This is a genomic window from Streptomyces longisporus (assembly GCF_039532765.1).
GTDB classification, from domain to species: domain Bacteria; phylum Actinomycetota; class Actinomycetes; order Streptomycetales; family Streptomycetaceae; genus Streptomyces; species Streptomyces longisporus.
In genome coordinates, this window is record NZ_BAAASG010000011.1 from 55,747 (window position 1) to 286,432 (window position 230,686).

Here is a 230,686-nt window from a genome sequence, read left to right on the forward strand (position 1 = left end):
GCGGGGTTGCCCCGGGTGTCCCCCTTCCCGGCGGCCACCACCTGCAGCGGGCCCCAGGTGCAGCCCCCGTCGCCGGAGCGTCTGAGGACGACGTCGATGTTCCCGGTGTCCCCGGCACCGCCCAGGCGGCCCTCGGCGAAGGCCAGCACCGTGCCGCGGCCGGTCGTGACCGTCGCCGGGATGCGGTAGGTGTCGTAGCCGCCCTCGCCCGAGACGTACGGGACGGACAACGTGCAGCCGGTGGCCGCGTGGGCCGGTGCGAGGGCCGTGAGCGGGGTGAGGAGCACGGTGGCTGCGAGGAGGGTGCGGCTCAGGAACGTCACCGTCAGATCGTGCCCGGGGTGACCAGTCCCGACTCGTAGGCCACGATGACCAGCTGCGCCCGGTCCCGCGCCCCCAGCTTCCCCATGATCCGGCTGACATGGGTCTTCGCCGTCAGCGGGCTCAGCCCCAACGCCTCACCGATCTCGGTGTTGTTGAGCCCGCGCGCCAGCAGGGTCAGCACCTCCCGCTCCCGGTCGGAGAGGCATTCCGGCCCGCCGGTCGCGGGCGCCGACGGGCTGCGCAGGAACCGCTCGATCAGCCGTGCCGTCGGCCCCGGTGACAGCAGCGCCTCGCCCGCGGCGACCGTACGGATGGCATCCAGGAGCTCGGCCGGGCGGGTGTCCTTCACCAGGAAGCCGGAGGCCCCCGCGCGCAGCGCCTCCACGATGTTCTCGTCGGTGTCGTAGGTGGTGAGGACCAGTACCCGTACGCCCGCCAGGTCCTCGTCGGCGGCGATCAGCCGGGTCGCCTCGATGCCGTCCAGGTCCGGCATCCGGATGTCCATCACCACCAGGTCGGCGCGCTCGCTGCGGGCCAGCGCCACGGCCTCCCGGCCGGTGGCCGCCTGTCCGACGACCTCCATGTCCCGTGCCGACTCGACGAGCATGGCGAACGCGGCCCGTACGAGCGTCTGGTCGTCGGCGAGCAGTACGCGGATGGTCATGCGTTCTCTTCCCCCGTGGTCGTCAGCGGCAGTACGGCCGTCACCTCGAAACCGCCCTCCGCCCGCGGCCCGGCGTCGAGTGTGCCACCCACGCTGCGGGCCCGCTCCCGCATGCCGACGAGCCCGAAGCCGGGTGTGCCGCCGGGCGTGGGTCCGGTGCCGTCATCGGTGACGGACAGGTGCAGGGCACCCTCGTCTTCGTACAGGTCGACACGTACGGCCGGTTCGGGGCCCGCATGCCGTACCGCGTTGGTCAGCGCCTCCTGCACGATGCGGTACGCGGCGGCGCCGACGGCGGGCGGGGCCCGCCGTACCCGTACCGTCTGCTCGACGCGCGCGCCCGCGAGCCGTGCCGTCTCCACCAGGTCGGGCAGGCCGTCGAGCCCGGGGAGGGGGCCGCGGCCGTCCGGCAGGTCGTTCTCCCGGAGCACCTCCAGCGTCGTCCGCACCTCTCCCCGCGCCGTCCGGCAGGTCTCGGCGATGTCGTCGAGAGCCTTCGCCACCGTCTCCCGGTCCAGGCGTTCGGGGTCGGCGGCCAGGACGTGCGCGGCCACCGAGGTCTGCACGCCGATGAGGGTGATGGTGTGGGCGAGCAGGTCGTGCAGGTCACGGGCGATGCGCAGCCGTTCCTCGGCGACCCGGCGCCGGGCCTCCTCCTCCCGGGTGCGTTCGGCGCGCTCGGCGCGCTCGACGATCGCGGCGACGTACTGACGGTAGTAGCGGACGTCGACGCCGCAGAAGAGCGTGGCGATCACCCAGCCGGAGATGCGCAGCATCTCGACGGCCTGGTGGGTGCTGACCGTGAGCATCGCGGCCGTGGAGACGCCGAGGACGACGACGCCCGCGAGGATGGTGCGCAGGGGGCGGCCGGTGACGGCGACCGTGTAGAGCGCGACGATCGTGGCCGGGGTGGCCGCGAAGTGGTTGTTCTGCAGGGCGTGGTACGGCACGAGCAGCGCCAGCCCCGCGGTCAGCACCAGCAGCGGACGGCGCCGCCGCCACACCAGCGGCACATGGGCGGCCAGCAGCAGCGTCCAGCCGAGCGCGTCCGGGCGGCGGCTCTGGTCGGTGGACAGCGCCAGTCCCACGGCCACGACGGTGAGCACGGCGGCGAGGATCGCGTCGTTGCGGGTGCCGTGCGGGGCGGTGCGGGGGTCGCGGTTGACCACCGCCATGATCCGCTCGATCCGTTCGCCCCCGCGCGGCCGCGGCACTGTCGTCGTCTGTGTCACGTGTTCATCTTCCGCGCTGCACCAGAGGTCCTCCTCGCGATGTCCGCACCGGTCACACTGGCCGGCCTGCTTTTCTGCCGGGGGTCCGGGGGGTTGTCCCCCGGGAAAGTGCAGCACACCGGCTCCGGCTGCCGCTCGGTCCGCACCGGCTCCGGCGCCCGCGACAGCCGCCCCGGCCACCACACCCGGCGCCCCAGCAGCACGCTGGCCGTGGTCACCAGGTAGGTCCGGACGAGGAAGGTGTCCAGCAGCACACCCACCGCGATCACGAACCCCAGCTCGACCAGCGGTACCAGCGGCAGCGTGCCGAGCACCGCGAAGGTCGCGGCGAGTACGACACCCGCGGAGGCGATGACCCCGCCCGTGGTGCGCAGGGCGGTGAGGGCCGCCGCCTCGGGCCCGGCACCCGCGAGGGACTCCTCGCGCATGCGGTGCATGAGGAAGATGCCGTAGTCGACGCCGAGCGCCACCAGGAAGACGAAGGACAACAGCCCAAGGCCCGAGTCGGTGCCGGCGAAGCCCAGCACCGGCCCGAACACCAGCCCGCCGATCCCGAGCGCCGCACCCCACACCGCGACCACCGCGACGAGCAGCATCAGCGGCGCGAGCAGGCTCCGCAGCAGGCCTACGAGGATCACGAAGACGGCGGCGAGAACCAGCGGCACGACGACATCCCGGTCCCGGGCCTGGCTGTCGGCCAGGTCGAGCTGCTGGGCGCTGGGACCGCCGACATAGGTGCCGTAGGTGTCGTCGAGCCCGGCGCGCAGGGCCTCGATGGTGCGGGTCTCCCCCTTCGACTCGGGGGCCGCGGTGGCGAAGACGGAGATCTCCGTCCAGCCGGAGCCGGTGCGGCCGGTCGTCGCCTGGGCGACCCCGTCGGTGGTGCGGGCCTTGGCCAGGACGGCATCCGCCTCGGCGGTGGGGGCGATGACGGTGATGGGCCGGCTGCTGTGCCCGGGGTACGCGCGGGCCAGGGTCCGGGCTGCGGAGATCGACTCGGGCCGCCGGGTGAAGGAGTCCTCCTGCTTGAGGGCGCCGGGGAGGTTGAGGGCGCCCAGCGCGAGCGCGCCGAGGAGCACGGCACCGGTGGCGAGCACGACGACCGGGCGGCGCGTGGCCGAGCTGCCCATCGCCGCGAACAGCGACCGTCGCGCCTTGGGCTCACTGCCGAAGGCCGGGATGAGCGGCCAGAAGACGCGGCGGCCGAGGAGGACCAGCAGGGCGGGCAGCAGGCTGATCATCGCGACGAGCGCGGCGAGCACGCCCACCATGCCGACCGGGCCCATGCCACGGCTGCTGTTGAGGTCGGCGGCGAGCAGGCACAGCAGTCCGGCCGCGACGGTGCCGGACGAGGCGAGGACCGCCGGGCCGCAGCCGCGCAGGGCGGCGCGCATGGCGTCGTACGGGCGCTCGTGGCGTCGTAGCTCCTCGCGGTACCGGGAGATGAGCAGCAGGGCGTAGTCGGTGCCCGCACCGAGCACCAGGACCGTCATCACGCCGCCGCTCTGGCCGGTGACGGTGACGCCGAACGCCTCGTGCAGGCCGTACGCGGCGGCCATCGCCATGCCGGCGGCGACCCCGGCGACGGCGAGCGGCACCAGCCACAGGAACGGGCTGCGGTAGATCAGGACGAGCAGGGCCGTGACGACGCCGAGGGTGGCGTAGAGCAGGGTGCCGTCGATGGAGCCGAACACCTTGCCCATGTCGGTCTGCAGGCCGCCCGGTCCGCCGACCTCCACGCTGAGCCCGGCGCCGCCGTTCGCGAGCGCGCGCACGCCGTCGACGAAGGCGTCCCGCGCCTTGTCGTCCTGACCCGGCCGGGTGCTGGAGACCGGGTACATGAGGGTGGTGCCGTCGCGGGACGGGACCGCCCTCGGGGTGCCGGTGAGCTCGTACTTGCTCCCGATCTCCGCGACCTGCGCGCCCGCCTTCGCCCGGTCGGCCGCGGTGAGGCCGCCGTCGCGGTGGTAGACGAGCACCAGGTCGGTGGCCTGCCCGCCCGGCAACCGGTCCTGGATCCGGGCCACTTGGGTGGAGTCGGCGCTGTCGGGCAGGTAGTCCACGGACCGGTTCTGCTGGATGCCGGAGAACTTCCCGGCGAACGGCCCGGCGAGCACGAGCGCCGCCAGCCACAGCCCGAGCACCACCCAGGGCACGGCACGCCGTCCCCGCGTTCCTGTCCTTGCGGCCCCCATGAACGGGCCTCCCTCCGCTCGGGATGTCCGGGTCGGTTCCAGACTCCCGGCGCGCGAGGGACGGTTCGTCGGGCGTGAGGGCGAGTTGGGGGGTACTGCAGGGGGTGGTCCGCGGATGGCATTACTCCCGCGGGAGTAACGAGGTCGGGCCTCCCGCCGATTTCCGGTGCGGTCTTGCCCTTCCGGGTACGGACAAGTAGCAATGCAAGTCGTCCCATTCGCATCCGACGGGGGAGCGCGTTCATGGTGACCCTTCTCTTCGTGCACGGAACCGGCGTGCGCGAGCCCGACTACAGCAATGCCCTCAGGACCATCCGTACCGAGGTCAGGGCCCGGCGCCCGGGCGTCCGGGTGGAGCCGTGCGACTGGGGCTCGGCCCTCGGGTCGCATCTCCGGGCCGGCGGCGCCTCCATCCCGGGCTTCGTCGACCAGGACGGCAAGGGCCCAGCCGCGCCCGCGCCGGAGGACGAGGAGGTGGCACGCTGGGCGCTGCTGTACGCCGACCCGCTGGCGGAGCTGGAGCTCCTCGTGCTCACGTCGGCCGCCGCCACGACGGCGCCGTTCGTGCCGGGCGCGGTCGCGCGCGGGGACACGCTGCTGGCCGACCTGACGCGCCTCACCGACCACGACTCGCTGCGCGCGGCCTGGACGGACGCGGGTCTGGACGTACCCCTGCAGCAGGCCGCCGACGCACTGCACGGCGCGCCGGAGCTGCGCCGGGCCGCCGCGGCCGGCGCAACCGCGGTCGTACTGCCCCGGCTGACCGCGCGTGCGCTGGTGGCCTACGCCCTCAACCGGAGCGACGACGGTGATGCCGGACGCCTGCCGGCCGGGCGGCGCGATGAGTTGGTGGACCGTCTCACCGAGGCGCTCGGCGGTGACGTACGCGGCGTCCCGGAGGCGGTGTCGGCGGCGGTCCGCTTCTCGGCCCGACTGTTCGAGAGCGCGCTCGGCAACCGGCTGGCCGTGGCCCGCCGTACGGCCTGGAGCGGCAAGTCGGTGGGCTTCTTCGGTGACATCGTGCGCTATCTGGTGCGCGGTGAGGCGGTGCGTGCGGTCGTCGCCGAGGCGGTACGGGCCCAGTCCGGCCCCGTGGTGCTGCTCGGCCACAGCCTGGGCGGCATCGTCTCCTTCGACCTGCTGGCCTCCGGAACCCTGCTGGACGGTGCCGCGACGGGCCCCGGTGCCCGCCCCCGCAAGGTCGCGGCCCTGGTCACGGTGGGTTCGCAGGCGCCGCTGCTGTACGAACTGGACGCCCTGCCGTCCCGCCCGTTCGGCAGCGGCCTGCCCCCCGGCTTCCCGCCCTGGACCAACGTCTACGACCGCCGGGACCTGCTGTCCTACCAGGCGGCGCCGGTGTTCGACACCGAGGCGACGGACGTGCGGGACGTGGAGGTCGACAACCGGCAGCCGGTGTCGGCGGCGCACAGTTCGTACTGGGGCAACGAGCGCTTCTACTCGGTGCTGTGCGGTGTGCTGGACGGGGCCGCGGGTCAATGAGCCTCGTGGGCAGGGCAGTTCGCAGTACGCAGGGTGCGGCCCGTATCCTGACGTGTTCCAGCCGGTGTGCCGACAGGTGTACCGTCCGGCTTGCCCACCACGGTGCGAGGGGGAACGCGCGTGGCGAGACGCGGACTAGACGACGTCCAGCTCGAGCTCGTAGAGGCCGTCGTGACGGTGCTCAAGGATCCCGGCGGCGGTCTGGGATCCGAGGGTGCCCGCAGGTTCTGGCGGCAGATGCTGGACGAGACGCTGGAGGGGCTGCCGCAGGACAGCTACCCCACCCCGCACCTGGAGTTCCTGACCCTGGTGCACGCCTGCGCCGGGCGGCCGCGCGGCCTGGCGTCGCTGGCCCGGGTGACCGCCCTGGTGGCTCCCGCACTCGCGGACCCGCTGCAGCCGTTGCTGGAGGAGTGGCGGGCCCATGAGGTCTTCGAGGGCAGGGACTGGCGGCCCCTGCGCCAGGTGCTCCAGCTGCAACTGCCCGAACTGGCCGCGATCGTCGCCGAGTCGACCAGCGGCCGGCACGTCCTTCCCCCGCATTGCGCGACGCCCTGGCAGACCTTCGTGTACCTGGCCGACCTCAACTCCCCGGCGAGCGGCCTGCCGCCTGCCATGGTGCTGCTCGAGTGGCTGGCGCACTGTCCCGAACTGGCCTCGGCGGTAGGGGAGATAAGGGCCTGGAACGACCACTTCGCCGAGAAGTGGGAGCTGGCCGAGGGCCCTGACGGGCTCCACAACCTGCGCCGGAACCTGGAGTCGGCGCACCGCGCCGGACGCGCCCCCCTGGCAGTCGCCGTCGGCGGCTCCGGCGGCACCTCGGAGGGGCCCCCGGCCGACGGAGGGCAGCATTCGGAGGGCCCCGAGGAGGAGGGGCCGCCGGTCATCCGCCTGTACATCAGGGTGGCCCGCGACCGCACGCCCCAGCCGAGCAACCGCCGGCGCACCCCTCGGCCACCGCGCTACCACCTGTCGGCCTGTGTGAAGTACGCCGACTCCGCCGCCCTGCAGCGGCAGCCGGAGGCGGAACCGCAGGACCTGGTGACCCGCGATCGACTCCCGGCGGCCGTCGCGGAGTTGCTGACGAAGATGGCCGTGATGTGGCACAACCGGTCGGAGAGCGTGGCCCTGGAGTTCTTCCTGCCCCTGGAACTCCTCACGGAGGCTGTCGAGTTCTGGAACCGCGATCCCGCCCGTGGTTTCGAGAATCCGCTGCTCAGCACCTACCGGGTGTCCGTTCACAGCCTCGATCGCATACAGCGGCGCGAATTCCACCGCGCATGGCGGGCGCGCTGGTCACAGTGGCGGAAGAACGAGACACATTGGAGGGAGTTCGGGGGCAACCCGGAGCACACACGGCGCGTTGTGCATGAGTGTGCCCCGGAGCCGACGCTCACTGTCGACAAGCATCTGTCACGACTGGACGCCGCTGTGGGAAGCGACGATGATGTGGTCGGCATGCTGTTGTGCGAACCGCCGTGGGAGCAGGGCGAGTTGGGCATGCAGGAGGTGAGGCTGGCCCTAGAACTGGGAGTGCCCGTACTGATGTACCACCGTGACAGCGCCGCCACGCCAGCCTGGCGTGCGGCGATGTGGGAAGCGTTGGCCGAAGATGGGCTGGCCGCTCTTCCCCGGCGCACGCAACAGTGGAAGACCGACGCCGCCGCCGGCAGGGACTCTGCGTACGACCCCGCGACGATTCGCGCGATGGGCATGATCTGGGACGACCCTGAGCATCTTCTTGACGGGGGACCAAGCGCTCCCGCCACCTTTGTAGGGGGGACCGATTGAACGCGCCGCTGGAGAACGGAGGACCTCTCTACAAGGGTACGGGTGACCCGGTCCCCGATGTCCCGTACGACGAGCGTACCTGGCCCCCCGGACCACCGTGGCGCAGCTTCGCCACGCCGCCCGCGATGCCGCAGCCGCCCGACGACGAGGAGGCCGACCGCCGGCTGGGCCGGCCGGGCGTGGCCCGCCATGCGCGGCGCGAGGAGGTCCGCCTGGTCAACGCCGCGCTGCTGCTGCGCAGGCCGCTCCTGGTCACCGGCCGCCCCGGGGTGGGCAAGTCGGCGCTGGCCTACCGCATCGCACGGGAATTACGCCTCGGCCGTGTCCTGCACTGGGCGGTCACCAGCAGGACCACCCTCGCCTCGGGACTCTTCGAGTACGACGCCATAGGGCGCGCCCAGGCCTTACAGGCCCCGGCCCCCTTACCTGCCGGCACCGGCGACTTCGTACAACTCGGCCCGCTGGGAACGGCGTTGCTGCCGTACCGGCTGCCGAGGGTCCTGCTCATCGACGAGATCGACAAGTGCGATATCGATCTTCCCAACGACCTTCTCACGCTGTTCGAGGACGGGTACTACGAGGTTCCCCCGCTGGTCAGGGTAAAGCCGCAGGAGCCCATCGCGACCGTGCACACGGCCGACCCGGGCGGGAGCGCGGAGATCAGCGAAGGCGTGGTGCGCTGTCACACGTTTCCGGTGATCGTCCTGACGTCCAACGGTGAACGGGAGTTCCCGGAGGCGTTCATGCGCCGCTGTCTGCGGCTGGACATTCCCGACCCCGACGAGGCGGCCCTCGGCGAGCTGGTCGCCGCGCACTTCGGCAGCAGTCTCGGCCCCCGCCAGGAGGAGCTGATCCGTGACTTCCTCCATCGCAGCAACCGGGTCGGCGGCCTCGCCGCCGACCAACTCCTGAACGCCGCGCATCTGGTGACGTCGGGTCAGTACCTGCCCGCGAGCGGCGACGGGGACGGGTGGGCCGAGCTGCTGGAGGCCATCTGGCACCCGCTGGGCGGTGAAGGGGCGGGACCGGCGTGACTCACGAACCCTCGCCGGCGCGGGACGGGCAGACCGTGCACGGCCGGGACGGGCCGCGTCCGCCGTCCGGCGAAGAACCCAGGCCGCTCACCCGTCTGCATCCCAGCGAGGTCGCCGACGCGGTGTGGGTGGCCAGCGAACACGCGTGGCTGACCGGCGTGCCGGTGCCGTCCGCGCACGACCGGCTCCCCGAGGGGGCCGAGGACACCGGCCGGGACCTCAGCCCTCTCCACCCGGACGACGCGCTCGACCCTGCGCTGCCCACGCCCGACCTCCATGGGGCCCAAACCGTCCCAGAGCCCGCCATCGACGCGACCGCGTGGTCCGCCGGATCCGAACCCGTGCCGTCGGCCCTGCCGGACCACGCGACGTCCGTGGATACGGAAGAAACCGCCGGGCGTCCCAGCCATCGCCTGCCCCGCGTCCCGGGATCCATGCCCGCGGACGGACCGGCCGCCCGGCGCTCGACCGGCGCCCGGGCGCTGGGGCGTGCCCTGCGGGCCTTCCGTACCGCCGTGGCCTCCGCGCACGGACGGGAACTGGACGAGGAGGCCACCGCCGAACGCATCGCGCTGGCCCCGTCGTTGCCCCCGGTGCTGCGGCCCACGCCCGAGCGCCGCTGGCGTGCCGTGTTGCTCGTGGACACCGCGCCGCACATGGCGGTGTGGCGCGAGCACATCGCTCGGTTCGCCAAGGTCGCCCACCGCTTCGGGGGCTTTCGCGACATCACGGAGCTGTCGCTGAACGCCTTGTCCGCCGATCGCGCCGCCATCTCCCTGCCCGGGCCGATCCGCGAGACGCGCCCCGTGTCGGCGCGCGGCCTGGTGGATCCGACCGGGCGCTCCGTCATCTTCGTGCTGACCGACGGCTCCGCGCCCGCCTGGCGCTCCGGCGCGGCCCAACGGCTGCTCGCTCTGTGGGGCAGACGGCAGCCGGTGGCCGTCCTGCATGTACTGCCGCAGCGGCTGTGGCACCGCACGGGCCTGCACCCGTCCGGCGTCAGACTGCGGGCCTCGGGCCCCTGGGCCGCCGACCGCACCCCCCAATGGGAGCCGGCCGAGGCGCTCTCCGACGTCCTGCGCCCCCGCGCCCTCCCACAGGCGACGGTGCCTGTGCCCGTGCTCGAAATGGACGCGGGCTGGCTGGAGCCGTGGGCCCGGTTCGTGGGCGGCGCCGAACCCCGCGAGATCGAACTCGCGGCCGTCCTCACCACCGTCCTGGAGCGCCCCCGCTCCCCGCTCCCGGGCCCTTCCGCCGACCCCGCCCAGCGGGTCGCCGCCTTCCACGGCTGGGCCTCGCCCGAGGCGTTCCAGCTGGCCACGCACATGGCGGCGGTCCAGCTCGACCTGCCCACGATGACCGAGGTCCAGCGGCGCACCATGCCGAGGACCGGCCCCGAGCACATGGCCGAGTTCCTGCTCAGCGGCCTGGTCTCCCCCCTGCTCTGGTATGCCCACGACCAGTTGTCCTTCGTCTTCGAGCCGGGCGTACGCGAGGAACTGCTGGCCTACGGCTCCCGAGACGCCACCGCGACGGCGATCGAGCAGGCCGCGGAGCTGCTGGCCCCGCGCAGCGCCGCCGCCCGGGACCTGCTGTCGTATCTGCGCGGCGACGGCGGGAAGGCCGCCCGCGCGCACGGCACGGACCGCGAGTTCAGGGAGGTCGAGCGCGCCGTCCTGCATGCACTGAGCGGGCCGCACGCCCGCCGCGCCCGGGCCCTGGACTCGCTGGAGCCGGAGCCGGGCCTGGCCATCGGGTCCCCTGAACGCACAGGTTTCGCACCTTCATCAGCGGCGCCCTCGTTGACGGAGAGCCCGCAGTCGGTGCACGACGACAGCTCCCCCAGCGCCACACCGGCATCGGGAGGTCTGGCAGATCCAGGAGAAGGAGATACACCTGTGAGCACGGTTCCCGCCGCGTCCGAACGAGGACAAGAACCAAGTCTGACCGCAGGCGGTTCCCGCGCGTCCGAGCTGAAGGTGGCAGGAAACATCCCGCCGCGGAACCTCATGTTCACGGGCCGCGAAGAACTCCTGGTCGCTCTGGAGAGGGGCCTGCGCTCGGGGCCGACCGCCGTCCTTCCGCATGCCCTGCACGGTATGGGCGGTGTCGGAAAGTCGCAGCTGGCCCTTGAGTACGTGTACCGGCACGCGACCGAGTACGACCTGGTGTGGTGGATTCCGGCGGAGCTGACGACGGAGATCCAGCGGTCGCTGGTGGAACTCGCCCGCAAGATGAACCTGCGGGTGACCCCGGAGGCCAACACCGCCGTACCGGCCGTGCTGGAGGCCCTGCGCACCGGGAACCCCTACCGGAAGTGGCTGCTGGTGTTCGACAACGCCGAAAGCCCGGGCGCGGTCCAGGGATACTTCCCCAGCGCGCCGGAGGGCGGTCCCGCCGGTTCGGTCATCGTCACCTCGCGCAACCCGCAGTGGAACACGCTGGCGCACCCCCTGGAGGTGGACGTGTTCACACGGCCGGAGAGCGTCCAGCTCCTGCACAGGCGCAATTCCGAGCTCACGGACGAAGAGGCCGGCATGCTGGCCGAGGTCCTCGGCGACCTTCCGCTCGCCGTGGAACAGGCATCGGCGTGGCTCGCGGAGACCGGCATGCCGGCCGCCGAATATCTGAGGGTGTTTGAGGAAAAACGAGCCGAGCTGATGGCGGTCTCCGCCCCGCCCCAGTACGAGGAGACGGTCGCCACCGCGTGGAACGTGTCCCTGGACCACGTGGAGAAGAAGTACGCCGGTGCACTCCAGTTGCTCCAGCTGTGCTCCTATTTCGCTCCCGAACCGATCTCCCGACAGTTCTTCTCCATCGCGGTGGCAGAATCCATCGCCCCGGAACTGGATCTCATCTTCACCGACCCCATGCGGCTGAGCCGGGCCATCCGGGAGATCAGCCGTTACTCCCTCGCCAAGATCAACTACCGTACGAACGCCATCCAGATGCACCGTTTGGTCCAGGCGGTGCTGGTGGCGCGGATGTCGGTGGAACAACGCGAGCGTTTCCAGCACGGCGCGCATCTGCTGCTCGCGGCCAACACGCCGAGCAATCCCCGCGATCCGCAGAACTGGCCCCGCTTCGGGCAGCTGTACCCGCACGTCATCAGCTCCCAGGCCTCGAAGTCCTCGAACCGCAACGTGCGGCAGATGGTGCACAACGTGGCCGAGTACCTCTACCACTGGGGTGACCACGCGGCGGCCCTGGAATTCACCAGCCAGGTCTACAAGGAGTGGTGCGAGAAGTTCGGCGAGGACGATCCGGCGACCCTGGCCCTCGGCCAGCGCCTGCGCTGGGTGCTGTGGCGGGTGGGCCGCTACCCCGAGGCCGCCGACCTCGACGAGCGTATGCTCGCCACGCTGGACCCGGCCGGGCCGGGGACCGAGGAGCCCTACCTCGTGGTCAAGGGTCTTGTCGCCAGCGACCGCAGGGTCAGCGGCGATTTCCGGGGCGCGCTGGAATACGACGAGGACGTGTACCAGCACGCCGTGCGTGCCTTCGGGGACGACGACCCCACCACGATCACGCACGCCTTCAACCTGGCCGTGTGCCTGCGGGTGCACGGGGAATACCGGCGAGCTCTGGAGCTGGACGACAACGTCTGGCGCCTCAGGACGGAGATGTTCGGGGCCGACAGCACCCAGGCGCTGATCTCGCAGGCTTCCGTGGCGCTGGACCAGCAGGAGCTCGGCGAGTACACGCTGGCCCTGCGCATGTGCACGGAGAACGCCGAGCAGACGGAGGCCCTCCTGGGCGAGCCGCATCTGGAGACCTACCGTTCCAAGGCCCGGCTGGGAGTCGCCCAGCGCAAGGCCGGGCTGCATGCCGAGGCCGCCAAGAACACGAGCATCGCACTGGCGGCGCTGACCGAACGGTACGGCGAGCGGGCGCCCGACGTGTTGCAGATCTCGCTGAACTACTCCATCGACCTGCGGCAGACCGGCAGACTCCAGGAGGCGCGGGACCGCTGCCGGCGCACCCGTGACCTGTACAAGGAGACCCTGGGCGAGGACCACCCGCAGACCATCTCCGCGGAGGCCGACCTCGCTGTGACCCTGCGTCAGATGGACCAGGTGGACGCCGCCCGCAAGCTGAACGAGTCGGTGCTCACCCGGTTCCGTCAGGCTCTGGGCGAGAAGCACCCGAACACCCTGGCCACTGCCGTCAACCTGGCCAACGACCTCTTCGCGCAGGGCGACTCAACCGCCGCTCACGCACTGGACGAGCAGACCCTGGAGCAGGTGCGGGAGAAGTTGGGCGAGACACACCCCACCACGCTCGTCCTGCGGGTGAACCTGGCGATCGATCTGCGTGCCCTGGGCCGCCGCGAGGAGGCCGAGCTGCTGCACGCGGAAGCCGTGGAGGGGATCAAGGAGAAGCTGGGCGAGGCACACCCGGCGTACCACGACGCGCTGAAGTGGCGCCGGGCCAACTGCGACATCGACCCGATGTACCTGTAGCCGCGTCCGCAGATGCCGAGGCGGGCTCCCGCGGATCTCCCTCCACGGAAGCCCGCCGTCATGTCCCGGCATCCACCGCACGGCCCACCCACGCCGCGAGTTCAACGGGGTCCACCTGCCTCCCGACCCGCCCGTGCAGGTGCCGGGCGAGTGCGCGGACCAGTTCCGGTGCGGCGGTCAGCGCGCGTAGCGCCGACGGGGCGCGGCCGGTCTCCTCCAGTGTCAGCCTCAGGCCGGCCCAGGCTGCCGGTGTGGCGGGGGCCTCGGTGAGGGAGAGGCGGTAGTGGTGCTCGGCGGTGGCCGGGTCGCCCGTTGCCCAGACGAGGTCGGCCAGGACCGCGCCGGTGACGCCGGGCACGCCGTCCTCGTCCGCGGTGTCGCGGAGCTTGTCCAGCGCCACGGGGTCCGCCAGTGCCATACGGGCGAGCACGGCCCGCGTGTCGAGGTGCCACTGGCGGCGCTCGGCGCGCACCCCCTGGCGCCGGGCGGGCAGCGTGGGCCCGTCGTCCGTCGGCCAGGCCGCGGCGAGCGCCTCGACGTCCTCGGGAAAGGGCCGTACGTGATGCAGCCGCCACAGCACACGGTGGTCGGCGGCGAGCCGCCCCGCCAGCTGTACGGCCTCCCGGGCCGCGGTCTCGCCGGGGGCCTCGGCCGACCAGCCCGAGACGATGGCCTGCACCCCGTCCAGCAGACTGCGGCCCGCCTCGGTGAGTTCGGGGTCGGTCGCGATCCGGGGCACGACCTGCGCCAACTGGCCGTGCCACAGGGAGAATTCGAGCCAGGCGAGCTGGTCGTGCGCCCCGCCCGGCAGCCGGGTCCGGCCACGCCAGAAGCGGGCAACGCCGGTGAACGCGTAGATGCCCTGGAGCATGCCCGCCAGGGGCCGCGGGTCGTCGCGCCAAGGCGCGTAGTACAGCCGGCCCGGCCCGGGCTCCTCCTCGATCAGCGGGAAGAGATGGGCGAACGCATCGAGTTTGCTGTGCTGGAGTTCATGGACGAGGGCCGCCGCGCAGGCCAGTTCGGACTCGGGCAACGACAGCGCCAGGCCGCCCACGCCGTGGCCGCTGGTCGCACTGCGGACCCGGAACAGCTCGTACGCCTGCATGGGCTGGATGGTGCGCAGCAGTGCGGTGAGGGTCGCGGCGGAGGCCGGATCCGCCTCCGCCACCAGCCTGGCGGCGCCCTGCACCAGCCGGGTCAGCCGGGTGACCGTCCGTCGGCCCAGCCGCCGGGCCGCTCCGGTCGGCCGCGGTGCGATGCGGTGCGGCCCCAGGTCGTCGAAGGCAAGGCGGACCGGGGCGGTGCCCGGCAGCCGTAACTCCGTGTGGTGCAGCGGCAGCCAGCCCGGCGCGGGGCGTGACGGGTCGTCCGGCAGCCGTACGATGCCGTGCGGGGCGGTCACCGTGACGGTGCCGGCGCGGGCCGCGAGCACGGCGACTTCCTGAGCCGCGCGGGTGGGCAGCCGGACCTGGCCGAGGGCGGGCAGCTCGACGCGGCCCGCGACGCAGGGCAGCGGGAAGGAGAAGTCGAGGCCGGCGCGCAGGGCCGCCGCCGCCGCGAGGCAGTGCAGATGTCCGACGTCGGCCCACAGGGGCAGCTCGTGCGGGCGCGGGCGGCACAGCCGGTTGAGCAGCTGGGCGGCCCACAGGCCCGTCTCGGGCAGGTCCAGCAGCTCCCGTACTGCCGTGGGCGCCCGGCGTTGCGCGGCGGCCAGGAGGTCCCAGGCGCGGCGCGGCGCGGGCAGCGGGCCGGCCGCCGCACCGGCCAGCGGCGTGAGGGCGTCCATCAGCACGTCCAGGAGCAGCAGCCGGTGGCTGTGCTCGGCCCGGACGAGTTCGGCGAGTGCGTCCGCGTCTCCCTCGCCTTGGGTCAGACTCTCGAACTGCCGTGGAGTGAGCCTGTGCAACGGCTCTGCCTCTCCGGCCGCCGGAGTCCGTCCCATCAGCCACCGCCACTTCCTGGAGACGCACTCCTGGCGGGTCTGCCGATGGTTTTCAACAAACGTTCCTTGGCACGCTCCCGGTCGAGGTCGCCGTGTGTGCGCAGCTCCTCCAGGGAGGTGCCGTTCAAGTCGGGCAGGTCCGACCTGATGGCAGGTTCCGGATTCTGCATCCTGCGGTAGACCTCCCCCTGAACAGTCAGAGCCTGAACGATCCGCCTTTACATCATGACCCAAGCCCCGGTCGGCGGAAACATCGTCAACCAGCCAGGATCGTAAGGCTGTTGGCCGGTCACTCTGCTGTGAACCACTCCGGATAGTCCTGCAGCACCGCTTCGAGGTCATCGAGCGCCACCGTCCCGGCGTCCACCAGGGACACCGCCTTCCACAGGTGCCACAGTCCGTTTCGGAAGGCCACACATGTGCTGATCAGCCTCAGGATCTCGATTCGCGGCACCGCGTTGCGCGGCACGGAACTGCAGATGTCGAGGGGCAGATGGCTGATGACCACGGCGCGCAGACCGGGGTCCAGCATGGCCGGGACGGCTTGTAACGCTCCCAGTAGGCGCTCGTAATCCGCCACTTCCAGTCGTCGGCGGGGCGCCGCCCGGCCCGCATGCGTGCGGATCTCCGCGCCGCCCCCCTCCGACCACAGCGTGGTCGGTACGGCGGCTGCCAGGCCCTGCCTGCGGAACCGTTCCCGGAGGGCGGCGGCGAGCGGGGCGCTGTCGTAGCGCCATTCCGGGTGGGCGCGCAGCAGTTCCAGGGCCGCCGCGCTGAAGACGCCGGTGGTGACCTGGCCGGGCCCGGAGGCGAACAGCACGTGCTGGCCGAGGACCTGACGCAGGCGCCCGCGGGGTACCGGGTCGGGGCGCAGGGCGTGGCCCACGGTGGTCACGTCCGTGAAGGTCTGGCAGGCGTCGATCAGCCAGAGCTGGCGCGTGTGCTGCGGGGCGAGGTCGGAGCGGAAGGCGGCAAGGGCGCCGTCCAGGTCCAGGCAGCGCAGATCGGGGATGGCCGCGTCGGCGTACACCAGGCGCCGCTTTCCGTCCAGGTCGACCAGGCCATGCCCCGCCCAGGCGACAAACAACCAGTCGTCGGCCGCCGGGGCCACTTCCCGGAAGAGCACCTCGTGCACCCGCTCGCGGTCGGCGGGCCGCCAGTGCACGCCCGTCGCCTCCAGCAGGGTCCGGTTCGCGGGCAGCGGGGACGCAAGCACCTTGATCGAGTCCGCCGCCGCGCCCTGTTCGAGCAGCCACGCACGATAGGCCAACACGTCCCGCACCGGCCCGTCCAGATTCCAGGAACTCCCCGTCCCGTACTCCTCGACCGCCACCAGCACCGCCCGGCTGCCGCCGCCCACAGACTCCCCCGTCGCCGTGTTCATGACCCGAGTGTCCCGGACGCGGACGGCACCGGGCCAGATCCGTGCGAGGCCGCCCGTCTGTGCCCCCGCGTCGTCGTGCGCCCTCGATGCCGGCGCACCCGCCCCGGCTGTCCGCGCCGGTGGCTAGGACGGCGTACGCGCCGCCGCCAGCAGCCTCGTCACATCGTCCGAGCAGATGGTCAGGGCCGCGCCCACCGTGGCCAGGACGTCGCGTTCGGCGGGGGTGTACGGGCCGTCGGCGAGGGCGATGCGGGCGCCCTGCAGCAGGATCGATTCGCGGCCGACCGGGGCGAGGTGCGGGGCCAGCGGGTCCAGGGCCTCGTGCAGCTCTATGGCGAGTCCGGCGCCGCAGGACTGGCCGTAGGCCCGGCCGGTGTCCGCGGCCAGCGCCTCGACGAGCGCGTTCAGCTGGTCCTCGGTGCAGTCGTCGAAACCGGCCGCGCGGACCGTGCTCGCGGCGGCCTCCAGGGCCGTACGGGAACAGGTGCCGCCCGCGGCCAGCACCGCGAGCGCGACGGTGTGGACGGCGTCGCGGAGCATCGCCGAGAAGCGGGTGGTGGTGGGGTGGTCGAGGACGTCCGTGCCGAAGTGACGGCGGCAGGCGGCGCATTCGACGACCGGCGCGGTCTCGCCGCGCGGCAGCACGGGCACCCCGAGCAGCATGAAACGGCGGTGGCCGGTCAGCCGCTGGTAGTTGCGGTCGCCCCCGCAGCCCGGGCAGAAGAACTCGCCGTCTGAGACGGGTGTCCACGCGGTGCGGGTACCCAGGAGGCGCGCAGGCCTGGCGGCTCGGCCGTTTCGTCCCCGTACTGGCAGCACGTCGCACCTCCTTAACACCGCGGCAACATCGTCGCGGTGCCCGTGATGTTAGCCACATCGGAGAGGCGTAGTCAGCACCCTGGAAGAGACCTTTCCGTGACCTCCACGAACAGATGGCCGATAAGTGACGGGGCCCTGATCGCCGTATACGACGATCAGGGCCCCGAAACGCCCGGTCAGAAGCCTCAGCGGGTCGCGCGGTTCACCGCTGAGACAACCGCCTTCAGCGACGCACGAGTCGTGTTCGCGTCGATGCCGATTCCCCACAGGACCTTGTCGTCGATCGCGCATTCGATGTAGGAGGCGGCCTGTGCGGAGGCGCCCTCGCTCATCGTGTGCTCCTGGTAGTCCAGCAGCCGGGCGTCCACGCCCACCTTCTGCAGCGCGTCGAAGAAGGCGGAGATCGGGCCGTTGCCGGTTCCGGTCAGGACGGTGTCCTGGCCGTCGACCGTCGCCTCGACCCGCAGCGTGTCCACGCCGTCGGTGTCGGTCGTCGACTGGCCGTTCTTGACCTGAATACGGCCCCACGGGTTCTCGGGGTTCGGCAGGTACTCGTCCTGGAAGACCGCCCAGATGTCGCCGCCGGTGACCTCGCCGCCCTCGGCGTCCGTCTTCGCCTGGATGATCTTCGAGAACTCGATCTGCATCCGGCGGGGCAGGTCCAGCTTGTGGTCGTTCTTCAGGACGTAGGCGATACCGCCCTTGCCGGACTGCGAGTTGACGCGGATGACGGCCTCGTAGGAGCGGCCGACGTCCTTCGGGTCGATCGGCAGGTACGGGACCGCCCACTCGATGTCGTCGACGGTGACGCCCTTGGCGGCCGCGTCGGCCTCCATCGCGTCGAAGCCCTTCTTGATGGCGTCCTGGTGGGAGCCGGAGAAGGACGTGTAGACCAGGTCGCCCACGTACGGGTGGCGCGGGTGGACCTCCATCTGGTTGCAGTACTCCCACACCCGGCGGATCTCGTCGATGTCGGAGAAGTCGATCTGCGGGTCGACGCCCTGCGAGAACAGGTTCATGCCCAGGGTGACCAGGTCGACGTTGCCGGTGCGCTCGCCCTGTCCGAACAGACAGCCCTCGACGCGGTCGGCGCCGGCCATCAGCGCCAGCTCGGCGGCGGCGACGGCGGTGCCGCGGTCGTTGTGCGGGTGGATCGACAGGCAGACGTGCTCGCGGCGGGACAGGTTGCGGCCCATCCACTCGAAGCGGTCGGCGTGCGTGGAGGGGGTCGAACGCTCCACGGTGGCGGGCAGGTTGAGGATGATCTCGCGGCCCGGGCCGGGCTGCCAGACGTCCATGACCGCCTCGCAGACCTCCAGCGCGAAGTCCAGCTCGGTGTCGGTGAAGATCTCGGGGCTGTACTGGTAGCCGAACTCCGTCTCGGGGCCCAGCAGCTTCTCGGCGTACTCCATCACCAGGCGCGTGCCGTCGACGGCGATCTGCTTGATCTGGTCCTTGGAGCCGCGGAAGACCACCCGGCGGAAGACGGGGGCGGTGGCGTTGTACAGGTGGACGGTCGCGCGCTTGGCGCCCTTCAGCGACTCCACCGTCCGCTCGATCAGGTCCTCGCGGGCCTGGGTCAGTACGGAGATTGTGACGTCGTCCGGGATGGCGCCGGGCTCTTCGATGATCGACCGTACGAAATCGAAGTCCGTCTGGCCGGAGGCGGGGAAGCCGACCTCGATCTCCTTGTAGCCCATCTTGACCAGCTGGTCGAACATCCGGCGCTTGCGCTCGGGCGACATCGGGTCGATCAGGGCCTGGTTGCCGTCACGCAGGTCGGTCGACAGCCAACGGGGGGCCTGGGTGATCCGCTTCTCGGGCCAGGTGCGGTCGGGGATGTCGACCTGCTCGTACCGGCCGTACTTGTGGATCGGCATGGTGCTGGGCTGCTGGCGGTTCGCCATGATGACTCGGGCTCCTCAGGGTGTCCGGAAGGACGGCCGACGACGCAACGCCAAGCTCCGCGGGGAGGGAGTCGACCTGGATTACAGGCCCTCGCCGCGGCAGCTAAGGAGGAGCAGCCCGAAACGCATGATGCGAAGCATGCTAGCCGAGCCGCTCCCCGTGCGGGGCGTCGTATCAGTATGCGGGACCCGGGGGACGAATAGGACAAAAAGTGCGCCATACCACTTCGTCACGGAGCGTGCGCTTCCCTGTCCGCATATTTCACCAATCATGGTTGCGGGTAGTGACACCGGAATGACTCAGTGCAAGGGTGCCGGGCATGACGACCAACGGGGGCTTCGAGCCCGTCTTCTGCACCGTCGTACCGCCACACGTCCTGGACAAGCTGGCCCGGCACGACGACCCCGCACTCTCCGGTCCCGCCCGCCGCACCCTGATGCGCGACGCGGAGCTGCGCGCCCGCCGCCGCGTGACCACCGAGTTCGGCCTCGCGGCCGCACCGGCGACGAAGGCACCGGCGGACCAGCCGCTGCGCACCATCTACGACGCCGGGCACCAGACCGACCTGCCCGGCAGGAAGGTGCGCGCCGAGGGCGCCGCCCCGGTCAAGGACGCCACGGTCAACCGCGCCTACGCGGGCCTCGGCGCCACCTTCGACCTCTACCTCAAGGCCTACCAGCGCCACTCGATCGACGGTGACGGCCTGCCGCTGGACGCCAGCGTCCACTACGACGTGAAGTACAACAACGCCTTCTGGAACGGCGAGCAGATGGTGTTCGGCGACGGCGACGGCGAGATCTTCCTCGACTTCACCATCCCGATCGACGTCATCGGCCACGAGCTGACCCACGGCGTCACCCAGCACACCGCGAACCTCACCTACTACGGCCAGCCGGGCGCCCTGAACGAGTCGATGTCCGACGTCTTCGGCTCGCTCATCAAGCAGTACACGCTCGGCCAGACCGCCGCCGAGGCCGACTGGCTGATCGGGGCGGGCCTGCTAGCCCCGAGCGTCACCGGCAAGGCGCTGCGCTCCATGAAGGAACCGGGTACGGCGTACGACGACGACGACGTCCTCGGCAAGGACCCGCAGCCCGCGACCATGGACGACTACGTCCGCACCGGCCGCGACAACGGCGGCGTCCACATCAACTCCGGCATCCCCAACCACGCGTTCTACCTGGTGGCCTCCGCGCTCGGCGGCCATGCCTGGGAGAAGGCGGGACAGATCTGGTACGACGTCCTGACCGGCGGGGAGCTGTCCTCGCAGGCGCTGTTCAACGACTTCGCGAAGCTCACGGTCGCGGCGGCGAAGGCCCGCTTCAACGAGGGCGAGGAGCTGCAGGCCGTACAGAAGGCGTGGGAACAGGTCGGGGTGCGGATCCTGTGAGTCCGTACTAGACAGGGCCCATGCGTATTCAGGTGAGGCGCACGGGTGGGTTCGCGGGCATCGAGCGCCATGCCGAGGTGGACACCTCGGGCCGGCCCGACGCCCAGGAGTGGCAGGCCCTGGCCGGACGCGCGCTCGCGTCCGGCCGGGGCACGCCTCCCGTCGGGGTGCCGGACGGCTTCAACTACGAGATCACGGTGGACGGGAAGACGGTGTACGCGGCCGATCCCCGGCTCACGGACGAGCAGCGCGAACTGATCAGCCGGGTACTCAAGGAAGGGGCGTAACCGGCAGTTCATGCCTGGGCGTTGACTTCCGTTACCGCCGGTAAGGATGATCCCGCCCATGGCTTCTGATGCAGGCAATCCGATACCCCGCTTCCCGGCCGGCTTCGTGTGGGGCGTGTCGACCTCGGCCCACCAGATCGAGGGCGCCGTCGACGAGCGCGAGCCGTCCGTGTGGGACGCCTTCACGGCCGAGCCGGGACGGGTGAAGGACGGCTCGACCGCGGCGGTGGCCTGCGACCACTACCACCGCTACCGCGAGGACGTGGCGCTCCTGGCCGACCTCGGGGTGGACGCGTACCGCTTCTCCATCTCCTGGCCGCGGGTGCGCTCCACGGGCGGCCTCGACTTCTACGACCGTCTCGTCGACGAGCTGCTGGCCGCCGGCGTACGGCCGGTCCCCACCCTCTTCCACTGGGACCTGCCGGTCGCGCTGGACTGGCTCGAACGGGACACGGCCTCCCGTTTCGCGGAGTACGTGTCCGTCGTCGCAGAGCGGCTGGGCGACCGGGTGAAGAAGTGGATCACCCTCAACGAGCCCGCGGAACACACGCTGTTGGGCCACGCGCTGGGCGCGCACGCACCCGGCAGACAGCTGCTCTTCGACGCCCTGCCGGTGGCCCACCACCAGCTGCTGGCCCACGGTCTGGCCGTACGGGCCCTGCGCGCGTCCGGCGCCACCGACATCGGCATCGCCAACTCGCACGGACCGACCTGGCCGGCCTCCGAGGAGAGCGCGGACCTGGAGGCGGCGGGCTTCTACGACCTGCTGCTGAACCGCCTGTTCGCCGACCCGCTGCTGCTCGGCCAGTACCCGGAGGGCCTCGGCGAGTTGATGCCGGGCGATGTCGAGTCCGACCTGAAGGTCATCGCGGAACCCCTCGACTGGTACGGCGTCAACTACTACGCGCCGACCCGGGTGGGCGCCCCGCAGGGCGAGGACATCGAGTTCGGCGGGCTGACCATTCCGGCCGAACTCCCCTTCTCGGTACGGCAGATCGAGGGCGTGCCGGTCACGGACTTCGGCTGGCCCGTGGTCCCCGAGGGTCTGACCGAGCTGCTCACCGGCTTCCACGAGCGCTACGGCGACCGCCTCCCGCCCGTCGTCATCACCGAGAACGGCTGCTCCTACCCGGGCCTCGACGACCAGGACCGGATCGCCTACCTCGACGGCCACCTCCGGGCCCTGCACAAGGCCGTCAAGGCGGGCGTGGACGTGCGCGGGTACTTCGTGTGGTCGCTGCTGGACAACTTCGAGTGGGCGGAGGGGTACGAGCGCCGCTTCGGTCTGGTGCACGTCGACTTCGACACGCAGCAGCGGACACCGAAGTCGTCGTACGGCTGGTTCCGGGGTGTGCTGCGGGCGCAGAGATGACCGCCACCCGGCCCGCGGAGGCACTCGCCGAGCCCGTCGAACGGGTCGGCCACGGCTGGACGTCCGCCCTCTCGCTCGCCAACGGGGCGATCTGGGTGGGCTGGTACGGACCCCTGCAGATCCTGCTGGCCTCCCAGGCGAAGGACTTCGCGCCGGGCTCCGGCATGTCCAAGGAGACGATGCTGGCGTGGGTGACGGGGGCGGGGGCGTTGGTGTCCCTGGTCGCCAACCCGCTCTTCGGCGCCCTCTCGGACCGGACGACGTCCCGCCGGGGCCGCCGTACGCCGTGGATCGTGGCCGGGACGGCGGGCGGCGCCCTGTCGTTGCTGCTGCTCGCGGGCGCGGGCGGGGTGTGGACCATGGCGGCCGGCTGGTGTCTGGTCCAGCTGACGCTGAACGCGGCGTTCGCGGCGGTGACGGCCGCGGTGCCGGACCGGGTGCCGCGGCTTCAGCGGGGCTCGGTGGGCGGCTGGCTGGGGGCCGCGCAGATCCTGGGTGTGGTCGGCGGGACGGGGCTCGCGACGGTGGCCGGGGGCGTCGAGGCCGGGTATGCGGCGTGCGCGGTGTTCACGGTGGTGGGGGTGCTGCCGTACGTCCTGCGCTACGAGGATCTGCGACTGGCGGCGGCGGACCGGCCGGAGTGGTCGTGGCGGTCCTTCGCCGCCGGGTTCTGGCTGAGCCCGCGCCGGTATCCGGACCTGGGCTGGGCCTGGCTGACCCGCTTCCTGATCAACCTCAGCAACGCACTCGTCCTGCTGTACCTGCTCTATTACCTGCGGGACCGCCTGCACTACGGCAACCCCGACCAGGGCGTGCTGATCCTGACGGCCGTGAACGGGGTGACGCTGCTCGCCACGGTCGTCGTGGGCGGGGTCTGGTCGGACCGGGTGGGGCGGCGCAAGCCGTTCGTGATCTGGTCGGGTGTGCTGATGGCGGTGGCGACGGCGGCGCTGGCGGGCTGGCAGACCTGGCCGGGCGCGATCGTCGCGGCGGCGGTGCTCGGGGTCGGCTTCGGCGTCTTCACCTCGGTCGACTTCGCGCTGATGACGGACGTACTGCCGAAGGCCCTGGACCGCGGCAAGGACCTCGGCGTGATCAACGTGGCCAATGCCCTGCCGCAGGTAGCGGCGCCCGCCCTCGCCGCACCGATCGTGACGTATCTCGGCGGCTACCGGGTGCTGTACCTGGTGTCGGCGGTGATCGGGCTGGCGGGGGCGGTGCTGGTGGGCCGGATCAGAGGGGTGGACTGAAGCGTCGACGACGATCCGGGGCGCTTCACAGGGCTCCCGCGTCCCTGGCCGCGTAGACGCTGGGATACAGCGGCCGGTAACCGAGTTCCCGGCGGATCCGCTCGGTCGAGGTGATCACCAGCCAGGGGTCGGGGTCGGTACGGCGATGATCGGTTGACCAGGGCGGCCCTGACGGGACGGGCCAGAGGCGTCGACGCGACTCGCGCCGCTTCACAAGGCCCCCGCGTCCCTGGCCGCGTAGACGCTGGGATACAGCGGGCGGTAACCGAGTTCCCGGCGGATCCGCTCGGTCGACGTGATCACCAGCCACGGGTCGGGGTCGGTACGGCGATGATCGGTTGACCGGGGCGGCCTTGACGGGACGGACCAGAGGCGTCGACTGACGCGTCTACGACGATCCGGGGCGCTTCACAGGGCTCCCGCGTCCCTGGCCGCGTAGACGCTGGGATACAGCGGGCGGTAACCGAGTTCCCGGCGGATCCGCTCGGTCGACGTGATCACCAGCCAGGGGTCGGGGTCGGTGCGGGTGTAGAGCTCGGCGGGGATCTCGGCGCCGTTGAGCTGGTGCAGTTCGACCGCCGTGACGGGGGTGTCGTCGGCGATGTTGTAGATCCGGCCGGCGATGCCCGGAGCGTGCAGGATGCGCAGCAGCCCCTGGGCGACGTCCGCGTGGTGGCCCATCTGCAGCCGCTGGGTCGCCGCCCAGTTCCGGGCCCACATCAGGGACTGGGCGAGATGCGGATCGCCCTCGCCGTAGACGAAGGGAAGCCGCCCGACGCGTACGTCCATGCCGTCCAGCGCGAGCAGTGCCCGCTCTGCCTCGGCCTTGGACTCCGGGTAGGCGCCCCACATCGCCCCGCCGGGCCGGCTCTCGTCCTCCTCGGTCAGCGGGCGGCCCCGCCCGGTGCCGTACACCAGTCCCGTGCTGACCTGCACGAACCGCTGCACCCCTGCGGCCAGCGCGGCGCGGCCCAGCTCCACCGCCGCGTCCCGGTTGACCGCCCACGCCTCCTCGTCCGGCACCCCGCGGAAGGCCGCCGCGACGTTCACGACCGCGTCGACCCCGGCCACGGCCTTGGCCAGCACCTCGGTGTCCCGCAGATCCCCGACGACGACCTCGGCGCCCAGCTCGGCGAACCGCTCACCGCGCGCCGCGTCCCGCACGAGGACCCGCACCCGCTCGTCGCCCCGCCTCTGCCCCAGCAGCCTCGGCACGAAGCGCCGTCCGACCTGCCCTGTCGTACCGGTCACCAATGTCAGCATGTTCTGCTCCTCTCGTCGACGACCAGCTTTGGACGAGGAGGCGGGCCGCGGGAGAGACCTCTTGATCGGGGGATCGGCAGTCCCTGGATAAGCCGGGCGGACTCCCGCACGCTGGAGGGGTGAACCGAGCCGAACTCGCCGACTTCCTGCGCCGCGGCCGCGCCCGCCTCGACCCGTCCGACGTGGGGCTCACGCCCGGCGCCCGCCGCCGCACACCGGGCCTGCGCCGTGAGGAGGTGGCACAGCTGGCCGGCATGTCCGTGGACTACTACACGCGGCTGGAGCAGTCCCGCGGACCGCGCCCCTCCCGCCAGATGCTGACGGCGCTGGCGCGTGCCCTGCGCCTGACGGACGACGAACGGGACCATCTGTTCCATCTGACGGGCGAGGAGCCGCCGCGACGCGGGGGCGCGTCCGCGCATGTACGGCCCGGGCTGCTGCTGGTGCTGGACCGGCTGCACGACACCCCGGCGATGGTGGGGACCGACTGCGGTGAGGTTCTCGCGCAGAACGCGATGTCGAAGGCGTTGAGCGGGGACGCGTCCGCCCGTCCGCTTCGGGACCGCAACATGCTGCGGCGCTTCTTCCTGGACCCGGCGGCCCGGGAGTTGTTCCCTCCCGAGGACGTGGCGGAGCACGCGCGCGCCCATGTGGCGAACCTGCGGGCGGTGGCGGCGTCCCGGCCCGACGATCCGGAGCCGGCTGCACTGGTGGCCGAACTGCGGTCGTCGAGTGAGGAGTTCGGGCGGCTGTGGGATGCCCACGAGGTGGCGGTGCGGCGGCAGTCGACGAAGCGGTTCCGGCATCCCGTGGTGGGGCTGCTGGAACTGGACTGCGAGGTGCTGCTCAACGAGGACGAGCACCACATGCTCGTCCTCCACACCGCCCGCCCGGGCACGGAGTCGTACGAACGCCTGCAGCTGCTGCGGGTGGTGGGCCTGCAGTCCCTGGAATCGCCCCCGCCGCCCCTTCCCGTCCCGACCCTGGGGGCTCCGCCCCCAGACCCCCGTTCGGCCTGAACGGCCTCGTCCTCAAACGCCGGACGGGCTGAAAAGATCAAACCCCGGCCGGCGAAAACTCAGCCCCTCCGGCGTTTGAGGAGCGGGGGTCCGGGGGCTGGCCCCCGGGTCGGGACGGGAAGGGGCGGCGGGGGCGGGGAAAAGCTCAGAAGCCCAGGCGTCGCAGCTGCTTCGGGTCGCGCTGCCAATCCTTGGCGACCTTGACGTGGAGGTCCAGGAAGACCGGTGTACCGAGCAGCGCCTCGATCTGCTTGCGGGACTTGATGCCGACCTCCTTCAGGCGCTTGCCCTTGGGGCCGATGACGATCCCCTTCTGGCTGGGCCGCTCGATGAAAAGGTTGGCGTGGATGTCCAGGAGGGGCTTGTCAGCCGGCCGGTCCTGCCGAGGCAGCATCTCCTCGACCACCACCGCGATGGAGTGCGGAAGCTCGTCCCGGACGCCTTCCAGGGCCGCCTCGCGGATCAGCTCGGCGACCATCACCTGCTCCGGCTCATCCGTGAGATCACCCTCGGGATACAGCGGCGGCCCCTCCGGAAGGAGCGGAATCAGCAGGTCCGCCAGCAGCTTCACCTGCTTGTCCCCGACGGCCGACACCGGGACGATCTCCGCCCACTCGATACCGAGCTCCTTGCCCAGCTGGTCGATCGCGATCAGCTGCTCGGCCAGGGTCTTGGAGTCGACGAGGTCCGTCTTGGTGACGATCGCGACCTTCGGGGACTTCTTGATCCCCGCCAGCTCCTTCGCGATGAAACGGTCACCGGGGCCGATCTTCTCGTTCGCCGGCAGACAGAAGCCGATCACGTCGACCTCGGCCCACGTCGTCCGCACGACGTCGTTCAGCCGCTCCCCCAGCAGCGTGCGCGGCTTGTGCAGGCCAGGGGTGTCGACCAGGATCAGCTGGGCGTCCTCGCGGTGCACGATTCCCCGCACGGTGTGCCGCGTGGTCTGCGGCTGGTCCGCGGTGATCGCCACCTTCTGCCCGACCAGAGCGTTCGTGAGGGTGGACTTGCCCGCGTTGGGGCGCCCGACGAAACAGGCGAAGCCCGACCTGTGGACGGCCTCCGACGTTTCCGACGGCTCGGATGACTGGCTGCGAACGCTCATGGCGCCCATTCTCCCTGATCCACAGAGCCCCGCCGTACAACCGAGCGACCACCGCCCACGGTGTGAGATTCAGGAAACCTCCACGCAACGAAACATCACGGAAACACGCCCGTGCAGAACCGGAAACGCACGCCGGTGACCCTCTGACGAGCCCCCACCTCGATGGAGACGACGTGACGACCCTCGCCGCAGCGCACGCGGACACCGGCGACACCGCCTGGCTGCTCGCCGCCACCGCCCTCGTCCTGCTGATGACCCCGGGCCTCGCCCTCTTCTACGGCGGCATGGTCCGCACGAAGAGCGTCCTCAACATGCTGATGATGAGCTTCGTGTCGATCGCCCTGGTCACGGTGGTGTGGCTGGCCGCCGGCTACTCGCTGGCCTTCGGCGACGACATCGGCGGCGGGCTCATCGGCGGACTGAAGCACGTCGGCATGGCGGGCCTCGGCCCGGACAGCGTGCAGGGCACGGTTCCCACCCTGCTCTTCGCCACCTTCCAGCTCACCTTCGCGATCATCACCGCCGCACTCATCAGCGGCGCCGTCGCGGACCGTGTGAAATTCGCGGCCTGGCTGGTCTTCGTCCCGGTCTGGGCGCTGCTCGTATACGTTCCCGTCACCCACTGGGTGTGGGGCCCCGGCGGCTGGATCGCGCACCGCCTCGGCGCCCTCGACTTCGCGGGCGGACTCCCGGTGGAAATCACCTCCGGCGCCTCCGGTCTGGCGCTGTGCCTGGTCCTCGGCCCGCGGCTCGGCTTCAAGAAGGACGCGATGCGTCCGCACAACCTGCCCATGGTGATGCTGGGCGCGGGCCTGCTGTGGTTCGGCTGGTTCGGCTTCAACGCGGGTTCGGCACTCGGCGCAGGCGGTCTCGCGGCGGCCGCCTTCCTCAACACCCTCGCCGCCGGCTGCACCGGCCTGCTCGGCTGGCTCTTCGTCGAGCAGAAGCGCGACGGCCATCCGACGACGCTGGGCGCCGCCTCCGGCGCCGTCGCCGGTCTGGTCGCCATCACCCCGTCCTGCGGCTCGGTCTCCCTGCTCGGCGCCCTGGTCGTCGGCCTCGCCGCCGGTGTCGTCTGCTCGTACGCCGTGAGCTGGAAGTTCAAGCTCAACTACGACGACTCGCTCGACGTCGTCGGCGTCCACCTGGTCGGCGGCATCATCGGCACCCTCCTCATCGGCGTCTTCGCCGAGAAGGCGATGACGGGCTCCACCGAGGGTCTCCTCTACGGCGGCGGGCTCGGCCAGCTCGGCAAGCAGCTGGTGGCCGTGGTCGTCGTGGCCGCGTACGCCTTCCTCGTGACGTACGGCATCGGCAAGCTGATCGACAAGGCGATGGGCTTCCGGGCGAGCGAGGACCAGGAGCACCGGGGCCTGGACCTTACGGTGCACGCCGAGACCGCATACGATCACGGCGTCCTGGGCCACGGCGCCCCGGTCTCGTCCTCCGTCCTCTCCCCCGCGCAGAAGGTCAAGAGCCAGGCATGAAGCTCATCACCGCGATCGTCAAGCCCTACCGCCTCGACGAGGTGAAGACCGCCCTCCAGGAGCTCGGCGTGCACGGTCTGACCGTGACCGAGGCCAGCGGGTACGGCCGGCAGCGCGGCCACACCGAGGTGTACCGCGGCGCCGAGTACCAGGTCGACCTCGTTCCCAAGGTCCGTATCGAGGTCGTCGTCGAGGACGCCGAGTCGGACGCCGTGATCGACGCGATCGTCAAGGCCGCGCAGACGGGGAAGATCGGCGACGGGAAGGTGTGGTCGCTGCCGGTCGAGACGGTCGTACGGGTACGGACGGGAGAGCGCGGACCCGACGCGCTCTGATCAGGAGTACGGCTCCCACGGCCGCCACCGCGAGCAGGATTACCGCCACCAGCCACGGCAGCGCGAAGAACGACGCGCTCGCCGACTCCCGGGTGTCCTGGGCGCTCGCCGTCAACGTGACGTCCCCCCAGTCGAGTTGGGGCGCACCGCGCCATGGTTCGGTGAGGTGGACGCGCTGTCCGGGCAGCAGCTCGGAGGGGATGCGGGACAGGTTGCGGGCCAGCAGCGTCCGGCCGAACAGGCCCTCCGCGCGCAGTTCCACCTTCGGGTCGAGGGTGACGTTTCCGGTGTTGTGCAGGGTGTACGAGATGGTCGCCGTGCTGTCGCCGAGGCCGGGGACGAGCGGCTGGTGGTGGACGATGTGGACGTTCTCCACGGCGATCGCGGGGAGCGTCGGGCCGCCGACGCGCAGGTAGACGCGGGCGGCGACCGCCCGCTGCACACCGAGCGCGAGGGAGCCCCCGCCCTTGTCGATCTGTTCGTCGAGGGCCACGAGCGCGCCCGGGTGGTCGCCCGGTTCGGCGCCCTCGGGCACGTGCAACGCGAAGGGGACGGTGACCTGGCCGTGCGCCGGGACGGTCACGCGTGACTTCGCGGGCTTCGCCCAGGCGCCGACGCCCCGCTGCTTCTCCTGCACCGTCCTGACGGCGAAACCGCCGTCGCGTGGGGTGTTGTAGGCGTCGGCGGCATACAGCCGGAAGCTCAGCGGCTGCCCGGTCCTGTTCGCCACGACCACCTTGTCCTCGATGGTCGTCCCGGGGTCGGCGGAGAGGTAGAAGTACGGGCGGGCGGCCACCTTGGAGGCGGCCGGGTAGACGGACCAGCTGCCGTTGTCGGCGGCGTGCGCGGGTGCGGGCGCGACGAGGAGGGCCAGGAAGAGGCCCAGGAGGAGGACGTACGGCTTGCGCATGGGTGCGGACCCCCCACTTGTACGAGAAGGACGGGCGGGTGCGGACGCCCGTACGGTCAGCTGAGCGTCAGGGTGAGCACGCCCGAGTACGACCCGGGGGGCGTGAACGCCGGTACGTCCAGGGAGAGCCCCGCGTTCGCCGTGAACTCGCCGCCGGTCAGCGTGCCGTTGGGGGTGGACGCGAGGGTCGCTCCCGAACTGCCCACCGTGCCCGCCGAACCGGCCTGGCAGGTGCTCGGGCTGCCCGCCTTGGTGGCGCAGGCAGGGGTCCAGCTCAGCTTCCCGGCATCGATCTTGGCGCCGGGACCGGTGAAGTCGGTGACCTTGCCGGTGAGGGACCAGCCCGCGGGTCCGCCGCGGAAGTCCTTCACGGTGACGGCGTTCAGGGCGCCGGTGGAGGCCCCGCCCTTGCCGAAGTCGACCGCCGACAGGGCGACGGAGTCCCCGGCCTGGGACATGGACAGCGTGCCCGCCTTCACCGTGGTGGTGACCTTCTGGCTGCCGGCGGGAACAGGGGTGGTGTCGTTGATGACGTAGGCCGCGGGCCCCGCCCCTTTGCCGGCGCTCCACGCGCTTCCCTCGTACGCCACGATCCCCGTCGTCGTCTTGTCGTTGACGACGAGGGAGCCGCTGAAGGAGCCGTCGGCACCGGCGGTGACCGTCGCCTTGTCCGCGGTCTGGGTGTCCCCGGAGCGCCCGGCGAGGGTGACGGTCGCACCCGGCGTGAAGTTGCTGCCGTTGACGGTCACACCGGCACCGGCGTTCCCGGAGGCCGAACCGAGTGTGATCGCACGGTTGTTGACCGGGGTGGCGTCCGTCGCCGTGACGGTCTGGGAGACCGGGGCGGGCGGGTTGGTCACCGTGCACGGGGTGTCCAGCTCGAGGATGTAGCTGGTGTGGATGTTGTAGTCGCCGGGCGAGAGCGTGATCGCACCGGCCGCGGTGACCTTGAAGGTGCCGGTCATGGAGAACGACGGGAAGGCGCCGTTGCCCGGCACCGGGTCGTTCTTCTTGGGCCCGGCGACCGTCACGTCCCCCGTCTGCGCACCGCCGAGCGTGACCTTGCCCGTGGGCGTCATGATGTCGGCCGGCAGGGCGATGGCGGTGGGATTGCTGGCGGCGGGCTTGACGACGGTGTAGGTGACGGTGACGGTGTCGCCGACCTTCGGACTGGCGTTGTCCACCGCGATACTCGCGGTCGTCGTACCGTCGATCGGCGGGATGCCCGCGACCGCGGGCGGGATGCAGTGCGTGGCGAAGTCCACGTTGGTGGCGGCACCGGCCGGACAGGCCAGCGCGCCACCCGCGGTGACCGCGAGCACGGTCCCGCCGAGCAGCGACGCCCAACGGCGTCTTCGGGATGTCGAACCCATGGGTGTGCCCCCTTCTCTGCTGCGCTCACTGGGGGCATTGATGTGGGGATTGCGTGAGAAGTCAATGGAGAAGCCGAAATGAACTGATGGGCCGTCAGCTCTCGTGTGCCTCACAGGAACTGACGGCCCGTCGACAGCGAAACTCAGTCGAACACGAACGGTCCCGGGGACTGCGGGCCGGTCGCGGTGCAGGTGATGGTGATGCCGAAGACGGTCATCTGCAGCGAGCCGCCGTAGGCCTCCAGGCTGTCGCCGGAAGCGACGGTGCCGGAGAGCGGGCCGACGGTGACGGGATCGCCTGCGGCCATCGCCGGGTTCTTGGTGCCGGTGAAGGCGGTGGTGCCACCGCTCGCGTTGACCAGGGTGAGCGTGGAGGAGATGGAGTCCTGGGACAGGGCGATCGGGGCGGTGATGGCGGACGTGACGGTGATGGTGGCCGCCGTGCCGTCCTGGGTGGCCGTGAGTGTGGCCTGTCCGCCGCCGAAGCTTCCGCAGTCGGCGGTGATCGTCGCCGACTGCGGGGTGACGGCGAGGGCGCTGGGCGCGAACGCGAGCGAGGCGGCCGCGAGGGCCCCTACCGCCATGGCCGCACCTGTACTGATTCGTTTGGCTCTCATGGGGATCCGGCTCCCTTCCCGAAGCTGGGAACTGCCATGTGGGGATGGATGGGAGAGGTCCGGACGGACAGCCGACAGGCGCGGTGCGGGGCGCCGGGTGGGGGGTGCGGTGAATCTGACGGTCCGTCGGAACTACCGGTTCCATTGATGCCCGTGAGGTGAAGAAACGGCAAGGGTGAATTCCGGACGGCTCTGAAGCGGCCGGTTTTCAGCCTGCGGTGACGGTGGTCCGTACCGTTCCGTCGGGCCCGGCGACGAGCACCGGTGTCCCGGCCCCACCCAGATCCCGTACGGCAGCCAGGTCCTCAGCCGGGGCCGATTCGGCTTCCGTCACCACGGCCGCCGCCTCCAGGGACTTCGCCCCGGACGCCACCGCCATGGCCACCGCCGTCTGCAGCGCACTCAGCTTCAACGAGTCCAGGTCGACGGTCCCGGCGACATACGTACGGCCCGTCTCGTCCCGTACGGCAGCCCCCTCGGGCACGCCGTTGCGGGCCCGTGCGGAACGGGCCAGGGTGACGATCTTGCGGTCCTCGGGGTCAAGCGCGTTGCTGTCGGTCATGAGCCGAGCATACGTACCGGCATCGGCCCGATCCGGCCACGGGGTGCCCGGATCCCGGCCGGATCCGGTACCGCGCGACGGCCGTGCCCGGACGTACTCAGGAGCGGTCGAGGCGGAGCCGCTCGGCGCGCGGCAGTCCGGCCACCACCAGGTCGTAGGAGTCCTCGATGAGCTCCCGGACCAGCCGGTCCGGGAGGTCGCCGTCGACCGTGACGGTGTTCCAGTGGCGCTTGTTCATGTGGTAGCCGGGGATGATCAGGCCCTCGTACTCGCTGCGGAGCCGGATCGCGTCCTCCGGGTCGCACTTGAGGTTGACCGTGAGGGGGCGGGCATCCAGCCAGCTCAGGGCGAACATCTTGCCCAGCACCTTGAAGACCGAGATGTCCGGGGCGAAGGGGAAGTCCTCCACCGCCGCGTTGAAGGACAGGCAGAAGCCGCGCAGTTCCTCGGCCTTCACTCCTCTTTCGCCTCCTCCTTGGGCAGGTCCGCCGGATCCACCGGCTCCACGAGCACGGTCACGATCTTGTTCCGGCGGCCGGCGGCGGCCTCCGCGGTCAGCCGCAGTTCCCGCCCGTCGGGCACCTCCACGACCGCCGACGCCCCGGCGATGGGCACCCGGCCGAGCGCCTTCGCGAGCAGTCCGCCGACGGTCTCCACGTCCTCGTCGTCGTACTCGCCGAGCCCGTACAGCTCGCCGAGGTCGGTGATGTCGAGGCGGGCGGTGACCCGGTAACGGTCCTCGCCGAGGTCCTCCACCGGCGGCAGCTCACGGTCGTACTCGTCGGTGATCTCGCCGACGATCTCCTCGAGGATGTCCTCGATGGTGACGATGCCGGCCGTGCCGCCGTACTCGTCGATCACGACGGCGACGTGGTTGCGGTCCTGCTGCATCTCGCGCAGCAGGTCGCCGGCGTTCTTGGTGTCGGGCACGAAGGCGGCGGGCCGCATGGCCGTCGACACCAGCTCGCTCTCGGCGTCCCGGCTGATGTGCGTCTTGCGGGCCAGGTCCTTCAGATACACGATGCCGACGATGTCGTCCTCGCTCTCCCCGGTGACCGGGATGCGCGAGAAACCCGAGCGCAGCGCGAGGGTCAGGGCCTGGCGGATCGTCTTGTAGCGCTCGATGACGACCAGGTCGGTGCGCGGGACCATGACCTCCCGCACGAGGGTGTCGCCGAGCTCGAAGACCGAGTGCACCATGCGGCGCTCGTCGTCCTCGATCAGCGACTCCGCCTCGGCGAGGTCGACCAGCGCCCGCAGCTCGGCCTCGGAGGCGAACGGGCCGCGGCGGAAGCCCTTGCCTGGGGTCAGCGCATTGCCGATGAGGATGAGCAGGGACGGGATCGGCCCCATGATCCTGGCCAGCGGCAGCAGCACGTACGCCGCGGCCGTCGCCGTGTTCAGCGGATGCTGGCGGCCGATGGTGCGCGGGGAGACACCGACGGCGACGTACGACACCAGGACCATCACGCCGATCGCGGCCAGCAGGGCGCGGGTGGTGCCGGCGAACTCCTGCAGACAGGCGTACGTCACCAGGGCCGCGGCCGCCATCTCGCAGGCGACGCGGACCAGCAGCGCCACATTGAGATAGCGGGTCGGGTCGGCGGCGACCTGGGCGAGCTTCGCGCTGCCGCGCCGGCCGGAGCGTACGGCCTCCTCGGCGCGGAAGCTGGAGACGCGCGCGAGGCCCGCCTCCGCGCAGGCGGCGAGCCAGGCGACGACGACCAGGGCGATCGCGCCCGCGACGATCTGGGGACTCATGAGACGGTCGGGGCCGGGGACGGACCGGTCAGGCCCTTCTCCGCGCGCCAGCCGTCCACGATGGCCGCCTGCAGACCGAACATCTCGGCCTTCTCGTCGGGCTCCTCGTGGTCGTACCCGAGGAGGTGCAGCACCCCGTGGACGGTGAGCAGCTGGAGCTCCTCGTCCATGGAGTGCTGGGTGGGCGCTTCCTCGCCCTGCTTCTTGGCGACCTCCGGGCACAGCACGATGTCGCCGAGGAGGCCCTGCGGGGGCTCGTCGTCGTCCTTCGACGGCGGACGCAGCTCGTCCATCGGGAAGGACATGACGTCCGTCGGCCCCGGCAGGTCCATCCACTGGATGTGCAGCTGCTCCATGGCGTCGGCGTCCACGACGATCACCGAGAGCTCGGAGAGCGGGTGGATGCGCATCCGCGCGAGTGCGTAGCGGGCGATGTCGAGGATCGCCTGCTCGTCGACCTCGGTTCCGGACTCGTTGTTGACGTCGATCGACATGGTGCTGCTCGGTCTACTTCCCCTTGTGCCCGGACTGCCTGCCCCGGCCGCCCTTGTGGGTGCCGTTCTCGGTGCCGTGCTTGCTGTCGTACTTCTCGTACGCGTCGACGATACGGCCGACGAGCTTGTGCCGTACGACATCGTGGGACGTGAGGCGCGAGAAGTGGACGTCGTCGAGGCCCTCGAGGATCTCCTGCACCTGGCGCAGGCCCGACTTGGTGCCGGTCGGCAGGTCGACCTGCGTCACGTCACCGGTGATCACGATCTTCGAGTCGAAGCCGAGGCGGGTGAGGAACATCTTCATCTGCTCGGGCGAGGTGTTCTGGGCCTCGTCCAGGATGATGAAGGCGTCGTTGAGCGTGCGGCCTCGCATGTAGGCGAGCGGCGCGACCTCGATCGTGCCCGCGGCCATCAGCCGGGGGATCGAGTCCGGGTCGAGCATGTCGTGCAGCGCGTCGTACAGCGGGCGCAGATACGGGTCGATCTTCTCGTAGAGCGTGCCGGGCAGGAAGCCGAGACGCTCGCCCGCCTCGACCGCGGGCCGGGTCAGGATGATGCGGTTGACCTGCTTGGACTGCAGGGCCTGCACCGCCTTGGCCATGGCCAGGTACGTCTTGCCGGTGCCGGCGGGGCCGATGCCGAAGACGATCGTGTGCTTGTCGATCGCGTCGACGTACCGCTTCTGGTTGAGGGTCTTGGGGCGGATGGTGCGGCCGCGCGAGGAGAGGATGTTCTGGGTGAGGACCTCGGCCGGGGTCTCCTGGCCTTCGCCCTCGCCGTTCTCACTCGCTCTGAGCATGGCAATCGAGCGTTCCACTGCGTCCTCCGTCATCGGTTGCCCGGTGCGGAGCACCAGCATCATCTCGTCGAACAGGCGCTGGATGAGGGCGACTTCCGCGGGGTCGCCGACCGCGCTGATCTCATTGCCCCGGACATGTATGTCGGCCGCCGGGAAGGCCTTCTCGATCACGCGCAGAAGGGAGTCGCCGGACCCCAGAACGGTCACCATGGGGTGTTGGGCGGGGACGGTGAACTCTGCTCTCGCCTGCCCCTGCGCGGGGGTGTGAGCTGTGGGTGTCTGAGTCATGGGCCGGCTCTGTAGGCCTTGCTCGTCCTCCTCGAAACGGCACGCCAGCCACAAGGGCTGCCTGGGCGGTTTCAAGGGTACGCCGGGGGACTGACAACGCCGTAGGCCTTTTCGGCAGACGCTGGTCCCCACCGGTGGCGGTGGTCAGGCCGACCGGAACCCGATCGTCGGTACGGCCCTGCGGCGCGGCCACGGTCGCTCGGCCTCCCCCTGAGGGATCAGGCGCTCCAGGAACGCATATCGCCGCAGCGCCGCCGGGTCCTGTCCCTCCACCGACTGCACCCTCCGCCACCAGGCCGCGATCTCCGCCCATCCCGGCGCCGACAGCGAACCGCCGAACTCCTGGACGGACAGCGCGGCCGTCAGCCCCGCGAAGGCCAGCCGGTCCGCCAGCGGCCAGTTGGCGAGGGTGCCGGTGACGAAGCCCGCGACGAACACGTCGCCCGCGCCGGTCGGGTCCAGCGCCTCCACGGCGATCGCGGGCACCTCGGCCGTCTCCCCGGTGCGCCGGTCGACGGCGTACGCGCCCTCCGCACCGAGGGTGACCACCGCGAGCGGAACGTGCTCGGTGAGGGCGTGGGCGGCGGCCCGCGGGGAGGCGGCGCCGGTGTACCGCATGGCCTCCTCCGCGTTCGGCAGGAAGGCCTCGCAATGTTCGAGGTCGGTCAGGCCCGCCAGGTCCCAGGCGCCGGTCTCGTCCCAGCCGACGTCCGCGAAGATACGGGTGCCGTGGTGCGCGGCCTGGGCGATCCAGGGGGCGCGCCCGCCCGGGGTGAGGGAGGCGACGGCGGCACGCGCGCGGGGCGCGCAGTCGGGGGCGCCCCCCAGGGTGAACACGGTCTCGGGCGGCGGCTCGTGGCCGTGGGAGACCATCGTGCGCTCGCCCTCGTAGGCCATCGAGACGGTGACCGAGGAGTGCCAGCCGGGGACCCTGCGCGAGGTGGACAGGTCGATGCCCTCGCCCTGCTCCAGGGCGTCCCAGCAGTACTCCCCGTAGTGGTCGTCGCCGAAGGCCGCCGCCAGGGAGGTCCTCAGCCCCAGCCGGGCCAGTGCCGTGGCCATGTTGGCGACGCCGCCGGGGCTCGACCCCATCCCGCGTGCCCAGGACTCGGTGCCGCGCACCGGGGCGGAGTCGAGCCCGGTGAAGATGATGTCGAGGAAGACGGGACCGGTGAGATAGACGTCCCAGGGGGGATCGTCCGGGGTGCGCAGTACGGCCAGCGGGTCGACCTGTGCCTGGCACTCCGGTCCCGCTGTGATGGGTGCTGGTCCCTTCCCGTTGGACGCGCTCACGGTGCACTCCCTGACATGGTGCGGATCAGGCCAGTGTGCACCATCTTTCAGCCCGTCCGGCGTCTGATCTTTCAGCCCGTCCGGCGTTTGAGGACGAGGCCGTCAGGCCGAAAGGGGGGTCTGGGGGCGCAGCCCCCAGGGGACGGTGGGGGTCCCCCCTCTGGGGGAGGGTAGGGGCGCTACCAGCGGGGCACGGCGGGCGTCACCCACCCGGGCTCGGCGACCCGCATCGCGGCCGCGTCGTCCCGCTCGCGCAGCGCCCCGTCGTCGTCCAGCCACCGCTGATGCAGAAAGCGCAGCTTGTCACGGTCGAGCTCGACACCGAGCCCGGGAGCGTCGGAGACGGCGACCTTCCCACCCTCGAACGTCAGCCGCGCGCCGAGCACGTCCTCCGACTGCCACGGATAGTGCGAGTCGCAGGCATGGTGCAGGTTCGGCACGGTGGCCGCGACATGCGTCATCGCGGCCAGACTGATCCCCAGATGGGTGTTGGAGTGCATGGACACCCCGACCCCGAACGTGCGGCAGACGGCGGCCAGTTGCTGCGTGTTGCGCAGCCCGCCCCAGTAGTGGTGGTCCGACAGCACCACCTGGACGGCGTCCCGCGTGAACGCCTCCTTGATCTCGGCGAAGGTCGTCACGCACATGTTGGTGGCGAGCGGCACTCCGGTGGCGGCGGAGACCTCGGCCATGGCGGGGGTGCCGAGCGCCGGGTCCTCCAGGTATTCGAGGACGTCCCCCAGCTCCTCGGCCACCTTCAGCGAAGTCTCCACGGACCAGGCGCCGTTGGGGTCGAGCCGCAGCGGATGGCCGGGAAACGCCTCCGCGAGGGCCCGTACGGCGGCGATCTCCTCGTCCGGCGGGAAGACACCGCCCTTGAGCTTGAACGAGGTGAACCCGTACCGCTCCTTGAACAGCCGGGCCTGCTCCACCACCCCGGCCGGGTCGAGGGCGGCACCCCAGTCGTCCTTCTCGCAGGCCACGCCCTCGGGGTGGTCGGCCCACTTGTAGAACAGATAGGCGCTGTACTCGACCGCGTCGCGCACCTTGCCGCCGAGCAGCGTGTGCACGGGCAGTCCAAGCGCTTTGCCGAGGGCGTCGAGACAGGCGACCTCGAACCCGGAGACCACGGACAGCCGCAGCTTGTCGGCGGTCTGGACACCGCGCAGCCCGCCGACGTCGACCTGGTTCCGAACCCGCGAGGAGTCCACGGAGACCTCGTCGGCGATCGCGAACAGGCCGTTCAGGTCAGCGACTTGACGGCCCTTCAGCTTCTCGGCGAAGGGCCGGGCGAGCTCCAGGTACTTGGTGTCGCCGTAGGTCTCGCCGACACCGGTGATCCCGTCGGCCGTCACCACCTCCACGATCAGCCGGGGGGTGTACGGCTGGTGGACGCCCTGCGTGTTGAGGAGGGGAGGGTCGGCGACCAGGATCGGCGTCAGCCGTACGTCGGTGATGGTGAGGTCCACAGCGCGGCTCCTACAAGTCGAGTCCGGTGGTGAGCAGGGCTTCGAGGCGCACCCGGTGCACGGTCGCGGAGCTCGACGAGCGGGACGTGGAAGTCGCGCAGCAACCGCCCTGTCACGACGTCTCCCCATATAGATGTCGTCCACGTATGGAGACAGAGCCTAGATATGCGAACAGCAGCAGTCAACGGTCCGGTCCGCACGGGGCGCCCCTCACCGCCCGCGGCGACCGTCCGGCACGGCTGCAGGAACTGACGGACGAGCTGGGCGTGCCGCGCAGCTCGATGTACGCGCTGCTGCAGACCCTTATCGGCCGGGGCTGGGTGCGTACGGACGTCACCGGTTCGCTGTACGGCATCGGCATCCACGCCCTGCTCACCAGCACCGGCTACCTCGACTCCGACCCGCGGGTGCGCGTCGTACGGCCGTATCCGGACGAGGCGTCCGAGGCGCTCGGTGAGACCATCCACATGGGGCGGCTCGACGGGCGGGACGTGGCGTGTCTGGCGACGCGGGCGCGCTCGGCAAGGCACTGTTCGCCGAGCGGGACGACGAGGAACTGCCCGGGGGGCCGTACCAGCACTCACCCCGAACACGCACACCGGCCGGGAGTCACTGTCGGCGGATCTCGCGCGCGTCCGCACCCGCGGTTGCTCGGTCGACCGCGAGGAGGCCGTGAGCCCGTCCGGCGTTTGAGAACGAGGCCGCTCAGGTCGACAGGGCCCACGCCAGTGAACGGTCCCGCCGACGGTCGTGGCCTCCACCTTCGCCCTGATCTCCCGCATCGCCGCCACGATCCGCTCCTCATGTTCCGGCGTCAGCCGGGCCACCGGCACCGAAGAAATTGCCCTCTGCTACCCGACCCCTCCCGCCCCAAACGCAACGTGCGCCACATCACACCCCCCGCGCTTCTTTCCCGAACCGCGTGCTTGATACAAATTCTTCGCGCGTTCCTGTCCGTCGACGGTCGTCGCCCACCCCTTCTTGAGCCGCTTCTTTCGCATGCCCTGGGAACGCCCGTGTTCGCGCCTCGCACCACCCCCTGGCCCCTCGTCGCCCTTTTCACGGCCGGGTACCTCGCTCCGTATCTGCTGCCGACGACCGTCGGACGGCTCGACTCGGGGCTTCCGCTCTCCGCGACCGAGGCGGGTGCCATCGGCAGTGCGCTGCTGCTGAGTTCGGCCGCGGCGGGCTTCCTGCTCGCCTCCCGCGTCGACCGCATCGGCCCGCGCACCCTGGCCCGCATCGGTCTCGTGCTCGCGATCGTCGGCTACGGCGGCGCCGCGCTGACCCACTCGATCCCCGCGGTCGTCGCGGGCGCGCTCGTCGGCGGCTTCGGCTCCGGCACGGCGACGACGGTCGCCGCCACCGGGATCGCCGCGCAGCCGGACCCGCACCGGACGACCACACTGGGCCTGCTCGGTGTCTCCGCGCTCGCGGGCGCCCTGTATCTGGCCATCCCCCACCTGGGCGCGGGCCACGGGCAGCCGCTCGCCGCGATCGCGCTCACCGCGCTCGCCGTCTGGCCGCTCACCGGCCGGCTCCCGGTCCGTACGGCGGTCGCGCACAGCCCCCTTAGCGGCACCCGTCTGCCCCGGCCGCGTTCCGGTCTGGTCCTCGCTCTCGTCATGTTCTGCTGGTCGCTCGCGCAGAACGCGCTGTGGGGGGTCAGCGGCCGTATCGGCCTGGCCCAGGCCCACCTCGCGGAGGCCACCGTCGGCGCCGTCTTCGCGGTGGCGCTCGGCGCGGGACTCCTCGGGGTCGTCGGCGCGGGAGCGGTCGGGCCGCGCTTCGGCCGGGCGCTGCCCATCGGAGCGGGAACGGCGCTGATCTCCGGCTGCATCGTGCTCAGCGCGTCCGCGACCGACCTGACCACGTTCGCAAGCGGTGAGATCGCCTGGAACGTGCTCTACCCGGTGGTCCTGTCGTACGTGATCGGCCTGGCGGCCTCACTGGACCCACGCGGACGCTGGGCGGTCCTCGTCGGCTCGGCGTCCTCACTCGGGACGGCGGCGGGCCCGCTGACCGGCAGCGTGCTGGCGGCACAGGCCGGGTTCCCGGTGATGGGCCTGGTCCTGGCCGTGGGGCTGCTGGTCATTGCCGTACCGATGACCGCGGTTGCTGTTTCAGCCCGTCCGGCGTTTGAGGACGAGGCCGTTCAGGCCGAAAGCGGGGGTCTGGGGGCTCAGCCCCCGGCAGCGTCCACGACAACCCCCGCACCGGACTTCACCACCGCCGCCTAGAACTCGTACGCCTCCACCTCGGAGAGATACCGCGCACGCCGCTCCTCGTCGTCCTCCAGGAAGGACGCGAGGAACGAGTTGCGGGCCAGTTCACGCAACCGTTCCTCGGTCAGGCCGAGGGACGAACGCACCGCGTCGAAGTTGTCGCCGACGTACCCGCCGAAGTAGGCGGGGTCGTCGGAATTGACCGTGCACATCAGGCCGGCGTCGAGCATCGCGGGCAGCGGGTGCTCGGCGAGGGTGTCGACCGTGCGCAGGCGGACGTTGGAGAGGGGGCACAGCGTCAGCGGAATGCGGTCGCGGACCAGCCGGGCCACCAACTGCTCGTCCTCCATGCAGCGCAGCCCGTGGTCCACGCGCTCCACGCCGAGCACATCCAGCGCCTCGGTGATGTACTCCGGCGGGCCCTCCTCCCCCGCGTGCGCCACCCGGCGCAGACCGAGCGCGGCGGCGGCCTCGTACACCTCGCGGAACTTCACCGGCGGGTGCCCGACCTCGGCGGAGTCGAGACCGACACCGGTGATCCGGTCCAGATACGGCTTCGCGGCCTCCAGGGTCTCGAGCGCCGACTCGGCGGACTCGTCCCGCAGGAAGCACAGGATCAGCCGGGTGGAGATGCCGTGCACCGGCTCGCTGTGCTGCAACGCCCGCCACAGCCCCTCCACGACCGTTCCCATGCCCACACCCCGCGCGAGGTGCGCCTGCGGGTCGAAGAAGATCTCCGCGTGCCGCACGCCCTGCGCGGCGGCGCGGGCGAGGTAGGCGTTGGCGAGGTCCTCGAAGTCCCGCTCGGTGCGCAGGACGGTCATGAGCTCGTAGTACAGGTTCAGGAAGGTCTGGAGGTCCTCGAACTCGTACGCCTTGCGGAGCTCGCCCGTGTCGGCGTACGGCAGCTCGACGCCGTTGCGGGCGGCCAGCTCGAACGCGAGCTCCGGCTCCAGGGTGCCTTCGATGTGCAGGTGCAGTTCAGCTTTGGGGAGGGGCATCAAAGCATCGTACGGGCGGCTTACCGGCGTTTCGGAACCGGCACCCGGAGAAGATCGTGAGCGACCGTCAGCTCACCCTCGAAGCCCGCCGCCCGTGCCTGCCGCTCGAACTCGTCCGGCTCGCTGTACCGCTGGCTGAAGTGCGTGAGCACGAGGTGCCGTACGCCCGCCTCGCGCGCGACCGCCGCCGCCTGCCCCGCGGTGAGGTGCCCGTGCTCGACGGCGAGGTCGGTGTCCTCGTCGAGGAACGTCGACTCGATGACGAGCATGTCGCAGCCCTCGGCGAGCGCATGCACCCCGTCGCACAGCCGGGTGTCCATGACGAACGCGAACCGCTGACCGCGGCGCACCTCGCTGACGTCCTCCAGGGACACCCCGCCGAGCGCGCCCTCGCGCTGGATACGGCCGATATCCGGGCCCTTGATGCCCTGCGCGGCGAGCCGGTCGGGGAGCATCCGGCGGCCGTCGGGCTCGGTCAGCCGGTAGCCGTAGGACTCGACCGGGTGGGAGAGCTTGCGGGCTTCCAGGGTGTACGTGGGCGTGACGGCAAGGGGGCCGTCCGTGTCGACCGGGGCCTCGGTGAGGTCGACCGTCTCGCGGTAGGCGGTGGCGTAGCGCAGACGGTTGAAGAAGCGCTGACCGGAGCGCGGGTAGTGCGCGGTGATCTCGTGCGGGACCTTGTCGAGGTTGATGCGCTGGATGACGCCCGCGAGGCCCAGCGAGTGGTCGCCGTGGAAGTGGGTGACACAGATCCGGTTGAGGTCGTGCGCGGCGGCCCCGGCACGCAGCATCTGGCGCTGCGTGCCCTCACCGGGGTCGAAGAGGATGCCCTCGCCGTCCCAGCGCAGCAGGTAGCCGTTGTGGTTGCGGTGCCGGGTGGGGACCTGGCTGGCGGTGCCGAGGACCACCAATTCACGTACGGACACGGTCGGTCAGCCGGGAGGCCACTGCAGGCCGCGGCCGCCGAGGACGTGCGCATGGGCGTGCCAGACGGTCTGGCCGGCGCCGGCGCCGGTGTTGAAGACGATGCGGTAGCTCTCCAGCTTGTCCTCGTCGGCGACCGACTGCGCCTCGCGGAGCACGTCGGCGGCGAGTTCCGGCGCGCCGGCGGCGAGCGCTGCGGCGTTCTCGTAGTGCGCCTTGGGAATCACCAGGACATGGGTGGGCGCCTGGGGGTTGATGTCCCGGAAGGCGACGGTGGTCTCCGTCTCGCGGACGATCGTCGCCGGCACATGCCCCGCGACGATCTTGCAGAACAGGCAGTCGTCCTGCGGCTCCCCTGCCATGTGGTCTCCTCAAGCCGGTTGATCGATCAGGCTGATCGAGTACGGGGGCATCGTATCCAGGGATGTCAGTCCAGGCTCGGGGGTGTCTTGGCGGGGGTCTCCTCCAGGGCGGCCAGCGCGAGGCGGACCGCCTCGTCCAGTTGGACGTCCCGTCCCGCCGCGTAGTCCTGCGGCCGCTGGACCACCTCCACGTCCGGATCCACCCCGCGGTTCTCGACGTCCCAGCCGTAACCCTCCAGCCAGAAGGCGTACTTGGGCTGGGTGACGAGCGTGCCGTCGACCAGGCGGTAGCGGCTGTCGATGCCGATGACACCGCCCCAGGTCCTGGTGCCGACGACCGGACCGATGCCGAGTGCCTTGATGGCCGCGTTGACGATGTCGCCGTCGGAGCCGGAGAACTCGTTGGCCACCGCGACCACGGGCCCGCGGGGTGCGTCAGCCGGATAGCTGTACGGCCGCAGTCCGCGCGGCACGGCCCAGCCGACGATCCGCCGTGCCAGCTTCTCCACGACGAGTTGGGAGGTGTGGCCGCCCCGGTTCTCCCGGACGTCCACGACGAGCCCCTCCCGGGCCACCTCGACCCGCAGGTCCCGGTGGATCTGGGCCCAGCCCGGCGCCTGCATGTCGGGGACGTGCAGATAGCCGATCCGCCCACCGGACCTCTCATGGACGTAGGCCCGCCGGTCCGCTACCCAGGCGTGGTAGCGCAGCGGCTCCTCGTCCGCGACCGGCACGACCACCGCATGCCGCACCTCGCCCCCGCCGGCCGGCGAGATCGTCAGCTCGACCGGCTTGCCCGCCGTGCCGACGAGCAGCGGTCCGGGACCGGTCACCGGGTCCACGGGCTGCCCGCCCACCGCGGCGATCGCGTCCCCGGCCCGCACCGCGACGCCCGGCGCGGCCAGCGGGGAGCGGGCGTCGGGGTCGGAGGTCTCGGTCGGCAGGATGCGGTCGATGCGCCAGCTGCCGTCCTCGTGGCGGGAGATGTCGGCTCCGAGGAGCCCCTGCCGGGGCCCGTTGCCGTATCCGCGGTACGGCATCACATAGGCGTGCGAGGTGCCGAGTTCGCCGTGCACCTCCCACAGGAGATCGACCAGGTCGTCATGGGTGGCCACCCGGTCCAGGACCGGCCGGTAGCGGTCGAGTACACCGGTCCAGTCGACGCCGCTCATGTCCGGCCGCCAGAAGTGGTCCCGCATGATGCGGCCGGTCTCCTCGTACATCTGCCGCCACTCGGCCGAGGGATCGACGGTCTGCCGTACCCGGGTCAGGTCGACGGTGATGTTGGTGTCGCCGGCGTCGTCGTTGGACGCGCGCCGGTCGCTGGGTACGACCTTCAGCCGTCCGTCGGTCCACAACAGGACCCGCTTGCCGTCGCCGCTGACCCGGAAGTGGTCGGCATCGGCGGCGAGGTGCTCCAGGCGATGCTGGACGAGGTCGTAGCGCTCCAGCTCGGTCTTGGGATCGGGATCGTCGGGGGTGGCCCTGGACACCCCGAGGACGCCCTGCACGGGGTGGCGCAGCCACAGCACGCCGTCCTTCGCGGCACACAGGCCGGAGTAGCGGCCGGCCTCGACCGGGAAGGGCACGATCCGGTCGGCGAGGCCTTCGAGGTCGATACGGGTGGCCGGGGTGCCCTCGCTGTCGGGGGTCTCGTCCTTGTCCGGGGTGTCGAAGGGGCGTCCGTGCCGCTGCGGACCGAAGGGGGAGGGGGTGGTCGCCGCGAGGGTGATCAGGTGCGGGCGGTCGCCGACCACGAAGGCGAGGTCGAAGACGTGCTCGTCGTAGACCGGGTCGAAGGAGCGGTTGGAGAGGAAGGCGAGGTGTCTGCCGTCGAGGGTGAAGGCGGGCGCGTAGTCCCGGAAGCGCAGCGGGGTCGCCTCGGTGACCGTCAGGTCGGTGGTGTGGGCGATGCGGAGCTGGCGCAGCGGGCGCGGGCCGGGGTGGGACCAGGCGAGCCAGGCGGAGTCGGGCGAGAAGACGAGGCCGGTGACGTCCCCGTCCTCGCTGCGGTCGATCTCACGGACCTCGCCGGTCTCCCGCTCGACGAGCAGGACGCGTCCGTCGTGCGCGGCGACCGCGGCCCGGCTGCCGTCGGGTGCCATGGCGAGCCCGAGGACGCGGCCGAGTCGTCCGGCGGCGAGGCGGCGCGGGGTGGCGCCGGGTGCCAGACCGGTGGCGGGCGCGAACTCCAGGGCGTCCTCGCCCTCCGCGTCCGTCACCCACACCACCCATTCCTCGCCCTCGGCGCGGAAGGTACGCGGCAGCCGGGCCCGCACGCCGGGTTCGGCGGCGAGCGCGCGGGTGGGACCGGAGCGGTGGGTGACCCAGTGGACGGCTCCGCGCACGGCGACCGCGCTGCCGCGTGCGGTGTGGTCGGGGGCGGCCGAGCCGAACCAGTGGGAGGCGTTCACGGCGAACGGCCGGCGTTCGGCGCGCTGGCCGCCGAGCCGGATGTCGAGGCGGCGGGGCTCGGCGCCGTCGAGGTCGTCGAGGATCCACAGCTCACCGGCCGAGGAGTAGACGACGCGGGTGCCGTCGCCGGCGGCGTGCCGGGCGTAGAAGCCGTCGAGAGGTGTGTGCCGGCGCAGGTCGGAGCCGTCGGCGAGGGAGGAGTAGAGCGCCCCGACACCCTCGTGGTCGGAGAGGAAGGCGATGCGCTCCCCCGCCCACACCGGGAACTCCAGGTTCCCGTGGAGCTCCTCATGCAGCCGTACGAACTCGCCCTGGCCCTCCCGGTCGATCCACAGCTTGCCGGCCGTGCCCCCGCGATACCGCTTCCACCAGGCGGCCTCGCGCCCCATGGGTGCGGACAGCAGGACGGTGCTCGGGCCGTGCGCGACATGCCCGACGAAGCCGTACGGCAGGACGGTGGAGGGCCCGCCGTCGAGCGGGACGGCGTGCGCCCAACTGCGGCGCAGGTTCGCCTGGCCGTGGGTGGTGATCGCGAGGACCTGTCCCTCCGGGGTCCAGCCGCGCACCTGGGTGCGCCAACTGCCCCAGTGGGTCAGCCGCTCGGCGGGTCCACCGGCGACCGGGGCGATGTGCACCTCGGGGGCGCCGTCGCGGGTGGAGGTCCAGGCGACGGTCGTGCCGTCGGGCGAGATGCGGGGCAGGGTGACCGGTGTGTTGTCCGCGCTGACCCGCCAGGCGCGTCCGCCGTCGACGGGGGCGAGCCACACGTCGTCCTCTGCCGTGAAGGCGACCAACTCGCCCCGCAGGTGCGGAAACCGGAGATAGGCAGGCGTCGCAGGCTGTGTCACCCGATCACCCTACGCAGCGGCACCACCCGGGGTCAGCGGTTTGGATCACTTGCCCTCGACGGGCCAGCACTTCGGATCGCCCTTGCACCAGATGGTCCGGGTGACCGTCACGGTGACGGTGGCGCCGGGCTGACCGCCGTTCCCGTTGGAGGGGTTGTTGACGATGGGCGACGGTGTCGCGTTGCAGTTGCCGAGCCCCGTCACATGGAACCACTGTTTGCCGCCCACCTTGGCGGTGAGGTCGCCGCGCACACAGGCGCCGTCGACGGCGCGGGTGACCTTGCCGCTGACGGTGATCTCGCGCCGGTCCTTGGTCTGGCCCTGGCAGTCGACGTTGGCGACGGTGGTCTCGCTCGCCGAGGGCGCCGTCCGCGTGGAGACCTTGTTGTTGCCGTAGTTGGCGGTGCAGCTGAGCCACTGCACGTCGACGTGCTGCCGCTTCAGTTCCCTGGTCGCGGTCTGGTCGGTCGTGTACGCCACGGACGCCGAGTTCAGCCCGCCCGGATCGCAGGCCACGGCGCCACCGACGCCCAGGACGGCGAGTCCCACCGCGGCCGCCGCCCGCCGTCCCCGCGGCCGCCGCCAAATTGGCCTCAATGCCCCCATGGAGGGCAGCCTGCCACCGAGCGCCGTCCGGCGGTAGAGCGCATACGGTCACGAAAGCGCCCGGGCGCCCTGCCGGTTCAGCCGCGCAGCAGCAGCCACTCCTGCAACTCCACCAGGTTCCCCTCGGGATCCTTGAGATGGGCGACCCGCATACGGTCCGTCATGGGGGCCGGGCCGTGCAGGAGGACGGCGCCCCTCGTGGCGATCTCCTCGCAGTAGGAGTCGAGGTCGTCGACGCGTAGCACCACCAGGGAGCGGTGGCCCGTTGCCGTGTCGCCCAGTTCGTCCAGCACCTCGGCCATCATCGAACGGTCCTGGAGGGCGATGCCCGCCGAGCCGGTGGCCGGGCTGAACTTCTCGTACGGGCCCGCGGTCGCGCCCGACTGCGGCTTGAGGCCGAGGACCTCGGCATAGAAGCGGTAGCAGGCGGTGAAGTCGCTGACGAGGAGCCGGACTTGGGCGAGTTCCATGGGGTTCCCCCGTGATCGTTCAGGACCAGCGGCCGGTGCGGCCCAGGAGCAGGGCGGTCGCCGCGGTGCCCGCGGTCGATGTACGCAGCACGCTACGCCCGAGCCGGTACGCCTTCGCACCCGCCTCGGCGAAGAGCGCCAACTCCTGTTCGGACACGCCCCCTTCGGGGCCCACGACCAGCACGATCTCGCCGGAGGCGGGCAGCTCGGCGGTCGCCAGCGGCTCACTGGCGTAGTCGCGGTCCTCGTGCAGTACGGCGGCGAAGTCGGCTTTGGCGAGAAGTGCGGCAACCTGCTTGGTCGTCGCCGCGTCCGCGACCTCGGGGAAGCGCAGCCGGCGGGACTGCTTGCCGGCCTCCCGGGCGGTGGCCCGCCACTTGGCGAGGGCCTTCAGCCCCCGCTCGCCCTTCCACTGGGTGATGCAGCGGGCCGCCGACCAGGGCACGATCGCGTCGACGCCGGTCTCAGTCATCGTCTCGACGGCCAGTTCGCCGCGGTCCCCCTTGGGCAGGGCCTGGACGACGGTGATACGGGGGCTGGGCTCGGGCTCGACGGGGAACTCGACGGGCTCGACGAACAGCCGGTCCTTGCCCTCCGTCCGCACGACCGCACCGGCGGCACCGCGGCCCAGACCGTCCGTCAGCACCACGTCCTCGCCGGGCTGCAGCCGCCGTACGGACACCGCGTGCCGCCCCTCGGGGCCGTCCAGTTCGACGACCGAGCCGGGCCCCACGCCCGCCAGCGACTCGACGACGAACACCGGCGCGGTCATCGCAGGTCCCCCTTGCCCGACAACGCTGTCCTGGCCACGTCGATCTCCGCGGCGAGGACCTCCACCAGCTGCCCGGCCGGGAGCTCGCGCGCCATACGGTGCCCCTGCCCCGCCCACAGCGCCATGCCCTGTGCGTCGCCGGAGGCGGCGGCCTTCTTGCGCAGGGGCGCGGTGAGGTGGTGGACCTCCGGGTAGGCGGCGGGGGCGTACGGGCCGTGCTCGCGCAGGAACCGGTTGACCAGGCCGCGGGCCGGGCGGCCGGAGAACGCCCGGGTCAGCTCGGTGCGCACGAACAGCGGGTTGGTGAGGGCCTGCTTGTGGACGGCGTTCGCACCGGACTCCGGGGTGGCGAGGAACGCCGTGCCGAGCTGGGCGGCGCTCGCGCCCGCCGCCAGCACCGCGGCGATCTGCCCGCCGCGCATGATGCCGCCGGCGGCGACGATCGGGATGCTCACGGTCTCGCGGACCTGGGCGACGAGCGACAGCAGCCCGATGCCGGTGCCGTCCGCCTCCGGGTTGTCCCGGTGCGTGCCCTGGTGGCCGCCGGCCTCCACGCCCTGCACGATCACCGCGTCGGCGCCGGCCAGCTGCACGGCGAGGGCCTCCTCGGGGGTGGTCGCGGTGACCAGCGTGAAGGTGCCGGCCCGGCGGAGGGAGTCGAGGACCTCGCGGCTCGGCACCCCGAAGTGGAAGGAGACCACCGGCACGGGGTTGTCGAGCAGGACGGCGACCTTGGAGTCGTAGGCGTCGTCGCGGCCGCTGTCCGGATCGCCGAGCTCGGTCTCGTACCAGCCGGCCTCCCCGGCCAGCTGGTGGGCGTAGATCTCCACGGCGCCGGGGTCGGCGTACTCGGGCTGCGGCATGAAGAGGTTCACGCCGAAGGGGCGGTTCGTGATCCCCCGGAGCTGCTTGATCTCCTGGTACATGCCGTCGGCCGTCTTGTACCCGGCGGCAAGGAACCCGAGCCCGCCGGCCTCGCACACGGCGGCGGCCAGATGCGGCACGGAGACACCGCCCGCCATGGGGGCCTGCACGATCGGATGAGGGAAGAGATCGGTCAGCGCGGAGGACATGACGGCATGTTGTCACGTCCTCCGAACAAGTCCGAATCGGGCCCATTCCAGCCTGTCCGGCACTTGAGGCCGAGGCCGTTCGGGCCGAAAGCAGGGTCTGGGGGCGGAGCCCCCAGCGCCTCGGTCAACGCCCGTTGAACGCGTCCTTCAGGCGGGAGAACAGGCCCTGTTGCCCCGGCTGGAACTGCCCCTGGGGCCGCTCCTCACCCCGCAGCTTGGCCAGCTCCCGCAGCAGCCGCTCCTGCTCGGGATCCAGCTTCGTCGGAGTCTGGACCTCGACGTGCACGATGAGGTCCCCGCGCCCGCCGCCCCGCAGATGCGTGACGCCCCGTCCGTGCAGCGGGATCGACTGGCCGGACTGGGTGCCGGGCCGGATGTCGACCTCCTCCATGCCGTCCAGCGTCTCCAGCGGCACCTTGGTGCCCAGGGACGCGGCCGTCATCGGGATGGTGACCGTGCAGTGCAGGTCGTCGCCGCGCCGCTGGAAGGTCGGGTGCGGCAGCTCGTGGATCTCGACGTACAGGTCACCGGCGGGACCGCCGCCGGGGCCGACCTCGCCCTCACCCGCGAGCTGGATGCGGGTGCCGTTGTCGACACCGGCCGGGATCTTGACCGTGAGGGTACGGCGGGAGCGGACCCGGCCGTCGCCCGCGCACTCCGGGCACGGCGTCGGGACCACGGTGCCGAAGCCCTGGCACTGGGGACACGGCCGCGAGGTCATGACCTGGCCCAGGAAGGACCGCGTCACCTGCGACACCTCACCGCGACCGCGGCACATGTCACACGTCTGGGCGGAGGTGCCCGGCGCCGCGCCCTCACCGTTGCAGGTGGAGCAGACGATCGCCGTGTCGACCTGGATGTCCTTCGTGGTGCCGAAGGCCGCCTCGTCGAGCTCGATCTCCAGCCGGATCATCGCGTCCTGGCCGCGGCGGGTGCGCGAGCGCGGGCCGCGCTGCGACGCCGTACCGAAGAACGCGTCCATGATGTCCGAGAAGTTCCCGAAGCCACCCGCGCCGAAGCCGCCCGCGCCACCGCCGCCCGCCTGGGACAGGGGGTCGCCACCGAGGTCGTAGACCTGCTTCTTCTGCGGGTCGGAGAGCACCTCGTAAGCGGCGTTGATCTCCTTGAACCGCTCCTGGGTCTTCGGGTCCGGGTTGACGTCCGGGTGCAGCTCGCGCGCGAGCCGCCGGAAGGCCTTCTTGATCTCTTCCTGCGACGCGTCGCGACGCACGCCGAGAACGGCGTAGTAGTCCGTGGCCACTTACGACTCCGCCAGGATCTGTCCGACGTACCGTGCCACTGCGCGTACCGCTCCCATCGTTCCCGGGTAATCCATGCGGGTCGGTCCGACCACGCCGAGCTTGGCGACTGCCTCGCCGCCCGAACCGTAACCGACCGACACCACGGAAGTGGAGTTGAGTCCCTCATAGGCGTTCTCGTGCCCGATGCGCACCGTCATGCCCGAATCCCCCGCCTCGCCAAGCAACTTGAGGAGCACGACCTGCTCCTCCAGCGCCTCCAGGACGGGGCGGATGGTGAGGGGGAAGTCATGCCCGAAACGGGTCAGATTGGCGGTACCGCCGATCATCAGCCGTTCCTCGTTCTCCTCGACCAGTGTCTCCAGAAGTGTGGAGAGCACTGTCGAGACCGTACCCCGGTCCTCGACGTCGAAGCCTTCGGGCAGGTCTTCCACGAGCCGAGGGACGTCGGCGAAGCGACGGCCCGCGACCTTGCTGTTGAGCCGCGCCCGCAGATCCGCGAGCGAGGCCTCCCCGAACGGCGCCGGGCAGTCGACCATGCGCTGCTCGACCCGGCCGGTGTCGGTGATCAGCACGAGCATCACGCGCGCGGGGGCGAGCGAGAGCAGCTCCACGTGCCGCACGGTCGAGCGGGTCAGGGACGGGTACTGCACGACGGCGACCTGCCGGGTGAGCTGCGCGAGCAGCCGGACCGTCCGGGCCACCACGTCGTCGAGGTCCACGGCGCCGTCGAGGAAGTTCTGGATCGCCCGCTTCTCGGGCGCGGACATCGGCTTGACGCCCGCGAGCTTGTCGACGAACAGCCGGTAGCCCTTGTCGGTGGGGATGCGCCCGGCACTGGTGTGCGGCTGGGCGATGAACCCCTCGTCCTCCAGGGCCGCCATGTCGTTGCGCACCGTCGCCGGGGACACGCCGAGGTTGTGCCGCTCGGTCAGGGCCTTCGACCCGACCGGCTCCTCGGTGCCGACGTAGTCCTGGACGATGGCGCGCAATACCTGAAGCCGTCGTTCACTCAGCATCCAGCGCACACCTCCAGCAGTCGTCCCCTAGGCGCTTCGCCTGGCACTCTGTCCGTCCGAGTGCCAGCCGTTACCGGCCAGTGTACGGCGGTGGGGTACACCCGGGGCAAGGTCGGCCCCTGTTGAACGGGGCGTACCGCTAGCGTCGCCGTATGACGATGACTTGGGAAGAGCTGGGGTGGGAGCGGCTCGCGGCGGGAGTGGGGCGGTGCCGTCTTCCCGGCTGGGACTGCACGACGGGGCTGGTCGTCGGGGAGGGCACGGCGCTCTTGATCGACGCCGGGTCGAGCCTCGCCGAGGGCGCACGGTTGCGTGCCGAGGCGCAGGAGCTCGCCGGTCACCGTGTGACTCATCTCGCGCTCACCCATCCCCATTTCGACCATGTCCTCGGGGTGGCGGCGTTCGCGGGCACGGAGGTGTACGGCGCGGTGGGCATCGACACGGTGCTGGGGGGCCGGCACGCGCGCGAGGAGCTGCGGGCGGACGCGGTGGGCAACGGGCTGGACGCACACCTGGCCGAGGAGGCGGTCGACGCCCTGGTCGCGCCCCGGCATCACGTCTCCGGCGAGTGGACCCTCGACCTGGGCGGCCGGCAGGTGCTGCTGGCGAACGTGGGGCCGGGCCACTCGGCCCACGATCTGGCGGTGCTGGTGCCGGGCTCCCCGGAGGTCGTCTTCTGCGGCGACCTGGTGGAGGAGTCCGGAGAGCCGCAGGCCGGCTCCGACGCCGTACCGTCGCAGTGGCCGGCCGCCCTCGACCGGCTCCTCGACCTGGGCGGGGAGGACGCGCTGTATGTGCCCGGTCACGGAGCGGTGGTGGACGCGGCGTTCGTGCGGAGACAGCGGGACGAGCTGGCGGCGCGTTTCGGCGTGTCGTAGCCGCTGACCGGCTGCTTCTCCTATCGTCACTCGAATGCGCCAGTACTCCGCCGATCTGACCCCGCCGTGGAAGAAGCCCAAGCCCGTTCCGGAGGTACCGGCGGAACCGGGTCTGGTGGTCGAGGAGCCCGGCACCGGTTTCTGCGGCGCGGTGATCCGCTGCGAGGCGGGCACGGTGACCCTGGAGGACCGCTTCGGCAAGCACCGGGTGTTTCCGCTGGAGCCGCGGGGGTTTCTGCTGGAGGGGCGGGTGGTGACGCTCGTACGGCCTTCCGGAGCCGCTCCTGTACGCCCCACCCGTACGGCATCCGGTTCGGTCGCCGTCCCCGGCGCACGCGCGCGCGTGGCTCGCGCCGGGCGGATCTACGTGGAGGGCCGGCACGACGCCGAGCTGGTGGAGAAGGTCTGGGGCGACGACCTGCGGATCGAGGGCGTGGTCGTGGAGTACCTGGAGGGCGTGGACGACCTGCCGTCGATCGTCGAGGAGTTCGCACCGGGTCCGGACGCGCGGCTGGGGGTGCTGGTCGACCACCTGGTGCCGGGCACCAAGGAGTGGCGGATCGCGGAGGCGGTGACGAGCGAGCACGCGCTGGTGGTGGGCCACCCGTACATCGACATCTGGGAGGCGGTGAAGCCGTCGTCGCTGGGGATCGCCGGGTGGCCGCGGGTGCCGCACGGGCAGGACTGGAAGACGGGCGTGTGCCATGCGCTGGGGTGGCCGTCGGAGAACACCGGGGCGGTGTGGCAGGCGATCCTGAAGCGGGTGGGCTCCTACAAGGACCTGGAGCCGGAGCTGCTGGGGCGGGTGGAGGAGCTGATCGACTTCGTCACGGTCGGTGGTGGGGCTTGACGCCCTTATAGGTGCCGAACTCGGTGGTATCCAGTTGGATCTCCAGCATCCGCAGCGGCACCGGGTCGCCGAACTTTGTCACCCGCTGCACCTGGTAGTCGGCTTCCTCGCCCGCGCCGGTCGGCTCGGTGAGCAGTACACAGTGCCCCATGATCGGATCGATGATCAGATAGACGGGCACGCCGCCCGCGGCATAGATCGAACGCTTGACGACGTAATCACGCTCGATGCTCGTCTTGGACACGACCTCGACGACCATGCTGATGACCTTGGACGGCATCAGCTGCCCCTCACGCGGTCCGACGCCTCGCTCCACCAGTACGAGGTCCGGCAGGGGCTCGCTGGTCTCTTGCAGAATGGCGACGGCCACCGTCTGGAGCCTCCGCCAGTCCCGGCGCGGAAACTGATCGAGAACCGCTTCGACGATGTCGATATGCACCAGGTCTGGCGCCGCCATCATCACGATTTCCCCCCGGAGGAGCTCGGCCTTGTATCCCTCGGGAACCTCCAGGTTCTCGAAGAACTCCACGACATCGGTGGTCATCGGTCGGTCGTCCACAGCGGTCACTCCGCAGCCCTCCGGTTTCTGCCACCGTGCAACTACGGCGACAGCGTACGAACCAGGTTAGGGACCGAACCGACGTTCCGCACCGATTCACCCGCCAGGGTGATCAGTCCACCAGATCCCTGACCACCGCATCCGCCAACAACCGCCCCCGCAACGTCAGCACCGCCCGCCCCTCCTCATACGGCCCGCCTTCCAGCAACCCCTCCCCCAACGCCCGCCGAGAAGCCGCCAGCCCCTCCTCCCGCAGCAGATCCAGCGGCGCGCCCTCCCGAAGGCGCAGCTCCAGCAGGATCCGCTCCACCCTGCGGTCCTCCTCCGACAGGAGCTCCCGCCCGGCGCCCGGCGACTTCCCCTCCGCCAGGGCCGCCGCGTACGCCCCCGGGTGCTTGACGTTCCACCACCGCACGCCGCCCACATGCGAGTGGGCCCCGGGGCCCGCGCCCCACCAGTCGGCGCCCCGCCAGTACAGCTCGTTGTGCAGGCAGCGGGCCGCCTCGGAGGTGGCCCAGTTGGAGACCTCGTACCAGTCGAAGCCCGCCGCCGACATCACCTCGTCCGCGATCAGATAGCGGTCCGCGTGGACGTCGTCGTCCGTCATCGGGACCTCGCCCCGGCGGATGCGACGCGCCAGCTGTGTGCCTTCCTCGACGATCAACGCATAGGCGCTGATGTGGTCCGGTCCCGCTCCGAGCGCCGCCTCCAGGGACGCCCGCCAGTCGTCGTCCGACTCCCCCGGGGTGCCGTAGATCAGGTCCAGGTTGACGTGCTCGAACCCGGCCGCGCGGGCCTCCGCGACGCACGCTTCGGGGCGGCCCGGCGTGTGCGTACGGTCCAGGACCTTCAGCACATGCTGCTTCGCGCTCTGCATGCCGAAGGAGACGCGGTTGAAGCCGCCCTGTCGCAGCACGGACAGGTACGCCGGGTCCACCGACTCCGGGTTCGCCTCCGTCGTGACCTCCGCGTCCGCCGCCAGACCGAACTCGTCACGGATCGCGGACAGCATCCGTACGAGATCCTCCGCGGCCAGCAGGGTCGGCGTACCGCCGCCCACGAAGACCGTGCGGACCTCGCGCGGGTCGTCGCCCAGGACCTTCCGCGCCAGGCGGATCTCGTCGATCAGGGTGTCCGCGTAGTTGTCGCGGGAGGCGAGGACGCCGCCCGTGCCGCGCAGCTCGGTGGCGGTGTAGGTGTTGAAGTCGCAGTAGCCGCAGCGGGTCGCGCAGTACGGGACGTGCAGATAGAAGCCGAGGGGGCGGTCGGGGGCCCCGGCGAGCGCGGATGCGGGGAGTGCGCCGTCGGCGGGGACCGGCTCGCCGTCGGGGAGTGCGGAAGGCATGCCTTCCATTGTCCAGCACCCGTACGACTCCTCACTCCGCTTGCAACACCAGCAGCGCGAGGTCGTCCTCGGGCGGGCGCCCGCCGAACTCGTGGACCAGCCTGCGGATGCGTTCCGCGATCAGCTCGGCGCTCAGCCCGGCGCAGCCCGAGAGGGCGGTCGCGAGGCCGTCGGCGTCGTCGAACATGTCGGAGCCGGAGCGGCGCTCGGTCACGCCGTCCGTGACGCACAGGAGGCTGTCGCCGGTGCGGAGCTCGAAGGTCTCGCTGGTGTACGTCTCGTCCTCGACGACGCCGAGCAGGGTCTGCGGGCGGGCGACCGTACGGACGCCGCCGTCGGGGCCGAGGAGCAGCGGGAGCGGGTGGCCCGCGGAGGCGAGCGTGCAGCGGATGCCGCCCTCGAAGGGGGTCAGCTCGCCGTAGAGGAGGGAGAGGAAGCGGGTCTGCGGGCCGTCGCCGGGGGCGGGCGGCCGTACCAGGGCCCGGGCGGCGGCGTCCGCGGCCTCCGTGGCGTCGTCCAGGAGGAGGCGGTTGAGGCGGTCCAGGACGTCGGTGACGCGGTAGCCCTCGCGCGCGAGCAGGCGCAGCCAGGGGCGGGCCAGACCGATGACGACGGCGGCCTCGGGGCCCTTGCCCTGGACGTCGCCGACGGCGAAGCACCAGCGGCCGTCGCCGGCCGGGAAGAGGTCGTAGAAGTCGCCGCTGGGGCCGCCCTTGTCGCATGGTTCGTAGACGAGGGCGCTGCGTACTCCGGGGATCTCGGCGACGGCTGCGGGCAGCAGGCCGCGCTGCAGGACCTGGCTGATGGTGGCCTGGCGGGCGTACTGGCGGGCCGCGCCGATGGCGAGCGCCACCCTGCGGCTGAGGTCCTCGACGAGCCCGGTGACCTCGTCGGGGAAGCGCAGCAGCCCGGAGCGGCCGATGACGAGCGTGCCGAGCGGCCGGCCGCCCGCCATGAGGCGGTAGGCGAGCGCCGCGCCGTGCTCGTCACGCACGTCGAGCGCCTCGCCGGGCCAGGGGTACACCACCGGCCCGGACCTGCCCCACTCGCGGTTCCTCCCCCACTCCCGGCTTCCGTCGAGTGGGACCCCCATGGCCGGGGCGGCGCCCATGGCCTCCGGCGGATGCGGCGGGTCCTTCTCCAGGGCGCGGCGCAGTTCCTCGATGCGGTTCTCGCTGCAGTGCCAGACGCGGGCCAGGCGGGGCCCGGCGCCCCCGGTGCCGTCGGCCCAGCCCCCGCGGCCCATGGCCTCGTCCTCCAGCCACACCGCGCACCAGTCGGCGAGCCGCGGCACGATGAGCTGTCCGGCGAGTGCGGCGACCAGGTTCTCGTCGAGCTGCCCGGCCAGCAGATCGGACGCCTCGGCGAGGAAGGACAGGGCACCGCGGTGCAGCCAGTCCCGGTCCCGCTCGGCGCGCTGCGGGTCGGGCGCCAGTATCTCGGCGGCGCGCAGCCCGCGTTCCAGCGCCTGCCGGCCGGCGTGCGCCTCCGGCTCTTCCGGGGTCGGGCCGCGCTCGGCGGGCAGTCGCGCCCACACCGTCTTGGTGCCCCGGCGGAAGGTGACGCCCCAGGACTCGGCGAGCGTGGCGACCAGGCGCAGCCCGCGGCCGTACTCCGGTGTCCCGTACGGCACTTCGGCCGTCTCGTAGGGCCCTTCGGCGTCGGAGTCGCGGGGCGCCCGGGAGGGGTGGTGGTCGGAGACCTCCACGACGAGCGCGCCGGGCGCCTGCTCCATGCGGCACTCCACCTCGACCTCGGTGCCCGCGTGCACGACGGCGTTGGTGACGAGTTCGCTGACGACGAGCACGGCGTCGTCGGCGAGCCGGTCGGTGAGGTGTTCGGCGCCGGGGAGGCCGGCCTCCGCCCAGTCGGCGAGCGCGGCGCGTACGAGGGCGCGGGCGGAACCCGGCGCGAGGGGGCTGCCGGGCAGGGTCGTGTACGCCTGCGCACGCGGGTCCACCCTCCCGTGCCCGGTCGCGTGCAGGTGTGCAGGCGCATCGCAAGCGCAGGAAGCGGTCTCCCGTTGCGTCGGAATGGCCCCCATGGACAGCTCCCCGAGCGGTTCGGACGAATACGCCTCAGTCGATGCCGACAGAGTGACAGACTGGCCTCGCCCATAAGCGCCGAGTTACCGAAGTGGGCCGCCATGAGTGAGAACAGTGCTACGCGTGTGCTCGAAGACGGTCAAAAACCGGAACAACTCCGAGCATCGGAGCTGCGCCCGCTGCTCGCCGCGATGACCGCCGCCCGGGACGGCGACTTCACGAAGATTCCGGAGACGGGCCACGGGATGGTGGCCGAGCTGACGGCCGTCTTCAACCAGATCATGGACCGCAGCATGCACTTCAACGGGGAAGTGCAGCGCGTGAAGCGGGAGTTGGTACGGCACGGGCGGCTCGACGAACGGGTCACGGCGAGCCCCGGGCAGGGCGCCTGGACCTCCCGGGTCAACGATGTGAACCAGCTGCTCGACGCCCTGGTGGCCCCGGCGGCGAACGCGACGCGGGTGCTCGACGCGGTGGCCGGCGGCGATCTGACCCAGCGGGTCGACCTGCACGACGGCAATCGGCAGCTCCGCGGTGATCTGCGGCGGCTCGGCCGGGCCGTGAACAAGATGGTCGACCAGCTCTCCCTGTTCACCGGCGAGGTGACGCGGGTCGCGCGCGAGGTGGGCACCGAGGGGCGGCTCGGCGGGCGGGCCAAGGTGACGGGCCTGTCGGGCAGTTGGCGGGATGTGACCGAGGCCGTCAACACGATGGCGTCCCGGCTGACCGCGCAGGTGCGTGACATCGCCCTGGTGACGACGGCGGTGGCCCGCGGCGACCTGACCCGTACGGTCACCGTCGAGGCGACCGGTGAGCTGCTGGAACTGAAGCTGACCGTGAACACGATGGTCGACCAGCTGTCCGCCTTCGCCGACGAGGTGACCCGTGTGGCCCGCGAGGTCGGCACCGAGGGCCAGCTGGGCGGGCGGGCCCAGGTGCGGGGCGTCAGCGGGGTCTGGAAGGACCTCACCGACAACGTCAACTTCATGGCTTCGAACCTGACCTCGCAGGTCCGCAACATCGCCCAGGTGACGACCGCCGTCGCCAACGGCGACCTGAGCCAGAAGATCACGGTCGACGCGCAGGGCGAGATCCTGGAACTGAAGTCGACCATCAACACCATGGTGGACCAGCTCTCCGCCTTCGCGGACGAGGTGACGAGGGTCGCCCGCGAGGTCGGCACCGAGGGAAACCTCGGCGGCCGTGCCCAGGTGCGGGGCGTCTCCGGCGTCTGGAAGGACCTCACCGACAACGTCAACTTCATGGCGGACAACCTCACTTCGCAGGTCCGCAACATCGCCCTCGTCTCGACCGCGGTGGCCCAGGGCGACCTCGGCAAGAAGATCACCGTCGAGGCGAAGGGCGAGATCCTGGAGCTGAAGTCCACGATCAACACGATGGTGGACCAGCTCTCCGCCTTCGCCGACGAGGTCACCCGTGTGGCCCGCGAGGTCGGCACCGAGGGGAACCTCGGCGGCCAGGCGCAGGTGCGGGGCGTCTCCGGCGTCTGGAAGGATCTGACCGACAACGTCAACTTCATGGCGCTGAACCTCACTTCGCAGGTCCGCAACATCGCCCAGGTGACGACCGCCGTCGCCAACGGCGACCTCTCCAAGAAGATCACCGTCGACGCCCGCGGCGAGATCCTGGAGCTGAAGGACACCGTCAACACGATGGTGGAGCAGCTGCGCGCCTTCGCCGACGAGGTGACGAGGGTGGCCCGCGAGGTCGGCACCGACGGCCGGCTCGGCGGCCGCGCCCAGGTGCTCGGGGTGTCCGGTGTGTGGCGGGATCTGACCGACAACGTCAACTACATGGCGGACAACCTGACTTCGCAGGTGCGGAACATCGCCCAGGTGACGACCGCCGTCGCCAACGGCGACCTCTCCAAGAAGATCGACGTGGACGCCCGCGGCGAGATCCTGGAGCTGAAGACCGCCATCAACACGATGGTCGACACCCTCTCCTCCTTCTCCTCCGAGGTCACCCGCGTGGCCCGCGAGGTCGGCTCCGAGGGCCAACTCGGCGGCCAGGCACGGGTCGAGGGCGTCTACGGCACCTGGAAGCGCCTGACGACGAACGTGAACGAGCTGGCGTCGAACCTCACCACCCAGGTCCGCGCGATCGCCGAGGTCGCCTCCGCCGTGGCCCAGGGCGACATGTCCCGCTCCATCACGGTGGAGACCCAGGGCGAGGTCGCCGAGCTGAAGGACAACATCAACCTGATGGTGGCCAACCTCCGCGAGACCACCCGCGCGAAGGACTGGCTGGAGTCCAACCTGGCCCGCCTGGCCGCGCTGATGCAGGGCCACCGCGATCTGATGGAGGTCGCCGACCTGCTGCTGCGCGAGCTGACCCCGCTGGTGAACGCCCAGTACGGCGCGTTCTTCCTCGCCGACCCGGACGAGGAGAGCGCCGGGCTGCGCACCGCCGTTCCCACGAAGGGACTCGCCTTCATCGCCGGGTACGGCTCGGCCCAGGGCACGACCATCGAGACCGGCGGCCTCCCGGTGCACGGACTGGTCCGGCAGGCGGCCCGGGAGAAGAAGCGGATCCTCGTCGAGGAGGCCCCGCCGGACTACATCAAGATCAACAGCGGGCTGGGCGAGGCGGCCCCCACCAGCGTCGTCATCATCCCGATCCTCTTCGAGGACAAGCTCCTCGGCGTGATCGAGCTGGCCTCCTTCTCCCGCTTCTCCGACGTGCACCTCGCGTTCTTCGACCAGTTCGTGAACACCATCGCCGTCGCGATCAACACGATCATCGCCAACTCCCGTACGGAGTCCCTGCTCGGCGAGTCCCAGCGCCTGGCCATGCAGCTCCAGGAACGCTCGGACGAACTCCAGAAGCAGCAGGCCGAGCTGCAGCGCTCGAACGCCGAACTGGAGGAGAAAGCGGCCCTGTTGGCCACCAGCTCCCAGTACAAGTCGGAGTTCCTGGCGAACATGTCCCACGAGCTGCGCACCCCGTTGAACTCCCTGCTGATCCTGGCGAGGCTGCTCTCCGACAACCCGGACGGCCATCTCTCCGACCAGGAGGTGCAGTTCGCGACGACGATCCACCGCTCCGGCTCGGACCTCCTCCAGCTGATCAACGACATCCTGGACCTGTCGAAGATCGAGGCCGGCCGCATGGACGTACGCCCGAAGAAGCTCCCGCTCATCAAGCTCCTCGACTACGTCCACGCCACCTTCCGCCCGCTCACCCTCGACCGCGGCCTCGCCTTCGAGGTGGCGGTCGGCGAGGACGTGCCGCGCGAGATGTACTCGGACGAGCAGCGCCTCCAGCAGATCCTGCGCAACCTGCTCTCCAACGCGATCAAGTTCACCGCGTCGGGCCGGGTCGAGCTGCGCGTGACCCGGATCAAGGACCCCGAACGCCTCCATGTCCGCGACAGCGACGACGTGATCGCCTTCGCGGTCACGGACACCGGCATCGGCATCGCCGCCGAGAAACTCCCGGTGATCTTCGAGGCGTTCCAGCAGGCCGACGGCACCACCAACCGCAAGTACGGCGGCACCGGCCTCGGCCTGTCCATCAGCCGGGAGATCGCGGGCCTGCTCGGCGGCCGTATCGTCGCCACCAGCGAGCCCGGCAAGGGGTCCACCTTCACGCTGTACGTCCCCGTCGTCAGCCCCGGCCACCCGGCGACCGGACCGGTCCCCGAGGAGCATGCGCTGCCGATGCCGGAACAGCTGTCCGCCGAACCGTTCACCGCCACGCACGACGTGGACGACTCCTGGCCGGCCCCCACCAAACTGGAGGCCTGGAAGACGGGCCGGGCGGGTCAGGTCCTGCCCGGGCGGCGGGTGTTGATCGTCGACGACGACATCCGCAACGTCTTCGCCCTCACCCATGTCCTCGGCCGCGTCGGCATGCCGGTCCTGTACGCGGAGAACGGCCGCGAGGGCATCGAGACGCTTGAGCGCAACCCGGACGTCGAACTGGTCCTGATGGACATCATGATGCCGGAGATGGACGGCTACGAGACCATCTCCGCCATCCGCCGCACCCCCCGCTGGTCCGGTCTGCCGATCGTCGCCCTGACCGCCAAGGCGATGCCCGGAGACCGCGAGAAGTCCATCGGCCGGGGTGCGAACGACTACGTACCGAAGCCGGTGGACGTCGATCAGCTGCTGACGGTCGTCTGCGCACTGCTGGATCCGGAGGGCCCGGACGAGACCACCGACACCACTGCCCCGCAGCCGGGCACGACCGAGGAAGCGGCGGCAGGGCCGAACACCGAATGAGGCACACTCATCATGAGCGCTGAGGCAACGACCAACGAGCGCGCCAGCATCCTCCTCGTGGACGACATGGAGGACAACCTGATCGCGCTGGAGGCCGTCCTGGGGTCCCTCAACGAGCCGCTGGTACGCGCACGTTCGGGCGAGGAGGCGATGAAGGCACTGCTGCGCCAGCACTTCGCCCTCGTCCTGCTCGACGTCCGCATGCCCGGCATGGACGGATTCGAGACGGCCGCCAACATCAAGCGGCTCGACCAGACCAAGGACGTCCCGATCATCTTCCTGACCGGCGCGGAGGACGACTCCGGCTACGCCTTCCGCGGCTACGCCACAGGAGCCGCGGACTACCTCACCAAGCCCTTCGACCCCTGGGTCCTCCGTGCCAAGGTCACCGTCTTCCTCGACCTCCACCGCAAGAACCAACAACTGGAACGCTTACTGGCACAGGAGCAGTCGGACTACGGCGAGGTGGGCACCAGACTGGCCGAACTGGAAAGGCAACTGGACGCGGAGGAACCCCCGGACCTGGCCACCTTGCGCATCCAGGTACGGGAGCTCCGGGAACTAGTAGCCAGGGGCCGCGGGCTCTAGCTTTTAGGGGCGCGGGGAACTGCGCGACCAGCCACGACGGCGGGTCAGTCGCCAACGATCCCCGTTCACCCCCCTACGCCTCGCGCGTACCGGCGTACATCTCATCGATGAGGTGCTTGTACTCCCGCTCGACAACGGGCCGCTTCAGCTTCAGGCTGGGCGTGATCTCACCGTGCTCCACATCGAGATCCCGCGGCAGCAGCCGGAACTTCTTGACGGTCTGCCACCGCTGCAACCCCTGGTTCAGCTCCTTGACGTACCCCTCGATGAGCGCAACCGTCGCCGGCGCGGCCACCACCTCGGCGTACGACTTGCCCTCCAGCCCGTTCTCCGAAGCCCACTGCAAGATGGACGGCTCGTCCAAGGCGATCAGCGCCGTGCAGAAGTTCCGGTCGGCCCCATGCACCAGGATGTTGGACACGTACGGGCACACCGCCTTGAACTGCCCCTCGACCTCCGCGGGCGCGATGTACTTGCCGCCGGACGTCTTGATGAGGTCCTTCTTGCGGTCGGTGATGCGCAGATACCCGTCGGGCGACAGCTCGCCGATGTCACCGGTGTGGAACCAGCCGTCCGACTCCAGCACCTCGGCGGTCTTCTCGGGCAGCCCGTGGTAGCCCTCCATGATGCCCGGGCTGCGCAGCAGGATCTCGCCGTCGTCCGCGATCCGCACCTCCGTGCCGGGCAGCGGCTTGCCGACCGTGCCGGTGCGGTAGGCCTCGCCGGGGTTCACGAAGGAGGCCGCCGAGGACTCCGTGAGGCCGTAGCCCTCGAGGATGTGGATGCCGGCGCCGGCGAAGAAGTAGCCGATCTCGGGCGCGAGCGCGGCCGACCCGGAGACGCACGCCCGCAGGTTCCCGCCGAACGCCTCGCGGATCTTGGCGAAGACCAGCGCGTCGGCGACCTTGTGCTTGGCGCCGAGCGAGAACGGGACGGAGGCCGTGCCGGTGCGCCGGAAGTTGTCCTGTGCGACCTTGGCGTACTCGCGGGCGACCCCGGCGGCCCACTGGAAGATCTTGTACTTGGCGCCGCCGCCGGCCTTCGCCTTGGCCGCGACCCCGTTGTAGACCTTCTCGAAGATGCGCGGGACGGCCGCCATGTACGTCGGCTGCACGACCGGCAGATTCTCGATGATCTTGTCGACGCGGCCGTCGACGGCGGTGACGTGCCCCACCTCGATCTGCCCCGAGGTGAGGACCTTGCCGAAGACGTGCGCGAGCGGCAGCCACAGGTACTGCACGTCCTCGCCGCTGATCAGCCCGGTCGCGGCGATCGCCTTCGCCATGTACGACCAGTTGTCGTGCGGCAGACGCACACCCTTGGGGCGGCCGGTCGTGCCCGAGGTGTAGATCAGGGTCGCGAGCTGATCGGACGTGATCGCACCGACCCGCTCCTTGATCAGATCGGGGTCCTTCTCCAGACGGGCGGCGCCACGGGCCTCCAGCTCGGACAGCGTGAGGACCCAGTCACTGGTCTCGACACCGGCCGGGTCGATCACGACGACATGCGTGAGGTCGGGCAGCTCGGCGCGCTTCTCGACCGCCTTGGCGAGCTGGGCGGCATCCTCCGCGATCAGCACCCGGCTGTCGGAGTCGGAGAGGATGAACGCCGACTCGTCCGCGTTGGTCTGCGGGTAGACCGTGGTGGTGGCCGCACCGGCGCACAGGATGCCGAGGTCGGCGAGGATCCACTCGACCCGGGTCGAGGCGGCGAGCGCCACGCGCTGCTCGGGCAGCACGCCCAGTTCGATCAGACCGGCCGCGATCGCGTAGACCCGCTCCGCGGCCTGCGCCCAGCTGAGCGACTTCCAGTCGTCGGGGCCCTCACCGGAGGCGGGCGCCACCGGGTAGCGGTAGGCCTCCGCGTCCGGTGTGGCTGCAACGCGTTCCAGGAAGAGGGTCGCCACGCTCGGCGGACGGTTCTCGATCAGTGTCTGTGTGTCGCTCACGACATCCTCCGGGGCCCGCGGCAGCGCGGCTGGCTCAAGTGCGGCGGTATTGACTGCGGCTGTAATCCACTCGCAAGCCGTTGTTTAACTCGCGAGTAACTATCGAGCAGAGATCAGGGTAGAGCCCGACCGGCCGGTTCGTAAGGGGCGGCGGCCTGTCACTTCCTACAGAGAGCGACCCTACGCATGCGTAGGGGCTCGCCGCACTTTCGTACGCCGAGCCCCTGTTGTGTCCGGATTGATGCCGCAACCCGTTGTTACTCGCGGTTACTTCTTGCCCTTGCCCGACCCCGCGCTGTCATCGCTGGAGAGCACGGCGATGAACGCCTCCTGCGGAACCTCCACGGAACCCACCATCTTCATCCGCTTCTTGCCCTCCTTCTGCTTCTCCAGCAGCTTGCGCTTACGGGAGATGTCGCCGCCGTAGCACTTGGCGAGGACGTCCTTGCGGATGGCGCGGATGGTCTCGCGGGCGATCACCCGGGAGCCGATGGCGGCCTGGATGGGCACCTCGAAGGCCTGCCGCGGGATGAGCTCGCGCAGCTTGGCGACGAGCCGCACACCGTAGGCGTAGGCCGCATCCTTGTGGGTGATGGCGGAGAAGGCGTCGACCTTGTCACCGTGCAGCAGGATGTCGACCTTGACCAGGCTGGAGGTCTGCTCGCCGGTGGGCTCGTAGTCCAGCGAGGCGTAGCCACGGGTCTTCGACTTCAGCTGGTCGAAGAAGTCGAAGACGATCTCGGCGAGGGGCAGCGTGTAGCGGATCTCGACGCGGTCCTCGGACAGGTAGTCCATGCCGAGGAGGGTGCCGCGCCTGGTCTGGCACAGCTCCATGATCGAGCCGATGAACTCGCTGGGGGCGAGGATCGTGGCGCGTACGACGGGCTCGTACACCTCGTTGATCTTGCCCTCGGGGAACTCGCTGGGGTTGGTGACCGTGTGCTCGGTCCCGTCCTCCATGAGCACGCGGTAGACCACGTTCGGCGCGGTCGCGATGAGATCGAGCCCGAACTCGCGCTCCAGCCGCTCACGGATGACGTCGAGGTGCAGCAGCCCGAGGAACCCGACGCGGAAGCCGAAGCCGAGCGCGGCGGAGGTCTCCGGCTCGTAGACGAGCGCTGCGTCGTTGAGCTGGAGCTTGTCGAGGGCGTCACGGAGCTCGGGGTAGTCGGAGCCGTCCAGCGGATACAGGCCGGAGAAGACCATCGGCTTCGGGTCCTTGTATCCCCCGAGGGCCTCGGTCGCGCCCTTGGCCAGGCTGGTGATGGTGTCACCGACCTTGGACTGCCGGACGTCCTTCACGCCGGTGATGAGGTAACCGACCTCACCGACGCCCAGGCCGTCCGCGCCGAGCATCTCGGGCGAGTTCGTGCCGATCTCCAGCAGCTCGTGCGTGGCACCGGTGGACATCATCCGGATCCGCTCACGCTTGTTGAGCTGGCCGTCGACGACTCGTACATACGTCACGACGCCCCGGTAGGAGTCGTAGACGGAGTCGAAGATCATCGCGCGGGCGGGGGCGTCCGCGACGCCGACCGGGGCCGGGATCTCCTTGACCACCTTGTCGAGCAGCGCGTCGACGCCGAGACCGGTCTTGGCGGAGACCCGCAGCACGTCGTCCGGGTCGCAGCCGACGAGGTTCGCGAGCTCCTCGGCGAACTTCTCGGGCTGCGCGGCCGGCAGGTCGATCTTGTTCAGTACGGGGATGATCGTGAGGTCGTTCTCCATCGCCAGGTACAGGTTGGCGAGGGTCTGGGCCTCGATGCCCTGGGCGGCGTCGACCAGGAGGACGGTCCCCTCGCAGGCGGCGAGCGACCGCGAGACCTCGTAGGTGAAGTCGACGTGCCCCGGGGTGTCGATCATGTTGAGGATGTGCGTGTTGCCGGGCTCGTGGGTCGGAGCCCAGGGCAGCCGCACCGCCTGGGACTTGATCGTGATGCCACGCTCGCGCTCGATGTCCATCCGGTCGAGGTACTGAGCACGCATCTGCCGCTGCTCGACCACACCGGTCAGCTGGAGCATCCGGTCGGCGAGCGTGGACTTGCCGTGGTCGATGTGCGCGATGATGCAGAAATTGCGGATCAGAGCCGGGTCGGTACGGCTCGGCTCGGGCACATTGTTAGGGGTCGCGGGCACGCAGGGTCCTGTCTCTTGAGGCGCCTTATGCCTCGGGTCGGATCGATACGTAGGCTCCATGGTCCCACGGGTGGCGACCGGGGACCGTTTTGGGCCGTCGGGACGGCCACTGGTACTCTGGGTGGCTGTGTCTCATGCCCTCTCAGCGCGAGGCACAACTTCCAAGAAATCACCTGGTACGGGACCCGGTATCTCCTGCGCGGAGTGCTCCTGGCCCTGTGCCTGAACCTGAAAAGGCTCAATCAGTGGCGAACATCAAGTCCCAGATCAAGCGGATCAAGACCAACGAGAAGGCCCGGCTGCGCAACAAGGCCGTCAAGTCCTCCCTGAAGACCGCGATCCGCAAGGCCCGTGAGGCCGTTGCCGCGGGTGACGTCGAGAAGGCCACCGAGTACCAGCGCGCTGCCGCGCGTCAGCTCGACAAGGCCGTCTCGAAGGGCGTCATCCACAAGAACCAGGCCGCCAACAAGAAGTCGGCGCTTGCTTCCAAGGTCGCCTCCATCAAGGGCTGAACCTCTTACTGATCTGACCGGTCCCACGGGACCGAACCGCCGGAAGGACCCAGAGCGGGCCCTCTCTCATCCGCTCCCGACCGGCACCGAGGATCCGCGCGCGGCCTGCGTTCGCCACGCGGGCGCGGATCCGACAGCTTGAGCCGAAGGCCCCGGCACCCAGCCCTTCCCCAGGGCGGGACGCCGGGGCCTTGGGCTGTCCGGGGCTGTGCTTCGTGGCGGTGGCCGGACCTCTTCCGGTGGCCGGGTGCTTCTTGTGGCGGGTGCTACGCCCGCCCCCGGGACCGGGCGGCGCGGGCGATCACCACGACCGCCTTCTCCAGCGCGTACTCGGGATCGTCACCGCCCCCCTTCACTCCCGCGTCCGCCTCGGCGACCGCCCGCAGGGCGACCGCCACCCCGTCCGGTGTCCACCCCCGCATCTGCTGTCGCACCCGGTCGATCTTCCACGGCGGCATCCCCAGCTCACGCGCCAGATCGGCCGGCCGTCCCCCACGCGCGGACGAGAGCTTCCCGATCGCCCGCACGCCCTGTGCCAGCGCACTGGTGATCATCACGGGCGCCACCCCGGTGGCCAGGGACCACCTGAGCGCCTCCAGCGCCTCGGCCGCCCTGCCCTCCACGGCCCGGTCGGCCACCGTGAAGCTCGACGCCTCGGCCCGCCCCGTGTAGTACCGCCCGACGACGGCCTCGTCGATGGTCCCCTCGACGTCGGCGACCAGCTGGGAGACGGCGGACGCCAGCTCCCGCAGATCGCTCCCGATGGCGTCGACGAGCGCCTGGCAGGCCTCGGGCGTGGCAGACCTCCCGGCCGCCCTGAACTCTCCGCGCACGAAGGCCAGCCGATCCGCCGGCTTGGTCATCTTCGGACAGGCCACCTCCCGCGCCCCGACCTTGCGCGCGGCGTCGAGAAGGGCCTTGCCCTTGGCCCCGCCGGCATGCACCAGCACGAGGGTGATCTCCTCGGCGGGCGCCCCGAGATAGGCCTTCACGTCCTTGACCGTGTCGGCGGAAAGGTCCTGGGCATTGCGTACGACCACGACCTTGCGCTCGGCGAAGAGCGAGGGGCTGGTCAGCTCGGCGAGCGTGCCGGGCTGCAGCTGCTCCGGTGTCAGGTCGCGTACGTCCGTGTCGGCGTCGGCGGCCCTGGCGGCGGCCACCACCTCCTGCACGGCACGGTCGAGCAGGAGGTCCTCCTGGCCCACGGCAAGCGTCACCGGGGCGAGAGGGTCGTCTTCAGCAGTCTTCCTGGCCATCGCGACAAGCATGGCATGCGGCACTGACAACGCGGTCGGTACGGCCGCGCCCCAAAGGGGCGCAGGGGCTGTATGGAGATGCGGCTCCGCCGCGATGGGGGTCCCCCGCTCGAGGGAAGTCGAGAGTGGGGGGAGCGACCAGCCACGTCGGGCCGCCCCCGACACTCGACCTTCCCCGGCGCCCCCAGCGGAGCGCTACGGTTCCTCCCGCCACCCGTCCCACTCCCCCGCGAAGGCATCCAGCTCCCCGGGGTCCAGCCGCCCGTCCTCGTCGCGCAGGACGACCAGCCACTGGGCGTCCTCCGCGTCATCCTCACCGGCGAGGGCGTCCCGTACGAGCTGCGGCTCCTCGGCCACCCCGAACCGCTCCCCGAGCGCCTCGGCCACCGCCTCCGCGGCATCGCGGTCGGGCAGCACCAGCACATGTCTCACATCGCTCACGGCAGCCATTGTCCGGCACCGGCCGAAGGCGCTCGCAGGTCACCCTTTGCGGACGATCTGCACGTCGAGGTCGACCCGGATGCTCGGCCCCACCACCGCGATCCCGCGCGCCAGCATGGTCTGCCAGCTCACCGTGAAGTCGTCCCGGTGCAGTTCCGTGGTGGCCCGGCAGGCCGCCCGCACCTCGCCCTCCATGCCGTTGCCGAGCCCGAGGTACTCGGTGTCGAGCGTGACCGTACGCGTCACACCGTGCAGCGACAGCGCACCCGTGACCGCCCACCGGTTCCCGCCCTTGTGCACGAACCGCTCGCTGTAGAACTCCAGCGTCGGAAAGCGCGCCACGTCCAGGAAGTCACCGGAGCGCAGATGGTCGTCCCGCATCCGGACGTTCGTGTCGATGGACGCCGCGTCGATCACCACATGCATCGCGGACTGCTCCACCGGCTCGGTGATCCGGACGGCCCCGGCGAAGGAGTTGAACCGGCCGTGGATCCGGGCCAGCCCGATGTGCCGCGCGGTGAACCCGATCGAGGAATGCGTGGGCTCGATCTCCCAGTCGCCCGCCGGCGGCAGCTCCGGCGGCCTCGCGACCTGAAGCGTCACATCCCCCAGCGAAGCCAACGCGTTCTCCCCGACGGTCGCGGTGGCCCGGTAGGGCGTGTATCCCTCGGCGGACACCGCGAGCCGGTACTCCCCGGCGGGCACCGTGGTCATGAACGAACCGTAGGGGTCCGTCTCTCCGCCGACCACTTTGCGTCCCATGGCGTCGCTGACCGCGAACTCCGCGTGCTTCACGGGCTCGTGGACCGGATCCAGCACCCTGCAGCTCAGCACCCCGGCACTCGGCGGGGTCTGCACCGCCGCCAGGGGACTCGTCCGTTGCACCCTGTTCGTTCGGTTTCCCAGCCAGCGGCCGAACATCCACGCCACCCCTGTGCGCCTCGACATCTTCTGTTGCCGAAGAGACATTCGATCACCGATGAGGCTTTCGAGGCAACACGGAGTGTCTACGCACGAGTAGCAACGACTGGTCCGCTCTGGTCCCATGTGACGCCATGTGACCTCAATCGGTCGCCGCGAGGGGGTTTCGCACAGTCGGCACACAGTCGAGTTCGATACCGAACCGCTCCCGGTACGCCCCGAGCACCTCCTCGTCCGTGCCCAACTCCCGCTCCTGACGTGCCCCGTCGGCGCCCGTGACCTTGAACGTGCGCCCGCTGAGCGTGATCCTCCCTCCGTCCTCCGTCACCCTTGAACACACCAGCGACTGCACGAAGTGCGAGGCCGGCGAGGTGCTGTGCCACCACGCGCCGGCCACGAAGTCGCCGAGCTCACGGGGCCGCACCTCCAGCCGGTACTGCGGCCTGCCGTTCACGACGACGTCCAGGTCCGGCCCCGCCTCGACGATCCGGAAGCTGCCGCCGGGATCCTTCTGCTCGCCCCTGTCCCCGAACGCCAGCGGGTAGTGGCTGTGCGCCCCGAAGCCCACGTCCGCCAGCCACTCGCTCCCGTCCGACGCCCGCACCCGCAGCGCGAGATGGTCGTACGGGATCCCGAGCCGCCCCTCGTCCCCGTGCACCCGAGCCGCGAGCAGCGTGACCTCGAACCCCAGCGTGCCGAGCAAGGCCCCGAACGCCCCGTTGAGTTCGTAGCAGAACCCGCCCCGCCGCGCCCCGACCACCTTGTCCAGCAGCCGCTCCTCCTCCAGCACGATCTCCTCGCCGAGGTGGATCGACAGGTTCTCGAAGGGCACTGTCCGCAGGTGGCGCAGGTGCAGCTCGCGCAGCACCTCGGCGGTGGCGCCGGCGGCCGACTTCGGGCGCTCGGCTCCCAGGCGGCGGAGGTAGGCATCGACCTGTGCTGAATCCATGTCCTCAGTCTCGCGCCACCCCCAGCTCCCTGCCGTCCCCCGCGACCGCGAGGGCCCCGTCCCGGTCCGTACGCAGCACCACCGCGCCCTCGGCCTGCAGCGCCGCGACCGTGCTGGGGGCCGGATGGCCGTACATGTTGTGCTCTCCGCAGCTGATCAACGCGATCCGCGGCGCCACCCTGCGCATCAGCTCCGGGTCCTGGTACGCCGAACCGTGATGGGCCACCTTGAGGACGTCCACACCGCCGAGCAGCGCGCCCTCCGGCGATCTCAACAGCGCCTGCTGGGACGGGGGTTCGAGATCCCCGAGCAGCAGCAGCCGCAGTCCGCCCGACCTGGCGAGCAGGGCGACGCTGGCGTCGTTCGGGCCGTCCGGATCCGGTGCCGGGCGGGGCGGGGGCCACAGCACCTGCCAGGAGAGCGAGCCGGTCCGGCGCTGCTCCCCGGCCACGGCGTGGGTGAGCGGAATGTGCCGTGCCGCCGCCTCCTTCCGTACGAACCGTGCCTGGTCCGCGGGTTCTTCGAAGCCCGTCGTCTCGATCGCGCCCACCGAACGTCCGCGCAGCACACCGGGCAGCCCGGCCACATGGTCGGCGTGGAAGTGGGTGAGGACGATCAGGGGGATCCTGGTGATGCCGAGGGTGCGCAGACAGTGGTCGACGAGCGTGGGATCGGGCCCTGCGTCCACCACCACACCGCTGCCGTCCCCCGCCGCGAGGACCGTCGCGTCGCCCTGCCCCACGTCGCACATGGCGAACCGCCACCCCGGCGGCGGCCATCCCGTGATCACTCTGGTCAGCGGTGGCGGCTGTACTACGACGAGCACCAGCAGCACCCCGCAGGCAGCGCACCACCACGGATGTCTCAGCAGCCTTCGGCCGATCAGCAGCACGGTCACCGTGACCAGGGCGAGCAGCCCCGCCCCGCTCCAAGTGCCCGGCCAGTCCACTCCCCCGCCGGGCAGGGCGGCTCCCGTGCGGGCGATGCCCGCGATCCAGCCCGTCGGCCAGCTCGCGCACCAGGCAAGCACCTTGGCCACCGGCATCAGCACCGGCGCCGTCGCCAGAGCCGCGAAGCCCAGCACGGTGGCGGGCGCCACCGCGATCTCGGCGAGCAGATTGCACGGCACCGCCACCAGACTCACCCGCGCCGACAGCACGGCGACGACGGGCGCGCACAACGCCTGTGCCGCGGCCGCCGCGGCCAGTCCCTCGGCGAGCCTCGGGGGGACCCCGCGCCGGCGCAGTGCCTCGCTCCAGCGGGGCGCGAGCGTGAGCAGGGCGCCGGTGGCCAGTACCGAGAGCAGGAAACCGTAACTACGGGCCAGCCAGGGGTCGTACAGCACGAGGAGCAGGACCGCCGTCGCCAGCGCCGGGATGAGCGATCTGCGGCGTCCGGTGGCCAGGGCCAGCAGGACGACGGCCCCGCAGGCCGCGGCCCGCAGCACGCTCGGATCGGGTCTGCACACGATCACGAAGGCGAGCGTGAGGGCGCCTCCGAGCAGCGCGGTCGTCCTGAGCGGGATGCCGAGCCGGGGTGCGAGTCCGCGGCGCTCCACCAGTTGAGCCGTGCCGGGTGCCCCGATGAGCAGGGCGAGGATGATCGTGAGGTTGCTCCCGGACACGGCGAGCGTATGGGCGAGGTCGGTCTCCTTGAAGGCCTCGTCCAGCTCCGGGGTGATTCGCGAGGTGTCCCCCACGACCAGGCCGGGCAACAACGCCTTGGCGTCCGCCGACAGCCCGTCGGTCGCCTCCCGCAGCCCGGCCCGCAACCGCCCCGCGAACCGCTGCACCCCCGACGGTCCGCCCACCACCTCCGGCGCGGTCTTCCCCCGCACCCGCAGCACGGCCGCGACGCGGTCGCCCTCGACCGCCGCGGGCGCCAACCGCGCGACGACCCGCACCCGCGTGGAGGGCAACAGCTCGAGCCACGGCGACCGTGGTGGCCCCGTCCCTCCGGCACCATGTGGCCCCGCGTCGACGATGACCAGCACGGGCGCCCGCGTCACCACCGCCGTCCCGCCCGCCTCTTCCACCCGCCGCACCTCCCCCTGGATCAGCACGGAGGCCGGGGCGACATGGTCCCCGCTGATCCGGGGCCGGCTGAGCCGTGGGTCGGAGCCGACCTCGACCTCGGCGGTCACGGTGGCGTACTGCCGCGCCAGCTCCGGCACGGGGCCACTGCGGACGTCGGCACCGTGCAGCCCCGCAGAGACGGCGGCCGCGGCGACGCAGAGCAGGACAGCGGCCACGGAGACCCGCGGCCACGCTGCACGCACCGGTCCACCACCCGTACGCGAAGCCCGGCCCACAGGCACAGGCACCGGCGCGGACTGCTCGGGCAAGGGACCCCGGTCCTGGTTTCCACCGGTGGGAGCGCCGGTCGTCCCTGGGTCGCCGGCGGGAGTACCGCCCTGGTTGCCGCCGCCGGAGTTTCGACCCCAGCCGCCACCACCGCCGTAATCGCGCTTGCCCTGCCCAGCGCAGCTTCCTCCGCCGTCCGCTGCCCGTCTCCGCACGAGCAGCAGCGCACCGGCCGCGAGGAGGCACACCACCACCGTGCCCGTGACCCACGCCGCCGTCGCGTCCAGCATCACCGCAGCCGTGGCCCAGACCGCGAGTGCAGGCGGTACGAGGCGCAGGTCCGTCGGCCCTTCCTGTCGGGGGTGAGCGGCTCCGAGCCGTCCTGAGGAGGCGGCGTGGACGGCCGCGCGCCCGGCGTGGGGATCGGGAGCGCCCCTCATGGCCGTACGAGTTTCCGGAGATCGGCGAAGCGGCGGTCGCCGATGCCATTGACCTCGCGCAGCTGGTCCACCGAGCGGAAACCGCCGTGCTGCGTGCGGTAGTCGACGATGTGCTGGGCCAGTACGGGCCCGACGCCCGGCAGAGACTCGAGCTGGTCCAGGGTGGCGGTGTTGAGCGGGACCGGAGCGGCGGGTGCGGCGCCCGCCGCCGAGCCGGCCGGGACACCAGGAGCCGCAGCGGGCGCCGGGGCGGCGGGGCCGCCGACCATCACCTGCTCCCCGTCCACGAGGAAACGCGCCCGGTTCAGCCCGTCGGTGTTCGTGCCGGCACGCACCCCACCGGCCGCGCGCAACGCGTCGGCTACGCGTGAACCGGCGGGCAGACGATGGATCCCGGGCTCGCGGACCTTGCCGCTGACGTCCACGACGATCTCGGCCCCGGTCGTGCCTGCGGCACTCGGCGCCCCGCGTAAAGCGTCCGGCCCCGGCCGCCCGCTCCCCTTCCGTTCGCCGAAGGGAGCCGCCGCCCGCACCACCTCGGGCGCCCGCACGGACTGTGTCCGCCCGGCCCAGAAGTGCTGAACGGCGAACACCGCGGCAACGACGAGCAGCACCGAGAGCGCGACCACGCTCCGCCGCTCCAGGCCGCACCTGGCCTGCAGCCACAGCGGCATCCGCTCCCGCAGCGCAAGCCCCGCCCGCATGCGCCAGGCCTCTGCGGACCGGCGGTCGTCCGGGCTCCCAGCGGCCACCCCGCCCAGGGGATCGTCGCTCTCCTCGACGGTCGCGGCCGGCGGTCCTGTCCCCGACTCCCGCCATTCCCCCGCCCGTTCGGGGAAGAGCACCTCCGCACGCCGTCGGAGGTCCTCCGCCGGCGCATGCGAGTGCCGATGCCGGACCCGGCTGTGGGCCAGGGGGCGACGATGACGAAGCCGGCCGTCGGATGCGGGGCTGCGCCCCGGGCCACTGGTCGCGGTCGCTGTGCGTGAACGTGATCGAAGTGCCATGCCACGACGATGGGGCACTCCGCCGCTCTCGCGATGATCTTGCTCAATTCCGGGGGATTACCCACCAGTTGTGGATAACTTCACCCCTCACACGGGTGAGGGCGCAGGGGCGCGGAGCCGTCACCGCGGCGAGACCACGACCCCCAGCAGCCCGGGCCCGGTGTGCGCCCCGATCACCGCCCCCACCTCACTCACATGCAGGTCGGCCAGCCCGGACACCCGCGCCCTGAGCCGGTCCGCGAGGGCCGACGCCCGCTCGGGGGCGGCGAGATGGTGGACGGCGATGTCGACCTGGGAGCTGCCGGCGCGGTCCGCCGCGATCTCCTCCAGGCGCGCGATCGCCCTCGACGCCGTACGGACCTTCTCCAGGAGTTCGATACGGCCGCCGTCCAGCTGCAGCAGCGGCTTCACGGCGAGCGCCGAGCCCAGCAGCGCCTGCGCGGCGCCGATCCGGCCACCGCGGCGCAGATAGTCGAGGGTGTCGACGTAGAAGTAGGCGGATGTGCCCGAGGCCCGCTTCTCCGCGGCCGTGACGGCCTCGTCCACCGTGCCGCCCGCCTCCGCAGCCTCGGCTGCGGCGAGCGTGCAGAACCCGAGCGCCATCGCGACCGCCCCGGTGTCCACCACCCGCACCGGCACCGGCGCCTCACGCGCCGCGAGGACCGCCGCGTCGTACGTGCCGGACAGTTCGGCGGAGAGGTGGAGGGAGACGATGCCGGTGGCGCCGGACTCGGCGACCTTGCGGTAGGTCTCGGCGAAGAGCTCGGGGCTGGGCCGCGAGGTGGTGACGGGGCGCCGCTTCTGCAGCGCCTGGGCCAGGGAACGCGTCGAGATCTCGGTGCCCTCGTCCAGTGCCTGGTCGCCGAGGACCACGGTCAGGGGCACCGCTGTGATGCCGTGGCGCTCCATCGTCCGGGGCGGCAGGTAGGCCGTTGAATCGGTGACGATCGCGACATGGCGGGACATGAGCTGGAGGTTACCTGCCGTAGCGCCCGGACGGCAGCCCGGCCCCTCTCACCTGGTCTGCCCTTGACCGGATCAAGTAGTGCTCTCGGGGCGGGGTTTCTTCTGCCAGGGGTAGGCGGGGCGCTGTGCCGGCGGGGTGATGGCGGGCCGCGCCGGCTCCTCGGCGGTGCGGGACCGGGATCCGTCGGGCCAGTTCTGCCGGGATGCCTCGGCATCGGCGGCGGGGGCCTCGGGCCACGGTGGCGGGGGCGACGCCGGCTCCGCCTTCGTCCAGTGCCGCAGGGCTCCCGCCTCGACGTCTATCTGCGCGCTCAGCGAGTCCAGGTCGTCGTCGGCGAAGCGGCGGGCGCGGTCGCGGGCCGCCCAGCGCAGTGCGTCCGCCGACTGCACGATGCGCTCGGTGCGCTCCCGCAGGGCGGGCAGCCGCTCGGCGAGCGTCGCGCGGTCCGGCTCGGCCTCCAGGCGCTTGAGATCGCCGTCCAGTTCGTGCGCATGCACGCTGAGGCGTTCGAAAAGGCCCAGGGACTCCTTGAGGGACTCGTCCTCGGCCGCGCGCGCGTGCAGCGCGTCCTGCGTGGCGCGCATGGATGTGCGCAGCTTCAGCCGCAGTTGGGCAAGCTCACCCGCCGCTCCGGGCTGGGCGAAGGACTTGGCTCGCAGGGTGTGGTCCTCGACGGTGCGGCGGGCCTGGCTGATCGTGCGGTCCACGCTGCGCTTGGCGGCGCCGACGGCCTTCACCGTGGCGTAGGCGCCGAGTCCCAGGAAGAGCACGAAGAGCAGGGCGAACACTGCGATCACTGCTTCCACCGCTCCTCCTCCGACCGGTCGCGACACACCCCGCGTCGCTCTTCCACGGTAAACGAGGCGGGCAGGCCCGGAGTTCCAGAAGAACCCCGAACCTGCCCGTAGGGGACTACCCCGAGGCGCTCACGCCCCTGCCGTCCGCGGCGCCTACGCCGGAACGATGTTGACCAGCTTCGGCGCCCGCACGATCACCTTGCGGATCCCGGCGCCGTCCAGCGCGGCGACGACCTTCTCGTCGGCCAGCGCGACTTTCTCCAGCTCCTCCTCGGAGATGGCAGGCGAGACCTCCAGCCGCGCCTTGACCTTGCCCTTGATCTGCACCACGCAGGTCACGGACTCGTCGACCACGTACGCGGGGTCGGCGACCGGCAGGTCCTGGTGGACCACCGAGTCGGTGTGGCCCAGCTTGCGCCACAGCTCCTCGGCGATGTGCGGGGCCAGCGGGGCCACCAGCAGCACCAGGGCCTCGGCGACGGAGCGCGGCACCGGGCCGCCCGCCTTGGTCAGGTGGTTGTTGAGCTCGGTGATCTTGGCGATGGCGGTGTTGAAGCGCAGGCCCTCCAGGTCCTGGCGCACGCCGTCGATCGCCTTGTGCAGGGCGCGCAGCGTCTCCACGTCGATGTCGGCGTCCTCGACGTCGACGACGGTGACCTCGCCGGTCGTCTCGTCGACGACGTTGCGCCACAGCCGCTGCAGCAACCGGAACTGGCCCACCACCGCGCGCGTGTCCCACGGCCGCGACACGTCCAGCGGGCCCATCGCCATCTCGTACAGGCGCAGTGTGTCGGCGCCGTACTCGGCGGCGATCTCGTCCGGAGTGACCGCGTTCTTCAGGGACTTGCCCATCTTGCCCAGCAGCCGGGAGACCTTCTCGCCCTGGTAGTAGTAGGCGCCGTCGCGCTCCTCCACCTCGGCGGCCGGCACCGCGATGCCACGGCTGTCGCGGTAGACGTAGGCCTGGATCATGCCCTGGTTGAACAGCTTGTGGAACGGCTCCGCGGAGGAGACGTGCCCCAGGTCGTACAGCACCTTGGACCAGAAGCGGGCGTACAGCAGGTGCAGCACGGCATGCTCGGCGCCGCCCACGTACAGGTCGACGCCGCCGTGCGGCTGGCCCTCGCGCGGGCCCATCCAGTACTGCTCGATCTCCGGGTCGACCAGCTGCTCGCTGTTGTGCGGGTCCAGGTAGCGCAGCTCGTACCAGCAGGAACCGGCCCAGTTGGGCATGGTGTTGGTCTCGCGGCGGTACCGCTTCGGGCCGTCGCCCAGGTCCAGCGTGACGTTGACCCAGTCCTCGTTGCGGGACAGCGGGGTCTCCGGGGACGTGTTCGCGTCGTCCGGGTCGAAGGTGCGCGGCGAGTAGTCCTCGACCTCCGGCAGCTCCAGCGGCAGCATCGACTCGGGCAGCGCGTGGGCGATGCCGTCCTCGTCGTAGACGATCGGGAAGGGCTCGCCCCAGTAGCGCTGGCGGCTGAACAGCCAGTCCCGCAGCCGGAAGTTGACGGTGCCCTCGCCGATCCCCTCGCGCGCCAGCCACTCGGTGATGCGCGCCTTGGCCTCCACGACGCCCAGGCCGTCCAGACAGACGCCCTCGCCGGCGGAGTTGACGATCTTCGCGTCGTAGGAGTCGAAGGCCTCGTCCCAGGTGGACGTGTCCGTGCCGCGGCCGTCGGTCGGCTCGACGACGCAGTTGATCGGCAGCTCGAAGGCGCGCGCGAACTCGAAGTCACGGCTGTCGTGCGCCGGTACGGCCATGATCGCGCCGGTGCCGTAGCCCATCAGGACGTAGTCGGCGATGAAGACCGGGACCTGCTCGCCGTTGACCGGGTTGGTCGCGTACGCGCCGATGAAGACGCCGGTCTTGTCCTTGGCCTCGGCCTGCCGCTCCACGTCGGACTTGGAGGCGGCCTGGGCGCGGTAGTCGGCGACGGCCTCGGCGGGGGTGGCGTGACCGCCGGTCCACACCTCGTGGGTGCCCTCGGGCCAGGCGGCCGGGGTGAACTTCTCGACCAGCGGGTGCTCGGGGGCCAGCACCATGTAGGTGGCGCCGAACAGGGTGTCCGGGCGCGTGGTGAAGACCGTGATGCGCTCGCCGTCGATCGGGAAGTCGACGCGGGCGCCCTCGGAGCGGCCGATCCAGTTGCGCTGCTGCAGCTTGATGGCCTCGGGCCAGTCCAGCGCCTCCAGGTCGTCCAGCAGCCGGTCGGCGTAGGCGGTGATGCGCATGTTCCACTGGCGCAGCTTGGCCTTGAAGACGGGGAAGTTTCCGCGCTCGGAGCGGCCGTCGGCGGTGACCTCCTCGTTGGCCAGCACGGTACCCAGGCCGGGGCACCAGTTGACCGGTGCGTCGGAGGCGTACGCCAGGCGGAACTCGCTCAGGACGTCGGCACGCTCCGTGGCGCTCAGTTCGTGCCACGCGCGCGTGTGTCCCGGTACGGCGCGCTCACCGGTCTCGAACTGGGCGATCAGCTCGGAGATCGGGCGGGCCTTGTTCGCCTCGCCGTCGTACCAGGAGTTGAAGATCTGCAGGAAGATCCACTGGGTCCACTTGTAGTAGTCCGGGTCGATCGTGGCGAACGACCGGCGCTTGTCGTGGCCCAGACCCAGCCGGCGCAGCTGGGCCTTCATGTTCTCGATGTTGGCCTCGGTGGACACCCGCGGGTGCGTGCCGGTCTGCACGGCGTACTGCTCCGCGGGCAGGCCGAAGGCGTCGAAGCCCAGGGTGTGCAGGACGTTGTGGCCGGTCATGCGCTGGAAGCGCGCGAAGACGTCGGTGGCGATGTACCCCAGGGGGTGGCCGACGTGCAGGCCCGCACCCGAGGGGTACGGGAACATGTCCATGATGAACTTCTTGGGCCGGGCGACGACCGCGGGGTCACCGGCCAGGTCGCCCTTGGGGTTCGGCGCCGCGTACGTGCCCTCGGCGTCCCAGAAGTCCTGCCAGCGTGCCTCGATCTCGGCCGCGACGGCGGCCGTGTAGCGGTGCGGCGCTGCCGCCTCGGCGGCGGCAGCGGGGTTCGTCTCGCTCATGATCCTTAAGCTCCATCGATCGTCTCTGCCAGCAGCGGTGTCGTTCGAGAAACGAAAAATCCCCTCGCACAGGAGGGGACGCCGCGCCGATTCCGACCATCCGATTCGCCCGGAGGTCGGGACTGATCAGCGCGGCCCGCTAAGCAGAAGGCGTACGGCACGCATGCGGTTAGGGTACCGCAGCGCTTGAGCACGATGCGACGCGCTTCCGTATGGCTCCTTGGCACCACTGTCATCACCCGACAAAAGCTGAACCAAGGTCAAAAGTTACTTCGCGTAACGCCCACTACCGGGACATCGCAACGAGCGCCTTGTCCTTAGATAACAACGCAATAACTCAAACCTCGTACCGATCGGTATGGAGCCACTTAGAGTTCGGCAGCGGGACCGCCTTCCCGAACTGCTTCGGAGTTGCCCCCATGAACCCTCGTCGTAGTAACACCTCGCTCCCCAAACCGGGCCGGTCGGCCTATGGGGTGGCGTCGGCTGTCGTACTGCTGCTCATACCCGTCGTCGTGCTGCTCGGAGGCGGGTGGCTGCAACAGTTCCTGAACTTCGGTGCGGGCGTCCTCTCGCTCGTCTGCCTCACCTGCTCGGTGATCTGGGGGCTGGTGGCCCAGGACCGGCTCATCCTGAACACGCGCCAGCGGATCATCGCCCAGGGCATCCACCGGGTGACGGCCGTCGGCTCGATCGCGTTCCTGCTGGTGCACATCACCGTCAAGCTGGCGCTGGACCACACGGTGCTGATCGCCGCACTGATCCCCTTCAGCCTCGGCGTCAAGGGCAGCGCGGGTCTCATCGGCCTCGGCTCGCTGGCCGGACTGCTCATGATCTTCGTGGGCATCACCGGTGCCCTGCGCAACCAGTTCGCCTCCCCGGCGCCGGTCGCGGCGCGCTGGCGCGCCATGCACGCCCTGGCCTACCCGGCCTGGTGCTCGGCGCTGGTCCACGGCCTGTTCGCGGGCCGCGCGGCAAAGCCGTTCTTCATGATCTCCTACGAGCTGTGCCTGGTCGCGGTGGCCGCCGCGCTCGCCCTGCGGGCGGCTCCCCGGCCGTTCAAGCGCCGGGTCGCCGACCGGCTGGCCGCCCTCCTGGGCAACGAGCCGGGCCAGTCCCGCGCCGAGGAGCTCGAAGCGAGCCGCGCACGGGTCGGCGAGACCTCCTCCGCACTGCCGGGCTACGAGAACGCGCGGGCGCCGAAGCCGTCCCCCGCCGACACGATGACCACGCCCGCGGCGCCCTACTACGACGCCCCCGCCGCCCGCACCATGACCCCGGAGCCCGCCAACGGCTTCGCGGCCGCCTACCGCGCGGTCACGCCCCAGCGCGGCCAGCAGCCCTACGCCGACCAGACCGCCCGCATGGACCTGCCCATGGACATGCAGCCCACGGAGTCGATCCCGCGCATGGACGGCAGCACCTCGGGCAGCTGGCCGGTCCCCTCGCCGCCGCCGGTCGGCGAGGCGCCCCCGTCGGCGTACGACCCGCTGCAGGACACCGGATACACCATCCCGGCCTATGGCAATCCGGGCACCGCCGGGTACGGCGGAAGTGACATGTACGACACCGGTGAGACGAACACCCTCTACGGCGCGTACAACCCGAACGACACGTACAACAGCGGTCCCGCCAATGAACCATCGCCCGGTGCCTCGTTCGACGCACCGGGTTCGGGCGAACCTTGGAACACGCCTTCCGGAGGCTATAGGTGAACGAGGCCCTGCCCGACGTCCCAGAAGTCCGCGTGGTCGGACTTCCGCAGCTCACGTCTGGCTTCGACCTTGTCGAAAGACTCGATCTGCCCATGCACCTCAAGGTGCACGGGCCGCTCGAACCGCTCGGCGGCGAGCAGCTCGCGAAGCTCGCCGAGAACATCAACCTGAAGGGCCGCGGCGGCGCGGGCTTCCCCTTCCACAAGAAGCTGCGCTCGGTCGCCGAAGCGGCGATCAAGCGCGGTGTACGGCCGGTCGTCGTCGTCAACGGAAGCGAGGACGAGCCGGCCTGCCGCAAGGACACGGTGCTGATCAACCGTGCCCCGCACCTCATCCTGGACGGCGCTCTGCTGGTCGCTGAGGCGCTGGGTGCCCGCACGCTCGTGGTGGGGGTCACCCGTGAGTCGACACAGCGCTCGATGGAGGCCGCGCTCGCCGAACGCGGCCTGAACAACGGCCGCCGATCGGTTCTACGCGCGCGCGTGCAGCGCAATCCCATCCGGATGGTGACCGGAGCGGCGGCCTCGCTGATCCGGTCCATCGACGGCGGCCCGGCGATCCCGCCCGGCCGCAAGGTCAGCGCCTCCCAGAACGGCGTCGGCGGCGCACCGACCCTGCTGTCGAACGCGGAGACCTTCGCCCAGCTGGCGATCGCGGCCCGCATCGGTCCGGAGCGCTACGGCAACACCGGTCTGTACGACGAGCCGGGCACCGTCATGCTGACGGTCTCCGGCGCGGTCGCCCGCCCCATGGTGATCGAGGTCCCCACGGGCGTCCCGCTGCGCTACGTCCTCCAGCTCGCCGGCGCCCCGCCGGTGCCCCAGGGCGTGCTGACCGGGGGCTACCACGGCAAGTGGATCGACGCGGCGACGGTCAACGAGGCGATCGTCTCCCGCAACTCCCTGGACGCGGTGGGCGGTGCGCTGGGTGCCGGCGCGATCCTGCCGATCAGTCAGGAGACCTGCCCGCTGGGCGAGTCGCTGCGCGTGGCGCAGTGGCTGGCCGAGGAGAGCGCGGGCCAGTGCGGTCCCTGCTACCTCGGTCTGCCGGCCGCCGCGCGCGGTATGGCCGACATCCTCAACGGCGGCGGCCCGGCCGCTCTGGAGGCGCTCAAGCAGGTCGCCAAGAACGTGAAGCGGCGCGGCGCGTGCTCGCACCCGGACGGCTCCGCGATGTTCCTGGAGTCGACCATCAAGGCGTTCACCGACGACCTGGCGGCGCATGTCCTCGGAAACGGCTGCGGACGGCCCGTGGAGGGCGTTCTGCCGCTCTTTGAGGGCGGCCAGATGCCTACGGGCATCCCGGGCGGCGGCGAGCCCGTGGAGAACGGCCCCAGCCGTCAGAAGATCTACGTCGACTGGACCCTGTGCCGGGGCCACGGTCTGTGCGCGGACATCCTCCCGGAGGTGTTCGAGCTCGGCGCCGACGGCTTCCCGACCGTCGCCCAGGCACAGGTGCCGCGCTACGCCGAGGCCAAGGCCCTGCGCGCAGTGCGCCGTTGCCCCGCGCTGGCCCTGCGCATCGAGGAGGAGACGCCGAGGGACCGGGCGCCCTCCCGCAACCTGCCGGTCCTCTCGCAGGGCCGCGGGCGGCGCGCACTGGGCCGCTGAGCCGACGTCAGGAGGGGGGCCGCCCACTGGGCGGCCCCCCTCTCGCACAACTGCCCCCGAAAACACGAAGATCCCGCCGGATCGAAACGATCCGGCGGGATCTTGGTTGTGGAGCTAAGGAGAATTGAACTCCTGACCTCCTGCATGCCATGCAGGCGCTCTACCAACTGAGCTATAGCCCCTTGCTTGGTCCTCCGGGCTTTCCCCCGGCGGCGACGCCAACATTACACGGTCCACCGGGTGGAACACCAAATCGTTTCCGTCGGCCCCGGGCAGGGCCGACGGCGTCAAGCGGTGACGAAGGAGTAGAACCGCTTGAGCGTGCAGTGTTCCTCGAGCAGGCGGCCGTAGATCGGCTCGCCCTCCAGCTCGCGGTACGTCTCGATCGGGTCGCCCTTTATGATCAGCGCCCGCGCGCACTCCTCGCACCAGTACTGGTAGTCCGGGTTGACCGGCTCCATGTCGCGGACGATCGGCGTACCGCTGCCGCACCAGTCGCACTTTCGCCTGTGTGCACCCATCGATCAGCTCCAGCTGTGGCCGCAGGCCGTGCACACGTAGGAGATTCCGCCGTTGTCGCCGAGAACCTGGGCGACGTGGAGGGAACCGCAGGAAGGGCAGCTCAGACGGGTGACCGTGTCCCGTGTCGACGCCGCTTCGAGGAGGTGGCCGACCTCCTCGAGGATGCTCGCAGGCATCACTGCTCCCTCCCGTCGGGCCGCGCCCCCTTCCGGCCGTTTGATTCTGCCACGGCCGGACCAATACGGTCAGCGACGCCTCAGTACCAGTCCGGACACGGCGCCTTCGCAGAGGTATACGCCTGCGGGGCCGAAGTGACTCAAGCCGTTGCCGGAACACGAAAAAACCCGCCCCCTGCGGGGACGGGATCTTCGTCAAGCGATCTGTGGAGCTAAGGAGAATTGAACTCCTGACCTCCTGCATGCCATGCAGGCGCTCTACCAACTGAGCTATAGCCCCTCATCCCCCCGCTTGGCGGGGCGAACGAGTAGAACTCTAGCCTGCGACCTGCCGGAAAGTGAAATCCGGGTGGGCGGACCGCCGGGCGTCAGTCGTCGTCGCCGAGCACCGGCTCCGGGAGCGTGCCGGCGTTGTGCTCCAGCAGGCGCCAGCCACGGGCGCCCTCGCCGAGGACGGACCAGCAGCAGTTGGACAGACCGCCCAGGCTCTCCCAGTGGCGGGCCTCCAGACCCAGGAGGCGTCCGATGGTGGTGCGGATCGTCCCTCCGTGGCTGACCACGACGAGGGTGCCCTCGTCGGGCAGCTTCTCGGCGTGCCGCAGCACCACGGGGGCGGCGCGCTCGGCCACCTCGGTCTCCAGTTCGCCACCACCGCGACGGACCGGCTCACCGCGCTTCCACGCGGCGTACTCCTCGCCGTACCGCTCGATGATCTCCTCGTGCGTCAGCCCCTGCCAGACGCCCGCGTAGGTCTCGCGCAGGCCCTCCTCGTGGGTGACGTCCAGGCCGGTGAGCGCGGCGAGCTCGGCCGCGGTGTGCGCGGCGCGCTGCAGGTCGGAGGCGACGATCGCGTCCGGCTTGAGGGAGACGAGCAGCCGGGCGGCGCGGCGGGCCTGGGCGAGGCCCGCTTCGGTGAGCGCGACGTCCGTGCTGCCCTGGAAGCGGCGCTCCACGTTCCAGGAGGTCTGGCCGTGGCGCCACAGGATGACGCGGCGGCCGCGGCCCGCCCGGCCCGCGGACACCTCACCGGTGGCGCTCATCACCACTCACCGCCCAGGTCGGCCGCCTCCTCGGCAGCCTGCAGCTTGGCGTGCTCCTCGGCCTTGCCGCGGGTGGCCTTGGCGTCGGCGGGCAGCTCCAGCTCGGGGCAGTCCTTCCACAGCCGCTCCAGGGCGTAGAAGACGCGCTCCTCGCTGTGCTGGACGTGAACGACGATGTCGACGTAGTCGAGCAGGACCCAGCGGGCCTCGCGGTCGCCCTCGCGGCGCACCGGCTTGGCGCCGAGCTCCTTGTTGAGCCGCTCCTCGATCTCGTCGACGATCGACTTGACCTGGCGGTCGTTGGGTGCGGAGGCCAGCAGGAAGGCGTCCGTGATCGACAGGACGTCGCTGACGTCGTAGGCGATGATGTCGTGCGCGAGCTTGTCGGCGGCCGCCTGGGCGGCGGTGGTGATGAGCTCGAGAGAGCGGTCAGTGGCGGTCACTACGTGGCTTTCCGGTCGGCGGTCACTTGACACCAAGGGTCTCACGGACCGCCGACAGCACCCCACGTGATTAAGGGATCACGTGGGGCGGCTCGGGCCGGCTAGGACGAGGACGGCTTGTAGTCCCGGCCGAGGATCACCGAGACGTTCGCGTTGCCGGTGGCCTGGCCCTTGGTGACCGAGGCGGCGGGCAGGCCCAGGGTCTTGGCGACCTCGGCGGCGTTCTCCTTGTCGGCGGCGTCGGTGTAGACGACCTTGGACGTGGCCGAGGCCGGGGCGGTGCCGCCCTCCAGGAAGGTGAAGCCGCCGTTGAGGAGGACCACGCGGGCCTTTTCTGTGTTGTCCTTCACACCGCTGGCGTTCTGCACGGAGACCCGGACCCCGGAGCCCTGGTCGGGGCTCTTCGCGCTGCCGCCGAGGACGTCCTTGACCACACTGGCGCTCGCCTGCTCGCTCAGCGTGCCGTCGTTCTGGACGGGCAGCAGGGCGGTCTTGTAGTCGCCGCCCTTGGCGAGGTCGGCGAGCTTGGCGAGGAAGGTGCCGAGGTCCTTGTCGGTCAGGGAGGGGTCCAGGATCTGCGCCAGAGTCTGCACGGTGGTGGTCGCCTCCGTGGGGTCGGAGGACAGCTTGCGCAGCGTGGCCTGCATGACCTGGCCGAACCGCTCCAGCTGGGCGTTCTGGGCCTCGCCGGAGCCGCGGTAGGTGGCGTAGGCGACGGCCATCTTGCCGCTGAGGGTCTGGTCCTTGCCCTGGTGGACGAGGGGCGCGCTGCCCTTCTTCGTGGCGTCCGGGTCGGGTACGTCGGCGTTGGTGTCGAGGTCGATGTTGCCGACGAGGTCGACGAGGTTCTGCAGGTAGGGGGTGTCCAGCCGCCAGGTGCCCTCGATGTTGGTGCCGAGGACCGTGTTGAGGGCGTCGCGGGTGCCGGAGGAGCCGTCGTCCTCGACCGACTTGGCGAGCGTGGAGGTGTTGCCGTTGTCGTCGGTCAGGGCGAGGGAGTTGGGCAGCAGGACGGTGGTGCCCTGCTTGGTGGTGGTGTTGTCGACGAGCAGCGCCGTGGAGGTGCCGCCCTTCTTGGTGTTGTGCAGGTGGACGACGATCACGTCGCGGTTCTGGGCGCCCGCGGCCGTCGTGGTGCCGCCCTTCTTGGAGCCGGGCGACGACAGGCCCGGCAGCTTCCCGGCGTACCAGAGGTAGCCGACACCGCCGACCGCGACCAGCGCCAGGACGACGACGAGGGCGATCATGCGGCTGCGGGCGCGGCGCTTGGCCTCCTCGCGGCGCTCGGTGCGGTTCTCGGTGAAGTTCAGCCAGTCGATGACGTCCTCGGACTCGGCGTCCGGGTCTTCGACGAAGGCGAACTGCTCGGTGTGGTAGTCCCGTTCGGGCCGGGGCGGAGCCTTCTCGCCCGGGGCGGGCTCCGCCGGGCCGGCCTGCTGCGGGATGTAGGCGGTCTGCTCGGCGACGACACGGGGCTGCTGACCGCTCGCCGCGGCCTGCCCGTAGGGGTCGTACGGCGCCCCGGGCGCGCCGCTCGGGTGCGAACCGGTGCCGTAGGGGTCGTAGGAGGGCACGGGCGGCTGCTGGCCGGTGCCGTAGGGGTCGTACTGCTGCGGGACCGGCTGCTGACGGCCGGTGGCGTACGGGTCGTACCCGTAACCCTGCTGCTGCCCGTAGGGGTCGTACGGCTGCTGGGGAGCCGTCTGCCCCGGCGCGGTCTGCCGGTAGACGGGCCGGCCGTACTCGTCGTAGCCGACGAGTTCGTACGGGTCCTCGTGGTCGCCGCCGTAGCCCGCGTCGTATCGGTCGTTCACCGGTGCCCCTCTCGGCTCACTCGCCGCGGTACAGCTCGCGCTTGTCGATGTAGCGCACGACTCCGTCCGGCACCATGTACCAGATGGGGTCTCCCTTGGCGACTCTCGCGCGGCACTCGGTGGACGAGATGGCCAGCGCGGGAACCTCCACGAGGGAGACACCGCCCTCCGGGAGACCGTGGTCGGTCAGGTGGTGGCCGGGGCGGGTGCACCCGATGAAGTGCGCGAGGGAGAACAGCTCCGCGGTGTCCCGCCAGGTCAGCAGCTGGGCGAGGGCGTCGGCGCCGGTGATGAAGAACAGGTCCGTGTCGGGGTTGAGCGCGCGCAGGTCGCGCAGGGTGTCGACGGTGTAGGTGGGGCCGCCGCGGTCGATGTCGATACGGCTCACCGAGAACTGCGGGTTCTCGGCGGTCGCGATGACCGTCATCAGATAGCGGTCCTCGGCCGGGGAGACATGGCGGTGGGTCTTCTGCCACGGCTGTCCGGTCGGGACGAACACCACCTCGTCCAGATGGAACTGCGCGGCGACCTCACTGGCCGCCACGAGGTGCCCGTGGTGGATCGGGTCGAACGTACCGCCCATGACGCCCAGGCGGCGCTTGCCCGGGTTCGACGGCCCGTTGCCGGGGCCGCTCACCGGGCGGGGTTCCGTGCCGTTCGTCGCGTCCTTCGCCGGACCGGTAGGCATGTCCTGCTCTCCCATGCGTGCAGACCCTACCGGCCCGGCCTGAGGGCACCGGCCCGAGGATGCCCGAGGTGCCCCGCTATGGGCACCGGGCGCCTCAGCGGTCGCGGTTGAAACGGGTGGTGATCCACAGCAGGAGCAGCAGGATGAACAGCGCGCTGCCACCGGTGACGTAGGGGCTGAGGCTCTCGTGGTTGCCGCCGTGCTCCTCGCCCTCGGCGGCAAGGGTGACCAACTGGGCTGCGGCGCTGTGGAAGCTCATCTCGGCAGGACCTATCCGGTGGGCGGGATAAAGACGTCGGCCCATGGTAAGCGGGGGCCTGCGCGGCGATCACCCCGACTCCGCTGTCGGGGAACCCGGTGCCGTCGTCAGTCGTCCTTCTGCTTGTAGCCCCGCAACAGGAACCACCCGGTCAGCGCACAACCCACCATCATCACGATCAGTACGACCCGGAGCAGATTCCCCGGCCCTTGGTGGGGGGCGGCGCTCGCGGCCTCGGCGAGCCAGGCGGCCGCAGGGGTGTGCTCCATGGTTTTGGACTCCTTCGGTGTAGTGCCCGTCCACGGTAACTCCGCCTAGGCTGGGGCTCGCTTCGGGGGCGCAAAGGGCCGCACAAGGGTCCGCAAAGGGCCACTACACGCACATGGGGGAGAACATGTCCGACGACGGCCACCACGAGCACAACGGACACGAGAACGTACCGAGCAGGCAGCGCAGGCGTTTCCCCGGGATCTCCTCGCGTGCGTACGAGCACCCGGCCGACCGCAGCGCGCTGGTGGCGCTGCGCAAGCTGAGCGGCTTCGACACGGTCTTCAAGGCGCTCAGCGGGCTGCTGCCCGAGCGCAGTCTCAGGCTGCTGTTCCTGTCCGACTCGGTGCGCGTCTCGGACCAGCAGTTCGCGCACCTCAACGACATGCTGCGGGACGCCTGTTACATCCTGGACCTGGAGAAGGTCCCGCCGATGTACGTCAACCAGGACCCGCAGCCGAACGCGATGTGCATCGGCCTGGATCAGCCGATCATCGTCGTCACCACCGGGCTCGTCGAGCTGCTCGACGAGGAGGAGATGCGGGCGGTCATCGGCCACGAGGTGGGCCACGCCCTGTCCGGGCACGCGGTGTACCGCACGATCCTGCTGTTCCTGACCCAGCTGGCGGTCCGGGTCGCCTGGATCCCGCTGGGCACCATCGCGATCATGGCGATCGTGACGGCACTGCGCGAGTGGTTCCGCAAGTCGGAGCTGTCCGCGGACCGGGCGGGACTGCTCGCCGGGCAGGACCTGGAGGCCTCGATGCGTGGCCTGATGAAGATCGCGGGCGGCAACCATCTGCACGAGATGAACGTGGACGCCTTCCTCGAGCAGGCCGAGGAGTACGAGGCGGGCGGCGATCTGCGCGACTCCGTGCTGAAGATCCTGAACCTGCTGCCGCGCTCGCACCCGTTCACCACCATCCGGGCGGCCGAGCTGAAGAAGTGGTCCGAGTCCCGGGACTACCAGCGGATCATGGACGGCCACTACCCGCGGCGCACCGAGGACAAGGACACCTCGGTCTCGGACTCGTTCCGGGAGTCCGCGGCGAGCTACGCGAGCAATGTGAAGAGCTCCAAGGACCCGCTGATGAAGCTGGTCAGCGACATCGCCGGCGGGGCCGGGGGCATCGGCGGGCGGATGCGGCGCGGCTTCGACGGCTTCACCGGCTCGGCTCCCTCGCAGGAGCGGCCGCCGCAGGACGAGCCGCCCACGGACGCCCCGCGGCGGGACGAGGACTGATCCGACGGTTCCAGGTCGGCGGGGACGGCGGCGCCCCGCCGGTCGCTCATACGCTGGGCTGCGCGCCGGGGGCCAGGGAGCCGCACAGAGCGGTGGCGCCGCCCGTGGCGTAGGGGTCGGTGCCCGCGGGGCCGCCCGCCTTGGCGGTCTGTCCGGCCAGCAGCGGGTGGAAGTGGTTCGTCGAGTCCTCGGCGCAGGACAGCGGGCCGGCCTGGACGTAGGAGACGACCAGCTGGGCCTGGTGCAGGCGCAGGTCGTCGCGGTCGAAGCGGAAGTGCAGCTCGCGCCGGACGGTGAAGAGGGAGGCCGGGGCCTTGGCGTCGGCGCCGGTCGGCTTCAGCGCGTAGACGAAGGTGTGGTCCGCGGTGACCTCGAGAGTGGCCGAGTCGGTCTCGGTGGCCTGCAGTGTGCCCTGGACCCGGATCCTGCCGTCGGCGAGCTGGGCGCGGGTCTGGTCGAAGCGAACCAGCCATCCGGTGGGCTGGTGACGGCCGTCGGCCGTCGGGTGCTCGAAACTCTGGTCGAACTGGTCGAGTTGGCTGCCGTCGAGCAGGACGCGCGCGGCGCGGACGTCCTGGCTGCTGAGCACATCGGGGTCGAGCGAGGAACGGACTATGTAGTCCTTGGCGGTGGTCAGGGCGGCCACCACCTGGCTGTCCGAGAAGTGCGCGGTGCGCCGCACGGCGGGCAGCGGTATGCCCTCGGCGCCGACGCGGAACTGCGCGGCCGGGCTGTGCGCGTACAGGAACTCGGGATCGGTCGCGCCCGGCACCTTGCCCTGTGGGGAGAGGGGTATGACGGTCATCCGCAGGGGCTCGACGGGCTGCCGGGCGGTGGCGCTCTGGTAGGGGTGCCGTACCCCCATGTAGATGGCGGTGCCGAAGGCGACCGCTATCAGCAGGACCAGGATCAGCGCCTGCCGGGACAGGCCTCTGCGCAGCGGCGGGCGGCGGCGTACGGCGGGCGCGTGGTCGGCCATGCGCTCCTGCGCGGAGAACTCCTGGAGGCGGGCAGCGCGGACGAACGACTCGTCGAAGACGACGGATCGGTATTCGTCCTCTCCTCCACCGCCGGGGGCGCCCTCGGGTGTCCCCTCAGGTGGGTCTCCAGGCCCTCCCATATATTCAGGGTAGGTCTCCGGAAGCCCCGGTAAACGCCCTGGTACACGACAACTTCTGACAGGTTCTCACCAGGTTCGAAAGTGAGCGCGAAGGGGGCGCTCGGGCCGCCGTTCAGGGGGTCGGCGGGATGACCGAGAGGGCTGGCTGAGAGTTGTCGGCGGAGGCGGAGGGCGGTGCCGCGCTGCCCTGTTCCAGGCCGGTCGAGGCGGGCGGCGGCGGTCCCTGGTCCCGGCTGCCCGAGGAGGCACCACGGTAGACCGCGGTGAAGGCCAGCGCGACCATGCCTATGCCCATCACGAGGGCGAGCATCCAGGCGACCGGGCGGTGCCAGCGGACCTGTTTTCCGTACGACCCCGGGGCGCCGTAGCGGCCTTCCAGGATGTCCGTGTCGTCCAGGTCGTCCAGGTCGGGATCATGGCCGAAACCGGAGGGTTCGTATCCCTCCTCGTACCGCTCGCCCCTGGCGTGGGCCCGGCGCGCTTCCGCCTCGGAGGCCTCCGCTCTCGCCTGGGCGGCGGCAAGGAGGCGTTCGACGGCGGTCGGCTCGTGCACCACGGCCGCCCGTACGAAGGCCTCGTCGAAGACCACGGAGGCGAACTCTTCGTCCGACACCCCGCGGTCGTGGTCGTCGTCGGGCTCCCAGCCGTCAGGGAACGGCGTGCCCCCCACGTCCTCCGGCACGGGATCCAGAGTAGACCTGGGGGGTCAATTTGGGCAGACGGTATGGAAATTCATCCGCCTTGTGAGACACCTCTCGTGCGGCACAGCCGCCCGGGAGGGCGCGGTCTCAGCGCCGGATGTGCCCGTCGCCGGTGACGATGTACTTCGTGCTCGTCAGCTCCGGCAGCCCCATCGGGCCGCGCGCGTGCAGCTTCTGTGTGGAGATGCCGATCTCCGCGCCGAAGCCGAACTGACCGCCGTCGGTGAAGCGGGTGGAGGCGTTCACGGCGACGGTGGTGGAGTCGACGAGCTGGGTGAAGCGGCGGGCGGCCTGCTGCGAGGTCGTCACGATCGCCTCGGTGTGACCGGAGGTCCACAGCCGGATGTGCTCGACGGCCTTGTCCAGGGAGTCGACGACGGCGGCGGCGATGTCGTAGGAGAGGTACTCGGTGTCCCAGTCCTCCGGCGTGGCCTCGACGACGGTCGCCTTGGAGTCCTTCGCGTACGCCAGCACCCGCGGGTCGGCGTGCACGGTCACGCCGGCCTCGGCGAGGGCGTCCAGGGCGCGCGGCAGGAACTCCGGGGCGATGTCCTGGTGGACCAGGAGGGTCTCGGCGGCGTTGCACACGCTGACCCGCTGGGCCTTGGAGTTGATCAGGATGTCGATCGCCATGTCGAGGTCGGCGTCCGCGTCGACGTAGACGTGGCAGTTGCCGGTGCCGGTCTCGATGACGGGGACGATCGACTCCGTCACGACGGTCTGGATGAGGGAGGCGCCGCCGCGCGGGATCAGGACGTCGACCAGGCCCCGGGCCCGCATCAGCTCGCGCACGCTCTCGCGGGACTCCCCGGGCACGAGCTGGACGGCGTCGGCGGGCAGTCCGGCGCCGCCGACGGCGTCCCGGATGACCCGGACGAGGGCGGTGTTGGACTCGTAGGCGGAGGCCGAGCCGCGCAGCAGGACCGCGTTTCCGGACTTCAGGCAGAGGGCGGCGGCGTCGACGGTGACGTTCGGGCGGGCCTCGTAGATGATGCCGACCACGCCGAGCGGGACGCGGACCTGGCGCAGGTCGATGCCGTTCGGGAGGGTCGAGCCGCGGACCACCTCGCCGACCGGGTCGGGCAGGGCGACGACGTCACGCACGTCGGAGGCGATGGCGCGCACCCGCTCCGGGGTGAGCGTCAGCCGGTCGATGATGGCCTCGCTGGTGCCGGCCTCGCGGGCCTTGGCGATGTCCTTGGCGTTGGCCTCGACGATCTCGCTCGTACGGACCTCCAGGGCGTCCGCGATGGCGGCCAGCGCGTCGTCCTTGACCGCGCGCGGCAGCGGGGCGAGGTCGGCGGCGGCGGCCTTGGCGCGGTAGGCGGCCCGGTTGACCGGGGACATGGAGTCGTACGGCGAAAGCGTGGTCATGAGGGAAGGGTAGTGCGCCGGGCGGGCCCGTTCAGCAAGCATTCCAAACCCCGAGACACACGCCCTTTTGCACCTAAACCGGCGCCGCTCTCGCAGTCCCCCATCAATGGTTACGGTCCGTGGTCGGATCAAAAGGGGTGTACGCCGACAGGGGTTGCGGGCGCCGGGCCGTAGCCCTCCGCTATCCGCTGGTGGTAGGTCTCGCGGTCGATGACCTCCAGACCGACGATCTCCCAGGGCGGCAGCTTGGCGGTCTGGCGGTGCTCGCCCCACAGGCGCAGGGCGACGGCGGCCGCGTCGTGCAGGTCGCGGGCCTCCTCCCAGTAGCGGATCTCCGCGTGGTCGCCCGCGTACCGGCTGGTCAGCAGAAAGGGGTGGTCGTGGGCGAGCTGCTCGAGGCCGCGCCGCACCTCCTTCAGGGGGGCCTCCTCGCCGGAGACACTGAGGGTGACGTGCCACAGGCGCGGCAGGTCGGCGGGCTCCTCGTACCGGTCGCCGGCCGCGACGCTGGTCAGGGCGCGCTCCTCGCCGGCCGCGCGGGAGGGGGCGCCGTCACGGGACGCCGCCGCCCCAGGGCGCACTCGTCTCACGACGGCCTCCTTCACGCAGTGATCGACTGGCGGACGTGCGGAATGTATCCCTGAGACAAAGTTGAGCAGGCCGCAAGGGCTCATGGGGCGGTTTTGCGGAACGTCCACCTCAGGACGCGCCGATTTGCGGGGCGTTCCCCCCGTTTTCGGCTGGAGCCGGGGGCGCCCGCGAGAGACATACCGCCGCACCGGAACTAGCTGCCTGCCGGGGACGCGGTGAAACGCCCGGAGGGCGGGGCCATCCGCAGGAGACACACCAGCCGGGCGGCCCGGATGCCTCCCAAAGACACAGCCAGCCTCAGGGACCACGCGCCCCGGAGACGCGGCAGCCGGGCCCCGGCGAGGCGCAGTCAGCCCCACCCCGCGTACCACGCCACAGAGACCGGGCAACCAGGCCCAGGGCCTGCGCCCCACAGACACGGCACCCGACCGTAGAAGCAGGCCCCAGAGACGCCGGAGCCCGGCCCTAGGACAGGCCCCCGCCGACCCATGGACCACGGCCCCACAAACCCAACAACCCACCCCGCCCACCACACCACGAAGACCAGGCAACCAGACCCAGAGCCCGCGCCCCACAGACACAGCGCCCGACCCTAGGACCAGGCCCCACAGACACGGGAGCCCGGCCCCAGGACAGGCCTCCGCCGACCCACGGGCTACGGCCTCACAGACACGGGAGCCCAGCCCCAGGACAGGCCCCCGCCGACCCATGGACCACGGCCCCACAGACCCAGCAACCCACCCCGCCCACCACACCACGAAGACCAGGCAACCAGACCCAGAGCCCGCGCCCCACAGACACGGCGCCCGACCCTGGGACCAGGCCCCACAGACCCAGCAGCCCGCCCGAGAACCGCGCCACGAAGACCCGGCAACCAGGCCCGGGGCCCCGCAGGACGTGGCAGCCCGGCCTCAGCCCCAACGCCCGAGCCCCAGGGGCTGCCCCCGAGACGCGGCAGCCTGGGACAGGTAAGGCAGGTCCCGCGGTGATGAGCGATGCCTGGCAGGTGTCAGGGGTGCAGGAGTACCAAGTCGTCCCGGTGGATGACCTCGCGTTCGTAGGCCGGGCCCAGTTCGCGGGCCAGTTCACGGGTGGAGCGGCCGAGGAGTTGGGGGAGTTCCTTGGCGTCGAAGTTCACGAGGCCGCGGGCCACCGCGCGGCCTTCGGCATCCCGCAGTTCCACCGGGTCCCCGGCGACGAACTCGCCCTCCACCGCGGCGATCCCGGCCGGCAGCAGGGACTTGCGCCGCTCGACGACCGCCCGTACCGCCCCGTCGTCCAGCGTGAGGGAGCCCTGCGGGGTGGAGGCGTGCTGCAGCCACAGCAGCCGGTCGGCGGAGCGCTTGCCGGCGGGGTGGAAGTAGGTGCCCGTGTCACCACCGTGCAGGGCCTCGGCCGCGTGGATCGCGCTGGTCAGGACGACGGGGATACCGGCGGCCGCCGCGATCCGGGCCGCCTCGACCTTGGTGACCATGCCGCCGGTGCCGACGCCGGCCTTGCCCGCACTGCCGATCTCGACGTGTGCGAGATCCTCGGGCCCGCGCACCTCGGCTATCCGCGAGGTGCCCGGCTTGCTCGGATCGCCGTCGTACACGCCGTCGACATCGGACAACAGCACCAGCAGGTCGGCATGGACGAGGTGGGCGACGAGGGCGGCGAGCCGGTCGTTGTCACCGAAGCGGATCTCGTCGGTGGCGACAGTGTCGTTCTCGTTGACGATCGGGAACGCGCCCATCGCGAGCAGCTTGTCGAGGGTGCGGGAGGCGTTGCGGTGGTGGGCCCGCCGGCTCATGTCGTCGGAGGTGAGCAGTACCTGGCCGACCCGGACGCCGTAGCGGGCGAAGGAGGCGGTGTAGCGGGCGACCAGCAGGCCCTGGCCGACGCTGGCAGCGGCCTGCTGACGCGCGAGGTCCTTGGGGCGGCGGCGCAGCCCCAGCGGCGCGAGCCCCGCGGCGATGGCGCCTGAGGAGACCAGGACGATCTCCTTCTCCCCGCCGCTGCGGCTCTTGGCCAGGACGTCGACGAGTGCGTCGACCCGGTCGGCGTCCAGGCCGCCCGACGCGGTGGTCAGCGACGAGGAACCCACCTTGACGACGATCCTGCGGGCCTCGCTCACGGCCTGCCTTGCCCCTGCCACCTTGTTCTTCCGTCCCCTCGCACGCTCAGGCTCCCCCGCCCGGCAATCTACGCGAAGGGGACCGCATCCCGCGCGCCGGTCCGGTCCCCGGACAGAAGGTCGCCCCGAAGGGGCTTCGGGGCGCGGCCCGGCCGTCAGGCCGCCGCCGCAGTTCCGCCCGCGCCCGCCCGCGCCTTGATCACCCGGCCTGCCTTGCGCACCGCCCGCTTCAGGACGGAGGCGGCGGAGTGTTCGCGGTAGCCCTCGACGGCCCGGGCCTCGCGGGGTGCGGCGAGGTAGACGGAGTCGGGTATCGCGGCCGTCGCGTCACGGAAGTACGGGTAGGCGAGGTAGACCTCCCGGCCCTTCTTCTCCAGTACGGGCGCCGCCTGCTTCTTCGCCTTCACGAACTGCACGACGGGCACGAGGAGTTCGGGCCGCTGCTCGGCGACCAGGTGCAGTCGCAGCCGCTCCTCGACCTTGAGGCGGCGTGCGACGCCCTCGCTCCAGAACTCCTCCATCAGCGGCTTCGCCAGCTCGAACTTGTGCCGCCGTACCTTCTCGCTGTCCGTGAGGTACTTCGGGCCGAACTGCGGCAGCAGCGTGATCAGGAAGGGGCGGACCAGGAGCATGTCGCGCCTGTCCCCGGCGGGGACGAGTTCGGCGATCAGGTTCATGAGGGCACGCGCGGAGTCGAAGCGCAGGGTGTAGCCCCCGCTCTTGGTGACGTGCTTGCCGTCCTCGCGGCCCACCAGGTAGTAGCAGGTGTAGTCGGCGAGCACGGAGACTCCGTTCGCCCGCAGATACGCCTCCATCGTGAACAGGGCGTCCTCGCCGGTCCACAGGGACTCGTCGAAGCGCATGCCGTGCCGCTCCAGGAGCTCACGGCGGAACAGCTTCTGCGCGCTCAGCGTGAACTTGATGTTGGACGAGTAGACGTCGGTGCGGCCGAGGGTCTTGCCCCACATCGACCCCGGCGGCTTGCGGTTGATGCCCTCGACGCGGCCGAGCACCACGTCCGTCCCGTTGCGGTCGGCCATGGCAACCATGCGCTCCAGGGCCTCGGGACCGAGCCGGTCGTCGGCGTCGAGAAAGAAGACATAGCGACCGGCGGCCTTGCCCAGGCCGACGTTGCGCGGGCCGCTGGGGCCGCCGGAGTTGTCCTGCCGGATCACCGTGACCGACATCGCCGCGCGGGCGGCGAACTCCTCCAGACACTCCCCCGACCCGTCGGTGGAGCCGTCGTCGACCGCGATGACCTCGATGCGCTCCGGGTCGATGGTCTGCGCCTCGACGGACGCCAGGCACTCGACCAGGTACGGCATCGCTTCGTACGCACCGATGACGACGCTCACATCAGGCTGCGTCACGGTCACTGTTTCTCCCTCGCCAACGGGACATTTACCCCGTATCGCCTCATTCGCTACCTGGAAAGACGGCCGGTCCGAGCAGGCGGTTGCCCTATGGTCGGCTTTTAGTGACCCGGTTCACATGGCGAACTGACAGATACGGACACATGAACATACGAAGAAGGGCCCGGTTTTCGAGGATCACTCCTCGAAAACCGGGCCCTTCTCACTGGTTTCACACCGTGAGCGGCGGCCCTTTCACGCGGTGGGCGGCTGCGCCGACAGTGCGTCCGACAGCTCGTCCGCGCCGGGGGTACCGGCCGCCGCGGCCCGGGACTCCTGGCCGCGGTTGCGGCTGTCGGCCTTGAGCGCCAGGTTCGCCACCGCGGTGTTGAACTGCTGGATGGACGTCGGGTCGTCCGGGCCGAGCAGGTACTTCTTCAGCTCCTTGCGGTCCTTGGCCAGTGCGTCGGCGGCCGGGTCGCGGACCGCGTCCAGCAGTGTGCCCAGTTCCTTGGCGCTGGTGGAGAGGATCACCGCGGCGCGCACGGCGGTGTTCTGCCGCTTGAACTCCTCGACGCCCAGCCCGGCGGAGTCCGTGACCGCGTACGGCTTGCCGCTCGCGATGAAGTCGGAGACCACGCTGGAGATGTCGGAGACCATCGCGTCGGAGACGTTGAAGCAGTCGTACAGGCGCGGCTCGGCGCCCTCGATGACGCGGTGCTCCCACGCCGGGAAGGAGCGCCAGTAGGCCTCGTTCCACTCGCCGCGCAGCCGGGCGACCTCCTCGTACCTGGCGACGTCGACCACACCGTCACGGGTGGCCTCGGCCTCGTCGGCCCTCTCGCCTCCGGTGCCGACCAGTTCGGCGATCCGGGCCTCGATGCGGACGAGGTCCGCCTTCGCCTTCTCCTGCTCGGCCGGGTCGGAGGTGAAGCGGGAGTCGGCGGCGCGCTCGGCGGCGGCCGCCTCGACCAGGGCGACGATGCGCCGGTGGGCGGCGGCGGCCTTGGGCAGGACCGTGCCCGTGAAGGGGTGCGGCTTGTACAGGACACGCACCGGCGGGTCGGCCTTGACCAGCTTCTTCACGATGTTCTCGCCGGCGAGCATGATCGAGGTGTTGCCCGGGTCGCCGTCCCAGCCCTCCCAGGTGGGGGCGTAGAGCACGGTCGGACAGCGCCCGTCAGCGGCTCCGCCGCGGGGCCCCTCCGGCGCACCCTCCCAGGCCTGGATGGGCGCCAGCTGCGGGCGGCCGACCTCCACGATGTCCTCGTCGCGGACGCCGACGTCGGCGATGGCGTAGCGGTCGCGGCCCGCGCGGCCCGCGGTCCACACCTCGTCGTACGCCTTGCTGAACGGGTTGACGCTGGCCAGCTTGTCGCTGTCGCCGTGGCCGATGAAGACGTGCTTCATGGTGGGCACGCGCAGCAGGTGGATGTTCTTGCCCACGTTCGCGGCGTACAGCGCGACCCGCACCGTGGACAGGTCCATGTTCATCAGGTGCACCCCTCCGGGCACGCAGATGACGGGGACCGTGGTGGGCGCCAGGTTCTGCAGGATGATCCGCTCGCGCAGGATGATCAGCGGCCGGGAGTCCAGCTGCTCCATGGTCTCCAGCCACATGTTGACCTGGTAGGCGGAGTCCTTGGAGCCGGAGAAGTACAGCACCGTCTGCGGCTTGTACTCGTGCAGCCAGTCGTCGACGGCCTCGAGGACCTTGTCGGCGTTGGGCGGGATCTTGCGGCCACGGACGTACGGCACCAGCGCGAGGACGTACAGGCTGCCCAGGCCGAGGGTGATGCCGATGCCGACGAAGCCGGCCACGGACGAACCCGCCACGGCGGAGATCAGGATGCCGACGACGGCCGCGAGGTCGAGGTGGAGCATCTTCTCGGCCGACCGGTCGAGCAGCCCCAGCCGCGGCGCGTCCGGGATGTTGATCCGCGACTTCAGGTCGACGTTGCGGGTGGCGACCGGCAACCGGCGCCGGTTGCGGATCAGCGTGACCACGGCGCCGTGCGGGGCCTGGAGGCCGTAGAACGCGATGAAACAGCCGATCGCGCCGTAGTAGATCAGGTTGTTCGCGAGGTCCAGCCGGGCCAGCAGCAGGATCAGCAAAAGCTCTCGGATCAGGAAGCGGATCGAGAGACCGGCTCTGACCTTGCTCAGCCGGTTGACCAGATAACTGCCCTTCCGGTGCAGGTAGTGGTCGGCCAGGTACGTCACGGCGGCCGCTGCGGCGAAGGCGTAGACGCTCGGGACGAGCGCGGCCACCATGATCGCCGGGAAGCCCAGCATCATGAGGATCGCCGCGGCCAGTTCGGCCGCGCTGCCCACCCGGGCGACGCGAATAGCGGTGGATATCACGGAGAACCTGCTCTGGGAGGGGGAGTGCCGGTTTTGTTCTGAAGTGCGCAGGATTTGTGGCAATTCTATGGGAATTCGTCGGGTGTACGGATTCAGGCCCCTGCGAACACCCGGTCAATACACTGCATTGACACCGGAAAGCAGAGGCCTGAATAACGGAAGACTAATTCCCGTCGATTATTACATGCCGTCCTGTCGGTCCAGGACCGAGGCCAGCGCCTGCTCGAAGCCGGAGGCCTTCGCCGCGCCCGCCGTCGGGTCCTGCTGGCGGACGTCGATGACATGGCCGGTCAGCTCGGACAGCAGCACGTCCAGCGAGGTGCGGGCCACGGCCTCGGAGGAGAGCAGGGAACCCGCGGGCTCCTGGCCGAAGGCCTTGGTACGCATGGGCGTAGCGGTGCGCTCCGGGTTGATGCAGTTGACACGGATACCGTCGCCGGCCCACTCGTCGGACAGGGCCTGGGTGAGGTTCACCATGGCGGCCTTGGTCGAGGAGTAGAGGCTGTACTCCGCGCGGCCGCGGGTGTAGCTGCTGGAGGTGTACAGCAGCAGCTGGCCCTTGGTCTCCGCCAGGTACTTGTACGCGGAACGAGCGATCTGCACCGGGGCCAGGTAGTTGACCTTCAGCGCTTCCTCGATGGTCGCGTTGTCGGTCTCGGCCAGCTTGCCGATGCGCAGCACGCCCGCGGTGTTGACGACGTAGTCGATGCGGCCGGTCTCCGCGTACGCCTTGGACAGCGCGTCGTCGACCTCCTCGGGGTTCTCCACGTGCGTACCGGTGGTGGAGCGGCCGAGCGCGTACACCTTGGAGCCGTAGGACTCGGCGAGTTCGGCGATGTCCTTGCCGATGCCGTACGAGCCGCCGAAGATCACGACGGTCTTGCCGGTGAGCAGCTCGCGGTAGGCCTGCTCGCTCACCTGCTCGGGCGCGGCCGTGGAGGCGAGCTGGAACAGCTTGTCGGCGATGAAGACGTCGACCGGCTGGGTGACCTTCATGTTGTACTCGTCGCCCGCGACGACGTGGATCGGCACGTCCGGCAGGTACTTCAGTACGACGGAGCAGTCGTCCGTGGCCTGGAAGTTGGGGTCGCCCGCCGCGACCTCGTACGCCCTGCGGATGGTGGACAGCTTGAAGGCCTGCGGGGTCTGGCCGCGGCGCAGCCGGGAGCGGTCCGGGATCTCGGTGATGAACTCGCCGTCCTCGCCGTGCGTGCGCGTGACGATGATGGTGTCCGCGGACGGGATGGCGACGTCGACGGCCTGGTAGCGCTCGAGGGCGGCCACGCAGTCGTCGATCACGCGCTGCGCGAGCAGCGGGCGTACGGCATCGTGGAACAGGACGTTGAGGTCCTCGCCCTCGGCCAGGCCCTCGCCGAGGGCCTCGATGGCGCGCTCGGTGGTCTCGTTCCGGGTCGAGCCGCCCTCGATGATCTTCTTGACCTTCTTGAACCCGGCCTTGGCGACGATCTTCTCGATGTCGGGCACGTATCCCGGCGCCATCAGCACGATGACGTCGTCGATCGAGTCGGCCTTCTCGAAGGTGGTCAGGGTGTGCTCGATGACTGCCTTGCCGGCGATCTTCAGCAGCTGCTTGGGGATCGAAAGACCCACACGCTGGCCGGTACCACCGGCCAGGATCACTGCGGTGGTACGGGGCTTGGCTATGTGCTGGGACACAGAGGACCTACCTTGGGGCGACAGGGAACGCGGAAATGGTCCCACTTGCGGTTACCGCTGTGCAAGGTGAGCGCTGTTCGCTGCATATGTGCGCGCCATCTGTCATTCACCTGGCACTGCTGGTGACCGTGGGACCACCTCCGTCGGCTGCGCCGGAATTGCTGTGAGTAACTGCACAGGGACGGCGCACGGCAGCGCCGGATCGCCGAGGGGCCATACGCCCGTATGGGCGATGCGGTCAATCATCTCGGCGGCGGTCCAGGGGGCGGCCTCGGCGGCCCACTGCGGTGGCCGCGCCGTTATGAACGAGCCTGGAATACAGCTGGACAAGCAGTCCATTGCCCCGGAATTCCCTATGGGGATCCCGCAGCGACAGTTTGCGCGGACGGTCAGACCAGCCGCACGCCGGGTTCGCCCGATTCCACCCGCAGCCGCGCCAGCGTGCTCGGCGCGGCGGTCGGCCGACGGACCGTGTCCACCACCCTCACCTGCGCGTCGATGCCGTCGCGGTCGATGTCGAAGAGGTGGTAGCCGCGGTGGGCGTCGATCAGCTTCCAGTGCGGGTTGTCCGGCATCCGCCGGTCCCACTCGGCATGGAAGGCGGCCTGGTCCTGGTCGCCGTTGCTGGAGATGGACGTCCCGACGAACTCGGCGCCGACGACCTCGGAGTCCGGGTCGTCGTAGTCGGTCTTGAGGTCGCTGATCATCGTGAAGTGGCGGTCGCCGCTGAGCACCACCGGGTTGCGGATGTCGGCGAGGTCCTCCAGCAGGGCGTTGCGTTCCACCTGGTAGCCGTCCCAGGCGTCGTAGTACCAGAGCTTGCCCTCGCCGATCTGCAGATCGGTCTCGGCCATCATGATCTGCGAGGCGATCAGGTTCCAGCGCGCCGGGGAGTCCTGCAGCCCGTCCAGGAGCCACTTCTTCTGCTCGGCGCCGAGCATGGTGAGCGAGGGGTTCTCGGCGGCCGCCTGGCTGGTCACCTGGTCGCTGCGGAACTGCCGGGTGTCCAGGACGTTCAGGCGGACGAGGCGGCCGAACTCCAGCCGCCGGTACATCTGGATGTGCGGGCCGTTCGGGATCGCCGAGGCGCGGACCGGCATGTGCTCGTAGTACGCCTGGAAGGCCGCCGTCAGCCGGGCCACGAACGCGTCGTGCGGCTGCTTGTCGGGGTCCTGCGGGATCTCGCCGGCCCAGTCGTTGTCGACCTCGTGGTCGTCGAAGGTGACCACCCAGGGCGTGCTCGCGTGCACCGCCGCGAGATCGGGGTCGGTCTTGTACTGCGCGTACCGGTTGCGGTACTGCTCCAGGGTGTACGGCTCCCCCGTGCCCTCGTGCCTGCGCACGGCCGTGGCCGACGGCGTGGACTCGTAGATGTAGTCGCCGACGAAGAGGACGAAGTCGGGGTCCTGGTCGAGCATGTCGGCGTACGGCGTGAAGTAGCCGTGCTGCCAGTTCTGGCAGGAGGCGAGCGCGACGCGCAGCGAGCCGCCCCTGCTGTGCGGGTGCGGGGCGGTGCGGGTGCGGCCGGTGGGCGAGATCTGGCCGCTGGCGCGGAAGCGGTACCAGTACGAGCGGTCCGGGCGCAGGCCCCGTACGTCCACGTGAACGCTGTGCCCGTACTCGGGCCGGGCCTGGGCGACACCCCGGCGCACGGGCTTTCTGAACCGGTCGTCCTCCGCGAGCTCCCACTCCACCGGGACCACGGTGTCGGGCATGCCTCCGCCGTTCAGGGGGTCGGGGGCGAGCCGGGTCCACAGCACGATCCCGTCGTGCAGCGGGTCGCCGGAGGCGATGCCGAGGCTGAACGCGCCGTCGGGCAGGGTGGCTTCGGCCGCGCGGGCCGTGCCCGGCAGCCAGAGCTGGGCGGACGCGGCGGCGCCGAGGACGGCGGCACCGGCGGTCAGAAAGCGGCGTCGGTCGGGCGAGATTGCTCCGGTCATCGCGAACTCCCCTGTCTCGCAAGCCTGGACACGTGAAAGCTCACGCAGCCGGGCGGTCCACCCGCTGAACGGAGGCCTTCGCGTGCATGACAAATGGGCAGACAACAGAAGGCCCGTTGCGACACGGGAACAACACGACAACGTGATTTTGCCGCAACGGGCCCTACATGCCGTCAATTGACACCGGGCAGGGGGTTGTTCAGTGAGCGAAGTTCAAGCCGAGTTCAGCGTCGGCCGCGACCGGGACGGCGCCGTCGAAGACGTTTTCGCCCGGTGAACCCGCGTAAGGCTCGGCGCGTGAACTCAGCTCGTGAACTCAGCTCGTGAACTCAGCGGGTGAACTCACTCCCGAGCCGGGCGAGTTCGGGGTCCGTACCGAGAGCCTTGGCGCCGAAGGAGATGGAGCCGGTAGTGGTGACCCCGGAGGCAGTGGAACGGAATCCCCATACCGAACCGGCATTCGAGTTCTCACCGGGCGCGCCGACGACAAGATCCGCACGGCCGTCCTTGTCTCCGTCGAGGAGGGTGACCGCCCCGCCGAAGTGGTCGGCGCGCTCGGCGGTGCCCGGGACGCCCGCCGTGTTCTGGCTGAACACCTTCGTACCGGCGCCGGTGGGCCCGGACGCGCTGCCGGGAACGACGGCGACCGTCCCCGCATCGGTCACACCGGAGAAGTCCTCACCGGGAATGCCGACCGCGATGTCGGCGTAACCGTCACCGTTCACGTCACCGACGGCGACGTCCGTGCCGAAGAGATCGCCGGACTCCGTGGCCCCCGGCACGCCGGGCGTGTCCTGGTCGATCGTGCGCGGGTCGGCGGTCTGCGGCCCCTGCGCCGTACCGAGCACGATGCCGATCCGCTCGCCGTACTCGCTCGGGTCGGGCGTGCCCTCGCCGGAGTACGCGACCCGGGGCCGGCCGAAGACGAGATCGTCCCGCCCGTCGCCGTTGACGTCACCGAGCGCGATGCTCTCGCCGCCCTCGATCTCCCGCCCCTCGCCGTCCTTCAGATGCACCGGCGAGGCCAGACCGTTCCGGGTGCCGTGCAGGTAGAGGAGGGTGTGCCCGACGTTCTGGTCGCCCGGGTCGTCGAAGTCGTACGGTCCGGTCAGCACGACCACGTCGCCGATGCCGTCCCCGTCGACGTCCCCGCTCGCCACGTCCAGCACCTGCACATCGGCGTCGGTGAACGAGATGTCCTGACTGCGGGCGGGCACTCCGGTACGGCTGAACGGGCCCGACTCCAGCGACGAGGGCCCCGCCAGGTCGGCGTGCCCGTCCCCGTCGAAGTCACCGGCGACGACCCGCGCGGAACCGTCGGTGAGCGCGCCCGGCAGAATCGTCCCGCCGGAAAGCCCGCTCTTCCCGCCCCACAGCACGGTCACACTGCCGTGCCGGGCCACCCCGCCCTGCGTCCACCGCTCCCCCGCCGCCGGGACCACGAGATCGGTGTAGCCGTCGCCGTCCAGGTCACCGGCGGCGAGATGCGCACCGAAGTCGTCACCTGCCTCGGGGGTACCGGGGACACCCGGCGTCGCCTGGGTGAAGACCTGCTTGCTCGCGAGGTTCAGCCCATGAGCCGACCCGTACACGACGGCGACATAACCGGCGGCCTGCTTACCGCCGACCGTGGCGCCCGGCGCCCCGGTGGCGAGGTCCTCGTACCCGTCACCGTTGAAGTCCTGCCGGACACTCTTCACCGCGGCGGGCTGTGCATGGGCGAGCGGTGAGACCACACCGGTCGCGGCAAGCAGAGCGATCGCGACCGCGACGGCACGCCGCGTTCTGGGCACAACAACGGACTCGGACACGTCGACTCCGGGAATCTGAAGGACAGTTGACCACGGAGAGGCTCAAGATCCTCATCCGCGCTGCCCAGTACGACTCCCGGTGAGCCGAGGGGGTTGCCCTGGGATACCCAGCAATTTCTCCCGCCGTTAACCATCTCAGCCCGTCCGGCTCGTCTCAGCGCCGGTCCGGCCATCTCAGCCCGTCCGGCGTTTGAGGACGAGGCCGTTCAGGCCGAAAGCGGGGGTCTGGGGGGCGGCAACCCCCCAGCGACCCGAACTGACCCGCCGCGCGCCTACTCACCGAACGGTTCGAACCCGCCGAACTCCCGCAGGGCCTCGTCCCGCTCGGCCTCCCGGTCCCGGCGCCGCTGTGCCGCAGGCCTGGGCGCCTCGAACCGGTGGTCCTCACCGCGACGGCCCAGCATCTCCGCCCCGGCCATCACCGACGGCTCCCAGTCGAAGACGACGGCGTTCTCCTCGGGTCCGATGGCGACACCGTCGCCCGACCGGGCGCCCGCCTTCATCAACTCCTCTTCCACACCGAGGCGGTTGAGGCGGTCCGCGAGATACCCGACGGCCTCGTCGTTGTTGAAGTCGGTCTGCCGCACCCAGCGCTCGGGCTTCTCGCCCCGCACCCGGAACAGCCCGTCGTCCTCGCGCGTCACCGTGAAGCCCGCGTCGTCGACGGCCTTGGGCCGGATGACGATCCGCGTCGCCTCCTCCTTCGGCTTCGCGGCGCGCGCCTTCGCCACCAGGTCGGCGAGCGCGAACGACAGTTCCTTCAGGCCGAGATGGGCCACGGCCGACACCTCGAAGACCCGGTATCCGCGCGCCTCCAGATCCGGCCGCACCATCTCGGCGAGGTCCTTGCCGTCCGGTACGTCGATCTTGTTCAGTACGACGATCCGCGGCCGCCGGTCGAGCCCGCCGTACTGCTTCAGCTCCTCCTCGATGACATCGAGGTCGGAGACGGGGTCACGCTCCGACTCCAGCGTCGCCGTGTCCAGCACATGCACCAGCACACTGCACCGCTCGACGTGCCGCAGGAACTCCAGCCCCAGCCCCTTGCCCTGGCTGGCACCGGGGATCAGCCCCGGCACGTCCGCGATGGTGTACACGGTGGAACCGGCCGTCACGACACCCAGGTTGGGGACGAGGGTGGTGAAGGGGTAGTCGGCGATCTTCGGCTTGGCGGCCGACAGCACCGAGATGAGCGAGGACTTGCCGGCGCTCGGGTAGCCCACCAGCGCCACGTCCGCGACCGTCTTCAGCTCCAGGACGATGTCCTGCAGATCGCCGGGCACACCGAGCAGCGCGAATCCGGGCGCCTTGCGGCGCGCCGAGGCGAGCGCCGCGTTGCCGAGCCCGCCGCGGCCGCCCTGCGCGGCGACGTACGAGGTGCCGTGTCCGACCAGGTCGGCGAGCACATTGCCGGCCTTGTCGAGGACGACGGTGCCGTCCGGCACGGGCAGCACGAGGTCCTGGCCGTCCTTGCCCGAGCGGTTGCCGCCCTCGCCGGGCTTGCCGTTGGTGGCCTTGCGGTGCGGGGAGTGGTGATAGTCGAGAAGCGTGGTCACCGACTGGTCGACGGTGAGGATGACATCTCCACCGCGCCCGCCGTTGCCGCCGTCGGGTCCGCCGAGCGGCTTGAACTTCTCACGGTGGACGGAGGCACAGCCGTGACCTCCGTTACCCGCGGCGACATGCAGTTCGACGCGGTCCACGAAGGTGGTCATGGTGGGTGCCTCCAGTTACGTACGGGTGTTACTCATGTCAACACGCGAAAGGCGGACCCGCCTTCCCACAGGGGAAGTGAGGTCCGCCTCGCGAAGCGTTCGGGCTTCAGCCCCGAGTCAGGAAACCGACTCAGGCGACCGGAACGATGTTCACGACCTTGCGGCCACGGTGGGTACCGAACTCCACCGCACCGGGCTGCAGCGCGAACAGCGTGTCGTCGCCGCCACGGCCGACGCCCGCGCCGGGGTGGAAGTGCGTGCCGCGCTGGCGGACCAGGATCTCACCCGCGTTGACGACCTGACCGCCGAAGCGCTTCACGCCGAGCCGCTGGGCGTTCGAGTCGCGACCGTTCCGGGTGGACGATGCGCCCTTCTTGTGTGCCATCTCTCCTCAGTCCCTTACTTCGCAGCCGTGGGGATCTCAGTGACCTTGATCGCCGTGTACTGCTGGCGGTGGCCCTGACGACGGCGGTAGCCGGTCTTGTTCTTGTAGCGCAGAATGTCGATCTTCTGGCCCTTGTGGTGGTCCACGACCTCGGCCTGGACCTTGATGCCGGCCAGCACCCACGGGTCGCTGGTCACAGCGTCGCCGTCGACAACGAGCAGGGTCGAGAGCTCGACCGTGTCGCCAACCTTGGCGGTGGAAATCTTGTCAACCTCAACGATGTCGCCGACAGCAACCTTGTGCTGGCGACCACCGCTGCGCACGATGGCGTACACGCGGATCTCACTCTCTCGCTCGGGAACGGCACCCCCGCAGTCCAGCCACCCGGCACGGGCAGCCTCTCCGGAGCACCCAGTGCCCTGGAGGAATGAGGTTTACGGGGATGTGGCGCGCCCATATCCAAGGACACGCCGACGGTCAAGGTTACGGGGCCGTGGCCGGAGGGGTCAAACCGGGCCGGGCCTCGCACGCGTGCGGCCGGTCACAGGGACCGGCCGCACAGCGCGCTGCTCAGCTCTCGTCGGCGGCGGCCGAGACCGAGGTCTTCTTCGCCGCCGTCTTGGCCGCGGCCGTCTTGGCGGTCTTCGCCGCCTTCTTGGCCGTGACCTTCTTCGCCGCCGTCTTCTTGGCGGCCGCGGTCTTCTTGGTGGCGGCCTTCTTCGCGGTGGCCTTCTTGGCCGTCTTGCGAGCGGCCGTCTTCTTGGCCGGAGCCGCCTCCTCGACGCTCTCCTCCGCGGCAGCCGGCTCCTCCGCACCCGACGGGACGACCACGACGGCCGTCTCCTCGGACGCGGTCGGCGCGGCCTCCTTGCGCACCGCACGGCGCCGCGGGCGGGCCGGAGCGGCGCTCTCGGCAGGTGCCTCGGGCTCCGCGACGGCCTCCGCCGCCACCGCCGGTGCAGCCTCGGCGACCGGCGCGGTCTCGGCGACCGTCACCACGGCGGCCTCGGCCCCCGCGGGCGACCCGGCCGGCGCGGACACCTTGCGGGTCGCACGACGGCGCGTACGCCCCTTGGGCGCCGCCTCGTCCGCGGCCGGAACCACGGCGTCCTCCACGGCGGCGGGCTCGGCCAGCGCCTCGGCGGCGGGCTCCGGCTGCACCGGACGCTCCACCTCCGCCTCGACCGTCACGTCCTGAGCGGTCGGCGCCTCGGCCTCCTCGTACCGCGGTGCCTCACGCCGGGGCGCACCCGCCGGAGCGGACGCCCGACGGCTCGCCCGGCGCCGCGTACGGCCACGGCCGACCGCGGCCTCCGCCTCGGCGACGCTGCTGTACAGCTCCTCGTCCGGCGCGAAGGCGGGCTCGGACAGCGCGAGGGGTGCCGCTACCTCGGCAGCGACCTCGTCCTCGGTCTCCTCGACGGCCTCCGGGGCCTCGACGGCCGCCACGGCCTCGTGCTCGTGCACCTGTCCGTCGCCGCCGCGCCCGCGCTTCTTGCGCTTGCCGCCGCCACCGGGGGAGGTCGGCTGCTCCATGTGCACGATGACACCGCGGCCGTTGCAGTGGACGCAGGTCTCCGAGAAGGACTCGAGCAGGCCCTGACCGACGCGCTTGCGGGTCATCTGGACCAGGCCCAGCGAGGTGACCTCGGCGACCTGGTGCTTCGTACGGTCCCGGCCCAGGCACTCCAGCAGGCGCCGCAGCACCAGGTCCCGGTTGGACTCCAGCACCATGTCGATGAAGTCGATGACGATGATGCCGCCGAGGTCGCGCAGCCGCAGCTGGCGCACGATCTCCTCGGCCGCCTCCAGGTTGTTCCTGGTGACCGTCTCCTCCAGGTTGCCGCCCTGGCCTGTGAACTTGCCGGTGTTGACGTCGACGACGACCATCGCCTCGGTCCGGTCGATCACCAGCGAACCACCGCTGGGCAGCCAGACCTTGCGGTCCAGGGCCTTGGCGAGCTGCTCGTCGATCCGGTAGGTGGCGAAGACGTCGACCTCACTGGTCCACTTCGACAGCCGGTCGGCGAGGTCGGGGGCGACGTGCGAGACGTAGCCGTGGACGGTCTCCCATGCGTCGTCGCCGCTGACGACGACCTTGGTGAAGTCCTCGTTGAAGATGTCGCGGACCACGCGGACGGTCATGTCCGGCTCGCCGTACAGCAGCGTCGGGGCGTTGCCGTTCTTCGACTTCTTCTGGATGTCCTCCCACTGCGCCTGGAGCCGCTCGACGTCCCTGCGCAGCTCGTCCTCCGAAGCGCCCTCCGCGGCCGTGCGGACGATGACGCCCGCGTCCTCGGGGACGATCTTCTTGAGGATGGTCTTCAGCCGGGCCCGCTCGGTGTCGGGCAGCTTGCGGCTGATGCCGGTCATCGAGCCCTCGGGGACGTACACGAGGTAGCGGCCCGGGAGGGAGACCTGGCTGGTCAGACGGGCACCCTTGTGCCCGATCGGGTCCTTGGTGACCTGCACGAGCACGGACTGGCCGGACTTCAGGGCGGACTCGATGCGGCGCGGCCCGTTGGCCATGCCGAGCGCCTCGAAGTTGACCTCGCCGGCGTACAGGACGGCGTTGCGGCCCTTGCCGATGTCGATGAAGGCGGCCTCCATCGAGGGCAGCACGTTCTGGACCTTGCCCAGGTAGACGTTGCCGACGTACGAGGTGGCCTGCTCCTTGTTGACGTAGTGCTCGACGAGCACGCCGTCCTCGAGCACGCCGATCTGCGTGCGCTCGCCGTGCTGGCGCACGACCATCACGCGCTCGACCGCCTCGCGCCGGGCCAGGAACTCGGCCTCGGTGATGATCGGGACGCGACGGCGGCCCTGCTCACGGCCTTCGCGGCGGCGCTGCTTCTTGGCCTCCAGACGCGTGGAGCCCTTGATGGACTGCACCTCGTCGGACGGCTCGGCCTTCGGGCGGGGCTCACGGACCTTGACGACGGTGCGCTCGGGGTCGCCCTCACCGGGCTCGGTGTCCACGGAGGTGTCACCGGCACGACGACGACGGCGACGGCGACGGCGGCTGCTGGAACTGGAGCCGCCGCTCTCGCCGGCCTCGTCCTCCTCGTCGTCCTCGACCTGCTCGGCGGTGTCCGCAGCGTCCTCATCGGCCCGCGCGGCCTGTACGGCGGCAAGCTCGTCGGCATCCTCCGACTCGTCGTCACCCGCGGACTCGGCGGACTCGCCACGACGGCGGCGACGGCCGCCACGGCGACGGCGACGGCGCGAACCGGTGTCCTCCGACTCGTCGCCCTCGGCGCCGTCCTCAGCGGAGTCCTCGGCCTCCTCCGCCTCGTCCTCCACGGCGGTCTCGACGGCCTGCGGCTCGGCCTCCTCACCGAACGCGGCACCGCGGCGACGGCGGCGGCGCCGCGCCCCGGCCTGCTCCTCGGGGAGCTCCTCCGGCTCGGCGGTCTCGGACCCGGCGGCCGCTTCGGCGGCGGCCCGCTGCGGCGTCTGGAACTGCGGCTCGGTGAACACGGGCGCCTGGAACACGGCGACGGCGGGCCGGGCCGGACGACGCGGACCCTCGTCCTCGACGCTCTCGGCGGCCTCGACGGCACTCTGCGCGGGCTCGGCGAAACCGGTGGCGGCCTTGCGGGCGGTGCGGCGACGGGTACGCCGCGGCGCGCCGTCCTCCTCGGCCGGCTCGGCGGCGGCCGGAGCGGCGACGGGCTCTTCGGCAGCGGGCGCTTCTTCGACGCCGGCGGTCTCCTCGACCGGCGTGGACACGCGGCGCGTGGCACGACGACGCGTACGGCGCGGGGCGGCGTCCTCGGCCGGCTCGACGGCCTCGGCGGCGGGCGCCTCGGCCACGGCGGGCGCCTCGGCGTCCTCGGCAGTGGTCGCCTCGACGCTCACGGGTGCCTCGCCGGGCGCCGACACACGGCGCGTGGCACGGCGGCGGGTCCGGCGCGGAGCGGCGTCCTCGTCGGACTCGGCGGCCGCTTCGGCAGCGGCCGGCTCCTCGACCGGAGCGGCGGCGGGCACCACGGTCTCGGCGGCCTCGGCGGCAGCGGGCGCCCCGGCAGGAGCGGACACCCGGCGGGTCGCACGACGACGCGTACGCGCGGCGGGCGCAGGCTCCTCGACGACCGAAGGCGCCTCGGCGACCTCTTCGGTCTCCTCGACCTCGGCGGCTTCTTCGGCCTCGTCGGGCTTCTTCTCGCTGTCGCCGTCGGCCGGTATGGCCGGCGCGACGATCTCCTCCGGGGTTTCGGAGGCGGCCCCGGCGGGGGGACCCGCCGGGCGCGAGGCGGCACGGCGCCGACGACGCGGCGGCAAGGTGTCGCTGGGGGTGTTCAGTTCGGAACCCTCGGTGGGTTCGGTCGGTTCGAGCATGCGGGCTTTTCTCCCGTCAGGCTCCCGGGCGCCGCGCCTGGTCCGGCGTTGATCGCCGGTGACGTCCGCGGCTCGCGCGATGCGCGGTGCCGCCGTCCGGGGCGCGGGCGCCGCACGGGAGCTCTCTGTGTCCTGTCTCGCCGGTTCCGTACACCTATTGCATACGGCCTGGCGAAAGTCTTCTGTGTCGGTGCGCTGCCCGACCCAGGTGGCTCCCGAGTACGAGGGCGGCGCTTCGACGTCCGTCCTTCGCGGGACCTTCCTTACGCCGACGCCTTCGCGGCGGCAGCGGAATCGGCCGTGGGTAGGGCCGTCGCTGCCTCGCGGTCGGGCGCGAGCGGGTCGGTCACCGTGCCGGTCTCTTCATCGAACAGCCCCTGCGCCAGCCTGGTCACCGCTGCGGGGACCGGCGGCGCCAGGTCGGCCACGGCGCGGAGACCGGACAGGACGTCGTCGGGTCGTACGGCAGGCGTCACGTGCCGAACAACCAGCCGCAGTATCGCACAGGGCTGGTCGGTCGGCCTATCAGCCGGATCACTATGCGTTTCAAGTTGTACGACCGCGGGGCGTGCGTCGAAAGTCCGGACGCCGTTCTTGGTCATGCGCTGGACCTCTACGGCCTCGGCGGTGTTGAAGGCCGAAACGGCCCGCTCCGCCTCGGCCGGGTCGACGCCGTCCAGCCGCAGCTCCCACACGGAAGCCGTGAGCCGGTCGGCGAGTCCGGAGGTCCGGGCCTCGACCGCGTCGACGACGTCGAGCCCGGCGGGCAGCGACTCGTCGAGCAGCAGCCTCAGCTTCTGAGGGTCCCGCGCCTCGGTGAGGGCGATCTCCAGATACTCGGCCTCACTGCCCGTGCCGGTGGGTGCGGCATTGGCGTACGACACCTTCGGATGCGGCGTGAACCCCGCCGAGTACGCCATGGGCACCTCGGCGCGGCGCAGCGCACGCTCGAAGGCGCGCTGGAAGTCACGGTGGCTGGTGAACCGGAGGCGGCCGCGCTTGGTGTAGCGCAGTCGGATGCGCTGCACCGCGGGTGCGGGCGGCGGGCCTTCGGGCTGTCGCTTGCCCAGTGTCGTTCAGTCCTTCGTGAGAGCGGTCGTACTGCTACCAAGAGTACGTGTCTCGCGGGCCGTAGGTTCCCGCCGGGCCACGGCCTCCTTCCGCTCGGGCTCCCCGAAGAGCATCCGCCGGAAGTCGGCGCGCGCCTGCCGTGCGGACTCCCGGGCGGAGGCGAGCGCCAGCCGGGTGGCCCGCCCCACACTGCGCGCCGCCTCGGCGACGGGCCGCAGCACGGCATCCCGTACGACATGTCCGACAGGGGTGAGCACGGTCCGGTAGACCCAGCGCACGGGCTCCACGAAGATCCACCGGAAGAGGGTTGCCAGAGCCCGCCCCACGGCGAGCGAGATCCGCCCGGCCACCCGCCAGGCATGCCCGATCGCCTGCCCCACCTCGCGCCCGACGACGGCCAGGAACCGCCCGACGGGCACCAGCACCCATCGCCACAGAGCGAGCGCGGGCAGCACGAACAGCACCCGACCCACCCAGTACAGCCCGATCCCGACCCCGGTGGCGACCATGCCCGCGAGCCATGCCACCGCCCGGCCGACCGGCGCGAGCACGCGCGCGTACACCCATACCGCGGGGACGACGACGAGACACCGCACCAGCCACGCGACACCGGCGAACACACCGGTCCCGAGCAGGGCGAGCACCGCCCCGATCCCCCTGAGCACCCACATCACGCCCTGCCCGACAGGCGTGAGCACGCGCGTGTACACCCACACCAGGGCCTGTCCGAGCGGGGTCAGCACAGAGCGGTGGAACCACTTCAGCGACACCACGAGGAACACGTTCCCGAGCCACCCGAGGGCCCTGCCCAGCGGCACGAGGACATACCGCCACAGCCCCACGAAGGGCCACACGAACACCGCCCGCGCCATCCACAGCAGCGCACGGCCCACCGGCCGGAACACGGTGTCGTTCAGAAACCGTCCGGTGACGACGAGCGCATCCCACACCATCCGCACCGGCAACACCAGCACGAGCACGACGATCCGCACGGGAAGCCGGATCGCCACGACGAGGCACCCTTCGGGCGACTGCCGCGCGGGCTGCTGTGCGGGGTGTGCGGCGGGCGGCTTCTGCAGATCCATACCCACACAGACGCCGGGGCCGCCCGTCCGGATCCCTCGTCAGAACACCGATGAGTTCCGGAGCCCCGCGCGGTCCACCCCTGCACCAGCGAAAGTCACGCGCGAGCTCTGTGAGGGGACCATGACCAACCAAGCCCTGCCACCCGTCGTCGACGCCGCAACATGGGAGCAAAGGCTCGCAACACTGCGGGCCCGGGAGAAGGCCGCGACGCGGGAACTCGACGCCATCGCCGCCGAGCGCCGCCGGCTGCCGATGGTCGAGCTGCCCGACTACACCCTCGACGGCGAGGACGGCCCCGTCCGGCTGGCGGACGTCTTCGACGGCAGGAGGCAACTGATCGTCTACAACCACATGTGGTCCGCGGGCCAGGAATGGCAGTGCCCGGGCTGCACGGGATTCACCTCGCAGTACACCCGCCTTGAGTTCCTGGACAACTACGACGCGCGATTCGTCGTCGTCACCCAGGGGCCGATCGAGGAGGCACTCGCCTACAAGCGGCGCGTCGGCAACCGTATGACCTGGTACTCGACCGCCAACAGCCCCTTCGGGTCCGACGTCGGTGCACCGCCCGGCGGCGGGTTCGCGGTCAACGTCTTCCTGCGCGACGGCGACACCGTCTACCGCACCTGGCACACCGACGGCCGCGGCACCGAGCAGATCAGTCACAGCTTCGCGCTGATCGATCTCCTCCCGTACGGCCGCCAGGAGGAATGGCAGGACTCACCCGAGGGCTGGCCCCAGTCCCCCACCTACAGCCGGTGGGCGACGTCCAAGGACATCGCCGCGCTCTACGGCCCGGGCTCCGGCGACAGCTGATCCCCGGTGCCGGCCCACGCCCGGATCGCCTCCGCATGCTCACGGATCAGGGACATACGGGCCTGCCATTCCGCTCCGCTGCGATGGTCGGGGTGGGCGGTGATCTGGCCGCCGTGCTTGCGGTAGGCGAGTCCGGTCTCGCCGATGAACCATCCGTCCGCCAGGGCGTCCAGACCGAGCAGCAGCCCGGTGTCGCCCGAGGCCGGCAGGGCCATCCAGCCGCCCAGCAGCGCCAGCAGGGAGCGCCTGACGCACAGGGTGGCGGGGTGGACCTGCGGCCGATGGTGCTCGGCCCAGAAACCGAACGCGCTTCCCCGGGGGAGCCGGCCCGGTCGCGGGTCACTCGATTCGAACGAGACGGTGCTGCCGTCCTCGAGGAGATCGACGACCCGCGACGTGGTCCAACCGACCGAGGCGTCCTCCTCCAGCACGGCGAGGTCCCGGGCGAGAGTGCCGGCGGTGAGCTGGTCGTCGGCGTCCAGCGTCTTCACATAGGCACCGGTCGAGCGCGCGAAAGCCATGGTCCGAGCCACATGAGGCCCGCCGGCGCGAGAGGCCGAGATCCGGATCCGCGGATCGTCGGCCGGCAGACACGCCTGTGCGCCCACGTCGCTGCCGTCCTCCTGCACGCACCACTCCCAGGACCATCCGCCGGGAAGATCCTGGCGGAGCAGGGAGGCGTAGGCCTCGGGAAGGAAACGGACAGCGCCGCCGTGCACCGGCGTGACGACGGAGACGACCCTGTTCACGTCAGTGCGTGTGACCACTCGAAGCGGGCGCGGGACCTGCGTTCTTGACCGTCAGCGGCAGCAGCTTCTTGCCCGTCGGGCCGATCTGGATGTGCGTGTCCATCTGCGGGCACACCCCGCAGTCGAAGCACGGCGTCCACCGGCAGTCCTCGACCTCCGTCTCGTCGAGGGCGTCCTGCCAGTCCTCCCAGAGCCAGTCCTTGTCGAGACCCGAGTCCAGGTGGTCCCAGGGCAGGACCTCCTCGTACGTCTTCTCGCGTGTCGTGTACCAGTCGACGTCCACGCCGAAAGCGGGCAGCACCTTGTCGGCGCAGCTCATCCAGCGGTCGTAGGAAAAGTGCTCGCGCCAGCCGTCGAAGCGGCCGCCGTCCTCGTAGACGGCGCGGATGACGGCGCCGATGCGGCGGTCGCCGCGGGAGAGGAGGCCTTCCACGATGCCGGGCTTGCCGTCGTGGTAGCGGAAGCCGATCGAGCGGCCGTACTTCTTGTCGCCGCGGATCTTGTCCCGGAGCTTTTCGAGGCGGGCGTCCGTCTCCTCCGCCGAGAGCTGCGGGGCCCACTGGAAGGGGGTGTGGGGCTTGGGGACGAAGCCGCCGATCGAGACCGTGCAGCGGATGTCGTTGGAGCCGGAGACCTCCCGGCCCTTCGCGATCACCTTGGTCGCCATGTCGGCGATCTGCAGGACGTCCTCGTCCGTCTCCGTCGGCAGACCGCACATGAAGTACAGCTTCACCTGGCGCCAGCCGTTGCCGTAGGCGGTGGCGACCGTCCTGATCAGGTCCTCTTCCGAGACCATCTTGTTGATGACCTTGCGCATGCGCTCCGAGCCGCCCTCGGGGGCGAAGGTGAGGCCGGAGCGGCGGCCGTTGCGCGTCAGCTCGTTCGCCAGGTCGACGTTGAAGGCGTCCACCCGGGTCGACGGGAGCGACAGGCCGATCTTGTCCTCCTCGTACCGGTCCGCGAGGCCCTTGGCGATGTCGCCGATCTCGCTGTGGTCCGCGGAGGACAGGGAGAGCAGGCCGACCTCCTCGAAGCCGGTCGCCTTCAGGCCCTTCTCCACCATGTCGCCGATGCCCGTGATGGAGCGCTCGCGGACCGGGCGCGTGATCATGCCGGCCTGGCAGAAGCGGCAGCCGCGCGTGCAGCCTCGGAAGATCTCCACCGACATCCGCTCGTGGACCGTCTCGGCGAGCGGGACCAGGGGCTGCTTGGGGTAGGGCCACTCGTCGAGGTCCATGACCGTGTGCTTGGAGACGCGCCACGGGACGCCCGACTTGTTCGGTACGACACGGGCGATACGGCCGTCGGGGAGGTACTCCACGTCGTAGAACGCGGGGATGTAGACCGAGCCCGTCTTCGCGAGACGGAACAGGACCTCCTCGCGGCCGCCGGGGCGGCCCTCCGCCTTCCAGTCGCGGATGATCTTCGTCATGTCCAGTACGGCCTGCTCGCCGTCGCCGATGATCGCCGCGTCGATGAAGTCCGCGATCGGCTCGGGGTTGAAGGCGGCGTGGCCGCCGGCCAGGACGATCGGGTCGTCGAGCGTGCGGTCCTTGGACTCCAGGGGGATCCCGGCGAGGTCCAGTGCCGTCAGCATGTTGGTGTAGCCCAGCTCCGTGGAGAAGCTCAGCCCGAACACGTCGAAGGCCTTCACCGGGCGGTGGCTGTCCACCGTGAACTGCGGGACCGCGTGCTCCCGCATCAGGGCCTCCAGGTCCGGCCACACGCTGTAGGTGCGCTCGGCGAGGACGCCCTCCTGCTCGTTCAGGACCTCATAGAGGATCATGACGCCCTGGTTGGGCAGGCCGACCTCGTAGGCGTCCGGGTACATGAGCGCCCAGCGGACGTCACAGGACTCCCACGGCTTGACCGTGGAGTTGAGCTCTCCGCCGACGTACTGGATCGGCTTCTGCACATGCGGGAGCAGAGCTTCGAGCTGCGGGAACACAGACTCGGCGGCCGCAGCGACTTCGGCAGACATCTCGCGAACCTTCGTGGGATGGGCTGATGGGACCACCTGAACTGACAGGGGTGACCATCTAGCCTAACGCGACCATGCACCCGCCCCGACCGCTCAGACCTGCATCCCGTCCCTGACCTCCTGCCACACCGCCGGCAACTGCAGTTCCACGGCCGTGGCCCGCGCCTCCTCGCGCCCGTAGAGCACTCCGTACGTGAACGAGCTCTCCCCCGCCGCATGGGCCACGGCGGACAGCTCGCGCAGGGTCTGGCGGGTCATGAAGCTGTCCTGGTGGTCGCCGAGCAGGTTCTGCAGGGACTTCATCGACCGGGAAAGCTCGGTTGCCGGGCTGCCGAGGGCCGGTGCGGCCGCCTCCGCCGCGTACCGCGTCCGCTTGGCCTCCTTGCGGGCCTCGTGCAGGGCGAGGTCGCGGTCGTGGCCGGGTTCCAGGGCGATGGCCTGCTCGACCAGGCCGGACAGCTTTCCGAAGTCCTTCCGTACCGCCTTGGCGATCACCTTCTCCGGCTTCCCGGCGGCCGCCTTCAGCAGCGGCGGCTCCGCGACCAGCGCGTCCAGGCTGTCGAGCAGCTTCAGATAGCGCCGGGAGTCCAGGACGCCGGTCAGACGGCGGCGCGATCCGCCGCGGCGGGCGTTCATCCAGGTGCGCAGCCGGGTGCGGATCGGGCCGGAGAGCAGCGTCCTGGGCAGTTCGTCCAGGGCCGCCGCGAGGCGCTCGGTCAGCACCTCCCGGTCCCGGTCCACGCCGAGCTCGCCGGCCAGCCACTTCAGTTCCCCGCCGATGGGGTCGGTGACGCTGCGGTCCAGGACCTTGCCGTACGAGCGGAAGGCGCTGCGCATCCGACGGGTCGCGACGCGCATGCGGTGCACGGAGTCGAAAGCGTCCTGCCGTACGGCGGGGTCGAGTTCGACGATGGCGTCCCGCTGCTCACGGACGTAGGCGAGGACATGGTCGCCGGCCGTCACCGGCGGTGTCGCCTGCTGCCGCTTCGTCCCGCGCTTCTTCTTCGGAGCGGTCTCCGCAAGGGCCCGGGCCAGCTTGGAGGCCGACGCGGAGGGTCGTACGCCTGCCTTGCGCAGCCGCTTGTCGACCTTGTCGAGGAAGGCGGGGTCGCCGCCGTCGGCGAGCTCCACCTCCAGCTCCGTCCACTGGGCCGAGCCGCCGTCGCCGGTGAGCCGTTCGGCACGTACGGCGTCCACGCTGACCTCGGCGAGCACCCGGCCCCCGGCGTCGACCAGGTCACGGAGGTCACGGTCGGAGCGCAGCCGGACCACGGGCAGCAGCTCGGCGTCACGCACCCGCGAGCGGACCAGTCCGGCGAGGCTGCGCGGGACGGTGTCGGAGAGCGGGGCCTGGATCTCGTCGCGGACGCCGGGGGCGACCGGGAACTTCAGATGCCAGCCCGCGTCGGAGCCGCCGGTGCGGCGGCGCAGGGTGATCGCGGACGCGGCGAGGCGTTCGTCGGAGGTGTCGTAGTAGGTGGCGTCCAGGTGCGCGACCCCCTTGTCGACGACCGCGTCGACACCGGCGACGCCGGTCAGGTCGGGCAGGCCACTGTCGTCGGACTCGTACTTCCGCTCGATCTCCCGCTTTGTGTCCGCCATGAACCGAATCTAGTTGCTGCGGAACTGCTACGACAGAGGGGCGCCCCCGCCGAAGGCCTACGCCGACATGGGTCGCTGCACCCTGATCGACTGCAGCAGCCCCACCGCCATCCACACCGCGAACATCGATGAGCCGCCGTACGACACAAAGGGCAGCGGCAGGCCCGTGACCGGCATGATGCCGAGGGTCATGCCGATGTTCTCGAAGGTCTGGAAGGCGAACCAGGCGACGATCCCGGCGGCGACGATCGTGCCGTACAGCTCGGTCGAGTCACGGGCGATGCGGCAGGCGCGCCACAGCACCACGCCGAGGAGGAAGATGATCAGCCCCGCGCCGACGAAGCCCAGCTCCTCCCCCGCGACCGTGAAGACGAAGTCGGTCTGCTGCTCGGGCACGAACTGGCCGGTGGTCTGCGAACCGTGGAAGAGACCCGCGCCGGTCAGACCGCCCGAACCGATCGCGATGCGCGCCTGGTTGGTGTTGTAGCCGACTCCCGCCGGGTCGAGGCTGGGGTTGGCGAAGGCCGCGAACCGGTTGATCTGGTACTCGTCCAGGATGTGCAGCTGCCAGATGGCGATGCAGCCGATGACGCCGGCCGTGATCAGGCCGAAGACCCAGCGGTTGGAGGCGCCGGAGGCGAGCAGCACGCCCAGGATGATGGTCACCAGGACCAGGACCGTGCCGAGGTCGGGCATGAGCAGCACGATCAGGATCGGTACGGTGGCCAGGCCGAGCGCCTGGAGGACCGTGCGGTGGTCGGGGTACTTCTTGTCGCCCGCGTCGACCCGCGCCGCCAGCAGCATCGCCATCCCGAGGATGATCGTGATCTTCACGAACTCGGCGGGCTGCAGGGAGAAGCCGCCGCCGAAGACGATCCAGTTGCGGCTGCCGTTGATGGTGGCGCCGAGCGGGGTGAGCACCAGCAGGATCAGGAACACCGAGGCGCCGTACAGGATCGGGACGGCGGTGCGCAGGGTGCGGTGGCCGAGCCAGATCGTGCCGGCCATCAGGGCGAACCCGATGCCGGTGTTCATGATGTGCCGGATCAGGAAGTAGTACTGGTCGCCCTGGTTGATCTCGGTGCGGTTGCGGGTCGCCGAGTAGACGAGCAGCGAGCCGATCGCCGAGAGCGCGAGGGCCGCCAGCAGCATCGGCCAGTCGAGCCGGCGGGACACCGAGTCACGGGCGAAGATCCGGGTCCAGCCCGCGCGCCGCGGGCCGTATCCGGGGACGGAGAAGCTGCCTGCACCGGTCATGTGAGCATCCTCCGGCTTCCCCGCCTGCGCGGCCGCCTGCGGGTGGTCCGGTTGGTGGACGTGGGCGAGGGCGTGGTCGCGGCGGGCTGACCGGCGCCCGGGGACGGGCTGGCGTTGTCGTTGGCGTGGAGTTCCTTGGCCGGGTCCTTGGGAACCTTCGGCGAGGCGATCGTGCCGTCTGTCTTGACCTTGGGCAGGCCCTTCTGCGGGCTGGGCAGCAGTGCCTTCTTGCTGTCGATCGAGCCGTCCGGCTGGACGCCGTAGAGGGCGCTGTAGATGCTGCGGACGGCCTCACCGGAGGCGCCGGAACCGGTACCGGCCTGGGCGATCGTCATGACCACCGAGTAGTCCTTGGAGTACGTGGCGAGCCATGAGGTGGTCTGCTTGCCGTAGACCTCCGCGGTACCGGTCTTGGCGTGCAGGGTGATCTTGTCCTGCGGCCAGCCCTTGAACTTCCAGGCGGCGGTACCGGCGGTGATGACGCCCGCGAGGGCCTTGTCGATGCCCTTGTGCGTGGCCTCGCTGATCGGAAGCTTGCGCAGGACCCGGGGCTTGATCTCCTTGACCGTCCTGCCGTCGGCGCTGATGATCGCCTTGCCGATGGTCGGGACGTGCTCGGTGCCGCCGTTGGCGAGGGCCCCGTAGATCATGGCCTCCTGGATCGGGGTGAGGAGGGTGTCACCCTGGCCGATGGAGTAGTTGATCGAGTCGCCCTCGCGCATCTTGTAGCCCTCGAGGCAGCCCTCGTACTCGATCCTCTGGACGTAGGTGCCGCCCTTCTTGCCGCTCTTGCACCAGGCGTCCTTGTTGGCCTTCCAGTAGTCCTCCTTCCACTGGCGGTCGGGGACCCGGCCGGTGACCTCGTTCGGGAGGTCGATGCCGGTCTGCTTGCCGAGGCCGAACTGGTGGGCCGCCTTGTAGAAGTAGTCCTTGGGCTGGCCCTTCTTCGGGTTGATCCCGCCGTCCTTCTTCCACTCGCGGTCGGCGAGGCCGTAGAAGACGGTGTCGCAGGAGACCTCCAGGGCCCGGCCCAGCGAGATGGGGCCGAAGCTCTCGCCCTCGAAGTTCTTGAAGACCTGGCCGCCCACCGAGTAGGAGCTGGTGCACGGGTAGCCGCCGTCCCACGCGTAGCCGGCCTCGACCGCGGCGGCCGTGGAGACCACCTTGAAGGTCGAACCCGGCGCGGACTGACCCTGTATGGCCCGATTGAGCAGCGGGTAGTCGGAGTCCTTGCCGGTGAGCTGCTTGTAGTCCTTGGCGGAGATGCCGCCGACCCACACGTTCGGGTCGTACGTCGGAGCGGACGCCATGGCGACGATGCGGCCGGTCTTGGCCTCCATCACGACGACGGCACCCGAGTCGGCCTTGTACTTCTCGCCCGTGACCTTGTCGTACTGGGTGCGGGCGATCTTCATGGCGTTGTCCAGCTCGTACTCGGCGACCCGCTGCACGCGGGAGTCGATGCTGGTGACGAGGCTCGAACCGGCCTGGGCGGGATCGGACTTGGCCTTGCCGATGACCCGGCCGAGGTTGTCGACCTCGTAGCGGGTGACCCCGGCCTTGCCGCGCAGTTCCTTGTCGTACTGGCGCTCGAGGCCGGAGCGGCCGACCTGGTCGGAGCGGAGATACGGCGAGTTGGTGTCCTTGGCCTTCTGGATCTCCTCGTCGGTGACGGGCGAGAGATAGCCGAGGACCTGCGCGGTGTTGGACTTGCCGGGGCCGGGGTAGCGGCGCAGCGCCTCGGGTTCGGCGGTGATGCCGGGGAAGTCCTCGGAGCGCTCGCGGATCTGCATGGCCTGTCGGGGCGTGGCCTCGTCGGTGATGGGGATCGGCTGGAAGGGCGAGCCGTTCCAGCACGGCTGGGGCGTCTTGGCGTCGCACAGCCGGACCCGCTGCATGACCTCCTTGGGCTTCATGCCCAGGACCCCGGCCAGCTTGGTGAGGACCGCCTTGCCGTCGTCCTTCATCTTGAGCAGGTCGGTGCGGGAGGCGGAGACCACGAGGCGGGTCTCGTTGTCGGCGAGCGCCACACCGCGGGCGTCCAGGATCGAGCCGCGTACGGCGGGGTCGACGACCTGCTGGACGTGGTTGCCGGACGCCTCCTTCTGGTACTGGCTGCCCTCGCGGATCTGCAGGTACCACAGCCGGCCGCCGAGGGTGCCGAGCAGGGAGAGGACCAGGATCTGGATGACGACGAGCCGGATCTGGACCCTTGGGGTCCGTCCGGTCTCGGGAATATTGGTCACTGCGGCTGCCTCCCCCTCTCAGTGTGTGTGCGTGTCATATACGACGGAGCTGTGAATGGTGCCCGCCGCCAACTCCCGCCCCTTCACAGCCGCTTGACCCCCTTGATGCGGCCCACGCGGGTGGTGCGGGTGCGGGCCCTGGTCTTCAGGGCACCGAGGCCTCCGCGCTGGCCGCCGAGCTTGAGGCCCGTCCCGTTGGAGATCCAGCCGGAGGTGATGTCGGTGGCCTTCTTCGACGGGGAGGCGGCCTCGGCGAGCGGGTCGTTGTCCGCGCGCCGGGCCAGGGCCATGATCCCTGGCACCACGAAGGGGGCGAGCAGCAGGTCGTACAGGGCCGCCGAGAAGAGCAGGCTGACGAGGCCGACATGGCGGGCCGCGGTGTCGCCGACGAGCGCGCCGACACCGGCGTACAGCAGCGTCGAGCCGATGGCGGCGGCGACCACGACGAGCATGGGGCCGGTGGCCGACTTCAGCCGCCCGTTCTCCGGTCTGGCCAGCCCGGCGAGGTAGCCGATGACGCACAGCACCAGGGCGTAGCGGCCGGCGGCGTGGTCGGCGGGCGGGGCGAGGTCGGCGAGCAGGCCCGCGCCGAAGCCGACGAGGGCGCCGCCGACATGGCCGTAGACCAGGGCCAGGCCCACCACGGTCAGCAGCAGCAAGTCGGGGACGGCGCCCGGCAGATGGAGCCGGGCGAGGACGCTCACCTGGACCACCAGGGCTACGACGACCAGGGCCGAGGAGAGCAGGATCCGGTTGACGCGCATGGGGATTCAGCTCCTACTGCTACGGGGTCTGGCCGGGCGACGCGGTCGCGGATGCGGGCGCGGAGTCGGTCGCGGTCGCGGACGGGGTGACCGTGACGGTGACCGTCGGTGTGGGCGTCGGCTGCGGCTTGTCGGGGAGCACCGTGTCGCGCGGGTCCTTCTTCGGGGTCTCCACGACGACGCCGACGATGTCGAGCTTGGAGAAGCTGACGAACGGCGTGACATAGAGGGTGCGGGTCAGGTTCCCGCCGGACGGGTCGACGCGGGAGACCACACCGACCGGGACGCCCGGCACGAAGGGCTTGTCGGCCTCGGAGCCGAAGGTGACCAGGCGGTCGCCCTTCTTCACGTCCGCCTTGGAGTTGAGCAGTTCCACCCGCAGCGGGCGGTCGCCCTGCCCGGTGGCGAAACCGAGCTCGTCGCTGCCCTCCATGCGGGTGCCGACGGTGAAGTCCGGGTCGTTGGCGAGCAGGACGGTGGAGGCGTCGGGGCCGACGTTGGTGACCCGTCCGACCAGGCCGTCGCCGTTCAGCACCGTCATGTCCCGCTTGATGCCGTCGTTGGCGCCGACGTCGATGGTGATCGTCCAGGAGAAGCCCTGGGCCGCTCCTATGGCGATGACCTGGGCGCCCTTGATGCCGTACTGGCCCTCGGCGGAGACCTTCAGCATCTTGTCGAGCTGCGCCAGGCGGCTGCGGTTGCGGTCGTCGCTGCCGAGTTTCGCCTTGAGGGTGGCGTTCTCCGTCTCCAGACGGGCGAGCCGGTCGTGCCGGGTGCCCGAGTCACGGACCGCTGAGACGGCGTTGCCGACCGGGTCGACCGCCGAGGACACGCCGTCCTCGATCGGGCCGAACACGGTGGCCGCGACCTGGCGGGCACCGTCGACCGGTGAGTCCTCCCCGCCGCGGATGTCCACCGTGATCAGCGCGAACGCGATGGCGATCAGCAGCACCAGGAGCAGCCGGCTCTCTCGTGTGTCCCTCACGTGCGGCGGCCGTGCCTTCCTCATAGGAATGTGCAGAGGTTCAGGTGTTCAGTTCAGCTGGGCAGTTCCAGTCGGGCAGAGGCTTATGGGCGAGCTTATGCCTCTATATCAACTGCCTCTATATCAACGATCCGCCGTACGAGAGGAGATCGTCCCGTACGGCGGAATCGAAGAGTTGCCGTCATCTGCGCGGCTGGGCGTCCAGCACCTGCTGGAGCGCCTCGAACTCCTCGACGCACTTGCCCGAGCCGAGCGCGACGCTGTCCAGCGGGTCCTCGGCGATGTGGATCGGCATCCCGGTCTCCCGGCGCAGCCGCTCGTCGAGGCCGCGCAGCAGCGCCCCGCCGCCGGTCAGCACGATCCCCCGGTCCATGATGTCGCCGGACAGCTCCGGCGGGCACTTGTCGAGGGTCGTCTTGACGGCGTCCACGATGGCGTTGACCGGCTCCTCGATCGCCTTGCGCACCTCGGCGGCGGAGATGACGACGGTCTTGGGCAGTCCGGAGACGAGGTCCCGGCCGCGGATCTCGGTGTGCTGGTCGTCGTCGAGGTCGTACGCCGAACCGATCGTGATCTTGATCTGCTCGGCCGTCCGCTCACCGAGAAGGAGCGAGTACTCCTTCTTGATGTGCTGGATGATCGCGTTGTCCAGTTCGTCGCCCGCGACGCGGATGGACTGGGCGGTGACGATGCCGCCGAGCGAGATGACCGCGACCTCGGTGGTGCCGCCGCCGATGTCCACCACCATGTTGCCCGTGGCCTCGTGGACCGGGAGGCCGGAGCCGATGGCCGCCGCCATGGGCTCCTCGATGATGTGCACCTGACGAGCACCGGCCTGCGAGGACGCCTCGATCACGGCGCGGCGCTCGACGCCCGTGATACCGGAGGGCACACAGACGACGACACGCGGCCGCGCGAGATACCGCCGCTTGTGGATCTTCAGGATGAAGTAGCGGAGCATCCGCTCAGTGATCTCGAAGTCGGCGATGACGCCGTCCTTCAGCGGTCGCACGGCAACGATGTTGCCAGGGGTCCGACCGATCATCTTCTTCGCCTCGGCGCCGACCGCGAGGATGCCACCGGTGTTGGTGTTGATCGCGACGACGGAAGGTTCGTTGAGTACGATCCCGCGTCCCCTGACGTACACCAGCGTGTTGGCGGTCCCGAGGTCGACAGCCATGTCACGGCCGATGAACGACATTGAGTTCCCCATCAGGATTCGTCTGGCCTTCCTGGGAGCTTTTGAGGGCTTTTCAGGTCGGCGAAGTGGGTGCTGTGACGTGAAGGCTTCCATCGTAGACGCGCCTGCACGAACACTGCGCGAGGGTCTTCGCCATTGTCAGCAGATGAAGCGTCGCCTCGCTTGTGGAGACGGCCCATCGGGGGCACTCGTTCCCCCGATCGGCACGCATATGCCAGAGGACGGCCCGAAACCCTCGGCCGCCCCAGGTCAGACGGGCGAGCGACCTGACGGTCACTCAAAAATTCATAGGTTTGTCGCTCAACCGCGGCCGGGGAAAAAGATCTTCACCTCGCGCTCGGCGGACTCCTCGGAGTCGGAGGCATGGATCAGGTTCTCGCGGACGATCACGCCGTAGTCGCCGCGGATGGAGCCGGGTGCGGCGGCGATCGGGTCGGTCGGGCCGGCCAGCGCGCGCAGCCCCTCGATGACCCGCTCGCCCTCGACGATCAGCGCGACGACCGGACCGGAGGCCATGAACTCCACCAGCGGCTCGTAGAAGGGCTTGCCCTTGTGCTCGCCGTAGTGCTGCTGCAGGGTCTCCTGGTCCAGGGTGCGCAGCTCCAGCGCGGTGATCTGCCAGCCGGCCTTGCGCTCGATACGGCTGATGATCTCGCCGGTCAGGCCACGACGGACCGCGTCGGGCTTGAGCAGGACGAGGGTGCGCTGGGTCACTGCGGGCTCCTATGGAAGATCAAGGATGGTGCGGGGGTGTTCGAAGATTACAGGGCGTGTCCGGGCCCCTGTTACACAGCGTCAGGTGTGGAGGAGCCCGCCGAGCCCGTCTCTGCGGCGGCGAACCGCGCCTTCGCCTCGTCGATCTTCCTTCCGTAGTGCACCGAGGCCCACCACAGGGTCGCGAAGACCGCGCCCAGGAAGAACATCGTCGTGACTACGAAGCCGGAGGCGACGAGGGCGGCCTGCAGGGCCCAGCCGAGGGCGATGCCGCCCGGACGCGTCACGACACCGCACAGCACCACGCACAGGAACATCGCGATGCCGCTGACCGTCCACACCGTCGACGTGGCGAGGCCGGGGTCCTTCATGGCGACGAGTCCGGCGAAGCCGATCACGAAGAACTCGCCGATCAGGGTCGAGGCACAGAGCGTACGCACGAGTGGTCAGCCCCTTCCCAGCAGCAGCCGGGCCTCGCCGACGGTGATGACGGAGCCGGTCACCAGCACGCCCCCGCCGGCGAACTCGCCCTCCTCCTCGGCCAGCGTGATCGCGGCCTCCAGGGCGTCCGGCAGCCTTGGTTCGACCTGGACGCGCTCGTCGCCGAACACCTCCACGGCGATCGCGGCGAGCTCGTCGGCGTCCATCGCGCGGTGGCTGGAGTTCTGCGTGACGACGACCTCGGCGAAGATCGGCTCGAAGGCCTCCAGCACTCCTCGCACGTTCTTGTCGCCGCTCGCGCCGACCACACCGATCAGCCGGCTGAAGTCGAAGGCCTCGCCGATCGCCTCGGCGGTGGCTCGGGCGCCGGCCGGATTGTGGGCGGCGTCCAGGACGACGGTGGGCGAGCGCCGTACGACTTCGAGCCGCCCGGGCGAGGAGACGGCCGCGAAAGCCTTGCGGACGGTGTCGATGTCGAGCGGCTCGGGCCGCTGCGAACCGACCCCGAAGAACGCCTCCACGGCGGCGAGCGCGACGGCGGCGTTGTGCGCCTGGTACGGGCCGTGGAGCGGGAGGTACACCTCGTCGTACTCGCCGCCGAGGCCGCGCAGGGTGAGCAGCTGTCCGCCGACCGCGACCTGACGTGACACGACCCCGAACTCCAGGCCCTCGCGGGCCACCGTGGCGTCGACGTCGACGGCCTTCTTGAGCAGCACCTGGGCCGCGTCCACCGGCTGTTGGGCCAGGATGACCGTCGCGTCCTGCTTGACGATGCCGGCCTTCTCGGTGGCGATGGCGCCGGGCGTCTCACCGAGGCGGTCGGTGTGGTCGAGGTCGATGGGGGTGACGACAGCGACGTCCCCGTCGATGACGTTGGTGGCGTCCCAGGAGCCGCCCATCCCCACTTCCACCACGGCCACATCGACGGGCGCGTCCGCGAAGGCCGCGTACGCCATGCCCGTCAGCACCTCGAAGAAGGACAGCCGGTACTCCTGCTGTGCGTCGACCATCTCGACGTACGGCTTGATGTCCTCGTACGTCTCGACGAACCGCTCGGCGGAGATGGGAGCGCCGTCCAGGCTGATGCGCTCGGTGATCGACTGGACGTGCGGGGAGGTGTACCGGCCGGTGCGCAGTTCGAAGGCGCCGAGGAGGGCCTCGATCATGCGGGCGGTGGAGGTCTTGCCGTTGGTGCCGGTGATGTGGATCGAGGGGTACGAGCGCTGCGGCTCGCCCAGGACGTCCATCAGCGCGGCGATACGGCTGACCGAGGGCTCGAGCTTGGTCTCGCCCCAGCGGGTGGCGAGCTCCGCCTCGACCTCGCGCAGGGCCTTGTCGACCTCGGGGTCTTCCGGCCGCGCGGGCACATCGGCCTGCGGCGGGCCGCCCTGCGTGCGCAGGGTGCGGCTGCCGGCCTCGATGATCGCGAGGTCGGGGTCGCGGTCGGTCTCGGCGGCGACGATGTCGTCGAAGGGGTCGCTTTCACTCACGGGGTCAGTCTACGGAGGCCGACTGACAGTGCGCCCAGGGAGTGGGGTGGCCGGGTCCTGTCCGGCGAGTGCGGGTGCGTTGTGGCTGGTCGCTCCCCCACTCTCGGCTTCGCTCGAGCGGGGGGACCCCCATCGCGGCGGAGCCGCACATCGATACAGCCCCGCGCTCCTCAAGGCACGCGAAGGCCCCCGGCGCCTGTCAGCACCGGGGGCCTTCGGCCACGCATGACGACTCACGCCTCCGGCAGCCGGTCCAGCTGGGCCTGGATCCGCGTGATGTCCTCCTCCGCCTTCGCCAGGCGCCCGCGGATCTTGTCCACCACGTTGTCCGGCGCCTTCGCCAGGAACGCCTCGTTGCCGAGCTTGGCGGTGGCCTGGGCCTTCTCCTTCTCGGCGGCCGCGAGGTCCTTCGCGAGGCGCTTGCGCTCCGCCGCCACGTCGATCGTGCCGGACAGGTCGAGAGCGACCTCGGCGCCGCCGACCGGCAGGGTCGCCGTGGCCGTGAAGGAGTCCCCCTCCGGCTGCAGACGCAGCAGCTGGCGGATGGCCGCCTCGTGCGGAGCCAGCGCCGTGCCGTCCAGGGTCAGCCGGGCCGGAACCCGCTGACCCGGCTGCAGACCCTGGTCGGCGCGGAAGCGGCGGACCTCGGTGATGACGGACTGCAGGGTCTCGATCTCCCGCTCCGCCGCCTTGTCGCGGAAGCCACTGTCGCTCGGCCACTCGGCGATGACGACCGACTCGCCGCCGGTGAGGGTGGTCCAGAGGGTCTCCGTGACGAACGGGACGACCGGGTGGAGGAGCTTGAGGGTGACGTCGAGGACCTCACCGAGGACCCGCTTGCTGACCTCGGCCGGCTCACCGCCCGCCTGGAACGTCGTCTTGGACAGCTCGACGTACCAGTCGAAGACCTCGTCCCACGCGAAGTGGAACAGCGCGTCCGAGAGCTTCGCGAACTGGAAGTCCTCGTAGAACGCGTCGACTTCGGCGACGACGGAGTTGAGGCGGGAGAGGATCCAGCGGTCGGTCGCGGACATCTTCGAGGCGTCCGGCAGCGGGCCCTCGACCGTCGCGCCGTTCATCAGCGCGAAGCGGGTGGCGTTCCAGATCTTGTTGGCGAAGTTGCGGGAGCCCTGGACCCAGTCCTCGCCGATCGGGACGTCCACGCCCGGGTTGGCGCCGCGGGCAAGGGTGAACCGGAGGGCGTCGCTGCCGTACTTGTCCATCCAGTCCAGCGGGTTGACCGCATTCCCGAAGGACTTCGACATCTTCTTGCCGAACTGGTCGCGGACCATGCCGTGCAGGGCGATGGTGTGGAACGGCGGGGTGCCGTCCATCGCGTACAGGCCGAACATCATCATCCGGGCGACCCAGAAGAAGAGGATGTCGTAGCCGGTGACCAGGACGGAGTTCGGGTAGAACTTCGCGAGCGACTCGGTCTGCTCGGGCCAGCCGAGGGTGGAGAAGGGCCACAGGCCGGAGGAGAACCAGGTGTCGAGGACGTCGGTGTCCTGACGCCACCCTTCGCCGCTCGGCGGCTGCTCGTCCGGTCCGACGCAGACGACCTCGCCCTGCGGGCCGTACCAGACCGGAATGCGGTGACCCCACCACAACTGCCGTGAGATGCACCAGTCGTGGAGGTTGTCGACCCAGTCGAAGTACCGCTTCTCCATCTCCTGCGGATGGATCCTGACCTTGCCCTCGCGGACCGCGTCACCGGCCGCCTTGGCGAGCGGGCCGACCTTGACCCACCACTGCATGGACAGCCGCGGCTCGATGGTGGTCTTGCAGCGCGAGCAGTGGCCGACGGAGTGGACGTAGGGCCGCTTCTCGGCGACGATCCGGCCCTCGGCGCGCAGCGCGGCGACGATCGCCGAGCGGGCCTCGAAGCGGTCCAGGCCCTGGAAGGGGCCGTGGACGGTGATCACGGCGTGCTCGTCCATGACCGTGATGGCCGGGAGGTTGTGGCGCTGGCCGATCTCGAAGTCGTTCGGGTCGTGGGCCGGGGTGACCTTGACGGCTCCGGTGCCGAACTCCGGGTCGACGTGCTCGTCGGCGACGACCGGGATGGTGCGGTCGGTCAGCGGGAGCTTGATCTGCTTGCCGACGAGGTGCTTGTACCGCTCGTCGTCCGGATGCACCGCGACGGCCGTGTCACCGAGCATGGTCTCGGCGCGGGTGGTGGCGACGACCAGCGTCTCCTCCCCCTCGCCGTACTTGAGGGAGACCAGCTCGCCGTCGTCGTCCTGGTACTCGACCTCGATGTCGGAGATCGCGGTCAGACAGCGCGGGCACCAGTTGATGATGCGCTCGGCGCGGTAGATCAGCTCGTCGTCGTAGAGGCGCTTGAAGATGGTCTGGACGGCCTGGGAGAGCCCCTCGTCCATCGTGAACCGCTCACGCGACCAGGCGACGCCGTCACCGAGGCGCCGCATCTGCCCGCTGATCTGGCCACCGGACTCGGCCTTCCACTGCCAGACACGCTCGACGAAGGCCTCACGGCCGAGGTCGTGCCGGGACTTCCCCTCCTTGCCCAGCTCCCTCTCGACGACGTTCTGGGTGGCGATACCGGCGTGGTCCATGCCGGGCTGCCAGAGCGTCTCGAAGCCCTGCATGCGCTTACGACGTGTCAGCGCGTCGATGAGGGTGTGCTCGAAGGCGTGCCCGAGGTGCAGGCTGCCGGTGACGTTCGGGGGCGGGATGACGATGGTGTACGGCGGCTTGTCGCTCTTCTCGTCAGCCTCGAAGTAACCGCGCTCTACCCAGCGCTCGTACAGCGGCCCCTCTACATCGGCCGGCGCGTACTGGGTCGGCAGTTCGGTGTCGGGCGCTGGTGGCTGCTGCTGAGCGTTCTCGGTCACGGGGTCAGTTTAGGGGTGTCGCGGGCGTGTCCCGAAACGTGTTTGCTCTGTAACGGTGGGGGCCCCGATGCGGTGCGCTGTCCGTGTCTGCGCCAGGATGTCGGCACCACATAAACATTCTGGAGGGGAACCCAGTAATGAGCTACAACCAGCCGGGCCCGTACGGCGGGCAGCCCCAGCAGCCCGGACCGTACGGCCAGCCGGGCCCCTACGGCCAGCAGCCGCCGCAGGCCCCTCCGGCCCAGCCCGGCTACGGCTACCCCCAGCAGGCCCCTCCGCCCCAGCCCCAGCCGGGCTACGGCTACCCGCAGCAGGCTCCCCCGCCCCAGCCTCAGCCCGGCTACGGCTACCCGCAGCAGCAGGCCCCCTACGGCCAGGACCCGTACGGCCAGCAGCCCTACAACGTCCCGCAGCCACCGGCGCCGGGCGGCGGCGGCAAGAAGGCGGCCCTGATCATCGGCGCGGTGGCGGTCGTGGCGGCGATCGGGGTCGGGGTGTACTTCGTGATCGGCGGGGGCGGCGGCGGCAGTTCCATCGCGGACGACGGGCCGCACAAGCTGGTGGCGCAGGCGACGGTCCTCTCCGGGGAGTACAAGAAGGGCAGCGACTCCTCAGCCGGCCAGATGACCGACAAGGACGTCAAGGACGCCGAGTCGTGGGGCGTGCAGAACGCCAAGGACGTCAGCGCGCTCTACACCGCGGGATCGGGTCTCACCGCGAAGAACCTGATGTTCACGGGCGTGTACGGCACCATCGACGACCCGGAGAAGACCGTCGACGCCATGTTCGCCCAGAGCAAGACGGAGGCCGAGAAGAGCTCGTCCGGCGGCAAACTCGTGGGCAGCCCCCAGGAGTTCAAGCCCGCAGGCTTCGACAACGGCATCATGAAGTGCCAGGAGGTCGACACCACGACCTCCGGGCAGACCGTGAAGATGCCGATCTGCATCTGGGGTGACCACAGCACCCTCGCCTACGTGGTCACGTACGACTTGGCTTCCATGACCTCCGGCAAGAGCACCTCGCTGGACGACGCGGCAGCCCTGGCCGCCAAGCTCCGCAACGACGTGCGCGTCAAGGCCTGACGCCCCGACCACGAAGAAGGGGCCCCGGTCGGTCGACCGGGGCCCCTTCGCCGTGTGCTGTACGGCGGCTACGCCGTCTTCTGCTCGCCCGGCCCCCGCCCGTTCCGCGCGTCCCGCGGGATCAGCGTCGGGTTCACGTTGGAGTGGACGACGTCTGCCGTGACGACCACGCGGGCGACGTCCTTGCGGGACGGGACCTCGTACATCACCGACATGAGGACTTCCTCCATGATGGCGCGCAGGCCGCGGGCGCCCGTCTGGCGCAGGATCGCCTGATCGGCGATGGCCTCCAGGGCCTCGCGCTCGAAGTCCAGTTCCACACCGTCGAGTTCGAACAGGCGCTGGTACTGCTTCACCAGGGCGTTACGGGGCTCCACCAGAATCTGGAGCAGGGCCTCGCGGTCCAGGTTGTGGACCGAGGTGATGACCGGGAGGCGGCCGATGAACTCGGGGATCATGCCGAACTTGACCAGGTCCTCGGGCATGACGTCCTCGAACTGGTCCTTCGCCTCCAGCTCCCGCTTGGAGCGGATCGTCGCACCGAAGCCGATGCCCTTGGCCCCTGCGCGCGACTCGATGATCTTTTCCAGACCCGCGAAGGCGCCGCCCACGATGAACAGGACGTTCGTCGTGTCGATCTGGATGAACTCCTGGTGCGGGTGCTTGCGGCCGCCCTGCGGCGGGACCGAGGCCGTCGTGCCCTCAAGGATCTTGAGGAGGGCCTGCTGCACGCCCTCGCCGCTGACATCGCGCGTGATCGACGGGTTTTCGCTCTTCCGGGCGACCTTGTCGATCTCGTCGATGTAGATGATCCCGGTCTCGGCCTTCTTGACGTCGTAGTCGGCCGCCTGGATCAGCTTGAGCAGGATGTTCTCGACGTCCTCGCCGACATAGCCGGCCTCCGTCAGCGCCGTGGCGTCGGCGATGGCGAACGGCACGTTCAGCATGCGGGCCAGGGTCTGGGCCAGGAGGGTCTTGCCCGAGCCCGTGGGGCCGAGCAGCAGGATGTTGGACTTCGCCAGCTCGATCGCGTCGTCGCGACCGTTGGCGCCGCCGTTCTCGCCGGCCTGGACGCGCTTGTAGTGGTTGTAGACCGCCACCGAGAGGGCCTTCTTCGCCGGCTCCTGGCCGACGACGTAGCCCTCGAGGAACTCGTAGATCTCGCGCGGCTTGGGAAGTTCCTCCCAGCGCACCTCGCTCGTCTCGGCGAGCTCTTCCTCGATGATCTCGTTGCAGAGGTCGATGCACTCGTCGCAGATGTACACACCAGGCCCTGCGATGAGCTTCTTGACCTGCTTCTGGCTCTTGCCGCAGAACGAGCACTTGAGCAGATCGCCGCCGTCACCGATGCGTGCCACGGTGTGCTTCCCCTTCGCCTGGGAGACGCCTGAGTCCAGCGGCTCCTGGTGCTGCCTTAATCCGACGGTACCTTGCCGGGCCCCCCGTTCGGGCCCCCCTTGGCGCGGTTCACTTTGACGTGCAGCGTGTCAAAGCGCACTTACCGTGCCAAGGGGCGGCAGACGATACAGCCTCCGACTAGCGGACGGCCGCGTTGTTCATCTTCCGGGTGGAGATGATCTGATCGATCAGGCCGTACGAGAGCGCCTCCTCGGCCGTGAGGATCTTGTCGCGCTCGATGTCCTCGCGGATCTTCTCGATCGGCGTGGTGGAGTGCTTGGCCAGCATCTCCTCCAGCTGCGCGCGCATCCGCAGGATCTCGTTCGCGGCGATCTCCAGGTCGGAGACCTGGCCGCGGCCCGTCTCGCTGTAGGGCTGGTGGATCAGCACGCGGGCGTTCGGCAGCGCCATGCGCTTGCCGGGCGTACCGGCGGCCAGCAGGATGGCGGCGGCGGAGGCCGCCTGGCCCATGCAGACCGTCTGGATGTCCGGCTTCACGAACTGCATCGTGTCGTAGATCGCGGTCAGCGCGGTGAAGGAGCCGCCGGGGCTGTTGATGTAGACCGAGATGTCCCGGTCGGGGTCCATCGACTCCAGGCACAGCAGCTGCGCCATGACGTCGTTGGCCGAGGCGTCGTCGATCTGGACGCCCAGGAAGATCACGCGCTCCTCGAAGAGCTTCGCGTACGGGTCGTACTCACGGATGCCCTGCGAGGTGCGCTCGACGAAGCGCGGGATGACGTAACGGGACTCCGCCGTGGGGCCCGTGTACTCGGCGCGTGAGCGGTCGTACAGGCCGCTGCCGGGGAAGTCGTTCACTGTCTGTCTCCTAGGAGCTGAGGCGGTCGGCTGGGGGCTGTGCGGGGCCGTGGGGGCCCCGCGGCGGGGCTCAGGCCCCGGTACCGCCGCCGCCCGGCATACCGGCGGCCGTGGGGATGACGTCGTCGATGAGGCCGTACTCCTTGGCCTCGTCGGCGTCGAACCAGCGGTCGCGGTCCGAATCGCGGGTGATCTGCTCGACCGACTGGCCGGTGTGGAAGGCCGTGAGCTCGGCCATGCGCTTCTTGGTGTGCAGCAGCCGCTCCGCGTGGATCTTGATGTCGGAGGCCGAGCCGGCCAGGCCGGCGGAGGGCTGGTGGATCAGGATCTCGGCGTTCGGCAGCGCGAAGCGCTTGCCGGGGGTGCCCGCGCTGAGCAGGAACTGGCCCATGGAGGCCGCGAGGCCCATCGCGATGGTCACCACGTCGTTCTTGATGTACTGCATGGTGTCGTAGATCGCCATGCCGGCCGTGATCGAGCCGCCCGGGCTGTTGATGTACATGTAGATGTCCTTGTCCGGGTCTGCGGCAAGGAGCAACAGCTGCGCGGTGATCTTGTTCGCGATGTCGTCGTCGACCGGCTGGCCGAGGAAGATGATCCGCTCGTTGAGCAGTCGGTTGTAGACATGGTCGCCGAGGCCACCGCCGATGGAGGGCTCGCCGGCGGCGGAGGGCATCAGATTCGTCACGTATCCACCTGCTCGTCTTACGACGGCGCCGGGCCGTCTCACGTTTCCCTGCGGGGGCCTCCGGCGGTTTCGCGGAGTTCCCTGCCCCCATATTCATGGACCCTAACGCGCGGGTCCCTTCGGGGAATCCCGCGGAGGGGGGTGTTCGCCGGGGGCGTAGCCGTGGGTCGACCGGTCCGTTGCCTGCCGCCGGTCCGATGTGGCTGGTCGCACCCCGCGGCGGAGCCGCATATCGGCACAGCCCCGCGCCCCTACGGGGCGCGTACCCGGCCGCACGCCAGGAAGGCCCCCGGGGATGCGTCCCCAGGGGCCTTCCTGCAGCGTCTCGGAGCGCCGGGGGCGTCAGCCCTCGGTCTTCTCCTCGTCGGCCTCGGTGGCGTCGGCCTCCGTGGCCTCGGCGGCGACCTCGGCGGCCGTCTCGACCTCGTCCTCGTCGTCCAGGTCGATGACCTCGCCGTTGGTGTCCTTGACCGTGGCGGCCTCGACGACGACCGCGAGGGCCTTGCCGCGGGCGACCTCGCCGACCAGGAGCGGAACCTGGCCGCCCTCGACGACGGCCTGGGCGAACTGGTCGGGGGACATGCCGGAGGAGGCCGCGCGCCGCATGAGGTGCTCGGTGAGCTCCTCCTGGTTGACGTTGAGCTTCTCCTGCTTGACCAGCTCGTCGAGGACGAACTGGGTCTTGATGCCCTTGACCGCGGCTTCCTTGGTCTCGGCCTCGAACTCCTCGACCGTCTTGCCCTGGATCTCGAGGTACTTCTCGAGGTCGAGGCCCATCTGGCCGAGCTGGTGGTGCTCGAGGTTGTGCTTGCGGGTGTTGATCTCGTCCTCGAGCAGCTTCTCGGGGACGGGCACCTCGACGAGCTCCAGCAGCTTCTCCAGGACGCGCTCCTGGGCCTGCGTGGCCTGGTCGTACTGCTTCATGTTCTCGAGGCGCTTGCGGCTGTCCGCCTTCAGCTCCTCCAGGGTGTCGAACTCGGAGGCGAGCTGTGCGAACTCGTCATCCAGCTCGGGCAGTTCGCGGGCGGCGACCTGGGTGACCTTGACGGTGACCTCGGCCTCCTTGCCGGCCGCGGAGCCGCCCTTGAGCTCGGAGGTGAAGGTGGCCTCGCCACCGGCCTGAAGGCCCTTCACGGCGTCGTCGATGCCGTCGAGCAGCTCGCCGGAGCCGATGGTGTAGGAGACGCCGTTGGCGACGCCGTCCTCCAGGACCTCGCCCTCGACCTTGGCCTCCAGGTCGATGGTGACGACGTCGCCGTCCTCGGCGGCACGCTCGACCGGGGAGGTCGAGGCGAAGCGCTCGCGGAGCTGCTCGACCGACTTGTCGACGTCCTCGTCGGTGACCTCGACGGCGTCGACCTCGACCTCGATGCCGGAGTAGTCCGGGATCTCGAGGGCGGGGCGGACGTCGACCTCGGCGGTGAAGTTCAGCGTCTCGCCGTCCTTCAGCTCCGTGATGTCGACCTCGGGCTGGCCGAGGACGTTCAGCTCGGCCTCGTTGACCGCCTCGGTGTAGAACTTCGGAAGCGCGTCGTTGACCGCCTCCTCCAGGACCGCACCGCGGCCGAACCGCTGGTCGATGACGCGCGCCGGGATCTTGCCCTTCCGGAAGCCCTTCACCGTGACCTGCTGGTTGATCTTCTTGTACGCCGCGTCGAGGCTGTCCTTGAGCTCCTCGAAGGGCACCTCGACAGTGAGCCGAACCCGGGTCGGGTTCAGGGTCTCCACGGCGCTCTTCACGGTTCGGTCTCCTTGTGGCTGACTTCTTGGTTTCTGCCGGAGCCAGACTGGTCCGGCGGATTTCGCCGCCCGGAGGACCTCCGAAGGATCTCCAGTGGTGGTCCAGTGGATTCCTGTGGATGAGACACACGGGCGCGCAGCTTGCATAGTAACCGCAGCGGCTGAACGCCCCAAAGGCGATCATGCGAGGTGATCGCCCGGGGTGACCGGTGTTGACCGGTCGGTGGTCGGGGTGGCGGGATTTGAACCCACGGCCTTCCGCTCCCAAAGCGGACGCGCTACCAAGCTGCGCCACACCCCGTCAGGTGCGACACGTAGGGTACATGCCCGCAGACAGCGCGGCCGCCGCATTTACGGAGTGTGCGCCGAGGGGGCCGGACCCGCTACGATGCCTTCTGTGCCGCGGTCACCTGACCTGCGGCGCGTGCTGTGCGGGCGTAGCTCAATGGTAGAGCCCTAGTCTTCCAAACTAGCTACGCGGGTTCGATTCCCGTCGCCCGCTCTCCACGCATCAGGGCCGGGCGGAGGATCTTCCTCCGCCCGGCCCTGATCGTTTCGGGCGCCGCTACGTCCGGTGCATGGGGCGTGATCGTCCACGGGCGCGGCGCGGTGGCCTCCGCGTCCTGCGCGGGCGGAGCATCTGCCCGGATCAGAAGCTGATCGAGTTGATGGTCTCCGCTATCGAGTTCAGGAACCGGTTGATCGACGGGGCCATGCCGGTCGACGCGAGGAAGAAGCCGAAGAGCACCGCGACGATCGCCGGGCCGGCCTTGATCGAGCCTCCCCTGATCAACACCACCAGGATGATCGCCAACAGCAGCACCACTGACAGTGAAATGGCCACAACTGATCACACCCTCGGTCGGTCCGCTCTCCCGGCCCGGGGGTGCCAGCCCCGCGCACCCCCGCCAGAACCATCGTGCCACCAACAGGGCCCCCGTATGCGGCAGGTGAGGCATCGTCGGTGACACCTGTGCCGGACCTTTGCCTCAGCCATGCGGGCGCGGCACGTCCGAGAGCCCCGACCCCCGTTGCCCGCACAGCAATTCGACGGTGCACCCGCCCAGGAATTCAGCGGGATCGTTTCCATGTCCACACAACGCGTTCGCAGGTATTTCGAATTGTTGTCACGGGTGCAGCACAGTTGCCAACGCCGCCTCCCCGAAAGGCCAATCAAGCAGACATTCCACCGGAGTCACCCCCTGGCCATATGCCCCGTTTAGTCGGGACGAGTCGTGACAACCAGGACATGTGGTGGTGTGCCGACCGTCGTCTCCCTGAGGTGTCGACTTCCCTTAATCGCGGGCACTCGAAGCCAATTGACAGGAACCACGTGGGAGTTTTACGAAAACCCACAGACGACGCTAGGGTGCCTCAGATGTTTCACGCTGCCTCGTCCTCCGCACGCGCAGCGAGGTCCGGGATCGTCTCCCCCATGTTCCGGGGGGAAGATCTGTGACGAACTCGTTGCACCCGCACGGCCAGAACAGGGCGCCGCTCCCTCCGGCACAGTCGCCGGTGCCGGGAGTGCCGAGTCCGCGCTCACCGCAGAACCAGCAGAACCAGCAGAACAATCCCCCCAAGCCCGGCAAACAGCGCGACTCGTTCTTCGACAACGCGAAGTACCTGGCGATCCTGCTGGTGGCGATGGGCCACTCCTGGGAGCCGCTGAAGGGTGACAGCCGCATCCTTGAGGCCGCGTACACCGTCGTGTACAGCTTCCACATGCCGGCGTTCATCATCATCTCCGGCTACTTCTCGCGCAGTTTCGACATGCGCCCCGACCGCGTCAGACGACTGATCACCGGCGTCCTCGTGCCGTACGTCGTCTTCGAGACCGCGTACACCCTCTTCAAGCGCTACGGCGACCACGACCCGAGCATGACGGTCAGTCTGCTCGACCCCTGGTACCTCACCTGGTTCCTGGTCGCACTGTTCATCTGGCGGCTGACGACCCCGCTGTGGAAGACCCTGCGGTGGCCGCTGCCCGCCGCGCTCGGCATCGCGATGTTCGGGTCGGTCTCACCGGAGATCGGCAACGACCTCGACCTGCAGCGCGTGCTGCAGTTCCTGCCGTACTTCGTGCTGGGCCTGTACATGAAGCCCGAGCACTTCCAGATGGTGCGCACGCGGAAGATGCGGATCCTGGCCGTGCCGGTCTTCGTGACCGCGCTGGCCGTCGGCTGGTGGGCGGTCCCGCGGATGAACACCGCGTGGTTCTACCACCGGGACTCGGCCCAGGAGTTGGGCGCGCCGTGGTGGACCGGACCGGTCATGGTGCTCGCCATGTTCGGCTGCTCGCTGCTGCTGACCGCCTGCTTCTTCGCCTGGGTGCCGCGCCGGAAGATGTGGTTCACGGCGCTCGGTGCGGGCACGCTCTACGGCTATCTGCTGCACGGGTTCCTGGTGAAGGCCGGGGAGTTCTACGGCTGGTTCGAGCCGAAGTGGTTGCACCGGCCGCTGGGGGAGATCTTGGTGACGGTGGTGTTTGCCGGGGCCGTCACGTTGTTGTGCACTTCGCCGGTGCGGCGGGTGTTCAAGTTCGTCATGGAGCCTGAGATGAGGTGGGCTTTCAAGCCGGAGGTGGCGAAGGTTGCGCGGGGGCGCGAGATGGCCAGCGCTTGAGGATGTGCCGCGATCCGTCGTCGGGCGTCTGCGGGTTCGTTGTGGCTGGTCGCGCCCACGCGGCGGAGCCGCACATCGATACAGCCTCGCGCCGCTTTGGGGCGCTACTGCTGAGGCAGGCCGAGGAGCGCGCGCATTCTTGCGTACTTCTCGGTCAGACGTTTTCGGGTGGCCTCGTCGGTGAGGCGGGCCAGCCGGGCCGGATCCGCGTTGTGTGCCAGGTCCGCCTCCTTCACCAGCAGGGCGCCCGGTGTGGCGAGGATTCGGGACGCGTACTCCTCCGGTGCTTCCCCCGGGCGCTTCGTGACCGCCAGGACGATGTTCTTCGTGCGGGCGGTCAGGGGGGCCTCGTTCAGCCATTGTTCGGAGAGGGCGTCGTCCTCCACGGCGTCGTGGAGCCAGGCCGCTGCTGTCTGGTCCTCGTCGCCGCCTCGAGTGCGTACGCCCTCGGCGACCGCCTGGAGGTGCTCGGTGTAGGGGCGTCCCGCCTTGTCCGTCTGGCCTTCGTGGGCGGCGCGGGCGGTGGCTTCGACCTCGGCGAGGGTCATCGGCCCCCGAGGGGTTTCGCTCATCGGCTCAGCCCTGTGCCGGCGGCTGGGAGGTCGCCGTCGGGCCCTCCCGGCAGATCAGCAGGAGTGCGCGGTCGTCGTTGACGTCCTTCGCGACCGCCTCGATGAGGTGCCAGGCCGCACCGTGGAAGCCGCCGGCGACATAGCGGTCGGCCTCGCCCGTGAGACGGTCGATGCCCTCGACGATGTCCCGGTCGGAGGTCTCCACCAAGCCGTCCGTGAACAGCATCAACACGTCCCCGGGGCGGAGCGAGCCCTTCACGGGGTCGAACTGCGCGCCGTCGTACACACCCAGGAGCGGGCCCTCGGCCGCCTTCTCCTCCCAACGGCCGCTGCCCGCGCTGAGCTGGAGCCCCGGCGGATGGCCCGCGGAGTAGAGCTCGTAGTCGCCGGAGTCGAGGTCCAGGACGAGGTGGATCGAGGTCGCGAAGCCCTCGTCCCAGTCCTGGCGGAGCAGATAGCCGTTGGCCGCCGGGAGGAACGCGTGCGGGGGCAGGGAACCGAGAAGGCCGCCGAACGCTCCGGACAGGAGCAGGGCGCGCGAGCCCGCGTCCATGCCCTTCCCGGAGACGTCCGTCAGGACGACCTCCATCGTGCGGCCGCCGTTGGTGCGGGCGGCGACCACGAAGTCGCCCGAGAAGGACTGGCCGCCCGCCGGACGCAGCGCCATCTCGCGGTGCCAGCCCACCGGCAGCAGCGGCAGCTTGCTCTGCACCCGGATGCGTTCGCGCAGGTCGAAGAGCATGGTGCCGCCGCGCCGCCAGGGCACGCCGACCCGGCTGCGGAACTGGGCGATGAGCAGACCGAAGAACCCGCAGGCGGCCACCACCAGGACGACGCCGGGGGTGACACGGGAAGGGCCCTCCGTGTAGGGCCCCAGTTTCACCGACTCCACGATCAGCGCCGTGGCCGCGGCCGCGTACAGACCGAGCAGGCTCGCCGGGCGCAGCAGCAGGCCGCCCGCGACGATCGGCAGGACCAGTACGGCCGGGGAGCACCAGACGGAGTTGGCGAGCGTGACGGCGGCGATCAGTGGGACGGTGAGGAGCAGACCGGCGAGCGCGACCCAGTCCGAGCCGTCCCCCCGGAAGTAGTCCACGGCGCTTCTGCGCAGGCCGACGCGGACCCGGTGCCACTGCATCTTCAACCGGGCCGTGAACGTCTCGGCTGCTGCGCGCCGCTCTCGTCCTGCTGCCATTAGTTCGGGACCCTATCCATCGGACCAGCTGCTTGGCACGGGAGGTCCCACTTGTCCCCCGTCCGAGGTTCAACTTCACAGTGAACTTCACAGAAAGCCGTTGCGGGTCCGCCAAGGCGAAATTCCCTCGCTCGTCCCGCAATGCCCTGGTAGGCATGGTTCATGGGGACTGACTTGCGCGTACTGCGCCGGGAACAGTGGGACGAGTGGTACGACAACCTGATCCGCGCCTTCGGCGGGATTCCGGAGTCGGCCGAGGAACGGGCGCTGTTTCGTGAGCTCACCGAGACGGACCGTTCCATCGGCGCCTGGGACGGTGATGCGTGCGTCGGGACGGCCGGCGCGTTCTCCTTCCGGCTGACCGTGCCCGGCGGGGCCGCGGTGCCCGCGGCGGGCGTGACCATGGTGTCCGTGGCCGCGACGCACCGGCGGCGCGGGGTACTGACGTCCATGATGCGGCGGCAGTTGGACGACGTACGGTCCTGGGGCGAGCCGCTGGCCGTCCTGACGGCATCCGAACCCGCGATCTACGGACGGTTCGGGTACGGCGTCGGGACGTACCACGTCAACGCCGAGATCGACACGACTCGTGTACGGCTGTCCGTGCCGCCCGGCACCGATGACGTACGGCTGCGGTACGCCGAGCCGGCCGACGTGCTCGACGCGTGCGAGGCGGTGTACGCCCAACTGGTCGCGCGGCGGGCCGGGATGGTGGCGCGCATTCCGGGCTGGGAGCGGCTGTGGCTGCTCGATCCGGAGAGCGAGCGCGACGGGGCGTCGCCGCTGCAGTGCGTGCTCGCGGAGCGGGACGGCGAGGTCGTCGGGTACGCCCGCTTCCGAATCAAGGGGGACTGGGAGGCCGCCGGCCCCAAGGGGACCGTCGTCGCACAGGACGTGGACGCGCTGGACCCGGCGGCGCACGCGGCGCTCTGGCGGTTCCTGTTCGATATCGACCTGACGTCGAGGATCGACGCGCGGCGGCGGCCGCTGGACGAGCCGTGGCAGCACATGGTGTCCGACATCCGCCGCTGCTCGCTGCTGGTCCGGGACTCGCTGCACGTACGGCTGGTGGACGTCGGCGCCGCGCTGCAGGCGCGCACCTATCAGGCGCCGGTGGACGTGGTGCTGGAGGTCGAGGACGCCTTCTGCCCCTGGAACGAGGGCCGTTGGCGGCTGACCGGCGACCCGAAGGGCGCGTCGTGCGAGCGTACGGCGGACGCCGCCGATCTCGCCCTGTCCGTACGGGAGTTGGGCTCGGCGTACCTCGGCGGGGTCCCGCTGGCGTCGCTGGCGGCGGCCGGCCGGGTGCGCGAGCTGCGCCAGGGCGCACTGACGGAGGCGTCGCTCGCGTTCGGCTCGACGGTGGCACCTTGGCTGCCGCACGGGTTCTAGCGGCGCGTCAGCGCTGTTGGCAGGTGGGGCACCAGAAGAGGTTGCGGGCGGCGAGGTCGGCGGTGCGGATCTCGCCGGTGCAGATGTGGCAGGGGAGGGTGGCCCGGCGGTAGACGTACACCTCACCGCCGTGGTCGTCGACGCGCGGCGGGCGGCCCATCGCCTCGGGGGCGTGTTCCGGGCGGACGGTGTCGATGCGGTTGTTGCGGACGCCCTCGTGCATCAGCTCGACCAGGTCGGACCAGATCGCGTCCCACTCGGCGGCTGTGACGTCCCTGCCGGGGCGGTAGGGGTCGATGCCGTGACGGAAGAGGACCTCGGCGCGGTAGACGTTGCCGACGCCCGCGATCACCTTCTGGTCCATGAGGAGCGCGGCGATCGTCGTACGGCTGCGGGCGATGCGGCGGTACGCCGCCTGCGGGTCGGCGTCCTCGCGCAGGGGGTCGGGGCCGAGGCGGGCGTGTATCGCGTTCTTCTCGGTGTCCGTGATCAATGCGCAGGTCGTGGGGCCGCGAAGGTCCACGTACGAGGTGTTGTTGGCGAGGCGGAGGCGGACGGTGTCCGTGGGCGGGGGTGCCGGGGCGTCGCCGAAGGCGACCTTGCCGAAGAGGCCTAGGTGGATGTGGACCCAGTCGGTGTCCCGGAAGCCCAGGAAGAGGTGTTTGCCGTGGGCTTCGGTGTGGGTGAGTTCGGCGCCGTCGAGTAGTTCTGCGGCGTCGGAGAACTTGCCCTGGGGGCTGGTGACGTGGGGGCTCGTGCCGAGGAATCCCGTGGCGTAGTCGTTGGCCAGGCGGTGGATCGTGTGCCCCTCTGGCACGGTGGCTCCTGTTCGTCTGCGGGTGGGCGGACGTGGGGTTTTTCGCCCCCGCCGCCCTTACCCGTTCCCGTCCCCAGGGGCTGCCGCCCCTTCGGCCCCGCCCAGGGGGCTTCGCCCCCTGGACCCCCGATCGGCCTGACGGCCTCGTCCTCAAACGCCGGACGGGCTGAAAGGCTCAGGCGCCGGACGGGCTGGGAATTACTGCTGCGGGTGGTGGGGCGGGATCGGGGGCAGGTCGCCTGTCGTCTCGTAGGTCGCGAGCATGTCGATTCGGCGGATGTGGCGGGCGTCCTCGGAGAACGGGGTGCCCAGGAAGGTCTCGACGAACTTGGTCGCCTCCTCCTGGGTGTGCATGCGCGCGCCCACAGCGACCACGTTGGCGTTGTTGTGCTGGCGGCCGAGGGACGCCGTCTCCTCGCTCCAGGCCAGGGCCGCGCGGACGCCCTTGACCTTGTTCGCCGCGATCTGCTCGCCGTTGCCGGAGCCGCCGATCACGATGCCCAGGGCGTCGGGGTCCGCGGCCGTCCGCTCCGCGGCGCGGAGGCAGAAGGGCGGGTAGTCGTCCTGGGCGTCGTAGATGTGGGGGCCGCAGTCGACGGGGTCGTGGCCTGCCGCCTTGAGCCACTCGACGAGGTGGTTCTTGAGTTCGAAGCCCGCATGGTCGGAGCCGAGATACACGCGCATGGTTCCGAGTGTGACATGGCTGTTTCCGGGCAGCAGCCTCGGGTGTCGGCCGGGAGGCAAGGAGGCCCAGCACAGCGACCCCTGACCAAGGAACCTCAAGGAAACCTCAAGTAACGATCTGGATTCAAAGGTTCACGAATCTCTTTGCCTCCGTTTCACTGGTCCAACTCGTACGCGACCCGTACGGGACCGCTCACCCGGCGCAAAGGAACTCCCCCATGACTGGTCTCCAGGCCGGACTGAAGAACCGCCATCTGTCGATGATCGCCATCGGTGGCGTCATCGGCGCCGGCCTCTTCGTCGGCTCCAGCTCCGGTATCGCCACCGCGGGACCGGGCATCCTCCTGTCGTACGCCCTCGTCGGCACCCTCGTCGTCCTTGTGATGCGCATGCTCGGCGAGATGTCCGCCGCCAACCCGACCTCCGGCTCGTTCTCGGCGCACGCGGACCGGGCGCTCGGCCGCTGGGCCGGGTTCTCCATCGGCTGGCTCTACTGGTTCTTCTGGGTCGTGGTGCTCGCGGTGGAGGCCACCGCCGGGGCCAAGATCCTGGCGGGATGGGTGCCCGCCGTTCCGCAGTGGGGCTGGGCCCTGATCGTGATGGCGGTGCTGACCGCCACCAACCTCGTCTCGGTCGGCTCCTACGGCGAGTTCGAGTTCTGGTTCGCGGGGATCAAGGTCGTCGCGATCGGCGCGTTCATCGTGGTCGGCGGGCTCGCGGTCTTCGGTGTGCTGCCGGGCGTCGACAGCCACAAGGCCGGCCTGGGCAACCTCACCGGTCACGGCGGCTTCCTGCCCAACGGGCCCGGCGCGATCCTCACCGGCGTACTGCTGGTCGTCTTCTCCTTCATGGGCAGCGAGATCGCGACGCTGGCCGCCGGTGAGTCGGAGGACCCGCAGCGCGCCGTCACCAAGTCGACCAACAGCATCATCTGGCGCATCGGCGTCTTCTACCTGGGCTCGATCTTCGTCGTCGTGACCCTGCTGCCGTGGAACGACCCGTCGATCAAGAAGCAGGGCTCCTACGTCGCCGCCCTCGACTCCCTCGGGATCGCACACGCCGGTCAGATCATGAACTTCATCGTGCTGACGTCGGTGCTGTCCTGTCTCAACTCGGGCCTGTACACGGCCTCCCGGATGGCCTTCTCGCTCGGTGAGCGGGGGGACGCGCCGAAGGCGTTCGCCAGGACCACCTCGCGGGGCGTTCCGATGGCCGCGATCATCGCGTCCGTCGTCTTCGGGTTCGTCGCCGTCTTCTTCAACTACAAGTTCCCGGACTCGGTCTTCCTCTTCCTGGTCAACTCCAGTGGTGCGGTGGCGCTGTTCGTATGGCTGGTCATCTGCTTCTCGCAGCTGCGGATGCGGAAGATCATCCAGGCCGAGGCGCCGGAGAAGCTGGTCGTGAAGATGTGGCTGTACCCGTATCTGACCTGGGCGACGGCCGCGCTGATCGTGTTCGTGCTCGGTTACATGCTCACGGACACGGAGCACGACGGGCGCGAGACCGTACTGCTGTCCCTGCTGGTCGCGGCAGTCGTGCTGGTCGTCGCCGTGGTGAAGGAGAAGGTGCGCGGGGGCGGCCGGACTGCCGCGGGCGCGGCCTCGGCGGAGGTGCGGGGGCAGGACAAGGTCAGGACCGGCTGACGCCGGCGCCCCTCGCTTCACCGCTCACAGCACCGTGAAGCCGTCCTTGACACTGTCGTAGGTCTTGAGGGCCTGGGTTTCGGTCTCCGGCTGGTACCAGGTGTTGATCTGGTACGACTTCCCGTCCTGGTCGAAGCCCAGCAGCCGGGCGTGCCAGGGGGTGCCCTTCATGGTGAAGGTGTACTCCCAGACCACGGCCGGGTTGCCGCGGAAGGTCGTCCTCTCCAGGCGGATCTTCCGGTAGTCCTGGCCCTGGTGGGCGTCCTGCTCCGACTTCTGCCAGGCCTCCATCAGATCGCCGCGGGCGAGGGACGACTTGGCGACCAGTTCCTGTGTGCCGTCGGGGGACGTGTAGTGGACCTCCGCCCCCGTCTTCAGATCCCGCCGCCAGCCCTGCGGCGGCGCCCACGCGAACCCGCCTGCCTCCCGGTGCGCACCGGGAGGCAGGCTCTGCGGCCTGGACGTGCCCTCCACGGTGGGCGACGGGCTGTCGGCGGACGTGGTGACTGACGTGGTCGCCGCGGTCGAGGAGCCCGCGTGGCCGCCGCCGGATGATCCGGAGTTCGTCAGGAGGAATACGGCGACGACGGCACCGGCCGCGACCAGTGCGCCGACGGCCACGAGTACGGCACGGTGACGACTGCGGTGCGGGCCGTCGGAGCCGTTGCGATGTGCGGGGTCGGCGGCCGAGGTCTCGGAGCGGGCCTCCGAGCGGAGTTCGGAGGGGACTTCGGTGGAGGCGTTGGGGAACTGCACGGGCACTGGGGGTGCGGAAGGGATGGAGCGTGCTTCCGGGGACGGGGCCGAGGGGCGCTCTCGGCGGAACTCGTAGGTGTCCGGCGGTTCTTGGGGTACCGCGTCCTCGATGAGGGCGGGCGCGGGTCGCCTGGGGTCGCGGGCGGCGCGCATCAGGCGGGTGTCCAGGTAGACCGGGGTGGGCCTCTCGTTCGAGGCGTCGGCCCCGCCGGGCTGCTCGGGCTCAGGCTCGGCTTCGGCACCCGTCGGGCTCGGACCGGCACCCTCGACCGGTTCGGTGCCGGGTGGCTCCTGGGACTCGGACGGCTCTTCCGCATCCGCCGGGTACGCGACCCGGCGCAGGGCCTCCTCCAGGTCGGGAAGGGCCGGGCGGACCGCCGGTTCCTTCTCCAGCAGGGCTGCCAAGACGTCGCGCAGGGGGCCTGCCGCGGCGGGGAGTTCGGGCTCCTCGTAGAGGACCGCGTGCAGGGTGGCCAGGGTCGTGCCGCGGGAGAAGGGGGAGCGGCCGCCCAGGGCCGCGCAGAGTGTCGCACCCAGGGACCACACGTCCGACGGCGGGCCCTGGGGGCGGCCGGAGATGCGCTCGGGGGCCATGTAGTCGGGGGAGCCGACGAGCATGCCGACCATGGTGAGCGCCTTGGCGTCCTGGATCGCGGCGATGCCGAAGTCGGTGAGGACGACGCGCCGGCCGCTGTCCTCCACCAGCACGTTCCCCGGTTTGATGTCCCGGTGCAGGACACCGCGTGCGTGCACCTGACGCAGCGCCGCCACCAGTCCGAGCCCGATCCGTGCCGTCTCCCCCGGCCCCAGTGGCCCCTCCTCCACCATGATCCGTTCCAGGGAGCGGCCGACGACCAACTCCATGACGATCCACAGGCGTTCGCCCTCGTCGACCACGTCGTAGACCCGCACGACATGGGGGTGGTCGATCCGGGCGGTGGCCCTGGCCTCCCGCAGCGTGCGTTCGCGGCGGGTGCGGGTGTCCTCCGCGTCCAGGCCGTCTATGCGCATCTCCTTGACGGCGACCGGGCGGTCGAGCATCTCGTCGGCGGCTCGCCACACCCGCCCCATTCCTCCCTGCCCGATGCTTTCGACCAACCGATAGCGCCCCGTCACCAGCAGCCCTGGGACTCCGCCGCTCCTCGTATTCCCCGGCAATCCGCCGCACCCCCTCAGAAACCGAAATTCTCTCGACTACCTCAATTATCTCGACCGCGCCCCGACTGAAACACAATGGTCACACTTCACGGCGTACCAGCATAGTGCGGAGAAATCTTGTGGTAGCTCTTCAAGTACTGCGAATTCAGGCGCAGCCAAGGGGGATGTGAACATGAGTTCTCGTCGCACGACGACCATCGCGGGATCGCTGGTCGCGGCATCTTTTTCGGCGGTGATGATCCTTTCCAGCACCGCCGGCGCGGACGACCAGGGGCCGGGCAGCAGCAAGGGGGGAAAGGCCGTCGACGAGGCACCGGCGGGCGTGAGGACGACCACGCTCCTGCCCTCCAGGATCTCGGTCGACAATGGCTCGCAGAAAACGGCGCTCACCGCCACGGTGAAGAACGAGGGGACCAAGGACAGCGGAAAGATCCAGCTTCTGGTCGTCGGATTCGACGGCCTCACGGTCAAGAGTGTTCAAGGCTGCTCCCGGATTGACGGAAAGAACCTTCCGGCCGGCTCGAACAGCGGTTTCTCCTGCCCGATCGACAATCTCGCGGCCGGCAAGTCCAAGTCGTTCGCCGTCGACGCCACATTCGACCTGCGCAAGACCGGCAAGATCTGCCTTCCCGTGCAGTCCGGTGACGGGAAGAAGACGTACTGGCAGCAGGGCCCGGTTCCGTTCGGCACGACCAATCCGTCGCCGAACGCCCCGGCCACCCCGCTGCTCCTCGGCACCGACAACAAGCCGGTGGCCCCGGGCGGCAGCCGCGAGCTGCCCAAGACCGGTGTCGGGCGTGACGTCCTGCCGCTGGGCGCGGCGGGCGCGTCGCTGATCGCGGCCGGTGCGGCGGGGCTGTGGTGGTCGTCCCGGCGGCCGACCCCGCAGCGGCTGCGCGGCTGAGCCCCCTCGGACACACCGGTCGCCACTTCGCCCGCATAACCTGACGGCACTTGTCAGGTTATGCGGGCACGATGCGTCTCATGAACTCCGTCGACCACACCGCTGACCTGCTCGCCCTCCGTCCCGGCGACCCCGGCTACGACGACGAAATCGCCGGTTTCCAGACCGGGTTCGCCCAGCGTCCCGCCGTCGTCTTCGCCGCCGCCTCGGCCGAGGACGTGATCGCCGCCGTACGGCACGCGTCCGAACACGGCCTGCCGATCGGCGTCCAGGCCACCGGGCACGGGCTGCCCGGCGCCTGTGAGGGCGGGGTGCTGGTGACGACGAAGCGAATGGACCGGGTGACCGTCGACCCCGAGGCGCGCACCGCGCGCGTCCAGGCGGGCGTCCGCTGGGGCCAGGTCGTGGCGGCCGCCGAGCCGTACGGTCTGGCCCCGCTCAACGGCTCCGCGCCGAGCGTGGGCGCCGTCTCCTACACACTGAGCGGCGGACTGTCCATCCTGGCCAGGGAGTTCGGGTACGCGGCCGACCATGTGCGCTCCCTGGACCTCGTCACCGCCGACGGCCGGCTCCGGCACGTGACCCGGGACTCCGACCCCGACCTGTACTGGGCCCTGCTCGGCGGCGGCCACAACTTCGGCATCGTCACCGAGCTGGAGATCGGCCTCGTGCCCGTGCGGACGCTCTACGGCGGCTCGCTCGCGTTCGACGGCCGCCAGGTCGACCCGGCGGCCCTGCTGCAGGCGTACGAGCAGTGGACGCGGACCGTGCCCGACGGGCTGACCTCCTCCTTCGCGGCCGTACCGTATCCGGACATCCCGGCGTTGCCGCCGCATCTGCGGGGCCGGTACGTCGTCTCCGTGCGCGTCGCGTACACCGGGGCCGATGGGGAGCAACTCGTCGCCCCGCTGCGTGAGCTGGGGCCCGTGCTCGCCGACTCCCTGCGCGAGATGCCGTATGCCGAGAGCCACACCATCCACAGCGACCCCGACTTCCCTCATGCGTACTACGGGGACAGTGCGGTGCTGAGCGAGCTGGATGTGGAGCGGGCCGGTGAGGTGCTCGCGGCCGTCGGACCGGATGCCGGTGGTCCGATGTGCGTCCTGCAGATCAACCACCTGGGCGGGGCGCTCGCCCGGTCCGCGCCGAACTCGGTGCCGTATCGCGAAGGGCGGTTCCTGGTACGGCTGCTGACGGTGGGGGAGCGGGAGGCGGCGCGCGCGGTGCTCGATCCGGCGTTCGCGCTGCTCGCCCCGGTCACGATCGGGCGGGCGCTCAACTTCGCCTTCGGCGGCGGGGACCGCACGGAGGGGCTGTACGACGCCGGAACGCTGAAGAGGCTCGCCGAGCTGAAGTCGTCGTACGACCCGGCGAACCTCTTCCGCAGGAACTACAACCTCAGCGCTTGTCGATGAGCTTCCAGGCGGTGGGCATGACGCCCATCGCCAGGGCGGCCTTGAGGACGTCGCCGATCAGGAACGGGGTGAGGCCGGCCGCGATCGCCGCGGACGCGGACAGGTCGGCGGCGTAGGCCAGGTACGGGACGCCGACGGCGTAGATGATCGCCTCGCCGACCAACATGGTGCCCGCCATGCGCAGCACGGAGCGGTCGGCGCCGCGGCGGGCCAGGGCGCCCACGACGGTGGACGCGAGGAGCATGCCGAGGATGTAGCCGAAGGAGACGGAGACACCGGAGCTGCCGCCCGCGAACCACGGCACACCGGCCAGTCCGGCCAGCGCGTACAGGACGAGCGAGGCGAGGCCGCGGCTCGCGCCCAGCGTCGTGCCGACCAGCAGCGCGGCGAAGGTCTGGCCGGTCACCGGCACCGGGGAGCCCGGTACGGGCACGGAGATCTGGGCCGCGAGGCCGGTGAGCGCGGCGCCGCCGAGCACGAGTGCCACGTCCCGGACGCGGGACGCGGGCAGGAGGTCGGCGAGGACCTCGCGGGGACGGGCGGCGGCGGTGGCGGTGCTCATGGGGACTCCGCGGGTGACGGGGACATGCTGGGACACGGTGACGCTATCCCGGCGGCCTCGGGCCGATCACCGTCAGCGGTCGACAAATGCTGGAACGTGAGCTTGGTGGGCTTCGAACAAACGGTGCTGGTTACACGGGGTTTCGCGTGATACCGGTCACTGAGGCAGGGAGGCCGTGCTCACTCGGCAGGTTGCAGGCGGGTCTGTAGGGTCTCACCAAATGAATCCTAGTGGTCTGGCCGGATTCACCTTTTCTGGCCTACCCTTCGACCCATGGTTGCCCAGGCCCGGAACTTCACGTCGCGTCGCTATGTCGACCTGCGACGCCAGGGTGCTGCCACCTGTCGCCGTCCGGTGTGAGGCGGGCCGCGGCGCGCCTCGACCTCCGAGACGTGTCGGCCCCGTTCCCGAGGACGGTCTCCCATGCCCTCTGCCACGGCATCCACCCTTGCGTCCCCTGCGTCCCCTTCTAGCCGTCGCCGTACCAGCGCGAGCGTCGTGCTGCGGTCCGTGCTGGAGCACGGTCCGGTGGCCCGCAGCACCATCGCCCGGCTGACCGGTCTGTCGCCGGCGTCGGTGACGGACTACTGCGCCCGGTTCGCCGAACTGGGCCTGATCCGCGAGTCGGCCGTGCCCCGGCGTTCGAACGGCGTGGGCCGCCCGCATGTCCCCGTCGACCTGGACGACTCCCGGTTCGTGGTCGGCGGGGTGCATGTGGCGGTGCCGTACACCACGGTCGCGCTGCTCGATCTGCGCGGCCGCGTGGTGGCGCGGCGCGAGTTGAAGCACGAGCGCACCGATCCCGGGTGGGTGCTGTCCCGGGCCGCCGAGGGGCTCGGGGCGCTGCTTGCCGGAAACCCCCGGTGCAGAGCTCTCGGTGTCGGCGTGGCCGTCGGCGGCTGGGTGGACCGGGAGTCCGGGACCGTCGTCGAGCACGCGCTGCTCGGCTGGCGGGAGGTCGCGGTGCGGGAGGTGCTCGGCGAGCGCACCGGGCTGCCGGTCCATGTGGACGGCCACGCACGGGCGCTGGTCAACGCGGAGCGGCTGTTCGGGCGGGCGCGGGGCAGCGGGAGCATGCTGCATCTGTTCGTCGGCAACGTCGTCGACGCGGCGTTCGCCACCCATGACGAGGTGCACCACGGGCCTCGCTCCCAGGCGGGCGTCATCGCGCATCTGCCGGTGCCGGGCGGCACGGAGCCCTGCGCCTGCGGGCGGACCGGCTGCCTGCAGGCCGAGTTGAGTGAGCGGACGCTGTGCCGGCGGGCGCGGGAGGCGGGCGTGACGGACGGTGTGAACCCCATGCATGTGGTCGCGGCGGCCGCCGCGGACGATCCCGAGGCGGTACGGCTGCTGGTGCAGCGGGCGGGTGCGATCGGGAGGGCGGCGCGGCTGCTGCTCGATGTGCTCAATCCGGAGACGGTGGTCGTGACGGAGGTCGGGATCATTCACCGGGAGGACTGCCTGAACGCGTTGCGCGAAGGGGTCGGCGGCGAGCGTGCGGCGGCCGTGGTGCCGACGAGTTTCCCGGATTCGGTGCTCGCGGTGGCAGGCGGTTCGGTGGCCCTCGATGTGCTCTACCGGGATCCGCTGGCCGCTTGACCTGAGGCTATTTAATTCAGAATCGCCGAATATTGACAGGGATCGGCGCCGACCAGGAACATCGTACTCATGAGCCCGATCGTGAGCTGTCGCACCCTTTGTTGCTGACACGTTGCCGCGTGTGAAGCGCTCATTTCCTGCTGTGTGAATTCCTTTTCCTCCGGCCGTCTGCCGCCGGAATTCCGCATGCCTTTCTTTCCTTCCCGACTCACGGAGTCCTGCCATGCCCTCTTCTCCCGTGCCCGGTCTCGACCGACGGCTCTTTCTCACCTCAGTGCTCGGTGCCGCAGCCGGTGTCGCCGGTCTGACCGGCTGCGCGGGCGGCAGTGCATCCGCCGACAGCAAGGGCGTCTCGACCGCGCCACTCGCCGACAAGGTTCCGGCCGGTACGAGCCTGAAGATCGCCTCGTATCAGAACACCGAGCAACTCCAGTTCAAACTGGCCAAGTTGGGCGACCTGCCGTTCAAGGTGTCGAACTGGCTGAACATCGGTGCAGGGCCGGATGTGATCAACGCTTTCCGTGCCAAATCCCTGGACGTCGCCAACAATGCGGGAATCCCGCCGATCCAGGCGCACTACCAGGGCTTCGAAGCGAAGATCGTCGCGATCAACATCACCCGCAAGCCCAATTACCTCTTCGCCACCAAGCCCGGCAGCGACATCCGGTCGGTCGCCGACTTCAAGGGCAAGAAGCTCGCCTTCTCGCAGGGCCAGGCCCAGGGTGTCGTACTTCTGCGGGCGTTGAAGAAGGCGGGCCTCAAGTACGACGAGGTCGACCTCGTCCCGCTGACCAGCAACCAGTTCCTGACCGCCCTGCAGTCCGGCCAGGTGGACATCGCCCCGCTCCCCAACCAGCAGGCGCCCGCCTATCTCGGGCAGTACGAGTCCAAGGGCGCCCACGCCATCACCACGGACGTCGTCGACCTCCTGAATCTGCTGTGGGCGCCGACCTCCGTGCTGGGCGACCCCGCGAAGGCCGCCGCGGTCGCCGCGTACATCCCGTACTGGGCCAAGGGCCAGGTCTGGACGTACGAGAACCCCGACGCCTGGAACGAGGAGTTCTACGTCAAGACGCAGAACCTGACCCTCGCGCAGGCCCGGGGCATCAGCAAGCTGGCCAACAAGCCGCTCTTCCCGCCCAGTTGGACAGAGGCGATCAAGTGGGAGCAGGAGACCGCCGATCTGCTGGCTGAGGGCGGCTTCGTGAAGAAGTTCGACGTCTCCTCGCTCTTCGACCACCGCTTCGAGTCCATCGCCGCCAAGGCCGTGCCGGCGCAGTACCGGAGGTGACCGCCGTGACCACCACCACGCCCACCGCGCTCCTGGCGCAGGCTCAGGAGCACCAGAGCCAACCCGTACGCCGCCGCCGCGGCCTGTCCCCCGGCAGGAAGTTGCCGGCCTCCCGGCTGGTCGGCCCCGCCCTCTTCCTCGCCCTGTGGGCCGCCGCCTCGGCCGCAGGGCAGCTCGACCCGGCCGCGATCCCCGCGCCCTGGACGGTGCTGCGGACCGCGGGCCGGCTGTGGAGTGCCGGGACGCTGCCCACGGACATCCTGACCTCCCTCGAACGGGCGGCGTACGGCTTCACGATCGGTCTCGCGGCCGGGGTCGTGCTGGCGCTGGCCGCAGGCCTCAGCCGGGTCGGGGAGGCGCTGATCGACGGCACGGTGAACCTCAACCGGGCGATCCCGACCCTCGGTCTGATCCCGCTGTTCATCCTCTGGCTGGGCATCGGCGAGGCATTCAAGATCGCGATCATCGCGATCGTCGTCTACGTCCCCATCTATCTGAACACGCACTCCGCGCTGTCCGGCATCGACAACCGCTTCGTCGAACTCGCCGAGGTGCAGGGGCTGTCCCGCTTCCGGTTCATCCGCCAGATCGTCATCCCCGGCGCCCTGCCCGGATTCTTCGTGGGACTCCGGCTCGGGGTGACCGGCTCCTGGCTGGGTCTGGTGGTCCTGGAGCAGATCAACGCCACCAGCGGACTCGGCTACATGATGTTCCAGGCCCAGAACTACGGCCAGTCCGACGTCATCCTCGTCGGCCTGCTCGTCTACGGGATCTTCGGCCTGGTCTCCGACAGCGCGGTCCGTCTCATCGAACGGAGGGTGCTGTCATGGCGCCGCACACTGAGCAGCTGACCCGGCCGGCGGTCCAACTCCGAGGGCTTACCCGGTCGTTCGAGGGGCGGACCGTCCTCGACGGCATCGACCTCGACATCCCGGCGGGACAGTTCACGGCCCTGCTCGGGCACAGCGGCTCCGGCAAGAGCACGCTGCTGCGGGCGATCGCGGGCCTGGACCACAAGGTCGCCGGCAGCGGCCAGCTCACGGCCCCGGAGCAGGTGTCCGTGGTCTTCCAGGACTCCCGGCTGCTGCCCTGGCGCCGGGTCCTGGACAACGTACTCCTCGGCCTGGACGGCAGGGACGCCGACCGGAAGGGCCGCGAGGCACTCGCCGAGGTGGGCCTGAAGGGCCGCGAGCGGGCCTGGCCGAGCGAGCTGTCCGGCGGCGAGGCACAGCGGGCGGCGCTGGCGCGGTCGCTGGTCCGGGAGCCCGAACTACTGCTGGCCGACGAGCCGTTCGGGGCCTTGGACGCGTTGACGCGCATCAAGATGCACGCGTTGCTGCGTTCGCTGTGGCAGGTGCATCGTCCGTCCGTCCTTCTTGTGACGCACGACGTCGACGAAGCGATCGCGCTTGCCGATCGGGTGCTTGTGCTCGACTCCGGGCGGATCTCGGTCGATCTGGCCATCGACCGGGATGCGGCGGCGCGCGGCGAGTACCGGGAGCGGTTGCTTGCGGCGCTGGGGGTTACCGACGGCGTCGCCTGACCGCTCCTGGGGGCTGCCGCCCCCAGACCCCCGCTTCGGCCCCGAAAGGGCCTCGTCCTCAAACGCCGGACGGGCTGAAATGCCGCACCGGCGCTCGCAAGTCCCCCCTGCTGTCCGTCGCAAAGGACACCTCATGCCCCGCCAGCTCCATCTCAACGCCTTCCTCATGAGCACCGGCCATCACGAAGCCTCGTGGCGGCTGCCCGAGAGCGATCCGTATGCGCACGTCGAACTGGACCACTATGTGCGGCTCGCCCGGATCGCCGAACGCGGTACCTTCGACTCCCTCTTTCTCGCCGACGGGCCGCAGCTGTGGGGCAATCTCGCCCAGCGTCCCGCGGGCGCCCTGGAACCGCTCACCCTGCTGACCGCACTGGCGACGGCCACCGAGCACATCGGGCTGATCGCCACCGCCTCCACCTCGTACAACTCCCCCTACAACCTGGCCCGCAAGTTCGCCTCCCTGGACATCATCAGCGGCGGCCGGGCGGGCTGGAACATCGTCACCACGGCGGGTGCCGAGGCCGCGCGCAACTTCGGTCTGGAGCACGAGCCCGCCCACGCCGACCGGTACGCCCGCGCCGCCGAGTTCCTCGACGTGGCGCTGAAGCTCTGGGACAGCTGGGAGGACGACGCCATCGTCGGCGACAAGGCGGCCGGCGTCTGGGGCGACGACGCGAAGATCCATCCGCCCCGGCACAAGGGGACGTATTTCAGCGTCGAGGGCGCGCTCAACGTGCCCCGTTCGCCGCAGGGTTACCCGCTGCTGGTGCAGGCAGGGTCCAGCGAGGACGGCAAGGCGTTCGCGGCGCGCTACGCGGAAGCCGTGTTCACCGCCCAGCAGACCCTGGCCGACGCGCAGGCCTTCTACGCCGATCTCAAGTCCCGTACGGCGGCGTCCGGCCGGGATCCCGGGCTCATCAAGGTGCTGCCCGGGATCGTGCCGGTCATCGGGTCCACGGAGGCCGAGGCACGGGCGAACGAGCAGGTCCTGGAGGACCACATCGTGTACACGCACGGCGTGGACCGCCTGGCACGCCTTCTCCAACTCCCCGAAGGAACACTGGAGTTGGACGCGCAGCTGCCGTCCGATCTGCCGCCCGAGGACGCCATCGAGGGCGCCAAGAGCCGCTACACGCTCATCGTCGAACTCGCCCGGCGCGAGCGCCTCACCGTCCGCCAGCTGGTGGGCCGGCTCGGCGGCGGACGCGGCCACCTCACCTTCGCGGGCACGCCCGAGCAGGTCGCCGACGCGATCGGGACATGGTTCACGCAGGGCGCCGCCGACGGCTTCAACATCATGCCCGCCGTGCTGCCCTCCGGTCTCGACACCTTCGTCGAGCAGGTCGTCCCGATCCTGCGTGCCCGTGGTCTCCTCCGCACCGAATACGGACCCCGCCGGACCCTCCGGGAGCGCTACGGCCTCCCCCGCCCCGCCAACCAGTACTCCACCCAGGAACCCGCCCTCGTCTGAAAGGACCGGCCAACCGTGTCAGGCATCGAAATCCAGAAGGTCACCGCCCACATCGGCGCCCGTGTCTCCGGCATCGACATCTCCAAGCCGCTCGACGAGGAGGCGACCGCCGCGATCCGCGAGGCCCTCAACGTCCACAAGGCGCTCGTCTTCGACGACGTGAACCTCGACGACGCGGGCCAGCAGGCCTTCGTCGGCCACCTCGGCGACATCACCACCGCCCACCCGACGGTCTCCTCCGTGGACGGCGTCCCGAACGTGCTGCCCGTCGACAGCGAGCGCGGCCGGGCCGCCAACCACTGGCACACGGACGTCACGTTCGTCCTGAACCCGCCGCAGGCCAGCACCCTGCGCTCGATCACCATCCCGCCGTACGGCGGCGAGACCCTGATCGCCAACTCGGCGGCCGCCTACCGCCAGCTCCCCGACTCGCTCCGCCAGTTGGCGGACACGCTGTGGGCGGAGCACACCAACGACTACGACTACGCCGTACCGGAGGAGGAGCTCGACGAGCAGCAGGCCGCCCAGCGCGCCCAGTTCACCTCGATCAAGTACCGCACGGTCCACCCGGTGGTCCGTGTGCACCCGCTGACCGGTGAGCGCGGGCTGTTCATCGGCGGGTTCGCACAGCGCATCGTGGGCCTGTCGCCGGGCGAGTCCCGCAAGATCCTCGATCTGCTGCAGGCGTACGTCACCCGGCCGGAGAACATCCTGCGCCACCGCTGGTCGGAGAACCAGCTGGTCCTCTTCGACAACCGCATCACCCAGCACTACGCCGTCGACAACTACGACGGCCTGCCGCGCCGCCTGCACCGGGTGACCGTGGCCGGTGACATCCCGGTCGGCATCGAGGGCAAGGAGAGCTACTCGATCGAGGGGGACGCCTCGCACTACACCTCCGTAGCGGCCTAGTCACAGCACGTACCGGGCCTGTCCGGATAATGGGCGGTCTCTCCTCCTGAGCGGAGAGGCCGCCCAGACTGTGGGCGTTTTTGCCCATCTCATGGACTGGACGAGCCGCGCCCATGCCCAGCAGCACCACCGAGGTCGAGACTCCGCCGCAGGCGGACGCCGACGCCACCCTGTCCCACGGCCTGAAGCAGCGCCACCTGTCGATGATCGCCCTCGGCGGGGTCATCGGCGCCGGCCTGTTCGTCGGTTCCGGCGCGGGTATCGCCGCCGCCGGACCCTCCATCGTCGTCGCCTACACCCTGTCCGGCCTCCTCGTGATGCTGGTGATGCGGATGCTCGGCGAGATGTCGGCCGCGTATCCGTCGTCGGGTTCGTTCTCGGCGCACGCGGAACGGGCGATCGGGCCCTGGGCGGGCTTCACCGCGGGCTGGTCCTTCTGGGTGCTGCTCTGCACGGCGGTCGGCCTGGAGGGCATCGGCGCCGCGAAGATCGTGACGGGCTGGCTGCCGCACACGCCCGAGTGGGGCTGGGTGGCCCTGTTCATGGTCGTGTTCTGTGTCGCGAACCTGGCCGCGGTGAAGAACTTCGGCGAGTTCGAGTTCTGGTTCGCGGCCCTGAAGGTCGGCGCGATCAGCCTGTTCCTGGTGCTGGGGGTCCTCGCCATCGCGGGCGTCCTGCCCGGCACGGTCGCGCCGGGCACGTCGAACCTCACCGAGTTCCTGCCCAACGGCAGCGAGGGCCTGATCGTCGGGGTGCTCGCCTCGATCTTCGCGTACGGCGGCCTGGAGACCGTCACCATCGCGGCGGCCGAGTCGCAGGACCCGGTGCGGGGCGTGGCGAGCGCCGTCCGTACGGCGATGTGGCGCATCGCGCTGTTCTACATCGGCTCGATGGCGGTCATCGTGACGCTCGTTCCCTGGGACTCCAAGGAGGTCGTCGACAAGGGCCCGTACGTCGCCGCCCTCGACCACCTGGGCATCCCGGGCGCCGGACAGCTCATGAACGTGGTCGTCCTGGTCGCCCTGCTGTCGGCCATGAACGCCAACATCTACGGCTCCTCGCGGATCGCCTACTCGCTCGTCGAGCGCGGCCAGGGCCCGAAGGTGCTGGGCCGGGTGTCGGGCGGCGTCCCGAGGATCGCCGTCCTCGCCTCTTGCGTCTTCGGGTTCGTCTGCGTCGTCCTCAGCTACTGGCGCCCGGACGACGTCTTCCCCTGGCTGCTGAACATGATCGGGGCGGTGATCCTGGTCGTCTGGATCTTCATCGCGGTCAGCCAGCTGCGGCTGCGGGCCCGGCTGAACCGGGAGGCGCCCGAGAAGCTGGTGGTCCGGATGTGGGCGTTCCCGTGGCTGACCTGGGTGGCGCTGGCCGGCATGGCGGCGATCTTCGTCCTGATGGCCCGGGAGCCCGGCACCCGGGTCCAGCTCTACTCCACCGGCGGGATGACGGCCGTCCTGGCGGCGGTGGGGTACGCCTGGCAGCGGGCGAGGCGCTGACGACGGCCGCCCCGCGAAGAAGCCCCCGTGTACGCGCGGGGGCTTTTTGTTGCTAGCGTGTAGTTGCAAGTTACTTGCAATAAGAGTTCCGGAGGGGACCCCCATGCCCGTCTACACGCTTCCTGACCTGCCGTACGACTACTCCGCGCTCGCGCCCGTGATCAGCCCCGAGATCATCGAGCTGCACCACGACAAGCACCACGCCGCGTATGTGAAGGGCGCCAACGACACGCTGGAGCAGCTCGCCGAGGCGCGGGACAAGGAGTCGTGGGCTGCGGTCAACGGTCTGGAGAAGAACCTGGCGTTCCATCTGTCCGGGCACATCCTGCACTCGATCTACTGGCAGAACATGACCGGTGACGGCGGCGGTGAGCCGCTGGCGGCCGACGGGGTGGGCGAGCTCGCGGACGCGATCGCCGAGTCCTTCGGGTCGTTCGCCGGCTTCCGGGCGCAGCTGTCGAAGGCCGCCGCCACCACGCAGGGCTCGGGCTGGGGCGTCCTCGCGTACGAGCCGCTGAGCGGTCGGCTGGTCGTCGAGCAGGTCTACGACCACCAGGGCAATGTCGGGCAGGGCTCGGTGCCGATCCTCGTCTTCGACGCCTGGGAGCACGCCTTCTACCTCCAGTACCGGAACCAGAAGGTGGACTTCGTCGAGGCGATGTGGCGGGTCGTCAACTGGCAGGACGTGGCACGCCGTTACGAGGCCGCGAAGTCCCGTGCGGACGTACTCCTGCTGGCGCCCTGACCCCGTGAAGCGTCCTGCCTCGTGATCGTCTTCTCACCGTTCATGCGGGCAGGCGGAAGGACGGAAGCCCTCGCGAGGACGTGACTCGCGGGGGCTTTCCGGTGGGCCGTTCTACACCGCCGCCGTCTCGCACGGGACATTCAGCGAGATCAGCCCGACCGAGCCACCGCTCATACGGAGTTCGCTGACCGCCGCGTTGCGCAGTTGCGGGAAGACGCGGCGGTAGTCGCCCAGCGGGATGGACAGCAGGTCGCACAGGACCAGCCGGAGCAGGGTGTTGTGGGCGACGACCAGGACGCGTTCACCGTCGTGGGCGGCGGCGATGCGATGCAGGGCGGCGGCGCCCCGGTGCGCCGCGCCCGCTGGGTCCTCGGCGCCGGGGAAGGGGTGGGCCACGGGGTCGGTGCGGAAGGCCTCCGCCGCCTTCGGATCCTCGGCCGCGAACTCGGCGAGCGTACGGCCCTCCACCACCCCGAAGTGGCATTCCCGCAGGTCGGCTTCGCGGCGCGGGGTGAGGCCGAGGGCACGGCAGGCGGGTTCGGCGGTGGCGATCGCACGCGAGACGGTGGACGTCCAGATCGCGTCGACGGGATGGGCGGCGGCCCAGCGCCCGAGGGCCTCGGCCTGGGCGCGGCCGGTCTCGGTCAGGGCGACGTCGCTCACGCCCGCGTAACGGTTCTCCGCGTGCCACACGGTCTGGCCGTGACGGGCCAGCAGGAGGGTCGTGGTCATGAGCCCGCAGTATTCCGGTTGAGGCGCTGGTGTGCGTGTGCCGCCACCGGTGGGGGCAGCCAGCCACGGGTCGCCAGTTCGTCGACCAGGCGGGCGTACGGCTCGGCGAACAGGGCCGTGCGGTCGGGGCGGGGGTCGAGGACGGTGTGGAGGCGGACCATGCGGTCGGCGACGTCCGTCAGGGGGCCCGCGCCCGTTCCGTGGGCGGCCAGGGCGGCCATGCCGAGGGCCGGTTCGGTCTGTTCCGGTACGCGGGCGGGGCGGCCGAGGATGTCGGCGCGGAGCTGGTTCCAGTACGGGCTGCGGGCGCCGCCGCCGGTGAAGGTGAGCGGGCCGTCCATCGGGGCGCCCAGGTGGTGCAGGTAGTCCAGGCAGAGCCGTTCGGTGAAGGCGACGCCCTGGAGCAGTGCGGCCCACAGGTCGGCCTCCCCCTCGGGTTCGCCCAGGACCAGGGCGGAGGCGTGCGGCGCCAGGAACGGGAACCGCTCGCCGGGCGACACGAGCGGGTACGCCACCGCACCCGAGGGTTCGTAAGCGGCCGCCCGTTCGTCCATGACCCCCGGGTCCGCGCCCGCGAAGGCGGCGGTCAGCACCCCCGCCCCCACGCTCGACGCTCCGCCGGGCAGCCAACTCCCGTCCGGTGCACGGTGGTTGTAGACCACGCCCGTCGCATCGCGGACGGGGGCGGAAGAGGCCCCCTTGAGGACGAGCGTCGTACCGAGCACCGAGTTCCAGGAACCCGGCCGCAGCGCCCCGGACGCGATCTGCGCCGCGCAGCCGTCGGTCATCCCGGCGATCACCGGGGTGCCGGCGGGGATGCCGGTGGCCTCCGCGGCGTCCTGGCAGACCTCGCCGAGCGGGGTGCCGGGCCGTACGACCTCGGGCAGTTCGGGCGCGCCGGGGATGTCCGGCCAGGCGTCGCCCTCCACGTCGTAGGCCGTCTTGAGGGCGTGGCTGGAGTCGGTGGGGACCGGACGGCCGACGAGCCGGGCCGCCACGAGGTCGGGCTGGTGGGTGATGCGCCCCGGCCCATGGGTGCGCAGGAGCCACAGTGCCTTCGGCAGCCCCCAGGTGTTCTGCACCGTGAGTCCCGCCCCCCGCAGCCGCTCCGCCTCCGCCCAGGCCCGCCCGTCGTCGTACATCAGCGCAGGGCTCACCGGCCGCCCCGCGGCATCCGTCAGCAGCACGGTCCCGGACGTCCCGCACACCGCGAGCCCGCCGATACGGGAGGGCCGTTCCCGGAGGGCGAGGCGGGCCGCCGTGCACACCGCCGTCCACCACTCCCCCGGATCCTGCTCGTGCCGCACCCCGTCACGCACCCCCGCGAGGGGGGCCGAACCGGCGCCGAGGACCGTGCCGTCGGCGGCGACGAGCAGTACACGGACGCTCTGCGTGCCCAGGTCGATCCCCAGCCACGCCTCGCCCTCGTATCCCATCCGTACCTCCCACGGATCGCGACCCGGGATGTGAACTTCTCACTGTGCACTGAGATTTTCGCCTGCGCGAGGGATTGACGGCCCTCTTCCGCCGTTACACCCTCTGTTGGCGGAGGTCACGGATGGACAGGCACGGGCCGACACGGCCGGGCTGCGGTCCGACGATCCGGTACGGCCGACGGTCCGGCCTGAGAACCTGCTGCTGTTCGAGGCGACGGGCCCCAGGGCCAAGGACGACTGATCGGGACACGATGAGCAGCAACAGCAGCGGCAGCGCACACCTGCAGGGGCCCGCGGCCCGGCAGGCCGCCATGGCCGAACAGGTCCTGGCCGACGGTTCGGCGACCGCGGCCGAGCTCGCCGAGCGGTTCGGGGTGAGCCTGATGACCATCCACCGGGACCTCGACGAGCTCGAACGGCAGGGCCTCGTCAGGAAGTTCAGGGGCGGGGTGACCGCCCAGCCGTCGGGTGTGTTCGAGTCGAACGTGCAGTACCGCCTGAAGGCCATGCGGGCGGAGAAGGCCGCCGTCGCCGAGCAGGCGCTGAGGTCCATAGAGCCCGGCATGGCGATCATGCTGGACGACTCCACCTCCACCCTGGAGATGGCCCGCAGGCTGCGCCTCGGCGAGATCACCCCGCTGACCGTCGTCACCAACTTCCTGGAGGCGATCAACCTCCTCGCCGACCAGCGGGGCATCCATCTGATGGCCCTCGGCGGCGACTACGACCCGCTGCACTCGTCGTTCCTCGGGGTGTCCTGCGTGGAGGCGGTGCAGTCGCTCCGGGTGGACGTGTGCTTCGCGTCCACGTCCGCCGTGCACGGTGGTTACGCGTACCACCAGGAGCAGCACATCGTGTCGGTGAAGCGGGCGATGCTGGACTCGGCCGCCCGCAACGTCCTGCTGATCGACCACACCAAGCTCGCCCGGACCGCCCTGCACCGGGTCGTCCCGCTCTCCCGCTTCGACCTGCTTTTCGTCGACGACGGGGCGTCGGCGGAGGCTCTGCGGGACCTGGACGAGCACAAGGTCACCTATCAGGTCTGCGCGACGAGGGGCGGCGATGACCGAGCCGGAGCCACGTGATCTGCGCAGGACCTACCGGTCCCGTCCTGGTCACGTACGACCAGGAGGAGGCCCTCTGCCACCCTCGCCCTCGTCGTCCTCACCGACCCCGAGGTGCGCCTCATCCACCAGGAGGGGTCCGTGTCACCCGCTGATCCCGACCGCACCCATGTCTTCGACGCCGAGACAGGAGACTCCCTGCGATGAGTGAACCCGTCCGTGTCGTCGCCGCCGGCGACCACTTCATCCTGCCGTCACTCATCACGGCGGCGCTGTGCCAGGAACTCGCCTGTGAAGTACGTGAGTTGACCCTCGGCTGGCCACTGGACCCCTTCGGCCCGGTGGCCGAGGTGTCGGAGGCCAGCGACGCCGAGGACGAGCTGATCGACGCGCTCGCGGGGGCCCAGGTGCTGGTCACCCAGATGGGACCGGTGACGGAGCGCGTCCTGGACGCCTGCCCGGACCTGCGGCTGGTGGTCGTGTGCCGGGGCGGCCCGGTCAACGTCAACCTGGATGCGGCCAAGCGGCACGACGTCCGCGTCTGCTTCGCCCCGGGGCGCAACGCCGCCGCCACCGCCGAGTTCACCGTAGGCCTAATGCTGGCGGCCCTGCGGCGCATCCCGCAGGCCCACAACCTCCTTGCCGGGGAAGGCAGTTGGCAGGGGGCGACGTACTACACGTACGAACACAGCGGACTGGAGCTGGAGGACCTGCCGGTCGGGCTCGTCGGTTACGGGGCTGTGGGCAGCCGGGTCGCTCGGGCACTGTGTGCGTTCGGGGCGCAGGTGATGGTCTACGACCCGTATGTGCGGGGTGAGATCCATGGGCTGCGGGTGTTCTCGCTGGACGAACTTCTGCGGCGGTCCCGGGTGATCACTCTGCATGCGCGGCTCACCGACGAGACTCGGGGTCTGATCGGTGCGGGTGAACTGGCCTTGCTGCCAAAGGGGGCGGTGGTCGTGAACGTGGCCCGGGGTCCGCTGTTGGACGAGGACGCGTTGTGTGACGCGCTGGAGAGTGGGCGGCTGTCGGCTGCCGCCCTCGACACATATGCGACGGAGCCCGTGCCGCAGGGGTCGCGGTTGTTCGGGCTGCGGGAGCGGGTGGTGATGACGCCGCATCTGGGCGGGGCTTCGCGGGCGGTGGCTTCGAAGGCTGCTGGGATCGCTGCCGCTGAGGTGGGGCGGTGGGCGAGGGGTGAGCCCCTCGCGCACGCCTTGACGTGAGTGCCTCGAAAGGCCGTCGTTTGTCTGCCGCGGCGTTGTGGTTGATCGCGCCCCGCGGCGGAGCCGCTTATCGACACAGCCCCGCGCCCCTTCGGGGCGCTACCGGACCGTAAGGGAGAGCCGCTGTGTACGTCGGGATCGACGTCGGTACGTCCATGGTGAAGGCCGCCGCGTTCGACGGTGCGGGGCGTGAACTTGCCGTTGAAGCGCGGCCGGTGGGGCTGGCGCTGCACGGTGGGGTCGTCGAGCAGGACATGGAGGAGGTGTATGGGGCCGTCGTCGCCGTGCTTCAGGAGCTGACCGCGAAGGTGCCGGAGCCGATCGAGTTGGCGGGCCTCACCGGTCAGGGCGATGGCGTCTGGCTGGTCGACAAGGACGGGCGGCCGGTTCGGGCCGCTGCCTCCTGGATGGACGGGCGGGCGCATGAGTTGCTCGATCAGTGGCTCGCGGACGGGACCTTCGAGACGGTGTTCCGGCGGACGGGAAGTGCCATGTTCCCCGGGTGTCCGGGGCCGCTGCTGGCCTGGCTCGACCGGTACGAGCCGAAGTCCCTCGACGCGGCGGCCACTGCCCTGTACTGCAAGGACATGGTGTTCCGGCGGCTGACGGGGGCGCCGGTGACGACGGATGTGTCGGACGCGTCGATGCCGTTCCTCGATCCACGCACACGGACGTACGACAACCGGGTGGTGGAGCTGCTGGGGCTGACCCACCGCCGTGGGCTGCTCGCTCCCGTCGGGGATCCGATCGCGACGGCCGAGGCGCGCGGCGAGGGCCTGCCGGCCGGCACGCGGCTGGCCAACGGCCCGTACGACCTCCCGTCGTGTGCGCTCGGTGCGGGTGTCACGGCCCCCGGGGACGGTCTGCTCATCGTCGGCACCTGTCTGGCCAGTCTGGTCGCCACGACCGATCTCGACCTGACCGGCGAGCCGGCCGGCCTGTACATCTCCACCGACCGTCCCGGTCACTGGCTGCGCGCCATGCCCGCGATGGTCGGCACGGCCGCCCTGGACTGGGTGCTGTCGACGACAGGCGTGCACCACGAGGAGGTCGACGGTCTGCTCGCCGGGACCCCGCCGGGCGCGAACGGCGTCCGCGTCCTGCCGTACTTCGCCCCGTCCGGCGAGCGCGCGCCCTTCGTCGAGCCGCGTCTGCGTGCCGAACTCACCGGTGTGTCGCTGGAGTCGACGAAGGGTGACCTGATCCGCGCCACCTGCGAGGGCATCGGGTACGCCGCCCGCCACTGTCTGGAGGCGGCAGGCCTGACGGGCTCGCTGGCCGTCTGCGGCGGAGGGACGCGCAGCCCCGCCTGGATGCGGCTGCTCGCCGATGTGCTGGGGCGGCCGTTGCGGGTCGTCGAGGGTGAAGTGGGCGCGCGCGGCGCGGTGTTGGCGGCGGCCGAGCGGTACGGCGTCGCACTGGACGCGACGGCGTGGACCGAGCCGACGGCGGTCGTGGAGCCGGACGCGGCCCGGGCGGCGTACTACGCGAAGGCGTACGAGGACCATCTCGACCGGCTCGCGCAGGCGCGGGGAAGGGCGCGGGCCTGAACGACGCACCACCGGGACCCGAGGATTCCGGGGGCGCGTTCGCCGCGTACGCGCTGTACTACCGGTATGGCGAGGAGGCGCTGATGTTCTTCAAGGACAAGCACTGCCCGACCTGCGGGGGCAGCGGCACCCAGGTGTTCAGGCCGCTCAACGAGAAGGAAAGGCCGACCGTCGCGCCGGAGCACCGCCGGCTGACCGACCTGTGGCGCTGTACCGCCCCGGGCTGCCGGTGGTACCAGCGCTGGAGCAAGCAGAGCGAGGGAGGCCGGCTCCCGGAGGAGCTCAAGAATCCGGAAGCCGACCCTGTCTGATCCCTACAGGTTGCTGAAGTCCGGGCCCTTCGTCCGCGTCCGCTTGATCTCGTAGAAGCCCGGGACCGAGGCGACCGCGAGCGTGCCGTCCCAGAGGCGGGCGGCTTCCTCGCCCTTGGGGGCCGGGGTGACGACCGGGCCGAAGAAGGCGATCTGCTCGCCGTCGGGGCCGGGGACCGCGATGACGGGGGTGCCGACGTCCTGACCGACCTTGTCGATGCCCTCCTTGTGGGAGGCGCGCAGCTCGGCGTCGAACTCGAAGTCCTTCTGGTCGAAGTACTCGATCAGGTCGGCGGGCAGGCCGACGTCCGCCAGGGCGCCTTCGACGGCCTCGCGCGTCGGGCCCTGGCCCTCGTTGTGGATACGGGTGCCGAGCGCGGTGTACAGCGGGCCGAGGATGTCGGAGCCGTGCTTCTGCCAGGCCGCGGTGACCACCCGGACCGGCTGCCAGGCCTTGGTCTCCAGCAGCTCGCGGTACTCCTCGGGCAGCTCGTCGATCTTGGGCTCGTTGAGCACCGCGAGGCTCATGATGTGCCAGCGGACCTCGATGTTCCGGACCTTCTCCACCTCCAGCACCCACCGGGAGGTCATCCAGGCCCAGGGGCACAGCGGGTCGAACCAGAAGTCGACGGGCGTCTTCGCGGCGGAGCTGCTCGCGGTCTCGGACATGGCTCTCCTAGGAAAAGCGTGCGTTTCAACCCGCAACAACAGCCCTCCCCGTCCCCATTCCCGAGTGCCCGGTGCCCGTGCCCCATGGCAGGATCAGCCCTGTCCACATACCGAACACCAGCCGAGGGAGCGCTGCCCGTGCCCGGTGAGAACCTGACCCGCGACGAGGCCCGGGAGCGGGCCGCCCTGCTGTCCGTCGACGGGTACGACGTGTCCCTCGACCTGCGTACGGCGGTGGGGGAAAAAGCCGGGGACGGTCCGCGCACCTTCCGGTCCGTCACGACGATCCGCTTCCGCAGCAACGAGCCCGGCGCCGCCACCTTCGCCGACCTGATCGCGCCGAGTGTGACCTCCGTCTCACTCAACGGGAGGGACCTCGACCCCGGTCAGGTCTTCGACGGCTCCCGGATCCTCCTGGAGGACCTCGCCGCCGAGAACGAGCTGGTCGTCGACGCGCAGTGCGCCTACTCCCGCACCGGCGAGGGCCTGCACCGCTTCGTCGACCCGGAGGACGGCGAGGTGTATCTGTACACCCAGTACGAGCCGGCCGACTCCCGCCGGGTCTTCGCGGGCTTCGAGCAGCCGGACCTCAAGGCCCCCTTCCGCTTCGAGGTGCGGGCACCGGAGGGGTGGACGGTCTGGAGCAACGGGGCCGGCGAGCGGGCGGACGGGGTGTGGAGGTTCGCGGAGACCAAGCCGATCTCGACGTACATCACGTGCGTGGTGGCGGGCCCGTACCACTACGTCACGGACTCCTACGAGCGGACCTTCGAGGACGGTACGCGCCTGGAGATCCCCCTCGGCGCCCTGTGCCGCAAGGGGCTGGCGCCCTACTTCGACTCGGACGACGTCTTCCTCGTCACCAAGCAGGGCCTGGACTTCTTCCACGACCACTTCGACTACCCGTACCCCTTCGGGAAGTACGACCAGGCGCTCGTCCCCGAGTACAACCTGGGCGCGATGGAGAACCCGGGTCTTGTCACCTTCCGCGAGGAGTTCATCTTCCGGGGCAAGGTCACCCGGGCCTCGTACGAGAGCCGGGCCAACGTCATCCTGCACGAGATGGCGCACATGTGGTTCGGCGACCTGGTCACCATGGTGTGGTGGGACGACCTGTGGCTGAAGGAGTCCTTCGCGGACTTCATGGGCACCTTCGCGAACGTCGGCGCGACCCGCTTCACCGACGCCTGGATCACCTTCGCCAACCGCCGCAAGGCCTGGGCGTACCGCGCCGACCAGCTGCCCTCCACCCACCCGATCACCGCCGACATCCGCGACCTGCAGGACGCGAAGCTCAACTTCGACGGCATCACGTACGCCAAGGGCGCGTCGGTCCTCAAGCAGTTGGTGGCGTACGTCGGGCAGGACGCGTTCCTGGAGGGCGCGCGCCGCTACTTCAAGCGGAACGCGTACGGCAACACACGCCTCGGCGATCTGCTGTCGGTGCTGGAGGAGACCAGCGGCCGGGACATGGCGAGCTGGGCGCGGAAGTGGCTGCAGACGGCCGGGGTCAACTCCCTCACCCCGCAGGTGCTGTTGGACGCCGAGGGGCGGGTGGACGAGCTGGCCGTGCTGCAGGAGGCGGCCGAGTCGCACCCCGAGCTGCGGCCGCACCGGGTGGCGGTGGGCCTGTACCGGCGCACCGGCGAGGGCGCCCTGGAGCGTTACGCCCGGGTCGAGGTGGACGTCGACGGTCCGCGTACGGTCGTGGCGGAGCCGGTGGGCGCGGAGGCTCCCGAGCTGGTGCTCGTCAACGACGACGACCTCACGTACTGCAAGATCCGCTTCGACGACACCTCGCTGGCCACCCTGCGCGAGCACCTCGGGGCGATCACCGACCCGCTGGCCCGCGCCCTGTGCTGGTCGGCCCTGTGGAACCTGACCCGGGACGCGCTGCTGCCCGCCGCCGACTTCGTGGACCTGGTGACGCGGTTCGCGCACCGCGAGTCCGACATCGGCGTGCTGCAGATGCTGCATGCCTGGGCGCACTCGGCGCTGGTCAACTATGCGCCGCCGGCCTGGCGGCCGACCGGCGAGCGGCTGCTGGCCGAGGTCGCCCTGCGGGATCTGCGGGCGGCCGAGCCGGGCAGCGAGCAGCAGCTGGCCTGGGCCCGCTTCCTCGCCACGGTGGCGGCGGGGCCGGACGAACTGGCGCTGCTGCGCGGCCTGTTGGACGGTACGGAGAAGGTCGACGGGCTGGAGGTGGACCAGGAGCTGCGCTGGGCGTTCCTGGAGCCGCTGGCCGCGCACGGGGCCGCGGACGAGACGGTGCTGGCGGCCGAGCTGGCCCGTGACGACACGGCGTCCGGCAAGCGGCACCAGGTCCGCTGTCTGGCCGCCCGGCCCTCCGAAGCGGTGAAGGCGCAGGCCTGGGCGCAGGTGGTGGAGTCGGACGCACTGTCCAACGCGCTGGTGGAAGCGACGATCGCGGGCTTCGCGCAGCCTTCGCAGCGGGAGCTGATCGCGCCGTACGCCTCGAAGTACTTCGCGGCGATCGAGCGGGTGTGGCGGGAGCGGTCGATCCAGATCGGCATGGACGTGGTCCGGGGGCTCTTCCCGTCCTGTCCGACGGAGCAGGGCGCGCAGGCGACGCTGGACGCGGCGGACGCGTGGCTCGCGGCCCACGAGGACGCGGCGCCGGCGCTGCGCAGGCTGGTCCTTGAGGCGCGCGACGATCTGGCGCGGGCGCTGCGGGCCCAGGCCGCGGGCGCCTAGGCCGCGAGCTTTGGCCAACGGTTGATCCGCCCGTGACCGTTACGGAATCCGGTCAATAACACCCGTAACCCCTGGTCCGACCCGAACGGACCAGGGGTTTTGCCTGCCCTATCGGCATCCGAACAAGCGTCCTTTAGTGCCACCTTGTCCGTTTTTGTCGACGAGCGTGTAACAGCGGTTAGAGGGGGGTTCGAGCGCGGGAAACCCCCCGGCATGAACCACAACACCCCTCTCCCCCCGGCCTCCCCCCGCCCCCTGCGCCACCTCGCCGAGGTGCACCGCCGTGTGCTGACGACGGCTCAGCTCCGGGCGCATGGCGTCTCGTCCGCGGAGATGACCGAGCAGTGCCGCACCGGCGGCCCCTGGCAGCAGCTCCTCCCGGGCGTCTTCCTGCTCCACCCGGGCCCGCCGACCAGCGAGGAGCGGCTGCACGCGGTCCTGATGTACGCGACGCGCGAGTCGGCCCCCGGAGTGCCGACGCAGCCGGGCGCGGAGAGCCCGCACCGGCCGGTCTACGCGGAGGCGATGATCACGGGCCTGGCGGCCCTGACGCTGCACGGCTTCACGTCCGCGCCGCCGCTGCTGTCGCTGGAGAAGATCGACGTCCTGGTGCCCCGGCTGCGCCGGCTGCGCTCGGCGGGCTGCGCGCGGGTCGTCCGCACGCACACGCTGCCGACTCCCCAACAGGTGACGGGAGTTCCGGTCGCGCCGGTGCCGCGCGCGCTGGCCGATGCGGTGTCGGAACTCGCGGACGCGGGCGCGGTACGCCGGCTGCTGACCGAGGCGGTGCGCGCCGGGCACTGCGAACCGGCCTCGGTGGTACGGGCGCTGAACCAGGCCAAGCTGCTCAGCCGCCCGCACGTGGTGGACGCGGTGGACTCCCTGCTGGCCGAGGGCCGCGCCATCGCGGAGGACCGGCTGTACCGGATGGTCCACGACTACGGCCTGCCCGACCCCGTCTGGAACGTGGACCTCCGTCTGCCGGGCGGCCCCCATCTCGGCGGCCTCGACGCGTACTGGCCGGAGCAGGCGGTGGCCGTGGAGCTGGACACCCGGGCGCCGCGGCAAGGCCTTCGGCAGGACGACGACGCCCTGTGGTCCGAGTACGCCCGAAAGCGGGAGCACTTGGAGCGCCTGGGCATCACGGTCGTCCACATCACCCCCAAGAAGCTCCGCGACTCGATGGAGCAGCAGGCGGCGGTCGTCCGCACGGCCCTGATGGCCTCCGGCGACCGGGAGCCCGCCGCGTATGTCGTGGTGCTGCCGCGGTAGTGACGGACCGGGGCGGGACCAGGAGGGGAGAGGAGGGGCCGCCGGGTGCCGGTGGCCCCTCCTCGTGTGTGGTCAGGAGGCCAGCGGCTGCGGCTGCTCGGGGGCGAGGTCGTACGGGGCGTCGAGGGTGCCCTCGTCCAGGTAGGGGAAGCAGCTCAGGGCGTCGCGGGCCGCGAGGTGCGCGGCCTCGATGACCCCCTCCTTGGTGCCGGGTGCCACCACCAGCGACACGGGGACGGGGTCGACCGGCGGGAAGCACTCCGCCGGGGCCTTGCGCAGCCCCCACAGCTCGTCGGCGTTGGCCGGCAGGCAGGTGTTGCCGAGCCCGGCGCGGATCGCGGCCCGTACACCGGGCAGGTCCGGGCCCTCGTAGACGCTCCGCCAGGGGAGCCGGCCGAGGGTGACGGAGTTGAGGACATGGACCCGGAGGTTGCAGGGCTCGGCGCACAGCACCAGCGGGAGCGGGGCACCCCCGTCCGCGTCCGCCAAGTGGCGGCCGAACCAGGCGAGTTGTATGCGGCCCAGGAACCGGTCCCGGCTGCCGCGGGGCGGGGCGGAGATCAGGGCGAGGTCCAGTTCGCCGTCCGCGACCCGGGCGGTGAGCGGTGCGCTCAGGCCCGTGCGCAGGGCTATTCGGGCCTCGGGCAGTAATCGGGTCAGCCCCGACAGCAGCTCGGGCATGGCGGGCTCGAACTGCTGGGAGACACCGACCGAGAGCACCACTTCGCGGCGCGGCACGGCGCTGACCCGGGCGACCGCCTCGTCGTTGAGGGCGACCATCCGGCGGGCGTATCCGGCGAGTTCCTCGGCCTGCGGACTGAGCCTGAGCCGGCGCCCGGTACTGGTGAAGACGGGGCCGTCGAGAAGGGATTCGAGGCGTCGTATGTGCTGGCTCACGGCGGGTTGCGTGAGGGAAAGCCGTTCGGCCGCACGCCGGAAACCTCCCGTTTCCAGAATGGTAACGAGGGTACGCAGCTGACCTACATCAAGGTTTCGGAACATGACCAGGCGCCCTACCCAGGCATGTCGCACAGATTCACTCCTTGACTGTTTGTTAACGAATCTTTTCCAGTTACACGGAGTTGCCGATAAGCTTCAATTATTGAAGCAATAAACAACTCTCGTTGGTCCTCCCGACGCCTCCCACCTAGGCTTTTGCCAACCGTCCAACACGTTTTCAGGGGGACCACGTGAACAAGTCCGCATACTTCGACGTACACACGACGATAGAGCGGGTCAGCACGGTAAACCTTCTCGAAAAGCTGGCGGAAGCCTCCAACCCGAAGCCGTACCCCATTGTTCGGTACGCCCAGGTCCTCAAGGAACTGCGCAAACAGTCGGCCGCCATCGGAAACGAGCAGCAGCAGATAGAATTCGGCCGACTGGTGGCCAATTCCCTGCGGGAACTCGCAGCGGAACTCGGCCTTCCGGAAAACCATTTCTCCGTTGACACCTCGGGCGACCCGCTCCTGGTCCGGGAGGGTGCGGGACAGCACTGGATCCTCCCCACCCACTTCGAGGGCGGCGCCTACTTCAGCGCCCCGCACGCCGACCACCAGTACGCGCTGCCGGCGGCACAGATCCCCCGCATCGACATCGGCCGGTACGTGCGGTTCGGCAAGGGCAGCGGGATCAACGCCGGCGGCGACATCACCATCGGGGACGGCGCCTGGCTGTCCCCCGGAAGCCTGCTCCTGCGCCAGGACCACAGCGCGTACGGGCGCCCTTCGATCGGCGCGCGCACCGTCTCCATGACGCACCAGCCCGGTGTCGTGCTGCGCGACTACGCCTGGGTGGGCCGCGACGCCATGGTGGGCTGGAACGCCGACTACCTGGGCCTGGCGAGCGTCGTCGGCACCCGGTCCTTCATCAACGGCTGGGTGGGCGACTACTCCATCGTCGGCGACCACGGCCGCATCCTGCAGTACCAGCCGTTCAAGGCCTTCCTGTTCGGCCGGTACGACCTGACGGTGGAGGAGGTCCTGCGGATCTCCGACTGGGGCCGGGTCGACGAGGACTGGCTGCGCGTCCACGGCGAGGAGCGCGGCGCCCTGCTCGACGCCGGTACGGACCTGTCCGAACTCGCGGACCTGGTACGGGAGGTGACACATCCGCGCTCGCGGGCCCTGCTCCTCAAGCCGGACTCGCTGCGGCTCGTACCCCTGCTCGCCCAGGGCCGCCTCGACATCGCCACGCACTCCCCGGACCTCACCCCCCATGTCCTGCAGTGGGCGGGTGACCACAAGGCCCTGCGGATCAGGGTCCGTTCGGACCTCACCACCACCGAACTGCCCTTCGAGACGGCCGGCACCTTCCACTACAACAAGCGGATCGGATACGACCTCACGGTCTCGGAACACGCCCCGGACACCCCGGTCGTCCCGCTCGCCGAGCTGGAGCGCACCCTGCTCCAGGGCGGCGTCCTGATCACCGACGTCCGCAACCTGCCGGCCGGCGGCGAGCGGCCCGACAACCTTGTCGAGACCCATGAACTGCTGCTCGGCGGGCGGCAGTACAAGGCCTTCAAGAAGAAGTGAGGTGAGTGAAGATGACCACGATCCGGAAAGTCGCCGGCACATACGAACTCGCGGTCGGTTACGCCGACAGCGGCCTGTCCTGGCCGGAGTACCTGGAGGGCCTCGCCGGGCAGGAGGAGCGGCCGTCGCCTCCCGGCACGGTCCCCTTCCTGCCCGAGGAGCGCTCCCGGGCCGCCGTCTACAGCTTCGGCTACACCCACGCCGTGGTGAACGGGGCGGCGGTGGAGAAGGGGAGGCTGGACTTCTACTACAAGGGAACCGGTGAGCTGCTGCGCACCGACGGGGACCCGCTCTCCAGTCCGGTGCCGCTGACCGGCGGCGGCATCGAGGTCGAGTACTGCGCCGTGTACTGCGTGAACAAGGAGGGCGACCCGGTCTACCTCGGCTTCACGCTGGCCAACGACTTCTCCGACGCGGGCCTGCGGCACGCGCGCCGCAATCTGGCGAACCTGTCGAAGCTCCAGCCGACGTCGGTGGCCGCCGAGGTGGTGCTGGCCGAAGTGCCGCCGTCCAGCGAGGTCACCGCGTCGATCAGCCGCGAGGGCACGGCCGTGTGGGAGCGCCGAGGGGCCCTCGGCAGGCGGGAGATGCTCTACTCCCCGCGCGTCCTGGAACGGCTGCTGCTGCGCCGGCGCGGCCTGTTCGAGGCGGGCACGGTCGTGTACCTGTTGCTGGGGTCGTGCATCAGTTCGCACAAGGACGGGACCGAGCTGCGCGAGGGTGACGTGATCACGATGCGGGACACGTACACGGGGCTCAGCCTCGGGAACGTGTTCCTCGGCTGAGCGGCGCCCGGGCGGGGGCGGCGGACGTCACTGTTCGCCGTCCCCGCCCTCTCCCGTGGTCTCGGCGATGTTCTTGACGACGGCGGGCAGCAGCCCGGGGAAGCGCTCCTCGAACTCGTCGGCCCGCAGCCGGGCGCTCTGCTGCTGGCCCTGGTGGCTGCGCCAGATGAGCCCGCACTCCCTGAGGACCCGGAAGTGGTGCGAGGCGTTCGACTTGCTGATGCCCAGGTCGTTGTAGATCACCGAGCACTCGGTCTCGCCGCGCTCGGCGAGCAGCGCGACAATACGCAGGCGCAGTGGATCGCTCAGCCCGTGCATCGCCTCGGCCAGGGTGACGTTGGCCAGTTCGGCATGAAATCTGTCCCGCATGACGTCGACCCTACTGCCAGAGACTCCGTCTTCCAAAGGTTCAACGACTCTTGTACCGTTGGACCATGAATCCAAGGATCTACCTCTTAGCCCTTGGCACCTTCACGGTGGGCACCGAGGGATACGTGATCGCCGGGGTGCTCCCCGACGTGGCCCACGACCTCCACTCGACGGTGTCCGTGTGCGGGCAGATGGTCACGGTCTTCGCCCTGGTCTATGCGATCGCCGGGCCGCCTCTGATCGGCCAGTTCCAGCACGTCCCCCTCAAACGGCTCCTGATCTGGGCCGCGGTGGGTTTCGCAGCGGCCAATGTGCTCGCCGCCGTCGCCCCCGACATCGCGACGCTGGCCGTGGCGCGTGTCCTTGCGGCGCTGGGCGCGGCGCTGTTCGCGGCGCCGGCGGCGGCCGCCGCGGCGGCGCTGAGCAAACCGGAGGAACTGCCGCGCGCGATCGCCGTCACGGCCGGCGGCAACGCGGTCGCCCTCACGCTCGGCGCCCCCATCGGAACGGTGGTGGGCGCGGCGCTGGGCTGGAGGGCGTCGTTCGCCTTCGTGGCCGCGCTGGCGCTCGTCACCGCCCTGTCCGTGCTGGCCTGGCTGCCGGACGTGCCCGGCACGGCGGGTGCGACGGCGGGGCGTCTGAACCTGCTGCGCCGGGGGCCCGTCCGCTGGGGCCTGGTGACGACCTTCGGTCTCTTCCTCGCGGCGTACACGATGTACACGTATCTGTCCCCGATCGCGCACCGGGCAACCGGTCTGGGCAGTACGGGAGTTGCGGCACTGATGGTCGTGTTCGGCGCGGGCGGCTTCACGGGCGGGCGCCTCATCGGCTCGGTGCTGAAGAAGCACGCGCTGGCGAAGGTGCTGCGCACGGTGCTGCTGCTCATCGCCGGATTCCTGGCGGTCCTGACACTCCTGACCATCGCTCACATCCCGACCACTGCCCGAGTCATCGCCTTCCCCCTCCTCTTCGCCTTCGGCCTGGCCTGGTGGTCGGGCGGCATCAGCCAGCAGACCCGCCTGGCCGGACTCGCCCCCGAGCAGCGCTCCCAGGCTCTCGGCCTGCACTTCTCCGCCCAGTTCCTGGGCGTCGCGGTCGCCGGAGCCCTCGGCGGCCTGACCCTGTCCACGGCAGGCGCGGCCGGAGTACCCGCGGTCGCGGCCGCGATCGCCCTGGCAGCACTGGTAAGCGTGCGCCAGGTCCTGCCGGCGGCTCACGTCGCCGGTCCGGCGACCGAGGCGGCGCCGACGGCCGCACGGGGGACGACTCGCGTGGAGTGAACGGCAGCGACAAGCGTCGTTCTGGCCCCGCCACGGGGACCGGCCCCCGGGCCCCCGCTCCTCAAACGCCGGAGAGGCTGAGTTCTCAGCCCGTCCGGCGTTTGAGGACGAGGCCGTTCAGGCCGAGAGCCTGGGCCTGCGAACCCCTGCGGGGCGGCGGAGGACTACCGCGGCCCCGGAAGGGCCGGCCTTGCGGTGGCGCCCGCGGCGACCCAGTCGAGGAGGGTGGCGTAGGAGGCGATCATGCGGGTGCGGCTGAAGCGCTCGCGGCTCGCGGTGAGGGACGGGGTGAGGGCGGTGCGGGAGGCTGCCGCCTCCGTCCAGGCCCGGGCGATCGCCGCCGGGTCGGGCGGGGTGACGAAGCCGTGGCCCGCCACGATCGCCGCGCTGTCGCCGACGTCGGTGGCGACCGGTACCGCGCCGCACATCATGCCCTCGACCAGGCACAGCGGGGCCGCCTCGCCCCAGGCGGAGGTCAGCGCGACGACGTCGGCACCGGCGTACACGGATTCCATGTCGTGTCGGACGCCGAGCAGGTGGACGCGGTCCGTCAGGGTCTGCTGCGGTCCGAACGCGGTCTCGATGTCCGCCTCCAGGCCCGGGTTCGCCGGTGTCATGCCCGCGCCGCACATCAGCACATGCCCGTCGGGCTCCCGCTCCAGCCACACCCGTGCCGCCCGCAGGAACAGCGGGACGTTCTTCATCGCGTCGTACCGGGCCGCGAAGACGACCACCGGCGCCGCGGCCGGGATCTGCAGGGAGGCCCGCAGTGCCAGCCGCCGGGCCGCGTCGGGCCGGAAGCGCAGCAGGTCCACGCCGTTCGGGATGACGTGCAGCAGCTCGGCCGGGATCCCCGCCGCCTGGTACGCCGCGCGCGTCGACTCCGCGCAGCACACGCACGCCACCACCCTGCCGTCGGCGATGGCGGCCTTCAGCTCGTCGAGGGCCGCCCCCTGGTTCTCCGGGTCGGACCGGTGCAGACAGACCACGACGGGGCGGCGCGGCAGGCCCGCCTGGTTCAGGAGGCGCAGCGGCTGCTCCTTCAGTGAAAGGATCACGTCCGCGTCCGCCGTCGCCCGCGCGGTGTCGGCCAGTTCCGGCCCGGTGAAGCCGACCGGATCACCGCTTACGGGGAAGACCCGGCCCAGGGAGGTGACGCCCACGCCCGCCGCGGTCAGCGACCGGTAGCAGGCGTCGTCCTCCATCCGCTGCCGGGTTGCCTCCCGGTGCACCTCGCCGTGGAGGCTCAGCACGCGATGCTGCTGGTCACCCTCCTGAAGTCCGAGTACGACGTCACTGTGAACGATCCGGGCCCCGCCGGAGAAGAAACCCTCGTAGACCGAGAGCACGTGCAGTCCGCGCCTCGTGGGCATACGACCACCCGCCTTGCACAAATCGAGCCATCCCCCGTGAAGTGCGGGTTAGCCGATATGAGGCGGCATGGACGTTTCGTACGGATGAACTAGGCGTCTCGTGTCCGAGTCGGCTGAATTACCGGGTGGTCTTTCGAAGCGGGCCCGCAACCGTCGCAGCACGCGCCGCACGGGCGCGGAGTCGTCCGTCACGACCGGTGCGTCCGGTGTCGCCGACAGGACGCCCGCCTTGGTCTGCCAGTCCTCGAAGACTCCGCGGAACAACTGGTGGGTTTCGTGTACGTCCTTCATGCACTCGAAGCTACTGAGAAATGGCTCGCTGCTACCGTCCAATGGCATGCGGAAATCACGGACCAATCCGGCGGGCGATCTCCTGCTCCACCTCGGGCAGGCCGCCGACGGGCCGCTGCACGAGCGGGTGAAGCGGGCACTGCGTTCGGCGATCAGGGACGGCCGGATCGAGGTGGGCACCGCCCTGCCGCCCAGCCGGCAGCTCGCCGCCGACCTCGGCTGTTCGCGCTGGGCGGTGACCGAGGCGTACGGCCAGCTGGTCGCCGAGGGCTATCTGGAGGCCCGGACCGGCTCCGCGACCCGGGTGCGCTGGTCGAACAGCGACAGCGACCGCTCCGCGCGGCGCGCGCCGCAGCAGGCTCCGGCGGCCCGCTACGACCTGGCCCCGGGCCTGCCGGACCTGCGGGCGTTCCCGCGGCGCCGCTGGGCCGACGCCGTCCGCGCGCAGACGACGACGGTGGCGTTCACGGAGTTCGGCTACCCGCCGCCCGGCGGCCATCCCCGGCTCAGACGGCTCCTCGCCGAGTACCTGGCCCGCTCCCGCGGCGTCTCCGCGAGCCCCCAGGACGTGACGGTGTGCACGAGCGTGACCGACGGGGTGCGCCGCTTCTGCCGGGCCCTGCGCGCCCGCGGCATCACCGCCGTCGGAGTCGAGGAACCGGGCTGGACCCGGCTGCGCGAGGTGATCCGCGCCGCGGGCCTGGACGTCGTACCGGTCCGCGTGGACAGTGCCGGCCTGCGCACCGACGAGCTCGCCGGACACCCCGGGCTGAGGGCCGTGCTGGCGTCCCCGGCGCACCAGTTCCCGCTGGGCACCGTGCTCGCCCCGGAACGGCGCGCGGCCCTGCTGCACTGGGCCCGCGAGGTGGACGGCGTCGTACTGGAGGACGACTACGACGCCGAGTTCCGCTACGACCGCCGGCCGGTCGCGAGCCTGCAGGGCATGGACCCTTCCCGGGTCGTCCTGTTCAAGTCGCTCAGCAAGATCCTCTCCCCCGCGCTCGGCATCGGATGGATCGTGGCGCCCGCCCGCTGGACCGAACACCTGCACAGGACCGACCAGACGGCGACCCAGCCCCCGCCCCTCGACCAGCTGGCCTTCGCCGACCTGCTGGAATCAGGCGCCTACGACCGCCATCTGCGCGCCTGCCGGAAGCGCTACCGCGACCGCCGCGACACCCTCGTCCGGGCGCTCGCCGACCGGCTGCCGTACGCCCCGGTCTCGGGTGTCGCGGCCGGTCTCCATCTCCTTCTGCGGCTGCCCGCCGCCGCGGACCCGGCGGCCGTGGTCCGGGCGGCGGCGGCCCGTTCGCTGCGCGTGGCGGACCTCGCCGCCTACCACGCCACCGAGGACCACGCCGACCACGGCCTGGTCCTCGGGTACGGCAACCTCGCGGACGGCGCGGTCCAGGAGGCGGTCGCCCGGCTGCGCGAGGCGATCGACGCGTGCCGTCAGCGGTCCTGACCGCCGCAGAACTCCGCCTCGATCACCGCCTGGGTGTGTGCCACGTCCGTCCAGTCCCCGTTGAGGTTGAAGGACAGCGAGTGGCGGCCGTCCGCCGTCGTCACCGCCTCCGAGATCGAGCCGAAGATGCCGCCCGCGTGGCCCCAGACGTGGACGCCGCAGCTGAGCCTGCGGTCGATGAGGCCGAGGCCGTAGCCGGCGTTCGGCAGGACGTCGGACTTGACCGTGGTCTTCATCTCCTTCAGCTGCGCGGGCGGCAGCAGTCGGCCGGTGAGCAGGGCCTTGAAGAAGCGGTTCAGGTCGGAGGTGTCGGAGATCAGCTCGCCCGAACCGTACGCCAGGGCGGGGTTCACGGTCGTGACGTCGTAGGTCGGGCCGGTCGTGGAGTCCGCGAGTTTGGAGTAGGTACGGCTGCTGGGCTGCGGGAGGGTGACCCGGTTTCCGGGGACCGAGGTGCCGGTCAGGTGGAGCGGGTCGATGATCCGCCGGCGGACCTCCTCGCCGTACGGATGGCCGGTGACCTTCTCGACCACCATCGCGGCCAGCAGGAAGTTCGTGTTGGAGTAGCTCCAGGAGGCGCCGGGCTCGAAGAGCGGCTTGTGGCGCATGGCGACCGCCAGTTCGGCCTCGGGGGTCCAGCGGTCGTACCGGTGCTTGTTGAAGCCGTCCTTGCTGAAGTACCACCGTTCGAACGTCTCGTCGTCGGTGTAGTCGTAGATGCCGCTGGTGTGGTTCAGGATCTGGCGGACGGTGATCCGGCTGCCGTCGTGGCCGTGGCCGTGGACCGCGCCCGGCAGCCACTTCTCCACCGTGTCGTCAAGCGACAGCCGGCCCTCGGCCTCCAGCTGCAGCACCACCGTCGCGACGAACGTCATCGTGATGCTGCCCGCCCGGAAGCGGTCCTCGGCCGAACGCGGCTTGCCGGTACGGAGGTTGCCCACCCCGGCGGTCGTCGACCAGGTGCCGTGGGCGTCCTTCGCGGTCGCCGTGACGCCTGGAATGCCGTCCTCTACCACGGCTTCGATCGCTCTGCGGGTCGCGTCATGGGCTCCGGTGCCGGTGGGCCCCGCCGCAAGGGCGGGGCCGGCCAGGGCGACGGACAGCGCCACCGCGGTGGCCGCCACCAGAGTCGTACGTACGGTCATGTCTTCCCCCATCTCGCTCGCTCGTCGCCGAGCTCGGTCGGGGGAGACAGACCCGGCCCGCGGTGCGGGGGTTGATGCACCGCGAGCCGGTTGAGCCGCTTTCAGCCCTTCTTGAGCACCAGTTCCGTGTTGCGGTCGTTCGGGTCGCCGGCGAGCATCGCGGTGCGGTCGGGGACGTTGTACGACAGCTCGCGGTAGAGGGCGGCCAGGCCCGTCTGGGTGAGGTCGGCGAAGTCCGTGCGGTGCGGGGCCGCGGACTCGACGAGGGTGGTGAACAGGGAGAGCGTGCCGTCCTTGTTGTCGGTGATCTCGATGACGCGCGCCAGCTGCGGGTAGTCCACGTGGGACGCGGTGGAGATCTCCCAGAAGGAGTGGCCGCCGGAGCCCTTGTGCGGCGTGATGTAGTTGCGGTGGATGTGGCCGTTCACCCAGGCCAGGACGTTGGCGTGGCTGCCGAGGAGGGCGACGACCTCCTGGCCGTTGTGCCGGCGTTCGTTCGGGTGGGCCGGGTCCACGTTCGAGGTGTTCGCCATGGACTGGCTGGTGTGGTGGCTGAAGACGATGACGTGCGAGTCCTTGTTGTCCCGCAGCTGCTTGTCGAGCCAGTTCAACTGGGCCGTGCCGATGGAGCCGTTGTAGTGGCCGCCCGGGTCGGTGGTGTCGATGCTGATGCCGATGACGTCGTCGGCGATGCGGAAGGTGTAGTACTGCGTGCCCGCGTCGAGGTTGGCGGTGGAGTAGCCGTGGCCGACCGGGCCGTTGCCGCGGTAGGCCGGGTCGAGGTGGGCCCTGAGGTAGTCGGCCTGGGTGAACGGGGCCCGGCTCTCGTCCGCGGTGACCGAGCGCATGTCGCGCGCGTGGGCCTTGAGCAGGTCCCGGTAGGCCGTGCCCTTGGGGTCCTTGTTCGCCCTGATGGCGTCCTGCAGCTTCTTCCCCTCGGCGGCGGACAGCGACATCAGCTTCTTGCCGCCGACCGCGTACTCGGCGAGCCAGGAGTCGCCATGGCCGAAGCAGCCGAGCGGCAGGGCGTCGTGGTTGCCGACCGTGGAGTACCAGGGCAGGTTCAGGCCGGGGCTCTGCACCTCGCGGATCGCGGCGGCCAGGAAGCCCTGCAGATGCGGGAAGCCGAGCTGCTTGTCGCCGTCGCGGACCGTGGATTCGGGCTGCCAGTACAGCTTGAGGCCGCTGTTCTGGACGCCCTCGTAGTGCCGCGGGTCACCCGAGTTGGGGGTCATCCGGCCGCCGCTCATGATCTTCATGTACCACTCGAGCTCGGACTTGGCGTTGTTGTCCGTGTTGTCGCCGGTGGTCATCGCGAAGTGCAGCGGGGTGCCGGTGACGGGGGCGCCGCGCAGCGCGTTGATCCGCTCGACCAGCGAGATCGCGCCCTGCACGGTCAGCGCCTCGTGCGGGCGCCAGGCGCCCTTGTCGGTGGAGCGCAGGCACTCCAGGCGCGACGGGTGCTGGACGTCGGTCAGGTGCAGATCGGTGAGCTGCACGAACGAGGCGAGCGCGGTACGGCGGCCGGCGCGGCCCGACTTGGGGGCGGCGAGCTCGCTGCGCACGACGCGGGACCAGCCGGGGCCGTCGCCGAGGCGGCGGAAGCCGGAGGAGTTGCGCGGGGCGGCGACCGTGGCGAGGGTGGTGCCCTTGGTGTAGGGCGCGAGGGGGGCGGCCGGCGCCCTGCGGGACTGCGCCACGACCCGGGTGGTGTCGGTGGCGGCCTGGCTGTCGGTGGGCCGCAGGGCGTATCCGACGCCTGCGGAGACGGCCGCCGCGCCGGTGGCGGCGAGGACGGTACGGCGGTTGATCGCCGGGCTGGTGGCGGCGACAGAGCGTATGCGCGACATGGCGCGATCTCCCCGAGTGGCAACGCGTCGGCAGTGGTCGCGGGCTGTTTCGCTGTCGCGAACAACCCGCTCGTACTGGATGGTTGGCACCGGGAATGACCTGCTGGTGAACGAGGCGGCAACGGGCAACGCCGATCACCGTACGTGGATCTTGGGCCACCCTGTGCGTTCACGATCGCTCTTCGGGCGGCCCGGGGGCGGTCACTCCGCGTTCATGTTGCTGGGTACTGAAAGGAGTTCACCCGCCCCGCCGCGGGCCGCTCCCGCCAGAGCGCAAGACCCACGTCGACCAGTGCGACCCGCGGCAGGCCGGCCACCGTCTCCAGGGGATGCCAGGCCGCCATGTCCGTCGAGCCGCCGATCTCGTGGCGGAGTTCGCCACCGGTCACCCGGCCCTCGTACACCAGTCGGATGCCATGACGGTCGACGGACCGTCCGAGGCGGCGCCGGGTGGTGAGGCGGATCGAGTCCACGCCCAGGAGGGCGGTGAGGTCCACGTGGTAGCCGGTCTCCTCCTCCACCTCCCTGACGGCGGCGTCATAGGGGTCCTCTCCGTGTTCCACGCCTCCGCCGGGCAGGGTCCACTCGGGGCGGCCCCGGCCGTCGATCCCGCGGGACAGGAGGAGCTGGTCGTCACGGACGCACAGGGCGTAGGCCGCCACCCTCAGTTTCCTGCGCACGTGGGGACGTTAGTCCGGCATCGCCGGTTCATTCAGCACTATTGGGGACTCATCCGTGTAAAGAGAATCGGGGGTTTTCCCCATACGTCCATATCGTTTCGGTCAACACTTCCCAAACAACTGTCCCTTGGGTAAAGCTGTGCGCTCGTCCGGCACTGAAAATCTTCACTCCTAGGGATGCCGATGACCCTCACCCCCCTGAGACCCGTGGCCCGAATAGCCGTGGCCGCCGGTCTTGTCGCCGCGCTCTCCGCGGCCGGGCCGATACCCATGGCCTTCTCCGCCGACGCGCCGTCCCCGGGCTCCACCGCCCCCTCGGACGGCAGCGTCAAGTCCGCGCAGGACAAGCTCGGTTCCGACGACGCGGACCTGCTCGCCGAGGCCAAGGCCGACGGCGACAAGAACGTCACGATGATGATCGCCACCGCCCCTGGGCAGACCGAGCAGGTCGCCGGGGAGCTGGACGCGGTCAAGGGCGGCTCGGTCGGCCGGACGTACGACAAGCTCGGTTACGTCCGCGCCACCGTCCCCACCGCGAAGGCGGACGCGGCCATCGCCGCCGCCGCGAAGCTCTCCTCCGTGCACGGCATCGACCTGCGCAAGGAGATACCGCTGGACGACCCGAGCGCGACGGGCGGCTCCAAGTCGGCGAAGCGAACGGTCGGTTACCCCGCCCCGGACAAGAACACGCCCGCCGAGAACCCGTACAACCCGTCCTTCGAGACGGGCGCCGTCGACTTCGTGAAGGACCACCCGAAGGCGGACGGCCGCGGCGTCACCATCGGCATCCTGGACTCCGGTGTCGACCTCGGTCACCCGGCGCTGCAGAAGACCACCACCGGTGAGCGGAAGATCGTCGACTGGGTGACGGCGACCGACCCGATCGTCGACAGCGACGCCACCTGGCGCCCGATGGTGACCTCGGTCTCCGGGCCCACCTTCACCTACGGTGGAAAGGCCTGGACGGCGCCCGCCGGGTCGTACCAGATCAGCACCTTCAGCGAGTCCGCCACCGCGGGCGGCGACGCGAAGGGCGACGCGAACCGCGACGGGGACACGACCGACAAGTGGGGCGTCCTGTACGACGCCGCCGCCGGCACCGTCCGCGTCGACCTGAACAACAACTACGACTTCAGCGACGACACGCCGATGAAGCCGTACAAGGACGGCTATCAGATCGGCTACTTCGGGACCGACGACCCGTCGACCGACGTCGTGGAGCGCCAGCCGTTCGTCGTGCAGATCCGCAAGGACGTGCCGATGGACCCGTACGGCGGTGACTGGGTCGGCAAGAAGGCCGACTTCGTCAACATCGGCGTCATCGAGTCCGAGCACGGCACGCACGTCGCCGGCATCACCGCCGGCAACGGCCTGTTCGGCGGGAAGATGAACGGCGCGGCCCCCGGCGCGAAGATCGTCTCCTCCCGTGCCTGCACCTGGACCGGCGGCTGCACCAACGTCGCGCTCACCGAGGGCATGATCGACCTGGTCGTGAACCGCGGTGTCGACATCGTCAACATGTCCATCGGCGGTCTGCCGGCGCTCAACGACGGCAACAACGCGCGCGCCGAGCTGTACACGCGGCTCATCGACACCTACGGCGTGCAGCTGGTGATCTCGGCGGGCAACTCCGGCCCGGGCGCGAACACCATCGGCGACCCGGGGCTGGCCGACAAGGTGATCTCCGTGGGCGCCGCCATCTCCAAGGCGACCTGGGCGTCCAACTACGGCTCGGTCGTGGACAAGAAGTACGCGATGATGCCCTTCTCCTCCCGCGGTCCGCGTGAGGACGGCGGCTTCACGCCGACCCTCGTGGCGCCGGGCGCCGCGATCAACACCACCCAGACCTGGCTGCCGGGCTCCCCGGTCGCCGAGTCGGGCTACTCGCTGCCGGCCGGCTACTCCATGCTGCAGGGCACGTCCATGGCCTCCCCGCAGGCCACGGGCGCGAGCGCGCTGCTCCTGTCGGCCGCCAAGCAGAAGGGCATCGAGCTCAAGCCCGCCACCCTGCGCACGGCCCTCACCTCGACCGCCCATCACATCAAGGGCGTTCAGGCCTACGAGGAGGGCGCGGGCCGCATCGACGTCGTCGACGCCTGGGACGCGATCCGTGACGGCGCCACCGCGAACGACACTGTGCCTTCTGACTACGTCGTGAAGGCCCCGGTCGACACCGCGCTCGACCAGGCGCTGAAGACGCCGGGCTTCGGCACCGGCCTGTACGACCGCGAGGGCGGCCTCAAGGCGGGTGACAGGAAGACGTACGACGTCACGATCACCCGGACCTCCGGCTCCGCCAAGGCGCTCCGGCACGACCTGAGCATCGAGAACAACGCCGGTGACACCTTCCGTATCGTCGGCAAGGACGAGGTGAAGCTGCCGCTGAACCAGCCGGTCACCGTCAAGGTGCAGGCGAACCCGAGGTCCGCGGGCATCAAGAGCGCGATCCTCGACGTCGACGACCCGAGCACCGAGGGCGTCGACAAGCAGATCCTCGCCACGGTCGTGGTCTCGTCGCCGGTGAAGTACACCTTCACGGCCTCGAACACGGTGCAGCGCAACAGCACGCAGTCGTACTTCGTGACCGTGCCCGCGGGCGCCAAGTCCCTCGAGGTCGCCATCGGCGGGCTGAAGGACAAGAGCCAGACCCGGTTCATCGCCATCCACCCGTACGGCACTCCGGTCGACAACACCGGCACCCCGTACTGCTACCCGAACTACCTCGACGGCAACGGCTGCAAGCCCGATGTGCGTGCGTACGCGGACCCGCAGGCCGGTGTCTGGGAGATCGAGGTCGAGTCGCGCCGTACCTCGCCGCTGCTCGACAACCCGTACAAGCTGGACGTCGCCGTCCTCGGTGCGGCCTTCGACCCGCAGACCGTGACCGTTCCCGAGGCGAAGGTCGGTACTCCGGCCGCCGTCTCCTGGAAGGTGACGAACCAGCTCGCCGCGCTCGACGGCAAGCTGGTCGGCGGCCCGCTCGGCTCGTCGAAGACGGCCCGCCCGACCATCAAGGAGGGCGAGACGCAGACCACCACGGTCGAGGTGCCCGCGGGCGCCAAGTCGCTGGACGTCGCCATCGGCAACGTCTCGGACGCCTCCGCCGACCTCGACCTGGTGGTGAAGAACGCGGCCGGCACGGTCGTGGGCCAGTCCGCCGACGGCGACTCGGAGGAGGCGGTCTCCATCGCCTCGCCCGCCGCCGGCACGTACACCGTCGAGGTCGCGGGCTACTCGGTCCCGTCCGGCTCCACCGCGTACGACTACCGGGACGTCTTCTTCTCCGCGTCCCTGGGCACCGTCACCGTCGACGGGTCGGCGCCGGTGAAGCTCGGCACGGGCGAGTCGGCGACCGTCTCCGGCAGCGTCACCGCCGCGGCGGCCGCTCCTGAGGGCCGTGAGTTCTTCGGCCAGGTCCAGCTGGTGAACGCACGCGGCACGGCCGCGGGCACCGGCAGCGTGAAGATCGAGAAGGTCACTCCGTAGCCGGTGGTACGGCGGTGAGGGCGGGCGTCCGTACGGGCGCCCGCCCTTTTCCGTCAGCGGGCCACGTCAGCAGGTGACCTCGGCCGATTCGGGCAGCGCCCGGGTGAGCCCGGCGCGTTCACGGGCGATCGACTTCTCGCCGACGATCACCTGGTCCGGGACGGTGGACTGCGGCGGGACGGCCACCAGGACGTGGTCGCCCTTGTGGAGGGCCTTGCGGAGGGTCTCGTCCTCGATCAGCAGGGTGATCTCCTTCCCGGACTTCTCCGGCTTGTACGAGCGGGTCACGCCCAGGGTGATCCGCTCCTGCCCGGCGGTCCCGGGGACCGGCTGCACCGCCGTCACCTCGCCCTCGGCGACCAGGCGGGTGCAGGCGAGGTAGCCGGGGCTGGAGAAGGCCGAGCGGGTCTTGGCGTTCCCGTCCGCCCTAGAGGCCGAGTCGGCGCTGCCGCCGGACATGCTGCCGGTGCCGCCGCCGGCCTGCACCACCAGCCAGCCCAGCCCCGACAGCACGGTCGCGACGGCGGCCACGGCGAGCGAGCCGAAGGCGAACCTGCGCGCCCGGCGCCAGTCCCGGGGGGTCCGTGCCGCAGCGGCCGTCCGCTCGGGGCGCGGATCCTCGGCCAGCGCGTCCCCGATGATCCCGAGCTGCTGCCGCAGCAGCGCCACATCGGCCCTCGCCCTGATGTGCTCGGCGGCGAGGCCGGCGTCCGTGCGGGCCTCCTCGGGCAGTTCCTCGCCGGTGATCGCGGCCATCAGCGCGTCCACGCTGTTGTGTTCGGCGGTCATCTCACACCACCTCGTCCTCGTGCAGGCGGGCGCGCAGTGCCCGTACCGCCGTGTGCAGCCTGCTCTTGACCGTGCCCTCGGGGATGCCGAGCTCGTCGGCTATCGAGCGGACGGGCAGGTCGGCGTAGAAGCGCAGGACGAGGACCTGGCGCTGGGAGTCGGGGAGCTCGTCGAGGCCCTGGGCGACGGCCAGGGAGAGCACGCTGGTGTCCTCTCCGGACGGGTGCTCCAGCTGGCGCAGGGAGGCGAGCCGCTCGCCGATCCGCTCCTGCCGCTTCTTGGCGCGGTGCCAGTCCATCGCCAGGTTGGAGGCGACGACGGCCGCCCACGCCGAGACGTCGCGCGGGGCCTCGTACCCCTTCGCCGCCCGCTCCAGCAGCCGCAGACGGACCTGCTGCACCCCGTCCGGCAGGTCCGTCTGCGGCACCCCGCCCAGTGCGAGCACCGCCCGCACCCGGCGTTCCTGAGCCGCGTCCAGAGGATCGCCATGATCGTCTCCCTGGCCACGGCGGGCCTTTCTGCGCAGCACAAGCCACCCCCTCACCGCGTTTCCTCTACGACGCCGGAGCCGACGGAAACGTTCGGCCCGGCCGCGGGGAATCGTGCAGAGGTGTACGTCACACCGGCGCGCGCGGCCAGCACAGCTTGCGGTACCGGGCCGTCGTAGAGCGAATTTCTCCAGCTCAGCGGGGGTGGAGGCGGAGTTCCGCAACTGTTGTTCGTGGCGCGGCGTCCCAGGCTTCGGGCATGGAGCGCAAAGAATTGGACAGGCGGACCCGGGTCGGCCGCATGATGGAAACGCCGCAGACATACAGGAACACGCAGAAGGAGTCGCCGTGAGGGTCGGAATCGTCGGAGCCACCGGGCAGGTCGGCACGGTCATGCGCAGGATCCTCAAGGAGCGCGACTTCCCCGTGACCGAGCTGCGCCTGTTCGCCTCGGCCCGCTCGGCGGGGACGGAGCTGGACGGTGTGACGGTGGAGGACGCGGCGACCGCCGACTACACCGGCCTGGACATCGTGCTGTTCTCCGCGGGCGGCGCGACCTCGAAGGCGCTGGCCGAGAAGGTCGCCGCGCAGGGCCCCGTCGTGATCGACAACTCCTCGGCCTGGCGCAAGGACCCCGAGGTCCCGCTGGTCGTCTCCGAGGTGAACCCGCACGCGGTCGCGGACCGCCCCAAGGGCATCATCGCCAACCCGAACTGCACGACGATGGCCGCGATGCCGGTCCTGAAGGTGCTGCACGCGGAGGCGGGCCTTGAGGCGCTGGTCGTCGCCACCTACCAGGCGGTGTCCGGCTCGGGTCTCGCGGGCGTGGCGGAGCTGCACGGCCAGGCCCAGAAGGTCGTCGCCGACGCGGACAAGCTGACGCACGACGGCTCGGCGGTCGACTTCCCGGAGCCGGGCGTCTACAAGCGCCCCATCGCCTTCAACGTGCTGCCCTTCGCGGGCAACCTCGTCGAGGACGGTCTGAACGAGACGGACGAGGAGCAGAAGCTCCGCCACGAGTCCCGCAAGATCCTGGAGATCCCCGAGCTCAAGGTCTCCGGCACCTGCGTCCGCGTCCCGGTCTTCTCCGGCCACTCCCTCCAGGTCAACGCCCGCTTCGCCCGCCCGATCTCCCCGGAGCGCGCGACGGAGCTGCTGGCGGGCGCCCCGGGCGTCGCGCTCTCCGAGATCCCGACCCCCCTTGAGGCCGCCGGCCAGGACCCGTCCTACGTCGGCCGCATCCGCCGCGACGAGACCGTCGACAACGGCCTCGCGCTGTTCATCTCCAACGACAACCTCCGCAAGGGCGCGGCCCTGAACGCGGTACAGATCGCGGAGCTGGTGGCGGCGGAGCTGAAGGGCTGAGCGCTCCGCTGCAAGTGGGGGGACATGCCGTCGATCGTCTGCGGCACCGCCGTGGCTGATCGCGCCCACGCGGCGGAGCCGCATATCGGCTGTAACATCAGCCGCTGACGCGGCGGGGCCCCGCGCCCCTTCAGGGCGCTGCCGAACCGCAGCGGGCTTCGCCCGACCCGCCTAGGGCCGCCTGACCTCGTAGAGGAAACAGCCGTACTCGACGGCCCGGACGTGGACGAGCGCCACGGACGGGTCGTCGAACGCGTTGTGGAAGGCCGCGTCGTCGGGGGCCTCGACCAGCTCCCCGCCGAGGATGTGCCCTTCGGCGGAGTAGCGGCGGACCGTGCGGTGGGCGTTGGCGAAGGGGTAGCCCTCGCCGTCCGGGCCCGGGCACTCGTCCGCGTGGATGAAGACCGGCCCCTGCTCGTCGTAGGCCCCGGGCTCGGCGCCCGTCTCGGCCGCCCAGCGGCGCAGGGGCGCGTAGGACACGAGGGCGATCCTCTCCCCCGGCTCGCTGCGGCGCAGACAGCAGCGCAGCGGGGCACCGCCCTCGTCGTCGGCCACGGGGACCGTCGGACGGCCCGCGTCGTCGGTGGTGCGCAGTTCCTTGAGGACGGACGGGGCGATGGGTCGTGCGATGTACGTCGTCATGCGTCCAGGCTGGCGCGGGCAGGGCCGCGGGACCGGCGGGATTCGGACGTGGCGGTCCGGGGGCGCTGACCGGTTGATCCATCGGGAAAACCCTCGTCGCCCTCCCCACGGTCCCGTGGAAGGATGGCTGAACCGACACATGACGAGGAGATGACCGCGTGCCTGGCACAAACCTGACCCGCGAAGAGGCGCAGCAGCGGGCGAAGCTGCTCACCGTTGACTCGTACGAGATCGATCTCGACCTCTCCGGCGCGCAGGAGGGCGGCACCTACAGGTCTGTGACGACGGTGCGCTTCGACGTGGCCGAAAACGGGGCCGAGTCCTTCATCGACCTGGTGGCCCCGACCGTCCACGAGGTGACGCTGAACGGGGACGGCCTCGACCCCGCCGAGGTCTTCAAGGACTCGCGGATCACCCTTCCGGGGCTGCTCGAGGGCCGTAACATCCTTCGGGTCGTCGCCGACTGCGCGTACACCAACACGGGCGAGGGGCTGCACCGCTTCATCGACCCGGTGGACCAACAGGCTTATCTCTACACCCAGTTCGAGGTCCCGGACGCCCGCCGTGTGTTCGCGTCGTTCGAGCAGCCCGACCTCAAGGCCACCTTCCAGTTCACGGTGAAGGCGCCCTCCGGCTGGACCGTCATCTCCAACTCGCCGACGCCCGAGCCCAAGGACGACACCTGGGTCTTCGAGCCGACGCCGCGGATCTCCAGCTACATCACGGCGCTGATCGTCGGCCCGTACCACTCCGTGCACAGCGTGTACGAGAAGGACGGGCAGTCCGTGCCGCTGGGCATCTACTGCCGGCCCTCGCTCGCCGAGTTCCTCGACTCCGACGCGATCTTCGAGGTCACCCGGCAGGGCTTCGAGTGGTTCCAGGAGAAGTTCGACTACGCGTACCCGTTCAAGAAGTACGACCAGCTGTTCGTGCCGGAGTTCAACGCGGGCGCGATGGAGAACGCGGGTGCGGTGACCATCCGGGACCAGTACGTGTTCCGCTCCAAGGTCACCGACGCGTCGTACGAGCTGCGCGCGGAGACCATCCTGCACGAGCTGGCGCACATGTGGTTCGGCGACCTGGTCACCATGGAGTGGTGGAACGACCTGTGGCTGAACGAGTCCTTCGCCACCTACACGTCGATCGCGTGCCAGTCGTACCACCCGGAGTCGCGCTGGCCGCACTCCTGGACGACCTTCGCCAACTCGATGAAGACGTGGGCCTACCGGCAGGACCAGCTGCCCTCCACCCACCCGATCATGGCCGAGATCAACGACCTGGACGACGTCCTGGTCAACTTCGACGGCATCACCTACGCCAAGGGTGCCAGCGTCCTGAAGCAGCTGGTCGCGTACGTCGGCATGGACGAGTTCTTCGGGGGTGTGCAGGCGTACTTCAAGCGTCACGCGTACGGCAACACCCGCCTGTCCGACCTGCTGGGCGCGCTGGAGGAGACCTCCGGGCGCGATCTGAAGAACTGGTCGGAGAAATGGCTCCAGACTGCGGGGATCAACGTCCTGCGCCCGGAGATCGAGACCGACGCCGCCGGTGTCGTCACCTCGTTCGCCATCCGCCAGGAGGCCCCGGCGCTCCCCGCGGGCGCCAAGGGCGAGCCGACGCTCCGCCCGCACCGCATCGCGGTGGGTCTGTACGAACTCGACGAGGACAGCGGCAAGCTGGTGCGTGACGAGCGCATCGAGCTGGACGTCGACGGTGAACTGACCGCCGTGCCGCAGCTGGTGGGCAGGCGCCGCCCGGCCGTCGTCCTGCTCAACGACGACGACCTGTCGTACGCCAAGGTCCGTCTCGACGAGGAGTCCCTGGCGTTCGTGACCGAGCACCTGGGCGACTTCGAGTCGTCGCTGCCCCGTGCCCTGTGCTGGGCCTCCGCCTGGGACATGACGCGGGACGCGGAGCTCGCCACCCGCGACTACCTCTCGCTGGTCCTGTCGGGCATCGGCAAGGAGTCCGACATCGGTGTCGTGCAGTCGCTGCACCGCCAGGTGAAGCTGGCGATCGACCTGTACGCCGACCCTGCGGCCCGTGAGGCCCTGCTCACCCGCTGGACCGACGCCACGCTGGCCCATCTGCGCGCGGCCGAGCCGGGCAGCGACCACCAGCTGGCCTGGGCGCGGGCGTTCGCGGCGACCGCCAGGACCCCGGAGCAGCTGGACCTGCTGGAGGCGCTGCTCGACGGTTCGCAGACGATCGAGGGTCTGGTCGTCGACACCGAGCTGCGCTGGGCGTTCGTGCAGCGGCTGGCCGCGGTGGGCCGGTACGACGAGGCGGAGATCGCCGGCGAGTACGAGCGGGACAGGACCGCCGCGGGCGAGCGCCATGCGGCCAGCGCCCGTGCCGCCCGGCCGACCGCGGAGGCGAAGGCGGAGGTCTGGGCGCAGGTCGTGGAATCCGACAAGCTGCCGAACGCCGTCCAGGAGGCGGTCATCGGCGGCTTCGTCCAGACCGACCAGCGCGAGCTGCTCGCCCCGTACGCCGAGAAGTACTTCGAGGTGGTCAAGGGCATCTGGGACTCCCGTTCGCACGAGATCGCCCAGCAGATCGCGGTCGGCCTCTACCCGGCCGTCCAGGTCTCGCAGGAGACCCTGGACCGGACGGACGCCTGGCTCGCCTCCGCCGAGCCCAGCGCGGCCCTGCGGCGCCTGGTGTCGGAGTCCCGGTCGGGCGTGGAGCGGGCACTGAAGGCGCAGGCCGCGGACGCGCAGGCGTAGTCGCACACGGAAGTACGAGAACGAGGGCGCCCGGTGTCGCACCGGGCGCCCTCCGCGTTTCCTCACCGCACGACCATCCCGCCCGTCACGTTGACGAACGTGCCGGTGATGCCGGCCGCGTGGTCCGAGGCGAGGAAGACCGCAGTGGCGGCGACCTCGGCGAGGCTCGGATTGCGGCGGGTCATGCGCATCCCGGCGAGGTTGTCGACGATGCCCCGGACGGCGGCTTCGTCGATGGCCGGGTTGACCGCGGAGAGCTTCTCGACGGTGAAGGTCTCGGGTACGCCGGCCGCCCACAGGCCCACGGCGCGCACCCCGCGGGGACCGCACTCCAGGGCCAGGTTGCGGACGAGCGCGTCGATGGCGGCATCGGCGGGTCCCGTGCCGCCCATCATCGGACTGCCGTACGCGGAGCCGCTGTTGAGCGTGAGGATCACGCCGGAACCGCGCTCGGCCATCCGGCGGGCGGCACCGCGGGCGGTGATGAAGTTGGCGCGGACGCCGCCCAGAACGGGCCGCAGGAAGTCGTCCACGGGCATGTCGGTGAGCGGGGCGCCCTGCACATCGCCGCGGGTGACGAGGTTGAACGAGACGTCGACGTCCCCGACGCCCGCGAGGTGCTCTTCGACGGCCGCCTCGTCGAGGGCGTCCACGACGGCGACCTCGGCGTCCTTGATGTCGGCGGCCACGGCCTCCAGCGTTTCCCGGGTCCGTCCGACCAGGTGGAGGCGGGCGCCCTCGGCGGCGAAGGCGCGGGCGACCGCACCGCCGATCGAGCCGCCGGCGCCGTAGATGATCGCGGTCTTGTCGGTGAGCAGCATGGTGATCTCCTCGGTGGAGGTGTTCCGTATCGGTCGGTCGTACAGACGCACCGCACCCCGATCACTCATCGGTCGTCACAGCCGCAGTGGCAGCCCGAAGGCCGGGAAGAGGTGCGGCTCGAAGGACGTGATCTCCACGATCCGGTCGTCGGCGTCGAAGCGCAGGACGTCGAGGACCTGGGCGCGGTGGACGTGCGTACCGGGTCTGCGGACGTAACCGCCCGCCGCGAGCTGTCCGTTGGCGCGGGCGGGCAGATGGCGCCAGTGGCCGAAGAACATGGGGGACGCGGGGTCGAGGGTGGGGCGCAGGAACTCGACGAGGGCGTCCCGGCCGGTGAACCAGAACGGGTTGGGCGGCATGGTGAGCGTGACGTCCTTGCTGAGCAGGTCGGTCATCGCGGCGAAGTCGAGCTGCTCGGCGGCACTCATGTACCGCTGCAGCACGGCGCGCTGGGCTTCCGTCGGCTCGCCCGCGCTCCACTCCGCGCGCTGCCCGGGCAGATGGTCGCGGAGGGTGGGGCGGGCCCGCTGCAGCGCGCTGTTGGCGGAGGCCACGGTCAGGTCGAGGGCCTCGGCGGTTTCGGCTGCGGTCAGGCCGAGCACGTCCCGCAGGATCAGTACGGCCCGCTGGCGGGGCGGGAGGTGCTGGATGGCGGCGAGGAAGACCAGCTCCAGGGTCTCGCGGGAGACGGCGGCGACGTCCGGCCGGTCCTCCTCGGCGGTGGGCAGCTCGTCGTCGGGGTAGGGCTGCAGCCAGGTGATGCGGGCGGGGGCCTCGCCGGTGCCGTGGTTCATGCCGGGGATGGGCTCGTAGCGCTGCGGGCGGCGGGCGGTGCGGCGCTGGAAGTCCAGGCAGGCGTTGGTGGCGATGCGGTACAGCCAGGTGCGGGCACCGGCGCGCCCCTCGAAGGACTCCCGGGCCCGCCAGGCCCGCAGGAACGTCTCCTGCACCAGGTCCTCGGCGTCGTCGTAGGAGCCGGTCATGCGGTAGCAGTGGACGTGGATCTCCCGGCGGTGGGACTCGGTGAGGGTGGCGAAGTCGGCTTCGGTGAGGGGGATTTCCGTAACGGCCTTCGGTGTGACGGAAGGCTCGGCGGGCCCCTGGGGTTCCTTCGCGGTGTCCCGGGCGGTCCGGGCGACCCGCCGCAGCCGCGCCACGGCGGCCGCCAGGTCGGCCACCCCGGAGTACAGCACCGAGGGCGGCTGCGGTGTGAGTTCCTGGACCTGCCGCCCGATGTCGTCGATCAGGCGCTGCACACTGGCCCCCGTCCCGGTCCCCTGGCGCTCCCGGTACGCCTTCTGCCGGCATGCGGCCGAGCAGTACAGGGAGCTGCGGCCGGTGCGGCCCGCCCGTGCGGGGAGCGGTTTGCCACAGCTGGCACAGGTGTCGGCGACCACGGGCACCTCCGGGGTGGTGAAGGCATTGCGTCACGCGGGGACGGTGTGACGCTATCGCGATACGGGGGCCCGGGGGGGCCTGCGGTCATGCCGGTGCGGACGGCGGGGTGAGGTGGGTGCGGGCGATCTTGCGGAACGCGGACACCAGACGGCTGCGGTCGCCGGCCCGGGTGGCGAGGGCGACCTGGCTGGGCTCCACGCCGTGCAGCGGGATCGCGGTGACGTCGGGGCGCAGGCGGGCGCCGGGCGGGTAGGCCGTGATGACCAGGGCCTCCCCGGCGGCGACGACCTCGAACTTGTCTTCCAGGTCCAGGATCTCGGGCCCGTCGGGCACCGGGCGGCCGTCCGGCCGGGGCTCGATGCGCCAGAAGGACGCCCAGGCGGGGTCGGCGCCGGTGATCCGGGGCATCGGCTCGTCCGCGATGTCGTCGACGGTGACGGACTCCTTGCCGGCCAGGCGGTGGTCGACGGGGACCACCACGGCCCTGGGCTCGTCGTAGAGGACGGTCACCTCCAACTGGTCGGTGGCGAAGGGCAGTCGGGTGACCACGGCGTCCACCCGGCGTTCGAGCAGCGCGGCGCGCGCCCCGTCCCAGCGCAGATGCCGGCTGCGCACGTCGGCGTCCGGATGCCGGCGCCGCAGCTCGCGCACGGCCGAGGTGACGATCAGGCCGCTGGTGAAGCCGACGGTCAACCGGCTGGGCTCGGCGGCGGCCCGGGCCTCGGCCGCGGCCTGCTCGGCGGCGCCCAGCAGCGCCCTCGCACGGGGCAGGAACACCTCACCGGCCTCGGTGAGCCGCGTGCCGCGCGGGGTCCGGTCCAGCAGCCGGGCGCCCAGCTGGTGTTCCAGGGCCGCGATCTGCCGGCTGAGGGACGGCTGGGTGATGTGCAGGGCCTCGGCGGCACGCCCGAAGTGGCGGTGCTCTGCCACGGCGGTGAAGTACCGGACCAGACGGAGGTCGAGGTCAGCCATGGCTCCAGCCTACTCACCTGCGGTGATGCCCGAACCGTATTGCTCCATGCGGAACAGGCTTTGGACGCGGCCGCCGTCCCCTTCGGAGGATGGAGGCACATCCACTCACCACCCTCGAAGGGCTGCACCATGCGTGTATTCGTCACGGGCGCGACCGGTTTCATCGGCTCCGCGGTCGTCCGCGAACTCCTCGACGCCGGGCACCAGGTCACAGGGCTTGCCCGCTCGGACGCCTCCGTGGAGGCGCTGCGGGCCGCCGGAGCCGAGGTGCGCCGCGGGGACCTCGCCGACCCGGCAGGTCTCGCCGAGGGCGCGGCCGCGGCCGACGCCGTCGCCCACCTCGCCTTCATCCACGACTTCTCGGGAACCTTCGACTTCGCCGCCGCGTGCGCGGCCGACCTGCGGGCCGTCGAGGCGATCGGGGCGGCGCTGGAGGGCTCGGACAAGCCCTTCGTGATGTCCTCCGGCACGGCGCTGCTGCAGCCGGGAAGGCTCAACACCGAGGAGGACACGGCCCCGCCGGAGTCGTTCGGGGCGGTCCGCGCGCGCAACGAGGACGCGGCCGTCGCGCTGGCCGACCGCGGGGTGAGGTCGGCGGCCGTCCGGTTCTCCCCGACGGTGCACGGCCGGGGGGACAAGGGCTTCGTCTCGATGCTGATCGGCACCGCCCGCGAGAAGGGCTTCGCGGCCTACGTCGGTGACGGCGCCAACCGCTGGCCCGCCGTGCACCGCACGGACGCGGCCCGTCTGGTCCGCCTCGCCCTGGAGTCGGCGCCCGCGGGCACCCGGCTGCACGCCGTGGGCGAGGAGGGCGTCCCGTTCCGGGACATCGCCGCCGTCATCGGCAGCCACCTGGACGTCCCGGTCAGGAGCATCACCGCCGAGGAGGCACCCGACCACTTCGGCTGGCTGGCCCACGTCGTCGGCCTCGACGTACCGGCCTCGAACACGCTGACCCGCAAGTGGCTGGGCTGGGAGCCGGCGGGGCCCGGTCTGATCGAGGACCTGGAGGAGGGGCACTACTTCACCGCGTGACGGCCTGCGCCCCCTCGGAAAGCTCCCCCGCCACCTCCCGCAGCACCCCGAGCACCCGCCCCACGGCCGCCCCCTCCCCGGCCCCTTTCCGTACGGCCGCCACCACGTGCCGCCGGGGCCGGTCCTCCGTCAGCTCCCGCATCGCGACACCCTCCCTGGCCACGACCGCCATGCGGGGCACCAGCGCCACCCCCATCCCGGCCTCCACCATCGCCAGGATCGCCGTCCATCCGGCTGCCGAATGGCCCTGCACGGGGCTGAACCCGGCCGCCTCGCAGGCCCCGCGCGTGATGTCCGACCAGGGCCCGCTGCCGCCGAAGATCCACGGCTCCCCGGCGAGGTCGGCCAGCCGCAGCCCGTCGACGGCGGCGAGCGGGTGGTCGCGGGGCAGGGCGAGGTCCAGGGGGTCGGCGAGCAGCGGGACACGGGTGAAGCGGGGGTCGGCGGCGGTGGGGGCCTGGGCGGCGAGGGAGAGCGCGAGGTCGACGTCGCCTGCGGCCAGCAGCTCGTACGCCTCGCCCGCCTCCGCCTCCCGCACCCGTACGCTCACGCCGGGGTGCCGGGTGCGCAGCGCCCGTACGGCAGGAACGACCAGAGCGGGTACGGCCGTGGAGAAGGCGCCGACCCGCACCTCGCCGGCCTCGCCCTGGGTGTAGGCCGCCAACTCGGCGTCGGCGCGCTCCAGTTGCTCGAACACGGCCTCCGCGTGCCGCAGCACCAGCCGCGCCGCGTCCGTCAGCCGCACCCGCCGCCCCTGCGCCTCCAGCAGGGGCACCCCGAGCTGCCTGGCCAGGTTGGTCAGCTGCTGGGACACCGCGGAGGGCGTCATCCGCAGCGCCTCGGCGGTCGCGGTGACCGTCTCCCGCTCCCTGAGCGTCCGCAGGATCTGCAGCTTCCGGATGTCCCACTCGACCATGGCGGCAACCTATACGGCGGCGCCCAGCACCACCCCGCCGAGGATCAGCGCCATGCTCAGGGCCTGCGTCCAGGCGACCTGCTCCCCGAGCACCGCCCAGGACAGCAGGGCCACGCACACGGGCTGCAGGTAGTAGACCGCTCCCGCGCGGGCCGCACCGATCAGGCCGATCGCCTTGTTCCAGGCGAAGAACGCGACGGCGGAGGAGGCGACTCCGACGTAGAGCAGCGGGATGACGGTCCCGGGCGTCGGCGCGAAGGCACCCTGCGCCGCCACGCTCACGGCCTGGGCGGGCAGCAGCAGGGCGGTGCCGAACAGGAAGGTCGTGAACAGGAAGGCGGTACCGCCCAGTCCGGCCGGCCTGCGCCGCAGCAGCGCACTGTACGAGCCGAAGCAGCAGGCGGCGGCGATCATCCAGAGGTCCCCCGCGGCGAGTCCGCCTCCTCCGCCCATGAGCAGCGCGACGCCCCCGCAGGCCGTCGCCAGCCCCGTGACCCGGCGCGCCCCCGGCCGCACGCCGCCCACCCGCTCGAACACCGCCATCAGCACCGGTGAAGCAGCCATGATCATGCCCATGTTGGCGGCCGGGACGGTCAGCCCGGCCTGGTTGACCAGGGTGTTGTAGACGGTGACACCGAGGAGCGAGGCGAGCAGCACGAACCCGAGGTGACGTCGTATCAACTCCCGTTTCCGCCAAGCCTGTCGAGCCCCGAACGGCGCCACCGCCACCAACGCGACCACCCACCGCCAGAACGCCTGCTGCACCGGCGGCACGCTGTCGTGCAGCGCCCGCGAGGTGACGAAGCTGCCGGACCAGACGACGGTGGCGAGGGCGGCGAGGGCGAGGCCTCGCAGCGAGCGGGTGGTGGGAGTGGAGGCGGTCCGGTCGAGGGCGACGGCCACGGAGGTCCTTTCGGCGACGGGTGATCTCGGTGGAGCTACCGTCGCAGGGACACACCTGTCAGGTCCATCGAATCTTTTCGACCGTTCATTTCAGCAGAACTGAACGTTCGAGGGTGGGCGGGCCTTGTCGCCTGCCCCGCCACCGTCGCGCCGAACGCCAGTGCCATGCCTGCCAGTTGGACCGGGGTGAGAGCCTGGCCGAGGGCCGCCCAGCCGACCACCGCCGCGGTCAGCGGGGAGAGCGGGCCGAGGAAGGTGACCTGGGTGGCGGTGAGGCGGCCGATGCCGCGGAACCAGAGCCAGTAGGCGACGGCCGTGTTGGCGAGGGCCAAGTAGAGGTAGCCGCCGACCGCGCGGGCGTCCAGGGCGGGCGGGGCGCCCTCGACGAGGAGGGCGAGCGGGGCGATGAGCAGCCCGCCGGCCGTCAACTGCCAGCCGGTGAGGGCGAGCGGGCCCACACCCTCCGGGCGCCCCCACTTCTTGGTCAGCACCGTGCCGGTGGACATCGACGCGGAAGAGGCGAGGGCCGCCGGCACACCCACCGCGTCAAGCGCTCCGGCCGCCTTCAGCACGACGAGGCTGACGCCGAACGCCGCCACGACCCCGGCGACAAGCGCCCGACCCGTCGGCCGCTGCCCCAGCAGCAGCGCCGACAGCCCCACCACGAACAGCGGCCCGACCGAGCCGACAACGGCCGCCATGCCGCCGGGCAGCCGGTACGCGGACAGGAACAGCAGCGGGAAGAAGGCACCGATGTTCAGCGCACCGAGCACGGCCGCCTTCCACCACCAGGCACCGCGCGGCAGCACCCGGGTGACGGCCAGCAGCAGCAGACCGGCGGGCAGGGCTCGCGCCAGAGCGGTGAACAGGGGACGGTCGCCCGGGAGGAACTGGGTGGTGACGGCGTAGGTGGTGCCCCAGGAGACGGGGGCGAGGGCGGTGAGCAGGACGGTCGCGGTCCGTTTCATGACCGGGTTCCTTCGGGGTGACGGGAGGTGAGGGGCGAGGCTTCCTCGGAGTCACGGGAAGCGAGAGGGGAGGTCTTGCGTACGACGGTCTCCGCGAGGGGCCGTACCGCGGCGGCCGGAAGACGGCGTTCCGTGCGGATCAGCAGGGCGGCCGCCAGCGCCGAGGTGAGGATCAGGACCGCCCAGGGCGCCCGGCCGTCCACCGCGAGCAGGGCCGTGAACAGCGACGGCGCCACCGCCTTCGCCAGCGACCAGGACATCTGGTAAGCCGCCAGATACCGGCCGCGCAGAGCCTCGGGTGCCGCCGACACGGCGAGGACCTCGGCGGCCGGGCTGTGGATCAGCTCGCCGAGCGTGTAGACGACGACCACCGCGACCAGGGCCCCGCCCAGCACCGGGCCGGAGTGCGGTCGCAAGGTGCCCAGGACGATCTGCCCGAGGAACGCCATCGCGAACAGGCTCCCGCCCAGCGCCGCGGCCCGGGTGCGCCGGGCACCGGCCCTGCGCACCCGCCCGCCGACGAACACCCCGGCCACCGCGCACAGCACGGTGTTGATCGTGAACGCGGCACCCGTGAGCGTCGCGGGCCCGTGCAGCCACTCCACGATGAACAGCGGGAAGAGCACGGACAGGGCCGAATAGTTCAGCGCGTTCAGGAAGTTGGCGCCCGTGACGACCAGGAAGGGCCGGTCGGCGAGCACGAGCCGGTAGCCGGCCCCGGCCTGCCGGGCCGCCGTACGGTCGTTGGCGGGGAGCGGCCGCAGCGGTTTCAGCAGCAGCGCGGCGAAAGCGAAGGACAGGGCGTTGCCCCAGGCCGCATAGGTGTAGCCGGTGGGTCCGGCGAAGGCGATGACCAGGGTGGCCAGCAGGGCACCGGCGCCGTAGCCGCCGTTCTGCAGCGCCCGCGTGGCGGCCTGCAGCCGGTCCCGCCCGGCACCCCGCGCCACCTCGCCGAGCAGCGAGGACTGTACGGCGGGGAAGGCGCGGTCGGCCGCGGCGGTGACCAGCGCGACCGCGGCGAAGGCGGCGAGGGAGTCGGCGAAGGGGTAGCCGGCGAAGCCGGCGGCACGCACCCCGTACAGCGCGAGCTGCACCCGCCGCGCGCCGAACCGGTCGACGGCCGCACCGGCGAGCGGCAGGGCGGCGAGGCCGACCAGCCCGGTCACGGTCAGCACCAGCCCGACGGTGGTGAAGGAGAGGCCGGTGACGTAGTGGAAGAAGACCAGGGTGAAGGGCACGTACATGCCCGTACCGACGCCGTTGACGGCGGCGGCGACGGGCAGGGCCCACGGGCCGGGTATCTGGCCGGGTATGCGGTCCGGTTTCTCCACGGTCGACCTCTCGGAATCGGATGCGCTCGGCGACGAGCGATCGGAAGGCAGCCTGACGACGGTTAGCTTGGCAGTGATTAGCTTAGCGCTAAGCAACTTTCCGTCAAGCTACTTTCTTGCGAGCGACTGTGCGTCCGCGGATACTCGGGGCATGAGTGCACCGCGCAAGGACGCCGTCGACGCGATCATCGAGCAGTGGGCGGGGGTGCGACCGGACCTCGACACCAGGGCGATGGAGGTCTTCGGGCGTATCTACCGCCTCTCGCGGACCATGGGCGACCGCATGGAGAAGGCGTACGCCCCGCACGGCATCTCACGCGGCGAGTTCGACGTACTGGCGACCCTGCGCCGCTGCGGAGAGCCGTACACCCTCTCGCCGCGTCAGCTCTCGGCGACCCTGATGCTCACCACGGGCGGCATGACCGGCCGCCTCGACAAACTGGAACGCGCGGGTCTGCTGCGCCGCTCCCCCGACCCGCACGACCGCCGGGCCCTCCAGGTGACGCTCACCGAGAAGGGATTGGCGGTCATCGACGAGGCGGTCGGCGCGGGCCTGGCCGTCCAGACGGAGGCCCTGTCCACCATGAACGACGAACAGGCCGGCCAACTGGCCGACCTGCTCCGGGAGTTGCTGGCGGGGACGCTGGAGGCCGGGCACTAGCCCACGTACCGGGCGACCGCTTCCTCGATCCGCCCCGTGTCCGCCGAGTCCGCCGCCCAGGCCACGTACCCGTCGGGGCGGACGAGGACGGTCGTACGCCGGTCGCCCGCCCAGTGCTCCACGGCCAGCCGGTCCTTGCGGGCGCCCCGGTCCTCGTAGCCCTCGGGGGTGATCAGTACGAACCTGCCGCCGCGCAGGGCCTCGTAGAGGCGGCCGCCCTTCAGGGCGACGTCCGGGACGCGGGTGCCGGTGAGGCGGTGGGCGCCGCGGGGGGCGGGGTAGCGGTAACCGATGCCGGTGATCTGGCCGACCGCCCTGCGCCGGGCCGGGCCCACGGTGTCGAGGAAGGTGGTGAGCGCGGCCCGCAGCGCCAGTTCCCAGGGGCGCTTGGCCATCGCGAGGCGGACGATGCCGCCGCTGCTGCGCAGCACGTCCTTGCCTACGGGGTGGCGCTCGGCCTGATAGGTGTCGAGGAGGGCCGCGTCCGCGTGGCCCTGGACGACGGCGGCCAGCTTCCAGCTCAGGTTGGCCGCGTCCTGCAGACCGGTGTTCATGCCCTGACCACCGGCCGGGGTGTGGACGTGCGCCGCGTCCCCGGCGAGGAAGACCCGGCCCACCCGGTAGGCGGGCGCCTGGCGTTCGTCGCTGTGGAAACGGGACATCCAGCGGGCGTCGTGCATGCCGTAGTCACGGCCGAGGGCGAGCCGGGTGACCTCCTTGACCTCGTCGAGGTCGAGGGGCTCGCCGTCGGGGACGTTGCGGGCGCGGTTCCAGGCGATCACGCGGTAGTAGCCGTCGCCGAAGGGCGCGAGGAAGGCGAAGGCGTCGCCGACCGCGTTGACGGTCAGCAGGTTCTCGGGCTCCTCGGCGAGGCGTACGTCCGCGAGGACGACGGAACGGATGGCGGAGCGGCCGGGAAACGGCAGCCCGATCGCGTCGCGCACGGCACTGCGCATGCCGTCGGTGCCGACCACGTACGCGGCCCGCAGGCTGTCGGCGGCCCCGCCGGGCCCGCGGACCTCGATCGTCACGCCGTCCGCGTCCTGGGCGAGCCCGGTCAGCTCGGTCTCGTAGCGGAAGTCCACTCCCGCCTCGACGGCGCGCCGCTGCAGGGCCTTCTCCACCTCGTACTGCGGGATGACGAGGAGGTGGTTGAAGCGGGAGGGGAGCGTGGAGAGTTCGATGGTGAGGCGGCCGAAGAGGCGGAGGCTGTCGAGGGGGCGGCCGGTGGCCTCCAGACCGTCGGCGAGACCGCGGGCGTCGAGCTGCTCGAGGGTGCGGGCGTGCAGGACGAAGGCGCGGGAGAGGTTGCTGATCTTGTGCGGGCGCTTTTCGAGGAGGGTGACGGGGACACCGGCGGTGGCGAGGTCACCGGCGAGCAGGAGACCGGCGGGACCCGAGCCGACGACGATCACGGAGCGCTGAGCCTTCATGATGACCTCCCTGTTGCCAACGCTTGTTTGCCAACGCTTGTTGATGAGCGTAGGGCGGCCGGGCAAGGGCAGTCAACACTTGTTGGCCAACGCATGTTGGCCTACGCTTGTTGATGTGAAAGTCAGCGACAGCAGCAGTACGGCTCCCGGTTCCGGCGGCACCCGCCGCCGCTCGGAGACCACCCGTAACGCCATCCTCGTCGCGGCCCGCGAACGCTTCGCGGCCGACGGCTACGAGCGGGCCACCATCCGTGCCATCGCGCGGGACGCGGGCATCGACCCCTCGATGGTGATGCGCTACTACGGCAACAAGGAGGGCCTGTTCGCGGCGGCCGTCTCCATCGATCTGAGAATGCCGGACATGGCAGCGCTGCCCCGGGAGGAGGTCGGCTGGAGGCTCGTCGCGCACTTCCTCGGCATGTGGGAGGAGAACGAGGTGCTGACGGCCCTGCTCCGGGTCGGGGCGACCAATGGGGCCGGGGCCGAGCGGATGCAGGAGATCTTCCGGGACCAGATGATGCCGGTGGCTTACGCGGTGTGCCCCGACCCCCAGCAGGCCCCCGCGCGGGCCGCGCTCGCCGCGGCGCAGCTGCTCGGGCTGGCGCTCACCCGCTACGTCCTGCGGTTCCCGCCGACCGTGGCGCTGAGCCGCGAGGAACTCACGGCCTGGCTGGCTCCGACGGTGCAGCGGTATCTGACGGCGCCGAGCCCGTGAGAACACAGCGGGGGCGTCGGTCTCACCGTACCCGCGGTGAGACCGACGCCCCCGGTGGGAAACGTGAGGTCAGGCCTTCGCCTTGGCCTTCGGCCGGCGGTCCTTGGACTTGTCCAGCGCCATCACCAGGCCCGCGATGACCGCGAACAGGGCCAGGGGGGCCAGGACGTACAGGCCCAGCGTCTCGCCGACGCTCAGGCCCTTGCCGGGGTCGTCGCCGTCGTCGCGGATCAGCGCGGAGGCGGGGGACGACATGAGCAGCATCATCAGCGTCGTACCGGCGGCCAGGGCGCCGGCGCGCAGGGCGTTCTTCTTGTCCACGCTGTCAAACGTATCGAACGACGATTGGGGTCGCTCGTTCGGGGGGTGCTCTACGAGATCGGCCCTCTCCTCACCCCGGCCGTACCGTCCGCAGTACGTCGATCAGCGCATGCAGCCGAGGCGAGCCGGCCAGGTCCTCCAGCGTCACCGGGCGGCCCTCCGCGTCCGCGATCGGCAGTCGCCAGTTCGGGTACTGGTCCCAGGTGCCAGGGAGGTTCTGCGGGCGGCGGTCGCCGACCGTGTCGGGGAGCCAGACGCCGATCATGCGGGACGGGGTGCGCAGCAGGAAGCGGTGGACCGCCTGGATCTCGGCCTCCTCCTCCGACTCACCGTGCGCACCGCCGGTGCCGTGCAGCAGGCCGAGGCGGGCGAGCAGGCCCAGCCACTCCCCCGTGTCGTTGGCCGCCTCCGCGCGCTCCTCCTCCAGCGGACGGGTCAACAGTCCTAGGCGGTCACGGAGTTCCACGTGTTCGCCGGTGAGGCGGGCGGCCGTGGGCGGCAGGTCGTGGGTGGTGGCGGTGGCGAGGCAGTCGGCGCGCCAGGCCTCGGGCGGCAGCGGCTGTCCGTCGCCCTCCCAGTCCCGCTCGAACCAGAGCACCGAGGTGCCGAGCACCCCGCGCTCGCGCAGCGTCTCCCGCACCCCCGGCTCGACCGTGCCCAGGTCCTCGCCGATGACGACCGCCCCGGCGCGCGAGGCCTCCAGCACGAGGATCGCGAGCATGGCCTCGGCGTCGTAACGGACATAGGTGCCCTGCGTGGGCGGGTGGCCCTGGGGCACCCACCAGAGCCGGAACAGTCCCATGACGTGGTCGATGCGCAGGGCGCCGGCGTAGCGGAACAGGGCCTTCAGCAGGCGGCGGTAGGGCGCGTAGCCGGACTCGGCGAGGCGGTCCGGTCGCCAGGGCGGCAGGCCCCAGTCCTGGCCGCGCGCGTTGAAGGCGTCCGGCGGGGCGCCCACCGACATCCCGGCGGCGAAGTGCTCCTGCTGCGCCCAGGCGTCGGCCCCGCCGGGGTGCACCCCGACCGCCAGGTCGTGCACGATCCCCACCGGCATCCCGGCCTCGCGCGCGGCGCGCTGGGCGTCGGTGAGCTGGGCGTCGGTGAGCCAGGCGAGGCGGGAGTGGAAGTCGACGCGGTCCATCAGTTCCCGGCGGGCGCGGGCGGTTTCCGCCGAGCGCGGGTCCTGGAGTGCGGCGGGCCAGCGGCTCCAGTCGGAGCCGTGCACCTCGGCGAGGGCGTACCAGGTGGCGTGGTCCTCCAGGGCCTCGCCCTGCTCGGCGAGGAAGTCGACGTATGCGGCGCGCCGGCCGGGCCCGAGCTCCACCTCGCGGATCAGCTCCAGCGCCTCCCGCTTGAGCTCCCACACGGCGTCCCGGTCGATCAGCGCGCCCTTCTCCAGCACCGCTTCGCGCAGTTCGGCGGCGCGCCCGAGCAGCGCCCGCAGCCGCTCCCGGTCCTCGACATGGGCGTGTTCCGGGATGTTCTCGACGCGCAGATGTACGGGGTCGGGGAAGCGGCGGGATGAGGGGCGGTACGGGGAGGGGTCGGTGGGGGCGCCGGGCACTGCCGCGTGCAGGGGGTTGACCTGGACGAATCCCGCACCGAGCGCACGTCCGGCCCAGGCGGTGAGCTCGGCGAGGTCACCGAGGTCGCCCATGCCCCAGGAGCGCCGGGAGAGCAGGGAGTAGAGCTGGACGAGCAGGCCGTACGAGCGTGCGGTGGGGGTGGGCAGCCGGGGCGGGGCGACGACGAGGTGGGCCTCGGCGCTACGGCCGTCGGGCGCGGTGGCCGTCAACCGGTGGACTCCCGGCGGGAGTTGCTCGACGGAGGTCCGCGTCTCGCCCTGCTCGGTCTCGATGCGCAGCCGGGCGCCGGCCGGGAGGGCTTCGAGGGCGGAGGAGGTGGCTCCGCTCCACTGGACCACCGTCGGCGGCAGCAGCCGTTCACCGAGCTCCCGCTCCCGGGCGGCGAGCGCGGCGCGGGTCAGTTCGTCGGTGCTCGCGTCGACGCCGAGGGCGGCGAGGGCGAGGGTGACGGCGGTGGCGGAGGCCGCGACCGTGCGGTCCGGGGAGGGGCTGTAGGAAGTGGCGACGCCGTGCAGGGCGGCGAGCCGGGACAGCTCCTCGGAGGGCGGGTCGGCCGACCCCTGCGCCGTCACTAGGGCCTCGGAGCGTCCGGCTCGGGGGCCGCCGCCTCGCTGGTCAGGGGCGCGGCGTCGGAGAGTGGCGGCTCACTGGTGAGGGGCTCGGCCTCGGGCAGTGGCGGTTCGCTGGTCAGCGGGGTCTCGGCGCAGGCGCCCTCCGCACTGAAGACGCAGAAAAGCGGCTCGGGATCGAGGGACGGCAGCTGCGCCACGGGTTTGGAGAGGGGGTAAGCCGGTGCGGCCACGGAGGCCTCCTTGTCGAGTACGGCGAGGTTGCGGGTTAACGCAGCCCTACCCACCGGACGCGGCGGCAGACGTACCGAAAGGGACTACGTGCCTCTCCTCACATTCTGCGTCAACTCCGAGGCGGCACAGGGATCACTATTCACTCAGTACATGTATCGAGTGCATAATGATCGCATGAGCACCCGTCACATCCTGCTGGGGCTGCTCGCTTCGGGGCCGAGCCATGGCTACGACCTGAAGCGACGGCACGACGAACGCTTCCCGCAGGCCCGTCCACTGGCCTACGGGCAGGTCTACACGACCTTGCAGCGCCTGGTCCGGGACGGCCTCGCGGAGGTCGAGGGCACCGATTCGGACGGCGGCCCGGAGCGGACGACGTACCGCTCGACCGACGAGGGGGTGCGCGAACTGGCCGCCTGGGCCCGGGAGATCGCCCCGCCGGCCCCTTTCGTGACGAACGAGATCTTCGCCAAGGTCGTCGTCTCGATCCTCTCCGGCGGCGACGCGGACGCATATCTGGCGGCCCAGCGCGCCGCACACATGCAACGGATGCGGGAGCTCACGGCGGTCAAGACGGCGCCCGGCGCCGATCTCGCGACCGTGCTCTCGGCGGACTACGCCCTCAACCATCTCGACGCCGACCTCCGCTGGATGACCACGACGGCGGCGCGGCTCACCACCCTGACCGCGGAGGTCGACGCAGCATGAGCAACGGGGACAGCACGGTGCCGCTTCTGGCGGCCCGTGACCTCACCAAGGCGCACGGCAGGACCGAGGCGCTGCGCGGCGCCTCGGTGGAGCTGCGGGCCGGCGAGATCCTCGCCGTGACCGGCACCAGCGGCAGCGGGAAGTCCACGCTGCTGCACTGCCTGGCCGGCATCGTCCGCCCGGACGCCGGCTCGGTGACGTACGACGGGCAGCGGCTCGACCAGCTGCCTCAGAAGCGGCTCAGCGAGCTGCGCCGGACCGACTTCGGGGTGGTCTTCCAGTTCGGTCAGCTGGTTCCGGAGCTGACGGTCCTGGACAACGTGGCGCTGCCGCTGATGCTCGCGGGCGCCGCCCGCAAGGAGGCCCAGGCGGCGGCGGGCGAATGGCTGGAGCGGTTCGGCGTACGGGGTCAGGAGGCGCTGCGGCCCGGCGAGCTGAGCGGCGGCCAGGCCCAGCGGACGGCGCTGGCGCGGGCCCTGGTCACCGGCCCCAGGGTCGTCTTCGCCGACGAGCCGACCGGTGCGCTGGACTCCCTGGCGACCGAGCAGGTGATGACGTCCCTGGTCCACACGGCTCGCGAGGCGGGCACGGCGGTCCTGCTGATCACACACGACGCCCAGGTGGCGGCGTACGCGGACCGCGAGGTACGGCTGAGCGACGGGGCCGTGCTGCCGGTGGGGGTGACCGCATGAGGGCCGAACTGCGGCTGGCGTGGCTGCTGACCCGGGGGTCGGACCGCCGTGAAGGGTGGCGCGTGCTGCTCACCGCCGTCGGTGCGGCCCTGGCGACCGGGCTGGGGCTGGTGATCGCCGCGCTGCTGGCGCTGGACGGCCAACTCACCATGTCGGTGGGCGGCGGCCTGCTGGACCAGCCCGGCACCCGTATCGGCGTGATCTTCGCACTGCTGATGCTGTTCATCCCGGTGCTCGGGTTCCTCGGCCAGTGCGCCCGGATCGGCGCCGTGCACCGGGACCGCAGGCTGGCCGCGCTGCGGCTGGCGGGGGCCACGTCCGCCCAGGTGCGGCGGATCGCGGCGCTGGAGTCGGGGCTGGCCTGTCTGGCGGGTTCGGCCGTGACCACGGTGTTCTCGGTGCTGACCCTGCTGCGGCTGTGGCACAGGCCCGCCCCCCTGGCCTGGGCGGGCATGGCCGTGGTGGCCGTCGGGGTGCCGGTGCTGGGCGCGGCCGTGAGTGCACTGGTGCTGCGCGGCGTGGTGGCCTCGCCGCTCGGGCGGATACGGCGGGTGCGGCCGGCCGAGGGTCCGGGGCGGATGTTCCGGGTGGCGACCGCGGCGCTCGCGCTGGCGGTGGTGTACATCGGGACGACCCCGTTCCACGAGGTCCCGTTCGAGTTCGCGCTCGCCCCGCTCACCGTGTTCGTGGTGTGCCTGCTGGTCGGCGCGGTGGCGGTGTGGCTGACCGGGGCCTCGGCCCGGCAGCTGGGCGAGGGGCTCACGGCCCGCGCCAAGAGCCCCGCGGTGCTGATCGCGGCGGGACGGCTGCGCGACGACCCGTGGGCGGCGGCCCGCACACATGCCGCGGTGCTCCTGGTGACGGTGGTGGCCTCGGGCTTCGCGGGCGTACGGCAGGTCATGCTGGCGCAGCTGCACTCCCCGCACGAGCACCCCGCCGCAGCGCAGGGGTTCTACGAGAACGGTCTGAACCTGACCGGCGCCGCGATCCTCGTCGCCCTCGCCCTGCTGCTGACCGCGCTCGGCGTGGGCACCGCCGAGTCGGTCGCCACCCGGCGCCGGGGCCTGGCCGCACAGGCCGCCGCCGGGGTGCCGCACGGCGTACTGGCCCGGGCGCTGCTGCTGGAGACGGCGGTGCCGCTGGCGCCCGCGATCGCGGTGGCGGGTCTCGGTGGCACAGTGATCAGCTTCTGGTACGGCTCGATCGCCTCGGAGCACCTGGCACTGCCCGTGCCGTACGCCGCGCTCCTGGTCCCGCTCGCGGTCTACCCGGCCTGTCTGCTGGCGGCAGCCACGTCACTCCCGCTGCTGCGCCGCTCGGTCCGCCCCGGGGAGCTGCGCTACGCATGACGGTCCGACCCCGGGAGTACGGGGGGCTCCCGGGGCCGGACCCCTGTGACCGCAGGCCCCGTCACCAGGGGTGTGCGAAGGCCCGGATCGTCAGGCGGAAATGCCGTCGATCCGGGCCATGGCGTCCTCCGCGCCGTACGGCTGCAAGTAGGGCAGCCAGCGCGGGTCCCTATGGCCGGTGCCGATGATCCGCCAGGCCAGGCCGGTGGGTGGAGCGGGTTTGTGGCGCAGCCGCCAGCCGATCTCGAACAGGTGTCGGTCGGCCTTCACGTGGTTGCAGCGGCGGCAGGACGCCACCACGTTGTCCCAGACGTGTTTGCCCCCGCGGCTGCGCGGGATGACGTGGTCGACGCTGGTTGCGACGCCACCGCAGTACATGCACCGGCCCCCGTCACGCGCGAAGAGCGCCCTACGGGTCAGAGGAACGGGCCCCCGATAGGGAACCCGCACGAATCGCTTGAGCCGGACCACGCTGGGTGCGGGGACTGTGACGGTTGCGCTGTGCATGAAGGCGCCGGATTCCTCCAGGGAGACGGCCTTGTTCTCCAGGACGAGGATGAGCGCGCGGCGGAGCGGTACGACGCCGAGTGGCTCGTACGACGCGTTGAGGACCAGGACATGCGGCACGGATGCCTCCTTGGGCGTCGGCGGCGCGTGGCTCGCGCCGGGACGATCTGTAGTCAGTCTCCCCTCTTGCCTGGTGGAAGCGCCACCATGTCCCGGTAACGGGCTGGGAGTGTTTTCGACCACATCTGATTCATCCCCCGGAGAGGCATCGGTTTATCCCACCTGCTCAGCTCAGGGTGAGCACGGTCTCTCCTCGGAAGACGGCAAGAATCCGCACATGATGCCCCGATAGTGTGGTGGAGCTGCCGCCCGGTGACCTTTTCGTGACCTTGACCAAGTCGGACCATCAGGACCGTGCCGGACGGCAGACCGTTGCACCTGGAGGTACCTGCCGTGTCCTTGCCCGCCGTCCTACTGGCCGCCGGTTCGTCGCCGTCGCCGACCTCCTCGGAGTCGACGACGGGATCTGCGGTCCGCACGATCCAGGACGCCCAGCAGAGCGCGACCAACGCCGCCAGCTGGGTCGAGCAGAACTGGTCCACGTGGCTCGCGATCGGCCTCAGGGTCCTGCTGATCCTGGTGATCGCCGGGGTGCTCAGAGCGGTCGTGCAGCGGGCGATCACCAAGCTGATAGACCGGATGACCCGCACCGCCGAGGCCGTCGACGGCACCTCGCTGGGCGGCCTGCTGGTCAACAACGAGCGCCGCCGCCAGCGCTCCCAGGCGATCGGCTCGGTGCTGCGCTCGGTGGCGTCCTTCGCGATCCTCGGCACCGCGGCCCTGATGGTCCTGGCCGCGTTCCAGATCAACCTGGCACCGCTGCTCGCCTCCGCCGGTGTCGCGGGTGTGGCGATCGGTTTCGGCGCCCGCAACCTGGTCACCGACTTCCTCTCCGGCGTCTTCATGATCCTGGAGGACCAGTACGGCGTCGGCGACACGATCGACGCGGGCGTGGCCTCCGGCGAGGTCATCGAGGTCGGCCTGCGCGTGACGAAGCTGCGTGGCTCCGAGGGCGAGATCTGGTACGTCCGCAACGGCGAGGTCAAGCGCATCGGCAACCTCTCCCAGGGCTGGGCGACGGCCGGCGTGGACGTGACCGTGAAGGCGAACGAGGACCTGGACCGGCTGAAGTCCACCCTGGACGAGGTCGCCGAGAAGATGAGCGCCGAGGAGCCCTGGAACGAGCTCCTGTGGAGCCCGATCGAGGTCCTCGGCCTGGACAGCGTGCTGCTGGACTCGATGGTGGTCCGGGTCTCCGCCAGGACGATGCCCGGCAAGTCCCTCACCGTCGAACGCGAGCTGCGCTGGCGCATCAAGCGCGCCTTCGACGCGGCGAACATCCGCATCGTGGGCGGTGCGACGGCCCCGGCCGACGAGGAGGAGGCCGCCGACCCGACGGCAGCGGTCGCGGCCCCGTCGGTGCTCTCCAACCCCGACTCCCCGCAGTCGGCGGCGGCGTCACCGCTCATCCAGCAGCGGTCGGCGACCAAGTAGGGCCGACCCCCACCACCTTCCACCGCCCCCCGAGGTAACGAGTCCGTTGCCTCGGGGGCGTTTTCTATTGACGCCTCCTTCGCCCTGGGCTTACGTTCCTTTCCAGCCAATAGGAAACTTTCCTAACAGTGATCGGGAGACGGTCCTCCGGTGATCGTCCGATGGACTTACCTCCCCGGTCGCTGAGAAGCTGGGCAGTCGAAAGGCAGGTGTCGACACACATGGCAGGAACAGCCGGTACGCCGGGCACCCCGCGCGTCCTGCGCGCCATGAACGACCGCGCCGCCCTGGACCTCCTCCTGGAGCACGGCCCCCTGTCCCGCACCCGGATCGGCAAGCTCACCGGCCTCTCCAAGCCGACCGCCTCCCAGCTGCTCGCCCGCCTCGAAGCGGCCGGGCTCGTCCTCGCCACCGGCACCACCGAGGGACGCCCCGGCCCCAACGCCCAGCTGTACGAGGTCAATCCGGCCGCCGCGTACGCCGCCGGGCTCGATGTCACCCCCGAGCGCGTCCTCGCCGCCGTCGCCGACATCACCGGCCGCACGGTGGGATCCTTCGAACTCCCGACCCCGGGCAGGCGACCCACCCAGCCCGTCGTCCGGCAGGTCACCGACGCCCTCGACGGTGCCGTGAAGGCCGCGGGACTCGCCCGTGACGACGTCCACCGGCTCGTCATCGGCACCCCCGGCGCCTTCGACCCCAACACCGGCCGCCTGCGCTACGCCTCGCACCTCCCCGGCTGGCACACCCCGGCCCTCCTCGACGAGATCGCCGCGGCCCTGCCGATGCCGGTCGAGTACGAGAACGACGTCAACCTCGCCGCCGTCGCCGAACAGCGACTGGGCGCGGCCCGCGGGCACGAGGACTTCGTGCTGCTGTGGAACGAGGGAGGCCTCGGTGCCGCCCTCGTCCTCGGCGGGCGACTGCACCGCGGCTGGACCGGCGGCGCGGGAGAGGTGGGTTTCCTTCCTGTTCCCGGTGCACCCCTGGTCCGGCATGTCACCAAGGCCAACAGTGGCGGCTACCAGGAGCTGGCCGGCTCCCAGGCCATCCCGCACCTCGCCGGTGAACTCGGCATCGGGCAGATCCCCTCGGGGCCGTACGCCGAGGTCGCCGCCGCCCTCGTCGAGCGGGCCGCCGCCGAGGACACCGTCCTGCACCGCAAGCTGCTGCAGACATACGCGACCCGGCTGGCCACCGGTCTCGCCTCCCTCGTCTCCGTCCTCGACCCCGAACTCGTCGTCCTCAGCGGCGCCTCGCTGACCTCGGGCGGCGAGGTGCTGCGCGCCCTCGTCCAGGCCGAGCTGGAGGAGCTGGCGGCCTCCCGGCCCCGGCTCGTGGTCGGCGACGTCCGTGAACACCCCGTGCTGCGCGGCGCGTTGGAGAGCGCCCTCGCGACCACCCGCGACGAGGTCTTCGACACCTCCCGCTGACACCCGTACGCACCGCGCACGGGCCCTGTACTCACCCCCCGCCTTCCCTCACCATCCCCTGCCCTGTCCCTGGGAGACCCTGCCATGCCCGGAATATCCCGGAAAGCGGCCCTCGCCCTCGCCGCCTCCGCCTCCCTCGCCCTGCTCGCCACCGCCTGTACCGGCCAGTCCTCCTCCAGCGCCGACGACGACGCCTCGAAGGACACCACCATCAACTTCTGGCACGCCTGGAGCGCGCCCAATGAAGTGAAGGCCGTCAACTCCCTGATCACCGGCTTCGAGAAGGCACACCCCAACATCCATGTGAACGTCGTCGCCAACATGACCGACGACAAGATCAACCAGGCGCTGCGCACCGGCGGCGACAAGGCCCCGGACGTCATCTCCTCCTTCACCACCAACAACGTCGGAAAGTTCTGCTCGTCGGGTGCGCTGGTCGACCTCAACCCCTTCTTCAAGAAGGCGGGCATCGACCCGCAGACGACGTTCCCGAAGGCGATGAACGAGTACACCCAGTTCGACGGCAACCGCTGCGCGGCACCGCTGCTGGGTGACGCCTACGGGCTCTACTACAACAAGACGGCCTTCGCGAAGGCGGGTATCAAGGCCCCGCCGAAGACCTGGTCCGAATTCGAGACCGACGCCAGGAAACTGACCATCCCGGACGGCGACAGCTACAAGCAGCTCGGATTCATGCCGGACTACCACGGCTGGGAGACCACGACCGAGCACTACTTCGGCCAGTTCTCGCCGACGTACTTCGACAAGGCCGGCAAGTCGCAGCTCGCCACGGACCCCGCCTTCGAGGCCGGATTCAAACTCCAGAAGAAGCTCGTCGACGAGCTCGGCGGCTTCAAGAAGCTGGAGACCTACCGCTCCAAGCTCGGCGACGAATGGGGCCCCAAGCACCCCTTCCACACCGGTCAGGTGGCCATGCAGCTGGACGGCGAATGGCGTCTGGGAATGGCTCTGGACGCCAAGCCGAAGTTCGACATCGGCGTGGCCCCGCTGCCCGTCCCCGACGACCAGGTGAGCCAGTACGGAAAGGGCTACATCACCGGCACGATCACCGGCATCTCCGCCGCCAGCCACAAGCAGAACGCGGCCTGGGAACTGGTGAAGTACATGACCACGGACACGGACGCGGTGGTGGACTTCTCCAACGCCATCCACAACGTGCCCTCGACGCTGGCCGCCCTGAAGTCCCCGAAGCTGAAGTACGACCCGCGCTTCAAGACGTTCCTGGACATCGCCGCGAACCCGGACTCGACCACCTCCCCGGCCTCCGTCAACGGCGGCGTGTATCTCACGACGATCCAGAACTTCGGTTACGACTACGAGAGCGGAAAGGTCACCGACCTCAAGGCGGGCCTGAAGAAGACGGCCGCGCAGATCGACACGGACATCGCGCAGGCGAAGTAGTTCCCACGATGAGCACCATCACCCTGGCGTCGAAGCGCCGCAGGTCGGCGCTTCGTACTCTCGCCTTCATGTCGCCCTGGTTGATCGGCTTCGCGGTCTTCTTCGCGTATCCGCTGATCTCGACGGTCTATTTCTCCTTCATGCACTACGACGGCTTCAAACCGCCGACGTGGAGCGGAACGAAGAACTGGACGTACGTCTTCGAGCACTACCCCTACTTCTGGCCGGCCCTGCGCAACACCCTGTGGCTGGTGGTGGTCACGGTGACCCTGCGAGTCCTCTTCGGACTGGGCATCGGTCTCCTCATCACGAAGATCAAGACCGGTACGGGTGTCTTCCGCACCCTGTTCTACCTGCCCTACCTGGCCCCGCCAGTGGCGGCCACCATGGCCTTCGCCTTCCTCCTCAACCCCGGTACCGGCCCGGTCAACTCGATCCTGGAGAAGATCGGCATCCCGGCCCCGGGCTGGTTCAACGACCCGAACTGGTCCAAGCCGGCCCTCACTCTCCTCTTCCTGTGGGGCGTGGGCGACCTGATGGTCATCTTCATGGCCGCGCTGCTCGACGTGCCGAAGGAGCAGTACGAGGCCGCCGAACTGGACGGGGCCTCGGCGTGGCAGCGGTTCCGGTTCGTGACGATCCCCAACATCTCGCCGATCATCATGTTCGCGGTGGTCACCGGGGTGATCGCGGCGATGCAGTGCTACACCCAGCCGCTGGTCGCCGGAAAGGTCGCCTCGGGCGTGATCCAGGGCGCGGGCACCATGTTCGAGCCCGGCTACCCCGAGAAGTCGACGCTCACCCTTCCCCAACTCGTCTACAACCTGGGCTTCCAGCGCTTCGACTACGGCTCGGCCTGTGTGGTCGCCCTCGTCCTGTTCGCCCTCTCCATGGCCTTCACCGCGTTCCTGATGCGGCGCCGCGGCGGACTCATCCAGGCAGGTGACTGACAGATGACCCAAGTACTGGACCGGCCGGTGGAGTTGAAGACCCCGGCCTCCCCCGCCGAACGCACGGCCCGCCGCAAGGCACTCCTGGAATGGATAGCCATCCACTCCCTCGGCATCGCCGCGGCCCTGTTCTTCACCCTCCCCTTCGTCTTCGTCTTCCTGACCTCCCTCATGAGCGACGACCAGGCCCTCAGCCGGGACCTGATCCCGCACACCTGGGAGTGGGCCAACTACCGCAAGGTCTTCGACACCCCGGGCTTTCTGACCTGGTGGAAGAACACCCTGATCTACGCCGGCGCGGGCACGGTCCTCGTGGTCCTGTCCTCGATCCCCGTGGCGTATGCACTGGCCAAGTTCCGCTTCCGGGGCCGCAACCTCTCCCTGATGCTGGTGATCTCGATGATGATGCTGCCGCCCCAGGTGGTGGTCATCCCGATGTACCTGTTCTGGGCAAAGCAGCTGGATCTGTCCGGCACCCTGTGGCCGCTGATCATCCCGCTCGCATTCGGGGACGCGTTCTCGATCTTCCTCCTCCGCCAATTCCTGATGACGATCCCCAACGAGTATTTGGACGCGGCGAAGGTGGACGGCTGCGGAGACCTGCGCACCCTGCTGAGAGTCGTCCTCCCGATGGCGAAGCCCGGCATCGCCGCGGTGGCCCTCTTCCAGTTCTTCAACGCCTGGAACGACTACTTCGGCCCCCAGATCTACGCCTCGGAGAACCCGGCCGCCTGGACCCTCAGTTACGGCCTGGAGTCCTTCAAGGGCGCGCACCACACCGACTGGAACCTCACCATGGCCGCGACCGTGCTGGTCATGGCCCCCGTGATCCTCGTGTTCTTCTTCGCCCAGAAGGCGTTCGTAGAGGGCGTCACGCTGACCGGAGTGAAGGGTTAACCGTTCATGAAACTCACCGTGGTCGGCGGAGGCTCGACCTACACCCCCGAACTCATCGACGGCTTCGCCCGGCTGCGCGACACCCTGCCCGTCGAGGAACTGGTCCTCGTCGACCCGGCGCCCGAACGCCTGGAGCTGGTGGGCGGGCTGGCCCGCCGGATCTTCGCCAAACAGGGCCACGACGGCCGGATCGTGACGACCGACGACCTGGACGCCGGCGTGGACGGGGCCGACGCCGTGCTGCTGCAACTGCGCGTGGGCGGGCAGGCGGCCCGCGAGCAGGACGAGACCTGGCCGCTGGAGTGCGGCTGCGTCGGCCAGGAGACCACCGGCGCGGGCGGCCTGGCCAAGGCGCTGCGCACGGTCCCCGTGGTCCTCGACATCGCGGAACGCGTCCGCCGCACCAACCCGGGCGCCTGGATCGTCGACTTCACCAACCCGGTCGGCATCGTCACGCGCGCGTTGCTGCAGGCGGGCCACAAGGCGGTCGGCCTGTGCAACGTGGCGATCGGCTTCCAGCGGAAGTTCGCGGAGCGGCTCGGAGTCGCACCGGCCGACGTCCACCTCGACCACGTGGGCCTCAACCACCTCACCTGGGAGACCGGGGTACGCCTGGGCGGCCCCGAGGGCGAGAACGTCCTGCCCAAGCTGCTCGCCGAACACGGCGACGCGATCGCCGCGGACCTGCGGCTGCCGCGGGTCCTGCTCGACCGCCTGGGCGTCGTCCCGTCGTACTACCTGCGCTACTTCTACGCACACGACGAGGTGGTACGCGAACTGCGCACCAAGCCCTCCCGTGCCGCCGAAGTCGCCGAGATGGAACGGAACCTGCTCAAGATGTACGGCGATCCGGCCCTCGACGAGAAGCCGGAACTGCTCGCCAAGCGCGGCGGCGCCTACTACTCGGAGGCGGCGGTGGACCTGGCGGCCGCCCTGCTGGGCTCGGCCGGCAGCCCGTACCAGGTGGTGAACACCCTCAACCGGGGGACGCTGCCGTTCCTGCCGGACGACGCCGTGATCGAGGTGCAGGCGGCGGTGGGCCCGAAGGGGCCGCTCCCGCTGCCGGTACCGCCCGTCGACCCGCTGTACGCGGGCCTGATGGCGAACGTGACGGCGTACGAGGACCTGGCCCTGGAGGCGGCGCTGCGCGGCGGCCGCGACCGGGTGTTCAAGGCCCTCCTCGCCCACCCCCTCATCGGCCAGTACGAGTACGCGGAAGCCCTCACCGACCGACTGATCGCACACAACCGGGAGCATCTCGCGTGGGCATGACCGCACGTGTCCTCGCCGTCGACGCGGGCAACAGCAAGACCGACGTCGCGGTCGTGGCGGCGGACGGAACCGTCCTCGCCACGGCCCGCGGCGGCGGGTTCCGGCCGCCCGTGGTGGGCGTGGAGGCGGCTGTCGACAAGGTCGCCGAGGCGGTGGAACGGGCCTTCGCCGCGGCCTCGGTGAGCTCGGTGGACCATGTCTCCGCCTGTCTCGCCAACGCCGACTTCCCCTTCGAGGAGGAGCAGCTGGCGGCCGCGCTGCACGCGCGCGCGTGGGGCGTGGGCGTGGAGGTCCGCAACGACACCTTCGCCATCCTGCGCGCGGGCGTCACCGAGCCCCGGGGGGTCGCCGTCGTCTGCGGCGCCGGCATCAACTGCGTCGGCATGCGCCCCGACGGCCGCACCGCCCGCTTCCCCGCGCTCGGCCGCATCTCCGGCGACTGGGGCGGCGGCTGGGGCCTCGCCGAGGAGGCCCTGTGGCACGCGGCACGGGCGGAGGACGGCCGCGGCGAGCCCACCGCCCTCGCGCGCACCCTCCCGGCCCACTTCGGACACGACACCATGCTCGCCCTCATCGAGGCCCTCCACCGGGAGCAGGTACCGACGGCCCGCCGCCATGAACTGACCCCGGTCCTCTTCGCCACGGCGGCGGGCGGCGACCCGGTCGCCCGCGCGATCGTGGACCGCCTGGCCGACGAGGTGGTGACCATGGCCACGGTGGCCCTGACCCGCCTCGACCTCCTGGAGGAGGAGACCCCCGTTCTCCTGGGCGGCGGCGTGCTTGCCGCCCAGCACCCCCAACTGGCCGACGGCGTACGCGACTTGCTCACGGTCCGCGCCCCGAAGGCGGTGCCCCGGGTGGTGACGGCGAGCCCGGTGCTGGGGGCAGCGCTGCTGGGCCTGGACAGGGTGGGCGCGGAGACGGAGGTGCACGAGCGGGTGCGGGCGTACTTCGAGCCCTGAACGTCCCACCGAGGGCAGCCCCCAGGACGGAACCGAACTGATTCCCCAAACGTGTTCCTGGGCAGGGGTCGTGCGGGATCCTGCAAGCCGCCGGCGGGCACCCCGTGCGGATGTCAGTCCTGGCGGCGATACTTGCTGTGACGGATGACCATGGGGGAGGTCAAAAGTGACACACCCGCCGAAGAGCAGTGCGGCAAGACCGGGCACCGCCGTGCCCACGATGCCGTCCGTACCGCCTCAGCCGGGCCGGCCCGTTCCCCCCACCCCGACGGGCCCGGCAGCCGTTCCCGACGCCGTCTCCGCACGTCGTACGGCCTTCGCGGAGGGCGTCGACCGGCTGCGCGAGGCCGCGACCACGGAGCCCGGGCGGCTGCGCATCATCGGTGCGCTGCTCGCCCTGCTCGTCGTCGCGTTCGGTGCGGTCGCCGCCTGGCAGATGACGGCCCGGTCGACGGCCGCAGAGGACGTGCTCACCCGCAGCCAGCCGCTCAGCTCCGACGCGGCCGACATCTACCGCTCGCTCGCCGACGCCAACACGGCGGCGGCCAGCGGCTATCTCGCGGGCCCGCAGGAGAAGCCCGAGACGCGGCAGCGGTACGAGGACGGCATCCGGACGGCCGCGGAGAAGCTGGTCACGGCCGCCTCCAGCTCGGATCCGGGATCCGATTCGGCGAAGACCATCGCCGAGCTCAACAAGCTGCTGCCCCAGTACAAGGGCCTGGTCGAGACGGCCCGGGCCAACAACCGGCAGGGCTACCCGGTCGGCAGCGCCTATCTGCGGGCGGCGAACGAGCAGATGCAGCAGCAGATGCTGCCGAAGGCCGAGGCCCTGTACCAGAAGGAGAACCAGCGGCTGAGCTCCGACTACGCGGACGCGAAGTCGTTCCCGTGGGCGGCGATCGGCCTCGGTCTGCTCGCCCTCGGCGGGCTGGCCTGGGCGCAGCGCCGCAACTACCTGCGCACCAACCGGGTGTTGAACCACGGTCTGGTCACCGCCTCCGCCGCGTCCGTGGTGGTGCTGCTGTGGCTGGTCGTCGGCCACACGGTCGCCCGCTCTGGGCTGAACGCCTCGTACAACCACGGCGTCCGTTCGCTGAACGTGCTGCACGACGCCCGTATCGCCTCCCTGACGGCCCGCAGCGACGAGAACCTCAGCCTGATCCGCCGCGGCGCGGACACCAAGGTCGTGGGCGGCAACCCGGTGGACGCCTACGCCGCGGGGTACGACGAGCAGATCGGCGAGCTGGCGGCGTCACTGACCAAGGCCGACGGACTCGCGGACGACTCGGCGGGCCGCAAGCCCGTACAGGACGCGAACGGCTACATGAAGGCGTGGAAGGAGCGGCACGGGGTCGCGCAGGGCCTGAACGACAAGGGCGAGTACCAGCAGGCCCGGGACAAGGTCATCGGCGTGGGCAAGGACCCGACGAGCGTGTGCTTCGACAATGTGGACCTCGCTCTGGAGACGGCACTCGCCCATGAGCAGGCCGAGTTCAAGCAGGCCGCGGGCGACGGCCGGGACGCGCTGACGGGCCTGCCGTACGGGGCCGCGGTCCTCGCGGTGCTGGGTGCGGCCGGCGCGGTCGTCGGCATCGGGCGCAGGCTGTCGGAGTACCGGTGAGAGGGGGCGTGACGATGGATGCACGGCGTCTGGCACAACGTCTGCGGACCGGCCTGAGGGGCTGGGGCGGGGTCGGCGCGATGGCCGCCCTGTGCGCCCTGGCGCTGGCGTTCGCGCTGCTTTTGCCCCTGACCCAGTCGAGCGGCACGGACGACGCCGCGGGCAGCGGCGGCCCGGGGGTCGCCCAGGGCCTGCAGGCCAGGGCGGCGACCACGTGCGACAACCCGCAGGACGGCAGCCTGTCGCCGTCGGGCGGTGACGGCAGCACACCGGTCATCGACCGGATCAAGGCCCGCAAGGACCGCCGTCTGATCGTCGGCATCGACACCAACAGCTACCGCTGGGGCTATCTCAACCCGAACAACACCTCCGGCGCGCCGGAGGGCTTCGACATCGACCTCGTCCACCAGATCGCCAAGGACATCCTGGGCGACCCGGACGCGGTCTCCTTCAAGGCCATCCCGACCAGCCGCCGGATCAAGGCGATTCAGGACGACGAGGTCGACATGGTGGTGCGCACCATGACGATCAACTGCGACCGGATCAAGCAAGTCGCGTTCTCAGCGCCCTACTTCAGGACCGGACAGCAGGTCCTCGCCCCGCGGACCTCGGCGATCACGGGATACAACAACACCCTCGCCCACAAGAGGATCTGCTCGGCGGACAGTTCGACCGCCCTGGAGCGACTGCAGGGCGACAAGGCGAAGGGCACCCTGCCCACCGGCGCGGACATCGGGACGGTGGTCCCCAACCAGCTCGACTGCCTGGTGAAGTTGCAGCTCGGCGAGGTCGACGCGGTGGTCACGGACGGCGCGCTCGCCGCGAGCCAGGCCGCACAGGACCCGACGGTGCAGCTGAAGGGGGGCCTGTTCACCGACGAGTACTACGGCGTGGCGATGAAGCTGGGCTCCCAGGATCTGATACGCCAGGTCAACCGGACCCTGCAGAACTACATCAAGGACGGCGACTGGGCGGCCTCGTACGGGAAGTGGCTGCATCCGACCATGGATCAGGGCGGCGAGAAGTCGGCGTCGGCGACCCCTCCCGAAGCCCACTACAAGTGACCGATCATCGACTGACCGACGTACGGCAGCACACGACGGAACCACGACGGAACACGACAGCAGCGAGAGGTGATCGATGGGCGTCACGGACCCCGCCGGGCCGGTGATGGACCGGGACGAGGTGGACCGTGCGCTGGCGCGGCTCGGCGCGGAGCACGAGGCGATCGAGACCTCGCTCCTCGCCCTCCAGGACCACGCGGGCCGCAGACTCCTCGAGGGCGCCGAGCTGACGGGCATCACCAAGGAGCGGTGGGCCGCCGCGGAGGCGTCGATCACGCTGCTGTGGGCCTACTTCGACGCGTACACGGACGCGTTGCGCTCCGCCCGGGAGATCCGCTCGCGGCGCCGCTGGTCCAGCCGCGAGGACCTGGTGGAGCTGACGGAGCTGCTGCGCGGCGAGTCCGTCACGGTCGCGGGCTCGGCGATGGCCACGGCGAACGCGCCGACGCTGCTGTCCGCCCCGGGCAAGCTCAGCCGGCAGTACTCCCTGGCCGCCCTGGTCGACCTGATGAACGAGCTGTACGCGTCGAGCCTGGACATGGTGGTCGCGGCCGACGCGGTCTGGTCGGCGCTGCCCGCCCGGATCGATTTACTGGCCGCGGAGCTCCAGCGCACCCGAACGCTCGCCCACTCCGTCGGGGTGCGCCCCGGCGAGCACCCTTCCGGTGACGACCTGGAGCGCATCACCCGCACCCTGACCACCCTGCGCGAGCAGGTGATCTCCGACCCGCTCGCGTACTGGATCCCCGCTCAGGGGAGTTCGGCGCCGGGCGGCGGCCGGCCGGACACCACGGTGTACGACCGGGAGGCGCGCGCCCTGGAGGAGGTGCGCCGGGAGATCGACGCCGTGCTCACCGTCCGGCAGGACGCGGAGCAGCGGCTGGTGAAGCTGCGGGACGTGCTCAGCCGGGCGGACCGCACGCTCGCGGAGGCACGCAACGCGCGCGGGGAGGTCCTCGCGAAGATCGCCGCCACGGAGGTGCCGGTCGTCAGCGGTCCGCCGACCGTGCTGCAGGAGCAGCTGGCGACGGCCGCCGAGTACCGCAGACACGCCCAGTGGCACCGTCTGTCCCCGCTCCTGGAGTCCCTGGAGCAGAAGGCGGAGGACGAACTGCTGCGCGCCCGCGAGTCGTTGACCGCGGTCACCGCGCCCTTGGCGGTCCGCGCCGAACTGCGCGGCCGTCTCGACGCGTACAAGGCGAAGGTGGCCCGGCTCGGATACGCCGAGGACCCGTTCCTGATCGAGCGGTACGACGCGGCGCGCCGCATGCTGTGGAGCGCACCCTGCGATCTGCGCGTCGCCGAACAGGCCGTGCTGCGCTACCAGCAGGCGGCCGCCGAAGTGCTGGGCGCCCCGCGCGTGCCGCCGCAGGGCGGCCCGCAGGACCGCAGGGAGCCCGGAGCATGAGCGACAAAGGGGGGTACGCGTCGTCATGAGTGAGGCACAGCAGACCTGCCAACGACCGGACTGCGAGGGCACGTACGAGGACGTGGGCGGCGGCGAGCTGTACTGCGACACCTGCGGTCTCGCGCCGGTCGTGTCGGCGAAGGGCATGGTGAACTCGCCGGCCACCGGCATCACCGGCGGCGGCAAGGGCTCGCAGGACAGCGGCAGTTCGCGGGCCGGCGGCCGGGGCAGCTCGCGTACCTCCTCGCAGTCGTCGAAATCGCGGCGCTCGGTGTCGGGGCGGCTCTCGCGCTCCTTGTCGGGGAAGTCCACGGGCCGTTCGGTGTCGGTGCGCAGCTCCGGTTCCGGCACCGGCACCGGATCCCGCGGCCGGCTGGGCGTGGGCCTGGTGCAGGTGCCGGACGTGCCGCGGCCCGATCCGCGTGCGATGGTGCTGGAGAATCCGGAGGTGCCCGAGCGCAAGCGGTTCTGCTCGCGCTCGGACTGCGGGGCGCCGGTGGGCCGCTCGCGCGGTGACCGCGCGGGCCGCACCGAGGGCTTCTGCACCAAGTGCGGCAACCCGTACTCCTTCGTACCGAAGCTGAAGGCCGGCGATGTGGTGCACGGCCAGTACGAGGTCGTGGGCTGTCTGGCGCACGGCGGCCTCGGCTGGGTCTACCTCGCCGTGGACAAGGCGGTCTCCGACCGCTGGGTGGTCCTCAAAGGCCTGCTGGACACCGGCGACCAGGACGCGATGGCGGCGGCGATCTCCGAGCGGCGCTTCCTGGCCGAGATCGAGCACTCCAACATCGTGCGGATCTACAACTTCGTGGAGCACCTCGACCAGCGCACCGGTTCGCTCGACGGCTACATCGTCATGGAGTACGTCGGCGGCAAGTCCCTGAAGGAGATCGCCAACGGCCGCCGCACCCCGGACGGCAGGCGGGATCCGCTGCCGGTGGAGCAGGCGTGCGCGTACGGCATCGAGGCGCTCGAAGCGCTCGGCCATCTGCACAGCCGCAACCTGCTGTACTGCGACTTCAAGGTCGACAACGCGATCCAGACCGAGGACCAGCTCAAGCTGATCGACATGGGCGCGGTGCGCAGGATGGACGACGAGGAGTCGGCCATCTACGGCACGGTGGGCTACCAGGCGCCGGAGGTCGCCGACGTCGGCCCGTCGGTGGCGAGCGACCTGTACACGGTGGCGCGCACGCTGGCCGTCCTGTCCTTCGACTTCCAGGGCTACACGAACGTCTTCGTGGACTCCCTGCCCGACCCCGACAACATCGAGGTCTTCCGCGAGTACGAGTCCTTCTACCGACTCCTGGTCCGCGCCACCGACCCCGACCCCGCCCGCAGATTCGCCTCCGCGCAGGAGATGGCGGAGCAGCTGACGGGCGTGCTGCGCGAGGTGGTGTCGCTGCAGACGGGGCGGGCGCGGCCCGCGCTGTCGACGCTGTTCGGACCCGAACTTAAGGTCACCGACACGGAGTTGTTCCCGAAGCTGGAGGGCGACGTCTCACGGCTCGGGGCGCGGGCGGTGCAGCCGCGGAAGGGGCAGCAGCCGCAGCTCCCCGCGTCCGCGAACGGCACGGCGGCCCTGGTCAAGCATGTCAACTCCCCCACCGCGGCCCTCGCCCTGCCCGTCCCCCGCGTCGACCCCTCCGACCCGAACGCGGGTTTCCTGGCGGGCCTGATGACGACCGCGCCGGCCGAGCTGCTCGGGGCGCTCGCCGCGGCTCCTGCGGCCTCGGTCGAGACCCGGCTGAGGCAGATCCGCGCCTGGCTGGAGAACGGCGACTCGGCCACCGCACTCAACGCCCTGCAGACGCTGGAGACCGAGCGGCCCGACGACTGGCGGGTCGTCTGGTACCGGGGCGTGGCCGCGCTGGTGACCGGCGACGAGGAGGGCGCCGCGCTCGCCTTCGACGCGATCTACGACGCGTTCCCCGGCGAAACCGCGCCGAAGCTAGCGCTCGGGCTGTGTGCGGAGCTGCTGGGCCAGCTGGACAACGCCGCCGAGTACTACCGGCTGGTCTGGACGACCGACCCCAGCTATGTGAGCGCCGCGTTCGGCCTGGCCCGCGTGCAGCTCGCGACCGGGGACCGGCGCAGTGCCGTACGGACGCTGGAGTCGGTGCCGGAGTCCTCGATCCACTACACGGCCGCGCGGGTGGCGGCCGTACGGGCGCGGCTGCGCGGGCGCACGGCGGCCGCTTCCGACGTACCGTTCCTCGAGGACCTCAAAGCCGCCGCCGGGCAGGTCGAGGCGCTGGACGCGTACGGTCTGGATCCGGCGCGCCGGGAGCAGTTGTCCGCCGAAGTCCTCGGCTGCGCGCTGGACTGGATACTCTCCGGTGGCCAGGTGGTTGCTCCCGCCGCGCAGCGCGTGCTGCTCGGCAGCGACCTGGACGAGCGGGGACTCCGCTTCGGCCTGGAGCGTTCGTACCGCACGCTGGCCCGGCTGGCGCGAGGCGGCGAGGAGAGGATCGACCTGGTGGAACGTGCCAACCGTTACCGCCCCCGGACGTGGGTGTAGTTGATGTCGCAGATGCCCCAGCAGGCCGCCCTGTCGAACTGCCCGAGCTGCGAGTGGCCGCTCGAGTCGGGTGACCGTTTCTGCGGTGCGTGCGGATACGACCTGTCCGTCGTGCCCGCACGGCCGGACGACCATCCGACGATCGCCCTGAACGGCTCGGAGGTGCAGCCGGGCGAAGGCGGCGGTGCGGCCTGGCCCGTCGCCGCCACTCCGGGCGGCTCGGACACCCCGGCGGCGACCCATCTGCCGACGGACCTGCACGGGACGGACTCGGGCGGCTCCCCGCTGCCGCCGGAGCAGCCCACGGGATCGCCGGTCTCCCCGGCCTCCGGAGTGCGCTTCGACCGGCCGCCGGTGCCCGACGAGTACCCGCTGCAGGCCCCGGACCCGCGCGTGGCCTCGCTCGCCGCGCCCGCCGAGGAGGCCAAGCTGTGCGTGGCCTGCCGTGCGGGCCGCGTCGACGACGACGGCTACTGCGAGAACTGCGGGCACGCCCAGCCCCGGGAGCGCGACCACATGGAGCAGGAGTCCGGCCCGGTGGCCGCCGTCAGCGACCGCGGACTGCGCCACCACCGCAACGAGGACGCGTTCGGCATCGGCACCGCCACCCTGCCCGACGGCGCCCCCGCGTCCGTGGCGATCGTCTGCGACGGCGTCTCCTCGGCGACCCGGCCCGACGACGCCTCGCTCGCCGCCGCCCGCGCCGCGAACGACGCGCTGCTCACCGCCCTGCCGCGCGGCACGCACCCGCAGCAGGCCATGCACGACGCGATCGTGGCCGCCTCGCACGCGGTCAACGCCCTGGCCGACGAACCCGCCACCGCCCGCGAGCACTCCCCGCACCAGAACGCGCCGGCCTGCACGATCGTCGGCGCGATCGTGACGTCCGGGCTGCTGGTCGTCGGCTGGGTCGGCGACAGCCGCGCCTACTGGGTGCCGGTGGACCGCAGTTCGGCCCCGGCACGGCTCACCGAGGACGACTCGTGGGCCGCGCAGATGGTCTCCGCGGGCCTGATGAGCGAGGCTGAGGCGTACGCCGACGAGCGCGCCCACGCGATCACCGGCTGGCTCGGCGCGGACGCCTACGAACTGGAGCCGCACACCGCTTCCTTCAAGCCGGACCGGCCGGGTGTAGTGGTGGTGTGCACGGACGGACTGTGGAACTACGCGGAAGCGGCCGAGGAGATGGCCGAGGTCGTGCCGCCGGATGCCGCCGTACGTCCGCTGCACAGCGCCCGTGTGCTGGTCGGTCACGCCCTGGACGGCGGGGGCCACGACAACGTAACAGTGGCCGTCGTGCCGTTCCCGGCCGTGCCTCAGGGGGCAGGATCGGCCTGAGGCCGTACACGGGGGTGCCTCGGCGGACCGGAGGGGACCGGTCCGCATACAGTCGTCGCCCCGCGAACGCGGGGTTTTCGAGGGGGATTTGAGTAGGCATGGCCAATTTCTCGAAGTCCAGCGTGCCGCAGTTCTCGATGGACGTGTACCAGAACGAGTACCTGCCGGAGGGCGGTCGCGAGGTCAACGCCATCGTCACGGTCACCGCCACCGGCGGCGGCACGGTCGGCAGCGCGGTCGCCGCGCCCCATCTCTACGCACCGGGGGGCGGCCCGTCGGCCGGGGTGGCGATCATGGTCGACTGCTCCGGGTCGATGGACTACCCGCCGACCAAGATGCGCAACGCCCGTGACGCGACGGCCGCCGCGATCGACACCCTGCGCGACGGAGTGCACTTCGCGGTGATCGGCGGCACGCACGTCGCCAAGGAGGTCTACCCGGGCGGCGGGCGCCTCGCGGTCGCCGACGCCACCACCCGCGGCCAGGCCAAGGAGGCCCTGCGCAAGCTGAGCGCGGGCGGCGGCACGGCCATCGGCACCTGGCTGAAGCTCGCCGACCGGCTGCTCTCCTCGGAGGAGGTCGCCATCCGGCACGGCATCCTGCTCACCGACGGCCGCAACGAGCACGAGTCGCCCGAGGACCTCAAGGCCGCCCTGGAGTCCTGCGCCGGACGGTTCACCTGTGACGCACGTGGCGTGGGCACCGACTGGGAAGTGAAAGAAGTCACAGGGATCGCCTCTGCGCTGCTCGGCACCGCCGACATCGTCGCCGACCCGGCCGCCCTCGCCGCCGACTTCACGCAGATGATGGAGAAGGCGATGGGCAAGGAGGTCGCAGACGTCGCTCTGCGGCTGTGGACGCCGGTCGGTACCGCCATCAAGTTCGTCAAGCAGGTTGCCCCCACGGTCGAGGAGTTGACCGACCGCCGCACCGAGGCCGGCCCGCGCGCCGGGGACTACCCCACCGGCTCCTGGGGCGACGAGTCCCGTGACTACCACGTATGCGTCGAGGTCCCGGCCGCGGGCCTCGGCCAGGAGATGCTGGCCGCCCGGGTCTCCCTGGTGGTCCCGCAGCCCGACGGCAGCGCACAGAACCTGGGCGCCCAGGGCCTGGTCAGGGCCGTGTGGACCGACGACATGGCGGCTTCCACCTCGATCAACCCGCAGGTCGCCCACTACACCGGGCAGGCCGAACTGGCACAGGCCATCCAACAAGGGCTTGATCTTCGCAAAGCGGGCGATATGGATGGAGCAACGGCCAAACTGGGCCGAGCCGTTCAGCTCGCCAGCGCCTCCGGAAACGCGGATACTGCGAAACTGCTTGCGAAGGTGGTGGACGTGGTCGATGCCGCGACAGGTACTGTGCGACTGAAGGCGAAGGTCGAGGAGGCCGACGAGATGACTCTCGAGACACGGTCGACAAAGACTGTTCGTGTAAAGAAGTGACACCGGACGTCACGTCGCCGTACACATCACAGGACCGAAGAGGACCCTGAAGGAAAGGGGGAAGCGCCGACATGCCGACCTGCCCGAACGGACACCAGTCGGGTTCCGACGACTGGTGCGAGGTCTGCGGTCACCGCATGGCCGGTGCCGTGCCTCCGCCCCCTCCCCCGCCGCCCCCGCCCGGCGGCGGCTACGGCTTCCCGCCGCCCGGTCAGGGCCCTCAGCCCGGCGGCCGTCCGCTGTCCGCGGTGCCGGACCACGAGCCGGAGCTCTGCCCGCAGTGCCGTACCCCCCGTGAGGGCGGTGCGCCGTTCTGCGAGGAGTGCCGGTGGAACTTCCTGACGAACACCGCGACCTCGTACACCCCCGCCGCCCCGCCCCGGCCGGCGCCCGGCCCCGGCGGCCCCTTCCAGCAGCAGCCCGGACCGTCGTACGGCGGCGGCGACTCGTACGAGTACCAGGGCTCGCGCCCGTCCCAGGTGAACCGCCCGGCGGAGCCGATCCCGCCGAGCCCGTTCGGCAACGAGCCCTCGGGCCCGCCGCCGAGCCCCTTCGGCACCGAGCCTCCCGGTCCGCCGAGCCCGTTCGCCGACCGGTCCGGCTTCGGCCCCGACCCCTCGCGTCCGGTCCCGCCGCCGCCCGGTCCCACACCGCACGGCGGCCCCGGTGGCGCCCCGCAGGCGTTCCAGCAGCCGGGTCCGCCGGCGCCGCCCCGCTTCCCGCAGGAGACGGGACGTCCGCCGCAGCAGGGCGGTCCGTCCTTCGGCGGCGGTGACGACGACTGGGTGATCTCCCCGCCGTCCGGCGGCCCCGGCCCCGGTGCCCCCGGTGGCCCGGCCCAGGGCGGTGGCTACGGCTATCCGCAGCCCGGCCCGGCCCAGGCACCCCCGCCCGGCCAGGGCTTCCCGCAGACGCAGGGCGGGCCGGTGACCTGGACGGCGACCATCGGTCCCGACCGCGAGTACTTCATGGCGATGATGCAGCGCTCAGGCCCCGAGGCCGCGGGCCTCAACCTGCCCGCGTACTCGCCGGAGCAGCAGCGCACCCTCAGCGGCAACCAGATCACCATCGGCCGCCGCCGGCACTCCACCGGCGACACCCCCGACATCGACCTGGCGGTGCCGCCGGAGGACCCGGGCGTCTCGCACCAGCATGCGGTGCTGGTGCAGCAGCCGGACGGCAGTTGGGCGGTCGTGGACCAGAACTCGACGAACGGCACGACGGTCAACGGCTCTGACGAGCCGATTCAGCCCTTTGTGCCGGTGCCGTTGCGGGACGGGGATCGGGTGCACGTGGGTGCGTGGACGACGATCACTATTCGCCGCGGGTAGCTGGGCGCCGTTGTAGGGTGCGGCGCCGTTGTGGTTGATCGCGCCCGCGCGGCGGAGCCGCACATGGATGCAGCCCCGCGCCCCTTACGGGCGGCTGACTCACCGGAGGGGCCAGATGTACGGTCCCTTCGGGTCGTCCAGCCATGCCCATGCTCGGTCTGTGCTGATGGTGATGCCATAGCGCCGGCGCTCAGGCTGTTCCTCGCGCTCCCATACGGCGAAGGCCTCCTGGGGGGCGAGGGTGTCACGGGTCAGAGCCAGTAGGAACCGGAACAGGTCGTGGTTCCTGGCGCGGCGGGGGATCGTGCCGAGTTGGTGTGACTCCTGGTCGGGGCGGGTCTCGCCGCGCAGGGGGACGAAGTAGGCGGGGGTGTGCAGGAAGCGGCCCTCGGCGTGGGCGGGGTCCCGGACCGTCAGGGCGATCAGGCCGGTGGCGAACGGGGCCAGGATGCGGGCGCCCGGGTTGCACTGGGCGAGCCAGGCACGCGGGATCGAGGTCAGGGCGCAGGTGGCGATGATCCGGTCGAAGGGGCCGCGCTCGGGGACTCCGCGGGCGCCGTCGCCGGTGACGACGGCCGGGTGGTGGCCGGCGGCGGCCAGGTGCTGCCGGGCCGACTCGGTGATCTCCGGCTCCAGATCGACGGTGGTGACCAGGTCGTCGCCGAGCCGGTGGGCCAGCAGGGCCGCGTTGTAGCCGGTGCCCGCGCCGATCTCCAGGACCCGGTTGCCGTCCTCGACCCCCAGCTCGGCCAGCATCCTCGCCATCAGCGAGGGCTGGCTGCTGGAGGAGAGCAGCTCGCCGTCGCGCAGCCGCGTGGCCAGCGGGGCGTCCTCGTAGGCCCCGCGCAGCCACCGCTCGCGCGTCCGCGGATCGGGGCTCTCGCCCCAACGTCGCTCATAGCCGCCGACGACGCCGACGTAGTAGTACGGCACGAACAGATGGCGCGGGACCGCCTCGAACGCCTCCCGCCACACCGGGTCCTCGTCCCAGGCCCCGCTCGCCTCGATCTCCCGCACGAGTTCCGCCCGCGCGGTGGCCGCGAGGTCGTCCAGTTCCCTGTCGAGAGCAGCTGCGCCCATAGGTCCACTGTGCTGCGGGAGGGAGCGCGAGGCGAGTACCGAAGCCGCCACATCCGGAATGTCCGCTTCCTGGGTGCGGGGCGGGGACCTAAGCCTCAAGTCCTCCGCCGAGCGGTCTGAGAGCATGGGGAGCGTGAATGAGATTCGGCGCGGCACGCTTCAGGAGCAGACCTTCTACGAGCAGGTCGGCGGGGAGGAGACCTTCCGCCGCCTCGTCCACCGTTTCTACGAGGGTGTGGCCGAGGACCCGGTGCTGCGGCCGATGTACCCCGAGGAGGACCTCGGCCCGGCCGAGGAGCGCCTCACGCTGTTCCTGATCCAGTACTGGGGCGGCCCGACGACGTACAGCGACAACCGCGGCCACCCCCGGCTGCGCATGCGCCACGCCCCCTTCACCGTGAACCGCGAGGCCCACGACGCCTGGCTGCGGCACATGCGGGACGCCGTCGACGAGCTGGGCCTCTCCGAGGAGCACGAGCAGCAGCTGTGGAAGTACATGACGTACGCCGCGGCCTCGATGGTGAACACCCCGGACTGACCCCGACCGCATGACGTGCGCATTCCGGTCGTACGACGCCGGAATCCGATCACGATCCGGTCACGCCCGTCGTACAAGCGCTTACCGAGGGCTCGCCCTCTCTGACAACATCGCCCGGAGGTCTGGACAACCACGGGGGGTTGGGCGTGACGGCGTTCGGTGCGGTGGCACGGTTCGTCCTGTTACGCGCCCGTGCGCACCGTCCGCTGCTGGCCGCCGCGCTGCTCACCGTCCTGCTGACCACGGCCGTCCTCGCGACCCTCACCGCCTACTCGGGCGCGATCGGTGACGCGGCCCTGCGCCACTCACTGCGGGACCCGCAGAACGCCGCCGACGCCGCGCTGATCGTCAAGGCCGAGGTCCCGGCGGACCGGCGCGCCGCCGCCGAGGACGCGGTACGGCAGGGGGCGCGGCGGATGTTCGACGGGCTGCCGGTGACCGTGCGGACCCTGGTGCGCTCGGGCCCGTACGCACTCCCGCGCTCGCTGCAGCCGCCGGCCGAACGGTCCGGGAACCCCGATCTGACGTATGTCGCGGCGCTCGACCCGACGCAGGTGCGGCTCGTGTCGGGACGGACGCCCCGGACGGACTCCGGCGCCGGCATCGAAGCGGCCCTCCCGCAGACCGCCGCCCGGCGCCTCGGCGTGAAGCCCGGCGACCGCCTCACCCTCACCGACCGGCTCGGCGGCCCGAAGGTGCACGTCACGCTCACCGGCCTGTACCGGCCCGCCCGGGCGGACGCGCCCTACTGGCGGCTGGACGACCTGCGCGGCCGGGGCGTCACCACCGTCGACTTCACGACGTACGGCCCCCTGCTCGCCGCCCCCGGCGTACTGAGCGGCGGAAAGGTGAGCGCCGGGCCCTCCGGCTGGCTGGCGTCGGCCGACTTCTCGACGCTGACGACCGGGCGGCTCGGCGAGCTGCGCAGGGCGGCCGGAGCGGGAGGGGCTGCCCTGCGCAGGCAGCCCGTGCTCAGCGGCGCGACGGCTGCGAGCACCTCCCTGCCCGAGGTCCTCGACCGCGTCGAGCGCTCACTGCTCGTCTCCCGTTCGACGCTGCTGATCGTCGCATTGCAGTTGGCGCTGCTGGCCTGCTGTGCGCTGCTGCTGGTGGCCCGGCTGCTGAGCGCCGAGCGTGCGGGCGAGGTGCGGCTGCTGCGGGCTCGCGGCGCCTCCCGGGCTCGGGTCGCCTCGCTGGCCGCCCTGGAGGCCCTGTTCCTGGCGGCGCCCGCGGTGCTGTGCGGACCACTGCTGGTCGGCCCGCTCACCCGGCTGCTGGCCGCCCAGGGGCCGCTGGCCCGGATCGGACTGCGCCTGGAGGTGCCTGCTGGCGGGGGGCTCGGGGTGTGGGGGGTGGCGGGGGCTGTGGGGCTGGGCTGCGCCCTGGCCGTGACGCTGCCGGGCGCTCCGCGGGGACGGCCGGGACGGGCCGTCGATCGTGTGCGGGTTCGTCGTGGCTTGTCGCGCCGTTCCCCGCGCCCCTTGCAGGCGGGGCTGCGCCCCGCAGGGGCGCGATCAGCCACGAACCCGCCGCACCCGGCGAACGGCAGAAGCACCCGAGCTCTCAGCCGCACAGCAGCCGCCGGCGCCGACCTCGCCCTGCTGGCCGTGGCCGCCGTAGCGTACTGGCAGCTCAACAAGCAGAACTCGGGCGCCGTCGACGGCGACAAATCCGGCACACTCGGCATCGACCCCCTTCTCGTCGCCGCCCCGGCGCTCGCCCTGCTCGCCGGCACGGTGCTGACCCTGCGCCTGTTGCCCCTGGTCGCGCGGCTCGCCGAGCGGTGGGCGGCCGGCGGGCGCGGGCTGACCGCGGCGCTGGCGGGCTGGCAGTTGAGCCGCCGCCCGATGCGCGGGGCGGGCCCGGTGCTGCTGCTGGTCCTGGCCGTCGCGCTCGGCATGCTCGCGGTCGGGCAGCGCGCCTCCTGGAACCGCTCGCAGGGCGACCAGGCGGACTTCGGGGCGGGCGCCCCGGTGCGTGTCCTGGCCGCCGGGGAGGACGGCCTCGGGCGCACGGAGACCTACGCGGCGATCCCGCACGTGCAAGAAGTCGCCCCGGCCTTCCGTGTGGACCTGCCGTTGTCCGGTGACCGCACGGCCGCGCTGCTGGCGCTGGACATCGCGCAGGCGGCGGACACGGTGCTGATGCGCCGGGATCTGGCCTCTCAGCCGGTACGGCCGCTGCTCGCGTCCCTGGGCCCGAAGACGCCGACGGCCGGCGCGAAGGTGCCCCCGCACACCGCCCGGCTGCGGCTGACGGCGACCCTGCACAGCTCCTCCCGGAGCGGGTCGGGCACGGCGGCGGACGTGACGGTCACGCTGGTGGACCGGTACGGGACGCCGTACCGGGTCCCGGCCGGGGAACTCCCCGGCGACGGGCGGGCGCATGTGCTCAACGTGCCCGTCTCCGAGGGACCGCTGGCGCTCACGGGCGTGGAGCTGGTGCTGTCCCAGCCGGTCGGGAAGCCCGAGCAACAGCGCCTGGAACTGGGCGAGTTGACGGCAACCAGGGTGGACGGGACCGTGCGGACGGTCCCGCTGCCCCACTCCTGGAAGGCGTCCGTGCGCACTGACGGGCAGGTCTCCTCGCCGGACGAGAGGACGAACCCGACCAAGCCGCACCTGAGTTCGTCGGGGCCGCTCACGGTGGAGTACGGCACGGGGTATGTGCCGGCCGAGGACACCTGGGTCACCGCGTCGTTGACGGTGCGGGTGCAGGTCGTACAGCCGAGGCCGCCCGAGATCGCCGCGGTGGCGACCGACCGGTTCCTCACCTCGGCGGGCGCGCGCACCGGGCAGCGGGTGGATGTGACGGTCGGCGGGGAGAACGTGCCGGTGCGGATCGTGCGTGCGGTACGGGAGTTGCCGACGACCGGCGACGCCGGCGGGGGCGCCCTGCTGGTCGATCTGCGGTC

General features: G+C 70.8%; 188 protein-coding genes, 4 tRNA genes and 2 pseudogenes (2 of these 194 running past the window's edge). 73 read left to right on the forward strand and 121 right to left on the reverse strand.

The window, feature by feature from the left end:
- The 4 genes in view from ABD355_RS22735 to ABD355_RS22750 are tightly spaced (at most 53 nt apart) and all read right to left on the reverse strand, a layout consistent with a single transcriptional unit that may run on beyond the window.
- A protein-coding gene (locus ABD355_RS22735) for a sialidase family protein (RefSeq protein WP_344402394.1) crosses the window boundary here: on the reverse strand, positions 1–323 show its start. The gene continues 910 nt to the left of window position 1, outside the view; only the first 323 of its 1,233 coding nucleotides appear in the window; its start codon is at positions 321–323; the stop codon falls past the left edge of the window.
- A 2-nt stretch (positions 324–325) separates the two neighbouring features.
- Complete coding sequence (locus ABD355_RS22740) at positions 326–988, reverse strand: response regulator (RefSeq protein WP_266955041.1); 663 nt, start codon at positions 986–988, stop codon at positions 326–328.
- Complete coding sequence (locus ABD355_RS22745; RefSeq protein WP_344402972.1) at positions 985–2,163, reverse strand: sensor histidine kinase; 1,179 nt, start codon at positions 2,161–2,163, stop codon at positions 985–987. Before ABD355_RS22745 ends, ABD355_RS22740 begins: the two co-directional genes overlap by 4 nt.
- 53 nt (positions 2,164–2,216) lie before the next feature.
- On the reverse strand, positions 2,217–4,415 hold the full coding sequence (locus ABD355_RS22750; RefSeq protein ID WP_344402395.1) for an MMPL family transporter: 2,199 nt from the start codon (positions 4,413–4,415) through the stop codon (positions 2,217–2,219).
- Between the two features lie 243 nt (positions 4,416–4,658).
- Between ABD355_RS22750 and ABD355_RS22755 the strand changes: the two genes are divergently transcribed.
- From ABD355_RS22755 to fxsT, 4 genes are all read left to right on the forward strand, one after another.
- Entirely contained in the window at positions 4,659–5,915 is a 1,257-nt protein-coding gene (locus ABD355_RS22755) for an alpha/beta fold hydrolase (RefSeq protein WP_344402396.1), read from the forward strand.
- 120 nt (positions 5,916–6,035) lie between these two features.
- The gene (locus ABD355_RS22760; RefSeq protein ID WP_344402397.1) at positions 6,036–7,706 is read left to right on the forward strand and encodes a VMAP-C domain-containing protein; all 1,671 of its coding nucleotides are present in this window, start codon (positions 6,036–6,038) and stop codon (positions 7,704–7,706) included.
- A gap of 125 nt (positions 7,707–7,831) precedes the next feature.
- Complete coding sequence (locus ABD355_RS22765) at positions 7,832–8,740, forward strand: AAA family ATPase (protein ID WP_344402398.1); 909 nt, start codon at positions 7,832–7,834, stop codon at positions 8,738–8,740.
- Positions 8,737–13,203 (forward strand): FxSxx-COOH system tetratricopeptide repeat protein, encoded by a 4,467-nt coding sequence (gene fxsT / locus ABD355_RS22770; protein WP_344402399.1) that lies wholly within the window; start codon positions 8,737–8,739, stop codon positions 13,201–13,203. The genes ABD355_RS22765 and fxsT overlap by 4 nt, the downstream gene beginning before the upstream one ends.
- Before the next feature lie 58 nt (positions 13,204–13,261).
- On the opposite strand, the gene ABD355_RS22775 is transcribed toward fxsT, so the two are convergent.
- From ABD355_RS22775 to leuA, 4 genes are all read right to left on the reverse strand, one after another.
- Positions 13,262–15,145 carry an HEXXH motif domain-containing protein gene (locus ABD355_RS22775; RefSeq protein WP_344402400.1) on the reverse strand — a complete coding sequence of 628 codons (1,884 nt, stop codon included), beginning with the start codon at positions 15,143–15,145 and terminating at the stop codon, positions 13,262–13,264.
- Between the two features lie 289 nt (positions 15,146–15,434).
- Positions 15,435–16,529, reverse strand: a complete 1,095-nt coding sequence (locus ABD355_RS22780; protein WP_344402402.1) for an effector-associated domain 2-containing protein — start codon at positions 16,527–16,529, stop codon at positions 15,435–15,437.
- Positions 16,530–16,652: 123 nt separating this feature from the next.
- On the reverse strand, positions 16,653–17,348 hold the full coding sequence (locus ABD355_RS22785) for a tellurite resistance TerB family protein (RefSeq protein ID WP_344402403.1): 696 nt from the start codon (positions 17,346–17,348) through the stop codon (positions 16,653–16,655).
- Between the two features lie 185 nt (positions 17,349–17,533).
- Positions 17,534–19,255, reverse strand: a complete 1,722-nt coding sequence (gene leuA / locus ABD355_RS22790; RefSeq protein WP_344402404.1) for a 2-isopropylmalate synthase — start codon at positions 19,253–19,255, stop codon at positions 17,534–17,536.
- Positions 19,256–19,575: 320 nt separating this feature from the next.
- On the opposite strand from leuA, the gene ABD355_RS22795 reads away from it, so the two are divergent.
- Genes ABD355_RS22795 through ABD355_RS22810 form a run of 4 tightly spaced genes read left to right on the forward strand, consistent with a single transcriptional unit; the run spans position 19,576 to position 23,555 of the window.
- Positions 19,576–20,646 carry a M4 family metallopeptidase gene (locus ABD355_RS22795; RefSeq protein ID WP_344402405.1) on the forward strand — a complete coding sequence of 357 codons (1,071 nt, stop codon included), beginning with the start codon at positions 19,576–19,578 and terminating at the stop codon, positions 20,644–20,646.
- 20 nt (positions 20,647–20,666) lie between these two features.
- Entirely contained in the window at positions 20,667–20,933 is a 267-nt protein-coding gene (locus tag ABD355_RS22800; protein WP_344402406.1) for a protealysin inhibitor emfourin, read from the forward strand.
- A gap of 58 nt (positions 20,934–20,991) precedes the next feature.
- Positions 20,992–22,305, forward strand: a complete 1,314-nt coding sequence (locus tag ABD355_RS22805) for a GH1 family beta-glucosidase (RefSeq protein ID WP_344402407.1) — start codon at positions 20,992–20,994, stop codon at positions 22,303–22,305.
- On the forward strand, positions 22,302–23,555 hold the full coding sequence (locus ABD355_RS22810; protein WP_344402408.1) for an MFS transporter: 1,254 nt from the start codon (positions 22,302–22,304) through the stop codon (positions 23,553–23,555). The genes ABD355_RS22805 and ABD355_RS22810 overlap by 4 nt, the downstream gene beginning before the upstream one ends.
- A gap of 408 nt (positions 23,556–23,963) precedes the next feature.
- Here ABD355_RS22810 and ABD355_RS22825 read toward each other — a convergent pair whose 3' ends face one another.
- On the reverse strand, positions 23,964–24,818 hold the full coding sequence (locus tag ABD355_RS22825; protein WP_344402409.1) for an NAD-dependent epimerase/dehydratase family protein: 855 nt from the start codon (positions 24,816–24,818) through the stop codon (positions 23,964–23,966).
- Between the two features lie 119 nt (positions 24,819–24,937).
- Between ABD355_RS22825 and ABD355_RS22830 the strand changes: the two genes are divergently transcribed.
- A complete protein-coding gene (locus ABD355_RS22830; RefSeq protein ID WP_344402410.1) occupies positions 24,938–25,837 on the forward strand; it encodes a helix-turn-helix transcriptional regulator in 900 nt (299 codons plus the stop codon).
- A gap of 145 nt (positions 25,838–25,982) precedes the next feature.
- Here the strand turns inward: ABD355_RS22830 and era are convergent, their stop codons facing one another.
- Positions 25,983–26,951 (reverse strand): GTPase Era, encoded by a 969-nt coding sequence (gene era / locus ABD355_RS22835; RefSeq protein ID WP_344402411.1) that lies wholly within the window; start codon positions 26,949–26,951, stop codon positions 25,983–25,985.
- A gap of 164 nt (positions 26,952–27,115) precedes the next feature.
- On the opposite strand from era, the gene ABD355_RS22840 reads away from it, so the two are divergent.
- Positions 27,116–28,429 carry an ammonium transporter gene (locus ABD355_RS22840; protein ID WP_344402412.1) on the forward strand — a complete coding sequence of 438 codons (1,314 nt, stop codon included), beginning with the start codon at positions 27,116–27,118 and terminating at the stop codon, positions 28,427–28,429.
- The gene (locus tag ABD355_RS22845; protein ID WP_344402413.1) at positions 28,426–28,764 is read left to right on the forward strand and encodes a P-II family nitrogen regulator; all 339 of its coding nucleotides are present in this window, start codon (positions 28,426–28,428) and stop codon (positions 28,762–28,764) included. The genes ABD355_RS22840 and ABD355_RS22845 overlap by 4 nt, the downstream gene beginning before the upstream one ends.
- Here ABD355_RS22845 and ABD355_RS22850 read toward each other — a convergent pair.
- The 10 genes from ABD355_RS22850 to ABD355_RS22895 all read right to left on the reverse strand — a co-directional run bounded on the left by ABD355_RS22850 (position 28,658) and on the right by ABD355_RS22895 (position 38,330).
- On the reverse strand, positions 28,658–29,674 hold the full coding sequence (locus ABD355_RS22850; protein ID WP_344402414.1) for a WxL protein peptidoglycan domain-containing protein: 1,017 nt from the start codon (positions 29,672–29,674) through the stop codon (positions 28,658–28,660). The two genes, ABD355_RS22845 and ABD355_RS22850, sit on opposite strands and share 107 nt — an antisense overlap.
- A 56-nt stretch (positions 29,675–29,730) precedes the next feature.
- The gene (locus tag ABD355_RS22855; RefSeq protein WP_344402415.1) at positions 29,731–31,047 is read right to left on the reverse strand and encodes a WxL domain-containing protein; all 1,317 of its coding nucleotides are present in this window, start codon (positions 31,045–31,047) and stop codon (positions 29,731–29,733) included.
- A gap of 143 nt (positions 31,048–31,190) precedes the next feature.
- On the reverse strand, positions 31,191–31,664 hold the full coding sequence (locus tag ABD355_RS22860) for a hypothetical protein (RefSeq protein ID WP_344402416.1): 474 nt from the start codon (positions 31,662–31,664) through the stop codon (positions 31,191–31,193).
- 208 nt (positions 31,665–31,872) lie between these two features.
- Positions 31,873–32,226: a cytidine deaminase gene (locus ABD355_RS22865; RefSeq protein ID WP_344402417.1), complete on the reverse strand. Its 354-nt coding sequence runs from the start codon at positions 32,224–32,226 to the stop codon at positions 31,873–31,875.
- A 97-nt stretch (positions 32,227–32,323) separates the two neighbouring features.
- Positions 32,324–32,683 carry an MmcQ/YjbR family DNA-binding protein gene (locus ABD355_RS22870; protein ID WP_344402418.1) on the reverse strand — a complete coding sequence of 120 codons (360 nt, stop codon included), beginning with the start codon at positions 32,681–32,683 and terminating at the stop codon, positions 32,324–32,326.
- On the reverse strand, positions 32,680–33,987 hold the full coding sequence (locus ABD355_RS22875) for a hemolysin family protein (protein ID WP_344402420.1): 1,308 nt from the start codon (positions 33,985–33,987) through the stop codon (positions 32,680–32,682). The genes ABD355_RS22870 and ABD355_RS22875 overlap by 4 nt, the downstream gene beginning before the upstream one ends.
- Positions 33,984–34,481 (reverse strand): rRNA maturation RNase YbeY, encoded by a 498-nt coding sequence (gene ybeY, locus ABD355_RS22880; protein ID WP_142151884.1) that lies wholly within the window; start codon positions 34,479–34,481, stop codon positions 33,984–33,986. Before ybeY ends, ABD355_RS22875 begins: the two co-directional genes overlap by 4 nt.
- Before the next feature lie 13 nt (positions 34,482–34,494).
- Complete coding sequence (locus ABD355_RS22885; RefSeq protein WP_344402422.1) at positions 34,495–35,568, reverse strand: PhoH family protein; 1,074 nt, start codon at positions 35,566–35,568, stop codon at positions 34,495–34,497.
- 144 nt (positions 35,569–35,712) lie between these two features.
- Complete coding sequence (locus tag ABD355_RS22890; protein ID WP_344402423.1) at positions 35,713–36,861, reverse strand: carbohydrate kinase family protein; 1,149 nt, start codon at positions 36,859–36,861, stop codon at positions 35,713–35,715.
- Between the two features lie 179 nt (positions 36,862–37,040).
- Positions 37,041–38,330 (reverse strand): glucarate dehydratase family protein, encoded by a 1,290-nt coding sequence (locus ABD355_RS22895; protein WP_344402424.1) that lies wholly within the window; start codon positions 38,328–38,330, stop codon positions 37,041–37,043.
- Positions 38,331–38,539: 209 nt separating this feature from the next.
- On the opposite strand from ABD355_RS22895, the pseudogene ABD355_RS22900 reads away from it, so the two are divergent.
- A pseudogene (locus ABD355_RS22900) lies at positions 38,540–39,005 on the forward strand (IclR family transcriptional regulator); the annotation flags it as partial.
- A gap of 47 nt (positions 39,006–39,052) precedes the next feature.
- On the opposite strand, the pseudogene ABD355_RS22905 reads toward ABD355_RS22900, so the two are convergent.
- Positions 39,053–39,166, reverse strand: a pseudogene (locus ABD355_RS22905) (IclR family transcriptional regulator); the annotation flags it as partial.
- A gap of 180 nt (positions 39,167–39,346) precedes the next feature.
- On the opposite strand from ABD355_RS22905, the gene ABD355_RS22910 reads away from it, so the two are divergent.
- Positions 39,347–40,570, forward strand: coding sequence for an MFS transporter (locus tag ABD355_RS22910; protein ID WP_344402425.1), 1,224 nt, complete (start codon positions 39,347–39,349; stop codon positions 40,568–40,570).
- On the opposite strand, the gene ABD355_RS22915 is transcribed toward ABD355_RS22910, so the two are convergent.
- The 10 genes from ABD355_RS22915 to hrcA all read right to left on the reverse strand — a co-directional run bounded on the left by ABD355_RS22915 (position 40,567) and on the right by hrcA (position 51,304).
- Complete coding sequence (locus ABD355_RS22915; protein ID WP_344402426.1) at positions 40,567–41,556, reverse strand: adenosine deaminase; 990 nt, start codon at positions 41,554–41,556, stop codon at positions 40,567–40,569. The genes ABD355_RS22910 and ABD355_RS22915 overlap by 4 nt on opposite strands.
- Positions 41,557–41,576: 20 nt before the next feature.
- Complete coding sequence (locus tag ABD355_RS22920; RefSeq protein ID WP_344402427.1) at positions 41,577–42,482, reverse strand: ribonuclease Z; 906 nt, start codon at positions 42,480–42,482, stop codon at positions 41,577–41,579.
- Positions 42,483–42,488: 6 nt separating this feature from the next.
- Positions 42,489–42,842, reverse strand: a complete 354-nt coding sequence (locus tag ABD355_RS22925) for a histidine triad nucleotide-binding protein (protein ID WP_344402428.1) — start codon at positions 42,840–42,842, stop codon at positions 42,489–42,491.
- Positions 42,843–42,907: 65 nt separating this feature from the next.
- Positions 42,908–46,105 carry a S41 family peptidase gene (locus ABD355_RS22930; RefSeq protein ID WP_344402429.1) on the reverse strand — a complete coding sequence of 1,066 codons (3,198 nt, stop codon included), beginning with the start codon at positions 46,103–46,105 and terminating at the stop codon, positions 42,908–42,910.
- A 45-nt stretch (positions 46,106–46,150) separates the two neighbouring features.
- The gene (locus ABD355_RS22935) at positions 46,151–46,711 is read right to left on the reverse strand and encodes a hypothetical protein (RefSeq protein WP_344402430.1); all 561 of its coding nucleotides are present in this window, start codon (positions 46,709–46,711) and stop codon (positions 46,151–46,153) included.
- A gap of 77 nt (positions 46,712–46,788) precedes the next feature.
- Positions 46,789–47,181 carry a VOC family protein gene (locus ABD355_RS22940; protein ID WP_344402431.1) on the reverse strand — a complete coding sequence of 131 codons (393 nt, stop codon included), beginning with the start codon at positions 47,179–47,181 and terminating at the stop codon, positions 46,789–46,791.
- Positions 47,182–47,200: 19 nt separating this feature from the next.
- Complete coding sequence (locus ABD355_RS22945) at positions 47,201–47,953, reverse strand: 16S rRNA (uracil(1498)-N(3))-methyltransferase (protein WP_344402432.1); 753 nt, start codon at positions 47,951–47,953, stop codon at positions 47,201–47,203.
- Entirely contained in the window at positions 47,950–49,026 is a 1,077-nt protein-coding gene (locus tag ABD355_RS22950; RefSeq protein WP_344402433.1) for a nitronate monooxygenase, read from the reverse strand. Before ABD355_RS22950 ends, ABD355_RS22945 begins: the two co-directional genes overlap by 4 nt.
- Before the next feature lie 124 nt (positions 49,027–49,150).
- Positions 49,151–50,287 carry a molecular chaperone DnaJ gene (gene dnaJ / locus ABD355_RS22955; RefSeq protein ID WP_344402434.1) on the reverse strand — a complete coding sequence of 379 codons (1,137 nt, stop codon included), beginning with the start codon at positions 50,285–50,287 and terminating at the stop codon, positions 49,151–49,153.
- On the reverse strand, positions 50,288–51,304 hold the full coding sequence (gene hrcA, locus ABD355_RS22960; RefSeq protein ID WP_344402435.1) for a heat-inducible transcriptional repressor HrcA: 1,017 nt from the start codon (positions 51,302–51,304) through the stop codon (positions 50,288–50,290). It lies immediately after the preceding gene.
- A gap of 152 nt (positions 51,305–51,456) precedes the next feature.
- On the opposite strand from hrcA, the gene ABD355_RS22965 reads away from it, so the two are divergent.
- Both ABD355_RS22965 and ABD355_RS22970 read left to right on the forward strand, forming a co-directional pair.
- Positions 51,457–52,182, forward strand: coding sequence for an MBL fold metallo-hydrolase (locus ABD355_RS22965; protein WP_344402437.1), 726 nt, complete (start codon positions 51,457–51,459; stop codon positions 52,180–52,182).
- Between the two features lie 34 nt (positions 52,183–52,216).
- Positions 52,217–53,032, forward strand: coding sequence for a DUF3097 domain-containing protein (locus ABD355_RS22970; protein WP_344402438.1), 816 nt, complete (start codon positions 52,217–52,219; stop codon positions 53,030–53,032).
- Here the strand turns inward: ABD355_RS22970 and ABD355_RS22975 are convergent.
- The 3 genes from ABD355_RS22975 to ABD355_RS22985 form a co-directional block, all read right to left on the reverse strand.
- Positions 53,010–53,576 carry a Uma2 family endonuclease gene (locus ABD355_RS22975; protein WP_344402439.1) on the reverse strand — a complete coding sequence of 189 codons (567 nt, stop codon included), beginning with the start codon at positions 53,574–53,576 and terminating at the stop codon, positions 53,010–53,012. The genes ABD355_RS22970 and ABD355_RS22975 overlap by 23 nt on opposite strands.
- 127 nt (positions 53,577–53,703) lie before the next feature.
- The gene (gene hemW, locus ABD355_RS22980; protein ID WP_344402440.1) at positions 53,704–54,936 is read right to left on the reverse strand and encodes a radical SAM family heme chaperone HemW; all 1,233 of its coding nucleotides are present in this window, start codon (positions 54,934–54,936) and stop codon (positions 53,704–53,706) included.
- A gap of 31 nt (positions 54,937–54,967) precedes the next feature.
- Positions 54,968–56,980: a SpoIIE family protein phosphatase gene (locus ABD355_RS22985; RefSeq protein ID WP_344402442.1), complete on the reverse strand. Its 2,013-nt coding sequence runs from the start codon at positions 56,978–56,980 to the stop codon at positions 54,968–54,970.
- A 102-nt stretch (positions 56,981–57,082) separates the two neighbouring features.
- Here ABD355_RS22985 and ABD355_RS22990 point away from each other — a divergent pair, with 102 nt between their 5' ends.
- Together ABD355_RS22990 and ABD355_RS22995 are read left to right on the forward strand one after the other, a co-directional pair.
- Complete coding sequence (locus tag ABD355_RS22990; protein WP_344402443.1) at positions 57,083–61,231, forward strand: HAMP domain-containing protein; 4,149 nt, start codon at positions 57,083–57,085, stop codon at positions 61,229–61,231.
- Between the two features lie 12 nt (positions 61,232–61,243).
- The gene (locus ABD355_RS22995; protein WP_344402444.1) at positions 61,244–61,819 is read left to right on the forward strand and encodes a response regulator; all 576 of its coding nucleotides are present in this window, start codon (positions 61,244–61,246) and stop codon (positions 61,817–61,819) included.
- Positions 61,820–61,892: 73 nt separating this feature from the next.
- Here the strand turns inward: ABD355_RS22995 and ABD355_RS23000 are convergent, their stop codons facing one another.
- Positions 61,893–63,767 (reverse strand): AMP-dependent synthetase/ligase, encoded by a 1,875-nt coding sequence (locus ABD355_RS23000; RefSeq protein ID WP_344402445.1) that lies wholly within the window; start codon positions 63,765–63,767, stop codon positions 61,893–61,895.
- 267 nt (positions 63,768–64,034) lie between these two features.
- Complete coding sequence (gene lepA, locus ABD355_RS23005) at positions 64,035–65,903, reverse strand: translation elongation factor 4 (RefSeq protein WP_344402446.1); 1,869 nt, start codon at positions 65,901–65,903, stop codon at positions 64,035–64,037.
- 245 nt (positions 65,904–66,148) lie between these two features.
- Between lepA and rpsT the strand changes: the two genes are divergently transcribed.
- Entirely contained in the window at positions 66,149–66,415 is a 267-nt protein-coding gene (rpsT, locus tag ABD355_RS23010; protein WP_344402447.1) for a 30S ribosomal protein S20, read from the forward strand.
- Between the two features lie 266 nt (positions 66,416–66,681).
- Here the strand turns inward: rpsT and holA are convergent, their stop codons facing one another.
- The 9 genes from holA to leuS all read right to left on the reverse strand — a co-directional run bounded on the left by holA (position 66,682) and on the right by leuS (position 78,532).
- Positions 66,682–67,671 carry a DNA polymerase III subunit delta gene (holA, locus tag ABD355_RS23015; protein ID WP_344402448.1) on the reverse strand — a complete coding sequence of 330 codons (990 nt, stop codon included), beginning with the start codon at positions 67,669–67,671 and terminating at the stop codon, positions 66,682–66,684.
- A 195-nt stretch (positions 67,672–67,866) separates the two neighbouring features.
- Complete coding sequence (locus ABD355_RS23020) at positions 67,867–68,112, reverse strand: hypothetical protein (RefSeq protein WP_344402449.1); 246 nt, start codon at positions 68,110–68,112, stop codon at positions 67,867–67,869.
- 39 nt (positions 68,113–68,151) lie between these two features.
- Entirely contained in the window at positions 68,152–69,033 is an 882-nt protein-coding gene (locus tag ABD355_RS23025) for a YceI family protein (protein WP_344402974.1), read from the reverse strand.
- A 142-nt stretch (positions 69,034–69,175) separates the two neighbouring features.
- Positions 69,176–69,982, reverse strand: a complete 807-nt coding sequence (locus tag ABD355_RS23030) for an arylamine N-acetyltransferase family protein (RefSeq protein ID WP_344402450.1) — start codon at positions 69,980–69,982, stop codon at positions 69,176–69,178.
- A 4-nt stretch (positions 69,983–69,986) separates the two neighbouring features.
- Positions 69,987–72,725, reverse strand: coding sequence for a ComEC/Rec2 family competence protein (locus ABD355_RS23035; protein ID WP_344402452.1), 2,739 nt, complete (start codon positions 72,723–72,725; stop codon positions 69,987–69,989).
- Positions 72,722–73,732 carry a ComEA family DNA-binding protein gene (locus tag ABD355_RS23040; RefSeq protein ID WP_344402453.1) on the reverse strand — a complete coding sequence of 337 codons (1,011 nt, stop codon included), beginning with the start codon at positions 73,730–73,732 and terminating at the stop codon, positions 72,722–72,724. The genes ABD355_RS23035 and ABD355_RS23040 overlap by 4 nt, the downstream gene beginning before the upstream one ends.
- 120 nt (positions 73,733–73,852) lie before the next feature.
- A complete protein-coding gene (locus tag ABD355_RS23045) occupies positions 73,853–74,698 on the reverse strand; it encodes a DegV family protein (RefSeq protein WP_344402454.1) in 846 nt (281 codons plus the stop codon).
- Positions 74,699–74,770: 72 nt separating this feature from the next.
- Positions 74,771–75,505, reverse strand: a complete 735-nt coding sequence (locus ABD355_RS23050) for a hypothetical protein (protein ID WP_344402455.1) — start codon at positions 75,503–75,505, stop codon at positions 74,771–74,773.
- A 144-nt stretch (positions 75,506–75,649) separates the two neighbouring features.
- Positions 75,650–78,532: a leucine--tRNA ligase gene (gene leuS, locus ABD355_RS23055; RefSeq protein ID WP_344402456.1), complete on the reverse strand. Its 2,883-nt coding sequence runs from the start codon at positions 78,530–78,532 to the stop codon at positions 75,650–75,652.
- Positions 78,533–78,951: 419 nt separating this feature from the next.
- On the opposite strand from leuS, the gene ABD355_RS23060 reads away from it, so the two are divergent.
- Both ABD355_RS23060 and ABD355_RS23065 read left to right on the forward strand, forming a co-directional pair.
- Positions 78,952–80,247, forward strand: a complete 1,296-nt coding sequence (locus tag ABD355_RS23060; protein ID WP_344402457.1) for a ferric reductase-like transmembrane domain-containing protein — start codon at positions 78,952–78,954, stop codon at positions 80,245–80,247.
- The gene (locus ABD355_RS23065) at positions 80,244–81,857 is read left to right on the forward strand and encodes an NADH-ubiquinone oxidoreductase-F iron-sulfur binding region domain-containing protein (RefSeq protein WP_344402458.1); all 1,614 of its coding nucleotides are present in this window, start codon (positions 80,244–80,246) and stop codon (positions 81,855–81,857) included. The genes ABD355_RS23060 and ABD355_RS23065 overlap by 4 nt, the downstream gene beginning before the upstream one ends.
- A gap of 109 nt (positions 81,858–81,966) precedes the next feature.
- Here the strand turns inward: ABD355_RS23065 and ABD355_RS23070 are convergent.
- From ABD355_RS23070 to ABD355_RS23115, 10 genes are all read right to left on the reverse strand, one after another.
- Positions 81,967–82,039 (reverse strand) — tRNA-Ala (locus ABD355_RS23070).
- 105 nt (positions 82,040–82,144) lie between these two features.
- Positions 82,145–82,378, reverse strand: a complete 234-nt coding sequence (locus ABD355_RS23075; RefSeq protein WP_003976229.1) for a hypothetical protein — start codon at positions 82,376–82,378, stop codon at positions 82,145–82,147.
- 3 nt (positions 82,379–82,381) lie between these two features.
- Positions 82,382–82,555: a hypothetical protein gene (locus tag ABD355_RS23080; protein ID WP_344402459.1), complete on the reverse strand. Its 174-nt coding sequence runs from the start codon at positions 82,553–82,555 to the stop codon at positions 82,382–82,384.
- 207 nt (positions 82,556–82,762) lie between these two features.
- Positions 82,763–82,835: transfer RNA gene (locus tag ABD355_RS23085), tRNA-Ala, on the reverse strand.
- Positions 82,836–82,923: 88 nt separating this feature from the next.
- Entirely contained in the window at positions 82,924–83,595 is a 672-nt protein-coding gene (locus ABD355_RS23090; protein ID WP_344402460.1) for a histidine phosphatase family protein, read from the reverse strand.
- Positions 83,595–84,038: a ribosome silencing factor gene (gene rsfS / locus ABD355_RS23095; RefSeq protein WP_344402461.1), complete on the reverse strand. Its 444-nt coding sequence runs from the start codon at positions 84,036–84,038 to the stop codon at positions 83,595–83,597. Before rsfS ends, ABD355_RS23090 begins: the two co-directional genes overlap by 1 nt.
- A gap of 101 nt (positions 84,039–84,139) precedes the next feature.
- Complete coding sequence (locus ABD355_RS23100) at positions 84,140–85,852, reverse strand: LCP family protein (protein ID WP_344402463.1); 1,713 nt, start codon at positions 85,850–85,852, stop codon at positions 84,140–84,142.
- Between the two features lie 16 nt (positions 85,853–85,868).
- Positions 85,869–86,555 (reverse strand): nicotinate-nucleotide adenylyltransferase, encoded by a 687-nt coding sequence (nadD, locus tag ABD355_RS23105; protein ID WP_344402464.1) that lies wholly within the window; start codon positions 86,553–86,555, stop codon positions 85,869–85,871.
- 79 nt (positions 86,556–86,634) lie between these two features.
- Positions 86,635–86,799, reverse strand: a complete 165-nt coding sequence (locus ABD355_RS23110) for a hypothetical protein (protein WP_099928839.1) — start codon at positions 86,797–86,799, stop codon at positions 86,635–86,637.
- Positions 86,800–86,906: 107 nt separating this feature from the next.
- The gene (locus ABD355_RS23115) at positions 86,907–87,068 is read right to left on the reverse strand and encodes a hypothetical protein (protein ID WP_344402465.1); all 162 of its coding nucleotides are present in this window, start codon (positions 87,066–87,068) and stop codon (positions 86,907–86,909) included.
- Between the two features lie 125 nt (positions 87,069–87,193).
- Here ABD355_RS23115 and ABD355_RS23120 point away from each other — a divergent pair, with 125 nt between their 5' ends.
- On the forward strand, positions 87,194–88,309 hold the full coding sequence (locus ABD355_RS23120) for a M48 family metallopeptidase (RefSeq protein ID WP_344402467.1): 1,116 nt from the start codon (positions 87,194–87,196) through the stop codon (positions 88,307–88,309).
- 46 nt (positions 88,310–88,355) lie between these two features.
- Here the strand turns inward: ABD355_RS23120 and ABD355_RS23125 are convergent, their stop codons facing one another.
- From ABD355_RS23125 to ABD355_RS23200, 16 genes are all read right to left on the reverse strand, one after another.
- Positions 88,356–89,429, reverse strand: coding sequence for an SCO2583 family membrane protein (locus tag ABD355_RS23125; RefSeq protein WP_344402468.1), 1,074 nt, complete (start codon positions 89,427–89,429; stop codon positions 88,356–88,358).
- Between the two features lie 112 nt (positions 89,430–89,541).
- A complete protein-coding gene (locus ABD355_RS23130) occupies positions 89,542–90,111 on the reverse strand; it encodes an SCO2584 family spore wall biosynthesis protein (RefSeq protein WP_344402469.1) in 570 nt (189 codons plus the stop codon).
- Between the two features lie 106 nt (positions 90,112–90,217).
- Positions 90,218–91,504 (reverse strand): glutamate-5-semialdehyde dehydrogenase, encoded by a 1,287-nt coding sequence (locus ABD355_RS23135; protein WP_344402470.1) that lies wholly within the window; start codon positions 91,502–91,504, stop codon positions 90,218–90,220.
- 128 nt (positions 91,505–91,632) lie between these two features.
- Complete coding sequence (locus tag ABD355_RS23140) at positions 91,633–92,085, reverse strand: hypothetical protein (protein ID WP_115908202.1); 453 nt, start codon at positions 92,083–92,085, stop codon at positions 91,633–91,635.
- Positions 92,086–93,104: 1,019 nt separating this feature from the next.
- Complete coding sequence (gene proB / locus ABD355_RS23145; RefSeq protein ID WP_115908201.1) at positions 93,105–94,211, reverse strand: glutamate 5-kinase; 1,107 nt, start codon at positions 94,209–94,211, stop codon at positions 93,105–93,107.
- A 155-nt stretch (positions 94,212–94,366) separates the two neighbouring features.
- Positions 94,367–95,587, reverse strand: coding sequence for a glycosyltransferase family 2 protein (locus ABD355_RS23150; RefSeq protein ID WP_344402471.1), 1,221 nt, complete (start codon positions 95,585–95,587; stop codon positions 94,367–94,369).
- A 231-nt stretch (positions 95,588–95,818) separates the two neighbouring features.
- Complete coding sequence (locus ABD355_RS23155) at positions 95,819–97,927, reverse strand: hypothetical protein (RefSeq protein WP_344402472.1); 2,109 nt, start codon at positions 97,925–97,927, stop codon at positions 95,819–95,821.
- Positions 97,928–98,107: 180 nt separating this feature from the next.
- Positions 98,108–99,604 carry a D-ribitol-5-phosphate cytidylyltransferase gene (locus ABD355_RS23160; RefSeq protein WP_344402473.1) on the reverse strand — a complete coding sequence of 499 codons (1,497 nt, stop codon included), beginning with the start codon at positions 99,602–99,604 and terminating at the stop codon, positions 98,108–98,110.
- Between the two features lie 389 nt (positions 99,605–99,993).
- Entirely contained in the window at positions 99,994–101,544 is a 1,551-nt protein-coding gene (locus ABD355_RS23165) for an alkaline phosphatase D family protein (RefSeq protein ID WP_344402474.1), read from the reverse strand.
- A 329-nt stretch (positions 101,545–101,873) separates the two neighbouring features.
- Positions 101,874–103,355, reverse strand: a complete 1,482-nt coding sequence (locus ABD355_RS23170; protein WP_344402475.1) for a VCBS repeat-containing protein — start codon at positions 103,353–103,355, stop codon at positions 101,874–101,876.
- Positions 103,356–103,627: 272 nt separating this feature from the next.
- On the reverse strand, positions 103,628–105,070 hold the full coding sequence (obgE, locus tag ABD355_RS23175) for a GTPase ObgE (RefSeq protein ID WP_344402476.1): 1,443 nt from the start codon (positions 105,068–105,070) through the stop codon (positions 103,628–103,630).
- A 130-nt stretch (positions 105,071–105,200) separates the two neighbouring features.
- Positions 105,201–105,455, reverse strand: coding sequence for a 50S ribosomal protein L27 (rpmA, locus tag ABD355_RS23180; protein WP_020940020.1), 255 nt, complete (start codon positions 105,453–105,455; stop codon positions 105,201–105,203).
- Between the two features lie 14 nt (positions 105,456–105,469).
- Positions 105,470–105,790, reverse strand: coding sequence for a 50S ribosomal protein L21 (gene rplU, locus ABD355_RS23185; protein WP_003990208.1), 321 nt, complete (start codon positions 105,788–105,790; stop codon positions 105,470–105,472).
- Between the two features lie 235 nt (positions 105,791–106,025).
- Positions 106,026–109,796: an Rne/Rng family ribonuclease gene (locus tag ABD355_RS23190; RefSeq protein ID WP_344402477.1), complete on the reverse strand. Its 3,771-nt coding sequence runs from the start codon at positions 109,794–109,796 to the stop codon at positions 106,026–106,028.
- Positions 109,797–110,059: 263 nt separating this feature from the next.
- A complete protein-coding gene (locus ABD355_RS23195) occupies positions 110,060–110,824 on the reverse strand; it encodes a TIGR03936 family radical SAM-associated protein (protein ID WP_344402478.1) in 765 nt (254 codons plus the stop codon).
- A gap of 48 nt (positions 110,825–110,872) precedes the next feature.
- Positions 110,873–111,952, reverse strand: coding sequence for a hypothetical protein (locus ABD355_RS23200; protein WP_344402479.1), 1,080 nt, complete (start codon positions 111,950–111,952; stop codon positions 110,873–110,875).
- Between the two features lie 121 nt (positions 111,953–112,073).
- Between ABD355_RS23200 and ABD355_RS23205 the strand changes: the two genes are divergently transcribed.
- Positions 112,074–112,769, forward strand: coding sequence for a DUF899 domain-containing protein (locus ABD355_RS23205; protein WP_344402480.1), 696 nt, complete (start codon positions 112,074–112,076; stop codon positions 112,767–112,769).
- Here ABD355_RS23205 and ABD355_RS23210 read toward each other — a convergent pair.
- The 12 genes from ABD355_RS23210 to ABD355_RS23265 all read right to left on the reverse strand — a co-directional run bounded on the left by ABD355_RS23210 (position 112,742) and on the right by ABD355_RS23265 (position 129,057).
- Entirely contained in the window at positions 112,742–113,518 is a 777-nt protein-coding gene (locus ABD355_RS23210; RefSeq protein WP_344402481.1) for a glycosyltransferase family 2 protein, read from the reverse strand. The two genes, ABD355_RS23205 and ABD355_RS23210, sit on opposite strands and share 28 nt — an antisense overlap.
- Before the next feature lies 1 nt (position 113,519).
- A complete protein-coding gene (locus ABD355_RS23215) occupies positions 113,520–115,499 on the reverse strand; it encodes a TIGR03960 family B12-binding radical SAM protein (protein WP_344402482.1) in 1,980 nt (659 codons plus the stop codon).
- A gap of 93 nt (positions 115,500–115,592) precedes the next feature.
- A complete protein-coding gene (locus tag ABD355_RS23220) occupies positions 115,593–117,101 on the reverse strand; it encodes a CYTH and CHAD domain-containing protein (RefSeq protein ID WP_344402483.1) in 1,509 nt (502 codons plus the stop codon).
- A 57-nt stretch (positions 117,102–117,158) separates the two neighbouring features.
- Positions 117,159–118,358: a rod shape-determining protein RodA gene (rodA, locus tag ABD355_RS23225; protein ID WP_344402484.1), complete on the reverse strand. Its 1,200-nt coding sequence runs from the start codon at positions 118,356–118,358 to the stop codon at positions 117,159–117,161.
- Positions 118,355–120,604, reverse strand: a complete 2,250-nt coding sequence (gene mrdA / locus ABD355_RS23230) for a penicillin-binding protein 2 (protein ID WP_344402485.1) — start codon at positions 120,602–120,604, stop codon at positions 118,355–118,357. The genes rodA and mrdA overlap by 4 nt, the downstream gene beginning before the upstream one ends.
- An 83-nt stretch (positions 120,605–120,687) precedes the next feature.
- The gene (gene mreD, locus ABD355_RS23235; protein ID WP_344402486.1) at positions 120,688–121,368 is read right to left on the reverse strand and encodes a rod shape-determining protein MreD; all 681 of its coding nucleotides are present in this window, start codon (positions 121,366–121,368) and stop codon (positions 120,688–120,690) included.
- A gap of 19 nt (positions 121,369–121,387) precedes the next feature.
- On the reverse strand, positions 121,388–122,353 hold the full coding sequence (mreC, locus tag ABD355_RS23240; RefSeq protein WP_344402487.1) for a rod shape-determining protein MreC: 966 nt from the start codon (positions 122,351–122,353) through the stop codon (positions 121,388–121,390).
- 181 nt (positions 122,354–122,534) lie between these two features.
- Positions 122,535–123,554 carry a rod shape-determining protein gene (locus ABD355_RS23245; protein WP_099928866.1) on the reverse strand — a complete coding sequence of 340 codons (1,020 nt, stop codon included), beginning with the start codon at positions 123,552–123,554 and terminating at the stop codon, positions 122,535–122,537.
- A 300-nt stretch (positions 123,555–123,854) separates the two neighbouring features.
- The gene (gene ndk, locus ABD355_RS23250; RefSeq protein ID WP_344402488.1) at positions 123,855–124,268 is read right to left on the reverse strand and encodes a nucleoside-diphosphate kinase; all 414 of its coding nucleotides are present in this window, start codon (positions 124,266–124,268) and stop codon (positions 123,855–123,857) included.
- Positions 124,269–124,339: 71 nt separating this feature from the next.
- Positions 124,340–124,708 (reverse strand): DUF4233 domain-containing protein, encoded by a 369-nt coding sequence (locus ABD355_RS23255; RefSeq protein WP_344402489.1) that lies wholly within the window; start codon positions 124,706–124,708, stop codon positions 124,340–124,342.
- A 6-nt stretch (positions 124,709–124,714) separates the two neighbouring features.
- A complete protein-coding gene (gene folC / locus ABD355_RS23260; protein WP_344402490.1) occupies positions 124,715–126,199 on the reverse strand; it encodes a bifunctional tetrahydrofolate synthase/dihydrofolate synthase in 1,485 nt (494 codons plus the stop codon).
- A 233-nt stretch (positions 126,200–126,432) separates the two neighbouring features.
- Positions 126,433–129,057 carry a valine--tRNA ligase gene (locus ABD355_RS23265; protein WP_344402491.1) on the reverse strand — a complete coding sequence of 875 codons (2,625 nt, stop codon included), beginning with the start codon at positions 129,055–129,057 and terminating at the stop codon, positions 126,433–126,435.
- 137 nt (positions 129,058–129,194) lie between these two features.
- On the opposite strand from ABD355_RS23265, the gene ABD355_RS23270 reads away from it, so the two are divergent.
- The gene (locus ABD355_RS23270) at positions 129,195–130,139 is read left to right on the forward strand and encodes a hypothetical protein (RefSeq protein WP_344402492.1); all 945 of its coding nucleotides are present in this window, start codon (positions 129,195–129,197) and stop codon (positions 130,137–130,139) included.
- Between the two features lie 68 nt (positions 130,140–130,207).
- Here ABD355_RS23270 and clpX read toward each other — a convergent pair whose 3' ends face one another.
- The 5 genes from clpX to ABD355_RS23295 form a co-directional block, all read right to left on the reverse strand.
- Complete coding sequence (clpX, locus tag ABD355_RS23275) at positions 130,208–131,497, reverse strand: ATP-dependent Clp protease ATP-binding subunit ClpX (protein WP_030934339.1); 1,290 nt, start codon at positions 131,495–131,497, stop codon at positions 130,208–130,210.
- A 178-nt stretch (positions 131,498–131,675) separates the two neighbouring features.
- The gene (locus ABD355_RS23280) at positions 131,676–132,356 is read right to left on the reverse strand and encodes an ATP-dependent Clp protease proteolytic subunit (protein WP_030934342.1); all 681 of its coding nucleotides are present in this window, start codon (positions 132,354–132,356) and stop codon (positions 131,676–131,678) included.
- 70 nt (positions 132,357–132,426) lie between these two features.
- Positions 132,427–133,032, reverse strand: a complete 606-nt coding sequence (locus tag ABD355_RS23285; RefSeq protein WP_344402975.1) for an ATP-dependent Clp protease proteolytic subunit — start codon at positions 133,030–133,032, stop codon at positions 132,427–132,429.
- Positions 133,033–133,386: 354 nt separating this feature from the next.
- Positions 133,387–134,784: a trigger factor gene (gene tig, locus ABD355_RS23290; RefSeq protein ID WP_344402494.1), complete on the reverse strand. Its 1,398-nt coding sequence runs from the start codon at positions 134,782–134,784 to the stop codon at positions 133,387–133,389.
- 224 nt (positions 134,785–135,008) lie between these two features.
- Positions 135,009–135,085, reverse strand: a tRNA-Pro gene (locus ABD355_RS23295).
- Between the two features lie 130 nt (positions 135,086–135,215).
- Here ABD355_RS23295 and ABD355_RS23300 point away from each other — a divergent pair.
- Positions 135,216–135,286: transfer RNA gene (locus ABD355_RS23300), tRNA-Gly, on the forward strand.
- 147 nt (positions 135,287–135,433) lie between these two features.
- Here ABD355_RS23300 and ABD355_RS23305 read toward each other — a convergent pair.
- Positions 135,434–135,628: a hypothetical protein gene (locus ABD355_RS23305; RefSeq protein ID WP_016435177.1), complete on the reverse strand. Its 195-nt coding sequence runs from the start codon at positions 135,626–135,628 to the stop codon at positions 135,434–135,436.
- Positions 135,629–136,239: 611 nt separating this feature from the next.
- Here ABD355_RS23305 and ABD355_RS23310 point away from each other — a divergent pair.
- Positions 136,240–137,409 carry an acyltransferase family protein gene (locus tag ABD355_RS23310; RefSeq protein ID WP_344402497.1) on the forward strand — a complete coding sequence of 390 codons (1,170 nt, stop codon included), beginning with the start codon at positions 136,240–136,242 and terminating at the stop codon, positions 137,407–137,409.
- Between the two features lie 104 nt (positions 137,410–137,513).
- Here the strand turns inward: ABD355_RS23310 and ABD355_RS23315 are convergent, their stop codons facing one another.
- Entirely contained in the window at positions 137,514–137,981 is a 468-nt protein-coding gene (locus tag ABD355_RS23315) for an HD domain-containing protein (protein WP_344402498.1), read from the reverse strand.
- A 4-nt stretch (positions 137,982–137,985) separates the two neighbouring features.
- Positions 137,986–139,176: a PP2C family protein-serine/threonine phosphatase gene (locus tag ABD355_RS23320; protein WP_344402499.1), complete on the reverse strand. Its 1,191-nt coding sequence runs from the start codon at positions 139,174–139,176 to the stop codon at positions 137,986–137,988.
- A 162-nt stretch (positions 139,177–139,338) separates the two neighbouring features.
- Here ABD355_RS23320 and ABD355_RS23325 point away from each other — a divergent pair, with 162 nt between their 5' ends.
- Positions 139,339–140,568 (forward strand): GNAT family N-acetyltransferase, encoded by a 1,230-nt coding sequence (locus ABD355_RS23325; protein WP_344402500.1) that lies wholly within the window; start codon positions 139,339–139,341, stop codon positions 140,566–140,568.
- A gap of 7 nt (positions 140,569–140,575) precedes the next feature.
- On the opposite strand, the gene ABD355_RS23330 is transcribed toward ABD355_RS23325, so the two are convergent.
- Both ABD355_RS23330 and ABD355_RS23335 read right to left on the reverse strand, forming a co-directional pair.
- Entirely contained in the window at positions 140,576–141,385 is an 810-nt protein-coding gene (locus ABD355_RS23330; protein ID WP_344402501.1) for an Fpg/Nei family DNA glycosylase, read from the reverse strand.
- 198 nt (positions 141,386–141,583) lie between these two features.
- The gene (locus tag ABD355_RS23335) at positions 141,584–142,069 is read right to left on the reverse strand and encodes a ribose-5-phosphate isomerase (protein WP_344402502.1); all 486 of its coding nucleotides are present in this window, start codon (positions 142,067–142,069) and stop codon (positions 141,584–141,586) included.
- 218 nt (positions 142,070–142,287) lie between these two features.
- Between ABD355_RS23335 and ABD355_RS23340 the strand changes: the two genes are divergently transcribed.
- Positions 142,288–143,712 carry an amino acid permease gene (locus ABD355_RS23340; protein WP_344402504.1) on the forward strand — a complete coding sequence of 475 codons (1,425 nt, stop codon included), beginning with the start codon at positions 142,288–142,290 and terminating at the stop codon, positions 143,710–143,712.
- A gap of 24 nt (positions 143,713–143,736) precedes the next feature.
- Here ABD355_RS23340 and ABD355_RS23345 read toward each other — a convergent pair whose 3' ends face one another.
- The gene (locus tag ABD355_RS23345; protein ID WP_425585779.1) at positions 143,737–145,539 is read right to left on the reverse strand and encodes a serine/threonine-protein kinase; all 1,803 of its coding nucleotides are present in this window, start codon (positions 145,537–145,539) and stop codon (positions 143,737–143,739) included.
- A gap of 259 nt (positions 145,540–145,798) precedes the next feature.
- Here ABD355_RS23345 and ABD355_RS23350 point away from each other — a divergent pair, with 259 nt between their 5' ends.
- A complete protein-coding gene (locus ABD355_RS23350; protein WP_344402507.1) occupies positions 145,799–146,530 on the forward strand; it encodes an LPXTG cell wall anchor domain-containing protein in 732 nt (243 codons plus the stop codon).
- 80 nt (positions 146,531–146,610) lie between these two features.
- Positions 146,611–147,945, forward strand: a complete 1,335-nt coding sequence (locus tag ABD355_RS23355; protein ID WP_344402508.1) for an FAD-binding oxidoreductase — start codon at positions 146,611–146,613, stop codon at positions 147,943–147,945.
- Here the strand turns inward: ABD355_RS23355 and ABD355_RS23360 are convergent.
- Positions 147,929–148,507 (reverse strand): biotin transporter BioY, encoded by a 579-nt coding sequence (locus ABD355_RS23360; protein WP_344402510.1) that lies wholly within the window; start codon positions 148,505–148,507, stop codon positions 147,929–147,931. The two genes, ABD355_RS23355 and ABD355_RS23360, sit on opposite strands and share 17 nt — an antisense overlap.
- Positions 148,508–148,930: 423 nt before the next feature.
- Between ABD355_RS23360 and ABD355_RS23365 the strand changes: the two genes are divergently transcribed.
- The 8 genes from ABD355_RS23365 (at position 148,931) to ABD355_RS23400 (ending at position 157,567) form a co-directional block, all read left to right on the forward strand.
- A complete protein-coding gene (locus tag ABD355_RS23365; protein WP_344402511.1) occupies positions 148,931–150,106 on the forward strand; it encodes an ROK family protein in 1,176 nt (391 codons plus the stop codon).
- Between the two features lie 223 nt (positions 150,107–150,329).
- Positions 150,330–151,397, forward strand: coding sequence for an ABC transporter substrate-binding protein (locus ABD355_RS23370; RefSeq protein WP_344402512.1), 1,068 nt, complete (start codon positions 150,330–150,332; stop codon positions 151,395–151,397).
- The gene (locus ABD355_RS23375; RefSeq protein ID WP_425585780.1) at positions 151,394–152,248 is read left to right on the forward strand and encodes an ABC transporter permease; all 855 of its coding nucleotides are present in this window, start codon (positions 151,394–151,396) and stop codon (positions 152,246–152,248) included. The genes ABD355_RS23370 and ABD355_RS23375 overlap by 4 nt, the downstream gene beginning before the upstream one ends.
- Complete coding sequence (locus ABD355_RS23380; protein WP_344402514.1) at positions 152,224–152,940, forward strand: ABC transporter ATP-binding protein; 717 nt, start codon at positions 152,224–152,226, stop codon at positions 152,938–152,940. The genes ABD355_RS23375 and ABD355_RS23380 overlap by 25 nt, the downstream gene beginning before the upstream one ends.
- A 133-nt stretch (positions 152,941–153,073) precedes the next feature.
- Positions 153,074–154,414, forward strand: coding sequence for an LLM class flavin-dependent oxidoreductase (locus ABD355_RS23385; protein ID WP_344402515.1), 1,341 nt, complete (start codon positions 153,074–153,076; stop codon positions 154,412–154,414).
- Between the two features lie 15 nt (positions 154,415–154,429).
- Entirely contained in the window at positions 154,430–155,326 is an 897-nt protein-coding gene (locus ABD355_RS23390; RefSeq protein ID WP_344402516.1) for a TauD/TfdA dioxygenase family protein, read from the forward strand.
- A gap of 113 nt (positions 155,327–155,439) precedes the next feature.
- The gene (locus ABD355_RS23395; RefSeq protein ID WP_344402517.1) at positions 155,440–156,822 is read left to right on the forward strand and encodes an amino acid permease; all 1,383 of its coding nucleotides are present in this window, start codon (positions 155,440–155,442) and stop codon (positions 156,820–156,822) included.
- Between the two features lie 103 nt (positions 156,823–156,925).
- On the forward strand, positions 156,926–157,567 hold the full coding sequence (locus ABD355_RS23400) for a superoxide dismutase (protein ID WP_344402518.1): 642 nt from the start codon (positions 156,926–156,928) through the stop codon (positions 157,565–157,567).
- Between the two features lie 111 nt (positions 157,568–157,678).
- On the opposite strand, the gene ABD355_RS23405 is transcribed toward ABD355_RS23400, so the two are convergent.
- Complete coding sequence (locus tag ABD355_RS23405) at positions 157,679–158,299, reverse strand: histidine phosphatase family protein (RefSeq protein WP_344402520.1); 621 nt, start codon at positions 158,297–158,299, stop codon at positions 157,679–157,681.
- Positions 158,296–159,735, reverse strand: a complete 1,440-nt coding sequence (locus ABD355_RS23410; RefSeq protein WP_344402522.1) for an FGGY-family carbohydrate kinase — start codon at positions 159,733–159,735, stop codon at positions 158,296–158,298. The genes ABD355_RS23405 and ABD355_RS23410 overlap by 4 nt, the downstream gene beginning before the upstream one ends.
- A gap of 106 nt (positions 159,736–159,841) precedes the next feature.
- Between ABD355_RS23410 and ABD355_RS23415 the strand changes: the two genes are divergently transcribed.
- From ABD355_RS23415 to ABD355_RS23435, 5 genes are all read left to right on the forward strand, one after another.
- Entirely contained in the window at positions 159,842–159,976 is a 135-nt protein-coding gene (locus ABD355_RS23415; RefSeq protein ID WP_344402523.1) for a hypothetical protein, read from the forward strand.
- Positions 159,977–159,986: 10 nt separating this feature from the next.
- Positions 159,987–160,820, forward strand: a complete 834-nt coding sequence (locus ABD355_RS23420; protein ID WP_344402524.1) for a DeoR/GlpR family DNA-binding transcription regulator — start codon at positions 159,987–159,989, stop codon at positions 160,818–160,820.
- Positions 160,821–161,002: 182 nt separating this feature from the next.
- Entirely contained in the window at positions 161,003–162,025 is a 1,023-nt protein-coding gene (locus ABD355_RS23425; RefSeq protein ID WP_344402525.1) for a 2-hydroxyacid dehydrogenase, read from the forward strand.
- Between the two features lie 125 nt (positions 162,026–162,150).
- Positions 162,151–163,575 carry an FGGY family carbohydrate kinase gene (locus ABD355_RS23430; RefSeq protein WP_344402526.1) on the forward strand — a complete coding sequence of 475 codons (1,425 nt, stop codon included), beginning with the start codon at positions 162,151–162,153 and terminating at the stop codon, positions 163,573–163,575.
- Positions 163,576–163,658: 83 nt separating this feature from the next.
- Positions 163,659–163,886 (forward strand): hypothetical protein, encoded by a 228-nt coding sequence (locus ABD355_RS23435; protein ID WP_344402527.1) that lies wholly within the window; start codon positions 163,659–163,661, stop codon positions 163,884–163,886.
- A 3-nt stretch (positions 163,887–163,889) separates the two neighbouring features.
- On the opposite strand, the gene ABD355_RS23440 is transcribed toward ABD355_RS23435, so the two are convergent.
- Positions 163,890–164,555: a mycothiol-dependent nitroreductase Rv2466c family protein gene (locus ABD355_RS23440; RefSeq protein WP_344402528.1), complete on the reverse strand. Its 666-nt coding sequence runs from the start codon at positions 164,553–164,555 to the stop codon at positions 163,890–163,892.
- Positions 164,556–164,693: 138 nt separating this feature from the next.
- Between ABD355_RS23440 and pepN (ABD355_RS23445) the strand changes: the two genes are divergently transcribed.
- Positions 164,694–167,270 (forward strand): aminopeptidase N, encoded by a 2,577-nt coding sequence (gene pepN, locus ABD355_RS23445; RefSeq protein ID WP_344402529.1) that lies wholly within the window; start codon positions 164,694–164,696, stop codon positions 167,268–167,270.
- Between the two features lie 213 nt (positions 167,271–167,483).
- On the forward strand, positions 167,484–168,542 hold the full coding sequence (locus ABD355_RS23450) for a hypothetical protein (protein ID WP_344402530.1): 1,059 nt from the start codon (positions 167,484–167,486) through the stop codon (positions 168,540–168,542).
- Between the two features lie 72 nt (positions 168,543–168,614).
- Here ABD355_RS23450 and ABD355_RS23455 read toward each other — a convergent pair whose 3' ends face one another.
- Positions 168,615–169,544: a LysR family transcriptional regulator gene (locus ABD355_RS23455; protein WP_344402531.1), complete on the reverse strand. Its 930-nt coding sequence runs from the start codon at positions 169,542–169,544 to the stop codon at positions 168,615–168,617.
- Between the two features lie 188 nt (positions 169,545–169,732).
- Here ABD355_RS23455 and ABD355_RS23460 point away from each other — a divergent pair, with 188 nt between their 5' ends.
- Both ABD355_RS23460 and ABD355_RS23465 read left to right on the forward strand, forming a co-directional pair.
- Positions 169,733–171,079 (forward strand): acyltransferase, encoded by a 1,347-nt coding sequence (locus tag ABD355_RS23460; RefSeq protein ID WP_344402532.1) that lies wholly within the window; start codon positions 169,733–169,735, stop codon positions 171,077–171,079.
- A gap of 11 nt (positions 171,080–171,090) precedes the next feature.
- Complete coding sequence (locus tag ABD355_RS23465; RefSeq protein ID WP_344402533.1) at positions 171,091–171,864, forward strand: hypothetical protein; 774 nt, start codon at positions 171,091–171,093, stop codon at positions 171,862–171,864.
- A gap of 27 nt (positions 171,865–171,891) precedes the next feature.
- Here the strand turns inward: ABD355_RS23465 and ABD355_RS23470 are convergent, their stop codons facing one another.
- Positions 171,892–172,233 carry an ArsR/SmtB family transcription factor gene (locus ABD355_RS23470; protein WP_344402534.1) on the reverse strand — a complete coding sequence of 114 codons (342 nt, stop codon included), beginning with the start codon at positions 172,231–172,233 and terminating at the stop codon, positions 171,892–171,894.
- A 65-nt stretch (positions 172,234–172,298) separates the two neighbouring features.
- Here ABD355_RS23470 and ABD355_RS23475 point away from each other — a divergent pair, with 65 nt between their 5' ends.
- On the forward strand, positions 172,299–173,513 hold the full coding sequence (locus ABD355_RS23475) for an MFS transporter (protein ID WP_344402535.1): 1,215 nt from the start codon (positions 172,299–172,301) through the stop codon (positions 173,511–173,513).
- 164 nt (positions 173,514–173,677) lie between these two features.
- On the opposite strand, the gene ABD355_RS23480 is transcribed toward ABD355_RS23475, so the two are convergent.
- Both ABD355_RS23480 and ABD355_RS23485 read right to left on the reverse strand, forming a co-directional pair.
- Positions 173,678–174,862: a glycosyltransferase gene (locus ABD355_RS23480; RefSeq protein WP_344402978.1), complete on the reverse strand. Its 1,185-nt coding sequence runs from the start codon at positions 174,860–174,862 to the stop codon at positions 173,678–173,680.
- 72 nt (positions 174,863–174,934) lie between these two features.
- The gene (locus ABD355_RS23485; protein ID WP_344402537.1) at positions 174,935–175,177 is read right to left on the reverse strand and encodes a hypothetical protein; all 243 of its coding nucleotides are present in this window, start codon (positions 175,175–175,177) and stop codon (positions 174,935–174,937) included.
- A gap of 46 nt (positions 175,178–175,223) precedes the next feature.
- Here ABD355_RS23485 and pdxR point away from each other — a divergent pair, with 46 nt between their 5' ends.
- Positions 175,224–176,642 carry a MocR-like pyridoxine biosynthesis transcription factor PdxR gene (pdxR, locus tag ABD355_RS23490; RefSeq protein WP_344402539.1) on the forward strand — a complete coding sequence of 473 codons (1,419 nt, stop codon included), beginning with the start codon at positions 175,224–175,226 and terminating at the stop codon, positions 176,640–176,642.
- On the opposite strand, the gene ABD355_RS23495 is transcribed toward pdxR, so the two are convergent.
- From ABD355_RS23495 to ABD355_RS23505, 3 genes are all read right to left on the reverse strand, one after another.
- A complete protein-coding gene (locus ABD355_RS23495) occupies positions 176,630–177,787 on the reverse strand; it encodes a serine hydrolase domain-containing protein (protein ID WP_344402540.1) in 1,158 nt (385 codons plus the stop codon). The genes pdxR and ABD355_RS23495 overlap by 13 nt on opposite strands.
- Before the next feature lie 101 nt (positions 177,788–177,888).
- On the reverse strand, positions 177,889–179,637 hold the full coding sequence (locus tag ABD355_RS23500; RefSeq protein WP_344402541.1) for a TIGR03767 family metallophosphoesterase: 1,749 nt from the start codon (positions 179,635–179,637) through the stop codon (positions 177,889–177,891).
- Positions 179,638–179,849: 212 nt separating this feature from the next.
- Entirely contained in the window at positions 179,850–180,317 is a 468-nt protein-coding gene (locus ABD355_RS23505; RefSeq protein ID WP_344402542.1) for an NUDIX hydrolase, read from the reverse strand.
- A gap of 183 nt (positions 180,318–180,500) precedes the next feature.
- Between ABD355_RS23505 and ABD355_RS23510 the strand changes: the two genes are divergently transcribed.
- On the forward strand, positions 180,501–183,803 hold the full coding sequence (locus ABD355_RS23510; protein WP_344402543.1) for a S8 family serine peptidase: 3,303 nt from the start codon (positions 180,501–180,503) through the stop codon (positions 183,801–183,803).
- Between the two features lie 66 nt (positions 183,804–183,869).
- Here ABD355_RS23510 and ABD355_RS23515 read toward each other — a convergent pair whose 3' ends face one another.
- Positions 183,870–184,592, reverse strand: coding sequence for a hypothetical protein (locus tag ABD355_RS23515; protein WP_344402544.1), 723 nt, complete (start codon positions 184,590–184,592; stop codon positions 183,870–183,872).
- Between the two features lies 1 nt (position 184,593).
- A complete protein-coding gene (locus ABD355_RS23520; protein ID WP_115908136.1) occupies positions 184,594–185,121 on the reverse strand; it encodes a sigma-70 family RNA polymerase sigma factor in 528 nt (175 codons plus the stop codon).
- 307 nt (positions 185,122–185,428) lie between these two features.
- On the opposite strand from ABD355_RS23520, the gene ABD355_RS23525 reads away from it, so the two are divergent.
- A complete protein-coding gene (locus ABD355_RS23525) occupies positions 185,429–186,445 on the forward strand; it encodes an aspartate-semialdehyde dehydrogenase (RefSeq protein WP_344402545.1) in 1,017 nt (338 codons plus the stop codon).
- 171 nt (positions 186,446–186,616) lie between these two features.
- Here ABD355_RS23525 and ABD355_RS23530 read toward each other — a convergent pair whose 3' ends face one another.
- Positions 186,617–187,087 carry a DUF1203 domain-containing protein gene (locus tag ABD355_RS23530; RefSeq protein WP_344402546.1) on the reverse strand — a complete coding sequence of 157 codons (471 nt, stop codon included), beginning with the start codon at positions 187,085–187,087 and terminating at the stop codon, positions 186,617–186,619.
- 158 nt (positions 187,088–187,245) lie between these two features.
- Here ABD355_RS23530 and pepN (ABD355_RS23535) point away from each other — a divergent pair, with 158 nt between their 5' ends.
- Positions 187,246–189,816 (forward strand): aminopeptidase N, encoded by a 2,571-nt coding sequence (pepN, locus tag ABD355_RS23535; protein WP_344402547.1) that lies wholly within the window; start codon positions 187,246–187,248, stop codon positions 189,814–189,816.
- A gap of 62 nt (positions 189,817–189,878) precedes the next feature.
- Here the strand turns inward: pepN (ABD355_RS23535) and ABD355_RS23540 are convergent, their stop codons facing one another.
- From ABD355_RS23540 to ABD355_RS23550, 3 genes are all read right to left on the reverse strand, one after another.
- On the reverse strand, positions 189,879–190,637 hold the full coding sequence (locus tag ABD355_RS23540) for an SDR family NAD(P)-dependent oxidoreductase (RefSeq protein ID WP_344402979.1): 759 nt from the start codon (positions 190,635–190,637) through the stop codon (positions 189,879–189,881).
- 75 nt (positions 190,638–190,712) lie between these two features.
- A complete protein-coding gene (locus ABD355_RS23545) occupies positions 190,713–192,035 on the reverse strand; it encodes a sigma-70 family RNA polymerase sigma factor (RefSeq protein WP_344402549.1) in 1,323 nt (440 codons plus the stop codon).
- Between the two features lie 85 nt (positions 192,036–192,120).
- A complete protein-coding gene (locus ABD355_RS23550; RefSeq protein WP_344402550.1) occupies positions 192,121–193,008 on the reverse strand; it encodes a LysR family transcriptional regulator in 888 nt (295 codons plus the stop codon).
- Between the two features lie 129 nt (positions 193,009–193,137).
- Here ABD355_RS23550 and ABD355_RS23555 point away from each other — a divergent pair, with 129 nt between their 5' ends.
- Positions 193,138–194,043 carry an SDR family oxidoreductase gene (locus tag ABD355_RS23555; RefSeq protein WP_344402551.1) on the forward strand — a complete coding sequence of 302 codons (906 nt, stop codon included), beginning with the start codon at positions 193,138–193,140 and terminating at the stop codon, positions 194,041–194,043.
- On the opposite strand, the gene ABD355_RS23560 is transcribed toward ABD355_RS23555, so the two are convergent.
- Genes ABD355_RS23560 through ABD355_RS23575 form a run of 4 tightly spaced genes read right to left on the reverse strand, consistent with a single transcriptional unit; the run spans position 194,033 to position 198,161 of the window.
- Entirely contained in the window at positions 194,033–194,959 is a 927-nt protein-coding gene (locus ABD355_RS23560) for a LysR family transcriptional regulator (RefSeq protein ID WP_344402552.1), read from the reverse strand. The genes ABD355_RS23555 and ABD355_RS23560 overlap by 11 nt on opposite strands.
- Positions 194,960–194,968: 9 nt before the next feature.
- Entirely contained in the window at positions 194,969–195,862 is an 894-nt protein-coding gene (locus ABD355_RS23565; protein ID WP_344402553.1) for a DMT family transporter, read from the reverse strand.
- A gap of 35 nt (positions 195,863–195,897) precedes the next feature.
- Positions 195,898–196,830, reverse strand: coding sequence for an EamA family transporter (locus tag ABD355_RS23570; protein WP_344402554.1), 933 nt, complete (start codon positions 196,828–196,830; stop codon positions 195,898–195,900).
- Complete coding sequence (locus ABD355_RS23575) at positions 196,827–198,161, reverse strand: MFS transporter (protein ID WP_344402555.1); 1,335 nt, start codon at positions 198,159–198,161, stop codon at positions 196,827–196,829. Before ABD355_RS23575 ends, ABD355_RS23570 begins: the two co-directional genes overlap by 4 nt.
- A 151-nt stretch (positions 198,162–198,312) precedes the next feature.
- Between ABD355_RS23575 and ABD355_RS23580 the strand changes: the two genes are divergently transcribed.
- Positions 198,313–198,822: a MarR family winged helix-turn-helix transcriptional regulator gene (locus ABD355_RS23580; RefSeq protein ID WP_344402556.1), complete on the forward strand. Its 510-nt coding sequence runs from the start codon at positions 198,313–198,315 to the stop codon at positions 198,820–198,822.
- Here the strand turns inward: ABD355_RS23580 and ABD355_RS23585 are convergent.
- Positions 198,819–200,255: an FAD-dependent monooxygenase gene (locus ABD355_RS23585; RefSeq protein ID WP_344402558.1), complete on the reverse strand. Its 1,437-nt coding sequence runs from the start codon at positions 200,253–200,255 to the stop codon at positions 198,819–198,821. The two genes, ABD355_RS23580 and ABD355_RS23585, sit on opposite strands and share 4 nt — an antisense overlap.
- Positions 200,256–200,370: 115 nt before the next feature.
- Here ABD355_RS23585 and ABD355_RS23590 point away from each other — a divergent pair, with 115 nt between their 5' ends.
- Positions 200,371–200,970, forward strand: a complete 600-nt coding sequence (locus ABD355_RS23590) for a TetR/AcrR family transcriptional regulator (protein ID WP_344402560.1) — start codon at positions 200,371–200,373, stop codon at positions 200,968–200,970.
- Between the two features lie 69 nt (positions 200,971–201,039).
- On the opposite strand, the gene ABD355_RS23595 is transcribed toward ABD355_RS23590, so the two are convergent.
- From ABD355_RS23595 to ABD355_RS23605, 3 genes are all read right to left on the reverse strand, one after another.
- Positions 201,040–201,291, reverse strand: a complete 252-nt coding sequence (locus tag ABD355_RS23595; RefSeq protein WP_344402561.1) for a hypothetical protein — start codon at positions 201,289–201,291, stop codon at positions 201,040–201,042.
- Between the two features lie 70 nt (positions 201,292–201,361).
- Positions 201,362–203,449 (reverse strand): 4-alpha-glucanotransferase, encoded by a 2,088-nt coding sequence (malQ, locus tag ABD355_RS23600; protein WP_344402562.1) that lies wholly within the window; start codon positions 203,447–203,449, stop codon positions 201,362–201,364.
- Entirely contained in the window at positions 203,449–203,679 is a 231-nt protein-coding gene (locus tag ABD355_RS23605; RefSeq protein WP_425585781.1) for a hypothetical protein, read from the reverse strand. Before ABD355_RS23605 ends, malQ begins: the two co-directional genes overlap by 1 nt.
- A gap of 175 nt (positions 203,680–203,854) precedes the next feature.
- Here ABD355_RS23605 and ABD355_RS23610 point away from each other — a divergent pair, with 175 nt between their 5' ends.
- From ABD355_RS23610 to ABD355_RS23620, 3 genes are read left to right on the forward strand one after another with little or no spacing between them, the layout of a single operon-like run.
- Positions 203,855–204,388, forward strand: a complete 534-nt coding sequence (locus tag ABD355_RS23610; protein ID WP_344402563.1) for a PadR family transcriptional regulator — start codon at positions 203,855–203,857, stop codon at positions 204,386–204,388.
- A complete protein-coding gene (locus tag ABD355_RS23615; RefSeq protein ID WP_344402565.1) occupies positions 204,385–205,080 on the forward strand; it encodes an ABC transporter ATP-binding protein in 696 nt (231 codons plus the stop codon). Before ABD355_RS23610 ends, ABD355_RS23615 begins: the two co-directional genes overlap by 4 nt.
- Positions 205,077–206,429 carry an ABC transporter permease gene (locus ABD355_RS23620; RefSeq protein WP_344402567.1) on the forward strand — a complete coding sequence of 451 codons (1,353 nt, stop codon included), beginning with the start codon at positions 205,077–205,079 and terminating at the stop codon, positions 206,427–206,429. Before ABD355_RS23615 ends, ABD355_RS23620 begins: the two co-directional genes overlap by 4 nt.
- A gap of 90 nt (positions 206,430–206,519) precedes the next feature.
- Here ABD355_RS23620 and ABD355_RS23625 read toward each other — a convergent pair whose 3' ends face one another.
- A complete protein-coding gene (locus ABD355_RS23625; RefSeq protein ID WP_046259555.1) occupies positions 206,520–207,056 on the reverse strand; it encodes an HNH endonuclease in 537 nt (178 codons plus the stop codon).
- Between the two features lie 333 nt (positions 207,057–207,389).
- Here ABD355_RS23625 and ABD355_RS23630 point away from each other — a divergent pair, with 333 nt between their 5' ends.
- From ABD355_RS23630 to ABD355_RS23695, 14 genes are all read left to right on the forward strand, one after another.
- Entirely contained in the window at positions 207,390–208,490 is a 1,101-nt protein-coding gene (locus ABD355_RS23630) for a mechanosensitive ion channel family protein (protein WP_344402568.1), read from the forward strand.
- 221 nt (positions 208,491–208,711) lie between these two features.
- Positions 208,712–209,923 carry an ROK family transcriptional regulator gene (locus tag ABD355_RS23635; protein ID WP_344402569.1) on the forward strand — a complete coding sequence of 404 codons (1,212 nt, stop codon included), beginning with the start codon at positions 208,712–208,714 and terminating at the stop codon, positions 209,921–209,923.
- An 84-nt stretch (positions 209,924–210,007) separates the two neighbouring features.
- Complete coding sequence (locus ABD355_RS23640; protein WP_344402570.1) at positions 210,008–211,345, forward strand: ABC transporter substrate-binding protein; 1,338 nt, start codon at positions 210,008–210,010, stop codon at positions 211,343–211,345.
- Positions 211,346–211,353: 8 nt separating this feature from the next.
- A complete protein-coding gene (locus tag ABD355_RS23645) occupies positions 211,354–212,295 on the forward strand; it encodes a carbohydrate ABC transporter permease (RefSeq protein WP_344402572.1) in 942 nt (313 codons plus the stop codon).
- Positions 212,296–212,298: 3 nt separating this feature from the next.
- Positions 212,299–213,192 carry a carbohydrate ABC transporter permease gene (locus ABD355_RS23650; RefSeq protein WP_344402573.1) on the forward strand — a complete coding sequence of 298 codons (894 nt, stop codon included), beginning with the start codon at positions 212,299–212,301 and terminating at the stop codon, positions 213,190–213,192.
- 6 nt (positions 213,193–213,198) lie between these two features.
- Positions 213,199–214,464 carry a 6-phospho-beta-glucosidase gene (locus ABD355_RS23655; protein WP_344402574.1) on the forward strand — a complete coding sequence of 422 codons (1,266 nt, stop codon included), beginning with the start codon at positions 213,199–213,201 and terminating at the stop codon, positions 214,462–214,464.
- On the forward strand, positions 214,455–215,426 hold the full coding sequence (locus ABD355_RS23660; protein ID WP_344402575.1) for an N-acetylglucosamine kinase: 972 nt from the start codon (positions 214,455–214,457) through the stop codon (positions 215,424–215,426). Before ABD355_RS23655 ends, ABD355_RS23660 begins: the two co-directional genes overlap by 10 nt.
- A 166-nt stretch (positions 215,427–215,592) precedes the next feature.
- A complete protein-coding gene (locus tag ABD355_RS23665) occupies positions 215,593–217,047 on the forward strand; it encodes a hypothetical protein (protein ID WP_344402576.1) in 1,455 nt (484 codons plus the stop codon).
- Between the two features lie 14 nt (positions 217,048–217,061).
- On the forward strand, positions 217,062–218,111 hold the full coding sequence (locus ABD355_RS23670) for a glutamate ABC transporter substrate-binding protein (protein ID WP_344402577.1): 1,050 nt from the start codon (positions 217,062–217,064) through the stop codon (positions 218,109–218,111).
- Between the two features lie 76 nt (positions 218,112–218,187).
- Complete coding sequence (locus ABD355_RS23675) at positions 218,188–219,519, forward strand: coiled-coil domain-containing protein (protein WP_344402578.1); 1,332 nt, start codon at positions 218,188–218,190, stop codon at positions 219,517–219,519.
- Positions 219,520–219,544: 25 nt separating this feature from the next.
- The gene (locus ABD355_RS23680) at positions 219,545–222,040 is read left to right on the forward strand and encodes a serine/threonine-protein kinase (RefSeq protein ID WP_344402579.1); all 2,496 of its coding nucleotides are present in this window, start codon (positions 219,545–219,547) and stop codon (positions 222,038–222,040) included.
- A gap of 3 nt (positions 222,041–222,043) precedes the next feature.
- Complete coding sequence (locus ABD355_RS23685) at positions 222,044–223,378, forward strand: PP2C family protein-serine/threonine phosphatase (protein WP_344402580.1); 1,335 nt, start codon at positions 222,044–222,046, stop codon at positions 223,376–223,378.
- A gap of 98 nt (positions 223,379–223,476) precedes the next feature.
- Positions 223,477–224,823: a vWA domain-containing protein gene (locus ABD355_RS23690; protein WP_344402582.1), complete on the forward strand. Its 1,347-nt coding sequence runs from the start codon at positions 223,477–223,479 to the stop codon at positions 224,821–224,823.
- A 71-nt stretch (positions 224,824–224,894) separates the two neighbouring features.
- Positions 224,895–226,154 (forward strand): FHA domain-containing protein, encoded by a 1,260-nt coding sequence (locus tag ABD355_RS23695; protein ID WP_344402583.1) that lies wholly within the window; start codon positions 224,895–224,897, stop codon positions 226,152–226,154.
- 99 nt (positions 226,155–226,253) lie between these two features.
- On the opposite strand, the gene ABD355_RS23700 is transcribed toward ABD355_RS23695, so the two are convergent.
- On the reverse strand, positions 226,254–227,234 hold the full coding sequence (locus ABD355_RS23700) for a methyltransferase domain-containing protein (RefSeq protein WP_344402584.1): 981 nt from the start codon (positions 227,232–227,234) through the stop codon (positions 226,254–226,256).
- Between the two features lie 124 nt (positions 227,235–227,358).
- Between ABD355_RS23700 and ABD355_RS23705 the strand changes: the two genes are divergently transcribed.
- Entirely contained in the window at positions 227,359–227,772 is a 414-nt protein-coding gene (locus ABD355_RS23705; RefSeq protein ID WP_344402585.1) for a globin, read from the forward strand.
- Positions 227,773–227,918: 146 nt separating this feature from the next.
- Positions 227,919–230,686: the 5' portion of an FtsX-like permease family protein gene (locus tag ABD355_RS23710; RefSeq protein WP_344402586.1), read on the forward strand. Its footprint extends 610 nt past the window's final position; 2,768 of the gene's 3,378 nt are visible here — the first part of the coding sequence; the start codon lies at positions 227,919–227,921; the stop codon falls past the right edge of the window.

Coding starts and splice junctions, on each gene's coding strand:
- ABD355_RS22740 (WP_266955041.1), bottom strand. CDS start 988: ATGACCATCCGCGTACTGCTCGCCGACGACCAGACGCTCGTACGGGCC.
- ABD355_RS22745 (WP_344402972.1), bottom strand. CDS start 2,163: ATGGCGGTGGTCAACCGCGACCCCCGCACCGCCCCGCACGGCACCCGC.
- ABD355_RS22750 (WP_344402395.1), bottom strand. CDS start 4,415: ATGGGGGCCGCAAGGACAGGAACGCGGGGACGGCGTGCCGTGCCCTGG.
- ABD355_RS22755 (WP_344402396.1), top strand. CDS start 4,659: ATGGTGACCCTTCTCTTCGTGCACGGAACCGGCGTGCGCGAGCCCGAC.
- ABD355_RS22765 (WP_344402398.1), top strand. CDS start 7,832: ATGCCGCAGCCGCCCGACGACGAGGAGGCCGACCGCCGGCTGGGCCGG.
- ABD355_RS22775 (WP_344402400.1), bottom strand. CDS start 15,145: ATGGGACGGACTCCGGCGGCCGGAGAGGCAGAGCCGTTGCACAGGCTC.
- ABD355_RS22780 (WP_344402402.1), bottom strand. CDS start 16,529: ATGAACACGGCGACGGGGGAGTCTGTGGGCGGCGGCAGCCGGGCGGTG.
- leuA (WP_344402404.1), bottom strand. CDS start 19,255: ATGGCGAACCGCCAGCAGCCCAGCACCATGCCGATCCACAAGTACGGC.
- ABD355_RS22795 (WP_344402405.1), top strand. CDS start 19,576: ATGACGACCAACGGGGGCTTCGAGCCCGTCTTCTGCACCGTCGTACCG.
- ABD355_RS22800 (WP_344402406.1), top strand. CDS start 20,667: ATGCGTATTCAGGTGAGGCGCACGGGTGGGTTCGCGGGCATCGAGCGC.
- ABD355_RS22805 (WP_344402407.1), top strand. CDS start 20,992: ATGGCTTCTGATGCAGGCAATCCGATACCCCGCTTCCCGGCCGGCTTC.
- ABD355_RS22810 (WP_344402408.1), top strand. CDS start 22,302: ATGACCGCCACCCGGCCCGCGGAGGCACTCGCCGAGCCCGTCGAACGG.
- ABD355_RS22825 (WP_344402409.1), bottom strand. CDS start 24,818: ATGCTGACATTGGTGACCGGTACGACAGGGCAGGTCGGACGGCGCTTC.
- era (WP_344402411.1), bottom strand. CDS start 26,951: ATGGGCGCCATGAGCGTTCGCAGCCAGTCATCCGAGCCGTCGGAAACG.
- ABD355_RS22845 (WP_344402413.1), top strand. CDS start 28,426: ATGAAGCTCATCACCGCGATCGTCAAGCCCTACCGCCTCGACGAGGTG.
- ABD355_RS22850 (WP_344402414.1), bottom strand. CDS start 29,674: ATGCGCAAGCCGTACGTCCTCCTCCTGGGCCTCTTCCTGGCCCTCCTC.
- ABD355_RS22855 (WP_344402415.1), bottom strand. CDS start 31,047: ATGGGTTCGACATCCCGAAGACGCCGTTGGGCGTCGCTGCTCGGCGGG.
- ABD355_RS22860 (WP_344402416.1), bottom strand. CDS start 31,664: ATGAGAGCCAAACGAATCAGTACAGGTGCGGCCATGGCGGTAGGGGCC.
- ABD355_RS22865 (WP_344402417.1), bottom strand. CDS start 32,226: ATGACCGACAGCAACGCGCTTGACCCCGAGGACCGCAAGATCGTCACC.
- ABD355_RS22875 (WP_344402420.1), bottom strand. CDS start 33,987: ATGAGTCCCCAGATCGTCGCGGGCGCGATCGCCCTGGTCGTCGTCGCC.
- ybeY (WP_142151884.1), bottom strand. CDS start 34,481: ATGTCGATCGACGTCAACAACGAGTCCGGAACCGAGGTCGACGAGCAG.
- ABD355_RS22885 (WP_344402422.1), bottom strand. CDS start 35,568: ATGACTCAGACACCCACAGCTCACACCCCCGCGCAGGGGCAGGCGAGA.
- ABD355_RS22915 (WP_344402426.1), bottom strand. CDS start 41,556: ATGCCCCTCCCCAAAGCTGAACTGCACCTGCACATCGAAGGCACCCTG.
- ABD355_RS22925 (WP_344402428.1), bottom strand. CDS start 42,842: ATGGCAGGGGAGCCGCAGGACGACTGCCTGTTCTGCAAGATCGTCGCG.
- ABD355_RS22935 (WP_344402430.1), bottom strand. CDS start 46,711: ATGGGGGCATTGAGGCCAATTTGGCGGCGGCCGCGGGGACGGCGGGCG.
- ABD355_RS22940 (WP_344402431.1), bottom strand. CDS start 47,181: ATGGAACTCGCCCAAGTCCGGCTCCTCGTCAGCGACTTCACCGCCTGC.
- ABD355_RS22945 (WP_344402432.1), bottom strand. CDS start 47,953: ATGACCGCGCCGGTGTTCGTCGTCGAGTCGCTGGCGGGCGTGGGGCCC.
- ABD355_RS22950 (WP_344402433.1), bottom strand. CDS start 49,026: ATGTCCTCCGCGCTGACCGATCTCTTCCCTCATCCGATCGTGCAGGCC.
- hrcA (WP_344402435.1), bottom strand. CDS start 51,304: ATGCTGAGTGAACGACGGCTTCAGGTATTGCGCGCCATCGTCCAGGAC.
- ABD355_RS22965 (WP_344402437.1), top strand. CDS start 51,457: ATGACGATGACTTGGGAAGAGCTGGGGTGGGAGCGGCTCGCGGCGGGA.
- ABD355_RS22970 (WP_344402438.1), top strand. CDS start 52,217: ATGCGCCAGTACTCCGCCGATCTGACCCCGCCGTGGAAGAAGCCCAAG.
- ABD355_RS22975 (WP_344402439.1), bottom strand. CDS start 53,576: ATGACCACCGATGTCGTGGAGTTCTTCGAGAACCTGGAGGTTCCCGAG.
- hemW (WP_344402440.1), bottom strand. CDS start 54,936: ATGCCTTCCGCACTCCCCGACGGCGAGCCGGTCCCCGCCGACGGCGCA.
- ABD355_RS22985 (WP_344402442.1), bottom strand. CDS start 56,980: ATGGGGGCCATTCCGACGCAACGGGAGACCGCTTCCTGCGCTTGCGAT.
- ABD355_RS22990 (WP_344402443.1), top strand. CDS start 57,083: ATGAGTGAGAACAGTGCTACGCGTGTGCTCGAAGACGGTCAAAAACCG.
- ABD355_RS22995 (WP_344402444.1), top strand. CDS start 61,244: ATGAGCGCTGAGGCAACGACCAACGAGCGCGCCAGCATCCTCCTCGTG.
- holA (WP_344402448.1), bottom strand. CDS start 67,671: ATGGCCAGGAAGACTGCTGAAGACGACCCTCTCGCCCCGGTGACGCTT.
- ABD355_RS23025 (WP_344402974.1), bottom strand. CDS start 69,033: ATGTTCGGCCGCTGGCTGGGAAACCGAACGAACAGGGTGCAACGGACG.
- ABD355_RS23030 (WP_344402450.1), bottom strand. CDS start 69,982: ATGGATTCAGCACAGGTCGATGCCTACCTCCGCCGCCTGGGAGCCGAG.
- ABD355_RS23035 (WP_344402452.1), bottom strand. CDS start 72,725: ATGAGGGGCGCTCCCGATCCCCACGCCGGGCGCGCGGCCGTCCACGCC.
- ABD355_RS23040 (WP_344402453.1), bottom strand. CDS start 73,732: ATGGCACTTCGATCACGTTCACGCACAGCGACCGCGACCAGTGGCCCG.
- ABD355_RS23045 (WP_344402454.1), bottom strand. CDS start 74,698: ATGTCCCGCCATGTCGCGATCGTCACCGATTCAACGGCCTACCTGCCG.
- leuS (WP_344402456.1), bottom strand. CDS start 78,532: ATGAGCGAGACGAACCCCGCTGCCGCCGCCGAGGCGGCAGCGCCGCAC.
- ABD355_RS23060 (WP_344402457.1), top strand. CDS start 78,952: ATGAACCCTCGTCGTAGTAACACCTCGCTCCCCAAACCGGGCCGGTCG.
- ABD355_RS23075 (WP_003976229.1), bottom strand. CDS start 82,378: ATGGGTGCACACAGGCGAAAGTGCGACTGGTGCGGCAGCGGTACGCCG.
- ABD355_RS23080 (WP_344402459.1), bottom strand. CDS start 82,555: ATGCCTGCGAGCATCCTCGAGGAGGTCGGCCACCTCCTCGAAGCGGCG.
- ABD355_RS23090 (WP_344402460.1), bottom strand. CDS start 83,595: ATGAGCGCCACCGGTGAGGTGTCCGCGGGCCGGGCGGGCCGCGGCCGC.
- nadD (WP_344402464.1), bottom strand. CDS start 86,555: ATGGGAGAGCAGGACATGCCTACCGGTCCGGCGAAGGACGCGACGAAC.
- ABD355_RS23110 (WP_099928839.1), bottom strand. CDS start 86,799: ATGAGCTTCCACAGCGCCGCAGCCCAGTTGGTCACCCTTGCCGCCGAG.
- ABD355_RS23115 (WP_344402465.1), bottom strand. CDS start 87,068: ATGGAGCACACCCCTGCGGCCGCCTGGCTCGCCGAGGCCGCGAGCGCC.
- ABD355_RS23120 (WP_344402467.1), top strand. CDS start 87,194: ATGTCCGACGACGGCCACCACGAGCACAACGGACACGAGAACGTACCG.
- ABD355_RS23125 (WP_344402468.1), bottom strand. CDS start 89,429: ATGGGAGGGCCTGGAGACCCACCTGAGGGGACACCCGAGGGCGCCCCC.
- ABD355_RS23135 (WP_344402470.1), bottom strand. CDS start 91,504: ATGACCACGCTTTCGCCGTACGACTCCATGTCCCCGGTCAACCGGGCC.
- ABD355_RS23165 (WP_344402474.1), bottom strand. CDS start 101,544: ATGACCGGAGCAATCTCGCCCGACCGACGCCGCTTTCTGACCGCCGGT.
- obgE (WP_344402476.1), bottom strand. CDS start 105,070: ATGACCACCTTCGTGGACCGCGTCGAACTGCATGTCGCCGCGGGTAAC.
- rpmA (WP_020940020.1), bottom strand. CDS start 105,455: ATGGCACACAAGAAGGGCGCATCGTCCACCCGGAACGGTCGCGACTCG.
- ABD355_RS23190 (WP_344402477.1), bottom strand. CDS start 109,796: ATGCTCGAACCGACCGAACCCACCGAGGGTTCCGAACTGAACACCCCC.
- ABD355_RS23200 (WP_344402479.1), bottom strand. CDS start 111,952: ATGGATCTGCAGAAGCCGCCCGCCGCACACCCCGCACAGCAGCCCGCG.
- ABD355_RS23205 (WP_344402480.1), top strand. CDS start 112,074: ATGACCAACCAAGCCCTGCCACCCGTCGTCGACGCCGCAACATGGGAG.
- ABD355_RS23215 (WP_344402482.1), bottom strand. CDS start 115,499: ATGTCTGCCGAAGTCGCTGCGGCCGCCGAGTCTGTGTTCCCGCAGCTC.
- ABD355_RS23220 (WP_344402483.1), bottom strand. CDS start 117,101: ATGGCGGACACAAAGCGGGAGATCGAGCGGAAGTACGAGTCCGACGAC.
- rodA (WP_344402484.1), bottom strand. CDS start 118,358: ATGACCGGTGCAGGCAGCTTCTCCGTCCCCGGATACGGCCCGCGGCGC.
- mreD (WP_344402486.1), bottom strand. CDS start 121,368: ATGCGCGTCAACCGGATCCTGCTCTCCTCGGCCCTGGTCGTCGTAGCC.
- ABD355_RS23245 (WP_099928866.1), bottom strand. CDS start 123,554: ATGTCGTTCATCGGCCGTGACATGGCTGTCGACCTCGGGACCGCCAAC.
- ABD355_RS23270 (WP_344402492.1), top strand. CDS start 129,195: ATGAGCTACAACCAGCCGGGCCCGTACGGCGGGCAGCCCCAGCAGCCC.
- ABD355_RS23285 (WP_344402975.1), bottom strand. CDS start 133,032: ATGCCCTCCGCCGCCGGCGAGCCCTCCATCGGCGGTGGCCTCGGCGAC.
- ABD355_RS23315 (WP_344402498.1), bottom strand. CDS start 137,981: ATGAGCGAAACCCCTCGGGGGCCGATGACCCTCGCCGAGGTCGAAGCC.
- ABD355_RS23320 (WP_344402499.1), bottom strand. CDS start 139,176: ATGGCAGCAGGACGAGAGCGGCGCGCAGCAGCCGAGACGTTCACGGCC.
- ABD355_RS23325 (WP_344402500.1), top strand. CDS start 139,339: ATGGGGACTGACTTGCGCGTACTGCGCCGGGAACAGTGGGACGAGTGG.
- ABD355_RS23335 (WP_344402502.1), bottom strand. CDS start 142,069: ATGCGCGTGTATCTCGGCTCCGACCATGCGGGCTTCGAACTCAAGAAC.
- ABD355_RS23340 (WP_344402504.1), top strand. CDS start 142,288: ATGACTGGTCTCCAGGCCGGACTGAAGAACCGCCATCTGTCGATGATC.
- ABD355_RS23345 (WP_425585779.1), bottom strand. CDS start 145,539: ATGGGGCGGGTGTGGCGAGCCGCCGACGAGATGCTCGACCGCCCGGTC.
- ABD355_RS23350 (WP_344402507.1), top strand. CDS start 145,799: ATGAGTTCTCGTCGCACGACGACCATCGCGGGATCGCTGGTCGCGGCA.
- ABD355_RS23355 (WP_344402508.1), top strand. CDS start 146,611: ATGAACTCCGTCGACCACACCGCTGACCTGCTCGCCCTCCGTCCCGGC.
- ABD355_RS23360 (WP_344402510.1), bottom strand. CDS start 148,507: ATGAGCACCGCCACCGCCGCCGCCCGTCCCCGCGAGGTCCTCGCCGAC.
- ABD355_RS23365 (WP_344402511.1), top strand. CDS start 148,931: ATGCCCTCTGCCACGGCATCCACCCTTGCGTCCCCTGCGTCCCCTTCT.
- ABD355_RS23370 (WP_344402512.1), top strand. CDS start 150,330: ATGCCCTCTTCTCCCGTGCCCGGTCTCGACCGACGGCTCTTTCTCACC.
- ABD355_RS23380 (WP_344402514.1), top strand. CDS start 152,224: ATGGCGCCGCACACTGAGCAGCTGACCCGGCCGGCGGTCCAACTCCGA.
- ABD355_RS23385 (WP_344402515.1), top strand. CDS start 153,074: ATGCCCCGCCAGCTCCATCTCAACGCCTTCCTCATGAGCACCGGCCAT.
- ABD355_RS23395 (WP_344402517.1), top strand. CDS start 155,440: ATGCCCAGCAGCACCACCGAGGTCGAGACTCCGCCGCAGGCGGACGCC.
- ABD355_RS23400 (WP_344402518.1), top strand. CDS start 156,926: ATGCCCGTCTACACGCTTCCTGACCTGCCGTACGACTACTCCGCGCTC.
- ABD355_RS23405 (WP_344402520.1), bottom strand. CDS start 158,299: ATGACCACGACCCTCCTGCTGGCCCGTCACGGCCAGACCGTGTGGCAC.
- ABD355_RS23410 (WP_344402522.1), bottom strand. CDS start 159,735: ATGGGATACGAGGGCGAGGCGTGGCTGGGGATCGACCTGGGCACGCAG.
- ABD355_RS23420 (WP_344402524.1), top strand. CDS start 159,987: ATGAGCAGCAACAGCAGCGGCAGCGCACACCTGCAGGGGCCCGCGGCC.
- ABD355_RS23425 (WP_344402525.1), top strand. CDS start 161,003: ATGAGTGAACCCGTCCGTGTCGTCGCCGCCGGCGACCACTTCATCCTG.
- ABD355_RS23435 (WP_344402527.1), top strand. CDS start 163,659: ATGTTCTTCAAGGACAAGCACTGCCCGACCTGCGGGGGCAGCGGCACC.
- ABD355_RS23440 (WP_344402528.1), bottom strand. CDS start 164,555: ATGTCCGAGACCGCGAGCAGCTCCGCCGCGAAGACGCCCGTCGACTTC.
- ABD355_RS23450 (WP_344402530.1), top strand. CDS start 167,484: ATGAACCACAACACCCCTCTCCCCCCGGCCTCCCCCCGCCCCCTGCGC.
- ABD355_RS23455 (WP_344402531.1), bottom strand. CDS start 169,544: ATGTTCCGAAACCTTGATGTAGGTCAGCTGCGTACCCTCGTTACCATT.
- ABD355_RS23465 (WP_344402533.1), top strand. CDS start 171,091: ATGACCACGATCCGGAAAGTCGCCGGCACATACGAACTCGCGGTCGGT.
- ABD355_RS23470 (WP_344402534.1), bottom strand. CDS start 172,233: ATGCGGGACAGATTTCATGCCGAACTGGCCAACGTCACCCTGGCCGAG.
- ABD355_RS23475 (WP_344402535.1), top strand. CDS start 172,299: ATGAATCCAAGGATCTACCTCTTAGCCCTTGGCACCTTCACGGTGGGC.
- ABD355_RS23485 (WP_344402537.1), bottom strand. CDS start 175,177: ATGAAGGACGTACACGAAACCCACCAGTTGTTCCGCGGAGTCTTCGAG.
- pdxR (WP_344402539.1), top strand. CDS start 175,224: ATGCGGAAATCACGGACCAATCCGGCGGGCGATCTCCTGCTCCACCTC.
- ABD355_RS23495 (WP_344402540.1), bottom strand. CDS start 177,787: ATGACCGTACGTACGACTCTGGTGGCGGCCACCGCGGTGGCGCTGTCC.
- ABD355_RS23500 (WP_344402541.1), bottom strand. CDS start 179,637: ATGTCGCGCATACGCTCTGTCGCCGCCACCAGCCCGGCGATCAACCGC.
- ABD355_RS23510 (WP_344402543.1), top strand. CDS start 180,501: ATGACCCTCACCCCCCTGAGACCCGTGGCCCGAATAGCCGTGGCCGCC.
- ABD355_RS23515 (WP_344402544.1), bottom strand. CDS start 184,592: ATGACCGCCGAACACAACAGCGTGGACGCGCTGATGGCCGCGATCACC.
- ABD355_RS23530 (WP_344402546.1), bottom strand. CDS start 187,087: ATGACGACGTACATCGCACGACCCATCGCCCCGTCCGTCCTCAAGGAA.
- ABD355_RS23540 (WP_344402979.1), bottom strand. CDS start 190,637: ATGCTGCTCACCGACAAGACCGCGATCATCTACGGCGCCGGCGGCTCG.
- ABD355_RS23550 (WP_344402550.1), bottom strand. CDS start 193,008: ATGGCTGACCTCGACCTCCGTCTGGTCCGGTACTTCACCGCCGTGGCA.
- ABD355_RS23555 (WP_344402551.1), top strand. CDS start 193,138: ATGCGTGTATTCGTCACGGGCGCGACCGGTTTCATCGGCTCCGCGGTC.
- ABD355_RS23560 (WP_344402552.1), bottom strand. CDS start 194,959: ATGGTCGAGTGGGACATCCGGAAGCTGCAGATCCTGCGGACGCTCAGG.
- ABD355_RS23570 (WP_344402554.1), bottom strand. CDS start 196,830: ATGAAACGGACCGCGACCGTCCTGCTCACCGCCCTCGCCCCCGTCTCC.
- ABD355_RS23580 (WP_344402556.1), top strand. CDS start 198,313: ATGAGTGCACCGCGCAAGGACGCCGTCGACGCGATCATCGAGCAGTGG.
- ABD355_RS23585 (WP_344402558.1), bottom strand. CDS start 200,255: ATGAAGGCTCAGCGCTCCGTGATCGTCGTCGGCTCGGGTCCCGCCGGT.
- ABD355_RS23610 (WP_344402563.1), top strand. CDS start 203,855: ATGAGCACCCGTCACATCCTGCTGGGGCTGCTCGCTTCGGGGCCGAGC.
- ABD355_RS23615 (WP_344402565.1), top strand. CDS start 204,385: ATGAGCAACGGGGACAGCACGGTGCCGCTTCTGGCGGCCCGTGACCTC.
- ABD355_RS23620 (WP_344402567.1), top strand. CDS start 205,077: ATGAGGGCCGAACTGCGGCTGGCGTGGCTGCTGACCCGGGGGTCGGAC.
- ABD355_RS23635 (WP_344402569.1), top strand. CDS start 208,712: ATGGCAGGAACAGCCGGTACGCCGGGCACCCCGCGCGTCCTGCGCGCC.
- ABD355_RS23640 (WP_344402570.1), top strand. CDS start 210,008: ATGCCCGGAATATCCCGGAAAGCGGCCCTCGCCCTCGCCGCCTCCGCC.
- ABD355_RS23645 (WP_344402572.1), top strand. CDS start 211,354: ATGAGCACCATCACCCTGGCGTCGAAGCGCCGCAGGTCGGCGCTTCGT.
- ABD355_RS23650 (WP_344402573.1), top strand. CDS start 212,299: ATGACCCAAGTACTGGACCGGCCGGTGGAGTTGAAGACCCCGGCCTCC.
- ABD355_RS23655 (WP_344402574.1), top strand. CDS start 213,199: ATGAAACTCACCGTGGTCGGCGGAGGCTCGACCTACACCCCCGAACTC.
- ABD355_RS23670 (WP_344402577.1), top strand. CDS start 217,062: ATGGATGCACGGCGTCTGGCACAACGTCTGCGGACCGGCCTGAGGGGC.
- ABD355_RS23675 (WP_344402578.1), top strand. CDS start 218,188: ATGGGCGTCACGGACCCCGCCGGGCCGGTGATGGACCGGGACGAGGTG.
- ABD355_RS23680 (WP_344402579.1), top strand. CDS start 219,545: ATGAGTGAGGCACAGCAGACCTGCCAACGACCGGACTGCGAGGGCACG.
- ABD355_RS23685 (WP_344402580.1), top strand. CDS start 222,044: ATGTCGCAGATGCCCCAGCAGGCCGCCCTGTCGAACTGCCCGAGCTGC.
- ABD355_RS23690 (WP_344402582.1), top strand. CDS start 223,477: ATGGCCAATTTCTCGAAGTCCAGCGTGCCGCAGTTCTCGATGGACGTG.
- ABD355_RS23695 (WP_344402583.1), top strand. CDS start 224,895: ATGCCGACCTGCCCGAACGGACACCAGTCGGGTTCCGACGACTGGTGC.
- ABD355_RS23700 (WP_344402584.1), bottom strand. CDS start 227,234: ATGGGCGCAGCTGCTCTCGACAGGGAACTGGACGACCTCGCGGCCACC.
- ABD355_RS23705 (WP_344402585.1), top strand. CDS start 227,359: ATGGGGAGCGTGAATGAGATTCGGCGCGGCACGCTTCAGGAGCAGACC.